Origin of the sequence: Flavobacterium magnum, assembly GCF_003055625.1 — a bacterium.
GTDB lineage: Bacteria > Bacteroidota > Bacteroidia > Flavobacteriales > Flavobacteriaceae > Flavobacterium > Flavobacterium magnum.
Genome location: NZ_CP028811.1, coordinates 403,700 through 634,385, shown reverse-complemented (window position 1 = coordinate 634,385; position 230,686 = coordinate 403,700). Strand labels below are relative to the sequence as shown.

Here is a 230,686-nt window from a genome sequence, read left to right as displayed (position 1 = left end):
CAGCGAATTTTTTCAGACATGGTATTGGCAATAAAAAAGCGCCTTCAATGAATGAAAGCGCTCACTTGTATGTTATCAACTTATTTAACTACGATCCTCCTGATGGCTTTCTGCGCGCCATCGGAAACAGACAGCAGGTAAACGCCGGCCTGTGCGTTTGGCAGTTGGATACGCTCATCGAAGTTAGCACGTCCGGGATATTTTTGGTCAAAAATCACCCGTCCGCGCATGTCGTAGACCATTATCTGGATGTTTTCTGAAACCAACCTGTCCGATTGAATGTTGAAACTGCCGTTATTCGGGTTCGGGTATAGGCTGAAATTAAAAACTGCCGGTTCTTCAACTCCTAACGTCCCGGTAGTAAATTGTGATACAGTTGAATAAGATCCCGCACACGCACTAAACCTGGGCCTTACACGCCAGAAATATGTGGTGTTTGTGTTAAGCGAAGTTTGGAAACTGTTTGAGGTTACTGTCTGATTCGCCACAATATTTACGAAATTTACATCGGTTGCAAGCTGCACGTCATAACTGTCCGCTGCGAACGAGTCTTCAGTCCAATTCAGCACGACATTGGTCGGTTGATTAGTCGAGAGATTCACGGGGCTCACGGGACTAACTACGGAAAAGAATATTTCGGATGCCGTCAAATACAGGTTTACCGTTTTGGTTGTGGCGCCTGATGTTGCAGTGACCGTCATTGTATAAAAGCCGTCGGGCATTCCTGATGTATTCGAAACGGTCATCGTTACACCGCCGCCCGCATTTACCGGATTAGGCGAGAATGTCACTGTAGATCCCGGTGGATTTCCGGTGACGCTGAATGTTGTATTTCCGTTAAATCCTCCCAGGGCAGCATATGTCAACGGATATACGATAGTGCTTCCTGCACAGGCAGTCTGGTTTTGTTTGCCTGCGATGCCTGCAATTGCGATAGAGAAACTTGATGGCGGACTTGAAATCGCGAAGTTCGCGTTGGAGACATCATAGAAGATATTGTCAGTCGCGCGCACCATAATGCGGTTGCTTGAACCGATCAGGTTTGGAATTGTCACGATCTCTGAACCGTCATTTGGCACACCGCTTGCCAATAGCGTCGGAAATGTCGATCCTGAATTGCTCGACATATAAATATCCACAAAATTACAATTGATGCCATTGGATGTTGTACCGGCGACGTCCCAGGTTATCGTCTGGTTCGAGCCCGCGACGAAAGACACTGTTGTGTTCGGGGCAGTTACCACAAACGGGCCAACGTTGGCTGTGGTTACCGTGATATCCTCTCTTTGCGTTTGCCCTCCATCCAGTAGATTGTTATCGCGTACGGTGAGTACAAAATTCATAGTCCTGGCCACAGAAGGCACTACTTCGAAATTTGGTGTGATGTTGTTCGCCAACACGCTGGAGAGCAATGGCATATATCTTTCCGGCGAAGCGGAAGGTGGCCTTGACCGGAAATTAGGGCCGCCGGCATTTGCAGCCACCGGTGGAGCTGACTTCGCGGCTGTATTTTCATTCCAACGGTCATTCTCTTCCCAGCAATAGGTAAGCGTGTTGCCCTGGGCATCAGTAGCGTTTCCTTTTAAAATGAATGGCGTGCTTTTCGGAATTGTATAGTTCGGAATCGGCTTAATGACCGGAGGTGAATTGGTCATGGCGACGTTAGCCGAACAATTTCCGCCGGATGCCACATAGCTGTCGATTTCCTGGATGCTCATGAAACTGAAATGGGCGTCAGAATTGTTCTGCACATTGTTCACGTTATTGCAAATTCCTGCATACGCCATGATGGTGGTTCCGCTTCCGGGCTCGACTGCGGTTGGCAGGTTTTTATTCGTTTCACAAGATCCGCTTCCGGTAAAGTCGGCATTAAAGGTATGGTTGCCGCCGAACTGGTGTCCCATTTCGTGGGCAACATAATCGATATCGAAGGCGTCGCCAACCGGAGCCCCTGAACCTGTCACACCTTTGGCTTTCTCAGCACTGTTGCATACACTGGCCCGTCTCGCAATGCCTCCGCCTCCTGTTGAGAATACGTGCCCAATATCGTAATTGGAATTGCCTACGTTGGCGTCTACGAAACTTTGATTCTGGCCGAGCAACGAGCCGCCGTTGGTGTTGCTGAAATTGTCGGACGTAATGTTGATCAGTACGTCATTGTTTGAAATCAGGTTCATGTGTATGGCCAAATCCCTTTCGAAAACGCCGTTTACCCGCGCCATTGTGACCACCATCGCAGCCAATACGGCAGCCTTTTTCTGAGCCAGGGTTCCGCTCGAAACGCCTGCGGCGTTAACATGGAAATCAGCGTATTCTGTCGTGCAGGAAAGAGCCAGCCTGTACGTGCGGAAAATTTGCGTGCTTGACTGCGTGCTATTGGCATCGCGGTGCTGATCGTCCGATTTTTCATCCATAAAACACTCAAACGCAGGCGGAGTCAGGATGCTGCCCCTGTCATACACCATATACTTGTTAAGGTCATTGGTGTAAGGTTCTATGAACACATTGTTGTGGTTCCCTGATAATGTCATGGAATGCAGTCCGAACAGCGTCGTGGTAAAGCAAATCGTGGCTGCAGCATCATCGGCGCCGATGCCGACATACGACTTAATATCGGGATATTTTGCTGCCAATGCGGGATCCATTACAGCCGATTCGAAAACCCTGTAGTTTTCCAATACGCCGGTTTCATTCGGGAATTGAAGCAATACGCCGTCTTTTATTTTATTGTCTTTTCGGTCAGGTGCACCTGCCAATCTTGATTTCAGCTCCGCCATATCAAGCGTAAATACCTGAAATTTGGAGGGAACCGATCTTTTAACCAGTTTTTCAGATACGGGCGTTTTGTCGGACTCGATTTTTGTCCACAAACGGCCGCCCTGGCCATAAGCGCCAAAGAATAAATTGAAAAACAGGAGTAGGAGTAATGTTCTTTTCATCGCGTAAAAGTTTAATTGTCAGTCAAATTTAATAAAATTTGCCAAACGGCAGTTTAAAATCCAAGGTTTTTAAGAAATCGCGCATTTGATTGGCAATGGAAATTTTAATTTGATAAATGACTGTAATTTGGGCAGATGCTCTAAATTTGCAGTTAAATCGACCAGCTTGAAAATCTTTAATTCCATCGATGATTTTACACCCGGAAACGGCACTGTAATGACGCTCGGGACTTTTGACGGGGTGCACCTCGGCCATAGGAAAATCATCGAACGGCTGCTGCAAAGCGCCCATGGCGGCCTTGAGACGCTCATACTCACTTTTTTCCCGCATCCGCGGATGGTGCTCCAGGATGACAATGACATCCGGCTGTTAAATACGATTGGTGAGAAGTGCGGACTGCTCGCCGAAACCACCCTGGACAATCTCGTCATCCATCCATTCGATAAAAATTTTTCAAGACTCACTGCCGAAGCGTTCGTGAAGGACATCCTCGTCGGGAAATTCAACATCCGAAAGATCATCATCGGGTATGATCACCGTTTTGGCAGAAACCGTACGGCGGACATCAATGACCTGATCCAATTCGGGGAAGCCTACGGATTCGAGGTAGAGCAGATTTCACCGATCGAAATTGATGAGATTGCCATCAGCTCCACCAAAATCAGGAACGCATTGCTTTCAGGCGACATTGCCTTGGCAAACCAATACCTCGGATACGAATACTTTTTCAGCGGGACAGTCGTTAGAGGCCGGCAGCTGGGTCGTACCATAGGGTATCCTACGGCCAACTTCCACATCAGTGAAACCTATAAACTCATACCGGCAATAGGAATTTATGTAGTGCGCAGTATCGTTAACGGGCGTATGGTTTACGGCATGATGAGTATTGGCACCAATCCTACCGTGGGTGGAACGACGCAAACCATTGAGGTCCATTATTTCGATTTTCAGGATGACTTGTACGGCGCTGACATTACCGTCTCCATATGTTGTAAAATACGGGACGAGGCGCATTTTGAAAGCCTTGAACTGCTCCGGCAAAAGCTCGATGAGGATCGGGAATTTTCATTGCGTTATATAGCTTCCAGATCGTCAGGAAGTTAGGTAAAGATTCCAGCAATATCGACACTATTATTAAAAGTTTGCCAAAATGGGAATTTTGTAAGACCATTGAAAAGCTTTGCCCGGATTAATTCGTAATTTTAGGTTGAATTTAAGATGCAAAATCTTTCCAATAACCAAAAACCGGATTATCATGAAACTATCTAGAGAATTTATCAATGGATTTATTATTTTCCTAGGAATAGGAATTTACTTTCTGATCATGGACGCCCTTGGGCTTTCGGGTCATTTTTACCTGCGTGTGCTGAACGTATTTATAGTAGTATATGGTGTCAACAGGACGCTGAGCCAAAATTACAACGAAGGCATACGCGGGTACAACACCAACCTGATTTCGGCGATCATCACCTCCATGATCGGAGCTGTGCTGAGTATCGCGGGATTGCTTTCGCTGATTTATTACAAAGGCGGCGAAGCCTACCTCGAAAGCCTTTCCGATGAATTTTTGTTCGGGGGCGGCGAAGCCTCAATCTACACCTATTGCATCGGATTGCTTTTCGAATCAGTAGCGGCTTCGATGATTGTTTCTTTCTGCCTGATGCAGTTCTGGAAGAATAAGGTTGAGAAGATCAACCGTGTAGATTAAAAAAGTGCGTCATTAAACATACTGAAGACCGTATTTTGCGGTCTTTTTTTATGGTTTGCCGGCACATTTAAACTTTGCTGCCCGATGTTTTTCCGTTCGGGGCGAATTCGTTATTTTTGAACCAACATTAAAACAAGTGTATGAGTGTTTCAAGAAACGACTGGACAAAAGACGAAATCATCGCAATCTATAATAAACCCATGATGGACCTGCTTTTTGAAGCGGCCACCGTCCACCGCCAATTTCATGACCCAAACGTTGTGCAGGTATCCACACTGCTCTCAATCAAGACCGGTGGATGCCCCGAAGACTGCGGCTATTGCCCACAGGCAGCACGGTATCACACGGATATCGAAGGAAACGATTTAATGACCGTAAGCCATGTTAAAGCCCAGGCATTGCGCGCCAAGGCGAGTGGTTCGTCGCGTGTTTGTATGGGAGCCGCATGGAGGAATGTAAAAGACGGCCCGGAGTTTGATCAGGTTTTGGAAATGGTCCGGACAATCAACAAACTCGATATGGAAGTATGCTGCACATTGGGGATGCTTACCGAAAATCAGGCGCAACGGCTTGCGGAAGCCGGCTTGTACGCTTACAACCACAATCTTGATACGTCAGAGGAATATTATAAGGAAGTGATCTCGACACGCGGATTTGAAGACCGCCTGCAAACCATAGAGAACGTGCGTAAAACGAACGTTACCGTATGCAGTGGCGGGATTATCGGAATGGGCGAAAGCATTGAGGACCGTGCAGGCATGCTTGTCGCGTTGGCTACGTTGAATCCGCAGCCGGAATCGGTGCCCATCAACGCGCTTGTTGCTGTGGAAGGCACGCCGATGGAGGATGAAAAGCCGGTAGAAATCTGGGAAATGATCCGAATGGTCGCCACCACCAGGATTGTCATGCCGCAAACGCAGGTCAGGCTTTCCGCCGGAAGGATGAGTATGAGCCGGGAAGGTCAGGCGATGTGCTTTTTTGCCGGAGCCAATTCAATCTTCGCGGGTGATAAATTGCTTACAACACCAAATCCGGATGTGAACGATGACATGAAAATGTTTGACATGCTGGGGCTGATTCCGCAAAAACCTTTCGTAAAAGCCGCCCAACCTGAAACCGTGGAAGCCGAACAGTCGAAATTTTCGGCGCTTGGCGAAAAGCCAAAATGGACGAGGCCAGGACACACAATCGAAAGAAATATCGAAGCTTCGCAAAAGTCGAAAGTCTGATATGTTTCGGTTTTGTTAAATTTATATAATTAAAATATTGGTTTTTTAACTTTGCCTTTGACACCATCAAAGGCATTTTTAATTTATTTCGTTTTCAATCTTCTCATATGAGTCTGAACTTAACCCAAATTGAGCGCGTAAAGACCATCACCAAAAAAGACTTTTACGACAACTATGTAAAAAAACAGAAACCCGTCGTCGTGGAGCAGCTCATCGAGGATTGGCCGGCGTTTACCAAATGGGATCTCGCTTATATGAAGGCTGTGGCAGGGGATAAGATTGTGCCATTGTATGACGACCGCCCGGTCTCGCACAAAGAAGGTTTCAACGAGGCGCATAAGAAAATGAAAATGTCCGATTACGTCGACATGCTGCTTTCCGGCCCTACAAATTACCGTATTTTCCTTTACAACCTGATGAAAGAAGTGCCCGTATTGAAACTCGATTTCAAATGGCCCGATATGGGTCTCAGGCTGATCAGGCAATTGCCGATGTTGTTCTTTGGGGGCGAAAACTCAAAAGTCTTCATGCATTACGACATCGATTATTCAAACATACTGCATTTTCATTTCCATGGAAAAAAACGCTGTGTGATATTTCCGCAAAGCGAAACCCGGTTCATGTACAAGGTACCGCACGCGTTGATTGCACGTGAAGACATCGATTTCGATAACCCAGATTATGAGAAATGGCCCGCTCTGAAAAACGCCCGCGGACTCGTATGCGATCTCAGTCACGGTGAAATGCTCTACATGCCGGAAGGGTACTGGCACTATATGAAGTACCTCACGCCGGGATTTTCGATGAGCCTGAGGGCTTTCCCGCGGAATGCGGCCAATCTGTCCAAGGCAGTGTACAACATTCTCATCATGCGCCATTACGATGTGTTCATGCGCAAATGGAAAGGTCAACAATGGATTGACTATAAAAATGAGCAGGCCATCATCCGGACTAACAAAAACCTCAAGAAATAAAAAAGCCCATCAGTTATGACGGGCTCTTTTCAGATTCAGATTTTATTTCAGTACACAATTTTTTTCGTCACCGTAGTTCCATTATCAAGCGTAATCTTAACGATCAGCGCCTGATGGTTCAGTACAATATCGCGTGCTGAAAATTCATGGGTTTGAAGGTCGCCCTTCTCAAACACTTTTCTTCCCGCAATATCAAATACAGCTACCGCCGATATATTTTCTCTTACAGATTTTATTGAAAGCAAATTCTTATTCACGGCCACAGCTACATTTTCGGATTCAAAGGTATCGGTATTCAACGTGCCGTTGGTGTACCGCAATACAAAACGGCTGTCGAAGGTACCGGCATCGGTGGTGAACTGATACGGCGCGGCATTCAGGTCATGAATGATGCCGAGCTGCAGGTCTTCAACATAGATGTCCTGTGCATTTGCAAAAAATCCCTCGGTGCTGTCGAGTGTTATGGTGTAATTGCCCGGATTGGTGACGCGCAAGCCCAGCGGTACCAGATCGCTGTCGGTGAACGGCACTGCCCTTCCCTGGATCACGAGCGTTTTTTGATCGGCCAATGAATAAAAATTGACTTCATTCGACGTAATGCTGTTGCCGTCAAACAGGTTGTCATAACCATTGGTAGCACCGTTGACGTAGGCTACGAGCATCTGGCGGAACGCATGGTTGTCATTGCTTAGGTTCAGCCATAATTTCCCTTCATCAGCAACGGTTTGCGATTCATTGCTGTTCCTGAAAAATTGCGTATTGTCGGCAGTAGTGCGCACCCGCATGCCGTTGTTGAAAGTAACATTGTAATCTTCCAGCAGTACGGCAAAGAATCCTTGGCCGGACGCGATTTTTCCTGTAGGCTTCAGATTGTCATTTGACGAAAAATCAGTGGAAGCCTTCACACCCGTCGCTCCCGAGAGATTCCAGGTTGCATAATCGTTGGTGTTGTATTCTCCTCCGGTATAAACGGTGGAAGAAGTCCAGAAGTAGAGCGTCCCTCCAATCTTATTCAGGTTTGCCGGATCGGTAATGAATGAGGACGCATAGATTGCGGACGGGTACGGGTTACCCAGCAATATCGAGTTACCCGATGATGGCGTCACCCCGTCGTAGCTGTCGCCGGGCACGGTCACCACGCCGTTGTTTGGCGTCCCGTTAAAGACAAAATTCTGCCCCGCTCCCTGTCCGGCCGCGCTTACGCGGGTAATGAAGCCGCGTCCCGGGGTGGTTGCTGCCATTCCATCCCAGTAACCGTCGTAATTACCGTTGAGATTCCATTCATACGCGGTGTCAAAGCCGGATGGCAACTGAGGCAATGCGTTTTCCTGGACTGGTGTGCCCCAATATACATAATCATTCTCCACCATTGCCCTGCTGATCCTCGTCGCGTAAATTTTTCCTGTGTCGGAAATCCCATCATTGATTTGCACCAGGTTGCCGTTATTTTTTACATCAATCGCATTGTCAATCGTATTGATGGCATTGGTCACTGTCAATAATTTGTTGGCGTCAATCTGTAAGGTCGATGCAGTAACCGTTAAATTGTTCCCGACCAATATCTCCGAAGTGCCCGGAATCGTCTTCGTGCCCGTACCTGAAACCTTCAGGTTGTAATACGATGGTGAGAAAGGCGTAAGGCTTTGGTTTGCACCGGCGTAGTCGATGGTGGAGCCGGTTTCCAGTGTAATTGTCGGGGAATTTGTATTGTCGATTGCTGTTGAGGTGGCGCCGCTGAAGCCGTTGGTATTGCTCATGCTGAAAACAGCGCCGTTTTTAACGGTAAACGTAGTGCCCGATTGCATCCTGATGCCGGTATTGGCCGAAGAAGTCGAAACATTGCTGCCGCTAACCACAATATTGGCATAATTGATTGGCGCGCCCAAGCGGATCAACGTTGCCGACGTACCGTAAAATTCAATCTTCGAAGTGGTACTCAGCGAGTAGGTGCCCGATGGGTCCGGTTTGCTCCCGGAGCCGCTGTTTTTATACTGCGAGGTATGGGTCATTGTCAGGTTGGTGCCACTGCCACCCATATTAAAACTTGCCACGTCAAGCACGACATCGTTGGCGACGGTTACTGTTCCGGTGATTGTGCTGACGGAAGATGAAATCGTCTTGGTCCCGGTGTTTGAAAACGTGAGATTCCTGTAGGTTCGCGATCCCCTCAGTATCTGTGACCCGGCACCATTAAGCTCGATCGTTCCGCCGTTAAGGTTGTATGTTCCGGACAATCCATCAAGGCGTGGAATCAAGTCAGTACCCGATGATGATAATGCTGCAACCTGGTAGTAGGTGTTCGACTCCATCGTCAAACCGCCGGTGCTGCCGATAATGTAAGACGAACTGGTTTCTATCACCTGCCCTTTTTTAAGGTTTAGAAGTCCCGGGGACGTGATTGAAGTGGAGTTGGTGAGCGACAATTGCAGTGTGTCCGCATTCAGTTCACAAATAATGGACTTGCTGTTGGAAGCAGTCGTGATGCCGTCTCCCGTGACCTGGTTTGCCTTCCCGATGTAATGGAACGTGGACAGCGCCTGGGTGTAAGTCCTTGTGTCGGTCTGCACGTTGCCACTCCCCGACGCCGTGATCCCCGAAGGCGATGTGATTTTAAGAGTGCCGCCGGAGTTCAGCACAAAAGCGGTTGTCGCACTGGATGTGGTTTCGATGACATTCAGGGCTGTTGTTCCGGAAAATCCAAAATCCATGGTAGCGCCTGACTCTACCGTGATCGACGAGCTGTCGGCCAGTTTCCAATCCTGGTTGATAATCTGAACGTTGGCACCACTTTTTATAAAGAATTTATACCGGAGCATGTCGCTGGTGTTCACCACGGCGTCCACGGTCTGTGCGGCGCTTCCCAAGAAATTGAAAGAGATGTTTGCGCTATTGGAGTTGGAATTCGTCATACGGCCCGAAAGCAGTTTCTTAAGGTTGCCTTTCAGGTTGATTTTGGTTGTGGCGCCACTGGTGCTGTTTGCATCCATCACAAAAAAACCATTGTTTACCGTAAAATTTCCGTCCACATTCATGGTCATCACATTTGTGGAAGTACTCGAGACGTGAAACCTGAAGTCGCCGGTGCCGTCTTTCGTAAAATTGCCTTTCACATTAAGTGTCAGTGCACCGTTGCCCACCTGCCCCTGAATGTTTCCGCTGCCGGCTGCATACAAATCGCCGCCGATAGTCAGCGTTGAGGTATTGCCCGAATAAAGGTTGATGTTATCGGTTTCCTCGTTGTAAATCTCGAAATCCCGGTGGGTAAGGTACGCGCTTACGTTTTGAGGGAAAACAGTCCAATTGCCCGCCAGTGCGCCTGAAGCAATGTCGATGGTAAGGTAACCAAACATCGCGGAAGCACCCGCAAAAGTCGTCGTGGAAACAGTCGTGCTGGCATCAAAAAGCCTTTCACTGTTGGTCCATTTTGTAATGTTGAACCACGAATCTTCGTGGAAAATTTCCGTACCGTTCCAGATCCCTGCCGTGGAATGGTTTGTCCACGTACCTGAAACTTCGACGTAGGCGTTATTTTCCACCTCAAAAGTCGATGCGGCACTTCTCAGGAAAGAGGATCCTGAAATCCACATTTCCGCATTTTCACGTACTATCAGGCTCGAACTGCCCAGCATCTCAAACGCGCCGCTGCAGTCAAAAATTCCCTTCTTGACCTCCAACGTTTTTCCCGAAGCGATGGTGAGGCCAGGGGAATTGCTGGCAGCCGTTACCACAGTGGTAGCCGTTGGCATATCGATATAGATATTATTGTAGGTGCCTCCTCCGGCAAAGCTAACCCCCGAGCCGCTGGTTATATAAATTGTGCCCGGCTTTGTTACCAGTGCTTCCGGCCCTTCCGTAGCGCTGCTGCCGGTTACGTCTACCCAGGAGGAACCATTGTATTTTTGCCACGGGCGCACACCCCCTGAAGCGGTGGTCGAGTTAAAATAGATGATTCCAGAGAAAGCCGGATTCGTCCTGTAATCACCGGCAACGCTTGTAATTGCAGTGATGTTAAAGGCTGAAGAATCGACGCTGTTGCCCGTCGCCAGCCCTGTCGTGGATGCTGTTAAAATTAAACCGGTACCCGCAACCGTATGGGTCAGCGAAGCGAACGTCGCAAGGCCGGACGCTGCAGCCGCACTTACCGGCGTTCCGCTGAGTGTGCCGGTAGAGGTGACGCTGACCGTCCCGGTGTAATCGAGGTCGCGATTGCCGTTTACGTCCACACCCGCTACCGTTACCGACGGCGACATGGCTGCATTCACCGTAGTATTAGACGGTTGCTGTACGATAGCCAGGCGGTCGGCCACGACGACAATCCTATTCCGGTTAGAGGTGGTGCTGGACACCACGCTTGCAAACGACCCGAACATTGACGAGGTATTGGTCCCGGACGCGCTCACATTGGCGCTGGCTATCGTCACCTGAAACTGTGTATTGTCGGTTACTGCCGATGTAAAGGTTACTCTCAGCGTAAGGCCTGCTGAACTGCCATCGGCCGCAGTAACATTGGTGCCTGACAATCCGCTGAACGCTATCGTGCCTGCGCCGGTATTGATTGTCGGGGAGGCGTTTACCAAGGCGTTTCCGCTGAAAAGTGCCGCCGTACGTATCATCGATGTATTGCTTACGCTAAACGTGATACCACTCAGGATTGTCGGCAGGTTATCGGCATCTGCGGAAGCGCCGCCATCGCGTACGTCAAACTTGAACAAATCGATTGAGTTTGAGGTATTGGTAATGGCCGCAGCCTGGTAATCCTTGTACGCAATGTTTGAATTGTAAACGTATCCGGAATTTGCAATGATATCACTTGCCACGCTCGGCGTACCTATTCCGGTGACGGCGAAAGTGTAAGTGCCCTCATCCGAATCGTTGTTGGAAATGCTGACACTGGCTGTTTCGGCAGTGTAGGCGCCAGAGGTGTATGTAATCTGGAAGGTCAGTGAGCCATTGGCCGCCACGGCTGCCGCAGCCGGCTGCGTGGTGACTGCAAACGATGAGGACCCGCTGAGTTGTACACGCGGTGTGCCCAATAAATTTAACGCAGATGCCCCCGTATTTTTTATGGTGTAGGTACGCACTACGGTACCGCCATAAGTCACGCTGCCGAAATCGGTATGGTCGGCCGCAGAGGGTGTACTGTCACCATTGGCAATCGAAACGCTGTTACCCAAAACATCGATTTCAGGTGGTGACAATGGGTTTCCACCCGTGAAGTGGTTTGTCGCAGGCAGTGTCGTCAGCCCGGTGACAGAGACCGTATTTGAAGCGAGGGTACTTCCGAGTATCCAAGCGCTGCCGTCCCAACGTCCGGAATCACAAGAGGTTTCCGTTCCGTTAATATCAGAACCGGACCCAATGTACTGGCCCGAAAAATTATAGGTTGGTGAAGTAATCCCGGATGCCGATACCGCCCAGTAACGGGAGATATAATTCGTCGGCGCACTATTGTTCGGGTGCTTTGCATCAACGACTTTCACTCCTGCGTAGGCACTGGTGAAACTGCCGGCAGTGAAGTTTAATGTGGCCGGACTGTACTCTGCAATTACGGTATTGTCTCCAACAGGGTATGTAAATGATCCCGTTGCGGCGTAGCTTTTCCTGAATTCACCACCGCCGTCCGCGATGGCAAAGCTGTTGGATGAGCCGCCCGTCACGGTTGCTGCAGAGGCCAACGTCAGGTTAAATGAGGCAAGGTCAATTAACCCATTGGTCAGTACCAAAGCGGTATTGACAGCCAGATCAGATCCCAATACGGCACCCACAACGCCGTTTTGCCTGCTCATGGTTAAGGTACCAAGCGTTTGCGAACCGGATGTAAACCGAAGTGTCCCAACGCTGCCCATTCCCAGTAATGTCAGGTTTGATGACGCGCTTCCTTTAAAGGTTCCCAATCCGCTGATGCCGTTATTGATGCCGGCATTCCCAAGTGTAAGCGTCCTGCCGTTGAGGTCAAACACGTCAGCCGCACTGTTAAAGTTAAGCAAGCTGCCCGTGGAAGTCGGAGCAAGGGTCATATCCGCCCCTACAAGTTGCAGCGTCGTACTGCCTGTGGCGGGCTGGAAGAAGATGTAGTTGAAAGTTGAAGGCCTTGCTACAGGTGCTGTGATTGTCTGCGTACCGTTTTTAGTAAAATATACCGCCCTGTTGTTCGCATTGAAATTATATGTTCCGGTAAAGCTGATGTTGCCGCCGACTTTAAGGTCACCACCACTCGTCCCGGAAAGGTTCATTGTCGCCGATCCCCCTTGACCCAGAATCAGGTCGCCACCAATCGTCAGGGGTTGTGACATGGCGCTGCTGCCACTCATACGCATTTCGGCGCCGTCATCGATTGTCAGGTTTCCGGCTAAAGCCCTTGCTGTAGCGGCACCGCCATTGGCTCCGAGATCCAGTATGGTCGTGTTGCTGATTTGTACATTGTTCGGGTATCCTTTGGTCGTGCCGATTGTCCCCGCTCCGTTGGCGTTCCATTCGTTGTAGCGGCCGTACACACTGTTCGAACCGTTATACCAGTATCTCAGCGTGGAACCGGCACCATAGACCGGCGGGCTGTTCACACCACCGCCAGCGTTGAGTTGCAGCGTCCCGTTGATGTAGGTATTTCCCGAGCCGAAGTCCATCGCTGCATTGGTTACGTGCACGGTCAGCAGGTTTCCAAAAGTCAGGGTGTCGGTACCCGAGTTGTTATAATACACTGACTTATTCGCGTTGATGTTGACCTGGGCTGTCGCAGCGGACGTGATGCTGCGGGCACCTCCCGATACGTATATTCCCCCTCCGGCATTGTTGAGCGTAAGGGAACGCCCGTTCAGGTCGAGGCTTCCTGTATTTAGAAGCTGCAGGACGTTTCCGGAGCTGCTGTTGATGGTGATGTCGGTAGTGGCATTCACTACGGCATTTCCGGTGGATTTATTAATGATGAGGTAGTCGAAATACACGATGCCGCCGCCGGTTTTTGTAATTGACTGGTTCCCGGCTGATCCATTGAAGGTGACTGCCCGGCCGTTATTGGTTTGTGTCGCTGATGCTCCGATAGTCCAGTCGCCCGCCACATTGACATCACCACCGGACACGGTGGAAAGCGCTAGTGTTCCCGAAGATACGGTTACATTTCCTGAGACGGTAGTAGCCGCCGTTGCCTGATTCATGGTGTAATTACCTCCGCTGATGTTCAGGTTTCCGGTAATGCTGACGCCCCCGGATGTTTGCGCCATGTCATACGATCCGCCGGAAACATTGAGATCTCCGGTCACGGAGACACTTCCTGTCGTTTGGTCCATATTGAGGCTGCCACCGGATACATTGAGGTTTCCGGCCACAGCGGTGGTGCCGTACGGTCCGCCTCCGCTTCCGAGGTATATGGTGCCATCGCCCACGCTGAGGTTGCCGCCGATTACCCAGTTCCCCGCAGTGCTTCCGGTTCGGGACAAATACTTTCCATTGGTATTCATCGTGAAATCGTAAGCTGTTATGGGTCCGAAAGCGGTTACATCCGATGCGCTGTTGAATACGTAACTGTTGCGGCTGAAGGGTGGCGTACCGCTGCCAATCGTCGTGCTGCTGACCGTATAATAACGGCTGTATCTGGCTGCTGTCCCGATGTTCCCGCCGGCATTTTCTGATGGCAACTGCGCATAGACAAAACCACCGGAGCTCGTTACATAGGAAAAGAAATTGAAAGCTGAGGGCATGCCGCCGATCACAGACCATGGAATAGAAAACTCCCTGACCGTGCCGGTGTCGGCGTAATTGCCGAAACCACTCGTGGCAGCGCTCCATCCGTTGCTGCCGTTGGCCGTCCGATATTCGCGGTAGCCATTTTTGACATACAATACCAGATCGGCACGGAATTGCAGTTCAGCAAAATTGGTATTGTCGTAGCCTTGGCCAATATTGGTGCCATTTGCGTTGGTGCCGCCGTTCACCAATGTCTGCGGATCCTTGTCGAGGTACATTACAAAGCCTTCACTCAACGAGGCTCCGGTTACCCCGACGTACAGGTTTGTGGCATCCCATTTCATATAAGTTACCGAACTGCCTGAGGTTTGCCGGTTGTTGCCATCGGTGTGGTTGCCGTATTCGTTAGCTGAAATGGTGCCGTCAACTGCGAAGCCGCTGCCGGTCGTCGCGGTAATGACACATGAATTTCCGCTTGTGGTTGGGATTGCGTTGACTGCACGAACCCGGTAATAATAGGTTGTCGTGGACGAAAGTCCCGTAACGCTGTAACTTGTAACGTTCCCTACATTCAAATCGGAGTATCCCGAAACGAACGAAGAAAAATCGGATGCCAGAGACACATCAAGCCGGTAAGAGCTTGCGCCGGTGACGGCACTCCAATTGGCGCTAAACCCGCTGCCCGTGATGCTGCTGGCCGCTGACGCGACAGGTCCGCGTAAAAAAGTAATAAAGTTCGTGTTGTTCGTATTGTTTCCGCTGCCCAGTGTGTAGCCGGTACCGACAGTAACTCCCGAGGTCCCGAGGTTGAAATCACCAATCACTGACGACGCGTTGTCGACAATTGCGTAGCTGCTGGCGGTCGACGTAGTCCCGATTTTGGTTCCTGTGGAGATATTCGTCCATTGCGTTCCCGCTGCGCCTGCCCTGAGCGTGTGAATGTTGTTTGCCGTTCCTGCGGCCGTGCCGCTTTTGATCATGACCATGTCGTTCGTACTGATGTCGAATGATCCTCCGCCTGCGGTAAAATAAGTGGTATTCGATAGTCCGATGTCGAGGCTGAAATCGTTACAGGCCACGCTGACATCGCTCGCGGCAGTGGAACCCTGTCGTAAAACGATCAGTGTTCCGGCCCGAAGGCTGCTCCACAATGTATTGGTCGTAAACTGGAAGCTGCCCCCTGCGTCATTCGCATTGCTGCCGGAGAAATCCTTAAGCCATAAACCCCGCATATCGGTATTGTCGGCGATGACGAGTAATTCCACTATGTCGGTCGTGCCGCCGGAGTTGAAATACTTATTAATTACAACACTTTGGGCAGATAATTTTCCGAGGCATAAAAAGCACAGCGACAGTAATAATAAAACCTTAATCTTCATAAATAATCATGTTGGGGAACATTGGTACTACCCGCATGATCATCTTTTAATGTATGGGTTGGATCAATTTGGGGGAAGTAAATTTAGAGACAAACATTTCATTTCACAGCATCCCTTTTTAACTAATTTTTAACTTCTCGTTGAACTGCTTTTTTTGTCGGCTAAATGCACGAAATCGCGTAGAAACGAATTGTAAACGAGCATCTTAAAACGTATTTTCGCTCAGCCGGTCGTGCTCAGGTTACTGCAATATTAAGCTGTCGTAAATTGAATATTACGGCAGTTGGGAAAGGTGTCAGATCCGGTCCACAACCGGGAATAAATGCATCACATACATTCCAGTTATTGGCTCATTACGTATTTTTGTACCATGTACAACAATCCTGCGCTATCGGATGCCATTAAAAAACTGGAGCGCTTCTGCGCATATCAGGAGCGTTGCCATCAGGAGGTGGCTGAAAAATTGCGTTCATTTACGCTGAGTGCTGACGAGAAAGGAGAGGTGGTCGTTCACCTAATCCAAAATGATTTCCTGAATGAAGAACGCTTTGCAAGAAGTTTTGCACGGGGGAAGCACCGCATCAAAGGCTGGGGATTCCAGCGTATCCATAATGAGCTGAAAATGCGCGGTATTTCTGCATTTAATATCAAGGAAGCGTTACAGGAAATTCCTGAGGAGGAATATGCAGGCACTTTCGAGAAGCTGGCGGAAAAACAATGGCAGTCGATCAGCGAAAAAAACACCCTGAAGAAACGCAGGAAATTCTGCGACTATTTTCTTCGCAGGGGTTTCGAAAGCGATCTGGTGTATGCCAAAGCCAAACAACTTGAGAGTGCAGCACGCTGAAATAAGCGTTTAATACACAGCAATTTACCGGAAAAAATGTTAAAATTGGCGAAATCGTTTTCGGTAAAAGCGCATTACGTCGGTGTTATTTGATCATTGGTCGAAAACCTTGAAACTTTCACACTTTTTAAAATGTTTTAACTCCAGTCGGCGATATTTTTGTGCAAGCAATAACAAAAGCTATGCTTGCATAGCATTACAAGTGTCCCAATCACATGAAGAAAATTTTACTGTTTTTTATTATCCCTTTTTTAACCCACGCCCAAATCAACGGAACCAAAAAAATCGGAAGCACTACCACAGATGGGGTGCAATACCTTACCTTGGCCTCCGCCATTACTTATGTCAATACTGTAGGGATTAACGGCGCAACCACGTTCCTTATTGATGAAAACCAATCGCTGGTTGCCAATACCCCGCTGATCATCAATCAATACACCGGAAGTGCCGGCAATACGCTGACGATAAAACCGAATACGGGCAAGACCATCACGATTTCAGGTTCGGTTTCCAATGGTGCGGTATTTCAGTTCAACGGCGCGGACAACGTGACCATTGACGGTAACAACGGTACAAGCGACAAGCAGCTCACGATTTACAACACCTTTAACGATTCGGGAAATTCTTATACGGCGCGGGCGGCAGTCTGGCTTTATAACACTGCAAATAACAACAAAGTCAAGAACAGCATTCTGAGGACGAACATCATCGATGCCAGTGCCGGCACCCTGTCTGTCGGAGTGTATTCCGGAGGAAGCGGCCTTGGGAATGCCGCGGATAATTCCGGCAACGAGGTAAGCAACAACACATTTACCACTGTCAAGCAGGGTATATATGTAAACGGCAGCAGTTCGTCAAATGCGAACTGGACCATCAGCAATAACAGTATCGGCGCGGCGACTGACAGCAGTAAGCCTTACGTCGGGATTTATGTAGCCAATGTCACGACGTATACGATTTCAGGAAATACCATTGACGGTGTAAAGAGGCCAAACGGCGTAGGGGGTACGGCATTTCACTCAGGCATTTATGTCACTGGGGCCAGCACCGGGACCATCTCTTCGAATACGCTGACCAATGTTGAAAACGCCTCGGGAAACAACATCTGTTACGGACTGTATGTTTCAGGCTCTTCAACAACAGTGAACGGAAATACCATCACCGCGGTGACTTCAAATTCTACAAACGATGGTAATGCGGGGATTTCGGTTACGGGTGCCAACGCCACCATTCATAGCAACAAGGTGTACACCATTACCATGACCGACAACAAACTCATGAGCGGGATTTACATCAGCGGGAACAATGCGTTGCTCTATAATAACATGATCGGAAATGTAGTATCTGCCGGTGGCGGAAGCCCGGATTCGCAGAGCGGCAATGGTATTTATATTGCCGGCGGGACGTCAGTAAAACTATATTTTAACTCGGTAAGACAGGCGACCAACCAATCCACAGGCGCGTCAGCATGTTTGTTTATTGCCGGGGGTACGCAGCTAGACATCCGCAACAATATTTTTGTGAATGCCCAGACTTCCGGCTCAACCCGATTCTGCGTTTACACTACCGTGACCAACACTTCTGATTTCACCAACATCAATTACAATAACTACTACGCTTCCCAGTACATTGGAAGCTGGGGAAGTTTTTATTCGTCCGGAAATCTTAAAACCACACTGGCCGACTGGAAGGCAGTCACTACCAAAGATGCACAGTCGATTAACGTCAATGTGCCGCTGACAACAGGTTTTACTTCAGCAGTAGACCTGCACCTCGCGAGCGCACAGGCCGCTTTGAATGTGGGAACGGCCATCAGTGGCATCACCACAGATATTGATGGCGACACCAGGGGCACAACGCCTACCCTTGGCGCCGATGAATATTCAATCTGTTCTGGCGGAACCACTACGTGGAACAACAACGGGTGGAGCAATGGCACGCCCAACATCAACATGAAGGCGATTATCGCAGCCGATTACAACACAACGACCAATGGCGGCATCACGGCCTGCGAATTGAAGATAAACAACAATAATACCCTTACGATTACTTCGGGCAAAGTCGTGCAAATACAAAATGACCTGACAATCAATGGAAGCATTGTGATTCAGGACAAAGGGGCGCTGGTGCAAAACAGCGATTCGTCCACCGTAAGTGGAAACATCACAATGACGCGCACGACCACATCGTTGAAACCCTACGACTACACATACTTCAGTTCGCCGGTTACCTCGACCACATTGGCATCAGCCATTCCGGCGTCTGTAGACTATAACTTTTATTTCAATCCGTCGATCTATTATTGGTCTGATCAAAGTACAACGGCTCCGCTGATTCCCGGGAAAGGCTATATCATCAGGGCTCCCGAATCGCTTAATTTCAACCCTACGGCGACGTTTAATGCGGTATTTACCGGCGTTCCGAACAATGGTGTCGTTAACGCATCGGTAACCAAGACCGCGTCCTGTCCTTACAACCTCGTCGGAAATCCGTATCCATCCGCAATCGACGCGGACCTGTTCCTGAGTAATGCCACCAACGCTTCCAAAACTACCGGGATTATTTACCTCTGGACGCACAATACGGCGATCAGCGCGCAAAATCCGGGAAGTGAAACCTACAACTACCTGCAAAACGACTATGCGAAATACAACAAGACCGGATCTGTCGGAAATCCTGCTGCTTCGGGAGGGGTTACTCCTACCGGGAAAATCGCTGCGGGTCAGGGATTTTTCATTGAAATGACCGGATCGAACACCACATCCAATATTGTTTTTAACAACGGGATGCGCGTAAAAACCGATAACGGCAATGGTAATTTCTTCCGTAATGCGATTTCGGGAACGCCCGATGATGTGGTCGAGAAACACCGCGTATGGATCAGCATCGGCAATCCGGGAGGCGCTTACGACGAGACTTTGGTCGGATATGTCACCGGCGCCACGAATGATATGGACTACGGTTATGATGGGAGGACGTTCGATTCCGGAAATTATGTAATGATTTATTCCATCATCGACGGGGAGAAATTGTGCATCCAGGGCCGCGACGTGAATTTTAACCAGGATGATATCATTCCGCTGGGGTTCAAGAGCTCCATCGATGGTCCGTTGACCATTAATCTGTCAAGATTTGACGGTCTTTTCGACAACCAGGAAGTGTACCTTCTCGACAAATATACCAATACGCTGACCAACCTCAAGGAAGGCCGTTACACCTTTACGCCCGCAGACAGTGCTACGGTTGAAGATCGTTTTGAACTTCGTTTCACGAGCGCACCGCTTGGCATCGACAATCCAGCGGCCGATAACAACAACATCCAGGTAATCGCCAAGTCGCAGCAACTGCAGTTCCTGTCTTCAAATGAACAAATTACTGCCGTTACTGTATATGACTTACTCGGAAGGATGGTATACCAGAACAATGCCGTCGACAGCCTCGAATTTGTGGCGACTGTTCCCGCCGCGAGCCAGGCGCTGATCGTCAAAGTGAAAACGGCCGGTACCGAAACGACCAGAAAAGTCATGATGAAATAGCGAAGTTTCGAAGCTTGCTAATGTGATAAAAAAAGCGCTCCGTATCCGGGGCGCTTTTTACTTTATATACGCCACCGTTTATTTTTCCAAAACCACGCTTACCGCGTTGCCGCCAAACCCCACGGCATTTACCATGACCTTTTTTATCGGACGGGTCTGCACCTGTGCTTTCGCAAACGGTACGCCAATGAACGCATCGAGCGCAAGCATCACCAAGGCCAATTCCACTCCGAACATCCCTGAGGCCCCAAAAGTGTGCCCGGTTTTCCATTTCGTCGTGGTCAGTAAGGGCAGCCTGTCACCGAAAACTTTCTGGATTGCTTTGTACTCCGTCAGGTCGCCCTTGATGGTGCCCGGCGCATGCATTACAATCACGGCGATGTCTTCCGGATGGATCTCCCCCAAAGCCATGTTCATGGACTTCTGGAAACAGTCCGCTTCCGCAGAAATTGAAACGCTGTGTTCCAGCAATTCCGTAGCATACCCTATTCCGGCTATAGTGGCCAATGCGTGGTCTTTTTTTCCGGCTTCAAGGCAGCACACCGCAGCGCCTTCGCCTAAAACCATAGTGTTTTGCCGCTTTTCCAGATCCAGCGCGCGGCAGGGAAAATCACCGTGGCCCTTGGCATAAATCTTCATCGCCTGCATCTGGGCAATCGTAAACGGGGTCAGTGGTGCTTCGCTGCCACCAACAAGGAATTTATCTGCCAGCCCCGATTGCAGCCAGGCATAGCCGTTCAGCAGGGCGTGCAACGCTGTTGAGCATGTAATCGAATGCGACACTTCCGGGCCGGTGCTTTGTAAATCGTGCGCCACCCAGGACGAAATATTTCCCAATGTCGTTGCCGGTGATGCCAGGACACTCGACTTTCCGGTCTCAAGGTATTCCGTGAAATGCTTTTCAAACAACGCCGTGGCGCCGCGCGATGAGCCGATATTGATCCCAAAAATGTCCGATGCGTTCCATCCTGCCTTTTGTACCGCATCACGCGACACAGCAATGGCATATAAGACGGTATCGTCGAGCGATTTGTATTTCGGGTCTGAATGCCTTAACTCGATTATTTTTTCCCTCGCTTCCGCAGATAACGCGCCGACGGGAACCACCTGCGAGCCGATATTCTTTTCGGAAAGAAAATGCCTGTCGTCCTGGTAATGCCTGCGGATGGCGTCCGGTTCAAAACCCAGCGGCGATAGCGACGCGATGGCTGTAATGGATATGGTTTTAAGCAAGGCAGTAATTGTTACGTTGCCGCAAAATTACGCTATTTCCAAAGCCTGTTCAACGATTTGATATACTTTTTCCAATTGCGTATCGCTGATGATATATGGTGGAAGGATGTAGACGATATGCCCCACAGGGCGTAAGATTACGCCATTTTGGATAAAGAAATTGTAAAGTTTATTCCGAAGGGTGCCATAGTAACTTTCTGCGCTGTCGATTTTTATTTCCAGGGCAAAAATGACGCCCAGCACCCTCGTCGTACTTACTTTAGGATGCTTTTCTATACGTTCCTGAAACTGAAGGTGTCGCTTGTGTACGCGCGCGATGTGGTCCTGCATCGCAGTTGTCTGCAACAATTCAAGGCTTGCGAGGGCCGCTGCACAACCCGTTGGGTTCGCGGTAAAGGTGTGCCCGTGGAATAATGCCTTGTTGATGTCATCGCTGTAAAAGCCGTCAAAAAGTTCCTGTGTAAAAGTCGTGATGGCCATCGGGATGGTCCCGCCCGTTAAAGCCTTGGACAGGCACATCACATCGGGCTGGTATCTGAGGTAATCGCAGGCGAAGGTTTTACCTGTCTTTCCAAAACCGGTCATGACTTCATCGGCAATCGTAATGACGTTATGTTCTCGGCAAATCCGTATCAGTTCGTCCAGCGCTTCGGGGGCATACATCACCATGCCGGCGGCGCCCTGCACCAAAGGCTCGTAAATAAATGCGGCGACCTGATGGGTTTGAATGCTTTCGCGTAAAGCGGCATAACTTTCGGCTTCGGCACCTTTTACCGGGACCGGAATCCGCACTACATCGATGAACATGCCAGAAAATGCCTGAGTGTAGAACGAGATGCCGCTGGCCGCCATCGCTGCAAACGTGTCGCCATGAAACGCATTCTCAAAAGCTATGATCGTAGTACGTTTTTCGCCTTTATTGTAAAAATACTGCAAAGCCACTTTGATGGCCACTTCGACTGCAGTGGAGCCATTGTCAGAAAAGAATAACTTTTGCTGGTTCGGAGGCAGCATTTCCATCAGCTTTTCGGCGAGCCGTATGGCCGGTTCGTGCGTAAACCCGCCAAAGAGCACATGCTCCAGGGTTGTCAGTTGTTGGTAAATCGCATCGGCAATGAACCGATTGGAATGCCCGAACGGATTTACCCACCACGAAGCGATGGCATCAATGTATTCTTTCCCGTTTTCATCCCAAAGCAAAGCGCCGTCGCCTTTTGAAATCGCGATTGGCGGTGCAGCCGTTTTGTGTTGCGTATACGGATGCCAGAGGTATTTTTCGTCTTTTTCGGTCAGGCTCATAGTTGTAACAATGTATCACGGAACAAATCCGCGTATTCCTGAATCACGTTCTGGTCAAAAAAGGGTTCGTTTTCAATCCTCCCGATACAGCGAATCCCGGTTTTATCCCGGATAATCGATTCGGTTGAAGGGTTTTCATCGCCGTTAAAAATAACCCCGGCAATATTGATTTTCCTGTGCTGTAATGCCTCGACGGTAAGTAGCGTATGGTTGATGCTCCCCAGATAATGCCGTGACACCACAATCACCTTATGGTCCGGTTGGATCAGGTCGGTGACGGTGTGTTGCGCATTTAACGGTACAAAAAGTCCGCCGGCGCCTTCGATAACCAAATGGTTTTTGGTGTCGGGCTCAATGATTTTTTTGATATCGATCCGGACATTGTCGCGTGCTGCAGCCAGGTGCGGACTCGCCGGGGTCCTCAAGGCGTAACTGTTTTCAAAAAAGACCGATTTTGAATTGGATACGAGTGATTTTACCTTGTGTGTGTCCGAATTATCAAGATCGCCGGCCTGTATCGGTTTCCAGTAATCGGCTTCCAACGCCTGTGTAATGATGGCAGAAGCCATTGTTTTGCCGACGTCTGTGGAAATGCCCGTAATGAATAATTTCATAATAAATTGAAAAATTTGAGAATTGCAAAGTTACAAACAAGCGTGCCGGGAAAGGGCTTATGTCAATGTTAAATCGGCAATGTGGTGCAGCAATCGAGAAATCTGGGTGTCCTCGTTGTAACTGTGCAGGCAGATCCGCAGCCGTTCCTGTCCTGCCGGAACGGTGGGTGACAGGATGGCCTTCACATCAAATCCTTTTTGCTGCAATGCCGTGGCGACAGCTTTCACTTTTTCGTTTCCGGGAATCACGGCGCATTGTATGGCTGATTTGCTGTACACGAAGAGCGGTTTCAGGCCCAGCATGGTTTTGACCTGGTTGAAATGGATGATGTTGTTTTTGAGCCGGGCCAAAGTATCGGTGTGCTGCAACTGTCGGTACGCCACGCCGATCGTAGCCAGCGAGTGTGGGGAAAGCCCGGTGGTGTAAATGAAGCTGCGTGAAAAATTGACGAGGAAATTTCTGAGTTCGGGCGACCCGATGACGGCGGCACCATGGCAGCCCAATCCTTTCCCGAAAGTCATGATGCGTGCAAAAACCTGTTGCTGCAATTGCAGTTCCTGGACCACACCGGCACCGTTTTTGCCGAAAACACCCAAAGCATGTGCCTCGTCGACAACGAGGTAGGCCCCGAATTTTTCACATATTTTGGCAACTTGGGCTAAAGGCGGTGTATCACCGTCCATGGAAAAGACGCTTTCGGTGGCCACATAAATATGCGCCTGTTCTGAATGATGGCGCAGGATCAGTTGCCCGAGATGCTCTGTGTCGTTATGCGTAAACTTATATGATTTGGCGTGCGAAAGCTGTATGCCGTCACGGATCGAGGCATGGCACAATTCGTCATAAAATATAAAATCGCCTTTTTGCGGCACACAGCTGAAGAAGCCGACGTTCGCATCGTAACCCGAATTGTAAATCAGTGCCGATCCGGAGTCATGGAATTCGGCCAGGTATTTTTCCGTGGCGTCGTACAGGGGATGATTTCCCGAAATCAGGCGCGAGCCGGTCGCACCATTTTGTGTGAGTTGATGTTCAGTGAGATATTGATGGGTTTCGCTGAATATAGCCTCCGACCTTGAAAATCCGAGATAATCATTTGAGGCAAAATCAATCAGCCCGTTTGGCGAAGGCAATTGCCGGAGCGCATGCTGCTGCCGGCGCGTGTCCATTTTCTGCCTGAGTTTTTCCGGTAATTCCATAGAGGCAAAAATACGGTTTTTGGAAGTGAAACGGGAAGCGGAAACGGCGTTTTTAGCCCTGATGGGAGCGGCATCCTTTTGTCCCGTTTCTTTAGCGGGGCAAAAGATACAGCGGACAGCAGGAACAGCTTCAAAGAAAACCAACAAAAAAAAGCGCCCCGATCGGAGCGCCTGAAACTTTGAAGTACTAATATATAATTATATATTAAAGGACTGTTACCTGGGCAGCCACTTTACCTTTTCTTCCTTCTTCCTCTTCGTAAGATACTTTATCACCCTCACGAAGTTCTTCCGCTTTGAGTCCTGAAGCATGAACGAAAATGTCTTTTCCTGTTTCTTCATCTGTAATGAATCCGTAACCTTTGGATTCATTGAAAAATTTTACTGTACCTGTACGCATTGTGTAATAAAAAATAATTAATAAGCAACAAATGTACTATTTATAATGATATGATAATCAGCGAATGTTAAAAAAATTAAAAAAAAGTTAAAACGCTGTTTTCGGAAAATGGTCCCGTCGGCGAATATGCGGACAGGATGCTTATTTCAGGGCGATGCTGAGCTCTTCCAACTGCTTACCGTCGATTGCCGATGGCGCATCGATCATCACGTCGCGGCCGGAGTTGTTTTTCGGGAACGCGATGAAATCACGGATCGTTTCCTGTCCGCCGAGAATCGCGACCAAACGGTCGAGTCCGAACGCCAATCCGCCGTGCGGTGGCGCGCCAAACTGGAAGGCATCCATCAGAAAACCAAACTGGTTGCGGGCTTCTTCTTCGTTGAAACCCAGATATTTGAACATCAACTGCTGTGTCGCCTTGTCGTGTATCCTGATCGAACCACCACCAATTTCGTTTCCGTTCAATACCATATCGTAAGCGTTGGCGCGTACTTTACCCGGATCGGTCTCCAGCAGCGCCATGTCTTCGGGTTTCGGTGACGTAAACGGGTGGTGCATGGCGTGCCAGCGGTTGCCGTCTTCATCTTTTTCCAATAAAGGAAAATCGACCACCCAAAGCGGTGCAAATACTTCAGGATTTCTAAGTCCTAACCTCGTGGCGAGTTCCATACGCAGCGCGCTCAGTTGTGTCCTTGTCTTATCAGCCGGGCCCGAAAGCACAAAAATCATGTCGCCGGCTTTGGCGCCTGTTACTGCTGCCCATTGTTGAAGATCTTCCTGATCGTAGAATTTGTCTACGGAAGATTTATACGTGCCGTCTTCATTGCATTTTACATAGACCATTCCGCTCGCGCCTATTTGCGGGCGTTTTACCCATTCAATCAGCGCGTCGATTTCCTTGCGGGTCATCTCGCCACATTTTGGGGCGGCAATCCCAACGACGAGCTCGGCGGAATTGAATACGCCGAAATCCTTATGTTGTGCCACGGCATTCAATTCCCCGAATTCCATCCCGAAACGGATGTCCGGCTTGTCGTTACCGTAGGTTTTCATTGCATGATCGTAAGTCATACGAGGGAATTTCTCGACTTCGATACCTTTGAGCTCTTTCAGGAGGTGGCGTGTCAATCCTTCGAAAACATTTAAGATATCTTCCTGCTCTACGAATGCCATTTCACAGTCGATCTGCGTAAATTCCGGCTGACGGTCGGCACGCAGATCCTCATCACGGAAACATTTTACAATCTGGAAATATTTGTCCATGCCGCCCACCATCAACAATTGCTTGAAGGTTTGTGGTGATTGTGGCAGGGCATAAAATTGTCCGGCGTTCATGCGGCTCGGCACGACGAAATCGCGTGCGCCTTCCGGCGTGGATTTGATTAAATAAGGCGTTTCCACCTCGCAGAAATCCTGATCTGACAGGAATTTACGTACTTCCATCGCCACTTTATGACGGAACAACAAAGCGTTCTTCACAGGATTTCTCCTGATGTCAAGGTAGCGGTATTTCATGCGAAGCTCCTCGCCGCCGTCGGTTTCGTCCTCGATGGTGAACGGAGGGAGCAAGGCAGCATTTAATATATTAAGTTCAGAAACTAAAATCTCGATGTCACCGGTAGCCATGTTCTTGTTTTTGGCTTCCCGCTCAATAACGGTGCCTTTGGCCTGGATTACAAATTCGCGGCCAAGGGTTTTTGCCAGTTCGAAAACGGCTTTGTCGGTGCGGCTTTCATCGAATACCAATTGGGTAACGCCATAACGGTCGCGCAGGTCGACCCAGTTCATGAATCCTTTGTCGCGGGATTTCTGGACCCATCCGGCGAGGGTGACTTCTGTATTGATGTGTGAGGCGTTGAGTTCACCGCAATTGTGGCTTCTGTACATATCTGAAAAATTTGAGATGCAAAAGTAGTAAAAATGCGCAAAATTCAGGAAGGTAATCACTCGGAAGTTTAGGATAATGCGGTCCGATTTCTGCGGATGCCGGACAGTCAATCTTAAAATAAAAATCCTATATTTGGGAGACAAAAATCAAAACCACTACTTATGAAAAAACTTAGCATGCTTTTATTCCTGTTTGTTTGCGGTGTCTATGCGCAGGATGTAAAGTTTACCGCCAAAATCGCCAACCGCAATTCTGATAAGATTACCATATCGGGAGACAAGAAATTCAGTAAGGAAATAGCAATTGATAAGGACGGTGTTTTCCGGGCCACTTTTGCCGCACCGGCCGGATTGTATGAAATGGGCGATGGCAAAGAAATCACCTCATTGTACCTCAAACCCGGTTACGACCTGAATCTGACCATGGACGCGAAGCAATTTGATGAATCCATAGTATACACGGGAAAAGGAGCTCAGGAGAATAACTTCCTGGCCAAAAAGACCCTGATGGAAGAAGAAATGCAGACCAATATGGCGTCGATCAAGAGCCAGGAAGATTTCAATAAGGCAATTGCGTCGCATCACGCTAAAATTGCAGAAAACTTAAAAGCCAAAGGGCTTGATCCGGATTTCAAAGCGACCATCGAGAAAGCGATCAAGGAAGAGCAGGACGCTATCGCCGCCCAGGCAGCCGAAGCCGCCGCACAAAAGGCAATGAAAGACAAACTGACCGGAAGTGTCTCTCCATCGTTTGAGTATGAAAACTTTGCAGGCGGCAAGACGAAACTGGAAGATTTGAGGGGCAAATATGTTTATATCGATGTTTGGGCGACCTGGTGTGGGCCATGCCGTCGTGAGATTCCGTTTTTGCAGAAAGTGGAAGAGAAATACCACGGAAAGAATATCGCTTTCGTAAGTCTTTCAGTCGATGAAAAAAAGGATTACGAGAAGTGGAAAAAGATGATCACTGAGAAAAGTCTGGGCGGCATCCAGTTGATCGCAGATAAAAACTGGGCCTCTGATTTTGTGATGGCTTATAGTATCAATTCGATTCCGAGGTTTATCCTTATTGACCCACAGGGCAAAGTAGTCGATGCTGACGCTGCAAGGCCATCTGATCCGGCGCTGGAAGCGCAGCTTGACGGATTGCTGAAGTAATTTTACTATGATATTGATAATGAGCCTGTATGAAAATACAGGCTTTTTTTTATTCCAATGTTAAGTTTTTAATCAATGTTACCAAATTGTTAAGCGAAAGTTTTTTTAGTGTAAAGTAATTTTTATATTTGTTATGTAATTATTAATTGACTAAAACCCCAGAATTATGAAAAAGATACTATTGACAGGAGCATTGCTGATTTCAGGAGTGATTTTTGCACAACATACCGAACCTAAAAATGAGATTGTCGGACAAATGGTAAAGTCTACCTATTACTATGCCAACGGTAAAGTAAGCCAGGAAGGGTTTTACAAAGACGGCAAGGTTCATGGAAAATGGATTTCTTACGACGAAAACGGCAACAAGACCGCTATCGGCGAGTATACTGACGGCGCGAAAACCGGAAAATGGTTTTTCTGGAATGACGGTGCGCTTAGCGAAGTGGATTATTCTGACAGCCGCGTGGCGTCGGTAAAAAACTGGAAACAGGAAGCCATTGTAAACAGGAATTAAGCTTTTACATTCATTAATAAAAAAACCGTCCCGTTAATCATAACGGGACGGTTTTTTTTATGGGTTTAGATCCGCTTCTATGTAATGTCGTTAGGCATTATCCTGATACACAGAAGCGGATCGCTGCTTACAAGCTATTATTCGGCGGCTTCCAAGCGTTTTCTCTTGCGGTCGCGCAGCCAGTGCTTGGTGTTTTTTACAAGGTAAAACATCACGGGCACCATAATCAACGTCAGTACGGTGGCGTAGGTCAGTCCGAAAATAATCGTCCATGCCAATGGCCCCCAGAAAATCACGTTATCCCCTCCTATGAAAATGTGCGGGTTCAAATCGGTAATCAGCGAAAAGAAGTCGAAGTTCAAACCGATGGCCAGCGGAATCAGACCCAAAACTGCCGTCAAAGCGGTCAGCAATACCGGGCGAAGCCTCGATTTTCCGGATTCGATAATCACCTCCTTGATCTCCTCCATCGAAAGGTCGTCGTGCTCCTTCAGGCCTTTTTGATGTACTTTTTCATCGAGGAGCAGCACGAAGAAGTCCATCAACACGATCCCGTTTTTCACCACAATCCCCGCAAGCGATATGATGCCCATCATCGTCATCAGGATTACGAAATCCATGTTGGCAATCACATAACCGTAGAATACCCCGCTGAAACTCAGCAAAACGGTGAACAGGATAACCACTGTTTTCGACACCGAATTGAACTGCAGTACAATGATAATCATGATGCCCGATAAAGCCAGGAACAGTGCATACATCAGGAAGCTTTGGTTTTTGCCCTGCTCTTCCTGCTCGCCGGAGAACGAATAGGTTACGTTTTTCGGGAGTTGGTAAGTGTTGAGTTCCGCAGCGATTTGTTTCGAAATCTCATCGGCGTTGTAACCGGTCAGCACGTTTGAATAAATCGTCATGATGCGCTTCTGGTTCTTGCGCTTGATCATATTGTAGGTTTCCGTTTTGCGTGTCGATGACACCCCTGAAATAGGCACCTGCTGCATCTGTCCGGTCTGGTTGCGGAACGTCAGTGACTGGTTGAAAAGCACACTTTCATCCTTGCGCTGGTCTTCCTGCATCCGCATGACGATATTGTAATCGTCATCGCCTTCCTTATAGGTCGAGATTTCCTGCCCATATACCGAGCGGCGTAGGTTATACCCCAGTTGGCCGGTTGAGACACCCAGGCTTCCGGCATTGACGCGGTCTACCTTAACTTCGAGCTCCGGGCTCTCCTTATTGACGTCTACCTGAAGGCGCTCGATACCGGGTATGTTCTTCGAATTGATGTACGCGATCATCCTGTCAGCCTCCTTGAGCATCTGCTCATAGTCCAGTCCGGTAAGCTGCACACTGATCGGGTATCCTGATGGCGGCCCTGCTGCGTCTTTTTCAACGGTGACGGTAGCGCCCGGAATGCCTTTTACCTTGGCACGGATTTCTTCCAGGATGTCTGCCGTATTGATCCCGCGCCTGAATTTAAATTCACGGAAGTTCACAGTTACCTTCCCCTTGTGTGGGGTTTCGGCCTGCGAACCGGCATCGACATTGGCATTTCCGGCGCCGACACCCACCTGGGATACTACTGATTCGGCAAGGAAATTTTCCTTGGTTTTCGGGTCGACATATTTCTTCATGATGCCGATGACCTGTTTTTCAACGAATTCCGTCGCCTTATTGGTCTTGTTGATATCGGTTCCCTGCGGGTATTCGATGTAGGCAATGACCTGATTCGGGATGTTGTCCGGGAAGAACAAGACCTTCCTTGGGAAGATACCCAAAAGCATAAACGAGAATATCAGCATCCCGATGATTCCGAGCAAAGCCAGCCATGCAGTGCGTCCGTGAAGGATGCGCGCCAGGAAACGCTTGTATCGCTCTTCCATCCTCGGGAAAAAACTGTGCTGGAAGTCCTGTGTCCATTTGTACATCCGGACGCGGTAGAGCCACATCAACACAAAGGCAATAATGGAAAGGTGCCCGATCCCGCGCATGAGTTTCGAATCGTTCATGTTACCCAACACCACAAATATTACGGCGATGATGGTAAAGATGATGGAATATTTCTTAGCCGATTTTTTACTCACGTTCTTGTCCTCGATATCCATCGAACCGCCTGTCATGGCCGCATTGATGATCATCGCCACAAACAGCGATCCGGTCAGTGTAACCGTGAGCGTGATGGGGAAGTAACGCATGAACTTACCCATTGTGCCCGGCCATAGCAGGAACGGGAGGAACGCCATCAGCGTAGTGGCAGTCGATGAAATTACAGGCCAGGCGATTTCCCCGATACCGATTTTCGACGCATGGTAACGGTCCATGCCTTTTTTCATGTTGGCAAAAACGTTGTCGACGACCACGATACCGTCATCCACGAGCATACCAAGACCCATGACCAGACCAAACAGCACCATGGTATTGAGTGTCAGTCCCGACGCGGAAAGGATCGTAAATGCAATCATCATCGAAAGCGGAATTGCTGCCCCTACAAACAGTGAGTTGCGCAATCCCATGGTAAACATCAGTACGATCATTACCAGGATGATCCCGAAAATGATGTGGTTCGAGAGTTCGTCAACCTGATGCTCCACACGCGAAGACTGGTCGTTGGTGAGGTTGATCTGAAGGTCAGCGGGAAGGTAGGTTTTTCTGGCTTTTTCCAAACGCTCCTTAACCTGGTCAATCGCCGAAATCATGTTTGTATTCGAGCGCTTCTTCACGTTGAGCATCACCACTTCCTTGCCGCTCTCACGGGCATAAGTCGTTTTTTCCGCTTCCTTAAAACTGACCTGGGCGACATCCTTGAGGTATACCGTACCGCCGTTCGATTTTACGATGACGTTTTCGAGCTCTTTCGGATCTTTGATCTCGCCGATAATCCTGATGTTGTTGCGCGACCCCTGCGACACGAGATTCCCTGCGGAAAGCGTGGTATTTTCGGCGCGTACGGCATTCTGGATGTCGTCAAAAGTGACCTGCGCCGCCGTCATCTTGAAGATGTCTACGGCAATTTCGACCTCTTTGTCATCAACACCTAAAATGACAACATCCTTTACTTCCGATATTTCTTCGAGATCATCTTCGATAAGTTTCCCGTAGTCATTGAGTTGCTGTGTCGTATAATTTCCCTGAAGGTTGATGTTCAGGATCGGCACTTCTTCGGAAATGTTGAGGTCAAAAACACTCGGTTCCACTTTACTGCCGTTGTCGAGATTCGGCCAGTCGGTATCGGCTTTGACCAGATCCACCTTGTCCTTGGTTTTCTCCTTTGCCTGTTCGATCGTCACGTCGTCATCAAATTCGACGATAATCATCCCATAGTCCTGCAATGAGGAAGAGGTGATTTTGTTGACGCCGCTGATGTTCTTGATTTCCTTTTCGAGCGGCTTGATAATCAGTTTTTCTACATCCTCAGCCGAGTTACCCGGAAATACCGAAGAAATGTAAATCTTGTTTTCTATGACTTCCGGAAAGTCCTCACGCGGCATCGTGATGTAAGCGATAATGCCCGTAATGGTGATCAGTATCGTAAAGATATATACCGTCACGCGGTTGTCGACCGCCCAGCTCGATATGCTGAATTCATGTTTTTTTTGACTCATGATGTAAGTTGTTAGTTGACCGTTTGCAGCTTATGGCTTGCAGTTTTCCTACTGTATGCCATGCGCCGGAAACTGATTTAGAAATTCACCTTCATTCCTTCGGAAATGGTGTTTGAGCCTTCTGTAACGATGATGTCCTGAGCATTCAGGCCACTTAAGATTTCAGTAAAATTGCCTGCGGACTGCCCTGTTTTTACAATTGCTTTCTTCGCAGTACCGGTTTTTCCGTTGCTGTCCGAAACGACAAATACGAATTGGTTCTTCTGTCCGTCCGACTGTATGACGTTCGTCGGGACGACCAATGCTTTCTTATTGGTATAATCAATGATTTTCAGTTTGGCGACCTGGTTAGGGCGCAGCAAATTGTCCGGATTCGGGATGGTTACCTCTACTCCGAAGCTCCGGTTGTCCGGATTGATGCTGCTGGCGACCTGGCGTATTTTTCCTGAATAGGTTTTCCCGATGGAATTGATTTCCACATCCACGGGGGTCCCCACTTTAACCTTGCCCACGTAACTTTCCGGAACGGTAGTTGAAACGTACAGGTTGCTCAGGTTGACAACCCGCATCAGCCCTTTTTGGCTGGGCGCAACCACTTCGCCACGTTCCACGAATACTTCGTCAATAGTTCCGGAAAACGGCGCTTTAATCAGTGTTTTCGACAATTGCGCCTTGACCTGGTTTACCATTTTCTCCGCACTGATCATTTGTGTCTGTGCCTGGAGGAACTGGATTTCAGAACCGATTTTCTGGTCCCAAAGACGTTTCTGCCTTTCGAAAGTGGTTTTTGCCAATTCGTACTGCGTCTGCAACTGAGCGACCTGTTGCCCGATTCCGGCATCGTCAACCCGTCCCAAAACCTGCCCTTTGGACACGCGCTGGCCCGCCTTGGCGTTCAGCGTCACCAGGGTCCCTGACATTTCAGGCTGGATGGTAACGTTTTGCTGGGTGTCGACATTTCCCTGTATTTCGAGATAATGCGTGAACACGGTATCTTTTACGGTAGTGACGGCCACCAGCACTTCTTCGGGCTTGGCGTCCGGCTTCGGTGCGGTCTTTGGCTCTTCCTTTTTCCCACATCCAAAGATGGCCAGGGATACTGCGGATATTAAAATTAATCTTTTCATATATGATTGAAGTTAGTGGTTTATTATTTGTTGTTGGTGATTTTTTCCAGGGCAGCTTTTTTGTTGATCACATCAATCATCGACTGCAGGTAGCTTTGCTGTGCGGAATACAGCTGGCGCTGCGCGTCGCTGAAATCGAAACTCGTCGACAAGCCTTCGGTAAATTTAATCTGCTGTTTGTTTTCAATCCTTTCGGCGAGCCTGAGGTTGGATTTTGAGGTGTTGAATTCCTCAACGGCAAAGTCGTATTCGCTTTTGGCATTTTCATACGCCAGCTTCAGTTTTTGTTCCGTTTCGGTGAGCTGGGTGTTGGCCTGCTCCATCCTGATTTTGGCCTGCTGCGACCGCGCGCTTCTGGCACCGCTGCTGAAAATCGGGACGTTCAGGCTTACGCCAAGGTTTGAATAATTGAGCCATTTCTGGTCTTTCTGGAAAAATTCAAACTGGTCGTTAAATGCGTTGTAACCGAAGTTCAGGTTCGCTGACAGCGTGGGCAGCGCCTTGCTGCGCTCGAGTTTGTATTCAAGTTTACGCTGCTCAGTGAAGTTTTGCGCGATTTTGTAGTCGATGTTCTCTTTTACATTGAAACCTGCCTGTGACAGCGCCAGGTCCAGATTCTGCAGTGTGAGGCTGTCGAGTTTGTCGGTTAGTGTGAGTTCGTCGCTGATGTCCAGCCCCAGGTTGATCTTGAGCATTTTATACGCGATGTCGCGCAGTCGGATGGCATTATTCAGACTGCTGTTCACTGTGGCCAGCGTAATCTGCAGTTGCTCGACATTTTCCTCTTCAATCAGTCCGTTTTTGAAGGTTTCCTGTGTGTCGCCAAAAATCTTCTGCAGATTGCCCTTATTTTTTTCCAAGATGGCGATGCTCTCTTCGGCTAAGAGTACGTTGCCATAGGCATTTACAACCATCTCACGCACCTCGTTGTCGGTTTTGACTTTGGCGTTCTGGTAGTATTGAAGATACGTTTTAGATGCCTGCAGTGCCACAATGTAAGAGCCGTCGAATATCAGTTGGCTCAGGGTCGCGCGACCGGTCATCGTATGTTTGGTGCCAAAAGCCACCTCGATGAATTCGCCCGGATTCCCACCGAAGAATTCTGCGGGTACGATTGACTTCTGCAATTCAAAATTGTATTGGTAATCGACACCGGCATTGATCTGCGGAAGACCCGAAGCGGTGGTTTCCCACTTTTTCTTTTTGGCAATGTCAATATCGCGCCCCGAATTGATCACGGTATAATTGTGTTCAAGCGCGTGGCTGATCGCCTGTTCGAGGCTGAAGGAAAATTTTTCCGGTTGTTTGTCCTGCGCCGTTATCCCAATGGCCAGTAACAGGAATGTGATTAGTGTGATTTTTCTCATTGATGGTTTTTATTTAGGTGTAAGTGTTTCTCCAGTTCAGCCAGGCCTTTTTCGGTGGCGATGGCACGGGTATGGTATTCCAAGGCAGACAATTCCAGGACCAGTGCGTCTTTTTCCAGGATGGTATTCTCATTGATGCTGAAAATCAGCGCGTAATAAAACTTCACGATATGTTCTAACGGAATGTCCTCGCGGTAATAACCCTGTTCGATGCCTTTCACGACATTGTGCCTGATAAACCCTGCACATTCTTCGAACTGGAATGCCATCACTTTATGGTGGATTTCAGGATAATGTTTCCGCAATTGATATAAAGGGGAGGTGTGCGCCGCTTGGAACAATTCCTTGAACATTTTACGGATTTCGAAATTTTCGCAAACAGGATTGTGGTTTTCTGAAAAAATGGTTTCCATGGCCTGCTTGATTTGTTGCTGCACCATTTCGGTAGTGGCTTCAATCAGCAGCTCCTTATTTTCGAAATACTTATAAATCGTTTTTTTGGAAATACCCATGTCAGTGGCGATGTCATCCATCGTAATGCTCTTGAAACCAAGCTTCAGGAACAAATCGGCGGCACGCTCGATAATCTTAATTTTCGGATTTTCCACTGTTAAAATTTTTGGCAAATTTAGATTGGAAACTTTGAAAACAAAAATAGTTTCCCAAGTATTTACATTTATTTAACATTTGCGGCGGTGATCGAATTTGATATCCCGCGTGAATGCAGTACTTTAGCGGAAATTTTGTTTTTCATGCATTCCATCCCACAGTATCAGGAATTTATAGAATCGTACATCAGAGACCAGCACATCCTGAAATCGCCGCAAAACCTTTATGAGCCTGTGCACTACATCATCAATCTGGGAGGGAAGCGCATGCGCCCGCTGCTCACGCTGATGTCGGCTGAGGTGTTTAACGCCGATTACAGGGAAGCCCTCCCGGCGGCGTTGGCGGTAGAGATGTTTCATAATTTTTCATTGGTGCACGACGATATTATGGACGATGCGCCGCTGCGCCGCGGGCATGAAACCGTTCATGAAAAATGGAATACGAACACAGCCATCTTGTCGGGCGACGCCATGCTGATCCTCGCTTACCGTTATTTTGAACAATATGAGCCACCCGTATTCCGTGACCTGGCGAAGTTGTTCAGCAAAACTGCGATCGAAGTCTGTGAAGGGCAACAGCTAGACGTCGATTTTGAAACCCGGGAGGACGTCACCATTCCTGAATACCTCAGGATGATTGAGTACAAAACGGCAGTACTGGTAGGCGCTGCGATGAAAATGGGAGCCATCATTGCCGAAACCTCAAAGGAGAATTGTGACCTGATTTATGATTTTGGCCTCAATTTGGGATTGGCCTTCCAGCTGCAGGACGACTACCTTGATGCTTTCGGGGATCCGGAAACTTTCGGGAAGCAGGTGGGCGGCGACATCATAGAAAATAAGAAAACCTACCTGTATCTGAAGGCGATGGAATTTTCGAAGGCAGAGCAGGCCCAGCAATTAACCCATTTGTATTCTGTCCATCCTGCGGACAGCTCGGATAAGATTGAGTCGGTCAAGAAGATTTTCGAAGAGTCCGGCGCTTCGGCGGCAACCGGTGAAGCCATCCAGGCATACACGCTAAGGGCTTTTGATACGCTGGCAAAAATGGAAATTGCGTCGGACAAAAGGCAGATGCTCGAGAATTTCGGTAAAAAGCTCATGCAGCGTAACGTTTAATTCCGCACCATGTACAACGTACCCCTGAGCCCCGAAGCCCTGCTTGAAGAAGCGCAGCGAGAGGATTTATACCTCAAACTCATCGTGCAGGTCAATAAGGACTTCAACCTGGCCAATGAAGGCGTCGATTTCCCGATGAGTACCAGTCCCGACGAACTCAAAATCCAGCTGCACGAGAAAATCTACAGGATGATCCAGTATAAATTCGCCGAATACCTCAATTTACTCTACATCATTGATGTCAATGAGAGCGAGATTAAAAAATTAGACGGTTCAGATATCTCAGAACTCGCCGGACAGGTAGCATTCCTTGTCCTGAAAAGGGAGTGGCAGAAGGTGTGGTTCAGGAACCGGTTTTGATGGGAAATGCATCGACCGAATGCACACCGTTCGCTAAAAATAAACCCGTACAAACGGCATGAACGGATCGGCATAGACGCTTTTATCCCGATCAAAAAGCACATTGTATCGCACGCCAACCGTGACGTCGCCGGTGTTATAGCCTGCCCCTAGGTATAAGGCGGTATTCCAGAAATTATCCCGGATGTCCGGTGTGTTTGGGTAAGTGAAAGTGGAATTCACGCGCACCTGCTCCAACTCTGCCGAAAGTTGCAGCTCCTCAATTGGGTTGAATGCCCCGAGCACACTGCCGCCATAAATCCAGGATTTGTAATGGTTCAGGTCGCTGTCGGTGTAATCACCGTCTACTTTGACGAAACTACCCTGAAGCCCAACGCCCAGCCCGAAATACTGATTGAATTGGTAAAGTGCGCCCGGAGCGAGCGACACATTGGTGTAATCGTTCCCGAAACTCGCCCCGATACCGCCACCGAAGCGCACATGGCTCCAGAAATCACCGCCGCCTGAAGGGCTGTCCTGCGCAAAAATCGGCAACGGTAAATTGGCCAGCAGCAGGCACAGGAGGTATTTTGGAATATTCTCAAAACAAGCAGTTTTCATGGCCTTTTTTATGACAGGTTTAAGCGATAAATGTAGAAAATAATTATTAGTTTGTCGTAATTATTGTACTTTTGCAAAACATTTTTAACAACCAGCATATTCTACACCAAATCATGGATAGGTTTTCCTTTTTAAACGCAGCCCATACCGAATTTTTTGCCGATTTATACGACCAATATCTGGAAAACCCTGACAGCATCGAGCCCAGCTGGAGAAGCTTTCTGCAGGGGTTTGATTTTGGGGTCACCACCTACAACGATGAGTACCCGGTTGGCGCGCCGCAACAAATGGCCGCCGCTGCCACTTCGCAGGATTTCAGCCAGGTTTCCGAGAAGCTCCAGAAAGAGTTTAATGTCCTGAAATTAATTGATGCCTACCGCACACGCGGGCACTTATTCACCAAGACCAATCCCGTTCGTGAAAGAAGGATCTGGTCGCCAACGCTAGACATCGCTAACTTCGGATTAACCGACGCCGACCTTAATACCGTTTTCGACGCTGCAAAAGCGATGAAGCTTGAGCCATGTACACTCAGTGAAATTCTGGGTCACCTTAAGAAAATCTACTGCGGATCGATCGGGGTGGAATACATGTACATCCGTAAACCCGAAGTCATCCAATGGATACAGGATAAGATCGGTTACAACGACAACATCCCGAAATTCAATACCGAACAAAAACAACACATACTCGAAAAGTTAAATGAGGCGGTTTCTTTTGAAAACTTCCTGCATACAAAATACGTCGGCCAAAAACGTTTCTCGCTTGAAGGCGGTGAATCCATCATTCCCGGACTCGATGCGTTGATTGAAGCCGCTGCCGAGAAAGGGGTGGAGCAGTTTGTCATGGGAATGGCACACCGCGGAAGACTCAACGTCCTGGCGAACATCTTCGGAAAATCCACCCAGGATATTTTCTCTGAATTTGACGGTAAGGATTATGACGACGACGCGCTTTTTGACGGCGACGTGAAATACCACCTCGGACTCACTTCCGACAGGAAAACCAAATCAGGGAAGAGCATCAATATCAACCTCGCCCCGAATCCATCGCACCTGGAAACCGTTGGTGCCGTGATCGAAGGCATTACGCGCGCCAAGCAGGATCGTTACTTCCCGGACGATTTTTCAAAAGTCCTCCCAATTGCGCTCCATGGTGATGCCGCAGTGGCCGGACAGGGCATCGTCTACGAAATCGTACAGATGGCACAGCTCGATGGCTACAGAACCGGCGGTACGATCCACATTGTGATCAACAACCAGGTCGGCTTTACAACCAACTACCTTGATGCCCGTTCCTCAACATATTGTACCGATATCGCCAAAGTGACGTTGTCGCCGGTATTGCACGTCAATGCTGATGATACCGAAGCCGTTGTCCATGCGATGCTGTTTGCTTTGGATTACCGCATGCAGTTCGGAAGCGATGTCTTCATTGATTTGCTGGGATACCGGAAATACGGACACAACGAAGGGGACGAGCCGCGTTTTACACAGCCCAAATTATACAAGATTATCGCCAAGCACAAGAATCCGCGCGATATTTATGCAGAAAAATTATTGGCCGACGGTGTCATCGACAGCCATTTCGTGAAGGGCCTTGAAGACACGTACAAAGCGAAGCTCGAGGAAAACCTTGAGGCTTCCCGTAAAAAGGACCTGACGATCATCACACCGTTCATGCAAAACGAATGGCAGGGTTTCAAACAGGCGGACCAGGCAGAAATGCTTCAAAATACCGATACGACTTTTCCAAAGGACACGTTGACCGGGATTGCAAAAGTGATTACCGAATTGCCATCGGATAAAAAATTCATCAGCAAGATCCAGAAGCTGATCAACGACCGCAAGACGATGTATTTCGAGACCGACAAGCTCGACTGGGCGATGGCCGAATTGCTGGCTTACGGAAGTTTACTGACAGAAGGATACGATGTACGCATCTCCGGACAGGATGTCGAAAGGGGGACTTTTTCGCACCGCCACGCTGTCGTAAAAGTAGAAGACTCAGAAGAAGAAGTGATCCTGCTGCAGAACCTTCCAAATGCCAAAGGCAAATTCCACATCTATAATTCATTGCTTTCAGAATACGGAGTTGTAGGGTTTGATTACGGATACGCTCTGGCAAGCCCTAAAACACTGACCATCTGGGAAGCCCAGTTCGGGGACTTTTCAAACGGGGCGCAAATCATGCTTGACCAGTACATTTCTGCAGCGGAGGACAAATGGAACAACCAAAACGGTTTGGTGATGTTGCTGCCACACGGCTATGAAGGCCAGGGCGCAGAGCACTCGTCCGCGAGGATGGAGCGTTACTTACAGATGTGTGCCAACGAGAATATGTTTGTTGCTGATTGCACCACGCCTGCCAACTTCTTCCATTTGCTCAGGAGGCAGATGAAAACGACTTACCGTAAACCATTGATTGTGTTTACGCCAAAGAGTCTGTTGCGTCATCCGCTTGTCGTTTCCACCGCCGACGAGTTTGCGACAGGAACATTCCGCGAAACGCTTGATGACACGACCGTGAACAAGAGTGATGTGAAAACACTCGTTTTCTGCACCGGTAAATTCTATTATGATTTATTGGCAGAAAGGGAAGCCAACGGCCGTAATGATGTCGCTCTGGTACGCATCGAGCAGCTCTTCCCTTTGCCTGTGGATCAATTGAAGGAAATTATTGCCTCTTACCCGAACGCGGACGATTATGTCTGGGCGCAGGAAGAGCCAAAGAATATGGGCGCCTACAGCTACATGCTGATGAATTTCAATGAAGTCAAACTGCGTGTCGCTTCACTGAAGGCGTACAGCGCACCGGCTGCCGGTAGTTATGCACGTTCTAAAAAACGTCATGCTGCAGCGATTGCAATGGTTTTTGATAAGAATTTATTTAATTAGGAGCCAATCCCGCTCTTCGCTATATCTTTTTATTTTTAAAGGAAAAATAAAAAGGATGCCGCTTCGATCGGGGCTAGAAAATAACGTATTTTTGAAATTAAGACAACACCAAATAAAATTATAGATCATGATTTTAGAAATGAAAGTCCCGTCTCCGGGAGAATCGATTACAGAAGTTGAAATCGCAACCTGGCTAGTAAAAGACGGCGATTATGTTGAAAAAGACCAGGCCATTGCCGAAGTCGATTCCGATAAGGCCACACTCGAACTTCCTGCCGAAGCGAGCGGGATCATCACTTTGAAGGCTGAAGAGGGCGACGCGGTCAAAGTAGGGCAGGTAGTTTGCCTGATCGATACTGACGCCGCTAAACCTGCCGGCGGAGCCGAAGCGCCTAAGGCAGAGGCAACAGCTGCCGCCCCTAAAGCTGACACAAAACAAGAGCCGACGAAAACCGAGGCTCCAAAAGCAACACCCACCCCGGCCGCGACTTATGCTACAGGTGCACCTTCGCCTGCTGCCAGGAAAATACTGGACGAGAAAAATATCGATCCGTCAACTTTATCCGGTACAGGTAAAGGCGGCAGGATTACCAAAGACGATGCGGTCAATGCACCCGCCTCAATGGGTACGCCAACCGGCGGGAACCGGGGTTCAGAGCGCACAAAACTTTCTATGTTGCGTCGGAAGGTAGCGGAGAGACTCGTAGCTGCTAAAAATGAAACCGCCATGCTGACGACTTTCAATGAAGTCAACATGACACCAATCAACAAAATCCGAAATGAATACAAGGATGCATTTAAGGCAAAACACGGCGGATTAAGCCTGGGCTTCATGTCATTCTTTACCAAGGCGGTTACAAGGGCACTGCAATTGTATCCGGATGTGAACTCGATGATTGATGGCGATCAGAAAATCTCCTATGATTTCTGCGATATTTCCGTGGCGGTATCAGGCCCGAAAGGATTGATGGTTCCGGTTGTAAGAAACGCGGAAAACCTTACTTTCCGTGGCATAGAGTCTGAAATCAAGAGATTGGCCATCAAGGCCCGTGACGGGCAAATCACCGTCGACGATATGACAGGGGGGACATTCACCATTTCTAACGGTGGCGTTTTCGGAAGCATGCTTTCTACGCCAATCATCAACCCACCACAGTCGGGTATCCTTGGGATGCACAACATTATTGAGCGCCCCATCGCCGTGAACGGACAGGTTGAAATCCACCCTATGATGTATGTGGCATTGTCATATGACCACCGTATTATCGACGGGCGTGAATCTGTAGGATTCCTTGTGGCGGTGAAAGAAGGCCTTGAGAATCCTGCTGAACTGCTGATGGATAACAATCCTAAGAAAGCACTCGAACTTTAATCAGGTTTTCGAAATAAAAAAATCCCGCTCACAAGGCGGGATTTTGTTTTTGCTGGCGTTTGCTTAATCGTAGGTGATCTCAAACATCCCGGCGGAGACAATGAGGTTTACCTGGTTCTCGGCATTGGCAGTAAGTTTACCGGAGAAAGTGCCGGTCACATGTCCGTTTGTACTCACGGTGGCGTTGCTGGTAAATTGCCCTTCCAATGCGGTGTAGACTTGACCGCCGAATGTGTACGAAATGGATTCGAGACTGGAATCACCCTCGTTAATATTCAGCACGATATTTTCAATGCCTGAAATGCCGCCGAAGGTAATCCATTTTTCGCCACCGTTGTCAACGCTGTGCGACTCAATGCTGAACGATTTTTTCTGCCCGTTGACAGTCAGTTGCACAATGCCGTTACTTGACGGATTCTTGCCGTCGTCGTTGCATGATGAAACGAAGAGTGCGCCGATGGCCAAGAGGGAAATCATTAATTTTTTCATGGTAATAAATTTTTAGTTTTTTCGATCATTTTTGATAGGCCCAATGCTGAACCGACGTCAGCGAAACGGTCACAGAAGGGCTTATCTGAAACAAAGAAAGGGCTTTCGTCTATTAGAAAACCCCTTGAATGAGTAAGTAACCACGTTGGGTTAGAAATTGAAAGGCTTTCACTAGAAAACGAATTTTTGGTCAGTGATCCAAGTCATTCTGCTGCCTGCCGATGGTTTGAATTGAGCAGGTATGTATAATAAAAAAAGGCCACTTTGCAGTGGCCTTTTTTTTAGATTGTTGCGAACGAACGGACAATCGTTCGATTTCCGGTTTGTTATTCCTTCACAAACTTCGATTGGTATATCCTGTCACCTGATGATGCTCTCAGGAGGTAGATGCCGCGTGCAAGGCTGTTGACATCAACTTCCGTGGAATCGCCGTCACGTTCCAACACAATCCTTCCCGACGAGTCGATAATGGTGATCTTGTCAATAACCAGATTCCCTTCCGGTTTCACGTTCAGTACGGACGACGTTGGGTTGGGGTATATCCTGATGCCATAGGCTACTGTGCTCGTAATGTCTTGTGTCTGTGCTGTTCCTGTGTCTGCGGGCTTCATTACACAAGACGAAATGGTGACGTTTGCTGCAGACCGCAGGCTTTCGCAACCGTTTAGTGTCTGCGATACGAAATAAGTCCCTGACGTAAGTGTCGTGGTTGATGCCAGTGGCATTCCTCCCGATGCCGAAGCATACCATTTCAGCGCCGTACCGGTAGCTGTAAGACTGCTTACGGATGCTCCGCTGCAATGCGTCTGGTTTGTGGTTGTGGGTGGGGCGGTCGCATTGACGGTCACCGATACCGCGCGCCTGGCACTCGAACAGCCGTCGACCGTCTGTGACACGTAGTAGGTGCCGGTCGCAAGTTGTGCCGTCGAGGACAACGCCGTGCCACCGGTCGGCACAGTGTACCAAAGCAATGCTGTTCCTGTTGCGATAAGAGAGGGTCTCTTGACATTGCAGGCAAATACCTGAGGTGATGGTGCGTCAGGCATAGGGGTGGTATTTATCGTCACGCTGACCGCCGCGCGATCGCTCTCGCAGGATGCCACGGTTTGTGACACATAATAGATTCCTGTAGCAAGCGGTGTGGTTGTTGCTAATGCTGTCCCGCCTGTCGATACCGTATACCATTTAAGTCCCATGCCCATAGCGTTAAGGCTTGCCACGGTGGCCCCGGAGCAGAGCGTCTGTGCCGATACCGTGGGTGCCGCCGGGTTGGTGATGATTACCGATACCGCCTTCCTGTTGCTCACGCAACCACCCGTAATGGTCTGGGTTACGTAATAAGTTCCTGTGGTAAGCACAGCCGTTGAGGACAATGCCGTACCCCCTGTGGGCACGTTATACCACAACAGTGACGTACCGGTAGCGGTGAGTGCCGTTCTTTTCGAACCGCATACCAAGGTCTGGGGTGATGGGGCTTCCGGCATAGGCGCGCCGCCGATAGTTACCTGTACCGGTGTCCGGGCGCTGTCGCACATCATCGAGTTGGTCTGAGAGACGTAATAGGTTCCTGTGGCCAGCGGGGTGGTTGATGCCAGAGGCGTCGCGTCGGTATTGTTCGCATACCACTTGATGCCTGTGCCGGTTGCCGTCAGATTGGCGACCGTTGCTGCAGTGCAGAATGTCTGCGCCGATGCTGTTGGTGCTGATGGCGTGATGATTGTTACTGATATTTCCCTTCTCGGTCCCTCACAACCGCCAATGGTCTGGCTCACGAAGTACGACCCGGCGACTAACAGTGTAGACGCGGAGATGGCCGCACCGCCTGACGCTGTGGTGTACCATTTAAGACCGATACCCGTAGCCACAAGGCTTGTTCTCCTTGCACCACAGTTATAAGTCTGCGATGATGGTGCATCAGGAAGGGCGGGTCCGTCAAGGGTTACCTGTACGGCAGTTCTCGGGCTCTCGCAGGTACCTGATTTCTGTGATACATAGTAGGTTGTTGCTGTAATTGGTGTTGACATCGGAAGCGGGGTGCCGCCAGTCTCACTCAGATACCACTTCAGGTCAGTACCTGTCGCCATAAGCTGCTGTACTGTGCCGTTATAGCATAAGGTCTGGTCTGAGGCCGTCGGTGCAGGGATATTGTTTATAATCACCTCTACTGCCTTCCTCGAACTCTGGCATCCACCGATGGTCTGGGTAGCATAATATGTGCCGGAAACAAGCAGCTCTGAGGAACTCATCGCAGTACCACCCGTCGCGGTGGTGTACCATCTGACAGCTGTTCCCGTAGCTGATAGGTTCGTCCTCTTTGCACCGCATAAAAAGGTCTGCGGCGACGGTGCTGCGGGCATAGCCACCTGCGCAGTTACGTTGACGGCGGTCCTTGCACTCTCACAACCATCAACCGTCTGTGACGCATAATAGGTACCGGACATCAAAGCTGTATCTGCTGAAAGCGCAGTACCTCCGCTCGGCGTAAGATACCAGTGGATGTCAGTGCCCGTAGCAACAAGCGCTGCAACGCTGCCGCTGCAAAAAGATTGCGTGGAAGGGGCTGTTGGTGCGGGGGTGTGGTTTACAGTCAGATGCAGCGTGTCGGTGTTCGCACATCCTGACGCATTAAGGCTTTCAAAAGTGTAATCACCGGTTACGGTATATAAGTTACCGTGCCAGGTGTAGGAATTGCAGGCAGTTATGGTTTCGGATGAAACTGTGCTGTTGTTGATGGTCAGGTGCAGCCTGGCCGTAGTGGCGCATCCGGTTGCGTTTGTGCTCTCGTAAGTGTAGTCACCACTTACCGTATAAACCTCCCCATGCCAGTTGAACGAATCGCAGGCGGTCACTTCTTCATAAGTTTCAACAGGCGTGGCAGGGACTATAACAACCGTTACGGCAGCGGAAGCGGAAAGACCTTCAGCATTGTAAATCGTATAGCTGAAAGTATCGATACCACTAAAGCAGTTATTTGGAGTATACACTATTAAATCGTCAGCAGGGTTATCGGGGGTGGCATTTTGATCGACAAATGCAGTTCCGTTTATTGGCTGGGTAGCGACAACTACGTTTGCGGGCAGCGAATCGCCAAAAGTATCGTTTGCTAACACCGAAATGCTTACGGCGGTATTGGTTAATGTCGCAACATTATCAGCTGCAGCATACGGAGGCATCTCTCCCGAAGAATCAGGGCGCACTGTTATGGTTACTGTAGCCATATCGGTGTCTCCGAACGCATTGGTGATGACGTAGGAAAACGTGTCCTGGCCGAAATAATTGGGATTCGGACTGTATGTTATCGTATCGTCGGATGGATCATTTGGCGTGCCGGTGTTGTTGACAATGACGGTCCCGTTTACGGGCATGACGGCAATTCCGATACTTCCCGTTGCCGGCCCATAGCTGCCGAAGGTGTCATTTTGAAGCACCGACACAGTCACTGGCACATCTTCTGCAGTATCCGCAACATCATCCGCAGCCGTAGGCGGATTACCTCCGGTCGTTGGCGGGACAACTGTCACGATTACCGTACCCGTCGACGTGACCATCATGACATCCGTGATGTGGTAAGTAAACACGTCCACACCATTGTAATTGGGATTTGGGATGTAATTGATTGTATCGTCAGTGGCATCACCTGGAGTGCCGTTGTTGTTTATCGTCGCAGTCCCATACGTTGGCTGGCTGGCTAAGCTGATGCTTCCCGGTCCGTAGGCGCCAAAAGTATCATTATTTAGGACATCGATTGTAACCGGATAATTTTCATCGGTGAAAGCCATATCGTTCGCAGCAAGAGGTCCTTCGCCCGGGCTGTCGATTACTATGACCACTGTCACAGTAGCGGTGTCTGAATTGCCGTAAACATCGGTAATAGTGTACATAAAAGAATCTGCACCCGCATAGTTGGGTTGGGGGACATAGGTAATCCTATCATCATAGGGATCGCCGGGTGTGCCATTATCATTTACCGTCGCGGTTCCATGTGACGGCTGACTTGCAATCGTCATCTCCTGAGGCCCGGCAGTACCATAAGTGTCATTCATCAATACCTCAATCACAACCGGCGAATCCTGTGATGTGGTTGCGGTGTCATCTCCCGCAAATGGGGGGTCATAAGGGGGACCGTCTTCACTGATGTACACAGTAACGGTTGCGGTGTCAGCATTTCCGTAAACACCCGTGATGACATAGGCAAACGTATCCTGACCGAAATAATTAGCGTTTGGCGTGTACGTGATGCTGTCGTCAACAGGGTTGTTTGGCGTGCCGTTGTTGTTGACAGTTACAGTTCCGTTTGCTGGATTTACGGCAATTCCGATAGGTCCGGTTGCCGGTCCGGCGCTACCGAAAAAGTCATTTTGCAGCACCGTAATGGTAATACTGACGTCCTCAGCCGTGTAGGCGATGTCGTCAACCGCCGTTGGCGGGTCGTTCGGGTCGGTGTCTGGCGTCACGACGATGTATGCCGTTGCCATGGTCGTCACCATTGCCGCATCGGTAATCTGATAGACAAAACTGTCTACGCCATTGTAGTTGGGATTCGGAGTGTAGGTAACATAATCATCCGCCGTGGTATTGGGGGTGCCGTTGTTCATCACCATCGTGGTGCCGTGCGCCGGTTGGTACACAACGTAAATCGACTGCGCAGACAGCCCGCCATTGGTCACATCGTTCGCCAATACATGGGCGTTTATCGCGATATTCTGCTCGGTCGTGAAATAATCATCAACCGCCTGTGCAGTTACCGTATTGCAGCATATGAGCAGAAATAAAATGATTGAGGAGTACACTTGTTTCATAACTAACGATTTAGTATTCAAAGATATCGATTTATTCACGAGCGTTATGTTGAATTTTGTAGACGGTTTTCTACAAAAAAGAGCCCGCTTTGAGTGCGGGCAGGTACAAAGGTCCGTAATCATTGTTTCAGGATCCGTATTGTTTTTTCCGCTTCCGCAGATATTACCCTGACCAGATAGACGCCACCTTCCAAGTCGGATGTGTCCAAAGTTCCCGAAACAGCATCTATCCTTTTCTCCAAAACCGGTTGCCCGAGAAGATTGTAAACAGTTAGAGTCTGAATGTTTTGCCTGCTGTTGATATTCAGCTTGTCCTTCACGGGATTCGGATACCAGGACAACGTATTGCCCTCAATACCATCCACCGAAAGCGGCGCCGTATATTCCGTCTCAAAAGTATTGGTAGTAATCGCAGGATTAAAATCAAAATAGATTTCAGCCGTGTTTGGGATAATATCGCCTATCGCATAACCCGGTTTCGGTTTCACCTGAAAAACAATAAAGCCTTTGCCGGCATCATCTCCTGCAGAAGGAGGCAGGTTAATGCCATTAAAGCGCCATTCTAAAAGATTCCCATTTCTTTCCAGCACATACGGATGGCTTGCCTGCACCATACGAACAGTAGTTTCATCTAGTTTCATATCAAGTGTATCGTCAACTTTTGCACTTAAAGCGGAAGCCGTCCCCGTATTTTCAAAACGGATGGTATACGTCAGATAATCTTCCGAAGAAAATGTACTGTGCACAATTTTACCACCATGGTTTTCGGTTTTGTCATTGGGGTCATAAGATCCTACCATGGTTTGAACCAATTCGGATACATTATTGGCCACATTGACTTCTGAAAGCGGAATGGAAACTGATGCTGTTGTAGTCAGTTGGTCACCAAGATTAACGGTTGGGATTGTTGGGACCTGCATGGTTACGATAAAATATCTTGCTTCACCAGGCAGTAGATTACTGAAGGTATGGGTAAATCCATTACCTGAAGGCACAGTGCCTGATTGTGATATTGATGTAATTGAGACAGCGTTATCAGGTATAAAAGTGATGGTTCCCGAAGGAATAGCCTGTACCCCATTATTCTTATAGCGGATGGTCGTCTTGTACTCAAAACCTGGCCTTGGGGCTCCCAACGGGTATAAAGTTGTCACCACATCATTGCACAAATCGGGAGTATAAGTAATCGGGAAATTATAAGTAAGTATGCCCGATCCAGCTGCTACGGAAACATTCGAATAGGTTATAGTGTTTCCATATTGGCAATTCTCATTTAAGTAATAGGAAATATTGTAAAGATGATCCGGGTTGGTTTCATAGAAAATGTAGGAAGGACTTGAAGATGAAATCTGGCTTGTCTGATTATCATCCACTCGGGTAATATTGAAATATCCACTAGTAAAATCCGCTTCATCATTGTCCTGAATATTGTTTGCATTGACATCTAAAAACGCATGAACCTTAAAACCATCGGAAATAGCAAGGTCGACGTTATCACTCCATATCTTGAAACCATCTCCTTGCCCATTTTCATAATATCCGCCATAATTTGCAAACTGATTGACAAAGCCATCGTTAATATTATTTTCAGTGATAAGATTGTTCAGTACGGCAGTCGCAGTAGAGTTAGCCGGAATCATATTCAATGTTCCGCTGGGATAGGGATCATCATTAAGGAAATAATAAATATCATGGAGATCACAGTCTGAGGCATTAGTAAACAGGAAATGGTACTGCACAACATCTCCGATATTTACAATTCCGTCGTTGTTGAGGTCGACATATTCACCGCTCATTTCACCCGTGAATGTTGCTCCGTTATTGGCAACATTTCCGACGTAAACATATAAATGATCTGAAGAACATCCGGACTCATTGACTACTTTTAAGCGATAAGATTCACTCGGTGTTAAGCCGGTTAGGGTGGTAGTCAAGCCTGTGCCTGTTGCGAGCTGGATGTACGGCGTATCCCAATAGGTAGGAAAGCCGGCGTCCATCTTGCCCCATATGGTCCATGAACCGGTTTCAGGTAGTCCGCCAAGCAGGACGGTACCTAAAGGGGTGTCGCATTCGGTAAGATCCACAGGTGCGGGAACGCCACACACCTGCACAGTGACTACGGCAGTATCACATAAATCCGGGGTGGCTGCACAAATCTGGTATGTGATATAATAAGTTCCCGCCGGTGTACCGGGCTCCACCTTTACATATCCGCCAACGGAGGTTATGAGGTTTACATTCGGACTGGTACTGGAAAGTTGTATCAGCCCAACCTGAGAGGCAAGTACAGGATTGCCGTTGAGTAAATCATTCTGGATCACGCGCAATGGATTGTTAGCAGGGATGGTGTTGCTGCCCGTAATCCCATTCATATCGTTAAAAACGTCGTCATTGGCCACCATCTGACCATACCCTTTTATCGCTGAAATCAGTATACAGGCAAACAAGGTAAAATAAGATTTCATTGCTAAGATTTTGATTGTTTCTGTAAATAAGACATATCTGAACCTATCAGTTTTTGATGATCCGTATTGTTTTTTCCGCTTCCGCAGATATTACCCTGACCAGATAGACGCCACCTTCCAAGCCGGATGTGTCCAAAGTTCCCGAAACAGCATCTATCCTTTTCTCCAAAACCGGTTGCCCGAGAAGATTGTAAACAGTTAGAGTCTGAATGTTTTGCCTACTGTTGATATTCAGTTTGTCCTTCACGGGATTCGGATACAAAGAGAACGTATTGCCTTCAATACCATCCACCGAAAGTGGCGCCGTAAATTCCGTCTCAAAAGTATTGGTTGTAATCGCGGGATTAAAATCAAAATAGATTTCAGCCGTGTTTGCGATGATATCGCCGATTGCATAACCGGGTTTCGGCTTAATCCGGTAAACGATGTACCCATGCCCAATCTGTGTGTTTTCTTCCGATGGCGGCAACTGCACATCCACAAAATCCCAAACCAGATTACTGCCGGCGCGCTCCATGGTATAGTTGTCACTCGCATCAACCATTTCAATGGTATCCTCATCCAATTGGGCGTCCAGCGTATTCTCCACGCGGATGTTTTCGGCATTGGCAGTTCCGGTATTTTCAAAACGGATCGTGTAGGTCAGGTAGTCATCCGATGTAAACTCAGCATGAACAATCTTCCTGCCATGGGCTTCAGTAATGTCATTCGGGTCGTATGAACCCACCACAGCCTGCGTTACCGCTGAAGTATCATTGGCCATAACATCGTCACCCGCGGCGCTCACCGAGACTGTATTGATAACCAGGTCGCCAAGGGCAATATCAGGGATGGCAGGAACTTGCATCGTAACGTAAATGAAACGCGTTTCAAACGGCGCAAGATTCGTGAAATCAAATGTGAAGCCGTTAGCAGTATTTGTAATTCCGGCCTGAGATACACTATTGACGGATACTGCCGTGCCATGATTAAAAGTAACCGTACCGGATGCCGTTTGCGCCGCATTATTATGGTAGATAATGGTGTTGGTGTAAAGAAAGCCGGGCCTTGGTGCGCTGGTGGGAACTAACTGCACCCCCACGTCAGCAAAACTGGATCCGGTTACAGCAAATTTAAATTCGCTTAGCCATGATGACGCAGCCGTTACATCCTGATACGAAGTAGAAACGGTATAATAAGCCGTCAGGTTACTGTTGACCGTGTAACTCAGGTCGTAAGTGTTCGATAAGTTGGTTTCGTTGATATAGAAACTTCCCGTTGAGGATGCGGCATCATACGCGATGCCGTTATTGTTTATCTCATAATGAAACTGGCCCAGGTTGAAATCTGCTTCTTCCGAATCCTGCGTGCCGTTGCCATTGACATCGAAAAAAGCCTTCAGCAGGATGCCGCTGTTTGTTACGGTCACGGTTACGGTAGCGTAATCCACGCCGTTACTCCCGAATATCCGGTACTCAAAAGTGTCCTGACCGATGAAACCGCTCTCAGGCGTATAGATGATCGTGTTGTCAGTGGCTGACGGGCTGCTGTTTTCGTTGATTTCTGCGATACCGTGAGTCGGATTTACCCAAATGGAAATATCATAAAACGGACCGCCTGCTACACCCATATCGTTTTCCAGTGCATTAATTTCCACCGGCGTGTTGATTGAAGTTGTAATGGCATCGTCTACCGCTACCGGCGGACCCGCCTCCGCATTGATGTACACGGTTACCGTGGCAGTAGATGTGTCTCCATTAGAATCGGTGATGGTGTAGGTAAATGTATCGGTACCTGTAATGTCAAGGTTTGGTTGGTACGTAATGGTGTCGTCCGAAGAGTCAGGTGTGCCATTGTCATTCACTGAAATGATACCGCCCATGGGGGTCATATCAGGGAAAGCCGGATTGGTTAACACAGGAACTGTACCGGGTCCGTCAGAGCCAAAGCTGTCATTGACAAGGACGGCTATCGTAACCGACATTTCTTCCACAGTAGTGGCAAAATCATCCTGTGCCAACGGGACAATCAGTGGGGTTGTATCGGGCGTGACAATTACGGTTACTGTAGCAGTTGAGGTGTCCCCGTTGCCATCATGCAGTGTGTATGTAAAACTGTCTTCACCGTTATAATTGGCAGGCGGTGTGTACAAGATGGTGTCATCTATAGCACTGCTTATCGGGTCCGGAGCGCTGTCTGTCGTAACTGTTCCACCCATCAAAGTTGTACCGGTAACGGTAATATAGCTGCCAAGTGCATCGCTGCCGGTATTGTCATTAGTCATAACGACTATCGAGATGGGAGAACCCTGCTGGGTCACGGCAAAATCATCAGCGGCTACGGGAACATCTGTTCCGTCATCAATTACGGTCACGGTAACCGTGGCGGTAGCGGTGAGGCCATTGGCATCCCTGATGAGGTACGTAAAGGTATCTGATCCGTTAAAATCCATGTCGGGAGCATACTCAATATAAAGCGACTGCGCATCGTCGGTGTTAGCCATGGCAGTACCATGGTTTGGGAATTGCACCACAGCTAGCGGATTGGTCTCGTGCGGACCCGCCGGTCCAAAATTGTCATTGCTGACAACCTGTGCAAAAATGTCTGAATCCTCTGTCACTGTGATGTTGTCATTTACAGCGGTCGGCTGCGCGAAAGATAGCAGGCCGCAGAAAGAAAGCAGTGATAAAAATAAGTAGTGTTTTTTCATAGGTAATTGCATTGCTTTTTGGAAGGAATTGTTCCTTCCGGGTTTAACGATATTACGGCACCAGAAGTCCCAGGTTCAAGGCTAAGATAATCGTAAAATAACATATTCCCTTTGAAAGAGAAAAGGTTCAATGAGCAGCAGGAGCGTGCCGGCGAGAATATGGCCTATTTCAACGAGAATGACATCCACAAAAAAACCAGCCCGAAAGCTGGTTTCATATTTCGATCAGGTCAATTTTTGCTGTTACGCTACTTTCAACACAAAATAATTCTTCTTGCCTTTTTGCAGCAATACAAATGTATCATTAATCAAATCTTTTGAGGTCAGTACAAAATCTTCCGTCACTTTTTCGCGGTTTACGGAAATCGAGTTTTCCGCCAAAGCCCGTCTCGCTTCGCCATTCGATTTCACAAATCCTGATTTCTCATTCAGTAAAGAAACAATATCAATACCATTTTTTACATCCGCCCTTGAAATCTCAGCCTGTGGCACCCCATCAAAAACCTCAAGGAAAGTCGCTGTGTCGAGTTGCTTTAAATCATCAGCATTCGAATTCCCGAACAGGATGTTTGACGCCTGTTTTGCCTTTGCCAGCTCTTCTTCAGAATGTACAAAAACCGTAATCTCATCGGCAAGGCGCTTTTGCAAAACACGCAAATGTGGCGCAGCCTTGTGCTCCTCGATCAGCGCGTCGATAACTTCCCTGTCAAGGAATGTGAATATCTTAATATATTTCTCGGCATCTTCATCGGTGGTATTGATCCAGAACTGGTAGAATTTGTACACTGAAGTCTTGTCGGCATCCAGCCAGATGTTCCCGCCTTCAGACTTCCCGAATTTAGACCCATCCGATTTTGTAATCAAAGGCGTCGTTAAAGCAAAGGCCTTTGCTTCGGTATTTGGGTTCATCCTGCGAACCAGTTCGGTTCCCGTAGTAATGTTGCCCCATTGGTCTGAACCGCCCATCTGCAGTACGCAGTTGTAATGCTTATGCAAATGATAGAAATCATAACCCTGGATCAACTGGTAGGTAAATTCAGTAAACGACATGCCTTCGCCCTCGCCGGAAAGCCGTTTTTTCACCGAATCCTTGGCCATCATATAATTGACGGTAATCCTTTTACCGACTTCCCTCGCGAAATCAATAAATGAAAAATCCTTCATCCAGTCGTAATTGTTCACCATAACCGGTGCATTCGCGTCTTTGGAATCAAAATCAAGAAAGCGCGACAGCACATTCTTAATGCCCTGCACGTTTTTGTTCAGCTGTTCTTCATTGAGCAGGTTGCGCTCGTCGGATTTGCCCGATGGGTCGCCAATCATTCCCGTAGCACCGCCTACCAACGCAATGGGCTGGTGTCCGAAACGTTTCAGGTGCGTCAGCAGGATGATCTGTACCATGCTTCCGATATGCAAAGAATCTGCCGTCGGGTCGAACCCGATATACGCCGTCGTCGGTTCCTTTACAAGTTGCTCCTCGGTTCCCGGCATGCTGTCGTGGTACAATCCCCTCCAGCGCAATTCGTCGACTAAATTCTTCATTTCGTATTAAAAATTTCGGCAAATATAACGCATTTAAACAATTTGAAAACCGGGGCAGCCATTTTCATTTGCCATAATCATTACCTTTGCCGCATGATTCTAGTCACTGGCGGCACCGGTTTGGTAGGCATGCATCTTTTAATGCTTCTCGCGGAAAAAGGCGAGCCTGTTCGCGCCATTTACCGCAATGCGGCACGCATAGACAATGTCCGGCAACTTTTTGAAATGCAGGGCAGGGCGTCAGCTTTTGAAGCAATCGACTGGCAGCCGGGCGACGTCACTGACATCCCGTCCCTAGAAAATGTATTCTCCGGCGTTTCGAAAGTGTATCATTGTGCCGCGGTGGTCTCCTTTGACCCGTCCGAGGAATTGCTGTTACGGAAGACCAACATCGAGGGCACAGCAAACATTGTCAATTTTTGTCTGGCTAAAAATGTCCGAAAACTGTGTTTCTTCAGTTCGATTGCAGCCTTGGGCGACCTGGCAGTCAATGAACATCATTTTTCGGAAACAACGGAATGGAATCCGGAGAAGTACCACAGCGACTATGCGATTTCGAAATACGGTGCTGAAATGGAAGTGTGGCGCGGCCAGCAGGAAGGGCTGCAGACGGTCATCGTCAATCCGGGTGTGATTATCGGGCCTTTGCCTGCCAAAGCAGATTGGCAACAAGGCAGCGGCAGGCTTTTTTGGGAAACCGCCAAAGGCATGAAATATTTCACCAAAGGCATGACGGGATTTATAGGCGTTTGGGATGTTGCGAAGATTGCGTATCAATTGATGGAAAGCGATATCCGGTCGGAAAGATTTGTCCTCGTTGCCGAAAACCTGCCGTTCGACGCTTTATCCCGAACGCTCACAACTGAACTCGGCGTGCGACCGCCCACGGTATACGCATCAAGATGGATGACGTCTCTGGCATGGCGTGCCGATTGGCTCCTGTCAGCATTGCTTTTCCGGAAGCGAAAGCTATCGCGCGCTACCGCACACGCACTGCATTCGCAGGAACAATATGACCACAGTAAAGTGAAGGCAGCGCTGGATTTCGATTTTGAGCCTATCGCGGATGTGATCCGGAAAACCGCCGTGTATTTCAGGGAAACTAACGTTTAACAGCGGGCTTGGTCCTTTTTGGCGGGCTGATCAGTTCGCTTTTACCTTCATCCAATTTGAGTTTAGGATGCGGTTTGGAAAGTTCGGCTTTCCAGATGGAATCTGACTTTTTCTGCTCGCTTTCGAGGCGCGAGGCTACTTTTTCATACATTTTGGCATAGCCGTCGATGTCATTGGCGTAATAACGGTCGCTCCTCGCAAACTGCAGGCTGTCAACCTTATACTTTTCATAAATATAAGTGGACGGGTTGATTTTACGCTCTGAGATCGAAGTGGGCTCAGACAGCCTGATTGCTTCAAGCAGCGACAAATCATAAATGATATCGACCATTTTATCCTTCGGAATCAGGTTGTCAGGCTTCTCCACTGATTTGCCCGTGCAGCCTGCCAGGAACAGTGCCGATAAAAAAAACGCAATCTTCCTCATAAATCACATTAACGGTTAAACAGCAGCCTTTGTCCGCACTGGATGTCTTTTACCTTGAAATTGTTATAAACCAGTTCGCCATTTACAAAAGTATGTGTAATTCTTGATTTAAACGTAAAGTTTTCAAAAGGTGACCAGCCGCACTTGTAAAGGATGTTTTCTTTCTTGACGCTCCAGGGCATTCCGGAATCGACAATCACGAGATCAGCGTGATAGCCTTCACGGATGAATCCACGCTTTTCTACGGCAAACAATTTCGCCGGATTGTGCGCCATCTTTTCTACAATTTTTTCAATCGATATCTTTCCCTGATGGTGGGCTTCAAACATCGCGACTACCGCATGCTGTACAAGCGGTCCGCCGGAAGGCGCCTGCAGGTAGGGTAATTTTTTTTCTTCCGAAGTGTGCGGTGCGTGGTCTGTCGCGATCACGTCAATGCGGTCGTCGAGCAACGCCTCCCAAAGCGCATTGCGGTCTTCGGCGGTCTTTACCGATGGGTTCCATTTGATGAGGTTGCCTTTGGTGGCATAATCGTCATTGGTAAACCAAAGGTGGTGGATGCAGACCTCCGCAGTGATTTTCTTCTCTTCTAAAGGAATCTTATTCGTGAAAAGCGCTGTTTCCTTTCCCGTAGAGACGTGGAAAATGTGCAGGCGGGCGCCGGTTTTCTTAGCGAGTTCAATCGTTTTTGAAGACGAAATATAACAGGCTTCCTCGCTGCGGATCAAATGGTGGGCCGTAACGGGTATGTTGTCGCCGTATTCGGCCTTAAATTTCTCGAGATTGTTTTTGATTGTGGTTTCGTCCTCACAGTGCGCCGCGATGAGCATGGGCGTGCTCGAGAAAATCCGTTCCAAAGCCTCTTCACTGTCCACGAGCATGTTTCCTGTTGAGGAACCGAGGAACAGCTTGATCCCGGCGACATTGCGCGGATTGGTTTTGAGGATCTCGTCGATATTGTCGTTGGTGCCGCCCAGCATAAACGAATAGTTTGCATACGAACGGCCCTGGGCCAGTTGGTATTTCTGCTCCAGGAGTTCCTGGGTTACCGCGTTCGGGATCGTGTTCGGCTGTTCGATGAACGATGTAATGCCTCCGGCGACGGCCGCCCTCGACTCGGTCGCGATATCGCCCTTGTGCGTCAGCCCCGGTTCACGGAAATGCACCTGGTCGTCAATCGCGCCCGGAATCAGGTAATTTCCCTGGGCATCGATGATTTTTGTCGATGATGATTTCGAGCTGATGCTGCCGGCTATCTCAGCGATATACTGGTCTTCTATCAATAAATCGCCTTCGAAAATGGTGCCTTCGTTGACGATTCTGGCATTCCGTATTAATGTCCTTTTCATATGCTTGCACTTTGGCTTATTGGCTTAAAGCCGGTTGAAAAATTTCCTGATCCGCAACGAAATCACCCCAAAAACGGCTTCCTTGATAATGGAATTGCTCATTTTCGACTCGCCCTTGGTACGGTCAGTGAAGATGATCGGCACTTCAGAAATGACGAACTTTTTCGCGTAAGCCCTGTATTTCATCTCAATCTGAAACGCATACCCGATGAATTTGATCTCATCAAGGTTGATGCTTCTCAGGACCTCGCTTCGGTAGCACATGAATCCGGCGGTCGCGTCATGGATTTTCATCCCTGTGATTGCGCGCACGTAAACCGATGCAAAATAGGACAACAGTACGCGGCTCAGCGGCCAGTTGACTACATTGACGCCGGTGACGTAGCGCGACCCGATGGCCACGTCCGCACTTTCAAAATGGCAGCAATGATACAGTTTTTCAAGGTCTTTGGGGTTGTGCGAAAAATCAGCATCCATCTCAAAGACATATTGATACCCTTTATTGATTGCCCACTTGAATCCGTGAACGTAAGCGGTTCCCAGCCCAGCCTTTTTTTGTCTTTGTTCCAGAAAAACCCTGCCCGGAAATTCCTGTTGCAATTCGGTCACCTTTGCAGCGGTATGGTCAGGTGAATTGTCATCGATAATCAGCAAATCAAACGGCTTGTGCTGCGAGAGGACGGCCCTGATGATGCTTTCGATGTTTTCAATTTCATTGTAGGTTGGGATGATTACAACGCTGTCGGTCATGCTGTAGTGGAATTTCACGGCAAAAATAATCTTTTTATTCGTGCCTATTCTTAATTAATCCATAATATATCCAAACAAAAATGTTTAATTTTACCGCATGACAGCGGCCATTTCATTTCACGAGCGGATCATCGAAAACAAAGACTGGGCGACGGTTTTGTTTGTAGTGTGTCTTGTGCTGATCGCCGTTGCAAAATCAGTTTTTGAAGGACGGTTTTCTGATTTTTCAAAACTCATTTTTTCTGACAAATACATTAAGATTTACAAGGACAGTTCAAACCTGATGAGCTGGTTTACCATCACGCTGTTTATCGTGCAGGTGTTGTCAGTGGCTTTTTTTGTGCAGTTCGTGCTGAGTTATTTCGGCTACGTTTCAAAAACCGACTGGACGGTGTACGTGCAGCTTTTTACATTGACGACCGTGTTCGTGTTGTCGAAGTTCCTCGTAGAAAAGATCATCGCGGTATCGTTTAATATTGAGGAGTTTACTGAGCAATTCAACCTGCAGAAGGTGAGCTACCGCACCTATCTGGGCATCCTGCTGCTCCCGGTAAATATTTTTCTCTTTTATACCGATTCTGTGTCCATAACTGCAATTTATACCATTATTGCTATTATTTTGATAATAAACGTGCTGACATACCTTAATTCTTTGAGGATGTATCAAAATTTGATAATGGGTAAGTTGTTTTATTTTATTTTGTATCTTTGCGCACTTGAAATAGCGCCCTACTATTTTATGTATTATTGGTTTACAAAAAGTTAGCCTAAAGAAAGTTTATACTATGAAAGTGAAAACAATTTTGGTCTCGCAGCCAGAGCCTAAAGTAGAGAATTCCCCATACTTCGAGCTGCAACAGAAGCACAAGGTAAAAATTGATTTCAGACCTTTTATCCATGTTGAAGGGGTTAGTGCAAAAGACGTCAGGCTGCAGAAAATCGACCTTAACAACTACACCGCAATCATACTAACGAGCAAGAATTCCATCGACCACTTTTTCCGCGTGGCGGAAGAGATGCGGTACAAAATTCCTGAAGGGCTTAAATATTTCTGCCAATCCGAGGCAATTGCATTCTACCTGCAAAAATATGTCGTCTATCGGAAAAGGAAGATTTACGTGGGTCAAAAGGACTTTGTTGACATGTCCCCGTTGATTAAAAAATACAAGGACGAAAAGTTCCTGCTTCCCGCGTCGGACCAGCTCAATGCCGATGCACCACAGGTTTTGAACAATCTTAAAGTCGACTGGACCCAGGCCACTTTTTACAAAACCGTCATGAGCGACCTGTCTGACCTCGCCGATGTGTATTACGATGTATTGGCTTTTTTCAGTCCGACCGGAATCAAGTCGTTATTCATGAACTTCCCTGACTTCGAACAAAACAATACGCGAATTGCAGTCTTCGGAAGCACGACGCAAAAGGAAGCCCTGGAGCACGGACTTCGCGTCGATATCATGGCGCCTTCGCCTGAAGCACCATCGATGACCATGGCACTTGAAAAATATATCGCTAAAGCAAATAAGGAAAAATAGGAAGAGAAAAATACTTTTACGAAAAGCTGCATTTTGCAGCTTTTTTTGTAGGCAGGCAGTAAGTTTTGTGGTACCGGCCATCGACCTGTTAGCGGCCATTCCTTCCTTCGTTAATAACGTTGGATAATAAAAAAACCCGCCTCAATTGAAACGGGTTTTCGTGAATCGCATCTTTATTTTTTATGTCAAAGGCCCGCCCGCTAAAATCTCAGCGTTGGCAAACTCTTCAAATTTTGCAAAATTGTCCCTGAATTTTCCGGCCAGTTCTGCTGCTTTGGCGTCGTATTGGTTTTGATCGGCCCAGGTGTTGCGTGGATCAAGGATTTCATCGGGAACGTTCGGGCACGATTGCGGCATCGCCAATCCGAAAACACTGTGCTGCCTGTACTCGACATTGTCAAGTTCCCCCCTGAGTGCGGCAGTAATCATCGCACGTGTGTATTTGAGTTTCATCCTGTGTCCAATGCCATAAGGCCCGCCGGTCCATCCGGTGTTAATCAGCCACACGGTCACGCCGGCTTCCTGCATTTTTTTGCTGAGCATCTCAGCGTAACGCGTAGGGTGCAGCGGCATAAACGGGGCACCGAAACAAGCTGAGAAATTCGGCTGTGGTTCGTTGACTCCGGCTTCAGTTCCCGCTACTTTCGCAGTGTAACCGGAAATAAAGTGGTATGCAGCCTGCCCCGGCGTCAATTTTGAGATCGGGGGCAGTATGCCGAAAGAATCTGCCGTAAGGAAGAAAATATTTTTAGGGTTTTTGCCGATCGATCCCGGCTGTATGTTGTCAATATGGTAAATCGGGTAGCTCACGCGCGTGTTCGGTGTGATCGAAACATCAGCGTAATCCACCTCGTTGGTGCCGGCTTTAAAAATTACGTTTTCGAGGATGGCGCCACGCTTGATGGCGTGGTAGATATCGGGCTCGTTCTCTTCAGAAAGGTTGATGACTTTCGCATAGCAGCCGCCTTCAAAGTTGAATACGGTATTTTCGCTGGTCCAGCCATGCTCATCGTCGCCAATCAGCTTGCGGTCCGGATCGGCAGAAAGCGTCGTTTTCCCGGTGCCTGAAAGTCCGAAGAAAATCGCTGTGTCGCCGTTTTCACCCACATTGGCGCTGCAATGCATAGGCAGCGTGTTTTTATCTACCGGAAGGATGAAGTTCAGCGCTGAGAAAATGCCTTTTTTCATTTCCCCGGTATATCCTGTGCCGCCCACGAGCGCAATCTTCCTCGTAAAGTTGAGGATTGCGAAATTGTGCTGCCTCGTACCGTCAACGGCCGGATCAGCCATGAATCCCGGTGCGCAGATTACGTGCCAGTCTGCTGTGAAATGGTCCAATTCCGAAGCGTCCGGCCTCAGGAACATGTTGTAGCAAAACAGGTTTGACCAGGCAGTTTCCGTCACGACGCGGACGTTAAGCCTGTAGTTGTCGTCGGCACAAACGTAACTGTCTCTTGCAAACACTTCCTTATTCGAAAGATAGGCAGTGACTTTGTCGTATAATTTATCAAAATTTTCAGGAGAGAAAGGGATGTTTACCTTACCCCACCACACTTCATTTTCGGTAATGTCATCTTTTACGATAAAACGGTCCTGGGGTGACCGTCCGGTGAATTCGCCGGTATTGATGGCAAGGGCTCCCGTAGATGCTTCGACACCCTGTCCGGCCTGTATCGTCATGTCGTGCAATTCGTCCGGGGTGAGCTGGTAATGGACTTTCGCGTTGTGTATGTTTAAATTTTCCAACGAAATCGATTTCGTGATCAAAGCGTTATTTGCCATAAAATTTTAAGTTGAGTTGTAAATTTTAAAGAGCAAAAGTAAAAAATTAAAATTACAACGTTGTAGTTACGCCAAAATTTATGATTTTTTGCGAAAAACGGCAACGAATAACCAAAACCAGCCTACAATCAGCAATGTTCCGCCAAAAGGTGTGAGGATTCCGACGAATCGGAGACTGATGTCAGCTGCCGACAGCAAGGCCAATGTGTAAAGCGATCCTGAGAACAGGACTACGCCCCAGACAATCAGGTTGAAGATTATATTTCTCGCGCGGTCTGTAATGAGGTCAAGTCTCCCCAGGACCAAAAGGAACACGGCGTTGTACATTTGGTAACGCACTCCGGTCTCGAATGCGGCCAGGAGTTCGGGAGTCAACATTTTTTTCAGCGCGTGCGCGCCGAAAGCCCCGAGCACAATGCCCAAAAATCCTAAAAACGCGCCGGTGCCAACGATTTTCTTTTCCATCGTCTAAAATTTGGATAAAAGTAATGCGCGCCATCCTAAAAAACAACCCGGCTTGCTTTTTTATAAATATAACAAATACCTACATTTGCGCCAGAATCACAACAAATGAGAAATATCCTGATCATTGGTGCCGGACGCTCGGCATCTTCGCTGATACAATACCTGCTTGCCAAATCCGATTCGGAAAACCTGCACCTGACCATCGGTGACCTTTCCGTCGAACTCGCGCAAAAGAAAACCAATAACCACCCTAATGCCACCGCAATCGCATTGGATATTTTTGATGAAGCGCAGCGCAGGGCCGAAATCGGCAAAGCAGACATTGTCATCTCGATGCTGCCCGCACACCTGCATTTTGAAGTCGCAAAGGACTGCATCGGATTCATGAAGCATATGGTCACGGCGTCATACATCAGCGATGCCATGCAAAGCCTCGACGCAGCCGCAAAGGAAAACGGGCTGGTATTCATGAATGAAATCGGACTCGATCCCGGCATCGACCATATGAGTGCGATGAAGGTCATCGATGAGATCCGGGATAAAGGTGGGAAGATGATTTTGTTTGAATCGTTCTGCGGCGGACTCGTAGCACCGGAGTCTGACGACAACCTGTGGAATTACAAATTTACCTGGGCACCGCGAAATGTTGTCCTTGCAGGGCAGGGTGGGGCGGCCAAGTTCATTCAGGAAGGCACTTACAAATACATCCCATACCATAAACTTTTCCGGCGGACCGAGTTCCTGGAAGTCGAAGGCTATGGCCGATTTGAGGGCTATGCCAACCGCGATTCGCTCAAATACCGAAGCATCTACGGACTCGACGATATCCTCACCCTCTACCGCGGAACCATTCGCCGCGTGGGGTATTCCCGCGCCTGGAATATGTTCGTACAGCTCGGCATGACCGACGATACGTATATGATCGACAATTCAGACACCATAAGCTACCGCGAATTCACCAACCTTTTCCTGCCCTACCACCCCACGGACTCGGTGGAAATCAAGATGCGCCTGCAACTCGGGATAGAACAGGATGACATCATGTGGGACAAATTGCTCGAACTCGATATTTTCAACCCGGATAAGATCGTCGGCCTCAGGAATGCCACGCCGGCGCAGATCCTTGAGAAAATCCTGTCGGATAAATGGACGCTGCAGCCGGACGACAAGGACATGATCGTGATGTATCATAAATTCGGTTACGAGATCGACGGCGAACAAAAGCAAATCGACTCAAAGATGGTCTGCATCGGCGACGACCAGACTTATACTGCCATGGCCAAGACCGTTGGGCTCCCCGTTGCCATGGCGACGCTCCAGATCCTCAACGGCAACATCACCACGCCGGGCGTCCAGCTCCCGATACGCCGGGAAGTCTATGAGCCCATATTGAAGGAGCTCGAGGAGTATGGCGTCATTTTTAATGAAAAACAGGTGACTTATTTCGGATACAATCCGGATAAGCTCAGTTAGTTTTTTTTGCAGCTATTCCGGCTGTACGCTGCTATCTTTTATTTTTTAAAGAAAAAAATAAAAGGATATCCGCTGCCATCCGGGCTGGGGTCCCGTGTGTGGTCGTTGCACAATTTCCCGATCAGGTTTACATTTCCAAATAAATGCATACATTCGGTTTAAATTTGCAACCGAATGAAAATAAATGCCCTTCAGATAGAAATTGATGGCATCGACAAGGAAATCCTTCGCGACCTGATGGCCGATGCCCGTAAACCCATACTGCAGATCGCCAACAAAATTGGCATTTCCGGCGCCGCAATCCACCAAAGATTGCGCAAGCTCGAGCAATCAGGTGTCATTTCAGGATCGAAATTTACCGTAAGCAACAAGGTTCTGGGTTACAGCACGATGGCTTTCGTCGGGATTTACCTTGACAAAGCCGCCCGGAATCCTGAGGCCGTGAAGGAGTTGCGTAAAATTCCTGAAGTCCTGGAGTGCCATTACACCACCGGAAACTGGTCCATCCTGATCAAGATCATCTGCCGCGACAATGAGCACCTCATGAACCTGCTCAACACCAAAATTCAGGTCATCGAGGGCGTCTCGCGTACAGAAACTTTCATCTCGCTTGACCAGCAGATTGAGCGACAGATCCAGTTGTAACCTGCACCGTCACGGGAAAAACAGGCGCGTCGGGTAAAAAAAAAGTCCGCAACCAAATGCTGCGGACTCCTCAATGATTTCATCTCCTGCTTACCTGCGGTTGTTCGAATACACTGAAATATAATACAACAACGTCGCAATCGAGCCGATAGCGGCGACGACGTAGGTACGTGCGGCCCACTTGAGCGCATCTTTCGCGCCATCGTGTTCCTGCCTTGTCAGCATCTGCCTGTTTTCAAGCCAGGCCAGCGCCCGTTGGCTCGCGTCGTACTCCACGGGTAGTGTGATGACGGTAAACAAAGTGGTCAGCGCGAAAGCAAAGATGCCCACGAGCAGCAACTCCGGAAAGGTCTTGATCATCAGGATGCCCGCAATCAGGATCCACTGGATCATGCCGGAAGCCACGCTCACCACGGGAACCAGTGTCGAGCGCAATTTCAGCATCGAATACGCCTGAGCATGTTGCACCGCATGGCCGCATTCGTGCGCGGCAACGGCAGCAGCGGCCGCATTGCGTTGGTTGTAAACGGCCTCGCTGAGGTTTACCGTTTTGTCGGCGGGGTTGTAATGGTCAGTCAGGCGGCCCTCGGTCGAGATGACTTTTACGTCATAAATTCCGTGATCGGCGAGCATTTTCTCAGCGATCTCCCGACCTGACATATTGTTCTGCAAATGCAGTTTGGAGTAATGTTCAAATTTTCGCTTCAGCGTATTGCCGACCAACCAGCTTACGCCCATAATCAGAATGGCGAGAATCAGATATCCGGGTCCCATAGTAATGTAGTTTAATAGTTTCCCGGGTAAAAGCAAAATGCAAGCCAGAGGAGAATTGCGTCAATTTGGCAGTGAACTAAAAATTTAAACCACATAGAAACATACGCTTTACGGTGTGTCTATGTGGTAAAAAATTAATAAAATAAGTCTATCCGGTTTGATGAGGGCTATCCGACAATATTGATGATTTTTCCCGGAACAACAATCACCTTATTGGGCGTACGGCCTTCTAATTGTTTTGCAGTACGTTCGTCGTTCATCACGATGTCTTCGATCTGTTCTTTGGATAAATCCAGCGGAAGCTCGATCGTAAAACGCGTTTTCCCATTAAAAGACACCGGGTATTCTTTGCTGCTTTCCACCAGATGCTCGGGATTGAAGATCGGGAAGGGTACCGTCGCGATGCTGCCGTCGTGCCCGAGGTGTTTCCACAATTCCTCAGCGATATGTGGCGCATACGGAGAAATGATGATTGCCAACGGCTCTAAAATCACGCGCTCGTGGCAATTCATGGCGCTGAGTTCATTGACGCAAATCATAAACTGGCTGACCGAGGTGTTGAATGAGAAATGCTCGATATCATCCTGGACTTTCTTAATTGTCTTGTGTAGTGTTTTCAACGCTTCTTTCGAGGCGGGATTTGCATTGACGATCAATCCCTTATCGTCGAAATAAAGTCTCCATAATTTTTTAAGGAAACCGAAAACACCGGTGATTCCGGCCGTATTCCAAGGCTTGGACTGCTCAAGCGGCCCGAGGAACATCTCGTACAGCCGCAGCGTATCGGCGCCGTATTCCTCGCAGATCAGATCCGGGGTGACGACGTTGTATTTGGATTTGGACATTTTTTCGACTTCGCGGGCTACGATGAATTTGCCGTTGTCTTCAGTGATGAATTCGGCATCCGCAAAATCAGCACGCCAGTTTTTGAATGCGTCGATATCGAGCTCGTCGGATGCATTTACCATATTGACGTCGGCATGAATGGGTTGTACTTTTTGGTCGCCCACCTTGTTTTTGGAAACAAAAGTATTTGTTCCCTCGAGTCGGTACGCAAAAGCGCTTGTCCCCAATATCATCCCCTGATTGATCAATTTCTTAAACGGCTCATCCTGATTGATGAATCCGCGGTCTTTCAGGAACTTGTTCCAGAAACGGGCATACAGCAAATGCCCGGTCGCGTGCTCGCTTCCGCCAATATATAGATCGACATTCTGCCAGTACGCTTCGTCTTCTTTCGAAACAAACTCAGCCTCATTGTGCGCGTCCATATAACGAAGCCAGTACCATGAACTTCCGGCCCAACCCGGCATCGTATTCAATTCAAGTGGGAATACGGTTGAGTGATCAATCTTGTCATTCGAAACGACTTCATTTTTGACAGTGTCCCAGGCCCATTCTTTTGAGTTGCCCAGCGGCGGCTGCCCGTCTTCTGTAGGAAGATATTTCTCCACTTCAGGAAGGTGGATGGGCAAATGTTGTTTGTCGATCATCTGCGGCATGCCATTTACATAATATACCGGGAATGGCTCGCCCCAGTACCTTTGACGCGAAAATACCGCGTCGCGTAAACGGTAGTTCGTCTTGCCTTTGCCCTGGCTGATTTCTTCGAGCGCCGTGATGGCTTTTTTGGTGGCTTCCTTATAATTGAGTCCGTCGAGGAAATCCGAATTGGCAATCACAACATTGTCCTTTGAAGCATGCGCGGATTCAGAGATGTCGATGCCATCAAAAATGTTTTTTATTGCGATGCCGAAGTGCTTCGCAAACGCGTAGTCGCGTTCGTCACCACACGGCACGGCCATAACTGCACCGGTCCCGTAGCCGGCCAGGACATAATCACCTATCCAAACCGGGATGGCCTCTTTTGTAAATGGATGTTCGGCGTAGGCACCCGTAAATACGCCCGAGATTGTCTTCACATCAGCCATGCGCTCGCGTTCTGAGCGGCGCGCGGTGGCCTCTACATACGCCTCGACGGCCGCTTTCTGCCCGGGCGTTGTGATTTTTGAAACGAGTTCGTGTTCCGGGGCCAGCGTCATAAACGTGACGCCGAAAATCGTATCAGGACGGGTGGTGAACACCTCAATTTTATAATCACTGGTTTCGTCGCCGGAAAGGATATAATCGATATTGTCGCTTTCATTTTCAGAATTTTTCAACCTGAAGGTGACCGATGCACCGACCGATTTCCCGATCCAGTTCCGCTGGCTTTCCTTGAGCGCCTCAGTCCAGTCGATGGTTTCCAGGCCTTGCAGCAGCCGTTCGGCGTATGCGGAAATGCGCATGCTCCACTGCGTCATCTTTTTGCGGATGACGGGATGCCCGCCGCGTTCTGAGACGCCATTCACGATTTCATCATTGGCCAGGACCGTACCCAGTGCCGGGCACCAGTTCACTTCCGTTTCGGCGAGGTAGGTCAGGCGGTACTGAAGCAGGACCTGTTGCTTTTTTTCATCGGAAAACGCATTCCATTCAGACGGGAAGAAAATGTCCACATCGTCATCGCAGACCGCATGCACGGTAGCATTGCCGCTTCGTTCAAAAATGGCAACCAGCGTTGAGATGTCGTCCGCCTTATCGGTGTCCTTATTGTACCATGAGTTGTAGAGCTGGATGAAGATCCACTGCGTCCACTTGTAATACTCAGGTGATGAAGTGCGTACTTCGCGGCTCCAGTCGAATGAAAACCCGATTTTGTCCAGTTGCTCGCGGTAACGCGCGATATTTTCCCTCGTCGTCTTCTCGGGATGCTGCCCGGTCTGGATCGCATATTGTTCTGCCGGAAGGCCAAAACTGTCGTATCCCTGCGGATGCAGTACGTTAAAGCCCTTATGGCGTTTGTAGCGCGCATAAATATCCGAAGCGATATAACCCAGCGGATGCCCTACGTGAAGCCCGGCACCGGAAGGGTACGGGAACATGTCGAGCACATAATATTTTGGTTTGCCTGAGTTGTTTTCCGCGGCAAAGGTCTGGTGGTCTGCCCAGTATTTTTGCCAGTTCTTTTCGATTTCGGTAGGATTGTACTTCATGAGGAGTTTACAGTTTACAGATTACAGCTGACAGTCGGGTGGGTGTTTAACATCGTCAGCGCACAATGAAATGCCGCAAACCATAAACCGTAAACCGTGAGCTGTCAACCAAAATCGGGCAAATTTACGCTTATTGTACGAAAGTCAAAACTTTGCACGTTATAAACTGCCGTTAAGGATTTTCTTTATATTTTTACGCCATAATTTTCCAACTATGAGTTCGTCTTACGAAAAGTTCAAAAAGCGCCGGCTGATTACGTCTTATTTTTCTGTCGTACTAAGTATTTTTCTGGTGCTTTTCCTGTTGGGCGGTTTAGGTTTATTTGTTATCAATTCCCAAAAGCTTTCCGACCATTTCAAGGAAGAAATCCCCATGACGATTTTCTTCAGGAATGAGGCAACAGACAGTGTTCACAAGGCGTTTGCGGCTGAGTTGAAAACAGCCCGTTTTGTGAAAAACAGTGAATTCGTTACCAAGGAAGAAGCGGCCAAACGGTATTCAAAGGAAATGGGCGAGGACTTCATGGCTTTTGCCGGAGAGAATCCGCTTGAGAACAGTTTCGATATCCACCTTAATGCCGCGTACATCCGCAACGACAGCATCCGTAAAATAGAGGACCGGTTCCGTAAAAATGACATGATTTCGGATATTGTTTACGATGACGTACTTGTCGACCTGGTTTACCAGAACATCGAGGACGTCAGTATGTGGATCCTCGTGGCCAGCGCTATTTTTGCACTGATTGCGGTACTGCTGATCAACAGCTCCATGCGGTTGTCAATATACTCCAACCGGTTTATCATCAAAACGATGCAGATGGTCGGTGCGACCAAATCGTTTATCCGCAGGCCGTTCATCGTGCGCAGCATACTGCTAGGGATCATCGGATCGGTGTTGGCCGTAGCCGCATTGCTCATTGCGCTGGTTACGCTTGACGAGCATTACCCTGACCTTAAAATAGTCGAAGACCAGGCCATGACGGGACTGGTGTTGCTCGGCGTCATCGTGACCGGCATCCTGATCACGTGGGTCAGTACGTTTTTTGCCACCCAGCGCTTTTTGAACCTCAGGACCGACGACCTTTATTAAGCAACTTCAGCAACACTTTAGCATAAGAACAGATGAAACATTCAGAACAGCACAAGCACAAGGACGACTTCCTTTTCGACAAGATCAACTATAAAATCCTGCTGATCGGACTGGGCGTGATTGCATTGGGTTTTATCCTGATGACGGGTGGCGGCAGTGATGATCCGAAAGTTTTCAGCGAAGATATTTTCAGTTTCCGAAGGATCCGCCTCGCACCGACCACGGTGCTGATCGGTTTCGGGATCACAATCTATGCCATACTGAAATCCCCTAAGTCAGTTGGAAACGAATAGCAAATATTCCCCAAAAACAACCTAACACGCATCCCGTATGGATTATATTCAGGCGATCCTGCTCGCAATCATCGAAGGCATAACCGAATTCCTGCCGATTTCCTCTACCGGGCATATGGTCGTTTTCTCGTCCTTTATGGGTATTGAGAAAGACGACTTTACCAAATTATTTGAAATCGTAATCCAATTGGCCGCAATCCTTTCCGTAGTGGCCATCTACTGGCGCAAGTTCTTCGATTTCAAAAGACCGGGCTTTTATGTCAAGCTGATGATTGCCGTGATTCCGGCATTATTCATCGGTGGTCTCTTCAAGAAGCACATCGAGAAGATGATGGAAACGCCCGTGGTGATTGCCATAATGCTGCTCATCGGAGGTATCGTACTGCTTTTTGTCGACAAGTGGTTCCCGAATCCGAAAATCACTGACGAGACGCAGATTTCCAACAAGAAAGCCCTTACTATTGGATTTTACCAAACCTTGGCCGTCGTGTTCCCGGGCACGAGTCGCAGCGCAGCGACGATTATTGGCGGGATGGAACAGAAGCTGGATCGGAAGACTGCGGCTGAATTTTCATTTTTCCTTGCCGTTCCCACGATGTTTGCGGCCACAGTGAAAAGCATTTACGACGTCTGGAAGAACTCGCCTGAGGTACTCAATACCGACAACCTCGGATTGCTGGCTGTCGGGAACGTCGTGGCATTCATCGTCTCTTACGCTTCGATTAAATTCCTGATCAATTACCTGACCAAAAACGGATTCAGGATTTTCGGGTATTACCGGATTGCACTTGGGATTATCCTGCTTTCGATTTATTATTTTGAATCACCGGCTTCTGCATAATGACAGCTGAAGATTTCCAGAATGGCCAGATCCTGCTGGTTGACAAACCCCTTCAATGGTCGTCGTTTCAGGCGGTCAACAAGATGAAATGGGCGCTAAAGAGTAAACTTGGCATCCGGAAAATTAAAATTGGCCATGCCGGAACGCTCGATCCACTGGCTTCAGGCCTGCTGATTGTCTGCACTGGGAAATTCACCAAAAGGATTCCGGAATTGCAGGGCCAGCAAAAGGAATACACAGGCACATTCTATATTGGGGCTACTACGCCGTCTTATGACCTGGAAACGGAAATCGACGCGACCTTCCCGATTTCCCATATCGATGACACAATGATTGAGCGGGCCGTAATGCAGTTCATTGGTGAAATTGACCAAAAACCGCCGGTTTTCTCTGCGATAAAGAAAGACGGCAAACGCCTTTACGAACACGCGCGCGCCGGCGAAACGGTTGAAATCGCTGCCAGAAAAACCACAATCCACGAATTTGAGATTACCCGTATCGCATTGCCTGAGGTTGATTTCCGGGTGGTATGCAGCAAGGGAACCTACATCCGATCGCTCGCCTACGATTTCGGGAAAGCACTGCAGTCCGGTGCCCACCTCACGGAGTTAAGGCGCACTAAGATCGGGGATTATCATGTTGACAATGCCATAAACGTTGCTGATTTTGAAAACACTTTGTTACCATAAATTATTAGGCTGCACTTTATTGTTCCTGGCCTGCCTCTCTGTAAACGCGCAGCAGGAAGAGCAGCCACGTAAAAACAAGAATTATTTTGGGTTTGAAATCGCCGCGCCCATCAAGCAAAACGAGGCGTACGAAGAAAATGAAGACGAACCTTTTTTTCGCGGAGCCGGATTTTACGTCCGTGCCGGTTTCGGCCGGCGTCTCAGCGATTGGGCGTCAGTGGGGCTGCATTCCGGGATAGAGTGGAAGTTTGATCCGGATTTGACCGCCGCACCGGTATTTGCAAATCTTAAAATTGCGCCCAAATTGTCACAGGACGATGAGGTCAGGCCCACCGTGTCATTCGGTTACGGCAAAGTTTTCGTATTGAACAAAAACCATTTTTCGGGAAATTTCCTGCGCGGCAACCTGGGTTTGGATATTGCTATCCTTGATGCCAATGGAAGCCGTCAGTCCGGTACGCTTTCGGTATTTTTCGAAATCTCTTATTATCATTTCAGGCCGGAGGATTTTGAGAACCTCTCCACATTTAATGTGGGCCTCGGCTATACCTTCCTATAAAGCGGCCATGATTGCCGCAATCTCGTTCTGGATGGAGATGCCCTTGTCTTTAGTATACCAAAGCTGTAGCGCGGTTTTTCCTTCGTCGTCAAATACCCCGACCCGCCGCTTATAATCCGTTACAAGTTCCACCGCGCCTTTGGGCCGCGGCCCCCAAACTGCCCTGACACCGAGATCCTCATCCAATATGATTAATTTCGGTATCGACCGTGTATTGTTCGTCAGGAACAAATCCATTAACGCCGGATGGTCGTCGCGCAGTACGATTTGAAGTGTAATGTGGTCATTTTCCCGCGCAAGTTTGTCCAATATGGGCAGGATCTGCGCCGCGTCACCGCACCAGCCTTCGGAGAGGACCAGCCAGGTGAAACCTGAGCCGATTGACCGGAGTTTGCGGGCGTTTTCTTCAGACACCGTAACGGTCTTTTCAAGCCGGTTCATACGGGCTTCATTCATGCGGCTGTAATGCGTGAGATCTTCAGACTGCCGGTGTCCGGTAGATTGGTTTTCGGACAGCAATTTTGCAATGAGGCTGCGGTATTCGGCATAGCTTAGCGCGTCGGCGAGGCCGGCTGTAATCGGGTTTTCCATGCGGCAAAATTAGGCCAAATACGCCGCAAATCCCAAAATCGGATTTGTTATTTGCCGTGGTCAATTATCAATTAAATAATTATATTTGCACAACTCAACAAAACACTATGAAATTCAAAAGAATCCTCCTGAAATTAAGCGGTGAGGCCCTGATGGGAGAGCGGCAGTACGGCATCGATCCGGCAAGATTGGCAGAATACGCCGACGACATCAAGACAATCCACGACCAGGGTGTGCAGATTGCCATCGTGATTGGCGGTGGAAACATCTTCAGGGGTGTCGCAGGAGCCAGCAACGGCATGGATCGGGTTCAGGGCGATTATATGGGCATGCTTGCCACTGTGATCAACGGCATGGCATTGCAGGGAGCCCTCGAAGATAAAGGCATGTTGACGCGTTTACAGACTGCGCTAAAAATTGAAGCGATTGCGGAACCCTACATCAAAAGACGGGCTGTACGCCATCTTGAGAAAGGACGTATCGTTATTTTTGGGGCAGGCACCGGAAATCCTTATTTTACGACGGATACTGCGGCTGTGCTGCGTGGGGTTGAAATCCATGCCGACGTGATCCTGAAAGGTACGCGCGTTGATGGTATTTATACCGCCGATCCTGAGAAAAACCCGGATGCGGTAAAATTCGACTACATCTCGTTTGACGATGTACTGAAAAAAGGCCTTAATGTCATGGACACCACGGCGTTTACGCTAAGCCAGGAAAACCAGTTGCCGATTGTTGTTTTCGATATGAATAAGAAAGGCAACCTGCTCAAAATCTGCGCGGGAGAAAACATCGGGACGGAAGTGAATGTATAGACCGTTTAGACAGCTTGGGCTTTCAGATTTCCGGCCGATACGGAAATAAGTTGCCTGACAATCCAATAATCTAACAATCTCAAAAATGAACGAAGAAATTGATTTTATACTAGACAGTGCAGAAGAATCCATGTCGGGTTCGATCGCGCACCTTGAAAAGGAATTCCTGAACATCCGTGCAGGTAAGGCCAGTCCGGCTATGCTGGGCGGTGTTTTTGTAGACTACTATGGTTCAGCCACACCGCTTTCACAGGTAGCTAACATTAACGTCCCTGATGCGAGGACCATCACGGTCCAGCCCTGGGAAAAGAACATGCTGCACCCTATCGAAAAGGCCATCATGATTGCCAACATCGGTTTCAATCCGATGAATAACGGTGATGTGATCATCATCAGCGTGCCGCCTTTGACCGAGGAACGCCGCCGCGATCTGGTAAAGCAGGCCAAGGCCGAAGCCGAAGATGCCAAAATCGGGATCAGGAATGCGAGAAAGGATGCCAATACCGACATTAAAAGGCTTGAAAAGGAAGGTACTTCGGAAGATGTCTGCAAAAGCGCCGAAGAGGAAGTCCAGAACCTGACCAATGCCTACATTAAGAAAGTAGAGGAACATCTCGCGATCAAGGAAGCCGAGATCATGAAAGTCTAAATCATAAAAAATTGATAAAATCCGCTCCGTTTACACGCTGGGCGGATTTTTTTATTTCGCTCCTTCGTACCTTGCAGCAATTTTGCACAGCGATGAGGGCCACCACCTGGATTTTATTATTTTTTTCAGCCTATGCGTTTGCACAGCATGCCGTAAGTGGTGTGGTTAAGGATGCCGATACCGGACGCCCGCTTGCTTTCGCTACCATCAGCGAGGGCAAAAATGAAAACCGCATCACCGATGTGGACGGCAAATTTACGATATCCGCAAAGACAAGGATTAATAAAATCTCTGTGTCTTATGTCGGGTATCAAAAAAAAGAAATTACGCTCCGGGGCGAAAAGTTTGTTGCGGTGCAGCTATCCTCCGCACTGAAAAGCCTGGACCCGGTCACATTGCACCAGGGTCAGGATCCTGCCATCGGGATCATCCGGAAGGCCATCGCTTCGAAAAGCGCCAACAATCCCCAGCAGAAGCTCAGGACTTTTCAGTTTAAGTCATACAACAAGTTGATTGTGACCGCCAATCCGGATTCTATCGACGGTGCCATTGACTCTGTTTTCATCAGGAAAAGTGACGGCTCTCAAATCGCAAAACCGGATTCTTCCTCGTTCCGGTTCAAGAAGCTCATCAGTTCGCAGCACCTGTTTCAGATGGAGAAGGTGTCTGACTTCCAGTTCTCCGGGCGCCGGCTCAAGGAAACCGTTCGCGGCATCCGCATGTCGGGTTTTGACAAGCCGGTCTATGAGGTGGTGGCGTTCAACCTGCAGTCGTTTTCAGTGTATGATAATAAGTATGAGCTGTTTGAAACCAAGTACAACAGCCCCATCGCCCGCGACGCATTTTCCGATTACTACTACCACCTGCTCGATACGGTGGCCGTTGGCGGCCGGCAAACATATCTCGTGTATTTCTTTCCGAAACGCAAATACCGCAAAACGGGTTTGCAGGGACTGCTGTATATAGATTGTGAAAATTACGCTGTTGCAAAGGCTGTGATGCGCCTCAAGACGGTGTTGGATGTCACGGCAACGCATGAGTTTGAATACCTTCCTGATGAAAAAATCTGGTTCCCGACAAACAAGGAATTCAAGATTGTGAAGGGCAGGAATGATGAAGATATTAAAATTCTGGGTGAAACTTTCCAGTTCGATGCCGATGGAACGGACAAGAAGCGCAAGAAGCAATCATCCGACTTTACTTACCTGCAATCAAAATCCTGGTATTTTGACCGCCAATACAACCAGCGGGTCACCATCAGCCGGTCGTCAGTGACCATGCACGTCAAGGACGACGCCGTGCATCGCACCGAGGATTTCTGGAGGCAATTCCGTAAAGACAGCCTCGATTCGCGCAGCCGGCAGACGTACATTGCTTTGGATAGTATCGTTAAAAAGGAAAAAGTCGAAACGAAATTGCGCATCGGCCGTCGGCTCATTAACGGGTATGTTCCCGTAGGCGCTATCGACATCGACCTGCGTTACCTGCTCAGTTTCAACAACTATGAAGGATTCCGGTTGGGCTTCGGCGGCGTGACTAACGACCGTTTTTCTGAAAAATACCGCATGGAAGGTTATACGGCGTATGGTACCAAAGACGGGAATTTCAAATACAATATCGGCGCAGCGGCAAGGATAGGGAAGTTTTCCAATTCGTGGATTGGCGGTGCATACACGGACGATGTGCGTGAAATCGCGAGTACCTCGTTTGCCATTGACAAACGCGTATTCAAGCTGTATGACCCGCGACCGATCAACCTGAGTACATTTTATGCTTACCAGAGCTGGCGCGGGTATATCGAGACGAGAATCATTCCCAAGACTGAAAGCATCTGGCAGTTGTCCCGCAGCGTGATCGAGCCGAAATTCAGCTACATATACCAGGTAGACGGGAAGAATTACACCCGATTTAATATGACTACCGCCATGGTGTCGCTGCAATGGAATCCTTTTTCTGATTTTATGCAGACGCCGACAGGCAAGATCGAAATTGAAAAACGTTACCCGAAATTTACGTTTCAGTTTACCAAATCGCTTCCCGGGATTTTGGATAATGATTTTGATTTCGGGAAAGTCGATTTCCGTACCGAATACCAGAAAAAATACCTCAATGGCCAAAAGACGGCCGTATTCCTCGAAGCAGGGTATGCCTTCGGAGATGTTCCGCTGACACATTTATACAATACGTCGCCGAACAGCCTGACCAAGGATAAAGTGCTGCAGCGGTTGACGCTGGCCGGGAAGAACAGCTTCGAGACCATGTACTTCAACGAATTTTTCTCAAGCCGCTATGTGATGCTGCAGCTTAAGCACGGCTTCAACCGCGTGACTTTGCTCAGGAAAGTGCGGCCGTCACTGGTGCTGGTCTCACGGATGGGCTGGGGTGATATGGAACGTCCCGAACAGCATATCGGGATTGCGTATAAGACGCTTGATAAAGGCTACTTCGAATCCGGTATCGAGCTCAACCAGATTTTTAAAGGCTTCGGGTTGTCCGGATTTTACCGCTATGGACCAAACCAATTGCCTCGTTTTGAGGACAACATTTCTGTAAAACTCAGCTTTATACTCGATTTCGGAATCTAGTGCGAAGAGACCATTTTCAGTCCGATGATGGAAGCAATCAGTGTGGTAATGAAGAATACCTGCCAGAAATCCGCCGGTTCCTTAAACAGGAAAATCCCGACCAATACCGTACCCACCGCGCCGATTCCAGTCCAGACCGCGTATGCCGTCCCGATAGGCAGTGATTGCGACGCCTTATATAAAAGCAGCATCGAAACGGAAAGGCAAGCAAAAAATCCGCCGAGCCACAGCGAGGAAGCGATGCCCTGGGTTTCTTTCGCTTTGCCGAGGCAGGTCGCAAAACCCACTTCAAAAAGGCCGCCGATGATGAGTAAAATCCATGCCATTGACAGAAATTAAGGCTTGATAATTAATACGGAAGGGATGTTGCTGAGCCAAGTGCTCTGCGAATTCACGAGTTTTTTCCAGCTTTCAAGGCTGATGATCATGATGTCCATCTTTTCAAGGAAATCCTTTTTCATCACGCGGTCTTCCTGCATCGAGATGTAATCGGGCTTGCCTTTTTCTATCTCATCAATCCTACCGTACAATGCTTTATTGTCGCGTATCGCGTGGTTCGGATCCATCAGCGTAATCCGCGCATCATTGTTCACGATGAGTTTTTGTGCGTAGTCAAAGAGGAATGCGTCTTCGGCGGTGAAAATCGGCATGAAGGCATTCTGCAATTTTTCAAGATTCTTATCGACCAGGATTCCGACAGGCATTTTGCTTTTGGCAATAATCTGGCGCGTCCTTTCGTCGAAAGGCGAGTTTTCGAACAATCCTTCTTTCCCCGTAAATTTGTCAAGGAGCCGGTCCGGATTGATGATGCGGGTCGTATAGCCAAGGACTTTCCCGAGCAGCGTCCCTTCAAAAATCGAATGGCCGAGCCCAACGAGCAACAGGTCGTATTCGCCCTGGTTCGCGATTTCCACAATGTCGTTGTCGATGTCATTGGATGCCTTGAACAGCGTCAGTATTTTTTGACCAAGCGCTTCTGATTCGTGGATAATCGGCGAGAAACTCTTCTTTTCCTGATCCGCGAGGTTAAAGGTGTGCAGTTCGTTGCTCAATGTCAGATGCATCGCCGTCACAATCGAATCGTCCTCGTCGTTTTTCACGAAACTGTTGGCGAGCCTCAGCAGTGCTTTCCCTCTTTCGGTGTTTCCGAAGGAAATCAATATTTTGAATTTGGATTCCGATTTGACTTCTTCTGGGATGATCTCGTCTTTGGTCTTGAAAATGAAATTGATCAGGTCTAACGCCGGCCCGGTCATGAAGGTGGTGACCAAAGCCATAATGACCAGGATGGCAAAAATGCGGTCGTCGAGCACGCCGAGATCCTTTCCGATATTGAGCACAATCAGTTCCATCAACCCCCGCGTATTCATCAGTGCCCCGATGGTAAGGCTGTCGCGCCAGTTCTGCCCGACGACTTTGGCGGCAATCGCGCTGCCGAGGAACTTGCCGGCGACTGCGACGACAATGACCAATCCGGTGATTTCCCACATTTCGGGCGTGTCGATGAGCCCGATTTTGGTCCGCAACCCGGTAAATACGAAAAATAAAGGCAGCAGCACGATGACAGACAAATCCTCAACCTTGTCAATAATGATACTCCGGAACTTCGCGTTATCCGGCATAATGGCGCCGGCCATAAACGCGCCGAACAATGCGTGGATACCTATGATTTCGGTGGTGTAAGCGGAAATGATCAATGTCAGCAGGAAGATTGCCACAACAGATTTACTCAGGCTTTGGCGCGAATTCTTGAGTTCACCGACTCTTGCAAGGAAGGGCCGCACCACGTTGAGCATCAGGAAGACATACGCTATGGCCATCCCGATCACGTAGAGCGAACTCACGAACGAACCCGCCTTTACGATTGCAATAACGGTAGCCAGGATACACCAGGCGGTGATATCATCTGCGGCAGCGCAGGTAATCACGATGGTGCCCAGCCTGGTCTTATGGATGCCGCGTTCCTGCACAATGCGTGCCAATACCGGAAACGCGGTGATGCTCATCGAAATGCCGATAAACAAGGCAAACGAAAGGAAATCGACGCCTACAGGCGCAAACTGCGTGTAGATGAAATAACCCAGCCCGGTGCCGAGTGCAAAAGGGAAAATGATGCTGGCATGGCTAATGACGACCGCATCGTTGGCTTTGTTGCGCAACGCCTTGAGATCGAGTTCCATCCCGATGACGAACATGAAGAAAATCAGGCCGAGCTGGCTGAAAAGCTTCAGGTTGCCCAGCGATTCTGTCGGGAAAAGGGTGTTAGAGAATTCTGGGAAATACAATCCGAGCAGCGAAGGCCCGAGCACAATGCCTGCAACCATTTCGCCGACCACGGACTGCTGCCCGATTTTTCGGAAAAACCATCCGAACACTCGCGCAACCAGAATAATCGACAGGATCTGCAACAGCAGGATGGCAAGCGACTCATTGAGGTTGTGCGTCATGGCATCGAGGAACTCATCCCATTGCCCTTTCCCGGCTTTGGCGATGACGTTACGGCCCTGCTCGAGGTGTTTGCCTTCATTAATGATCCAGTAAATCAGCGCTGAAAATCCGGAAACGGTTAAGATGTAAAAAAGCGAATTCCTAAAATTTTTCATCCTAAAAGGTTGGTTTGATTAGGTAAGATACCTTGCAAATATGCGAAACCAAATATATAAATTATATCGGTTTTCGGGCATTTAATGTAAATTTAAAACCGGTCTGCCATACCGTGCTATTTTTTAGAATTTCGCCACAGATTATATTGGTTTTATGTACCTTTGCAACCATTTTTTAAGGCTATGAAGAAGCGCATTAATCCGGGATTCTGGGAAGCTGTCGCCCGAGTTATTTTAAAGAACAGGAACGCCATCCTCGGCATTATCGTTGCGATTACCCTCTTTCTGGGCTGGCAGTGTAAAAACCTTGCGATGACCTATACGGAGGCGAACCTGCTTCCGCAAAAGCATATCGTAAACCGGCAGTATTCCGACTTCCTTGACCGGTTTGGCGAAGAAGGGAATCTCGTCGTGATTGGCGTGAAAGACAACGCATTTTTCACACCCAAAGCCTATGCTGCCTGGAACGACCTTATGGGCAACCTTAAAAAGAATGCTGATGTCGAATTGGTCATTTCGCTAAACGACCTGAAAAAACTGCAGAAAGACACCATCGCCCAAAAATTTGATATGGTACCGTTGATTGACCAAAGCCGTACCAAAGATCCCGCATACCTCGCGGGCATCAGGGACGAATTGTTTAACAGGCTCCCTTTTTATGAAGGGTTGCTGTTCAACAAGCAGTCGGGCAGCATCCGTTCGGTGGTGTACCTGAAGAAAAATATCGTCAACACAGCGGAAAGGAAGACCTTCATCATGGAAGACCTGCTTCCTGAAATTGAAAAGTTCGAAAAAGCGGCTGCCATCGACCTGCGCGTGTCCGGAATGCCTTACATCAGGACAATCAATGCCGAGAACATGAAAGGGGAGATCGGGCTGTTCATTGGCGCAGCGCTATTGACGGTTTCACTGATATTTTTCTTCTTTTTCAGGTCGTTCCGCGCCACGCTGATCTCGATATTCATTTTGCTCTTCGGTGTGATCTGGTCTTTCGGGACCATCGGCCTGTTCCATTACAAAATCACCATTCTGACCGCCATCGTACCGCCGCTGATTATAGTCATCGGCATCACGAACTGCATTTTCCTGATCAACAAATACCAGCAGGAAATCAAGATTCACCACAACCAGGCGAAGGCATTACAGCGCGTGATCTCCAAAATAGGCGTGTCGACGCTGATGACAAACATGACCACCGCAATCGGGTTTGCGACGTTTATGATTACGGGCAACGATTTGCTGTTCGAATTCGGATTGGTCACCTCGATCAATGTGATTTCGGTTTATCTGCTGACGTTAATGGTCGTGCCGATTATGTACAGTTTCATGTCGGTACCCAAAGAAAAGCATTTGTACCATCTCAGTAAGAATTACATCTCATCGTTGCTGGATTGGGTGGAACACGTCGTGAGGACAAAGCGTGCGGTCATTTACAGCCTCTACGGGCTGCTGCTGGTTTTTAGCGTCATCGGTGTGGCGCAAATGAAGGTGTCGGGCAGTTTGATCGGGGAGATGCCGAAATCAGCTTCATTCTTTAAAGACATCCTGTTTTTTGAGAAGGAATTTAACGGTGTCATGCCACTTGAAATCATGATACACCAGAAAAAAGGCAAGGCAATCAATCCGAAGACGCTCGAAAAAGTAGAGGAATTGCAGCAAACGATTGCGGGCATCCCTGAATTGTCGAAGCCGGTTTCGGTGGTGAATTTCGCCAAATACCTTAACCAGGCCTATTACAACGGCAATCCGGAGTATTACCAGTTGCCCAACCGGAACGAGCAGGCATTTGTACTGACCTATGCCAGGAGCATGATGAAGGGAAAGGGAAAAGGCGACAACCTGATGAAAAGCTACGTCGATTCTACGGCACACTACATCCGCATCACGACGTTTATGAAGGATATCGGTACCGATAAGATGGCGCTGATTGAAAAGAAGCTGCGTGCCAAAGTAAGCGAGGTCTTCCCGAAAGACAATTTTGAAGTGACGCTCACGGGCAAGGCGCTCGTATTCCAGAAAGGCACGGCTTACCTCGTCGATAACCTGATTGAGTCGCTGATTTTTGCAATACTGACCATTGCACTTTTGATGGCGTATTTGTTCCGTTCGGTAAAAATGGTCATGGCATCGGTGATCACAAATATCCTGCCGTTATGCATCACGTCCGGATTGATGGGTTATTTCGGTATTCCGCTGAAGCCCTCGACAATATTGGTTTTCAGTATAGCATTCGGGATTTCAGTAGACAACGCCATCCAGTTTATGGCAAAATACCGGCACGATCTGATACAGAATAACGGCCGTGTCAAGAAATCGATTTTCAGCGCGATACGCGAGACGGGCATCAGTACTTTTTACACATCCATCGTACTGATTTTTGGGTTTGCGATTTTCACCGTGTCGAGTTTCAGCGGTACGATTGCATTGGGTGCATTGATTTCGGTGACGTTGTTGTTTGCCATGTTTGCCAATTTGCTGGTACTTCCGGCGTTGGTGCTGACGTTCGAGAAGAAACGTGCCAAAAAGGAACCGGATTAAATTTTGCGACTCAACCCCAGCCCCGATGGAAGCGGCATCCTTTTGCTTTTTCCTTTAAAAAGCAAAAGATATAGCGGACAGCGGGATTGGCTGCTGAAAAAAATAAAAAATTATATTTGCGATTCGGATTAAAAATAAACGAAAAATGAAACACACCAAGATCAAGGATTTGCTTGCGGCGACACAGCCGATGAAAGACATTAACGCCAAAGGATGGGTGCGGACCTTCCGCAATAACCAGTTTATTGCGCTCAATGACGGCTCGACGATCCATAATATCCAGTGTGTGGTCGATTTTGAAAACTCGCCGGAAGCCGAACTCAAGCGCATTACGACGGGCGCGGCCGTTTCGGTAATCGGGGATTTGGTGGAAAGCCAGGGCGCCGGACAGAAATTTGAGATCCAGGCGCGTTCGTTTGAAATCCTTGGGGATTCTGACGCCGAGAAGTTTCCGATGCAACCGAAGAAGCACTCGCTCGAGTTCCTGCGTGAGAACGCCCATTTGCGCGTGCGTACGAATGCTTTTGGCGCGATCATGCGCGTGCGTTCCGTATTGTCTTACGCGGTCCACAAATATTTCCAGGACAAGGGTTTCGTGTATGTGAACACGCCGATTATTACCGGTGCTGATGCGGAAGGCGCGGGCGAGATGTTCCAGGTGACTTCGCTGCCATTGGATCATCTGCCGAAAACGGAAGACGGAAACATCAACTATAAAGAAGATTTCTTTGGAAAACATACGAACCTGACCGTGTCAGGGCAGCTGGAAGGCGAGACTTTCGCGATGGCGTTGGGACAGATTTATACTTTCGGGCCGACATTCAGGGCTGAAAACTCGAATACGTCGCGCCACCTCGCCGAATTCTGGATGATTGAGCCCGAAGTCGCCTTCAATGACCTGAACGATAACATGGACCTCGCAGAGGATTTTATCCAGTATGTGGTAAAATATGCGGTCGATCACTGTAAGGACGATTTGAAGTTTCTTGAAACCCGATTGCTCGAAGAAGAGAAATCAAAACCCCAGGCAGAACGTAGCGAGATGGCATTGCTCGAAAAGCTCGATTTCGTGCTGAACCACAGTTTCAAACGGGTATCGTACACTGAAGCCATCGATATCCTGAAGGATTCGACACCCAATAAAAAGAAAAAATTCCAATACCTGATTACCGAATGGGGTGCCGATTTACAAAGCGAGCACGAGCGCTTTTTAGTGGAAAAGCACTTCAAATCCCCTGTAATCCTGTACGATTATCCGGCAAACATCAAGGCATTTTACATGCGTTTGAATGAAGACGGGAAAACCGTACGCGCGATGGACATCCTTTTCCCGGGCATCGGCGAGATCGTCGGTGGTTCGCAAAGGGAAGAGCGTTACGATGTGTTGGTAGAGAAAATGCGCAAGCTCGGCATTGACGAGGAGGAATTGTGGTGGTACCTCGATACCCGCCGATTCGGCAGCGCCGTGCATTCAGGATTCGGATTAGGATTTGAAAGGCTGGTACTGTTTGTCACCGGGATGACGAATATCCGGGACGTGATCCCTTTTCCGAGGACACCGCAGAACGCCGAATTCTAAAAGAAATCCCACCATAAAAATTCCAAATCCTGAGGCCACGAAGTCTTGGGATTTGGAATTTGTTTTTTGTAATTTTGGGGATAAGAATTTTCACCCATGCTCAAGCAGTTCCTAAATCTTAAACTCTCCCAGAAATTATCACCGCAGCAGATACAGGTGATGAAACTCATCCAACTGCCCACACAGGCATTCGAGCAACGGTTGCTGGAGGAACTCAATGACAACCCCGCGCTCGAAGCGGGCAAGGAAGAACCGGAGCTTCCCGCTGATGAATATGAAGCGGAAGAATATGAGGATTTTGATGACAGCGAAACCGATCATGCCGAAGAGGACATCAACATCGACGAATACCTCAACGACGATACGCCGGATTACAAGACACAGGCCAACAACTACAGCGATGACGACGAGGAAAGAGAATCACCGCTGGCTGAGCCAATAAGCTTCCACCAGGATCTGATCAACCAACTCAATACTTTTATTTTGGAGGAGGATGAGCGCGAAATCGCGGAATTCCTCGTCGGGAGCATCGATGACACCGGCTACATCCGCCGCAGCATCCCTGATATGGTTGATGATATGGCGTTTACCCAGGGCATTTACACCGATGAGAAAACCGTTGAACGGATACTCCACGTGATCCACCAGCTCGAACCGGCCGGCGTAGGCGCGCGCGATCTGCAGGAATGCCTCTTGCTGCAACTCCGGCAGAAAACCCCAACACAGGAAGTGGCTTTGGCTACAGAGATACTCGAGCAGCAATTCGATGCCTTCAGCCATAAATATTATGACAAGCTGATGCAGAAATTCGGGGTGTCCGCTGCCGAGCTTAAAAATGCGATCCACCTTATCGAGAAACTCAATCCGAAGCCCGGCGGTTCTTATGCGAGCCGTGTCACTGAAAATATTGTCCCGGACTTTACGATACGGATTGTCGACGGCGAACTCCAGCTGACCCTGAACGGACGAAATGCCCCGTCGCTGCATGTTTCGAAAGATTACCAGGAAATGATGCAGACTTACAAAGAGTCCCGCGATAAATCCGCCGCACAGCGCGATGCGGTTCAGTTCATCAAGCACAAGCTCGATTCCGCCAAATGGTTTATCGATGCGATCCGCCAGCGCCAGGAAACCTTACTGGTGACGATGAATGCGATTATGCATTACCAGAAGGAGTATTTCCTCGAAGGCGATGAATCGGCGCTCAAACCAATGATTTTAAAGGATATTGCCGATATGGTCGGGTTGGACATCTCGACGATATCGCGCGTAGCCAACAGCAAATATGTGGAAACGCCGTATGGTACCAAACTCATTAAGGATTTCTTTTCTGAGGGACTTACCAATGACCAGGGCGAAGAGGTTTCGACAATTGAAATCCGGAAAATCCTGCGCGAGATCATCGACGAGGAAGACAAGGACAAGCCGTTGAACGATGACCAGCTCGCAGACATACTGAAAGGGAAGGGCTACCCCATCGCGCGCCGCACCATCGCAAAATACCGTGAGCAACTCGATATACCCGTAGCCCGGATGCGCAGGAAAATTTAAAATGGGAAAGCTATTCAACCTGTTTTCCTATGTTTTCCACCCGCTGTTCATCTCGGTGTATGCGGTGTTGGGCTTTTTCCTGTTTGAAGGCAAATCATTCCATTACAGCGAAATTTACCTGATGATCATCCAGATTGTCATCATCACGATCTTCATCCCGGTCACGTTTTACTACCTGTTGCTGTCGCTGGGCAAAGTTGATTCGATCATGCTCGCCGACAAGGCCCAGCGCAAACTGCCGCTGATGATTCATGCCATCCTGTTGTTTATCCTGATCCGGAAAAGCATTACGGTCGAAAGTTGCGTCGAGTTGTATTTTTTCTTTTTCGGAAGCCTCATCAGTACGCTGCTCGCGCTGCTGATGGTTTTTGCGGGCTACAAGGTCAGCCTGCACATGATCGGGATCACCGCGCTAACCGTTTTTATGATGGCCATCAGCCTGCATTTTCAGGTCAGGATGATACTTCCGATTCTGGTTTTGGTACTGTGCAACGGTTTTGTTGCCACCTCAAGGCTCCGCATGAATGCACACACCATGCAGGAGTTGGTCCTCGGAAGCCTCATCGGGATCGTGCCGCAGTCAGGCTTGCTGTATTTCTGGTTATAGGATGTAAAACATCAGCCCGAAGTTGAGCGTGCGCATGTCAATCGACTTGCCGTTCAGTTGCGCCGATTTAAAAAGGGGTGTCAGTCCGTAGTACACATGGAAATTCCACGTATTAAAACCCGTGGCGAGGTATGGCCCGATCTGGAAACTGTTGAAGTCCTTGTTCTTAAGGACCACAATCGTTTCGTCGCCCACAAACTTCGTCTTGTTCAACAGCAGGTAACGCAGCTTAAAACCCAGATAAACCCTGTAGAACTTATGGCTCTCGGGAGTCGAGTTCCTCCAGCGGAGTTCAATCGGGAGGTCGAGGAACAACTGCTCTAACTTATTTTTCGAATAGCTCACGTCCTCCAGAATCGCATAATTGTAACCGCCGCCAGCCTCAGTTACCTGCAGGTTGTTGTGGTATTTGTTATAGGAAATGCCCAGTCCGGCAGCAATGGCACGCGTGCGTTTCCTGTTGACGGGCATGTCGCGCAGGAATCCCAACCCGATGCCGGTAGAAAATCCATTCAGTGCGACGCCCGGTGGCTTGTGCTGCAAGAGATTGTAAGTCACCGAAAAATAAAACTGGTCTTCCCTGTAAAGCGAGTCGACCCTGGTGAAAAAAGTAGTATCCTGAACGGTCACGGGCGGTTTTTCCTGCGAAAAAGCGGTCGTGGCGACAAACAGGCAAAGGATTTTTAAAAAGCGCATGCGTTTTATTTAGTGCCCTAAATTACTAAAAATTTATTGATTTTATGGGCCTGTATCCGGCTGTCCGCTATATCTTTCTTCCGCTAAAGAAGCGGAAAGAAAGGATGCCGCTTCCATCCGGGGCAGTGACATTATTGTCATTGCGGCTGCTTTCCCGAAATGGAAATCGGCGAAATATCTTTATCTTCGGCAGAGATAAACCGGACCTTTGGACTTCAACGACATCTATAATGCGCACCATCGCAGGGTGTACAACTTCTGCCTGAATTACCTCCAAAGCCTCGAAGATGCTGAGGAAGTGACACAGGATGTATTTGTCAAAGTCCACCTTAAGGTGCATGATTTCAACCATCAGTCTCAACTGTCGACCTGGATTTACCGCATCTGCGTGAATTGCTGCATCGACTTCGTCAAGGCCCGGAAAAGGAAAAAGCGATTCGGCTTCCTCACGTCGCTGTTTTATGAAGACAGCCAGGCATTACGCCATGATCCTGCCCATTTTAACCATCCCGGCGTCGAATTGGAACAGAAGGAAGCGGTGGCCGCCTTGTTCTCCAAAATCGATATGCTGCCGCCTAACCAGAAAACCGCGCTGCTCCTCAGCAAGATTGAGCAGAAATCACAAAAGGAGATGGCGGCGATTATGGGCATTTCTGAAAAAGCTGTCGAATCGTTACTGCACAGGGCCAAGGAAAATCTGCTTAAAAAAATCAATACCAACGAATGAAAATGAAATTAAAGACGTCTAACCCGACAAATAACATGGCTATGGATGACCTGCTCAAACCGCTCGACAACATCCGGGAGGTGAATCCGCCTTTTTTCCTTAGGGACAAAATCAATGCGCGGATACATCGTGTTCCGGAGTACATTTCGCCAAAGGCAGCCGCCTGGGCGTGTGCATCGCTGGCGGTATTGTGTGCCCTCACATTGTATTCGGCAGCCGTGCCGTCAAATGCAGGCGCCGTTGGCTCGATAGACCTGATGCCGCATAACGACTTATACGCGCAACCATGAAAAAAGTAAAAGTACTGACGGTTTTCTGTATCACGCTAGTCGCGCTGAACCTGCTGCTGATCGCCACCACATTAATGGAGCGCCGGGAACACCGCGGGAAAAGGCCTGACGATAAGAAAAATACGGTCATCCATGAACTGCATTTCGATAAGGCCCAGATCACCGAATACGAGAAATTGATTGACTGGCACCGCAGCCACGTCCGCAACGCCGATGCTAAGATCATGGCAGTGAAAAATCGGCTTTATGAATCCTTAGCTGGTACTGAAACCGACTGGCGACGCAATGATTCGCTGATGGCCGAAATCGGCAAAGTGCAGGTCGAGATTGAACACATCCACTACAAACATTTCCAGGACATCAAAAGTTTGTGCCGAAAAGATCAATTGCCGTACTATAACAGCATGGCCACCCGCATCGCGGCCATTTTCTCAAACCCTAAACCTCGCCCGTAATAATATATAAGGATATGGTAAGTCCGCACCGATTTTAGATTGGACTTCCATTCTGCAATGAAGCCCACGATTGTGGGCTTTTTGGTTTCTAGCTGTAACCATCAGTTGGATGCGGCCTGCTCGTTTTTGCTGTACCTGCAGGCCCAATCGAGCAGCACAACGAGATGCTGTAAGAATTCCTCGCCTTTTGCCGTCAGGGTGTACTCTACTTTCGGCGGGATCTGCGGATATATTTTGCGGTCAATCAAACCGAAGGATTCCAGGTCGCGCACGGTAACGGTGAGCATTTTCTGGGAAATCCCATCGATCGTGTTTTTGAGTTCATTGAACCGCAGAGTCTTTTCGGCGCCGAGCGCCATCATGACGAAAACCGACCATTTGTCGCCTACTTTGTGCAGTACATCCTTAACAGGACACAACGACGTAGTGCAGTCGCGAGGCGTATTTAAAATTTCTTTTAATTTTTTTTGGGTGTCTTTTGCAGACGGGACGCTGATTGTTTCCATTTGGTAACTGTGTTTCCTGAAGGTGCCTTCTTGTGGGTGAATTTTTTTCTGCGCAAATTTGCAGTACCCAAAAGTAACTAAAAAACTTTTATAAACTTAAAATTATTTAGGCACTTTTGGAAATACTAATAACCATTTTTTAATTGATCCTACAAATGAAAAAAGTAATCTTGATTACCGGCACCAACAGCGGCTTCGGCTGGCTGCACACACACACGCTCTCTCAGGCCGGATTTACCGTGTATGCCACGATGCGCGACACTGCCGGAAAGAACAGGGAAAAAGCGGAATCGCTCGCAAAGCTCAACAATGTGCACGTTATAGAAGTAGATCTGGGCAGTGAAGTCTCGGTGAACAATGCCGTTTCGCACATCCTCGCTACCGAGGGACAGTTAGACGTTTTGGTCAACAACGCCGGAAATTTCATGGGCGGCATCGCCGAAACCTTTACCCAGAAAGACATCGATGCGCTGTTTGACGTGCATTTCAATGCAACCTGGCGCACTATTAAGGCCGTTTTGCCGCAAATGCGTGCACAAAAACAGGGACTGATCATCAATACATCAAGTGTCCTCGGAAGGTTTTCAGCGCCTTTCATGACATTTTACAACGCGGCGAAGTTTGCGGTAGAAGGCCTTAGCGAAGGCCTGCATTATGAGGTGCGGCCTTTGGGCGTCGACGTAGCCATTGTGCAGCCGGGGGCCTTTCCAACGGATATTTTTGGTAAATCCACTTATGGGTCTGACAGCAGCATCGCGGCCGATTATGGAAACTTGTCTGCGCTACCCGATCAAATCGGGGCAGGCATCGGACAATTATTTGAGAACCTGCAGCCCAATCCGCAGGAGGTTGCCGATGCCGTACTGAACCTCGTCAACACGCCACAGGGACAACGCCCGTTACGCACGGTTGTTGATGTGGCTACCGGCCAATTTGCCAGGGACGCCAACGCCCATGTGTCTGAAGGCTATAAAAATTTCGTCAGCGCTTTCGGATTACAGGAATTGCTGAACTAATGCGATAGCTTAAAAAGAAAACGCCGTAAATAGCTTACGGCGTTTTTTTTGACTGGCAGGTTAATGGGCTTCCATCTCGCCTCCGGTCCTGCTTTTTGACAAGAGGTAAAATGCGCCCTTGGAAACCACAGTTGCGTCGGTAGGAACAGGGTCTACGAACGACACTTCCGTAAAGCCAAGATCGCTCACGCCCTTCCTGACCTCGTGCATCGTAAAGTAGTAGTTGTCAGGATTGCGTTCAATGTTACAATTTTCATGCGCTTCACAATCGGTATGTATTTGACAGCGCTCATTCCCACACTGTTCATGCGCCTCGCATTGCGGGTGTTCTTTGCAATATTCGGATGGCGCGCACGACTCATGTGCCGCACATTCGCGGTGTGTTTTGCAGCCGGTCGTTTTATTTCGGATAAAAACCCACTGCCTGCCATCGCTGGTGAACACTGCATCTGACGGGACTACTGTAGTCATTTTCTGCCCGACATCGATCAGTGCATTGACATACATCCCCGGAATCAGCTGGTGGTTTTCGTTCTTGATCCTTGCATGCACCGCAATTGCTTTGGAGCCGTCTTCAAATGTTTTATCGATTCCGAAAATTTCGCCTTCAATGGCCTTGCCTTCATGTTCGCCCTGATGGTCGGGCATATTGGTGAGCGTGAAGTGGATTTTTTGACCTATTTTCACCTTGAAAATATCTTTTTCGTACACCAATAAATCACAGTGGATCCGGCTGTTGTCGAGAATTTCAAACAATGGCATGTTCGGTTCGGCATAACCCCCGGTATTGGCGCTTATCTTGCCGACATAGCCTGAAATCGGCGACTTCAGGGTGATCGAAGATGTGATCCTGCCGCGGTTCAGTTGCGCCATGTTCACTGAGAGGACACGCAACTGGCCCGACAGCGCATTGAGGCGCGACTTTCCGGCAAGGTATTCGGATTCGGCACGTTGGTACATTTTTCCGGTTCCCGCGTCATTGGCCGCGAGTTCTTTTTGCCTTTCGTATTCTTTTTCAAGGAAGGCGAGGCTGTTTTTTTCATTCAGGTATTCCTGCTGCAGTTTGATGAAGTCAGGATGCTCAAGAACAGCCAACGTTTGCCCTTTACTTACCTTGCTTCCCTGCAGCACCGCAATCGATCTGACCACGGCGCCCACATAGGACGACACCTGCGCCTTGTTCTGCGGAGGCACCTCAAGGTGTCCGCTGGCCCTGACGGTGGTCGAAAGATTCTGCTGGCCGATTTTGCCGAAAGCAATGTCGACCGCGTTGAACTGCTCTTTGGTAAGCGTTACAAAAGTAGGCGCATGGTCTGTTTTCACGGGCGCTGCCGGCGTGGTGTCGGGTTCTTTCCTGCCATTGCAGGCTACCGCGGTCAACCCGGCAAGCATGATGGTCAAAATCTTAATTGTTGTATTTTTCATATCGTGTTGGGCATCAGTTGCCTCCTGTTAAAAAGTTAATATTAATAACGGTTTGGTTGTATTGGTTCAGCGCGTCAAGATAACCAGACCTGATTGCGAGCGCCTGCGTGAGGTTCTGGATGTATTCAACATAACCGATTTCGCCTTTTTTATACGAAAACTGCGTAATCCTCAAAATCTGTTGTGCCTGGTTCAACCCTGTCGTTTCGTAATAATCCAACAGCTCCGAGTATTTTTTATTTTCCTGTAATTGTTGGTTGAAAAAGGCCCTTAGGCTATTTTCAAATTCCAGTGCATCATTCCTGGCGATGTCCTGTTTGATTTTTGCCGATTGCACCCTGGCTTGCTGCGCGGAGAAAAATATGGGGATGCCAATCCCTACCTGAACACCCTGAAATCCCGAAATCCCGTCGAGCGACTGGTTGAAATACCCGATCGACAGGTCCGGCAGGAACTTATTCTTCTCAAGGCTTAATTGCGATGTCGCCAGCGAAATTTTTTGGCTGTAGTACGCCAGCATCGGGTTTTTCCTGATTGCAGCGGAATCATTCGCTACGATTAGTGGCAACCGCTGCAATTTTGAATCGGCAACAAGGATTTCCTGATCATTTCCAAGCAGTTTCTGAAGCGTATTCTGATAGATTATGATGTCCGCCTCGGCCTGGCGCTTCAGCAGGCGCACTTCTTCGTATTTGCTGATGGCTGACAATTTTTCCAGATTCGAGGTTTCGCCGGTTTTGTACTTGACCTGCGCCACATCAGCAAATCTTGAGTAAATGCTATCCTGCGTCTGAAGCAACTTTAGTTTTTCTTTACCTGATACAAGTTGATAGTATGCTGATTTCACATTGCGTATCAATTCCTCACGGGTTGATGCCAACGCTTTTTCGCTCAGGATGACCTGCTGCTGTTGTACTTTTGCCTGCCTGCCGTAAACTGTGGGAAAACTGAAATCCTGCGTGATGCCGAAATTGTTGTCCTGATGGCTGCTGTTGTATTGGCCATGCATCAGCGTGAGGTTGGTCCTGGGAAAGTCAAATGCAGTTTTTGTGAGCGCTTTTTGTTGCTCTACCTCCAGTGAAGCCGACTTGAGCTGTGGGTTTTTGCCCAGGGCCATTGTCACTGCCTCCTCTACAGTCAAAGACTTTGAAGGTGATGGCTGCGCAAAGGAAAGCACGGGCAAAAGCAGCAGCATTATGGTTGAAGCCGTTTTACGAACCTGAATTTTAGCAGTGCCCGAAAAAAGGATGTACAGGGCCGGAAGCACCAGCAACGTCAGCAATGTCGCTGAGAGGAGTCCGCCTATCACCACCGAGGCCAGCGGTTTCTGAACCTCCGCGCCGGCACTTGTCGAAAATGCCATCGGGAAAAAGCCGAGTGCCGCCACCGATGCGGTCATGATTACCGGCCGCAGCCTGTTTTTAGTGCCCACTTTAACACGTTCATAAATATCGGTGAGGCCCTCTTTTTCCAATGCATTGAATTCGCCAATCAGCACGATGCCGTTAAGCACCGCCACACCAAACAGCGCAATAAAACCAACGCCGGCCGAAATGCTGAATGGCATGTCGCGGGCCCATAACGCCAGTATTCCGCCAATCGCTGACAATGGGATGGCGGTAAAGATCAGCAGCGCCTGTTTCACCGAATGGAATGTAAAATACAATAGAACCAAAATCAACCCAAGCGCAAGCGGTACGGAAACCATCAGCCGTGCGTTCGCCGCTTTCAGGTTTTCGAATTGTCCGCCATAGGTTATGGTGTAACCCGGTGGCAGTTTTACCTTGGCGAGATTCTCCTGAATTTCCTCTACAACGCTTTCCACGTCGCGCCCGCGCACGTTGAAGCCAACGTAAACACGTCGTTTTCCATTTTCCCTCGATACCTGAGCAGGTGCCTCGACTACTTTGATATCGGCGATTTGGTTCAGCGGCACTTTGCTGCCTGATGGAAGCGGGATGTATAGGTGTTCTATGTTTTGCAGGTCTTCCCGGAGTTCCCGTTTCAGACGCACGACCATGGCAAAGCGCTTTTCGCCTTCGAAAACCACACCCGCGACATTTCCTGCAAACGCGGTACTCAGGATCATATTGACGTCGGAAATGCTTACACCGTATTGTGCCATTTTATCGCGGTTGTATTCAATGACGATTTGTGGGAGTCCGGTTGCTTTTTCAATTGTGGGTTCGGTTACACCCTTTACCGGTGCAATAATCCCCCCGACGACATTTGCCTGCCTGGCGAGTTCGTCAAGGTCGTCGCCGTAAATTTTCACCGCGACATCCTGGCGGATTCCGGTCATGAGTTCGTTGAATCGCATCTGCATCGGCTGGGTCACTTCCACATTGATTCCGGGGATAACTGACAATGCCTTTTCAATTTTTTCCTGCATTTCCTCGCGCGTCGCTGCATTTTTCCAATCTTCTTTCGGAATCATCTGCAACATCATGTCGCCGCGTTCGATCGGCATCGGGTCGGTCGGGATTTCTGCGCTGCCGATGCGTGTGACAACCTGACGGATTTCCGGGAAGTTCATCCTGAGTATTTTCTCTGCCTTGGTAAATGTTTCCACCGTCTGCGTAAGCGACGTACCCTGCATGCCGGAAATTTCCACGGTAAGGTCGCCTTCTTCGAGTGTCGGGATGAATTCGCCGCCTATGCTGCTGAAAATCCAGATGCTGAGGGCAAAGAGGATCGCAAATGCAGCAACAAACGTTCTCTTGAACCGCAAGGTAAAGTGCAGCACCGGACTATAAATACGCTGAAGTGCTGCGATTATCCTGTCGGAAATGTTGCGGTGCTGTTTAGCCTTTTTGCTGAGGAACAGCGCCGACATCATCGGGATATACGTCAGCGATAAGATAAACGCACCTAAAATCGCAAATGCGACGGTCTGGGCCATGGGAATAAACATTTTACCTTCAATCCCTGCAAGGAACAGGATTGGCAGGTATACAATCATGATGATGATCTCCCCGAAAGCGGCGCTGTTGCGGATTTTCGTTGCGGCACCGTATACTTCGGCATCCATTTGCGGCTGTGTAAGGGCTTGCGCGCCCGGTTGCAGTTTTTGATTTACCGATATACGGTGGACGATCGCCTCCACGATAATGACAGCGCCATCGACTATAAGTCCGAAGTCAATCGCGCCGAGGCTCATCAGGTTGCCCGATACGCCGAAAAGCCGCATGAGGCACAGCGCAAACAGCATCGCCAGCGGAATGACAGAGGCCACCACGAGCCCCGCACGGAGATTTCCGAGCAGCAATACCAAAATAAATATCACGATCAACCCGCCCTCCAGGAGGTTCTTCTCAACTGTACCGATGGCGCGCCCGACCAGTTCTGACCGGTCGATAAAGGGCTCGATGACCACACCTTCGGGCAGTGTCTTTTGTATCTGAGCCATCCTTTCCCTGACATTTTTACTCACTTCGTTGAAGTTTTCGCCTTTGAGCATCAGCGTCATCCCGGCAACGACTTCACCTTCTCCATTGCGTGTGACGGCGCCATAGCGCGTGGAATTCCCGAATTGAACGGTGGCCACATCGCGGACTAAAACCGGATTGCCATTGGTATTTTTGATGACGATGCGCTCAATGTCATCCAATGTCTTTACCTGGCCGAGTCCACGGATGAAATAAGCGCTGCTTTGCTGTTCGATATATGAGCCACCCGTATTTTCATTATTTTTTTCGAGCGCCTGATAGATTTCGGCAATAGTAACGTCCATTGCATTGAGTCTCTCATTGTCCAAAGCGATTTCATATTGTTTTACAAATCCGCCCCAGCCACTGACTTCGGCGAGGCCCTCGACACCTGCCAATTCACGTTTTACGATCCAATCCTGGATGGTCCGCAGGTCAGTTGCTGAGAACTGGTCCTCATAACCCGGTTCGGCATGGATGACATAATGGTAAATTTCCCCAAGTCCCGTCGTGATTGGGGCGAGTACGGGTTTTCCCAAGCCTTTCGGGATTTGCGATTCCACTTCTTTAAGTTGGGCCAGAACCTGCTGCCGTGCCCAGTATATATCGGTTTTGTCCTTAAATACGAGCGTGATGACGGAGAGTCCGGAACGCGAAATAGAACGTTTTTCAGTCATATCGGGAATGTTTCCCGTGGCCAGTTCGATTGGTGCGGTGATGAACTGTTCGACTTCCTGCGCGCCAAGTGACGGTGAAAGTGTGATGACCTGGACCTGGTTGTTGCTGATGTCGGGAATGACATCAATAGGAAGGCGTGCGGCACTCCACACCCCTGCGGCTACAAGTGCAACAGTCAGCATGGCGATGACAGGCTTGTTCCTGATGCTGAAAGCAATAATTTTATCTAACATGTTTTAGAAAGTATAATGAAATGAATATTACAGGAATTCATCCTGATTTTCGTGTTAAGACACGGCATATCCACCCGGGTTAACCGGGCATCATTATACCAGCTGCGGTGGCTGCCAGATGCTTCCGGAGAAGCTGGAAATAAAGTGGGATTTGTAAAAAGGTTCCTCGCGCGAAATGAGCTCTGCGGGGACGGGTAGTTCAAACGTAATGGTCGTCGCCGGGTTGATTACCTGGACGCTGCAACAGTTGCAAATGCAAAATGGTGAGCAGGTATCGGCGGATTTACCATCGGGATGGGATGATTTCTTTTCCGTAACCGGTGAAGCAGCGCAATCATCAGCGCCGTCTGCGCAGGGGAGGCATGACAAGGCGATGAACAGAAGTGAGAATATGATGCTTGCAAGTTTCACAGGCGTAAAGGTAAAAGATAATTTTCGGATTTCGGCTTTATAGGTAAAAGTTTGAAAGTTGTATGATAACGTGTTTGAGATTAAAACACATTGGTATACAAAATGGAATGATCATCATCACCAACGCATACATGGGTCTTTGAAAGCCAACGCCAGCAAAAAAGGCGCCTCGTTATCGGAAGCGCCTTTTACTTGCAGAGAGGATGGGATTCGAACCCACGATGCAGTTGCCCACATACAAACTTTCCAGGCTTGCTCCTTCAACCACTCGGACACCTCTCTAAGTTTAAGGCTGCAAATAACCTAAAAAAAAACCAGTCTGCGAAATTTACGGTAAAAAAAATTATTCGATTTCGCCGCGCAATGGGGTTTCGAAAATGGTCTTGAAAACCTCCGGCGCGACATGCTGTCCCAACAGGTACATGAGTTTTGTAATTGCGGCTTCGGTGGTAATGTCCTTGCCGGAAATCACGCCGATTTTTTTGAGTGAAGTACTCGTTTCATAATGCCCCATACTCACGCTGCCTCCGGAGCATTGTGTGACATTCACCACGTGAAGGCCATTTTTGATGGCTCTTTTTAGCAAAAGGATAAACCAATCTTCAGTAGTGGCATTGCCTGCGCCATAGGTTTCGAGTATGATGCCCTGCAGCCCCGGAATTTGAAGCATAGCTGAAAGCACCGGTTCGCTGATTCCAGGAAACATTTTTACAATGGCAACATGGTTGTCGAGGTTTTTATGGACCAATAATTTTTTAGCGGCCGTTCTCGGCAAAAACAGGTCGGGATTGAATTTAAGGTGTACACCCGATTCCGCCAACGGCGCATAATTGGGCGAGGAGAAAGCATTGAAATGCTCAGCATTGATTTTGGTTGTGCGGTTGCCGCGGTACAACTTGTATTCGAAGTAAAGGCAAACTTCCCGGATTACGGGCTTGTTCTTGTGTTGGAGTGAAGCAATCTGGATGGCGGTGATCAGGTTTTCCTTTGCGTCGGTGCGGAGGTCGCCGATCGGCAATTGGGATCCTGTAAAAATAACCGGTTTTGCCAGGTGCTCCAGCATAAAGCTCAGAGCTGAAGCCGAGTAAGACATCGTATCCGACCCGTGGAGTACCACAAATCCGTCAAAACGGTCATAATGCGCTTCAATAATCGTCGCGATCTGTATCCATCGGTCAGGATTCATATTCGACGAATCAATCGGATGCTCGAAGGAAACGGTTTCTATATGGCAATCGAGTTGCTTGAGTTCGGGGATTTTCTGCTGCAGTTTACTGAAATTGAATGCCTTGAGGGCACCGGTATCGAAATCCTTCATCATGCCGATGGTTCCACCCGTATAGATTAAAAGGATTCCGGGTTTAGACGACATCTTGGTATTTCAGTTTATTGACCACGGGATTGGCGTACATCGCAAGGAAACTTTGTACCTGCATCGGGTCATTTTCGTCGATGCGCATTTCCAGTCGGCGTTCAAAAAGCATTTTTTCGTTTTCAGTGTAGTGCGATTTGTAAGCGTCGGTGTTGTTGAGCAGGTCGTAAGCAATATAATTGGTGGGCCACAGGCGGTAAGTCGATAAAATTGAATCATCAATCGCCTGCGCCAACGCCTGAATCTGCTTATTGGAGTTGTCGAATTCCTGCTTAATCGCCTCGATTTCATGATTCATGATATCGCCCACATGAATGTGGATGCGTTTTTTCTGACCCATGATCCCACTGAGCAGTGTCATAAAATCCTCGTTTTTTTCCTTGATGTAAATTTCGTTGTTCGCTTCGGCCATGAGTTGCGGCATTTTTAGCGCATCAGTCGGATCATACTCATAGGAAATCGAAATCGGAACCAGTCTTACTTTCTTAAAATAATCCATCAGGTTGGCCTCGTCAGATCCCATCGCCAGCATCTTTAACACCCCCTGGTGGGTCGCATCATTGCCGTCCTTGGTACGCCCTTCACGCTGCGCAATCCATACCGAACGGTTTTCGCGAAGCAACAACTGCGCTATGTATTCGGCCATCAACTTGGAACTTTGCAGCAACTCGCGCGGTGGAAGTCCGCGTTGCACGAGGAAATTCCTGTTGAGCCTGGACAACGCGTGTAAAAACGATTTTTTTACGAGGTTATCACCGATAGCCGATGCGGTCATGACCAAACCGTGGTCGAACAGCGATGCATTGATCAGCGAGGTGTCGAGGATGATGTCGCGGTGGTTTGAGATGAAAAGGTAAGACGTGTTGGGTTCGAGTTTGTCAAACCCGGATGTCGTCAGTCCGTCGGAACTTTTGCGAAGCACCTGTTGCAGCGACTGGTAGATGAAATTGCATTGAAAATCACGTATGGAATAAGTGCGCTTGAGCTGTTCTTTCCAGACATCGTCGTCCATATCCGGAAAAGTAAAATTCATCAGCGCTTTCATCATCGGATGGTTTGCGACTTTCCGGATGGCCTCGTTTACCTCGGCATCATAAAAAGGGCGAATGGCGTCAAACTTCTGCATGTTCGGATTTTATTGGCATAACAAAAGAACGAAAATTTATTGACATGCTTGTTTTCTTTTTATTAAATCCCGAAAACCGCTTTGGAATTTTCCGTAGTGATACGTGCGATTTCTGACGCCGGAAGCCCGTAGATTTCCGACAATTTCGCAACCACATTGACAATATAACTGCTTTCATTTCGCTTGCCGCGGAAGGGCACGGGAGCAAGGTACGGGGCATCGGTTTCCAAAACGATATCCTGGATGTCGACCTGACCTAAAAACTGGTCTATTTTCCCGTTTTTGAACGTGGCAACACCGCCGATGCCCAATTTCATGTTCAGGGAGACAGCGTGCAGCGCCTGTTCGTAATTTCCGGCAAAGCAATGGAAAATGCCCCAAAGGTCCGCCGATTTTTCCGCTTCAAGGATCTCGAAAATTTCGTCAAAAGCCTCGCGACAATGGATATTGATTGGAAGCTGGTATTGTTTTGCCAGTTGGATTTGTCTTCGGAAGGCGATTTGCTGCAGTTCCAGCGTGGATTTGTCCCAGTAGAGGTCGATCCCGATTTCGCCGACGGCAGCAAAGCGGCGTTTGGCCAGCTCGGTTTCGACATGCTGCAATTCCTGTTCGTAATTTTCTTTCACATACGTGGGATGCAGCCCCATCATCAGGAAAACGTTATTGGGATAAAGCGCTTCCATCGCATACATTTTTTCGGTGTAAGAAGAATCGATTGACGGAACGAAAATCCGCTGGACACCCGACTCCAATGCGCGTTGCATCATCGCGTCGCGGTCTTCGGCAAATTCTTCACTGTAAATGTGGGCATGGGTGTCGGTAATAATCATAGATGGAATAAAAACGCAAAGTTAGTTTTTTGCAGGCAAAGGTTCTTGGATTTTGGCTATTTTTGGGACTTATCCTATTTTATGAAAGACCTGCACGACATCCTGAAAAAGGAAAAATACCGCAAAATCAACTTCAGGATTACCAAAACGCAGCACCTGCTCGTCAAGGCGAAAATCAACGGCATCGCCGGAAACTTCATACTGGATACCGGCGCATCAAACAGTTGTGTAGGGTTTGAGGCGATTGAGCTGTTCTTACTGAAAGCCAAAAAATCCAAAACCAAAGCGGCCGGCGCCGGCGCCACGGGAATGGCAACGCAGCTGTCGCTGGGCAACCAGTTGCAGTTGGTACGGTGGAAATGTGATGATTTTGACCTGATTATTTTTGACCTGTCCCATGTCAATGAAGCGCTGACACAGCATGGCGCAAAACCGGTACACGGGATTATCGGGGCAGACATCTTGATGAAAGGCAAAGGCATCATTGATTATTACAACCATTGCCTGTATTTGAAATGATTGACTGTAGCAATTTAACTACAGCCGTGCCGGTAGAAAGGAAAAGGCTTACATTTAACCGATAATTTTACATTTATGAAGAAACATTACACCTCGATCCTATTGCTGTTCGCCTGTGCCGTTTTTAGTTTTAACGGCATGTTCGCGCGCGGTAAAGCCGTGAGCGCTTCCCTTGAGCTGGTCCTGACGGGCCTTTACCTTGATTCAAACCAGGACGGTATTTTGAATCCGGGAGACAATATTGCATACACCTTTACGATTTCCAACAATGGGGATGAAAGCATCAATTCGCTGTTGCTCAACAACGAACTGCTTGGGATGAATGACCTCAATATCGGATCGTTGGCGGCCGGACAAACCACATCGTTTAATTCGAACCTGATCCTGACACAGGCCCATATCGATATGGGGATGGTGGTCACCACGGCCGTAATTTATGGTACAACGGCTTCAGGAAACGGTATCCAGGACCTCTCTGACAATGGAGATCCGACAGATGGCAGTGACGATGCCACAGTGATTTTGCTGGAGCAGCAGGTGTCACAGTTGCGCCTGCTCAAGTTCGGTTCGGTCAATGGGAACGGCGGCTTAGGCGATACCATCACCTATACGTTTTACGTAACCAATACGGGTAATACGCCCGTCAGCCAGGTTGGCATAATGGATGCATTGACTGGGAGCGTTGGCCTCCCGGTTTTCCCTTATACCCTGTCGCCCGGACAAACCGGTACTGCCATGGCAGACCATGAGATCACGCAGGCTGACCTTGACGCGGGAATGGTCGTCAATTCTGCTTCTGTGGTTGGTTTCAGCCCCGGAGGCCTCCAGGTGACGGACGTGTCCGACGATGGAGATAGTGAAAACGGCGATGACGACCCCACAATCACCTTGCTCAGCCAATCCGCCGAAATGTCGCTGATCACCGAAGTGTCATTCATTGACAGTAACAATAATGGAATTGCTGAAGCTGGCGAAACCCTTGTCATCAACGAGTTTATTATCAATAACGGGTCCGTGACACTGCACGACATTTTAGTGACGCTATTTTCCGGAAATAACAGCCAGGTTGCGCTGGCAGGTCCCGGGCTTCTTCTGCCGGGTCAATCCGGATCGATTACGACGGCGTATGTGCTCACACAACAGGATATTGATAATGGGGCTATTGATTTCACATCGGCCGCCGAGGGGTATGGTATTCAGGGTGAGCCGATTGTTTCGACTTCATATATTACCACGTTTGTGTTTGCCCAATCCAACACCATCAGGCTCAATGCTTTCCTGGACAGCAATGCCAACAGCATTCAGGACGAAGGGGAATCAGGTTTTTCATTGGGACAGTTCCGTTATGTGAAAAATGATTCCGGTGTATCGCAGTACCTGTATCCGTATTCGGGCGCGGCTGTGATTTACGGTTTGCCCGAAGACTCATATGACGTGTATTTCGAAATCGATCCGCAATACGCCGGATTGTACACGCTCGCGACAGCTTCTTTCGAGAACATCACACCGGGAACTGAAGCTGTTACCTACAACTTCCCGCTGACTACCGCGGGCGCAATCTATGACCTGAGCGTGAGCCTGCAGCAATTTGGACTTCCGCCCAGGCCCGGATTTACATATGATAACCTAGTGGTATTTACCAATAATGGCAACCAGACGATTACATCGGGCACCATTTCGTTTAATACGGAGGACATAGCAACGGTTGTCGCCGTGTCTGACGTAAGTGCGGACGTTTTTCCGGCAGGTTTTAACTATACGTTTATCAACCTGCTGCCCCTTGAAACCAGATACCTGTCGGTGACGATGCAGGTGCCGCCGATTCCTTCAGTGGAACTGGGGCAGGTGCTGACAAACTCCGTCAATGCCGCCATTGCTGAGAATGATGTGTTACCCGGCAACAATTCGGATTTCGTGATGCAGACTGTCGTGGGGTCTTATGATCCCAATGATAAGACGGAAAAGCACGCCGGGAAAATCGTGTTTTCCGATTTTTCGGCAGACGACTACCTGACCTATACCATCCGTTTTGAAAATACGGGGACGGCCAATGCGGAAAATGTCATAATCACCGATACACTTGACGCCATGCTTGACGAGGGTTCAGTAAAGATGGTTTCGGCTTCCGCGCCCTATGTGCTCGAGCGCAGCCAGAACGAGCTTACGTGGCATTTTAATGATATTGATCTGCCTCCGTCTGACGGGGACGGCATGCTGGGACATGGTTATGTGACTTTCAAAGTAAAACCGAAAGCCGGCTTTGCACTGGGTGATATTATCCCAAATACGGCCTCAATTTACTTTGATTTCAATCCGGCGATTGTGACCAATACCTGTCAAACGGAGTTCGTGTCGCAGCTTGGCCTTGATGATCCCGCCACAATGGATTTCGTCGTATATCCAAATCCGGCCAATGATAATATTGGAATAACGATGAATGGCAACCACAGCATTACAGGTTTGTCGGTGCTGGATGTTGCCGGGAAAATTATTCTGGATGATGATCAGCCGCAGGCCCATCATGCCGTGCTCAATCTTTCGGGACTGGCATCAGGAATGTATTTGCTGCGCATCTACACCGATCAGGGAACTGAAACGACAAAATTCATTAAAAAATAAATTACAACACCATCAGGTTGCATCCGCGGATGTCTGAATGATCAAAACGCCCCAGCACTTCGAAAGAACTGTTGGGGTATTTTTTTCCCAGATCCTGTGTCGCAATAAACGAACAGGAATTGATATTGGCCAGATCAATAATATTGATGCCGCCGGTCTTTCCGTTTCCGACATACGTTAGCGCGTCTTCGGTATCGCGGATCATGACCTGCATCCACGGCGGGCATTCGAAAATTCCATTACCCAGCGAGTACGCTTGCGACAGCAGTTCTGTCATGCCATATTCCGAGTGGATGGCACGCACGCCGAAACCGTCACAAAGCACTTTATGCAATTCCTCGCGGATCATCTCCTTGCGCCTGCCTTTCATCCCGCCGGTTTCCATAATAATGGTGTTGTTGAGGCTGAACGACTGTTTTTCCAGCAAATCCAATAAGCCATAAGTCACACCGATGAGGATTGTAGTTTGTTGCCCTGATTCAAGCCTGGCGAGTTTGTCGATAAGCTGCTCATGATTGAAGAGATAGAAGCCGCTGTCGGGATTGTTTGTCCGTTGGATAAGATCCTCGACCATGTAAATGAGTGACGAGCCTTCGCGCTCGAGGTAGGAGGGAAGCAATGCTAAGATCACATAGTCTTCGATGTTGCCGTAAAATGCCTTGAATGCATTGCGGTAGCTGGTTTCATACAGGCTTATATCGGTGATGAGGTGTCGGCTTGTCGCCATACCGGTTGTTCCGCTGCTGGTGAAGGTTTCCTGTATCGGATCGCTAGTGGAGACCACATCGTGCGTCTTGAAGAACTGTATCGGCAGGAACGGTATCCGGGTTAACGATTTGACGTCTTGTGGATTGACGTTCAGTAAATCGCAAAATTGGCGGTACACCCCATTGTTTTCGTATTGGTAACGGAACACCTTCAGCGCGGTTTTTTCAAATTGCTTCTGGGACGAAATGGTAAATATGTCGGAAGGGTTGACCAAAGTATTTTTTTTGCAAAAGTAGTAAATAAAAAAAGCGCCCCTAAGAGCGCTTTTTAAAATGATATGGGAAATGATTATTTGATCACCATTTTCCTTGTAGCCGTATTACCAGCTTCTGTGATTTTTACGATGTAAACACCGGCAGTAAGTTTAGAAACGTTTACAGCATTTGTAGTGGTTGTAGTGTTTACCACCTGCTTGCCCAAGACATCATAAACTACAACCGCTTTTTCAGCGTTAGCAGCAGTTTCGATGAAGAAAGTACCGTTAGATACCGGGTTTGGATATACTTTCAAACCTGCGATGTTGTTGTCTTTTACGCCAAGGTTAGATTCTGTTACAGACTCCCATGTTGTACCAATCCTCAAAGCATCGATGTTTAACGCTGGTGTTTCAGTGGCGCTATCCTGCCTGAAGAAAAACCTGTTGATTGACGCAAGGTCAGCACCAGTGTGGCTGTCTGAAACCGTTGCAGCAGTCTGAGCACCACCAACAGCCGGGTTAATCCACAAAGAAGCAGTATCGTCAGATGCTGTAGCGGCGTCGCCAAATGTGTATCCTACTACCACGAATAATGTCTCACCTGTAGCGTAGTTTCCGGACCAGCTGGTATTTGCTGCGTTTGCAGTCCTCACTTCAAGGCCTAAGTTGTAATTGGTATCATCCACAGCTTTTGTCCACAAAGTAGCACCGAAGCTCGTGTTGCTTGAACCCAAACCTGCAAAGTAACCTCCGTTAGCATCGGTTACACCAGTCATTGAAGCTACATTCAACAGGAAAGAGTAATATACAGTTCCTGAATTTTGCGTGTCGAAAGTCACTGCATTATCGATACCGGTACCGTCAAAAGCAATTGAATTTCCTACAGAAGCGATGCCTGTGTAGTCGAGGTTTCCGGCAGCAACCAGGATTTCGTCTGTTGTACCGCTTTGAACTGTCCAGTCTTGCTGTGTTGACAGTGCAGCACCGGCAGGGTAAGCGAAATTGTTAGTGTAAGGCAATGTCACGCCTGCAGGAGCAGGAGCACAGTCAGGTGAAGTTACATTCACAGTCAGGTTGCAATCACCACCTTCAGCAGTGAAAACGATAGCAGTACCTTCTGAAATACCTGTAATGACGATATTTCCTGAAGCCATCGTGTTTGGATCATCACCTCCGATGGTTCCTGAATCACTGTTAAGGGAGTAAGCACCTGTAGCACCGCCTGTGAAAGGGATAGTTACTGTGTAAGTATCTGTGCCTGAAGTGATCGCATCACATACTTTAGTGACTGTTCCCAAAGCCAATGGACAAACTGGTGGAGGCGTATTACCGAACCATCCTGAATCGATGTAAAGTCCGTCGATAGTAATGTTTTGTGATACGTTGAATTGCCTTAAGTGGATAGACATTACAGAAGCCTGTCCGCCACCTGTTGAAGTAGCTTCGGCAGCACCGGCGTCGCCTTCTGTAGCAGGAACACCTGAAGTTTCAACCCAAAGGCTTGAAGTTCCTGCAGTAGCCACCTCGCATTTAACGATCAGCAGGTAAGTGGTACCCAAATCGTAGTCAGTCGTACCGTATGAAGCGGTAGAGCCGTTTGCGATACCAAAGTTTATTTTACCAGCGGTTGCCGAATTCCTTACGAACAGCCTCGCTGTAAAGCTGGCTCCGGTTCCGTTTGACAAGTGCATGAAATAACCTTCCGATGCAGCTGTTACGTTAACCAATACTGAGTAGTACACTGTTCCGCTGGTTACAGCAGTGAAATCTCTTTTTACATCTTCGCCGTTGTTGTCAAGCAATGCAGCATTGCCCTCAGGAGAACCTGTGATTCCGCTGACGCCTGAGTAACCTGCGTAAGATAATCCGTTTGAGGCACCAACGTCGATGGCGTTTGTGTTACCGCTGAAATTGGCCCATCCGTTGTCTGTCAGGAGCGCTGCATCAGCATAGTTAAAATCGTCAGTCAGCAATTGTCCGAAAGACAAAGAACTCGCCGCTACGAATAACAAGGTGTAAAGTTTTTTCATTTTCTAATTTTTAATTAAGTTTTTACGCGGCAAAGATAAACACAAATTTGTTTTGTTTTAAACAAATCGTGTAAAAGAATGGTTAATTTATAACAAAAAATGGGAATGTTGCAAACAACAATTACTTGACAATCAGTTTTCTGGTGGCCGTCGCGTCACCTTCTTTGATTTTAATGATGTAAACACCAGGGGAAAGTGTAGAGATATTTACCTCTTTGCTTGTGGTGGTTTGCTGGAATACTTTTTTGCCAAGCACATCAAAAATTGCGATGTCCTTTTCCAGCGTGTTTTTAGAAGTAATATAAATCTTACCGTTGCTTACCGGATTAGGGTAGAAATTCAACCCTTCAGTAACAGCAGGCTGCGGCTTGCTTTCCTGCGCGGAGGCTCCGGCAAAGGATAAGCAACACAAAAGCAGTAACATAAAAAAGTAATTTCTTTGCATTTGGGGTTGTTTTATGGGGTAAAAGTATAAAAAAAATACATCTGCGAAACACTTGAATCTTAAAAACAGGAAATATTTAACAATTCCTGCGAAATAAAAAACACTTCCCGAAAGAGAAGTGTTTTTCTGTATAGTTACCGGACGGATCCCGCAGCTTATTGCAACAGGTTTGTCGTACCTACCATGGCCCAGTTTCCTGCAGTCAGTGAAGCACCGGTAGCCGTTGTAGAGGTAGTGAAAGTATTTGCCGGGAAAGCGACAATCAGGTCAACCGTAGCACCTACAGGGTTCGTTTGAGTAGTTCCTGAGATTTTTGCGTTGGTTATTTTTATCCTTGAGTTCAACACCTGGTCAGTGTTTGTAGCCACATCCTGGATTTTCACTGCAGCACCCTGGTAAACAGTTGCCCCTTCAGTGTAGTTTCCATAACCTTCAATCACTACATTGCTGAAATCCCCATTTCCTTGCTTCTTGAACTGGAAAGCATCGATTTCGATAGTTCCGGCTACTTCAGGAACGGTGTTTGCAGCTCTCTTCAAAGTTACATTAGTTACTTTAGGGAAGAAAGTGTTGTTGTTGTTAGACGCTTCGATTTCCATACCGAAGTTTCCTTTTACTTCCTGGTAAGCATACCAGTTGGAGTTGTTCTGGCCTTGCCATCCATCCTGCCAGTCAAATGAATCGTCGTAGTTTCCATAAGAAACCAGGTTTGTAGCGCTTACCGTTCCACCGAAAAATTCGTAACCGTCGTCAGCGCCTTTGTAAGCCACCAGGTGGTCTAAAGTTGTTCCTGATCCTACAGAGTAGAACGTGAACGCATTGTTTTCCTTAGTACCGTCAGCCAATTTGGCGCCGGCATATTCTACCCTTACATAGTTTAGTGAACCACCATTGTGGGCTGGGTTCGTACCACCGTAAGTCTGGTTGTTTCCATCTTCAGAAGTTGCTGTTACAGCACCTCCGACCGCCTTGATCGGTGCGTCACCGTACATGATAATGCCACCCCATGATCCCGGAACTTTAGAAGCCTCCGTGAATACTACCGGTTGCGACGCAGTACCATTGATGATCAATTTTCCACCGTTTAATACCACCAACGCATTGTCACCGGTTGTCTTATTTGCCGTAATTGTAGATCCTGCATCGAACGTTACCGTTACACCGGAAGCGATTTTTACAATTCCCTTCAACGTGTAATTTCCATAAGCAAAAACGGTGTTTGCTGAAATCGTACCGGTGATTTCCCCTACTACCGGTTCCGGAGCACTCTCGTCATCACTGCTGCATCCTGTGAAGATTGATGCGATAATTGCAAGGCTAAAAACTAATTTTTTCATGTTGTTGTTTAATTTTAAATTTTATGCCACAAATGTATTTCAGCGTGTTCGCAAAGGAGTTACCGCATTGTTATAATAAGGTTATCCTAAATCAAGCTTATCATTAAGTGAATGTTAAGCACGGCGCGCTGCAATCCATAAAAAAAGGCCGCCCGAAAGCAGCCTCTTTATTCAACTAAATCAAATTCTTTTTAGAAAGTGTAAGAAAAACCGAGTGAGAATCCGACGCCGCGCTTGTAATTCTGTAGCACACGTGAATCTTCGGTAAAATCAGTCATATTATTTTCACCCAGTTCAAAGCGTACATCCGGGTTAAGGATGTTGTCTGCGGAGAATTTAAAATCGAGATGCTCTGAAAGTTTGCTTGTCCAAACCACATCCAGCTTGCTCACAGGCAGTTCATAAATGTGGTCGAAAGGGATGCTGCCCACACTGAAAATCCGCTTGCCGAAAATCGAATACACTGCCGATATCGTATTGCTCCATTCCTTGCCCAGATTGAACTGGTACTTCAGGTCAGAATTGATCAGCCATTTCGAAGCGCCCTGCAATTCCCTTTGCGGATGCGTTTCCCTGGCCGCAATCTTATCTCCGTTACTATTGATTACAAACGGATTGGTGTCCACTTCCGTCTGCATCAGCGAGGTGTTGAAACCCAGTGACAAATCAGAAAGGCTTTCGGTAAACCTGCCGAAATCAAACAGCAATTCGAGTTCTGCACCATACAGCGTAGCGTCTCCGGTATTGAAGAATGTCGTAATATAACCACCGGCATTGGCCTGGAAATTCCGCTCGATCGCATTCTTTATCTTTTTGCCAAATACGCCGATTGCAATGATTTCCTTATTGCTTGGAAAAAATTCATATTTAAGGTCGGCATTGAAGTTGTCGCTGTTCACCAGAAACGGGTTTCCGCTTACAGAGGTGCCGTCGGCGTTGATGTATGTAATTCCGAGTGCCTCGATCTGAACCGGTTTCGTATATGTAATGCCACTTGCAAAACGAAGGTTTGCCCTGTCAGACAAGCCGTATTTCACATTTAACGAAGGCAGCACATAAAATTTCTCGAAAGGTTCTTTCTTGAACGGCTTGTCAAAGGAGTCATTCTCGCGGTATTTTGTTTCCCTGCTCGCAAATTCGCCGCGGACACCGGCATTGATTTCCCATTTTTCATTGAAATGATAAATGATGTTGGCATAAGCCGCATTGGTATTGTCCATCAGTTTGGTCTGGTATTGTCCGTTCGACTGTTCCCTGAAATTGAACGTTCCCGCGGTAAGATCTGTTTCAATCTGCGCGTCGGGCGTGTTCAGCGGCACGTCAATCTGCGGGCCGGCACTGGTTCCAACGAAGCGGTAAGAGGTTTCTGCGGCGCTTGCATTTCCGTTATAGCCAAAAGTAAACAGCTGGTTCTTGTCTTCCCCGCTGCCAAACTTCAGCGCATATTCTGCCATACCCGATACATAATACGTGCCATCGATATCGAGGTACTGGCGCAGGAAGTTATTGCCTCCGTAAGAGACCAGGATATTGTCCCCTTCTTTCGAGCCGCCGAAAAATTTGCGGTCCGGTTGCTGGTAAGATGTTTTCGAGAAAGATACGCCGCCTTTCAGGCTTTGGTTCTTGTCCTTGGTCAGGAAATATTTACCGGTAAACTGTCCTGTAAAATAATCGGACTGGTCCAACTGGTTTGTCCTGATTAGGAAATTCTGGTTTTCAATCTTAGCTTCCGAAACCCCCAGCTGGTCCTCGATCGCGTTTTTAGTATTCCTGAGGTAGAACAGGTTCAGCGACAGGTCCCATGCGTCAGTCTTGTAATTTGTGCCCAAAAGCATTGACGTGTTCGTGTCATATTGGTACGATGTTTTCCTGAAATTATTGAAGTAAGTGATGTCTGTATTATCACCTCCGGTCACAGTCCGGTCAACCCCTTCGCGTACTTTGTAGCTGTTGTCGAAATTCAGCGAGAGGAGGTACGATATCTTGGCATCATTCTTCAGGGTAAATTTCTCGCCGTGTAAAATCCCGATGCTGTTATTTAAAGGGCTCTTCTTACTTTCCACGTTAAAGCCCGTCTTGAAGGCTGCTAACGATTGTTCTCCCGAAAGCGTCGGATTCGTAGGCTTTGAGCCAAAGATACCCGGCATCATGCGGTCTTTTCCGGTCAAACCGAGATAACCCTTAAATGTAGCCGCGTCGGCGTCGATACTGAAATCCGACAGGTTGTTATCGGTAGTATATCCAAAACCGATGCTGAGTTTTGTAACGCTTTTACCACCTTTAGAAGTGCCGATATTGAAGGTGCCTCCCGAAAAGTCGCCATAGATATCCGCATTGAAAGTCTTATAGACGTCGATGGCGCTTACGATGTCCGTCGGGAATAAATCCAAAGGAATAATCTTCCTGAACGGATTGTTCGAAGGAACCGCCAATCCGTTTACCAATAGATTATTGTAACGGTCTTCCAGTCCGCGCACGAAAAGCCCGCGTGAACCTACTTTTGTAATCCCGGTGATTTTAGTCAGGCCCTCTTCCACATCGCTTACGCCTTTCCTGGACAATTCCTGCGCGCCGATGCTTTGCTTGATGACTGTGGCATTTTTCTGTTCGAGCAATAAGACGGCCTCCTTCTCACGGTTGATGTTTTGGGTGACCACTACATCTTCCAGTTTGACGCTGCCGCTGCCAAGCGCCCTGTCCACCACGACGTTTTCATTGGCCTTAACGGTCACGGCGACTTCCTGGCTCTCATAGCCTACAAAGCTGATCAGCATCGTGTAGCTGCCTTCGGGAGCCGTGAGCGTGTATTTCCCATCCATATCGGTGCTCGACCCGATCGAAGTCCCCTTGAGCGTGACGCTCGCAAACGGCAGGGTTTCATTATTCATATCCTTATCAGTGATAGTGCCGGATACAGTGCCTTTGTTTTGTGCGAAGGCCGTCAGGCAAAAAAACAGTGTAATAATCAAATGGCTGATTCTCATCTCAGGGTTTTTAAATTTTCTGCAAAGGAACTCCTGTGATGTAAATTTTGCGTTAATCCGTTGTTACGTTTCTGTTGCTGCCGTATTATCAAAATGTTAAGAGATTAAATAACCGTAAATACATCATTTCGTTTTGTTTTATATTTACATTTACAATCGCAAATCGCACAATTTTCAGTATGAAAAAAAAGGACATTAAGATTTTGTTGGTTGATGATGAGGCAGATATACTCGAAATCGTAGGCTACAACCTCGCTCAGGAAGGCTACCAGATTATCACTGCTGTCAATGGCAGGGAGGCTGTCGCCAAAGCCAGGAAAGAACTGCCCCATCTCATTATTATGGACGTCATGATGCCCGAAATGGATGGTATGGAAGCCACCGAACTGATCCGCAAGACTCCTGAAACCGCACACACCATCATTACATTCCTGACGGCCCGCAGCGAGGATTATTCGCAGGTGGCCGGCTTTGATGCCGGAGCCGATGACTACATCACCAAACCGATCAAGCCGAAACTCTTGGTCAGTAAGGTGAAAGCGTTGCTGAGGCGGCTCAAGGACGAAGACCGCAATTCTGAAACCCTGAATGTAGGCGGCATCGAAATCAACCGTGAAGAATACAAGATCATTAAGGACGACCTGGAAATCGTTTTGCCAAGAAAGGAATTTGAGCTCTTTTATCTTTTAGCCTCAAAACCCGGCAAGGTATTCAAGCGTGAGGAAATCCTGGACAAGGTCTGGGGTAATGAGGTTATCGTCGGCGGGCGCACCATCGACGTACACATCCGGAAGCTCCGTGAGAAAATCGGCGACGATTTCTTTAAGACGATCAAAGGCGTCGGATACAAATTCGAGGTCTAGCGCGGTACCTGCTGCCAAACTTTGTAACTTTGGTGCTTTGCCTCTTCAAAAATGAGCCTCAACTTTAAGAAAACATACAAATTCGCCGTCAAATCGGCGCTGTACGTCACGCTGTTTGCCACCGGATTTGCAGCAATACTTGCGTATTTCTACTTCACGAAGCACCGCAGCGAACTGGTTGGATTCTGCCTGATTTTCGCTGTTTCGCTTTATGTGTTTGCGTTTTTCGTCATCCAGTATCGTGTCGAGGTTTTCATTTACCGAAGGGTGAAAAAAATCTATGATGACGTGTCTTTCCTGGAGTCAAGCACTTTCCGCAAACAATCCATCAGCACCGATATGGCGACTTTGACGCGCGAAGTGAAGAAATTTGCGACCGATAAGAAAATGGAGATCGAAACCCTGAAAGTGCGCGAAGAGTACCGTCGTGAATTTCTGGGAAACGTATCCCACGAATTGAAGACGCCGCTGTTTACCGTCCAGGGCTATCTTTCTACGCTGCTCGACGGTGCAATGGATGATAAAAGCATCCGGAAGAAATACCTGCAGCGTGCTGAGAAAGGTGTCGAACGACTCATTTTCATTGTGCAGGATCTGGATATGATCACCAAATTGGAGTCGGGTACACTGAACCTCAATATGACCGAATTCAATATCGTCGAAGTGGTGCAGAATGTCTTCGACCTGCTCGAGATGAAAGCCGAAAAGAAAAACATCATCCTCTCATTCGATAACAAATATTTAAAACCGGTAAAGGTCATCGCTGACCGGGAAAAGATACAGCAGGTGCTGATGAACCTGATCGTGAACGCCATCAAATACGGCAGGCAGGATGGTTCGGTCGAAGTAGGTATTGAAGACCTGGTCAACAACAAAATCATCGTACGGGTCAACGACAACGGTGAAGGCATAGAAAAACAGCACATCCCGCGCCTCTTTGAGCGTTTTTACCGCGTCGATAAAAGCGGTGCCCGCGCTGAGGGTGGTTCCGGACTGGGATTGTCTATCGTTAAGCACATCATCGAGGCACATGACGAGAATATTTACATCGAAAGCCAGTATGGAGTGGGTTCAGAATTTTCATTCACGCTCGAAAAGTCCGAATAACTGTTTCCAGCTCGTTTTGTTTTCGAACGGTTTAAGGCCACGGTACAGATCGGCTTCGGCGATGTTTTCAATCCTGAAATCATTTTGCTTGGCATAGGGCACCAAACCTTCTTTTTTAAGTTTCCTTGCAAGATATTCCTGTTCGTATTGCCCCGGCGTCGGGATAAAGAACGCTTTTTTCGACAGGAACGAAAGGTCCATAATCGTCGTATATCCTGACCTGCACAGGACAATTTCGCTTTCGTTAAACGTTTTTTCCAATTCCTCGGAAGTCATGAAATTGTAAAAAGTCACGTTGGCATATTCGAGGATCTTCTGCTCAGCTTCGATTTTCCCTTTAATGAAAACCACCTTCCCCTCGAAGCGCTGTACTTCGTCAAATAGTTTTTCCTCGAGGAAAGTACGCTGTGGCTCGGGCCCCGACAAGATCACCATCAGGTCGTATTTTTTAGGGATGGCGAGTTTCTTGAGGCGGCTTAACGCACCGATATACCTGATCCGGAAATCGGGATGGTCCAGATGGCCTAACTTTCCGCTCAGGTTCGGACTTTTCTGAAAATCCGGCACCCAGCATTCGGTAAATTTCTTGATGGCTGCCTGGTGCAGTTTGCTGGTGAGCCACGAGGTATTCCCCGTCAGCACATTGAGCTGGTGCGTGATAAACACCGACGGGACCTTTTTGCTGAATACGCCGAGCCGGTTGTCCGAAATAATGCCGTAAAGGTTGTATTGCTTCACCCACTGCTTCACCATCTTCTTTTCCGCCAGCACGGCCTCGATCATGGTCGGCATATTCTTGAGCATCTTCCATTTGAAATGGTTGCCGTTTTTGGCATATTCGATTTCATAGGAAGGCAGCTCCAGGCACAGCAGTTCCGGAAATTCCTTTTTGAGCATCATCAGCGCGCTGCCGTCTGAGGCGATGACCGGTTGAAAGCCGTTCTGCTGTAACGCCCTGACAATCGGGATGCACCGGGTTGCATGGCCGAGCCCCCAATTGAGCGGGGCGACGAGTATATTTCTGGTGAGGGTGTCCAAGGATAGTTGATTTTTGAAAAGCGCAAGGTAAAACGAATTGGGTTCTTGTATATTTCCTTAATTTTACCAAATAATTAAAGCAACGTTGTGGGAAGTAAAAATAAGTTAAAAAGGTTTAAGGAGAATGAGTCATTTGAGAATGTTTTCCAGCCGACAAGGGAAGAAGTCGTCAGTGACCGCTTTCCGTTAAAGGGAAAATGGAACAGCGATTTCTTCAAAAATGATCATCCGATAGTACTTGAGCTCGGATGCGGTAAGGGCGAATACTCAGTAGGGTTGGCTGAAAAATATCCGGACAGGAATTTTGTCGGGATTGATATCAAAGGCGCGCGGTTCTGGCGTGGGGCCAAAACGGCCATCGAAGACGGTATGCGAAACGTAGCCTTTGTCCGTGCACAAATCGAATTGATCGATCACATCTTCGCAGCGCACGAAGTCGATGAGATCTGGATCACGTTCCCCGACCCGCAAATCAAATACAAACGTACCAAACACCGCATGACCAACACGGAATTCCTGAAATTATACAAACGCATCCTGAAGCCGGACGGGATCATGAATTTGAAGACTGACAGCGAATTTATGCATGGGTACACCCTCGGACTTTTACACGGCGAAGGTCACGAAGTCTTATATGCAAACCACAACGTATACAACAATCATGGTGCGCCGCAGGAAGTCACTGGAATACAGACGTTTTATGAAAAACAATATTTGGAAATTAACAAAGCAATTACGTATATTCGGTTCAAAATAAAGTGATGGGTTATTCGCTGCCATTGTTCCTCGGATTCCTCACGGCCTCATTCGGCATCACGCCGCCGGGGTTGATCAATATGACAGCGGCAAAAGTGAGCCTCAACGAAGGCCGTAACAGGGCATTGATCTTCGCGCTCGGCGCTACCCTTGTTGTGTTGGTGCAAACGTTCATCGGCGTCATTTTTGCAAGATTCATCGACGATAATCCGCACATCGTAATCATGCTGCGCGAAGCCGGGCTCATTGTTTTCACGATACTGACGATTTACTTTTTCTTTTTTGCCAAGAAGCCCAAAGAGGCCCGGGAAGAAACCAAGCTGTACAGTAAAAAAAGCCGTTTTTTCCTTGGTATGCTGCTTTCGGCGTTAAATTTCTTTCCGATCCCGTTTTACGTTTTCATCAGCGTAACCCTGGCATCATACCACTACTTCGTTTTTGAACTGCCTTTCATTTATACGTTTGTTGTCGGGTCAGGGCTGGGCGCATTCTTTGCGTTTTACTGTTACATTGCCTTTTTCAAGAAGATGGAATCCCGTACGGCATTCATACTCCACAACATGAACTATATTATCGGTTCGGTTACGGGACTGATTTCCCTGATTACGCTGGTTAACGTGCTCCTGTATTATCTTAATTGATGGCTGCTGACGATAATTTCTTCGAAAGAGTCTATGCCGTCGCCAGGCAGATTCCGTACGGGAAAGTGACCTCGTATGGGGCCATCGCAAAAGCCATCGGCAGCGGCCGTTCCGCACGGATGGTCGGCTGGGCGATGAACAATTGCCCCGCGGATGTACCGGCGCATCGCGTGGTTAACAGCGTTGGCCTGCTTACCGGAAAGCACCATTTTGACGGGACCAATCTCATGCAGCAGCTGCTGGAAAGTGAAGGCGTGGCGGTCGAGGACAACCAGGTTGTTGATTTTGAGCAATATTTGTGGAAACCTGAGGTGCAATAATCAGTTTCGAATGAGAAAAATACTTTTACTTTTTGTGGTTGCGCTATTTATTTCTTGTGAGAAAAAAGAAAAGAAACATCGTTTACCACACCTTATAGATAAAAAAGCAAAGAACGTTATTCAGGTTAACTCAAAAGTTATGCTTGCATCCAAATCCAGATTCCTTGCATATAATTTTAAAAAAGATGTAGGTGTACCTTATGCTTTCTTGCATCTGAAAGAAATGACCAGTTTTGATTTTTTTAGTTTGTATGATATTTTGCCAAAGTATGAGTTGGAAATTATCGTTGATACCAGTTACAGTTTTGCGGCAGACCGTTATGAATATAAAAGGATTCCACATTGGCGTTGGGGCGATGATCAAAGTTTTGAAAGTTATAGTAACGCTGTAGGAAAGATTAGAAACCAATATGTGAATTCCTATCCGGTATTAATTCGCAATGGCGGGAGAGAGGTAGCATTGTTCGAGGCATTTCATCCGTTTCCGATTATACAGGAAGCACTAGACACTGACGGCATTTGGAAGCCAATAGAATTCGTCGAGCCAAGAGTTATGGGTTGTATTCCTGGTACTGCAGCTTATTTGTTAATGCCGGGCACTTACATGGCAACTTCGGTGATACGTTATCAGGGTGATTTTAAAACAAAAATCCGCGTAAAAATACAAAACGGGCGAAGTAATTATTACTCAAATGAAGTGACAGGCTACATCAACCGTTCACAATTCAATCAGGATTTCATATACGAATATCTTAAGGATTTTCGTGCTTTACGCGAACTTTATTTCGAGGGTCAGAAAGACCTGATGTTTTTAAATCCAGTTGATCCGTCCTATTGGGATTCCAAAGAACAACAATAGACAAATCCAATCCAATTCCTTTACAATCACAACTTTTCCCATTATCTTTGCAATCTGAATTTAGTCTTAATAAGACAGCAAAAAACTATGAAACTAGACAGGAAAGAAATACTCAAAGCGCTTGAAACCATTACGGTGGCGGGCGAAGGTAAAAATATGGTCGAAAGTGGCGCCATCGCTAACGTACTGACTTTCGGCGACGAAGTTGTCGTTGATGTCGTGTTGCATGCTCCGGCGATGCACATCAAAAAACGTGCGGAAGATGACATCCGCAAAACCATACTCGAGAAAATATCTGCGGAAGCGAAAATAAAAGTCAACATCAAGGTCGAAGTCCCTGAAAAAGCCGACGGCAACGAGATCAAGGGCAAAGCCGTTCCGGGCATCAGCAACATCATTGCGGTAGCTTCCGGGAAAGGCGGTGTCGGCAAATCGACCGTGACGGCAAATCTCGCAGTGACCTTAGCGCGCATGGGTTTCAAGGTGGGCGTGCTCGATGCCGATATCTACGGCCCATCCATGCCAATCATGTTTGATGTCGAATCGGCAAAGCCGGTATCGGTGAACGTCGACGGCAAATCCAAGATGAAACCGATCGAAAGTTACGGAGTAAAAATCCTTTCCATCGGATTCTTCACAGCCCCCAGCCAGGCGGTAATCTGGCGGGGCCCCATGGCTTCCAAGGCGCTGAACCAGATGATTTTTGATGCCGATTGGGGTGAACTCGATTTCATGTTGATCGACCTGCCTCCGGGAACCGGCGACATCCATTTGTCGATTATGCAGGCACTGCCGATAACCGGGGCTGTTGTGGTCAGTACACCGCAGGCCGTGGCGCTGGCTGATGCAAAGAAAGGCGTTTCGATGTTCCTCTCGGACAGCATCAGGGTACCCGTACTGGGCATCATTGAAAACATGGCCTATTTCACACCGGAAGAACTGCCGGCCAATAAATATTATATTTTCGGGCAGGAAGGCGCGAAAAACCTTGCGGAAGACCTCAACGTGCCGTTCCTCGGCGAAGTCCCTATCGTACAATCCATCCGTGAAGCCGGAGACTACGGAAGGCCCGGTGCGCTGCAAACCGCCTCGCTGGTCGAAGCGGTCTTTGAGGAAATCACGCGCCATGTCGTACAGCAAACCGTAGACAGGAATGAAAACCTTCCGGCAACCGAGGCCATCAAGATCACGACAATGGCGGGTTGCTCGGCAGTAAAAAAATAAGCCCATCAGGCGCCTTCGGCTATCGGATAATCAAATCAATCTGACAGGCGCGGGCAGCCTAACCCTTTAACAATCTGAATAATGACAACTGAAGAACTCACCCTGAACGTCGAAAAAGCCCTCGAAGAAATCCGGCCCTTCCTGAATTCAGACGGCGGCGACATCAGGCTCATCGGTATTGAAGACGGCAAACACGTGACCGTACGCCTCGAAGGCGCCTGTACGGCCTGCAGTGTAAACCAGATGACGCTGAAAGCCGGCGTAGAAACGACAATCAAGAAATTTGCGCCGCAGATAGAAACGGTCAGGAATATTGCTTAATTACATTGGGCGTTGCCTCCGGCCGGGCTTTCCGTTGCAATCTTTTTGCATTCCGCTGCGCTGCATGAAGATTTCCTTCGCTTCGCTACGGACAATCCAAAAAGGATTTCCACTGCAATCCCTAACGCGGCCGCCCGCACCGGACACCAGTCCGGAAAGTCAAACCTGCAGTACCCGGGGCCCAGGCTACCAGGCACTCACACACCCAGCTACTCAAAATGATCAAGACAGACATACTCATCATTGGCGCAGGACCCACGGGTCTTTTTGCCGTATTTGAAGCCGGACTGCTCAGGCTCCGCTGCCACATCATCGACGCTTTGCCGCAACCCGGCGGGCAGTTGGCCGAATTGTACCCCAAGAAGCCCATCTTCGACATTCCGGGCTTCCCGGAAGTGCTGGCCGGCGACCTGGTCAGCAACCTGATGGAACAGATTAAGCAGTTCGAGCCCGGATTTACCTTAGGCCAGCGCGCGGAAACCATCGAAAAGCTCGACGACGGTACCTTTATCGTCACGACAGACAAAGGGAAGAAACACCACGCCAACGCCGTCGCAATTGCAGGCGGACTCGGCAGTTTTGAGCCGCGCAAGCCGCTGATTGAAGACATTGAATTTTATGAGGACAAAGGCGTGAAGTATTTTGTCAAGAATCCTGAAAAGTTCCGGGACAAGCGTGTGGTGATTGCGGGCGGCGGTGACTCGGCGCTGGATTGGAGCATTTTCCTGTCCAATATCGCATCAGAAGTCACGCTGATCCACCGCAGGAATGAATTCCGCGGCGCGCTCGATTCGGTGGAAAAGGTCCAGGAACTCAAAAACGCCGGGAAAATCAAGCTGATTACGCCCGCCGAGGTGACCGGATTGCACGGCCACGAAAGACTTGAAGCACTCGACATTGAAGAGAACGGCGCCCACCGGAAAATTGAAACGGATTATTTTATCCCGCTGTTCGGTTTGTCGCCCAAACTCGGCCCGATTGCGAACTGGGGACTCGAGATTGAAAAAAACGCGATCAAGGTCGACAATGCGCTGGACTACCAAACCAACATACCCGGGATCTATGCCATTGGCGACGTCAACACCTACCCGGGAAAGTTAAAACTGATCCTTTGCGGGTTTCATGAGGCGACATTGATGTGCCAGAGTGTATACCAGCGTATGAACCCCGGCAAAAAATATGTGATGAAGTACACGACCGTTTCCGGTGTGGACGGATTTGACGGTACGAGGAAGGAAGCAGAGAAAGCCGTCGTTAAATCGATTGACTAATCAAAACGCGGAGCCCTAGCCCCGATAGAGCCGGTATCCTTTGCGAGGTACGAGCAAAGATAAAGGCGAAAGCGGGAAAAAGCTCCTGAACATTCGGATATGGATATTACGATAAAAATCACCGACCGCGAGGGCACCACCCATGAAGTGCAGGCCCCCACCGATATGGCCATGAACCTGATGGAATTGTGTAAGGCGTACGAACTCGCGCCTGAAGGAACCATTGGTGTTTGCGGCGGGATGGCCATGTGCGCATCCTGCCAGTGTTATGTACTTAATGATGTGGATTTGCCTGAAAAAGGCGGCGAAGAAGAAGCCATGCTCTCAGAAGCGTTTCATGTACAACCCAACAGCCGGCTGGGTTGCCAGATCCAGATCACGCCGGAACTCGACGGACTGGCTATTGCTCTGGCACCGGAATACTGACCAGGGTAGCCTTAAAAAGAAAAACCCCGGAAGGGGAAATTCCGAAGTTCTTCTAAATATAAACAAACTACTATAAAAATTCTTTGTGTGATTGTCTCCAGGCAGGCTTTGCTTGCTGATTACCTGACAAACATATTGCGGTTTTCCGAGTGCCAAAAATAAAATAGGCGAAAGTGTTTTTTCCTGAGGTAAAATGCTGTTACCGTAAAATCTCTTTGGCTTTCGGGAGCAGCCGCGCAACGAATTTAGCATAAGCGAGTTGCGACGGATGCAATCCATCCGGAGCCACCAGCGCCGGATTGGCAATGCCTTCCCTCGTAATGTCAGTGATGTCTGCGAATGCAATGCCGTTTGCTGCGGCATAACTTTCTGCGAAACGGTTGTAGCGGTCAATTTCGCTGGAAATCTGCCCGGGATCCGACGCGCTTTGTCCGTATGGCGTGTAGGCATAGTCGGGAATAGAGACGATAATCACGCGTTGGCGGTCGCCTTGTGCGAGCCGGATTGCGGTATTGACCAGTTGCGGAAACTCCACTTCGTACGTTTCAAAAGGGAGGCCCTGGTATTGGTTGTTCACCCCGATGAGCAACGTGACCAGATCATAATCAGGTGACGGGTTTTGCGCGGCGATGGCATTCTTGAGATTCGTGGTCGTCCATCCGGTTTGTGCGATGATTTTCAGCGTGTAGTCCGCAGCCATTTCACCGGCAAGCGCCGTTTTCAGTTGCTCCGGGAAACGACAGGTTTCGCAGACACTTTGCCCGATCGTGTAGCTGTCACCCAGGGCGAGGTACTTGACGTGGCGTGCTTCGGGATTTGCCGGGCCGACCGGATCGGGATTCGAGACGGTGCCACGGCGGTCATCGTTACTGCTGCAGGAAAAGGCCAGTAAACAAACGGCAATTTTGGCTAATGCGTGTATTACTTTCATGGTTTGTGCTTTTAACTATTTACGGATGTCAGTTCGCTCTGGTTTTTTTAACAGTTTTGTAACAAATGGAAACAGTGTCCGTATAACCAAAGTCAAAACAATTCAATGGACACTTCCCAATATTCCCCAGGACTTCATCAATTGCTTACGCTTCGTGTTTCGGTTTCAGAGAAACTTACTGAAAGTCACAAATTTATTGAATTTACGCAACAGTTGCTTACCCGATTTGACCTGGAACAGGTTGGCCTCGCAGTGCATGATTTTGAGAATAGGAGCTTCACGCTTGCCTTTTGCTTAAAGGAATCACACATTTGTATCCATACCTGGCCTGAATTCATGCAGTTGACGCTGGACGTCTACCTGTGTAATTATATGCAGGACAATTCAGAAAAAGTGAAGGCAATTTCTGAAGCCTTCATTGGATATTTTGAGGCTGATATCATTACCAATTTTCAAATAAACAGATAAATGGTTGAGAACTGTAAAAAATGCGGTGTTACCACAGCAGTTAATTTGTCATTTGATGTAAAAAGTTTTGCCTGTCCTGATTGTGGCAGCCATTATGCGCTTGCAAACGGCGAATGGGTTCTCAGGAAAATGTTCAAGACAAAGCCGGCAGAAAACACCCTTAAAGTTGGTGCTACAGGGGTCATCAAAGGTGTTTCATACATTGTTTCCGGTGTCATTGTGAAATGTGCCTACCGCAGTTTTTTCTGGAATGAATACATCCTTATCGATGAAAATGGCAATTTCAGGTACTTATCCGAGGCCGACGGGCATTGGATTTTCCTTGAAGAAATCCCTGACGATTTTAATGTCGGCAGGCAGCCCAAAATCATTAAGTATAACGACGAGGTTTACGATCTTTTTGATGATGCCAAAGTCGATATTGCGGGCGCCGCCGGTTTTTTTGATTTTGAAATAAGTGATAACGATATCATGATGCATGAATTCATCAATCCGCCTTACATTATATCGGTGGAAAAAATGAATGGTAAAACCACAGCATATTTCGGAGAGCACATTAGTCCGAACGAAATAAAAAAAGCATTCAAACTGTCGTATATCCGAAGCAGGGTTGGAGTAGGTTTGGTACAGCCACAAATTGTCAATACGAGGCTGATGGCGATGATTTTCTGTGTATCCGTATTGCTGATGTTCCTGACGCATTTTTTTATTTACAGCGGGCAATCAGAGCAGGATGTGATTAATGCGACACTGGTTCCCGATGGAAAAGACTATACGAGCACTTCCTTTGAATTAAAGGGAGGCTCGGCGCCTTTGAGTGTTTATGTCAATGCGGATGTAGACAATTCATGGGCCAGTATCCAGGTTGCTTTGGTCGATGAAAAAACCAATGATGAAATCTATGCGAGTAAAGATGTAGAGTATTATCACGGCTACACCGATGGGGAAAACTGGACGGAAGGAAGTACTGACGAGCGGTTTAACATTTGTGGTGTTCCGGCAGGCAAATACCATCTTGTGCTTACGCCCCAGATTGCCCCGGATAATTTTTCAACGAAATTTGTAACGGTCAGGGCGGTATGGAATGATCCGTCTACACGGAATGTCTGGCTGCCCGCCATCATAATGGCGGTAATTGTATTGGCGTTTTATTACTACAATAAGAATTTTGAAACCAGAAGATGGGCAGACAGTGCTAACTCACCTTATATAGAATAACATGGATAGAATCATCAATTTTTTAAAGCAGAATATTCCGGCCATTGTCATCAGCACTTTTTTCTACGGATTGTTTCTTTACTTTTCCTACACCGGCAACCGCATGTGTGATTGCCAAAGCACAGAAAAGTACAGGGCGAATCAAAATGGCAGTCGCATTTCAACATATCATTATTATCACAAATAACCAAAATCAGCTTTTATGGAAAACCTAATTAAACCACTGTTGAATTCCGTCGTATTTTCAGTAATAGGCATCATTATCCTGTTCATTACGTATGCCATCATCGAAAAAATCACGCCTGAAAATACGTGGAAAGAAATCGTCGAGAAGAACAATACTGCAATCGCAATAGTTTTTGCGGCATTTATCATCGGTATTTCAATGATCATCAGCGCTGCCATTCATGGCTAGTAAATTCCTGAAATTCGAATACCTATTACTTTTCGCAGTTTTCACCATCGCGACCTGCGGACTGGTTTATGAACTTGTGGCAGGAACGCTCGCCAGTTATTTGCTGGGCGATTCGGTAAGGCATTTTTCATTTATCATCGGGGTGTATCTTTTCTCGATGGGTATAGGCTCCTATTTTTCAAAATTCTTCCGCAGGAACATGCTCGATACATTTGTCGAAATTGAGATCCTTGTCGGATTGGTTGGCGGACTGAGTTCGGTAATACTTTTTATATTGTTTGAAAGCGTCAGTTACTTCCAGCCGATTTTGTATTTCCTGGTCTTCCTGACCGGTTGTCTCGTAGGTCTGGAAATCCCGCTCCTGATGAACATCCTGAAGGATCGTGTGCGGTTTCGCGATCTGGTTTCGAACGTTTTTACATTTGATTACATAGGGGCTTTGCTTGCTTCGTTGCTGTTTCCCCTGATTTTGGTACCGAAGCTGGGCATTATGCGTACCTCCCTTTTATTTGGGATGATTAACATCGGCATCGCTATCGTCCTGTGTTTTATGCTCAAGAATGAACTGCGGAAGGCCGGAATTTTAAAGATGAAAGCAATCGGTTCTTTCCTTTTATTGCTGGTAGTTTTTGTTTTTGCGGATAGCATACTGGCCTATTCAGAAGGGCGCTTGTATGGAGAGAATGTCATTTACACCCATTCAACTCCTTATCAGAGGATTGTACTCACGCACAATAAGAACGATTACCGTCTTTACCTGAATAACAATTTGCAATTCAGTTCTGCAGATGAATACCGCTATCACGAGGCCCTGGTGCATCCGGCAATGTCAATCGCCAAAAAGGCGGAGCACGTTCTTGTATTGGGTGGGGGAGACGGACTTGCTGTCAGGGAGATTCTTAAGTATAACGAGGTAAAAAATATTACGCTCGTCGACCTTGATGAGGGCATGACCAATCTTTTTAAGACGAATGTAATCCTGACCGGTTTTAACAAAAATTCCCTGAATCAACCCAGGGTAACAGTACTCAACAAAGACGCTTATGTGTGGGCCAAGGAAAGTAAGGCGCTTTTCGATGTCGTGATTATCGATTTTCCCGATCCTTCCAATTACAGCCTCGGCAAACTGTATTCACTGAATTTTTATGCGACCATAAAGCACTTGCTTTCGCCTGATGCTGTTGTCGTGGTGCAGACTACTTCGCCCTATTTTGCGCCGAAATCATTTTGGTGCATCAATAAAACAATGCATCAGATTTTTCCAAAGGTTGGTTCCTATCATGCTTATGTGCCCTCGTTTGGGGAATGGGGCTACACGATAGCCGGTAATAGTACAGCTGCCGATTTTGGAGCGGTACACCGAAAAGTCCCCGGCCTTCGGTTTTACGACTACGATTTCAACAGGTTCAATTATTTTTCAAAGGACATGATTTCCCGGAATATAGAAGTCAATAGGCTTGATAACCAGATTTTAGTACGTTATTTTGATGAAGAATGGGGAAAATTATAGCCGTCGACGGTTCATTAGGAACTTAGGACTGGTTGCCGCGATGCTTCCGATGCTTCAATACTGCAAAAATGAAGCCGTAAAGCTTATACTCCGGATTTCCGGGACCAACCATATATTAGGGCATCGGCTATGGATAAAAGACTTCCCGGAACCCGTAGAAAAAATAGCAATCAAATACCTTATTGTGGGTGGAGGGGTCACGGGACTCAGCGCAGCAAGACAGTTCAGAAAAAACGGAATTGACGACTTCCTGCTGCTGGAACTTGAGCATCATTTGGGCGGAAATGCTTCAAATGGGGAAAACAAATACTCAAAATTTCCATTGGGTGCACATTATCTCCCATTGCCCAACTTCAACGACAAAAAACTACTGCAGTTTCTCGAGGAAGAAAACATAATTACAGGCTATGATACTGCAGGTTTACCGGTTTTCGATGAGACCCAGTTGACGTTCTCCCCACAGGAAAGACTGTTTTACAACAACTCCTGGCAGGAAGGTCTTGTACCCAAAAACCTAAATCAGGCAGAGCATAATGATTTCGATACTTTCTTTAAAAAAATGGACGGGTATATGTCGGCAAAAGGAACCGATGCTAAATTTCTGTTTGATATCCCGATTCAAATGTCTTCTTCAGACGCGGTCATCCGTGATTTCGACAAGATTTCGATGAAAGAATGGTTACTGCAAAACCGATTGGTTTCAGAAACCCTTCACAGCTACATCGATTATTGCTGTCGCGATGATTTCGGATTGGGAATTGACTATGTTTCCGCCTGGGCAGGTATTCATTATTTTGCCGGGCGGAAGCACGATTCCACTTCGGATAAGAAAGAAAATGTACTGACCTGGCCTGAAGGGAATGCGCGTCTCGCAAATCATTTGAAAAAGTATGTTCAGGGAAAGAATCTTCCGGGTCATTTGGTTTATGATGTAAAGATTGCCGGCGATGCGGTAGCGGTAAAAGCATTCGACAATGTTGGAAAGAAGTCGATTTTGGTTGTAGCGGAAAAAGTCCTGATGGCTTCACCGCAATTTGTCAACCAATATTTGTTTGAGGGAAGGAAACCACTGGCATCGAAATTTCATTATGCCCCATGGCTGTTGGCGACACTTACGGTTCGCGACCTTGTCGACAACCAAAGTCATCCCCTGAGTTGGGATAATGTCATTCATGGTTCGAAAGGATTGGGTTATGTGTACGACCAGCACCAGTCACTGGCACAAACCGAAGTTAGAAAGGTTATTACCTATTATTATTGCTTTTCCGGCCCTGATTTAAGAAAACTGCGGAAAGAAGTCTATTCCGGAACAAACGAAAAATGGAAAAAACTTGTGTTTGATGATCTAAAGATAGCCCATCCGGATATCGAAGATCAAACCGAGCATATTGATATTCACCTGCTTGGGCATGGCATGATCAGTCCAATCCCGGGTTTTATTTTTGGTGATGCCAAAGCGCAGGCCGCCAAGCCGATTGGCAACAGGGTCTTTTTTGCCCACAGCGATTTGTCCGGGATTTCTATTTTCGAAGAGGCTTTCCATCAGGGAATTAACGTCGTAAATCAAATGACGCATGCAGCAACCCTGGATTCATAAAGCGAAAACAGATAGTGTTTTTATTCTGGCGCCATCATTTGTGGTGTTGGCTATCGTATTCATTTTTCAGAAACAACTGGAAGTATTGCAGGAACAATATTCCTTTTACACCTGGTTATTCCTGATTGTTTTCATAGATGTGGCGCATGTTTATGCCACCCTTTTTAAAACTTATTTGGTAAAGGAGGAATTTCAAAAGCAAAGAAAGATGCTGATTTTGCTTCCCTTTATCTGTTTTATAACCGGGCTGGTCCTTTTTGCATTGGGGAGTGCAGTATTCTGGCGGGTTTTGGCGTACGTGGCGGTGTTTCATTTCATCAGGCAGCAATATGGTTTTATGCGGCTGTATTCGCGAAAGGAACGCAAGACGCCGGGAAGTATTTTTATTGACAACCTGACTATCTATGCTGCAACCGGATATCCGATGCTGTTTTGGTTCCTGTCGCCGCGTAGAGAATTCATCTGGTTTACCGAAGGTGATTTTTTTACTTTTGAAAACGCATTATTGCTGAATGTGTTGCAATGGATTTACTTTGCAGTAATGGGATTTTATGCGTTGCGGACCTTACACAAGTATGTTACTGAAAAATATTTTAACATCCCCAAAAATACCATCATCACAGGGACAGCATTATCGTGGTATTTCGGAATCGTATACTTCAATGACGACCTGATTTTTACTATGCTTAATGTCGTATCCCATGGCATTCCGTACATGGCACTGGTTTACCTAAAGGAAATTAATGAAAAGCCTGAACCTCAATTGGGCGGTTTGCAGTTTCTTAAGGCGTTCCGAGGTGTTTTTATCTACATCGGAATTCTGCTGCTAATCGCTTTTTCAGAAGAATACCTTTGGGAAATACTCGTTTGGAACGAACAGTATTCGCCGGCTTCTCCAGGTTTGGGGAAATACGCGTTCCTGTTGGTGCCATTGCTCACCGTACCCCAGTTTACCCATTACATCCTCGACGGATTTATATGGAAATCCAAAAAATAACGGTGCTGCGCGGGTGCAGGCGGTAAACAAAACTTTAAGAAAAAGTGTGGTTTTTGTGTAAAACCATGTTGTCGGGAATTGGTATTTTTACTTCAGGGAAGGGGATTATGGGCGTCTTCCCTACAAAATCCTGAAATTATTCCAATACGCAAAATCCGTAAAAATTGTTAAGCTTTCGGTTGTTTGCCGATAGGCGGTAAGCTCAATGTGGCACAGCACAAAAAAAGCTCCCAAAGAAGGAAGCTTTTTATTGTAATAATTCGTTTTCTTATTTAAACGCTGCGATTCCGGTGATATCCATACCGGTAATCAGCAGGTGGATGTCGTGTGTCCCTTCATAGGTGATTACCGATTCTAAATTCATCATGTGGCGCATGATGGAATATTCTCCGGTGATTCCCATTCCGCCCAGGATTTGCCTTGCTTCACGGGCAATTTCAATCGCCATGTTTACATTGTTTCTTTTCGCCATCGAGATCTGTGCCGATGTTGCGCGGCCTTCATTTCTCAGGACGCCGAGCCTCCATGTCAGTAATTGTGCCTTGGTAATTTCAGTAATCATCTCAGCCAGTTTTTTCTGCTGCAATTGGGTTCCTGCAATCGGCTTGTCGAATTGAATACGCTCTTTTGCGTAACGCAGGGCCGTATCATAGCAATCCATTGCTGCACCGATAGCGCCCCATGCGATGCCGTAACGCGCGGAGTCAAGACAGCCCAGCGGCGCACCCAATCCGGATTTATTCGGCAGTAAATTTTCTTTAGGGACTTTGACATTGTCGAAAATCAGTTCGCCCGTCGCCGACGCACGAAGCGACCATTTGTTATGGGTCTCAGGAGTTGAGAAACCTTCCATGCCGCGTTCTACGATTAATCCGTGGATGCGTCCGGTTTCGTCTTTGGCCCAAACTACCGCGATGTCTGCAAACGGAGCATTCGAAATCCACATTTTGGCGCCATTCAAGAGATAATGGTCCCCCATATCCTTAAAATTGGTGATCATGCCGCCGGGATTTGAGCCGTGATCGGGTTCCGTAAGCCCGAAACAGCCCATGAATTCCCCGGAAGCTAATTTTGGTAAATATTTTTTGCGTTGTTCTTCATTTCCGTATTTCCAGATCGGGTACATTACGAGTGACGATTGCACGGAAGCGGTGGAACGCACCCCTGAATCGCCCCTTTCAATCTCCTGCATGATCAGTCCGTAGGAAATCTGGTCCAGTCCTGCGCCCCCATATTCCTCAGGGATGTAAGGTCCGAATGCGCCGATATCGGCAAGGCCTTTGATGATTTGGCTCGGAAATTCGGCTTTTTGCGCGTAGTCCTCGATGATTGGGGAAACTTCACGTTTTACCCACTCGCGGGCTGCATCGCGCACCAATTTATGTTCGTCAGTCAGTAATTCGTCTAACAAATAGTAATCCGGTGATTGGAATAAATCTGGTTTCATACAGGCGTTTTTTTGTTTGATGGTGGCAAATTTACAGAAAGAAGTTTAACGATACATCCGATTTTTGGTATAATTTATTCCGAATTTGATAAAATAAACCTCATGACGGCACAGCCGCTTGAAAAATCCCTATAACTTGACAATTTTGCGCGAACTGAGTCCGTGACCCGATTTTATTTTCAGGACATACACCGACGCTTCATAGGCACTGATGTCGATTGTGGCCTCGAAACCGTATGCCTCAAATTGCTTCAGCAGGACACCCTTTATGTCATACAGTGAAATCGCTTCGATGGCCGACGAAGAACTTACTGTTACCGTCGCATTGGCCGGATTCGGATAAACTGAAATCTTTTCATCCAACCCAGGGACTTCGGCTCCGGTTTCCAGTGTACTCATGTTTACCCTGTTGATGCGACCGCGATGTACGCCGTTGTATTCCGTAAAATCTCCGGCTACGATCAGTTCCCCGTCGTCATCCAGCAATGAAGAGGCGGCATAAAAACCATTGGCGCTTGTGGTTAGAAACTGGGTGTCGACACTTCCGTTGGCATGCAGCCGGGCTACCTTTTTTGACGGATGTCCGTTTACAGCAGAAAACGCTCCGGTAATGATAATTTTACCATCCGATTGTTGCGTGATCGAATGGACCGGTGCATAGGCCGTCTGGTTCACAAACGTGTTGTCAAGCGATCCGTTTGCATTGACCCGAAATACGCATCCCACGGTGGTATTGTTATAGTTTGTTGAAGTTCCGCCGAAGAGTATTTTGCCATTTGGATACAAGCTGGCGGCGTATACATTCCCGTTTGCCCCGCTGGTAACGTTGAACCCGGTATCAATCGACCCATCGGGATTGACACGCGCAACGCCATGTTTGCTTTCTCCGGTTCCATAGCTGAAGCTTCCCGTATAAATAATCTTCTGGTCCGGTTGCACGGTAATTGAATACGTATTATAAGGACTCAGATTCGGATCGAAAGCGGCATCATGGCTGCCATCAGGATTTAACCGGTAGTAGGCACTCAGGCCGAGGTATATTTCTCCGGACAGCAAAACCTTTCCGTCAGCCTGTATTGCTATATGGGTCGCATACTGGCCGCTGGCAAGTGGTGCCTGAAAGCTGGTGTCGAGTGTGCCATCAGGGTGAAGCCGGACAACCCCGTTAAGACCTGAGTTGAGTACATTCGAGAAAATTCCACCTACGATGATTTTACCATCACCAGAAATGGCGAGGTCATTTACAGTGCCATTAAGGAATGCCGTGCCGCAATCGAAGCTGGGGTCGACTGAGCCATCGGCCAGAATCCTCGCGACGCCGAAATGCGTGGTGCCGTTGAATTCTTCGAATTTCCCGGCAATCAGTATTTTCCCATCGGGCAGTTTGACCATTTTCCTGATTTCGTCATTGGCGCCGGTACAAGGATTGAATGCCGCGTCAAGAATGCCATTTTCTGAAACGGCAACCAGATATTTCCTTGGCGCGCCCTGGAAGGTTTTAAAATCCCCGCCGAAGATAATCCTGCCATTGCTGAGCACGTGTACAATGTTAGCATCCCCGTCGACAAGCGAATTTTTGAAAAAAGACGTATCGACGCTGCCATCCGGATTGAGCCTGGTTGAAAAACCGGTGTTGTTAGGGGAATAATCGGTGGCGAGGAGGATCTTGCCGTCAGGCTGGACATCGATGCTGTTGACCGGATAAATGGTATTGTCTACGGGAAAGCCGGTGTCGAGCGTGCCATCGGGATGTAATTTTGCGAAATGATTGCGCGTGACTCCGCCGAATTCGTAAAAGTCGCCCCCGATAAGGATGCTGTCGTCGGGCAATACTTTCACACAATGAATCTCGTCGTTAATGTTGCTTTGGTTGTTGAAAGTGGTGTCGAGGGTGCCGTCTGTATTCATCCGGAACATGTTTTTTACGATGGCCCCGCGGTATCCTGAAAATTCCCCGACTACAATCACCTTCCCATCAGACTGCTGTGCAAAACCCCTGATCTGATAAGCCTGCACCGAGCCTACGTTCTGGCCCACTGTCGGGAACGTGGTGTCAAGCGTCCCGTCATTATTGAGCCTGGTGATGCCCTTGGTGATGTATCCATTTTGATTGTGCTCACCGGAAAGCAGGATTTTCCCATCGGCCTGCAGCAGTGCCGCATTGCAGAGATTACCGGAGATGAGGTTTCCGGGATCGAGGACATGACCGTAGCTATCCAGGATGCGATAACTGGCGATACCCCCGTCGAACTGGCCCGTAATGACAATTCTTCCGTCGGCCAGCACCAAAATATTGGTGACCCGCGTAAAATATTCTTTGGTAATGGTGGAGAGGAAAGTCGGATCTACGGTGCCGTCCGGATTCACACGCACCACTTTCGGGCTTTCAAGTTCGTTGAAATTGTAAAAACCGCCCCCAATCAATATTTTTCCGTCCGGCTGCTCGGCGATGGCAAACACCTGATTGTTGTCGAGGTTTCCCGACAAATTGCCCTGCGGCCCGGTAAAGCTCAGGCTGTTATACGGCTTGTTACCCCATTGCTGGTTGTTGCTGTTGTCCTGTGCTGAAACCAGCAATCCTGAAAACAGCAAAAGATAGAAATATTTCATTTTGCAAAATTTTTTTTACGAAAGTAATCAATAACTGTTTTGATGTCAATAAATTACATCTTAATATAAAATTCGCCGGTGAGTGCAATATATTCAGGAGTGTACTGATGGCGCGCCGTTTCGATGATGAGCTCGTCTGTCGCGAAGTCGGGAGCTTCATTGCGGGTAAAGGCCAGTAAGCTGCGTTTGATTTCCGTTTCCGGGGTTCCCCTGAGGCGGGTAATCTTACTCGGGAACAAACCCTGTGCGCCGGCCATAGCGGTAAAACTTTCCTCCTCCTTATAAGGTATGATCACGCAGAAAATGCCGTCTTCGGAAAGTAACAAGGCGGCCGCTTCGATCAAATCTGAAAAAGGAAGCGAATTGTTCTGCCTGGCCTTGTCGCGGGCTTCATCTCCTGAAGAGACGTTTTCGCTGTAAAAAGGCGGATTGGAAACGATGATGTCATATTCCTCGTCTTCGATTTCCTCCATGAAACCGTCCAGTGACGCATGGAAACAGAACAGGCGGTCGTTCCATTGGGAGTTCTCGAAATTCTCTACGCATTGCTCGAACGCATCGCTGTCGATTTCGAGGGCCTCGATCTGTTCCGCATTGGTGCGTTGCGCAAGCATCAGGGCGATCAGGCCGGTTCCTGCACCAATATCCAATATCGAAAAAGGGGCATTGTCTATCGGAGCCCATGCGCCAAGCAACACGCCGTCGGTGCCGACTTTCATGGCGGTTTTATCTTGCCGGATAGAAAATTTTTTGAATTGGAACATGCGGGTAAATTTCGGAGTTCAAAGTTTGTTGATCGTTGTTCAAACTTCGAATAAGGACAACGAATCCTGAATTTGAACGGAGCGCCTAGCCCCGATAGCAGTGGAAATCCTTTTGTTTTTTCTTTAGAAAACAAAAGATTGTAACGGATAGCGGGACCCGAGCTCCAAAAAGAGCGAACGGGCGAAGCAAATAGCTCCTGAAAAAAAATTAAAGATACATTTCGACGAGTCCTTCCGGTAAATCCATTACGATTTTTTTATTCGCCCTGTCTACCTTAACCAGAAACTGGTCAATCATCGGGACAAGGATTTCGGTCTCGCCGTTTAAAACTTCGAAAAGCGGCTGCGCGGAGCTGTCATTGATGGCGACAATCTTTCCGAAAATCCCGAGGCGTTTGTCTTCAATGTCGAAGCCGATGACTTCGTGGTAGTAAAACTTGTTACCGGTGAGTTTGGGCAACATGCGCAGCGGGAGATAAATGCCGCAGTTGAGCAATTCCTCAGCTTCTTCCTCGGTTTTCACATCCTCGAAACGGATGCGCAGGAAGTCATTTTTGTGCAGCGAACTGCTCTCAATAAAAAAAGGAACCAGATGTTTGTCTATTTCAACAAACACTGATTCCAGATTTTCGTATAAGCCGGGTTCGTCGGTATCGAGATACGCCAGGACTTCCCCTTTGAAACTGAATTTTTTCGCGATCTTACCTAAATAGAAACAATCTTCTTTACGCATGAACGCGGATCAAATTAAGCTTGGGCTTCTTCGTTGTTTTCAGCAGCAGGAGCTTCTTCAGTAGCCGTTTCAGCCGGAGCTTCGGTTACTTCTTCAGCAGCAGCCTCTACTTCAGGTGCTTCTTCGGCCTCAGGCGCGTTTGCAGCTTCTTCGGCAGCAATGGCATCGGCTTCAGCCTGCTTTGCAGCAGCGATACGCTTCGCGTTTACATCCTGTTCCGCTTTCAGTGCTTTTGCCTTGGCATCAGCCTGTGCTTTAGACAGGTTGTCTTTTTTAGCATCTACCTTACCGGCTTTCTCGTCCATCCACTGCGCCAATTTGGCATCAGCCTGCTCTTGCGTAAGGGCTCCTTTACGGACACCTCCGTCAAGGTGGTGCTTCAGTAAAGCGCCTTTGTAAGATAAGATTGCCCTTGCGGTATCGGTTGGCTGTGCCCCGTTGTGCAGCCATTGTACGGCGCTGTCAAGGTTCAGTTCGATAGTTGCAGGGTTGGTGTTTGGGTTGTAAGTACCTATTTTTTCAAGGTATTTACCATCTCTTTTTGAGCGCGCGTCAGCGGCTACTACCCAGTAAAAAGGCTTCCCTTTTTTTCCGTGTCTTTGTAATCTAATTTTTACAGACATAATCTTGTGATTAAATTGTGGGGTACTCGACCCCGGTTAATTAAGGGTGCAAAGATATAAATATTTTTAAGACGTACTAATATCCGGTTGATTTTTAGCAAGGTTAGTATGCGGGCAATAGTTAATATTTTGAGGTTGGGCGAAATATTATAATTTTATTTAGCATATTTCGTTTTAAAAACTATTTTTGTAACCTAAAAATATTGAATACCCAATCTAAATTATTATTTTGATGAAAAAAATAGTATCGCTGTTGTTGATTATAGTTGCCTTTACCTCTTGTGAAACCGACGTAAAGTTCAGTGATCCGGGACTTCAGGGCAGGAAAGACAACTTGATATGGAGAGCAGACCTTACCACGGCTTCATTCACGCCGACCGATCCTGTAGACCCGACGATTGGTGAGCTCACGATTACTGCCTACCGGGGGCTCGAAGTGGTGACGCTTCAAATGCCTTTTGTGGTTTCGGCTGGGGTGATCAATAACGATCCGCTTGAGTTCAGTTATGGCTATGACGCTGCACACCCCGAGAATGATGACGATATCGTAGTCACCTATTCTTACGAAGACAACGGTGTCACTTTGGAATACATTACCGGCGCAGGATACAATGAAGGTGAGCAGCAAAAAGGCAATGCCCAGATCACAATCACATCATATGATCCGGCTAAGGGAACACTCAGTGGTAATTTCAAATTCAATGCGAAATACCAGGGAACCAGTGACATTGTGCCTGAGAACGTGAATTTCCAGGAAGGTGCTTTTTTTAACATCCAAAGACAATAGCTAACAACATATAATAGTAGCACGAAACCATCCCGCAACGGATGGTTTTTTTTCTAAAATCAAAAGCATTTTCCAATGATGAATTCCCCAATTCCTGAAAACGAATCCCTACGGCTTAAGAACCTCAAGGAGTATTCCATACTTGATACACTGCCTGAGGAAGAGTACGATGACATCACCCAATTGGCATCCCAAATCTGTGAAACCAACATTTCAACGATAAGCCTCATCGACGAAAAAAGGCAGTGGTTTAAATCGAAAGTGGGCCTGAATGACAATGAAAGTTCACGCGATGCCGCATTTTGTGCGCATGCCATTGTCAATCCGAATGAGATTTTTACGGTGAAGGATTCCAGGCTCGATGACCGTTTCCATGATAATCCGCTGGTTGTCGGTGAGCCGCATGTCGTATTTTACACGGGGATTCCGCTGTTAAGTCCCGAAGGGTTTGCTTTGGGGACCTTGTGCGTGATCGATGACAAACCGAAGGAACTCAACGAAAAGCAGTTAAAGGCCCTCAAGGCGCTGTCCAATCAGGTCGTAAGCCTTTTTGAATTGAGGAAAAGCAAGATCCTGCTCGAGAAATTCGCCAATGATCTCGCCAACCGTAATAAGGAACTCGAGAAATTTGCCTATGTCGCGGCGCATGACATCAAATCGCCGCTGAATAATATTTCCGGGCTGAGCCGCATATTGATTGATGACTACTCTGCGAAACTCGACCAGGAGGCAATTACTTACCTCTCGATGCTTGACGCTTCATCTCAGACGCTCCGAAACCTGGTTGATGGGATTCTCGAGCACAGTAAAGGGGACGCCATACTGGTAGGCAAGCGCACCGTTTTTGAATTGGGCGCGCTCGTCAGGGAAACCATCGCCCTGCTCGACACGCAGCAGGAATTTGGGATCACGACTGCATTTGAAGACCAGGAAATTTACACTAACAGGGTAGCGCTCCAGCAGATATTGCTGAACCTGATCGGGAACAGCATCAAATACAATAACAGCAAGCACGTGTCGATTGAGGTCGGTTTTGAGGAAACCGAAGAGTACTACCATTTTCGGGTAACTGACAACGGTAACGGGATCCGAAAGGAAGACCAATCCCGTATTTTCGACATCTTTGAAGTGCTTACGTCCGAGGACCGTTTTGGCAGGCGCGGCAATGGCATCGGCCTCTCCACGGTAAAAAAACTTGTCGAAGGGCTGGGCGGGACTCTTGCCGTAGAATCTGAGATTAACAAAGGGACGACCATCCGTTTTACCCTTACCAAATACAGTTTCATATAAAATACGTAAAAGTTTCTTACCAACACTGTTATAAATAATTAAATTAATGGTGCTGCTCTGAAAATAACACTTACATTTGTGTGAATTTAAAATTTTTAGACTAGTATGAATATTTTTGTTGGAAATCTTCCGTTCAGTATTGAGGAAGCAGATTTAAGAGAGTCTTTCGAGGCTTATGGTACAGTAGATTCAGTTAAAATTATCAGCGATAAATTTACCGGAAGAAGCAAAGGATTTGGTTTTGTTGAAATGTCAAATGATGACGAAGCACAAAAAGCAATCGATGAACTAAATGGCGCGACGGTGCAAAGCCGTAACATTGTTGTAAACAAGTCAGAGCCAAAGCCGGAAGGCGAAAGAAGGAGCTTCAATAACAACCGTGGCGGAAGCGGCGGTGGCCGTTCAGGCGGTTATGGAGACAATCGTGGCGGCGGCGGATACAACCGTGGCGGCGGAAGGGATTACTAGGCATTCGCATTCAGTAATAGACGCTTCAAAATATATCAACCACCCGATTTAAGATCGGGTGGTTTTTTTTGTTGAAAACTTACGCTTTCTTTTTGGCTGGAATGCGCTATTTTTGGGGATTACGCTTTGCTACTTCCTGCATTTGCAAAGAACTCACATTCAATTATGTATTTAATTTTCGATACCGAAACCACCGGATTGCCCAAGCGTTGGGACGCACCCATAACCGATACGTCGAACTGGCCACGCTGCGTGCAGATCGCCTGGCAGCTCCATGATGATATGGGCCGTCTTATCGACCATCAGGATTACCTGATCCGGCCCGAAGGCTTTAACATCCCTTACGATGCCGAGCGTATTCATGGCATTTCAACGGAGCTCGCCCAGCAACAGGGTGTACCCCTTGCCGAAGTGCTGGAAAAATTCAATACGGCATTGTCCGGAGCGAAATTCATCGTCGGCCAGAATATTGGCTTCGATGTGAATATCATGGGCTGTGAGTTCCATCGTTTCGGAGTCGAATCGGCCATGGGCGGAATGCCGGTGCTCGATACCTGTACGGAAGTCACTGCGTCATTGCTCAAGCTTCCCGGTGGCCGTGGCGGAAAGTTTAAATTGCCCACACTCACGGAGCTGCATCAGTACCTGTTTCATGTGCCGTTTGCCGAGGCGCACAATGCCACAGCCGACGTCGAAGCCACCACGCGTTGCTTCCTTGAACTGATCCGCCGCGAGGTTTTTACAAAAGAAGAACTTGACGTCCCGGCAGAATATTTCCGGGATTATCGCAATTTCAACCCGGGTGAAATCCAGCTCATCGGACTCAAACACATCAATCTCAAGGCCGCCTCTGAGGCCATCCGCGACAGTTTCCGCAAAAGCGATGAAGCAAAACGTCCAGATTCGGGCCTTGCCGCTGCAGCTATTGATACCGATTTTGTCCACCTGCACAACCATACCCAGTTTTCGGTACTGCAATCCACAATCAGCGTGGCCTCGCTGGTGAAAGCTGCAATCCAGCATAAAATGCCTGCCGTAGCCATTACGGACCATGCCAACCTGATGGGCGCTTTTCATTTCGTCCGCGATATCCTGAACCATAATAAATCCGCTGAAGCCAAAAACAAAGCGGCTGTGGAAAACGGCGAACTCCCTTCGGAAGTCCTTTTGAAACCGATTGTCGGTTGTGAGTTTTTTGTATGCGAAGACCGCAGGGACAAGACACGGAAGGACAACGGGTACCAGATTGTCTTCCTGGCGAAAAACAAGAAAGGGTACCACAACCTCGCTAAACTGTCATCGATAGCCTATACCGAGGGTTTTTATTACGTGCCACGGATCGACAGGGCTGCCATCGAAGAATACAAAGAGGACCTGATTGTGTTGTCAGGCAATTTATACGGCGAAATACCGAACAAGATCCTAAACGTTGGTGAAAATCAGGCCGAGGAAGCGCTCATTTGGTGGAAGCGGCAATTCGGTCCCGATTTCTACATCGAACTGATGCGCCACAACCAGGAAAATGAAAACCGCGTCAACCAATCGCTGATCCGGCTCGCGCAAAAGCATGAGGTGAAACTTGTCGCGACCAATAACATCTTTTACATTGATAAGGCCGATGCCAACGCCCACGACATTTTGCTGTGCGTGCGAGACGGCGAAAAGCAGGCCACACCAATCGGACTGGGCCGCGGCTTCCGTTACGGCATGCCCAACCAGGAATACTACTTCAAGTCGGGCGACGAAATGAAAGCGCTGTTCCATGATTTGCCGGAAGCCATCCGCACCATCTCCGAAATTGTCGATAAGATCGAAATTTACAGCCTCGCGCGTGAGGTGCTGTTGCCGAAATTCGTCATTCCTGCCGAATTTTTGGTGCCCGAAGATGAAACTGATGGAGGAAAACGCGGCGAAAACAAGTACCTGCGCTACCTTACTTATAAAGGAGCGGAAAGGCGGTATGCCGAAATTACACCTGAAATCAGGGAACGCATCGACTTTGAATTGCTCACCATTGAGAATTCCGGTTATCCCGGCTACTTTCTGATTGTGCAGGATTTTATTGCGGAAGCGAGGAATATGGGCGTATCGGTCGGCCCCGGACGGGGGTCGGCAGCCGGCGCTGTAGTGGCGTATTGTCTTGGGATTACCAACATCGACCCGTTGAAATACAACCTGCTTTTTGAGCGCTTCCTGAATCCCGACCGCGTCTCGCTCCCTGATATCGATATCGATTTTGATGACGAAGGCCGCAGCAAGGTCATGGATTACGTGATCAGCAAATACGGATCCAAGCAGGTGGCGCAGATTATTACCTACGGCACGATGGCCGCCAAATCAGCGATCCGTGATACCGCGCGCGTACTCGACCTTCCGCTTTTTGAAGCCGATAAAATCGCCAAGCTGATTCCTTTCAACCTCAATCTGGCCAAGATATTTTCGATGGAGGAATCAAAGCTCAAATCATCGCTGCGTCCTGAGGATTTTGAAAAAGTACAGGAGCTTATTGCACTGGCGAAGGCCGGGGACATGAGCGGCGAGACGCTGCAGCAGGCGCAGATCCTTGAGGGGAATTTACGCAACACCGGGATTCACGCGTGTGGCGTGATCATCACCCCCGACGATATCACGAAATTCGTGCCGGTCGCTACGGCGAAAGATTCGGATCTTTATGTCACGCAATTCGATAACTCGGTCGTGGAAAGTGCGGGTTTGCTGAAGATGGACTTCCTCGGACTGAAAACCCTTACACTGATAAAGGATACCGTAAAGCTTGTAAAATACCGTACGGGCAAGGATATCGATCCGGACCAGTTTCCGATTGATGACGTCAAGACCTATGAATTGTTCCAACGTGGCGAAACGGTGGGGATATTCCAGTATGAAAGTGCAGGGATGCAGAAATACATGAAGGAACTCAAGCCCACGGTTTTTGACGACCTAATCGCGATGAATGCCTTGTATCGTCCCGGCCCGATCGCTTACATCCCAAGCTTTATCAAGCGAAAGAATGGAGAAGAGGAAATCGTATACGACCTCGATGCGTGCGAGGAATTGCTCAAGGATACTTATGGGATTACGGTATACCAGGAACAGGTGATGCTGCTCTCGCAAAAGCTGGCGGATTTCTCTAAAGGCGATGCCGACGTCCTGCGTAAAGCGATGGGAAAAAAGCAACGCGATGTACTCGATAAGATGAAACCCAAATTCATCAATCAGGCAGTGGCTAACGGTCATCCCGAAGAAAAACTTGAAAAAATCTGGAAAGACTGGGAGGCATTTGCAGAATATGCATTCAACAAATCCCACTCTACCTGCTACGCCTGGATTGCATACCAAACGGCATATCTCAAGGCAAACTACCCGGCGGAGTATATGGCAGCGGTGCTTTCGAACAACATGAGCGACATCAAGCAGGTGTCTTTTTTCATGGAAGAATGCAAGCGTATGGGACTCGAGGTGCTTGGGCCCGATGTCAATGAATCGTTCTACAAGTTTACGGTAAATGAGCATTACGCCGTCCGTTTTGGAATAGGGGCAGTGAAAGGCGTAGGGATGGGTGCAGTACAGACCATCGTCGAAAACCGAAAATCGGGCAAGTACAAATCGATCTTCGATCTGGCCAAACGGGTCGATTTGCGCGCAGCCAACAAGAAAGCATTCGAGAACCTGGCGCTGGCGGGCGGTTTCGATTCCTTTACCGGGACACACCGGGCACAGTATTTTCATGATGAGGGTGACGGGATTACGTTCCTTGAAAAAGCGGTACGCTATGGAGCGAAATTCCAGGAAAATGAAAATTCGTCGCAGGTAAGCCTCTTCGGGGAAGCCAGCGATGTGCAGATCCCTGAACCCATTGTACCGCCCTGCGAAGATTGGAATACCATGGAGAAGCTTGCAAAAGAAAAGGAAGTGGTCGGGATTTACATTTCAGGGCATCCATTGGATGATTACAAATTCGAAATGAAGTATTTCTGCAGCCATAAGCTGGAATCGCTGAAAAACCTCGAAGCACACGTCAACAAGACCTTAAGTCTCGGGGGCATCATTACAAATGTGCAGCACCGAACAGCGAAAAACGGCAAAGGCTGGGCATCATTTGTGCTCGAAGGTTACGATGAGAGTTACGAATTTCGCATTTTCGGTGAAGAATACCTGAAGTTCCGACATTTCCTGATCCAGAACAACTTTACATTTATCAAGGTCATGGTTCGTGAAGGCTGGGCAGATAAGGAAACCGGAAAGAAAGGCGAGCCGCGTTTACAGTTTATGCTTGTACAGTACCTCCAGGATGTGCTGGCCGCGTTCGCAAAAAAACTCATCATCAACCTCAATATCGAAGAGCTTAAGCCGGATACCGTTCATCAGCTGAGTCATGTTTTCCTGCAGAACAAAGGCGATCATGCCGTGACTTTTGAAGTGGAGGAAACCGAAAAAGTCAAGAAAATTGTAGCAGCCACAGAAGTCGAACTGGACGAGAACAGCATTTCGGAAAGCAGCTCAGACAGCATTGAAGGCGAAGAAATGGAACTCAGCGTAGCCACGGAGATCGAGGAAACCAAAATCATCACCAGGCTAACGATGCCAAGCCGCAAACTCAAGGTCCGGATCTCAAACGAGTTGTTGCAGGAACTTGAGAAAATGCAGTTGCATTTCAAACTCAATTAAGTCCTTTCCGGCATTTTGGTGAAAGGTTTTCCTGAAGTGGCCAGTTACGGTCGTGGGCCAAATCAATTATGGATATAATTTCATAACCAAAACTGATTTTAATACAATAGATCACATGAAGATATTGCCTAATTTTGTCTCAAGAATCAACTAAATAATTAAAATATTATGGCACTAGCAATAACAGATGCTACTTTTGATGAAGTAGTTTTGAAATCAGATAAACCGGTAATGGTCGACTTTTGGGCAGCCTGGTGCGGTCCTTGCCGCATGGTAGGACCGGTAATCGATGAATTGGCAACGGAGTATGATGGTAAGGCAGTGATCGGTAAGGTAGACGTGGATGCCAACCAGGAATTCGCTTCGAAGTATGGCGTGAGGAATATCCCTACGGTTTTGGTTTTCCACAAAGGAGAAGTCGTAGGCCGTCAGGTGGGCGTGGCCCCTAAACAGACTTACGCTGATTCGCTCAACGCGTTGCTGTAATCCTTCCATGAATGACAAACACAAGCCCTGATCTACATCGGGGCTTTTTTTTGGCTTTGGCTTTGGCCGGTTTTAAATTTTTTAATCATTCAATCTTTTAATACATTTGAAGGATGAAGATTGAATCACAGTTAGAGAAAATATCGAGTTTCCAGCACCTCGAATTGTTGGCAAACCAGGTTGTGGAGGGGTTTATTTCCGGAATGCATAAGAGTCCTTTTCATGGATTTTCGGCGGAATTCGCAGAGCATAAAGTCTACAATTCAGGCGAAAGCACCAAGCATATCGACTGGAAATTATTTGCGAAGACGGACCGACTGTACACCAAGCGATTTGAAGAGGAAACCAATCTGCGCTGTCACCTGATCATCGACAACTCGTCGTCAATGCATTACCCGATACTGAAGTCCGGGCAGCCTTTTTACGAGAGCAAGATTGGCTTTGCGGTGCTGGCTTCAGCGGTATTGATGAACCTGCTCAAGAAGCAGCGCGATGCCGTAGGACTGAGCATATATTCCGACAAGTACGAATATTATGCGCCGGAAAAAGGCAGTGAGCGCCACCACCGCATGCTCCTGAACAAGCTGGAGCAGTTGCTCGAGACAAAAAAAGACGCCAAAAATACCGACACGACCACGTACCTGCACCAGATCGCCGAAAAAATGCACCGCCGCTCGATGATCGTCATTTTTACCGATATGTTTCAGTCGGGTAATGAAGAGGCGCTGTTCAACGCGCTGCAGCATTTAAAACATGACAAGCACAAAGTGGTCCTGTTCCATGTCATCGATAATAAGACGGAACTGAATTTCGAGTATGATAATGCGCCGCGCAAATTCATCGATATGGAAACAGGCGAAGACGTCAATATCTTTGCAGACAACATCAAGGAACAGTATGAAAAGCAGGTGGAGGCTTATTTTAAGAAGGTGGCCGAAACCTGTGTACAGAATAAGATCAAGTATGTGCCGGTCAGTGTAGGTGAAAGTTTTGAAAAAATTCTCACCACATATTTGGTTGAAAAACAAAGTTTTGGATAAACTGCAGTCAAAAGGTTTGATTTTTTTTATCAAAACGCTTGCAGAAACGAAATTCTATAGTATATTTGCACTCGCAATTAAGCGCAGGTTTGGTAGTTCAGTTGGTTAGAATACATGCCTGTCACGCATGGGGTCGCGGGTTCGAGTCCCGTCCAGACCGCTAAATTGGGGAAAGCCTTTCATCACGAAAGGCTTTTTTGCCCAAAAAGCATTTAAGATTAGTTGTGTTGTTTAGGCACGAAAGTGCCAAAGGTTTAGTAGTTAGACCAATGAAAAGCTTTCCATTTATTTGGAGGGCTTTTTTGATTTATACCTGCGGCAAAACGCCATTTTTTATTACATTTGAAATTATTGACTCCCTATGAAAAAGATCCTTGCCCTGCTTACACTTTGCCTGATTTCATTATCTGCGGCCGCACAGGACCCGAAAGATCCTGATTTTGATATCAAGGACCGGCTTTATAAAAAGTACAAGACTGAAGTCCGAAGCTACAACCGCAAGGACTTTGACGACCTGATGATGGCCTTTTTCGAAAAGCAGTCTGATGAATCAGCGATACTGACCAAGGAAGAATATTACACCTACACCGTCAAAATCGCCATCTATTCCGAAAAATACGGCCTGCTGTACAAAAAGGAAAAAGATATTGCGCAGAAAACCAAAAACGAATGGCTCGCGAGGATGTACAGCGATTACGCCGCGTCACACCAGAAAAAAGAGTAAGCGTGAAAAAAACCATCCCATTTATCGCGTGCCTGTTATTGCTTTCATGCCAGTATTTCCAGCGTGAGATACCGTCAAGGGAAAATTTGCTGAAGCAGCAGCTCGATTCGATAAACTGGGGTGAAGTGGATGAAATGCCGTCGGTGCCCCTTTGCGATACCCTGGCGACAAAGCCGGAGCGTGCACAATGTTTCATCGATTTCATAGCGGCCGAAATCCAGGCGCGCCTCAGTGCCGACACCCTCACGGTCCGTTACGCTCAGTACGATACGCTCAACGTCAAGGTCATCATTTCACGCGATTCCAGCCTGCAGTTCGAGCCGCAGTTTCCCGAAAAAACGGCATACGACAAGACCGTCATGGACAGTATCATCCAGGGCAAACTGGCAGATTTCCCCAAAGTGAGTCCGGCGCTCAAACGCGGTTTGCCGGTACGCACGGCATTCGTTTTGCCTGTAATCCTAAATGTCACGCATTGATATTGAAGCCCATCCGGCTGTACGCTGTATCTTTTCCCTGCTAAAGAAGCAGGAAAAAGGATGCCGCTTCCATCCGGGCTAGCGTATCCTGTTTAAAAACGCCTGCCTTTCCATTCGTATTTCCCGAAAATCGAATACAGCGCCACCACCGTGCTGAAAAAAGGGTACAGCGTGGCTGAGGCTGCATAGTATCTTGTGGGTTGACCCAGAAACCGATTGGCAGTAGCGATCAGCACGCCGTCGGCGCACCACTTCAGCAGCAGCAACACCAGGATGATCCATCGTCCCGGGTTGGCGATAAAAAGGAAAAGTCCGGCAATCCAGGCCAGATTACCAAAAAATGCCAGGGCGCCGGTTATCCTGGCGGCCCGACTTTGGTAAGCGCCCGTTTTCGATGCCCAGCGTACCCGTTGCTGGAACAATTCGCGCCATGTCTTCGCGGGTTTGGTCAAAACCGTATATTCCCCTGACCTGAGGTAGGCGACCTGATCAGGCAATGCGGCAATGGCTTTCTGCAAAAGGAACACATCGTCACCGCCGGCATGATTGAGATTGCCTCGGAATCCATCCAGCTGGTTAAAAATAGTCTTGGTATACGCAAAGTTAGCGCCATTGCACAGAAAAGGCATACCGAGCCCAAAACTTCCAATCGTCACGCCCTGTAGTGCCGCCAGGTCCGATTGCTGGAATTGTTGCAGGAACCCATTTCCAGGCACGTACGTGACGGCCCCAACCACCATTTGCGGGTGGGTTTTGCGGATGAACCCGTCGAGCATGCGCAGCCAGTTTTCAGATACAATGCAATCGGCGTCGGTGGTGACGATCCACTCGTGCTTTGCAGTCGCAATCGCCGTAAGTATCGCATCTTTCTTCGGTGAAGCGGACGCCCGGATATTCCGCACCAACCTGTATCTGTCATCTTGCGTAGTAAACCCGTCGCCGGAATCATCGTCCACCAAAATGATTTCGTATAAATGGTCAGGATAATTCAATGCGGAAAGATGCGCCAAAAGGTCGGGCAGGTTTTCCGCCTCATTCCGGAAAGGCACGACAATAGAAAATTTTGTCACTGGCCCGCCAGGTTCGGGCACAGCGGATTCCACCTTGGAAAATCCGTACACCAGTGAAAAAATCATGAGGCAGTACAGCCCTAAGATGATAGCGGTCACAATCATGTTTTTCGCTTAAGCCGTAGAATGAAATAGCTTCCGATGATTACCGGGATGACGACATTAAGCAACCACATCAACGTAGTTACGAGCACCACAATCCACTCGTTCACGCCCAGTAACCCGAAAAACAAAACGGCAACGCTGCCTTTTACGGCAAAATCGAGAAACTGGAACGAAGGCAGGCAGGATGCAAGAAAATAGGTTGAGGCAATCGTGGCCATCATCAGGAGGTAAGGCAGGTGCACATCAAAGCAGACGAAAAGCAGGTACTGCTGGTGCGAAAAGAACAGGTAACGCGCCACGGCAAGTCCCATGTTTTTCCGGTGCACGCGTTGAGGCAGCGCATTGATCTTATGGATTCCTTTTTCGAGGGAATATCCTTTTATGGAAAACCGTTTCATAAAAAACAGGGAAAGTATGCCGATACAGGCAGCGCCAAAAACCCAAAGTACCGTTTTTGACGTGATTACGTGGTGTATTGCGTTGAAATAGAGCAGGCCGAAAAATCCGAAAACGACAGAGACAAGCATCTGCGCCCCATTACACACCAGGTTGAGGAACAGGATTTTGCCGGTCAGTGCTTTTTCAAAATAGAGCGCCTTGCCGGCGTATTCCCCAACGCCGTTTGGGGTAAAAATACCGGCTGTGAGTCCGCCAAGCACCTGTTCTGACGCACTGCCCAGAGAAATGTCCCTGACCGTGGCCACGAGGCACTGCCACTTCAGGATTTCGAAGAAACGGTTTGCGAAAGCCAGCAGCAACACGGCACCAAATAACAGCATGGCGGTTTCAGTACGCAATATTTCGGCAAACTTTCCCCAGTCGAGTTTGGGATTGCCATGCAGTTTTTGGAATATGAAATAAAATGCGCTGACTACAACCACAACTTTGATTGTAACAAAAAGGAATTGTTTAGCTTTGTCAGACATTGCAACCATCAACGCAAAATAACAAATTAAAATTGGCAAACGAACGCATCATCCTGGGAATCGATCCGGGTACTACCATTATGGGCTTCGGACTGATAAAAGTTACCGGCAGGACTATGGAGTTTGTGCAGCTCAACGAATTGCAGCTCAGTAAACTCGATGATCATTACAAACGGCTCAAGGTGATTTTTGACCGTACGATTGAGCTGATTGACACGCACCACCCGGACGAAATAGCGATTGAAGCACCCTTTTTTGGAAAAAACGTCCAATCGATGCTCAAGCTCGGAAGGGCGCAGGGTGTGGCGATGGCCGCGGGTTTGTCACGCCAGATCCCGATTACCGAATATGAGCCCAAGAAAATCAAAATGGCCATTACCGGCAACGGAAACGCGAGCAAGGAACAGGTGGCCAAAATGCTGCAGCAACTCTTAGGCTTAAAGGAATTGCCTAAAAACCTCGACTCCACTGACGGACTCGCGGCGGCAGTCTGCCACTTTTTCAATTCGGGGAAAGTGACGGCGGGCAAAAGTTATTCGGGCTGGGACGCATTTGTGAAACAGAATGAAGAACGCGTCAGCAAGTAAGAGCGTGTACGAAACAGGAAGTCGCTTCGCTGATCTTTAATCATGACCAATCAACCGATACATCAACTATTGACATGTCAGGCATTTATATCCATATCCCATTCTGCAAACAGGCCTGCCATTACTGCGACTTTCACTTTTCAACATCGATGCGAAACAGCGACAGCATGGTTTCGGCCCTGGCCAAAGAAATCAGTATGCGCAAGGATGCTATGGATGGGCCCGTCGAGACGATTTATTTAGGTGGCGGGACACCCTCGGTCCTGAAAATCCGGGATTTGGAACTCCTGATCGCCACCGTATATGAAAACTTCACCGTTTCGGAAAATCCTGAAATCACCATCGAAGCCAATCCGGACGATTTAAATCCGGACTATCTTGAAAAGCTTGCCCGCACCAAAGTCAACAGGCTCAGTATCGGCATCCAGTCTTTTGTTGAAGAAGACCTCAGGATGATGAACCGTGCACACAATGCTGCCGAAGCAGTCAATTGCCTGCGCGAGGCCACGAAGTATTTCGGCAATATTTCCATCGACCTGATTTACGGGATTCCCGGCATGAGCAATGAGCAATGGAAGCAGAATGTAAACACTGCGCTGTCATTCGGCATACCGCATATTTCAAGCTATGCATTGACCGTGGAGCCCAAAACCGCGTTGCAGAAATTGATTGCCACAGGAAAAATTGCCGCACCGCAGGATGACGCCGCCCGGGAACATTTTACGATCCTGACCGAACTGCTCGCAAATCACGGTTTCATCCATTATGAATTGTCCAATTTTGCAAAGGAAAATTATTTTTCACGGAACAATTCGGCTTACTGGCTTGGAAAAAAATACCTCGGCATCGGACCATCGGCCCATAGTTATGATGGGCTTTCGCGCAGCTGGAACGTTGCCAGCAACCCGATTTACCTCAAATCAATTGAAAAGGATGCACTGCCTTCAGAAGCCGAAATCCTCTCGGTGACTGACCGCTACAACGAGTACATTATGACAGGGCTTCGCACAATATGGGGCATTTCGATGGAGAAAGTCAGCAATGACTTCGGCGCAAAATACCTGCAATACCTGCAGAAAGGATCGTCGAAATATGTCAGTGAAGGCTTGCTGCGCATCGACGACGGCATCCTGACTGTTACCGAAAGCGGAAAGTTCCTCACCGATGGGATTGCGGGTGATTTGTTTTTGGTAAATTTGGCATAACGATTCGCCGTAAATTCTGCAATGAAGCGCGGCAGTAAAAAAAAATGAAAGCGACAATACACCATAATAACCTGAGTTTCCAGATTGACCTGTCAAAGCCGCTGGACATTTCCATTCCTTTATCAGACAGCGATGCAAACCCGATTGCGTGGTACCTCGGCAAACCGCAAATCGAGCCCGTGCGCGTCGGCGATTGGGTGGGGAGGGTTTCTGAGGGCAGCTCGTCCACGAATTTTAACAACATTTTCTTCAATCCGCACGGGCATGGCACACACACGGAGTGTTTGGGACACATTACCAACGATTTTTACAGCGTCAATAAACACCTCACACAGTTTTTCTTCCTAGCCGAAGTGGTTTCTGTGCAACCTGAAGTGGTCGGCGAGGATCTAGTGATTTCCGAAGTGCAGATCCGTGAGCGCCTCAGTGAGAAAATTCCTGAAGCGCTTGTGATACGGACTTTACCCAACGCGGCGTCAAAAAGAACAGTAAAATATTCCAATACCAATCCGCCTTACCTGCACCACGATGCCGCGGCATTCCTGCGTGAAAGCGGCGTCAGGCATCTTTTGATAGATTTGCCGAGTGTCGACAGGGAGCACGATGAAGGCAAGCTGCTCGCGCACAAGGCCTTTTGGAACGTCACCGATGTCAAAATACTGAATCCGGATGCAAGGCTGGACTGTACCATTACGGAGCTGATTTTCGTCGGGGATGAAATACCCGATGGGATTTACCTGCTAAACCTCCAGATCGCCCCGTTTGAAAATGATGCCAGCCCGTCGAAACCGGTTTTGTATGCTGTAACTGGCGGGACTTGACGCTCGATTGCATCAAAGTTTAATACCTAATTTAAGATAATCCATGAACATCCAGCAATATTTTGAGTACTGTCTGGCCAAGCCCGCGGTCACCGAGCATTTTCCATTTGACGAAGACACGCTCGTGTTTAAGGTGGGTGGCAAGATGTTTGCACTGGCATCGCTTTCGGAATGGGAGAAGGGCCAGGCTGCGGTAAACCTGAAGTGCGATCCGGAACGCAGCGCAGAACTCAGGGCCGAATATGAGGACATCAACCCGGGATACCACATGAGTAAAGTGCATTGGAATACGATACGGGTCAATCAGGGTGTTCCGGACCCAATGCTGCGTGAACTCATTGACCATTCTTACGATCTGGTCTTCAAAAGCCTGACCAAAAAATTGCAGGCTGAAATCGGCGGATTGGAGAAATAGCATTATTTTTGCAAACAAATTTGCCCGATAGTAGGTGCATACACCTGTAGTTCCGGCACTCAGTTAATAACAAAATGAAAGACAGCATCAAAAAATTCCTGAATGAAGAACAGGATCCCAAAGCGATAGAAAAAATCACGAGCAAACTCAACGACCTTTTGATGAAAGGCGAGGAAGTGGGCTACATCGGCGTTCAGAAAAAACCGGCGATTACGGTCTTTCCTGACAGCATCGTGGCGACAAATAAGAGGCTGATCCTTTGCCGTCCGAAAAATCTCGGACTGTCAATGGATTTTACCGATTACACCTGGGATGATGTCGAAAGCGTTTTTGTGAAAGAGAACATCCTAGGTTCGGAATTTTCATTTACAACCAAAACAGAACTCGCTATTTCAATTGATTACATTCCCAAAACGCAGGCCAGGAAGTTATACACCTATTCGAAAGAACAGCTTGATATATTAAAAAATGGTGTGTCTCCCACGGTTGCGGCGCCCTTCGAGGAACCAAAACTCGAAGATGAAATCAAGGTAGCGGAAATCCCTGCCACCGAGCCGGAGATCGAAGAGGTGGCTACTGAAGAAGTAACTGACTTTGCCGAAATCATGCCCATCGCACAGCCGGAATTTGCTGCGACCAGCCAGCCGGCGAATGTACATGCCGAAACCAACAAGGAACGCCCGCTGAATGAGATGTCCAGTGAAGAGCTGTTTATAAAACTTCAGAATTACAAGAAGCTGCTTGATAACGGACTGATTATGCAGGGGGAATATGATAATCTGAAGAAGGAGATCCTGGGCTATATGTAAGGTAAACGTTGGAAGATCTGAAAATCATAAATAAAAAATCCGGAATTGCGTTCCGGATTTTTTATTTGATCTCATCAACATACTAACTTTGATTTGGTGCCTACAGCGTCCTGCGTTGCTTTTCTACAAAGCTGTTTGCCTGCAATTCGAGCAGCTCGGTCGCTTTTTTGCGTTGCAGGTTATATAACGATTTGTCCTCGGCGATATCAGCATACACTTTATCGTGCATCGATGCGCTCGTCCGGATCAGCAGGTCGCGCTGGTATTTGTCCTGTGACAGCGTCGCCTGTAAAGCCGTTTCCAGATCTTCAAGCTTAAAATCATACTCGCCTTTCGGAGCAAGCAATTTGGCAATAATTGGTGCTGTCTCAATAGCCAGGAACAGCAGCATGATGAAGAATGACGGCAGCCATGGCAATTTGTCAAGCGCGTTGATGCGTGCCATCAGTCCGTCAAATCCTTCGATAATGGGTTGGGTTTGCGAGACTTTCCTATCGAGGTCGGCCTGCAGCGTTTTCGTCTTTGCTTCCTTTTCCGCAATGAGTGAGAGGTTTTTTTTGCGTAGGGTGTCGAGCTCCTTCCGTGCCAGGTCATGCTTCGCAATCTTTTCCTTAAATACAGGCCCTTTACCGATCTTTAACGTGCCCTTAGTCCCTTCTGCTTCGGCAATATAGGTCTCATAAAGGGTGTTGACTTCCTTTTCTTTCGCGGCAATTTCGGACTTGAGGTCACTGACATCGCCCTTATTTTTATCCAAATCGGATTTGAAGTAGGTTGCGATCTCTTTTTTATTGCTGAGTTCCATCTCATTTTTTTCTTTGAGCAAAACCGTGTCGATTTCCTTTTCGAATATTTTGATCTCCAAAGGTTTTGAGATAACGATGGCAATGATGACGGCCAACACGATCCTTGGTAAAGCTTGAAGGAACTCACTCCCGAAACGTTCCCTTTTCCGGATGGTGGAAACAATGAAACGATCGAGATTGAAGATGAGCAACCCCCATACAAGACCAAAGCCGATCGCTGGATAGGTGTTGTCAAAAACGGTGTACAGCGCATACGCACCAGCGATGAAAGCCATCACTGCAGTGAAGAACACGGTGGCGCCAATGCCTGCAAATTTGGTTTTTTCGCCTTCGGAGCAGCCCGCGATGAGGTTTTTATCCGCTCCGGAACACAGGAGGAAGAATTGTTGTAACATAATGATTGATTGATGATGATTCCTGCAAAGGTAACGTCAAAAATCAGATTATGTTGTTAAAATGCTGATTATTAGTCAGCAGCCATTTAATATCAATGATAGCCAGAATCTTACATATGTCGTAAAATTATTCGACAACAATTTTAACCGGAAATACATAGCGCGAACGTACGGGCATATCACCTTGGGTTGCCGGTTTCCAGGATGGGCCATTCAACAGCATTTCCGTAACCTGTTTTGCAGCGTCTCCACCCATATTGTCTTTCTTTATTTCAAGGCCGGAGATTGATCCATCTTTTTCTACGATGAATTCCGCAACGATTTCTCCATTGCCATGAAAACGTTTTGGAACACGGAATTTACCTTGCAATTCTTTGTAAAATGCTTTGAGTGTGCCAGGATAGTCTGCTTTGATTTCCGGATTTTCATATACCTTGTCGTCATCAACCATAATCTTAATTGGTAGCGAATATTGTACCCTGACCGCTTTTCCGTTCTGGGTACCGGGTGTCCATTTGGGAGATTTTTCCATGAGCGCTTTGGTTTGCTCAGCCGTCCCATGGCCTAAGTCGCGCAATACCTTTATGTCGGTGAGCGAACCGTCTTTTTCGACCACGAAGGATACGAAGATGGTTCCCGGACTTTCCAGATCTTCGGGAACCATAAAATTGTTTGCAACGTAGCCGTAAAATTTTTGCATCCCGCCCGGAAATTGCGGTGCGATGTCTACGCCACTGTAGATTTTTTCGTCAGTCGCTTCGACTACGGCAACGCCGCCTTTTTCATTGAGGGATTGTGAGAATGAAGGCCCATTGACGACTATTAGCAATAAGATGATGAGATGTTTTTTCATACCGCTATTTCGACAATTCCACAAAATATTTGTAAAACAAAGGGATCGTCTCAATGCCTTTAAGGTAATTGAAAATCCCGAAATGCTCATTCGGTGAATGGATGGCATCGCTGTCAAGGCCGAAGCCCATCATGATGGTTTTGCTTTTCAGTTCTTTCTCAAACAGCGCGACGATAGGAATGCTGCCGCCGGAACGGACGGGAACCGGCCTGATGCCAAAACTCTCCTCATAGGCTTTGGCCGCAGCCTGATAACCGATGCTGTCGATGGGCGTGACATAACCCTGTCCGCCATGGTGCGGTTTTACTTTCACGGTGACGCCCGATGGCGCGATGCTTTCGAAGTGTCTGGTGAACAGTTCCGTTATTTCCTCCCAATCCTGGTGCGGAACGAGTCGCATCGATATTTTGGCGAAAGCCTTGCTGGCAATGACTGTCTTTGCGCCTTCTCCTGTGTAACCACCCCAGATGCCGTTGACATCGAGCGTCGGGCGGATAGAGTTGCGCTCATTGGTCACATACCCTTTCTCGCCATAAATGTCGTCGAGGTCCAGCGCTTTTTTATATTGGTCAAGGTCAAAAGGCGCCTTAGCCATTTCAGCCCGCTCTTCCATGGTAAGTTCCTCTACCTTGTCGTAAAAACCCGGAATGGTGATGTGGTTGTTTTCATCGTGCAGCGAGGCAATCATTTTGGCCAGCACATTGATCGGATTGGCTACCGCGCCGCCATACAGGCCGGAGTGCAAATCACGGTTCGGACCGGTCACTTCGACTTCCACATAGCTCAGCCCGCGCAGGCCGGTGGTGATTGACGGCTGCTGATTTGAGATCATACCGGTATCGGAGATCAGGATCACATCGCATTGCAGTTTTTCGTGGTTCTTTTCTACGAACCAGCCCAGGCTTTTTGAGCCCACTTCCTCTTCTCCCTCAATCATGAATTTTACGTTGCAAGGCAGCGAGTTTGAGCGAACCATGTACTCCAGGGCTTTCACATGCATGTACATCTGTCCTTTATCGTCACAGGCGCCGCGCGCGAAGATGGCGCCGTCAGGGTGCAATTCGGTTTTTTTGATTACGGGTTCAAACGGTGGTGAAGTCCACAAATCCATCGGATCCGGTGGCTGTACGTCATAGTGGCCATAAACCAATACGGTAGGCAGGTTCCTGTCAATGATTTTTTCACCATACACAATAGGATATCCGGGCGTGTCACAGATTTCCACGCGATCACAACCTGCTTTCTCCAGGCTTGCCCGGACAGCTTCAGAAGTGTCGATCACGTCCTGAGAGTAGGCGCTGTCGGCGCTCACAGACGGAATTTTAAGCAGTTCAATCAGTTCACTGATAAATCGGTCTTTGTGCTCCTGCACATAAGATTTTATATTGTCCATAACGGTTTTGGTTAATTTGCCATCCAAAAATACAAAAAAGTGGCTAAAGTTTTTTTGAAGATATTCCTTTGAATATTGGAAGTTATCCTTATATTTGCACCCACGTTCAGCGGATATGGTGAAATTGGTAGACACGCCAGACTTAGGATCTGGTGCCTCACGGTGTGTAGGTTCGAGTCCTATTATCCGCACGCAAGCCCTTCATTTTTTGAGGGGTTTTTTTTTGTCCAAAAATTAGATTACAACCTTTCAACCGATTGGTTTTCATACAGCACTTTACCGGGGTACTTCTTCACAAACCCGTCAATCAGCTGCATCACATATTGATTTCCCTTGTACCGCGTGACATATTCACGTACGCCTGAAGGCTCGGTAAATCCGACAGTGTTGTCCACGTAACCCATGCCGTAAAACATGCCATTCTCTACCCAGATGCAGCTGCGCTCATCGGCATGCCGGCCTTTATCGACAATCGCAAAACTGGGACGCGCCTGTGACAGCGAATTCAGGGCAGCCGCCACACGCAGGTTGTGTTGTTCCGGCGCAGGCAGGTTTGTGGACGCATGCTTAACGGGCAATTCGCCTTCCGCAGGTTTTCCATAAATGCAGAACCGCTGATCGATACGGAAGTCATCCACGAGGCCCAGCAGCGTGTGTACGGCTTCATACTCATGATAAAACGTTTGTATACAGGACTGGTGCTTGCGCAATTTCCCGACGGCAAGATAGCGGTAGCCGTTTCGGGCCTCATAGTCGTACAGGCCGAATTTTGCCTCGAAGCGCTTAAGGGCTTTGTTGTATACCGGCCAGAGTTTCCGGATTTCGGTGCATTCGAGCAGCAGGGCCATCAGTTCCGTAGCGCACACTTCAAATGAAATGCTGTAAATATCGCGTAAAAAATGTTGGCGCTGTGGCGTAATTTTATGTCCGGTGAAATGCGAGGCAACGCGTTTTTTGAGATTCACCGCCTTGCCCACATAGACCACTTTTTTGGCTTCGTTGTAAAAATAATACACGCCTGGCTTTTCGGGCAGTTGGTCAAAATCCTCCCGGGGCAGGTTGGGCGGCAGGCGCTGTTCCTGTGACGCTTTCCGAAGCATCTTGCCGATTTCGCATTCTGAGTCCCATTGCAGTAATTGCGAAAACAAGGTCGCCGTAGCATCGGCATCACCGCCTGCCCGGTGCCGGTTTTCAATGGCGATGTCCAGTGCGCGGCAAAGATTCCCCAGGCTGTACGAACCCAGACCCGGCCTGATTTTCCTTGCAGCACGTACCGTGCATAGTTTTTTTGCACTCCAGGTAAAGCCTGACTGCCCGAGTTGGTGTTTTACGAAAGAGTAATCGAAATTGACATTGTGCGCCACAAAGATGCGTCCTGAAAGCAGCTCAAAAACCTTCCCCGCCACCTCGTCAAAAACCGGCGCATGGCGCACCATCTCATTGTTGATGCCCGTCAGCGCGAAAATCGGCAGGGGAATGTCCTTTTCCGGATTCACCAACGTTTCCCAACGGTCAATCACTTTCTCACCGTCGTGGATGATGATCGCAATTTCCGTAATACGGCTGCCAGTGGCATTGCCGCCGGTAGTTTCGATGTCGGTAATGGCATATTGCATCGTTTTCATAGGGAGGATAACGCAAACGTGAATGGATTATTCCGGCAGGATGTAAATTTACAATTAATCGCGAACAACATCGCACTAAAAGCCACTCGTGAATATTCAACGGAAAAACCAAAATTACTTCTTCGACGATTCCTTCACAAAAGGTTGCGTTTCGATGCCTGCGCGCATCAGTTCAAGCTTGATGTCCTCGAGCACCTCTGAAACCATCGCGCCATAGTCGGCATTCGTAGCCCAGGGACGGATGGCCAGCCGTACCGAATTGTCGGTGAGGTCGTTCACAACCACAGCAGGCTCAGGATTTTTCAATACTTTATTGTTTGATGTCAGTACGCTTTGTATGATTTCCTTCGTTCTTTTCAGGTCCGCATCATAGGCTACGGCAAACAGCAGGTCGGCACGCCTGGTACCGGCCATCGAATAGTTGATGATCGTGTTGTTCGACAAGGCGCCATTCGGGATGAAGATGGTCTGGTTGTTGCCCGTCACGAGTTTGGTCACGAATATCTGTATTTCAGAGACGGTTCCGATTACATTCTGTGCCTCAATGGTATCCCCTACGCGAAATGGCTTGAATACGATGATGAGCATGCCTCCGGCGAAATTTGACATCGAGCCCTGCAAGGACAAACCGATGGCCAATCCACCCGCACCTAAAATCGCGACGAATGCGGAGGTTTCCACGCCCAGCTGCGAAATAAAAATGACAAACAACAACACCCGAAGCCCCCAGATCATGATGTCCGCGAGAAACTTTGACAACGTAGGCTCGAATTGGCGCCTTACCATAATCTGCTGGGCAACCCGCTTGATGATCCGGATCAGGTAAATACCCACAATCAGGATCACAATCGCCGTGACCAGCCTGGGCAGGTAGTTTACCACCGTAAGACTGATCTGCTCGCCATATTCCGTTATAAATTCAGGGGTAAGGGTCATGGTATACGTTTTTCAGCCGCAAATTTAAAAGTTTATCTGCGGCCGATTTTTAAAAGTAAAGTTAATTTTTAGGGCATGGTGCTCCCTTCTGGACGAACTGACCGATAGGTAATCTTTTTCACCCTCCGGGCGTAGAAAGGATTTCGCTGCTGTCCCTGGCGCGGTACCGCGGATCAATCGGAATGCCTATTGCTGCATCCAGGCGTCAAGTTTCGCTTCAAGCAATTCCAGCGGCATCACGCCTGATTCGAGCACCTTTTTGTGGAATTCCCGAATATCAAATCTTGTACCAAGCTGCTTCTTTGCCTTTTCCCGCAATTCCAGAATCTTTAATTGCCCGATCTTGTACGACAATGCCTGTCCGGGGACGGCCATGTACCGTTCTATTTCAGAAATAATGGAAGCTTCGGTCTCTGCTTCATTATCCAGCGAATACCGGATGGCCTGCTCCCTTGTCCATCCCTTGGTATGGATACCGGTATCGACGACAAGGCGTATGGCACGGTGCATTTCAGCGCTCAGCATGCCCATATATTGGTAGGGATCGGTGTAGAGCCCGAGTTCTTTCCCCAGGCTTTCGGTATACAATGCCCAGCCTTCACCATACGCGCCGAACCAGTTGAATTTCCGGAAATCAGGCAAAGCGTTGTTTTCCTGCTGGATTGACACCTGGAAATGGTGGCCCGGAATGGCTTCATGCAGGAACAGGTCCTCGTCCTGCAGTACATTGTATGTTTTGGCATCAGGTACCGGAACGTAGAAAATGCCCGGACGGGTGCCGTCGGCAGCGCCCTGGATGTATTCAGCACTTGCGCTTTTCTCTCGGAAGGCTTCGGTCCGGCGGATTTCAAACAGTGTCTTTGGTGTCATCGAAAACAACTTGCCGACGTTCGGTTTTATTCTGTTGTAAATAGAATCGAAATGGGCGAGCACCTGTTCCGGAGTACTGAAGGGCATCAGTCGGCGGTTGTTGCGCAGGTCGTTCAGGAAATCCTTCATGCTGCCCTTAAAGCCCACCTTAATCCTGATTTTTTCCATTTCAGCCTTTAGGGCGGCGACCTGCTGCAACCCCAGTTTGTGGATTTCGTCAGGTGTTTTTTCTGTGGTGGTCCAGTTTTTGGCCCATGTGGCATAAGTCTCTTTACCCATCGGCAGGCTGCTGATGCCTGAGGTGTTGCGCGACGCCGCGAGGTAATCGGTCTTGAGGTAAGCAGCCATCTTCCGGAATTGAGGGACGAGCTTTTCGCTGATGGTTTGCGCATATTGTGCGGCAAGCTGCTTTTTTACGTCATCCGGAAAATCAGCAGGCATGATCTTGATTGCAGAATAGTACAGGTTGTCCTCGGGCTTTTCGGTAATGAGTTCTTCAAATTGCGGAATGACTTTTAAAGTCAGTGCTTTTGGCAAGACATAGCCTTTTTGTACGCCTTTTTTCATGTAGACCATAGCCGAGTCGATCCAGATGGAGAATTTGTCCATCCGCGAGAGGAAGTTGCGGTAATCTTTTTCGGTCTTAAAAGGCTGTGAGCTGGTACCTCCGGCAAACATGCCCATGTTGAGATGCGTTCCCGTAAACTGGTTTACAGGCATCAGGTTGGTAGGGTATTTCAGCATTTCCTTCCCGATACTGACCTCCCATTTGATGATGTCGCAGCTGATTTTCTCATCGTCGGTCAGGGCAGAGTAATCCACAGTGGCGATGGCATTCGCATATTTTTCGAAGAACTTCGCCTGAGCCCTACGGTGCGCATCGGTCATTTCAAAAAGCAGTTCGGCATTGTATTGGTTTTGCCCGTAGACGGTTGCATCCAAAGGATTTAGCGCGCTCTTATCGTCGAAATAGCTTTTGCACAATGCGGTAAAATCGGTTTTGTCGTGGTCCTTTTTGCATTGTATAAAGAACAGCGCGCAAAACATTGTTGTGATTACGGAAATTTTTCTCATCATTATCGCCTGTTGAATTTCTTGATACTGGTTTTGGCCCCTGCCTGAATTTTGAGCAGATACAGGCCTTTGGCCCAGGCAGAAGTGTCTATCGTTACGGCCGTACTCTCCGGCCTGAACATGCTTCTAAGCCGCCCGCGCAGGTCGAAGACGGCCATCGTCGAAATCGTTTCGCCGGCCTGTATGTGCAGAATTCCACTCGTTGGGTTGGGGTACAGCTGTAATGCGAAATCCTTAGTTTCAAACTCAGCCGGGAGGGTATTCATATTCATCGCGGTCCAGCTCGATGCGATGTTGTTGTCCAGTGCCGTATCGGTAAGCTGCAGGTAATTGCCGTTACCGTCTGCATCCGGCCATGGGGCGCTGTCATAATAATGAACCTGATCGATGATGTTGCCGAACGCATCGGCGAGCACCAGGTCCTGGTTGTTGTTGGACATGTTCCGCGTAAATTCACCATACGGGGCGAAACCGTAACGGCTTGTAAATACGTTGGCCTTGCTTGCGAGAAAGACACCGGCACCGGCTGCCAGAACCTGGTTTGCCGGGAATTGGTAAACAAATCCGGTACCCCGGAAGTAAATCCCCGTCAGGTCCGCTGAGGTGTTCCCTACGTTCCGGATTTCGATGAATTCCTGGTCGTTGCTGCTCGTAAAGCTTCCTGAGGTGTTGGGATTGTAATTGATTTTACTGATGACCAGTGACGGTACCGCTACGCTGCTGCAGCCTGAAAAACTGCCCAGATGTTCGGTCATCCAGGTGACGCGCTGGTCAAGCCAGAATTTGAGGGAGAATATTTCGGTTTCGAGGTCAGGGACTGTGCCCCACAGGTTGTTTTCGCGAACGGCTGCGGCGCTGATGTAGTTTATGGTATTGTCGATAAAAGTGTTCAACGTGTCCGGATTAAGCGGCTGGCCAGGCTGCGTCAGTTCGTTGAATCGCCTGGAAACGTTGCATCTGAAGGCAGTATTATTGAAAAGGTCGGTCCAGAATTTGGCACCGTCATTGCCACCATCGGCAAACTGCCACACATCATAGTGACTGCGGTCAAAACCCCAAAAAAACAGGTCGTTGCCATACGTAAGATTAAAATCCCATATCGGCCCGGCGCGCAGTTTCCCATTGCGGTCTTTATGAAAATACGTGCTCAGTGAATATCCGTCGGCGTTGCTGGCCAGTTCGTTCGACAGCATAAAATCAACAAACGACGGGATATCGATCAAAGACGGATAACCCGTAACCGGATCGCTGCTCGTGACACTGGTTTGCAAGTCGGTGAAGTAATTGTGGATGTAATTGTCCTGCGCCGCGGTGGCATCTGCCGGTTTGGGCAATTCGTGGATAAAATCAACCTGGCCGCCATTATAATCCGGCATGGTCCACGCCACGGGATCACCGCCGGTCGTCTTATCGCATTTGGTGATGTAGCCGCCGCTCAGGTTCGGTAAGGTATTCTGCGATGTGGTAATTTTGGTGACATCTACGCGGCCGCCATCGGCTTTGACTTTTTCCTGTAAGATGTACAGTCCTTTATAATCCCCATTGATGACCACCTCGCAATAGGCGGTGCGCGTCGCGTAATTGCCCATGCTCCTCGATAAATTGTAAGACAGGTAGTCGCGGATCAGCGAGGGGTCGAATGCCAGTCCGTTCAGGATCCAGTCGTTTTCTGAAGGCATTCCCAGCAGGCTGACGTTGTTGTTGGTCGTATTGTCGGCCATTTTAGTTGAGAAGCCGTATCCTTTTTTTGGCAGTGCCTGCGAACTTGAGCCGCGTATCTCAATATCGATGCGCCCATTATAATTCAGGTAGGCCGGCGTATTCTGGTCGGTGACATAATTCTGCTGGCCTTCGCCGCGGTAAATGATTTTCATATCGCCGAAAATCCTTGGGTCATCGGGGATTTCCTGTGCGCCATCGGTGTTGATGATGACGATGGGCAGGTTGCTGTCGGTAAATGGCTGAGCCAACGCAGGCAATTGCCACATCAGGCAAAACATTGTAAATGTTTGTAAAAACAGGCGTTTTGGGGCGTATTGACTTTTCATATGATTGTAAATGTGGTGTAAAAGTAGTAAAAAGTTCCTGCCAACCGAATTCAGCTGATTGTCAGTTCGTTTTCGACAGTTTGAAAATCGGACGTAGGCAAACCACAGCTTTTGTTCCGGCACACATAAAACAGGTTTTGCCCATGCACAAAGCGCTGCTGCAGAAAAGGCAATCCGGATTCCGATTCGGTTGCTGCCAGCAAGACATGCGGCTGGTAGCGGGTGTTCAGCTCCGCAGCAAATTTTGAGGCTTCGGGCCCGGTGATTGCGAGTTCGCGTTGTTGTCCGGAACCATTGAGGTACAGCGCGAGCCAGTGTGAAAAAGCCGACGGATAGTCGATCGAAGCGGTAATTTTCACGAGCATGCGCTCTGCAACAGATTCATAGTAAGTATTCCCGAAATACACCGAAAGTGCCTGCAGGTTATGCCCCATCACCGCATTTGACGACGGGATGACGTTGTCTTCAGTTTCAAAATGGGGAGCAATCAATGGCTCATCCCCTGAGGAAGTATATGAAAAGAATCCTGTGGCTGCGTCGTAAAAATGGTCAAAGCAATGGTCGGTCAGTTGTTTGGCCTCATGCAACCATTTTTCGTCGAGCGTCACTTCATACAGTTTGATCCAGGCCCTGACCACGAAGGCATAATCTTCGAGGTAGGCATTGATGGACGCTTTTCCGTTCTTGAAACTGCGGTAAAGGTTCCCACCCTCCTGCCACAGGCGGGAGCGGATGAATGCTGCGGTCCGCTGGGCGGTATCGAGGTAGCGCGTTTCACCCAACGTTTTGTACGCATCGGCGAAACCGATCAGCATGATGGCATTCCAGGAAGTGAGGCACTTGTCGTCGAGTCCGGGCGCAACCCTTTTGTTGCGTTCTTCGAGTAATACTTTTTCCCACTGCTTTTTTTTAAGCTGTAATTCAGCCGTCGGGATGTGGTGCCTGGCGGCAACGGACTCAAGGTGATGCTGTTGTATCAGTACGAAGTTTCCGTGTTCCCAATGCCCGAAATCGTTGATGCTGAATACATCGGCAAATAAATCATAATCCTCAGTGATCAGTGATTTGAGTTGGTTTTCGGTCCAGACGTAAAAAGCGCCTTCTTCGGGTGTGCCCTGCGTGTTCGGACTGTCGGCATCGAGGGCACAATAAAACCCGCCTTCGGGGCTTTGCAGTTCCGCAAGGCAGAACGCAAGGGTTTTTTCGATGGTCTCACGGTACAGCGGATTGTTTGTAAGCCGGTACGCATCGGAATACAGGGATACAAGCTGTCCGTTGTCATAAAGCATTTTTTCAAAATGCGGCACATGCCATTTCATATCGACCGAATAGCGTGAGAATCCGCCGCCGACGGTATCGAAAATCCCACCCTGCGCCATTTTGGTTAAAGTAAGGTTTACGAAATCGAGCAAGTCTGTGTCATTATGCTGGTATGCGTAACGCAGCAGGAAAGCGTAATTGTCCGGCATCATAAATTTCGGCGCCCGTGCCATGCCACCAAATTCGCGGTCAAAGCTCCTGGACCATCTGGCGACCAGTTGTGCCAGAAAATCCGGATCGAATTGAAACGCTGACGCCGGGGTGAGGTCATTTTGCGGCGGTGTGGGCCGGCTGATCGCCTGAAGCGCCTCGTCGAGCCGCGTGGCATACTCGATCAGCTTTTCGGGCTGGCCGGCGTGCAGCCCGTACAATTGTTGCAGCGTGCTGATCCATTCGCTTTTCCGGAAGTAGGTGCCGCCCCAGACCGGCCGTCCGTCGGGCAGGGCAACAATATTGAGTGGCCAGCCGCCGTGGCGCGTCATCAGCTGGACGGCCTTCATGTATACGGCATCGACATCCGGGCGCTCTTCACGGTCGACCTTTATTGAAACGAAATGGGCATTCATGACCTCGGCGGCTTCGTTGTCCTCGAAGGTTTCGTGTTCCATGACATGGCACCAGTGGCAGGCAGAGTATCCGATGCTGATGATGATGAGTTTGTTACTGTCAACCGCTGCGGCAAGGGATATAGGATTCCAGGCTTTCCAGTGTACGGGATTGTTCGCATGCTGGAGCAGGTAAGGGGACGTTTCGTTGGAGAGTTCGTTCATGGATCAGGGTATAAATTTCAGGGTTTAGCGATGCGCCTAGCCCTGATGGAAGCGGCATCCTTTTTGTTTTTTCTTTAAAAACAAAAAGATACAGCGGACAGCAGGATTGGCTCTATACAAAAAAAAGCGCTCCAAATGGAACGCTTAAAGGTAGTTATTTTGTGTGGAAACGCTTATGCATTTAGCGCTTCGACTTTGATGTTGTCATTTTTAAGCATGTCCCTGAGCATGCTCTCAATGCCGTTTTTTAAAGTAAACGTGGAGGAAGGGCAGCCGCTGCACGCGCCCTGGAGGACGACTTTTACGCGGTGATCGGCTTCGTCATAGGAATCGAAAAGGATGTTGCCTCCGTCAGCCTGCACGGCAGGTTTGACATATTCCTCGAGGATGTTTACGATTTGCTGTGAGGTCACATCGAGGTTGTCAAAATTTGAAATTTTCTGTTTCGCTGCGGTAGGGTTTTCAGCGAGCTGGCTGTTGTCTATAACGGTGCCTCCGTTTTCTATGAATTCCCTGATGAATGAACGAATCTCCAGGGTAATTTCAGACCAGTCGGCGATATCGTATTTTGTGACCGAGATGTAGTTCTCGTCAATAAAGATTTCTTTGACAAACGGAAATTTGAAGAGTTCCTGTGCGAGAGGGGAGGCTGCCGCTTCATCGATATTCCTGAATTCAGCCGCCGCGGTGGTTACCATGCGGTTGACGACAAATTTTAGGACCGATGGATTCGGCGTGGTTTCACCGTATACCGTGGCAGGCTGCTTCTTATCCCAGGGCTTTGGCGCTTCTTCCCTGATGATCGTTCCGCCTTTTGCGGTAAACTCGTCAATCTGTTCGGCTACGGCATCCTTCACATCGTTCCAGTCAACGATGTTGTAACGTTCTATGGCAATGAAATTACCGGAGATATATACCGTCTTCACGAAGGGCAGGTAGAAGAGCTGCTGTGCAAGCGGGGAGGCGGCGGCCTCGTCGATATTCTTGAATTCGTAGCTGTTATTCTGGGTAATGAAATCCGGGAATTCGAACTTTAATATCGCCGGATTCTGGGTTTCCTTTATTATAACATTTTTCATGAAAATTGTATTTTTTTGCAAATTTAACAAAGATATTTTTCACGAATAATTACATTTGAGATTTTAATATAAATTAACAGAAATTACTGTTTTTTTTAGAATATACACTCACTATCTACAAACATACTGCAATGAAAAAATTTTTACATTTATTAACCTGTCTCTTACTCGCGTCAATCTGTTTTGCACAGACTGACCTGGTGGTGACCAATACCAACAATCAGGCGGTTTACGTGCCGGGCACTTCTGCGGTTTACACGGTAAAGGTAACCAATTTCGGGCCGGCTGCTGCGACCAATGTGCATGTCGTCAATCCGATTCCGAGTGGCATCACTACATTCTACTGGGAAGGCAGTAATTTTTCATTCGGATCGAATACGAACCTCGACAACACGGTGACTACACTGGGCGTAGGGGAAGTCCTGACCTATACCATACACCTCGAGATCCCGAACGGCTATTCGGGGCCGCTGACCAGCACGGCGAGCGTCACGATGTCGGCACCGACAGATGTGAATACTATGTCTAACCAGGCTACGGATACGGACCAGATTGCCAACGCCGACATCAATGTGGTCAACACTGACAACACCAATGTCTATTATTCCGGACAAAACTCGGTTTATACGCTCACGGTCACCAACTACGGACCGACAGACGCCGTGCATGTAGTCGTAAAAAACGATATACCGGAGGGCTTGGATGAATCGTCGATGTCATGGTCAGGTAGTAACGGCACCTCAGGGACAGGCGAAATCCTCAATGACGTCATCGAGCTGCTGCCTGTTGGTGAAAGTGTGGTGTATACTGTCACGATAGCTATTCCGGCGACGTTCAATGCGATCGTTATCAATAAAGCGGTCGTTTATACCACTTCGACAGATCCTACACCGGAAAATTTCGAGGCTATTGATTCGAACGTAAAGGCGTTTGGGGCAGATATCATTGTAGTCAATACCGACAATCAGGATTATTATATCGCGGGGCAGCCGCGCGTGTATACAGTAACCGTAAACAATGCAGGCCCTGAAACCGCAACCAATGTGCAGGTGTTTATGCCGGCACCAAACGGAACGACAATCACAAGCTGGTCCGGGACGAATAGTACCTCAGGAACCGGAAGTCTTGATAATACAATCGCCTCGCTTGCGGCAGGAGCCACCGTAACGTACACCGTAACTGTAGCGGTACCTGCAGGATTCAATACCGATCTTGTGACCCAGGCAGCCGCTTCGAGTGACCAGCCCGATCCCAACCCTTGTACCCGCTGCACTGACACAGATAAACCGGGCGCCGATATCACAGTGTCCAATACGGATAACACAGCAACGTACGTTTCCGGGACACAGAAAACGTACACGGTGACGGTAACCAATAATGGGCCAGGCACTGCCGAGAATGTGCATATCACCAATGTATTGCCCGCAGGTGTCAGCGTGGTAAGCTGGACAGGAAGCAATGGTACAAACGGTGGGGGTACCTTCGACGATACCATCGCATCATTTGCCAACGGGGCAACGGTGACCTACAGCATCACAATAAACATTCCGGTTGCCTTTTCGGGCGCGCTGACCCATCAGGTTGTTGTCGCTTCGGATACCATCGATCCGGTTCCGGCGTGTGCCCAATGCGCAGATACCGACACACAATCGGCAACAGACATTTCGGTTACCAATACTGACAGCAGCACGACTTATAATGCCGGGGTCCTCAACGTAAAGACCTATACTGTTACGGTAACCAACAACGGGCCTTTGGAAACAAGGAATGTCCTGGTTCAGTTTGCCGTGCCAGGCGCTACCACAGGCCTGACGTGGACGGCTACAAACGGCACATCCGGAATCGCAGCGCTGAATACCTCGATCGCGACGCTTGGCGTGGGTGCCTCTGTAGTTTATTCCGTAACATTACAGGTTCCGGCGACATTTTCTGCCAATTTCACAACCACAGCAACCGTCACGGCAACGGCCACCACAGATTCCGCTACTGCCAATAATACGGCGCCGGATACTGACACACCTCTAGGCACTGCCGATGTGGTGTTGGTAAATACAGACAACCAGGAAGTGTACACTGCAGGCGGACAAGCGGTGTATACCGTTACGGTGACCAACAATGGGCCGTCGACGGCCACGGGCGTCAACGTCGTATTCCCGTTGCCCGCAGGGATCACTTCAATGACCTGGACCGGCAACAACACCTCAGGGTCAGGGGCCGTCAACAATACCATCCCTACGCTTACCGTAGGGCAAACGGCTACTTATACCGTCACGGTGAACATACCTGCTGGCTTTACAGGAAACCTTACTGCGCAGCCGTCGATTGCGTCGACGACTTCAGTAGACCCGGTTACAGCCTGCGCACGCTGTGTTGACATAGATACTGATGGTACCCCTCAGGCGGATGTAGCCATCACCAATACAGATAACCAGGGTTTTTATGTTGTAAACAATACTAGGGTTTATACGATGACGGTGACCAATAACGGGCCACAGACGGCTACGCAGGTACATATTCAAAATCCGCTGCCTGCGGGAATCACTACGATGACCTGGACTGCCAACAACAGCACGAACGGTACGGGTGGGATTGACGTGGTCATCCCGTCATTGGCAAACGGCGCCTCAATCACCTACACGGTAACGGTCACGGTGCCGGCGAATTTCAGCGGCAGCCTCATCAATACGGCTACGGTCAGCACCACACCTGCGGATGCCTCAGCCGCCAATAACACGGCTACCGATACCGATGTGGCCTCTTCCTCAGATATCGTTGTGACCAACACGGCCTCTAATGCCACGCCGGGTTATGGTACGACAGAACAATTTACAGTGACGGTGACCAATAACGGTCCGCAGGCTGCCAATACCATAGCGGTTGCGAATCCAATTCCTGCAGGTGTGACTGTAATGAACTGGACAGGAAGCAATGGATCGTCAGGGACGGGTGCCTTGACCAACACGATACAATACCTTGGCGTAGGAAATTCCGTTACCTATACCGTTACCATACAGGTTCCGGCTACCGGGAATTCGGTAGTAAGTACCGCCACAACCACTTTGGCTAGCGATCCGAATCCGGCCAATTCCACCGCCACGGCCACAATGACCATGACGCCGGTGAACAATGACATCGGAGTGTCGATTACAGACGGATTTACAACCTACGTAGCCGGACAAAGCCGGGTGTACACGGTAACCGTGACCAACAATGGCGGCACCGCCGTGTCTAACATACAGGTTAGCAGTATTGTTCCCGGTACGGTAAACAACACAGATTACACCTGGAGCGGCAACAGTGCTTCAGGATCGGGCGCTCTTAACAATACCATTCCGACACTTGCCGCGGGGCAGAGTGTGACTTATACAATTACAGTGTCAATCCCGTCGGATTTCCCTCAGAACGAAAACCTGATCCAGACGGTGAGCGTTGCTACAGCATCGGATCCGTTGCCTGCAAATAATACCGCTACCGATGTTGATGCACCGGGCCCAGCTGCGAACGTGGTCGTAAATAAGACCGACGGCACTTCGGAGTACGAACAATCGCGTCTTATCGATGATAATATTTATGATACGACGCCGGCCCAACTGGTACCGAAATATGTGACTTACACAATTACGGTGCTTAATTACGGTCCGAGCGATTCATACAACATCAGGGTGTTCGACAATATTCCAACCAATACCAACGTCGCAGGATCGCAAATACAGCCTTCTTATGTGACGTGGTCAGGAAACGGCGCCAGCGGCACGGGTATACTCGACAATACCATAAACCACCTGGCAGTCGGGGAAAAAATGACTTACACCGTTAAAGTATACATACCTGTGGGATTCCAGGTGTTTTCGTTGCCGCCAGTACAGCAGGTAAACAGCAATTTGATCAATACGGTTACCGCTACCCCGCAAACACCGGATCCGGTGATGGCTAACAACACCAGTACCGATAACGATAGTCCTGCTGCGAAATTCATGTACTTTGACAATGATCCGGCAAAACTTTCGGTCAACCATCAGATAAGCGGGCTGGCGCAGGGCCTGGTAGAAAATGTACTGATCCGTTCGCATTGCGCCAACGTATCCAATTTCCAGATGTTTTCACAGGGTGGAAATAACAGCAACTACGGAATTGGGTATTTCAAAAAGATGAATTCTGACTTTCCTATTGAGGATGGGCTGATCCTGAGCTGCGGAACACTGTTTGATGATGTTGTTGACGCGAATACGACCTACAACGGAGTCGCAGGTCCAAATGACAGTACGACGGACGGCCGCGACTGGGGTGGCTCTACGGATTTCAATACAGGTTACATGGTGCCTGCGGTGGGCATCCCGAATAATACGACCAATGACCAGTCGTACATTCAGTTTGACTTCGTGCCTTCGGCACAGGAGATGAGCTTTAACTTCATTTTTGCTTCAGAAGAATACAGCAGGAACGGGTTTGAATGTACTTATTCCGACGTATTCGCCTTCATACTTACAGACCAGGCCACACCTAACGTCCATAAAAACCTCGCAGTGATCCCCAACACGAACATACCTGTTAAAGTCACTACAATCCATCAGGGAGGCAATTGCGATACAGCAGGCCAAAACCCACAATACTTCGGAAAGTACAACTGGGATCCTGCAGATCCAACCATTGCAGCCAATGCGGCGCACAATTATAACGGGCAAACTGAGAATATGGTTGCCAAATCCGCGGTGATTCCCGGACACAACTATACGATCAAGCTGATTATCGCCAATCAGGGCGACCATTCGCTTGCTTCGGGCGTATTTATTGAAGGCGGCAGCTTCAGATTCGAGGCGCAGGTTACAGGTTCCGGTCCGTCATCGGGAATCAATGATTTTACCGGTAACAATGCGGTTTGCAATGGTGGTTCCCAGAGAATCCAATATGGTGACAGTCCGTTGCCTAATGCCACCTATGCCTGGCTAAAAAATGGCGTAAGGATTGATAATGCGACGGATTATTTCTATGATGTAACGCAGTCAGGCAGGTATACAGCTGTGGTTACTTTTGGTACGGGCTGCCAGAAAACGGATGATATCGACGTCGATTTCACAGCACCATTGCCTACCAAAGATCCGTTTGATGTGGCTATTTGCCAGCAGGATCCGCCGTTCCATTTTAATATTGACCAGACCGCATACATCCTCAATAATTTTAACCCGGCTAATTATCCGATCAGCTATTATGAGAATGAGCAGGATGCGATTGATGAAGGGCTTAACGATATCCAAAGTCTGTACGGCAGCCTCGATTATGTGGTGAATACCCCGATGGCGGAAGGCGAGACAAAAACCATTTATGTCAGGATTGCCGATCAGGGAAGCGGCAGCAATTGCGTGCTGATCAAGCCGATCAAGCTTTCAAGGACTTTCTCAAAAGGTGAAATCAGTTATCCCGCAGGTCCGCATTGCATCGGCGGAGGAACGGTATCGGTAACGCAGAGTACGGAATTCACTACAGGAGGGTATTACGAAGCGACACCGTCAGGCCTGAATATAGATTTCCTCACAGGACAAATCGACCTCGACAGCAATACCCAAACGGGATCTTACACCATTAAATACAAAATTCCACAAGGTACCTGCGATGCATATGAATCGCAACCGGTGACATTTGATGTGAGCGCCTGTCTTGCCACGACGATTACGCCGCATGGTCCCGTGTGTGCCGGGGATACATTCAGTCTCGCTACTTCCGCCGTGAATCAGCCAGACGTCACCTATACCTGGTCTGATGCCAACGGGGTTATCGATACAACCACCGTGCCCCAGCTTGACGGAATTGTCGCCCCAACGACTGGCGGAAGTTACACTTACAGCGTGGTGGCGAGTATTGGTGCTGAGTCTTCGGCGGCAAGTTCGCTGACTTTGGTTGTTAACCCTATTCCATCTGCGACCATTTCTGCACCGAATAACGTCTGCAGCGGCGACGTCGCCCATGTCGTGATTACCGGAACACCGGGCGATACCGTCAAGTATACTGATGGCACCACGGAAGTCCCCGTAGTCATTACAAGTTCCAATACCTATGAATTCGATACCCCGGCCTTGACCTCGCCAATCAGTTACCAGCTCGTTGACATTACAGGCGCAACGACACCACCATGTTCGCAAACCTTCATTGCAGGTACTGCGGGTACATCCGTAACGATTTCCGTGGGGACGCCTACAGCCCAGATTACGGGTCCGGCAACAACTACAGTATGTGAGGGCGAAAGTGTCACGATCACCGTGTTGGGTACGCCCGGAGCGGTGGTCAACTATACGGGAGGTACCACAGGTGGCGGTTCGGTGAATCTGGATGCTACGAGTGGACAGGGCAGCATTACCCAAACCCTGGCCACAAATACCACCTACACACTGACCAGTATTGATGTGGCTGCATGCGGACAAACGCAGGCCATTACGGGTGAGACCATTACCATCACGGTATTCCCTACGCCTGCTCTTACAGCGTTCTCTGCCACGAGCGCAACAGTGTGTGAGGGCACGCCCGCCACATTGTCGTTTGCAGGGACCGCCAATGCGACGGTCAACTTCCACGACAGCACCGGTGCAGTATTCAGTTACGTCATACCGGCATCGGGTAACGGACAGACAGATTTACCAGCGTCCACGTATACGCTAGACAATATTACAAGTACAGACTCCTGTGTGAAGGCACTTTCGCAATCGGTAACGATAACAGAAGACCTCAGGCCTGTCATTACAACAGAACCTGTAGATCCGGCTCCGATATGCGAGCAGGAAACATTCAGTATGAGTGTACAGGCGAATGGGACTGATTTGACATACGAATGGAAGCATGGTGCAGTAACGGTACAGAACGGAACTTCCAATATATACACAAAAACCAACGCCACGCTGGCCGATGGCGGTACCTACACAGTCACCGTGCACGGCAAATGCGCGCCTGATGCCGTTTCTGTGGCAGTTCAGGCCATTGTAAACGAAGGGCCTCACGTAGTCACTGATCCCGTTGCGCCATCAAACAGTTGTCCTGGCGACGATGTTGTACTTACGGTAGCCACCACAGGAACAGATGCTTCTACGACTTACATATGGAGGAAAGGTGCCGATCCGGTTCCCGGCGCGCCAAGCTCCGATACGCTTGAGTTGTTCGGCGTCACTGAAACCGATGAAGGGTCATATACCGTTGAGGTAATCAATAGCGGATGTCCTTCGGTTACGTCAAATCCCGTTGTGGTTACCGTTGATGTATCTACCGCGATTACACAACAACCTCAGGCCGCTTACAACCAATGTACAGGCGACAGCTTTGCGCTGGAAGTCTCCGCGGATGGAGGAAATTTAAATTATGAATGGAGCAGGGGAGGCATCGTGGTACAATCCGGACCATCGAGCACTTATAATATCGCGAATGCTACAGTCAACGATGCGGGAACTTACCATGTTACCGTAACGGGAACCTGTGGTGCGCCGCAGATTTCGACTGATGCGGTTGTAGCAATCAGTGTAGCCCCGCAGATTATACAACAGCCAATGTCATTGCCTCCGCTGTGTGCGGGTCAGGCATTGAGCCTGAGCGTGCAGGCCAGCGGCGATGTGACGCTCTATCAATGGCAGCACAATGGTGTTAACGTGGGTACGAATTCACCCAATTACTTCGTGTCCTCAACGACCGCGGCCGATTCAGGGGAATATGTCTGTGTCGTCAGCAACGACACCTGTGATCCGATAACTTCGGCGCCGGCAATTATAACCATCATCAACTCGCCGACGATTACCCAACAACCGGTATCAAAAACGGTTTGTGTTGACGATACAATCAGGTTGTTCGTAACGACCACAGGCGATGTGACGTACAGATGGCAGTTCAACGGTGTCGATACAGGTGTGACCACTTCGGTACTGGAAATACAGAACGCACAGCTGACAGACAGTGGTGTATACCGTTGTATCGTCAGCGATGCGACCAATACCTGTCCTGATATTTATTCCCAACCGGCCACAATCACCGTGCGTCCGCTGCCTGATGCAAGCATCGCTAACGGCGCAGATACCACTATTTGTGACAACACCGGTACCGATGTGATCTTTACCGGAACGCCAAATGCCATTGTGACCTACACGGTCAACGGTGGCGAAGCGCAAACCATTACACTGAATCCTTCGGGCTCGGCGAGATTGCTGACCGGCGTTTTGGGAGAGACTACCACCTATAGTCTCGTGAGCGTTGCGGCTAATAATAATCCGCCCTGTCCTAAAATGTTGACCGGTGAAGCGGTAGTCACAGTCCTTGAAATTCCTGATCCGGAACTTTACCAGGACGGATACATTTGTCTGGATCCTGTAACAGGACAAACCATGGCAGGTTCTTCTTATGAGCTCAATACCGGACTGTCTACCGCGGATGGGTATGAGTTCGTCTGGTATCTCGATGATGTAGAGATTCCGGGCGCCACTGAAGGGGTTTACGACGCGGTGGCCGCCGGAACTTACGAAGTCACCATTACCGATACGGCTACGGGCTGTACTGATTCTGCGACAGCACCCATAATAACGTCTACGCCACCCGCGACCATTACGGCAGATGTTGTAACAGGCTATTTTGATGAAAATGCCACCATCGTGGTAACCGCTTCGCCGGCTGGTGAATATGAGTACCGTCTCGACGACGGGCCATGGCAGTCAGAGAATGTTTTCGCAGGCGTCACTACGGTATTTTCACAGACTACAACGGGAGACCATACGGTTTACGTAAGGGACCCGAAAGCCTGTGTTGAATTGGCTTACGATGTGAAAGTTGTGGATTATCCAAAGTATTTTACACCCAATGGTGACGGAATTCATGATACTTGGAATATTTCTGTATTAAGTAATCAACCTAACGCAAAAATTTATATATTTGACCGGTTCGGAAAATTGCTGAAGCAAATCAGTACAACAAATCCAACGGGTTGGGACGGTACTTATAACGGCCAACCTATGACGGCAGATGATTACTGGTTTGTGGTGGAGTATATGGAACAGGGAATCAATAAAGAATTTAGAGCACATTTTACATTAAAACGTTAACCAAATGAATTTTAAAAAGAGATATTTAGTATTAATCTTATTGTTAATATCAAAATTTTCATTTTCGCAGGAAGGAATCGCAGTTTACTCAGATTATTTATCAGACAATTATTATTTGATTCACCCATCCATGGCCGGTGCCGCCAATTGTGCCAAAATCAGGCTGACTGCACGCCAGCAGTGGTTTGGCCAGGAAGATGCCCCTGCGTTGCAAACGTTAAGTTTTAATGGTCGACTTGGAGACAGGACCGGAGGCGGTCTGATCGTCTTCAATGACAAAAACGGCTACAATTCCCAAAAAGGTTTCAAGGCGACTTTTGCGTATCACCTGATGTTTTCCAGAAGTGAGGTCGATCTGAACCAGCTTTCTTTCGGGATCAGCGCCGGACTGGTGCAATCTGAACTGGATGAAACCAAGTTTACAGATCCGGATCCTGTTATCGGGGGCATTATCCAGAAGGATTCTTATTTCAACGTTGACCTTGGTGCGTCGTATAACTATCTTGAATTTTATGCACATCTTACCGTAAAGAATGCGTTGGCCAGCAAAAGGGACATTTATTCGGACATCGAATCGGATAACCTGAGAAAATTATTGCTGAGCGCTGGGTATGTTTTTGGCGACAGCGAGCGCATCCAGTTGGAACCATCGTTTCTGTTCCAACTTGTTGACGAAACAAAAGAGAAGACCATTGACCTGAACATTAAGGCGTATAAGGATTTTGACTTCGGTAAGCTGTGGGGCGGTCTTTCCTACAGGAGGGCCTTCGATGCGGCGCAATACGAGGACAACGGAGATGTTGCCACTCAAAGGTTGCAGTACGTAACGCCAATCATCGGTTTGAATTTCAAAAATTATATGGTGTCGTACACTTACTCTCACCTGATTGGCGATGTCAAGTTCGACCAGGGCGGTTTTCACCAGATTACCCTTGGTGTCAACCTGTTCTGTACAAGAGAGAAATACGACTGTAACTGTCCTGCAATTAATTAATTTATCGTTGATATTAATTCAGTCCCGATTTTATATCGGGACTTCTTTTTTATATACATTATGGTTATTAAATCGGTAAACGGAAAAGCGCCCTCGATTCCTGATGATTGTTATGTTGCGGAGAATGCCACAATCGTTGGCGATGTCTCCTTCGGACACTCCTGCAGTGTGTGGTTTAACGCCGTGATACGCGGTGACGTCCATTCCATCACCATTGGGGATAAGGTAAATATACAAGATGGGGCCATCATCCACTGCACGTACCAGAAACACGCGACGGTGATCGGAAACAATGTGTCCATAGGTCACAATGCGATTGTCCACGGTTGTACACTGCACGACAACGTGCTGGTTGGTATGGGCGCCATCGTAATGGATGGCTGCGTTGTGGAAAGCAACGCAATCGTCGCAGCCGGGGCGGTGGTGACGCAGCATACGAGGGTGGAGTCAGGGACAATTTATGCGGGAGTTCCGGCTAAAAAGGTCAAGGATATCGACCAATCCGATTTTGCCGGCGAAATTGAGCGTATTTCCACCAATTATGTGATGTATTCCCGATGGTTCAAACCCGCGGAGTAAATCCCTAAAAATCCTCGTATACGACTTTATACCGATTGTCAAGGATGTCCTCGAGAACCTTTGGATTGGCATTGGTGTAGAATCGGTTTTCCGTGTTCAGTCCGTCACTCAGGCCCGCATGCCCGGTAAGCACGTTTTTCGTCTGCCTGGCAACTGCTTCTCCCGAATCAATAATCCTTACATGCGGAGGCAGTATCTTGCGGATTTGCGGAATCAGGTACGGATAATGGCTGCAACCCAATACAAGGTAGTCAATATTGGCGGCAATCATAGGCGTGAGGTAGGTGTGCAGCAGCTCATCCATTTCAGGGGAGTTGATGTCGCCGTTTTCAATCAAAGGTACCAGTCCATGGCCCACCTGTTCGATAATTTTCGTCGTTTGGTGCATCTCAACGGCCTTATTGAATAGTTCGCTGCTCAGCGTGCCTTTGGTGGCCAGTATTCCGATCGTTTGCGTATTCGAGTGCAGCGCTGCCGGTTTTATCGCCGGTTCAATCCCAATGAACGGCACATCATATTTGGCGCGCAATTCCTTAATGGCGTTGGTTGTGGCGGTATTGCACGCGACGACAATCAACTTGCTGTTCCGCTCCAGAAGGTACTCTGTATTTTTTTCGCTTAAAGCGATAATCTCTTCTTTTGACTTCTGCCCGTAAGGCGCGTTTTTGCTGTCGGCCAGGTAAATGGTGCTTTCGCCCGGGAGAAGTTGGTGGATTTCCTTCCAGATCGACGTACCGCCCACTCCGGAGTCGAACAAGCCAATGGGATTGTTATTGTGCATAAAACAAAAGTAAAAAAAAACTGCTCTTGCCTGAGTAAGGAAGAGCAGTTTTAATCGTCGAGATCGTTTCTTAGAAGCCGAGTTCTTTCTTTACGTCGGCAGTCAGGTCCGGACCATCAGCAAGCAAAAGCCCGGCAGAGTTGAAGATGTACTGATACCCTTTGGCTTTGCCCACTTTCTGGATGGCAGCCTTGATTTTCTCTTCAATCGGTTTCATGAGGTCTGCTTCCTTGGTCTGTAATTCTTTTTGTGCAGTCTGCCCGAACTCACCAATCCTTTTCTCCATGTCGGCCACTTCTTTCTGGCGCTCTTCATTCATTTTTTGAGATACGGAATCCACTTCGGCAGCATATTTCTTAAGCTTGGCGTTGTACTCATCACCCATAGTTTTATAATCGGCCTGATAAGTCTGGCTTAATTTTTCCAATTGTTTTTGTGCCTCGAGCATCGCAGGCAGTTTCGACATGATTTCACTAACATCTACATGCGCTGATTTGGCTTGTGCAGTGGCTACCTGGCTTGCACTAACGAATAAGACAGCAGCGATTAGTAAAGTTTTCAATTGTTTCATCATTTTTAGATATTAAGTAAGTAATTAATTTTTAATCATTATTATTTGGCGTCGAAGGAACGCTGTCCTTCTTCGTCGTTTTTGCTTCTCTTGCCTTTTTGGCGGCCTCGCGGTCGGCCTGTGCTTTCGCCTTCTTTTCTTCTAGTGCCTTTTTGCGTTCTTCCATCGTTTTGGCCTTGGCATCGGCGGCGGCCTGCCTCGCAGCTTCCCTGTTTGTCGCGATGCTGTCCCTTACGGCTGCCTGCTTTTGGGTTTTCGCTGCCGTGGCATCGGTTTTTTCATTGTCGCCATCGGTTCCTTTTTCAGCAGTGCCATCCGTTTTTTTTGCGGTTTTCTGATCCTGCGTCTGCTGCCTTTTTTCGGCCATTTCCGCCCGTTTGGCGTCAGCCGCCGCTTTACGGTCAGCTACTTGTTTTTCACGGGCAGCCTTGCGCTCATCAAGTTTTTTCTGTCTTTCCAGCATTGTCGGATTGTCTTCAAGGCTTTCTTTATATTCCTGGATTTCTTCCTCTTTCAGCTCTTTCTTGCTCTTCTTGTCACGGTTGGCAGCCCTCGACAGTTTCCGGATGACCAAATCGCTCATGTCAAATCTTTTTGCTGAAAAGATCATTGTCATATCCGACGATTTGTCGAAAACAAAATCATATTTTTTAGTCTCGGCCAAATCCTGCACTACCGTAAAAACCTGGTCCTGTATGGGTTTTACCAAAACCGCCTTCTGCACTACGAGCTCTCCGGTTGGGCCAAATTTCTTTTGCTGATAATCGGACAATTCGGTTTCGAGAAACGCAATTTCTTCTTCGCGTTCTGCCAAAAGCTCTTTGGTAAGCAATGCCCTTTCGGTCTTTAAGTTGTCTTTCTGCTTGTTGATCTCGTTCTTTTTGGCCTCCATTTCTGTCTTCCATTTCTGTGCTTTAAGCTCCAGCTGGTTTTTGGCTTCAAGATAATCGGGTACGTTTTGCAGGATGTATTCCATGTCAATATAGCCGATGCGGACACCCTTTGCGCCTTGTCCATGGCTGCTTATTGACACGGTGAGGATCAGGATCAATACTAAAAAATGTCTCTTCATAACTTTTGTTTGTATTAAAAACGGCTGCAATCCTAGAATTGCTGGCCTATGATGAAATGTGTCTCCCATCCGTTCTTGCCTGTACCGCCTTCGACCGCATCAAACCCATGGCCGAAATCAATTCCCAGCAATCCGAATGCAGGCATGAAAACCCTCAACCCGAAACCGGCCGAACGCTGCAGCACAAACGGATTGTACCTTTTATTGGCATCGCGGTCATAACCTGCACCGGCTTCGAAGAAAGTAAGCGCGTAAATCGACGCCTGACTTTTCAAAGTTAACGGATATCTCAACTCAAACGAAAATTTATTGTAAATTGTTGCACCGTTTTGATTTCCCTGCGTGTCGATAGGGGTCAACGATTGATTCGGATAGCCCCTCAACTGGATGGTTTCTCTGCCGTCAAGCGCAAAATTCGCCAATCCGTCGCCGCCGATGTAAAAACGCTCAAACGGCACGTTACCCCTTTCGCTGTTGTAGTTCCCTAAGAAACCGAATTCAGCCAATGAACGGAGCACTAAATTACCATAAATTTTGGTATACCAATCGGCTTTGAATTTAATTTTATAGTATTCCAGCCATTTGAATTTCTCCTGATCTACCTTTGACTGGTCTGCGGCGGCGAGGGTAAAATCATCCACAGGTTCGCCTTGGGCATTCACATAAGTCGTCCCTGCCGGGAAAACCTGGTTGTTGTATACGATATCTGTGGCGTTTCGTAGCTTGTATTCCTGCTTGTCTCCCAGGCTGCCATAATCAATGCCGTTGATTAGTGAATACGGTGGCGTGAATTTAAACGAGAGGCTGAATTCCGATCCGTAAGTTGGGAAAATCGGGTTGAAACCTTTGTTATTCCGCTTGACTTCGACAGTATATGCGAGGTTTCTTGAGGATCCGTTACCGAAAGTAAACAATCCCGTGTTGTAATTGTTAAGGTCGTAATACTGGAAGCTCAAGGCCTGTGAGAAATACGACGAGTTGTCAGGGACGGTAAGCCTTTTGCCCAAACCGACCGACAGCGAAATGATGTTGAAGCTGCGGCTGCGGTCGACCGAATTCGAGGAATAATTGTTTAAGAACTGCTTGCTGTACGAAAGCGAGGTGTTGAAGCGCACCGGTTTTTTGCCACCGAACCAAGGCTCAGCAAACGAAAGGCTGTAGGTCTGGAAATAGCTGCTTCCCTGAAGGCGCAAAGACACCTGCTGGCCGTCTCCCATCGGGATGGGCTTGTAAGCTTCCTTATTGAACAGATTTCGCATCGAGAAATTGTTGAATGACAATCCGAGTGTTCCGATGAACCCGCCACCGCCGTATCCGCCCTGCAATTCTATCTGGCTCGAACCTTTTTCGACAAGATTGTATTCAATGTCTACAGTGCCGGCCGCCGGATCCACATTCTTGAACTTAGGTTCGATGGCTTCGGGGTCAAAAAAGCCCAATTGCCCGATCTCACGGATGGTCTGCACCAACGCTTCCTTACTGTACTTGTCTCCGGGATGCGTCAGCAATTCGCGGTAAATGACTTTATCATTGGTCTTGTCGTTGCCCACTACAGAAATCTTGTTGAAGTAAGCCAACGGCCCTTCCATAATCCGGATCTCAAAATCGATGGTGTCGTTATATGTCCTGGTTTCGACCGCGTTGATCGTCGAGAACAGGTAACCGTTGTTTTGATATAAATTGGTGATGTCGTCTGCATCAGGCTTGGTCTTATCAGCAATCCTTTTTTCAAGCAGCACGCCGTTATAGGTATCGCCCTTCTTGATGCCCAGCATGCGGTTGAGGCTTTGGTCCGTATAAATGGTATTTCCGAGGAATTTGATATTTCCGAAATAGTATTTGTTGCCCTCTTCCAGTTTGATATTGATTGCGATCTTATTCTTTTTCTTATCATAAGATACGCTGTCCGAGATGATGCGCGCGTCACGGTAGCCCTTTTCCTTATACTTGGAAATGACGTTGTCCAGGTCCTCCTCGTATTTTTCGGAAATGAATTTCGAAGCCTTGAAGATCCGTATCGGGTTCTTTACCTTCGTATTTTTCATCGCCTTGCGCAGTTTGGCATCTGAAAGTTTTTGGTTGCCTGAGAAGTTGATCGCACTGATCTTCACTTTGTCGCCTTTGTCAATCCGGATGAACATCTTGACCTGGTTCGTGGTGGTGTCCGCCTCAGTGTTGATGTTGACTTTGGCATTATAATACCCGTCTTTGCGGTATTTGTTTTCGATGTAATTTTTAGTGGTGGTGATCAGGTTTTCATTCACGACCATGCCCTTGGTGAGCTTGGTGTCCTTAATCAGCCCTTCTGCTTTCGATTTCTTGACACCGGCAATTTTGGGTTCGCTGAGTTTTGGTAATTCGTTGATATTCAGCTCCAGGTAAATGCTGTCGCCTTCAATTTTGTTTACATAAAAATTAATGTCATTAAAAAGCCCGAGTTTGCCCAGTTTTTTAACCGCATTACTGATTTCCTCGCCCGGAACCGTAATGCGCTGCCCTTTCTCAAGGCCGGTAAAAGTGACCACGGTTTGCTGGTTGTAGCTGATTTTTCCGGTGACATCGATGTTGGCTAAGTAATATGGGGTTCCTTGTTCAAATGGGATCCTGTCTTCATCATCCTGCGCGAGTACCGGGGTAATACTTCCAAGAAAAAACAGGGTTAGGAGTAGTTTTATGCTTTTGTTTAACACTAAGAAATTATTTAATTTGTTCACTTGTTTTTCCAAATCTCCGCTCACGCTTCTGGTAGCTGACGATGGCCTCATATAAATCCTGTTCTGTAAAGTCAGGCCACAAAACATCGGTAAAATACAATTCTGCGTAAGCGATCTGCCAAAGCAGGAAATTACTGATACGGTGCTCACCGCTGGTCCTGATCAATAAATCTACATCCGGTAAATTTTGCGTGTAAAGATGCTGATTAATAATTGATTCGTCAATAGCGTCAATTGAAATTATATTATTTTTAACTTTACCACTGATGTCGCGGACTGCCGAGATGATTTCATCCCTTGAGCCATAGCTCAATGCGAGCGTTAACGTCATGCGGCGGTTGTCTTTTGTCTTTTCGATCACTTCAGAAAGTTGCCGCTGGGCTGATGTGGGGAGTTTGTCCAGATTGCCGATTGAGTTGAGCCTGATGTCATTTTGCTGCAGCGTTTTTTCTTCTTTCTTCAGCGAATTGATCAGGATTTTCATCAGGGCCTGGACTTCAAGCTTTGGCCGGTTCCAGTTTTCGGTGGAAAAGGCATACAATGTCAGGTTTTCGATACCAAGACGCGCACAGGTCTCTACAATGACTTTCACTGATTTTGTTCCGTTTTCATGCCCGATGGCACGCATAAAGCCTTGCTTTTTTGCCCAACGCCCGTTGCCGTCCATGATAATGGCGATGTGTTTCGGCAAATGCGCCTTATTTATAGTATCCTTCAAATCCATAAGCTATTCCGGGCAAAAACAGGGGGAATTCCCAAAAGTGTAGGTAAGTGTAAATCCGGTAAATACATACCAGTCGTTGCTGTTGATGTTACCGAATTTCAATTGCTGGTACTGGTCACTCTTTGGCGTGCTGCCGTCAATATCATCTGCAAAGGTATAACGCGCCCCGATTTCAAAACCGAGAATCAATTTCGGGGTGATGTTGCTTTTGATACCGGCAACCATGGGGATGGCAAGGGAATTGCTCTGGTCGTCCACGCGTGTCGTGCCATTTTGCACATATTGTGAGTCATACCTGAAATAACTCAGGCCGCCATATATATAAGGTGTGATTTGCCTCCGGAGGTCGTGAAGGTCAAAATCGAAAAAGTCAAATTCAAGTCCGGCCGACAATTCCTTGACACTATTGTCAAATGAATAGCCGCGGTCATGCCTTCCCGGGACTTTGGAGTTGGCATCGTCAGAGGCGAGCTTGGCGTATGTAAAAGAAGCCCTCCATGAATGCCTTGGGCTGCGGTTCCATTTGTAAAGGATTCCTATCGCCGGTTCATTCGGATTGATGTAATTTGTCGGTCCGACATCGCCTATGAAATTACTGGCGCCGGCAAACAACCCCACTTCATGGATTTGTGCCTGCATCAGCGAAAACATACAAAAGCAGATAAGCGTCGGAAATAATCTTTTCATTCTTTTCAAAACAGCGTGCAAATATAACAATTATGAGTACCAATCAATCGCCTATGCGGTCAAATCTGAGTTTTATTTGGCCCGGCAGCGATTGCTCCGGAGCGATTCCGGAAGCTTCTAAAACGGAATGCCGGCGCGTAATCGTATAAGTGACGCGGGAAATTAACGTTTAATTCCGCTTGTCCTCACCCCAAAGGAGTTTGTTCCGCAGGGTTTTCAGGAACGTCTCGCCGGGGATTTCCACCATATTGATTTTGAAGGGGTTCTTGCTGATCGTGAGGATGGATTCGTTTTTGACCGAAGCGATCCTCGAATCCAACGACACGAGGTACTGCTGTTCCCGCCCTGAGACCTTGAGTCGGATTTCGGTTTTGTCCGGAATCACGAGTGGCCTGGCGTTGAGGTTGTGTGGTGCGATCGGAGTGATGACGAGGCTCTCGACATTAGGAGTCAGTATCGGGCCACCGCAACTCATTGAGTAGCCTGTGGAACCCGTGGGGGTGGCAATGATCAGCCCATCAGCCCAATATGAATTCAGGAATTCACCGTCAAGATACGTGTCGATCGTAATCATGGATGTGGTGTCCTTACGGCTTACCGAAATTTCGTTCATCGCAAAATTAATTGTCGCAATGTCGTCGTTGACCGGCGAAGAGGACACGCTTAACAGCGTCCTGGGCGAAAACGTGTAATTCCTGTCAATGATAAACTGCATGAAGGTCGAAATGCTTTCCTTCTGCACCATGGCCAGAAACCCGAGCCTGCCGGCATTGATCCCAAGAATAGGTATTCCCGAATCGCGCACAAGTGTCGCCGCGCGTAGGATTGTCCCGTCGCCGCCGATACTGATCATCATGTCAAACGAGGCGTCGAGCTCGGTGTGTGAGCTGAAAGTCCGGTAGCTTTTTTTGATCAGTTCCTTTTCGTAGAGCATGTTCAGGAACTCTGCCTCAATCACCATCTCCACCTGATTCTCGTTGAAGAACACGAAAATATCCCGGATTATCGGCTCGGTGCTGTTTTGGTAATATTGTCCGTAGATGGCGACTTTCATTAATCAGATCGGTTTGAAACCGGTTAAATGGGAAATTTGAAACCTACTCATTTCCAAAAACCATGGGTCTCATTTATATGTTAAGGTATTTGTCCAAATAATCTGAGCGCTCCTTGAGGCTGTTCAGGTAATTGTCCTCGTTGTGTTCCGAAATAATCTCATAATCATAACGCCGGAACGTCTGGATGATGTCATTGATGCTGCCCAGCGCGATCTTGACGGTAATCTGGATGGTGTCGTTCGTGGTGGCTGATACAAACGTACCGAGGATTTTCGCATTGTTGCTTTCGACAATCTGTACGACCTGGCCCATTGAATAATCGAGTATGCCTTTTTCAACAATGATAATACCGCCTGGATCTTTTAGAAAAGGGGTGTCGTTGAAAAACTTAACGATGTCGGCGATTTCATAATATCCGGTGTATTTGTTCTCGTCGTCCAGGACGGGAACGACATCGGTATGATTCCTCGCAAAAACTTCAAGTACGTCGAACCAGTTTGTCGATGTCCGTGCAAAAAACACTTCGATGGCATAGCGATAATTCGCAAGCGTTTTACCGGGCTCGAAGGTTTCCACATCTTCCGCAGACACGCTCCCGATGTATATCCCTTCTTCCACTACAGGAAAATGCGAGAAACTGGCCTCGGCAAAAAAGTCCTGTATTTCGGCGACCGTATCCTTGCTGTCAATAGGCCTGAAATCGCGGTTTATAAAATCTGTAATTGTATTCATAGCAAATAAATTCAGTGCAAATTAATCAAATTTTAGTACAAAACACCTGCTTTAACTTTGTATTTTTGTAAGCCGTAACTGCATATATCATGCCAAAAGGATGACCATGACCAAATTAAGCGTAAACATCAATAAAATCGCCACACTCCGCAACGCGCGCGGCGGAAACGTCCCGGATTTGCTCAAGGCTGCGGCCGACATCCAGCGTTTCGGGGCACAGGGCATCACCATTCATCCGCGTCCCGACGAGCGCCACATCCGGTATCAGGATGCACGCGATCTTAAATCTATAGTATATACGGAATTTAACATCGAAGGGAATCCGGAAAAAAGTTTCGTCGATCTCGTGCTTGAGATCAAACCCCATCAGGTGACACTCGTTCCCGATGCGGTCGACGCCATCACGTCCAATGCCGGCTGGGATACGATAAAACACAAAAGCTTCCTGACTGAAATGACCCGCGAATTCCAACGTAACGGCATCAGGGTATCGATTTTCACCGATCCGGTTTTGCAGATGGTTGAAGGGGCGAAAGCGGTTGGTACCGACCGGATTGAACTCTACACCGAAGCGTTTGCGCACCAGTACGGTTTAGGGAACAGCGAGGCGATAAAACCGTATTATGAAGCGGCGGTTTTAGCCAATGAGCTCGGACTCGGACTTAACGCCGGACACGACTTAAGCCTCGACAACATTCAGTTCTTTAAACAAAATATCCCGGGATTGCTGGAAGTGTCCATCGGCCACGCGCTGATTTCCGAGTCGTTGTATCTCGGCCTTGACAATGTCGTCAACATGTATTTACAGAAGTTAAAATAGTGGGGCGTGCCCCCGTTGCGGAATGATGGCGTAAATGTCATGTCTGTTTTGCAACGAGGTCGGGCTGTCCGTTGCAATCTTTTTTTGCAATTCCGCGGTGCTGCATTGAAGATTTCCCTTCGCTGCGCTTCGGGTGATCAAAAAAAGGATTTCCACTGCCATCCCTCACGCGATCCCGGGCCCGATTCGCTGATCAGGTCAACTTTAAACCTAACCCGAGGCGTAGCCGAATTGTATGGCGCGCCGCGGAATAAAACTTTAAACGAGAATGCTCTACTCCAAAATCGAAGGCTCCGGCCAGCCACTCTTAATCCTCCACGGATTCCTCGGCATGTCCGACAACTGGAAAACGCTTTCCGGACAATTTGCGGCGGAGGGATTTCAGGTCCACGCGCTGGACATGCGCAATCACGGGCGCAGCCTGCACTCAGCTGACTTTACCTACGCCACGATGGTGCAGGATGTCGCGGAATATGTGCGATTCAACCAGCTTGCAATGGTCGACATCATCGGACATTCGATGGGAGGCAAGATTGCAATGTTTTATGCTACGCAAAATCCCGACAGCGTGCGGAGGTTGGTTGTCGCCGACATCGCGCCGCGTTATTATGCGCCGCACCACCAGGATATTATGAAGGCCCTGAATGCCGTCGATTTTTCCCTGAAGCCTTCACGCCAGCAGGTCGATGACATCCTATCCGGTTATATCCGCGACTTTGGGACAAGGCAGTTCCTGATGAAAAGCCTGTATTGGGAAGAGCCCGGTCAACTGGGCTTCCGTTTTAACCTGAAAGCGTTCAACGATTCAATCGACAATATTGGCGAAGCCTTACCTGCTAACGCCATTTTTACAAAGCCCACCTTGTTCCTGAAAGGTGAAAAATCACAATACATCTGCCCGGATGACGAGCCTGAAATCCGTCACCACTTTCCCGACTTCGACATCGTTACGATCCGGGGCGCGGGACATTGGCTGCATGCCGAAAACCCGGCGGATTTTTTTGAAGCCACTATAAACTTTTTGAAGAGACAATGAAATACATCCTTAGATTGTTAGTAACCGCCGTGTTGGTATTGGTACTGTCAAACCTGCCCGGCGTGCATGTGCAGGACTTCCGGACGTCGCTTATCGTGGCGCTGGTATTGTGGCTGCTGAATCTTTTCGTCAAGCCCATACTGGTACTGCTTACGCTGCCCGTCACTTTGTTCACTTTGGGGCTGTTCCTGCTGGTAATCAATGCGCTGATCATTATGCTTTGCTCAAGCCTGTTCCAGACGTACCGACTCGGGAATTTCCATGTCGACGGGTTCATGACCGCATTCATCTTCAGTATTTTGTTGTCGGTTTGCCAATCGGTCTTATTCCGGCTGACTGATAAGAAAGGGTAAGTGCGCTGCCGTTTCGTAAGAAAATATTAAAATTTGCCCGACTGCCAAAAATGTGCTAATTTTGCGCCCAATTTTATGAACAACAACATGAAGATCACCAAGAAAAATATTGACGATTTAAATGCCATCGTTACTGTCGAGGTTAGTAAGGAAGATTATGCTCCGAAGGTGGAATCCGTTTTAAAAAACTACGCGAAAACCGCTACTATTCCAGGATTCCGTAAAGGTGCGGTGCCATTGAGCATGATCAAAAAACAATACGGCAAAGCTGTCCTTCTTGAAGAAGTGAACAAAATCCTGCAGGAAAACCTGAACAATTATCTTAAGGAAGAAAAGCTGGACATACTCGGCAATCCGCTGCCTAAAGCAGACGAGCAATTCAACTGGGACGCTGAGGATTACAGTTTTGATTTTGAACTGGGCCTCACGCCGGCGTTCGATATCGACCTGGCCGCTGCCAAAAACCTAACCCAGTACAAGATTGTTGCCGACGACAAGATGCTTGACGACCAGATTACAAGGATCCGCAAGCAATATGGCAAGATGATTTCCAAAGATACCGTGGAGGCGGGTGACGATATTGCCGGTACTTTCAACAATACCGAGAAAGGCATCAGCAATCCGGCGCAATTCACTTTGGATGTGTTCAAGGATAAAAAACAGGCGGATCAATTCATCGGGAAAAAAGTTGGAGATGTCGTGACTTTGAATACCAAAGGGCTTTTCCCTGATGACCACCAGTTGATGGATTACCTTAAGGTAGGCCATGATGATGTTCATGGTCTTGATATCGATGTAGATTTTACCATCGAAGAGATCCACACTTCGGAGCTCGCGGAAATGAACCAGGAATTGTTTGACAAACTTTTCGGCGAAGGAAACGTGTCGTCAGTAGAGGAAATCAGGGCCAAAATTAAAGAGGATGCGGAAAGGCAATTTGAATCGCAGGCAAACCAGAAGTTCCTCAATGATGTGATCGAGTATTTATTAAACCACACTAAATTTGACCTTCCTGCGACATTTTTGAAAAAATGGATCCAGACCGTAGGTGAGACGCCTCTTAACGCGGCGCAGGCTGAGGAAGAATACGCAAAATCAGAAAAAGGCCTTCGCTACCAATTGATCGAAGGCAAAGTAATGTCGCAGAACAACCTCCAGATTACATTTGAGGAGTTGAAGGATTACACCGCACAGATGATCCGCAGGCAAATGGCGCAGTTCGGGCAAATGGACCCTACTGACGCAGATGTCGACGGTATCGTGGCCCGCGTCCTGTCAAACCAGGAGGAAATCAAGAGGATTTCCGATCAGGTGATGAGCGAAAAAATGCTGAACCTTTACAAGGAGGCCGTGAAGCACGAGGTGAAAGAAGTCACCTATGATGAGTTCATCGCTGCGTCGTACGGAGAATAATTTCGGCATAAATGATTATATTTGAGCGCCAGAATGTCAGTTCTGGCGCTTTTTATTGTTTGAAAAATTTTGGAACGGAATTTGTAAGAAAGAATCGCGTCCAACGTTTTTACGTTACATTTAAACTATAATAAAAAATCAACCATGAATTACGGAAAAGACTCGAGAGCAGCGCTCGAACAGGCGAAGCAGTTTAAAAAATTCGCTACAAAGCACCAGGGTGTAAACGCCATGTATTTCGATAAGATCGTCGGCGCGATGACACCGACCAATATGACCCCTTACATCATTGAGGAACGACAACTTAACATTTCACAGCTTGATGTTTTTTCAAGGCTGATGATGGACCGGATTATATTCCTCGGCACAGGCATCGACGACCAGATTGCCAATATCGTCCAGGCACAATTGTTATTCCTGGAAAGTGCCGACGCCTCAAAAGACATCCAGATATACATTAATTCTCCTGGCGGAAGCGTGTATGCCGGTCTTGGGATTTATGATACGATGCAATACATCAAGCCTGATGTGGCCACAATCTGTACCGGAATGGCCGCCTCAATGGGAGCCGTATTGCTCTGCGCTGGTGCTGCAGGCAAACGTTCGGCATTGCCGCATTCGCGCGTGATGATCCACCAGCCGTCAGGAGGCGCACAGGGTGTTGCCACAGACATGGAGATCAACCTGCGTGAAATGCTGAAACTTAAGGAAGAATTGTACCATATCATTGCGAACCATTCAGGCCAGTCATACGACAAGGTGCATAAGGACAGTGAGCGCGACTACTGGATGAAAGCGGATGAAGCCAAGGAGTATGGTATGATTGACGAGGTATTGCGGAGAGGATAGATTTTACAGGTGTCAGGTTTAAAGTTGGGGAACAACTCCACTTTAAACCTTATGCCTTAAACAAAATAAAATGGCAAAAGAAGTATTAGAGTGTTCATTCTGTGGTAGGAAAAAGCCAGAAACAAGCCTGTTGATTGCAGGAATCAATGCCCACATCTGCGACCGTTGCATCGAGCAGGCACACGGCATTGTAATCGAGGAACTTAAGTCGGCCGGCGGAGCCAAACTCATCGGTGACCTGATCCTGAAAAAACCAAAGGAAATCCGGGCATTCCTGGACCAGTACGTAATCGGGCAGGAGCAAACCAAGAAGGTGATGTCCGTGGCAGTATACAACCACTACAAACGGTTGACGCAGCAGAAGCAGGATGATGATGTCGAAATCGAAAAGAGCAACATCATCATGGTTGGGCAGACGGGTACCGGAAAAACGCTCGTTGCCAAAACCATAGCCAAGATGCTTGATGTTCCGTTAGCGATTGTTGATGCTACGGTGCTGACGGAAGCCGGTTATGTAGGTGAAGATGTTGAAAGCATCCTTACGCGCCTGCTCCAGGCGGCTGACTATGACGTCGCCAAGGCCGAACGCGGGATTGTTTTTATCGACGAGATTGACAAAATCGCACGCAAGAGCGACAACCCATCGATTACGCGCGACGTGTCCGGTGAAGGCGTACAGCAGGCGTTGCTGAAGCTGCTTGAAGGCACCGTGGTGAATGTGCCGCCAAAGGGAGGCAGGAAGCACCCCGACCAGAAATTCGTAGAAGTCAATACCCAGAATATCCTGTTTATTGCAGGCGGCGCTTTTGACGGTATTGAAAGGATTATCTCCAAGAGACTCAACCGACAGGCAGTGGGTTACAGCACTTCGAAAAATTCGGACAACATCGATAAGGACAATCTGCTGCAGTACATTATCCCGAAAGATATTAAGGATTTTGGACTCATTCCCGAAATTATCGGTCGCCTTCCCGTGTTGACGCATATGGATCCGCTGGACCGGGAGACATTGCGCGCGATACTTACCGAGCCTAAAAATGCCCTGATCAAGCAGTATAAGAAGTTGTTCTTAATGGACGAGGTGGCATTTTCGATTACAGATGAGGCGCTGGATTTTATTGTAGATAAGGCATTGGAATACAAACTGGGTGCCCGCGGATTGCGGTCCCTGTGTGAAGCCATCCTTACCGATGCGATGTATGACCTGCCCGGATCGGATGACAAGCACCTTGAAATCGACGTTGATTATGCGAAAGAGACTTTAAACCGGAACCTCCTCAAACGCCTTGAAATCGCGTCTTAAACATTTGATCACCATAAAAAAACTCCCGCCTTTGATTCCGGCGGGAGTTTTTTTTGAGATATGTCCAACAATTGGATCAGGGCTTTGGGCTACTTGAGCATTCCGCCACCCTGATTGGTTTTGTCGATATTGATGTCTGTATTCTCTTTCTGGAGTTTCTGATTTCCAAAGTTCCACGTTAGAGAAATACGGAAGGTGCGGGAATCCTGCTTTTCATAAAAGTGGGTATTGACGTTGCTTCCCTTCACAAACGCATTAACCTCATTCGCATTGAAAACATCAAAACAGTGCAGTCCCAGCTTGAGTTTTTTGTCCATAAAGTCCTTATTGAATGAGATATCGAATTGCTGTATGGGCTTGTCGATTCGGTAAATCTCGTAAATCCCTTTGGGCATGATGAAATAATTCATGTTGTTCGTAATGCCCCAGGGCAGCTGGATCTGTGACTGGGCTCCGTAGGTGATCAGTCCGTGATTGCGAAAGCCGCTGCTGTACCCTTTGGTCATCATTTTTCCGTAATTCAGGTTTACGAAAATATAGTTCATCTTGTCGATCGTACTCATGCGTTTTGCAAATTCCTCTTTTCCCTTAAGGAAGTAGTCCAGCGGGATTGGAAAGTTCATATAAGCATTAAAAATCTCGGTTTTTTCAATCGAAATGAATTCGCGGTTGCTCACCAGCTCGTTTTCTTTTGCCGAAATGATGAACTGCGTATTGTCGCGGATATCCATGTAATTGGCACCAACCTGCACATAATCAAAGGCCGAAAATTTCAGTTCATAGTTGTTGAAAAAAATCGGCTCCAGTGTCGCATTCCCTTCAGAAGTATTGTATTTATTGAAGATATTGCTGCTGTTCGGATCAAGCATGAAGTAACCCGGCTGGGAAATCCTTCGGCTGTATGACGAAGTGATGTTCATTTGGTCGTTCAGCGAATACATCAGCGTCACGCTCGGGAAAAAATTCGTGTTGTTGAATTCAATCTTGTCCGCAATCGTACTGGCCGCCCGTTCTACACGGTAATCCTCGAAACGCAACCCGGCAGTAAAATTAAATTTTTTGTACTTTTTCCGTACTTCTCCATAAAAAGCCAGGTTGTTTTCCTTGTAATCGAAATCAATCAGCGAGCCAAACTGCCCCGACCCGAAAATATCGTCCGTTGGGCTTTCAAAGTTGTAGCGGCCCAGGTCACTGACTTTTACCATATTGTACTTCCCGCCGGTGCTGAGGGACAGGTCGTTTTTAAATGGAAATGTGAAATCGTATTTGAGGTAATAATTGTCAATCTTGAAATTGGCATCGCTGTTGTCGAAACTCCCCGTCCCATTTTCTATTGCCATGGCTTCGCGGCCACGGTCCTGGCGAAGCAGGTTGCTGTAGGCTGTAACATCAAGACTTGTCCCGATGGTATCGATTTTGAGTTTATACTGCAGGCTCAATTCATTATTGGTGCTCGGTTTCTTGACCAGGCCATTGCTTTTAAAATCAATGCCGTCGGCTACAGTTGATTGGGTCTCCACAAATCGATCATTTCCCAGATTCAGGTTGTAGTTGAACAAGAGGTTCGACTTTTCATTAATCTTATAATTGGTTCCCGTCCGCCAATAAAAATTTCTAAAGGTCATCACGACTTTATTGTCATTGTCCAGGATTTTTGGAGGATTGAAAGAGGTGAATTCGCTCACCGTTTTGTTGCGGTTTTCACCTTCAATGTAATTATAACCGATCATGGTCTGCCAGCTTAAATCGCCCTGCTTTCCGTTAAGCAACACCTGCGGACTTGGTTTTTGGTATTTATTGAAATTGTAATTGATGTTGAAACTCGCATTGATTCCTTTCATTTTTTTGGAAGAAGTGACGATGTTGATGACAGATCCGCTTGAATTCGCGTCGTATGCTGCGCCGGGATTGTAAATCAATTCGACCTTCTCGATCGCATTTGCAGGTAAAGTGGCCAGATAATTTTCCAGATCGGTCCCGCTTAAGATACTCGGCACGCCATCGATGTAAATCCGCACCCCTTTGCCGTTAAGCGATAAATTGCCGCCGGGCCCTTTTACCACACCGGGAAGCCTCCTCACGGCGTCAAGGCTGCTGCCGCTGTTGAGCATGCCGTTTTCGCGCACCCGCACCGTGGTTTTATCGGACTCGATTTTGACAAACTGCTTGCGGCTGCCAAATATCGTGACTTCATTCAGGTTGTTTGTTTTTTGGCTCAGCCGCACTTCGACACCCATGTCCTTCGTTTGTCCGGTCACCTCAAAAGTGGTTTTTGCGGTTTCATACGCTACCCCGGATACGGTCAGGGAATACATCCCCGGTGATAAGTTTCCATTGTAGGTGTAAGTGCAGCCCGTGGTTTCAAACAAACCGATTTGTTCGGTTGTTCCATTTACGGTGCGTTCAATCAGTAAATTTCTTTGATTTTGGTCCGATTCACAGGGGGTGAAATCTGACGGACACTTCATGGTGATCGTAACAGGATGTTGCTGGGCAGATGCAAAAATGCCCGTGAGCATGAGTAATGCTGTAAGGTAAGGTTTCATGGGTTATTGATTTTTGATTGATGATTATGCAGTAGACCACTTTGTGCGTAATTTGTTACAGCTTCATCAGTAAAAATCAAAAAAAATCCCGCCGGAGCGGGAATTACTATTTTAAACGACCGGCTTTTGATCCGGATGATCCGTTTTGCGGGATTTTTCTTTTTCCGCTTTGACATAACGTTTGCAGCAACTCCAACCGCTGCTCGCACACGAAGCAAACAATAATCCGGAAGCCATTAAAAGGAGGACAGTGGTTTTTTTCATAGCATCTTATTTTGGTTGTAGTAGTGCAAATACCGTGCCAACCAGCGTGTTAGGCCTGTAATTGCATCAATTGTTCAATGTAATGGCGTTCATTTGAAAGTCTCGGGATCTTATGTTGCCCGCCAAGTTTATCCTGGTGTTTCAGCCAGTCATAAAACAGGTTTTCCCGCGCCACATTGACCACAGGTTCTTTTAATGTCATGTTATTGAAGCGTTTGGCTTCGTAATCCGAGTTCAGCGACTGCAACGTCTCGTCGAGTACCTTACTGAACAGTGCCATATCGTCAGGTTGCTGCCGGAACTCGATAACCCATTCGTGTGCGCCTTTTTCCCTGCCCTGCATGAAAACCGGTGCGACGGTATAGTCGATTACTTCGGTGCGTGTGGCCTGGCAGGCTTTGGCAATCGCATTGTCTGAGTTTTCAATGATGAGCTCCTCGCCGAAAACATTGATATGGTGTTTGGTGCGCCCTGTCACCCTGATTCGGTACGGGTTCAGTGACGTAAACCGCACGGTATCGCCGATCTGGTAACGCCATAGGCCGGAATTGGTCGTAATGATGATTGCGTAATTCTTATCCTTTTCGACTTCCGAAAGTCGGATGATTTTTTGTGCGGGTGTTCCGTAGGTATCCATCGGGATGAACTCGTAGAAAATGCCGTAGTCGAGCATCAGCAGCAAATCATTGGAATAATTCAGGTCCTGTATGGCAAAAAAGCCTTCCGACGCATTGTAAATCTCATAATACTGGAAGTCTGCTTTGGGAATGATCTTTTTGTACTGTTCGCGGTACGGATCAAAACTCACGCCCCCATGGAAATACACCTCGGCATTCGGCCAGATTTCGGAAAGGTTATCCCGACCCGTTTCTTCGAGCATTTTGTTGAGTAAAACCAACATCCACGAGGGAACGCCCGCAAAACTTGTGACGTTCTCCATTCGGGTTTCATCGACAATGGCCTTGAGTTTAATCTCCCAATCGCTCATCAGCGACACGCGGTTGCTGGGTGTGCTGCTGAATTCGGCCCACATCGGCATGTTCTCGATCAGGATGGCCGACAAATCACCGAAAAACGTATTGTTGTCCTCATACAATTGCTTACTGCCGCCAAGTCGAAGGCTTTTGCCGGTAAACAACTGAGAGTCCTCATTGTTGTTCAGGTAGAGGCACAGCAGGTCTTTCGCGGCCTTGTAATGGCAATTTTCCAATGCCTCGCCGCTCACCGGAATGAATTTGCTTTTGGCATTGGTCGTGCCGCTTGATTTGGCAAACCACTTGATCGGGGTGTTCCAGAATATATTCTGGCCGCCCTTGCGCGTCTGTTCAATCATCGGCTCGAGATCTTCGTAAGTGGCAACCGGCAGCCGCTCGCTGAAATGCTGGTAGGAACGTATGGACTCGAAATCGTAGCTTTTTCCGACCACGGTATTTTCAGCGCTGCGCACCAGGTTCATTAAAAGTTCTTCCTGGACCTCGTTGGGATATTTGATGAATAATTCAATCTGATGGATCCTTTTTTTTAATATCCAGGATGCGACCGAATTGATAATTGGTAAGGGCATAAGTTGATTTTAGATTTATGATTTCAGAGTTTATTACGCCGGCGCCGGATACAAATCGGCTTCGGCCCGGGTCAGATTTACAACGAAAACCATAACTTTACATCGTTATCACCAAAAGTAAAAATAAAACTGATACGCCGCACATAATCTGAAATCTAAATCCGAAATCACCAATGAACTACGAGGGTGTACTTACAAAAATGCAGACCGAACCCGGTAACCCGATCCAATATTACCTGGTATTTGAATCCGACTTCCTCCACATGAACCAATTGCTGGGGCATGAGCTCGAAATCACTTTTTCGGGTCATCAATGCCTTAATTGCAGCAAATCCAAGAAAGTGTACCGCCAGGGATTTTGCTATGACTGTTTTTATTCGAGTCCTGCAGTCGGCGACTGGATTATGAAGCCCGAACTCAGCACAGCACATCTGGGCGTCGCTGATCGAGATCTCGACTATGAATCTGCGGTGCAGTTGCAGCCACATATCGTGTATCTTGCCCTGTCAAGCGAAGTGAAAGTGGGCGTGACGCGTAAAACACAGGTTCCCACGCGGTGGATCGACCAAGGCGCCGAGAAAGCGCTCGCAATTGTAGAAGTGCCGAACCGCTACCTTGCCGGAATCACGGAAGTCGCCTTGAAAGCACATTTTTCAGATAAGACCAATTGGCGTAAGATGCTTACCAACGAAATCGTTTCGCTCGATTTGTTGTCGCACCGGAATGAAATACTCGAAAAACTGCCCGACGAGGTGCGCGGGTACTTTGATGTCGACAAAGCCGAACTTTACGAATTGGAATATCCTGTGCTGGAATACCCGAAGAAAATCAACAGCCTGAATCTTGACAAGGAATCGTCTTATAAAGGGAAATTAATGGGCATCAAGGGGCAGTACCTTATATTTCAGGATGGTACGGTGTTTAATATCCGGGGTTTTGAAGGGTATAAGGTGACGATTGAAGTCTGACGAGCGACAAATTGAGACCATCGCCAAACTTTTGGGTAACCCTACTTCTTTTCGTCCGTTTTTTTGTTTTTGTTGAAAAGGCCGTTAAGCAGGTCTTTGGCTTTGGTCTTCACTTCCGTCTTGACCTCTTCTTTGGTGGAAGGCGTGGTTTTGGTAGAATCCTTTTTACCCCCGATGAGGTTGCCCAGCGCTTTGGTACCTTGATTGATCAATTTGTCTTTTTGCTGTTTGACTAACTGTGACGCCAGGTTCGTAACCGCTTGCTTCATATCCGTAGTCACTTTCGGATTCTTGAAAGTACCGGTAATATTGGCCTTAACGGGAATATTATCCACTTTGGCAGCATCGGCCGGCGACAGTTGTGCGAGCAATTTATTGACCTCGGTACCGAGGTACTTCGCGGGAACATCAAAACCGACGTTATAGACTAGCGACTGGTCGAAACCGTGCTGTCCCTGCAGGTTGATCTTGATGTCCTGGTATTTCAGTGTGATGGGTTTCAGGCTCACTTTTCCGTCGTTAAAAGTGAGGTTCGCCTTCAGGTCATTGAAATTGATTTTTTTCAGGTCAATGAATTTGACGTTGTTGCTCAAAGTGTTTAACAACTCCGAATTACCCGCATTCACCGTAGTTGACAGGAACTGCCCGAAAAGATCTCCCGAAAGCGATTTCAGGTCCGGCGTCATTTCCTTGGCATCGAGTTTTCCGCTCAGTTTTATGGTCGAATTGAGTTTTCCGTTGATGACTCCTGCAATCGGCGCGATGCTCTTCATCATGTCAAGCTGCGTGAAAGTTTGCTGGATGTCCACTTTATTCAACCCGAGGTTCATGTTGAAGACGGGTACTTTCCCCTTTGTGGAAACGTCCCCGTTCAAAGCAATCATCCCACCGAAAATATTCGTTTTGAGGTTCTCCAAGGTTACTTTCTGGTCCTTGATAATCACTTTGCCGGTCATATCCCGGAGCACCAGGTTGTCGTACAGTACGGTATTCATTTTTGCCGAAAGCGTACAGTTTAGAAATGCCGGGATCTTAATGGCTTCCTGTGCGGGAGCAGTAGTCTTGGTGTTGGGCGCTTCAGTCGTCATGAAGTCGGATACGGCAAACTGGTTTGATGTCAGGTTGAAATTCCCTTTAAGCTCCTGATTTTTGAACATATATCCGTAAAAATTATCCAGTGTGCCATTGACACTCAGGTCTGTTTTTCCGGTTTTGGCATTGAACTGTTGCAGGTTTACGCGGCTCGGATTGAAGGCGACCACAGCCTGGCTGATATCGAGCGCTTTCCCCTTTTCATCGGTGTAGCGGAAGCCGGAAAGGCTTACCGTTCCCTCATTCCGGATATTTTGGTATTGGCTGGTTTCAACCGATTTCATGTCGAACCGCGTCTTTACGTCGGCCTTTAATATTCCCGATAATGGCTTATCGAGTTTGATAGGGTAAGCCTTGGAAAGGTTAGCCAGGTTGACTGTTCCTTTCAGCGCAGCGTCAACCATGGGGTTTACCGTTACGTTCTTAATATTGGCGTGTGCGTCAAATACATCCTGATCAATACGGAACGCCAGTTTATCCAGGTTCACATAAGTGTCGTTCATAATCCCGCTGTCGTTTACCACTTTCATGTCAACTACAATGTCCTGAACAGATTTTGGCAGGTTAGGGTATTGAAAGGAAGCGTCGTTTGATGCCATTTCTATGCTGAATTTTGGGACTGTCGTATCCGTCAGCATGCCTTTTGCAAAACCTTTCACACTAAAGTTTCCGGTGGTCTTAACATTTTCAAGGCTACCCGAATAGGCTGACGGGATCAACCCAAGAAAGTTCTGGAAATCTGATGTCGGCGTCCTGAATGTCAGGTCGTATTCCTGCCCTTCGTCGGCAAGTCGGAGGAAACCGTCGAATTCCAAAGGCAGTTTATTGATCAGCGCCTTGTTGTTCTTGAAGGTATATTTATTTTGCGCCATGTCGATTCCGAGCACCGCGTCGAGAGAAAGGGCGACGTTTTTCATATAGTTGACCTTATCCATATCCAAAGATACCCTGGCTTTCGAGGTCGTTGTAAGGTCCAGTTTGTCGTTTGTAAAATCCCCGGTACCTTTGTGGTCAAGGCTGTCGATGACCATTTTGATTTTGGAGCGTTCGTCGAAATACGTAAAGCGTAAATTCTTGACTTCATACTGCTTAATCTTCAGGGAAATCGGATCGCCTTTGGCATTGTCCTGTTCTTTTTCATCTTTGAAGGCGATGTCAAAATTGCCTACGCCGTCCTTGTTGAACAGGATGTTGACTACGGCATTCTCCGATGAAATCGCTTCGATATTCATGGGTTCATCCTTGCCTTTAAACAGCTCTTTGATTGACATCTCAAAGTTTAGTGTGCCCATTGAGACCAGCGTATCGCCTTCAAACGGTGCCTTGTTGATAATAAGCAACTTATCGACCGATACCGTTGCTTCGGGAAAATTCCGGAACAGGCTCAGGTCCGCGTCGGCAAACGATACTTTCGCATCGACTTTTTTGTTGATCGCCTCGGCAATCTTAGCCTTGATCTGGTCTTCGAACAGGTAAGGAATTGCAAACAGCGCTGCAATCAGCAACAATAAAACAATACCGGCAATCTTCAGGATTTTCTTAAGCATGACAGGAATTTAAGAAGTAAGACAATGTTATCTTACAAAAATAGCATAAGTATCCTATTTGCGTTTTAATCTTTTCACAAAAAATCCGCCATTACAGCGGATTTGGTTTGATTTGTGGTAACAACGAGGTTTAAGTGCAATAAACCTCCGGAAGTTAATCGCTTAGCGGATCGTCATTTCGAACGGCATCAGCGCCTGAACACCTTTGCGCGCATTAACCTGCTTTACTTTTTGCAGCAGCTCGTAGTTCTCCGCACCTATTTCTTCCTTAATCAGGCTTTCCTTCGTTTTGACAAACGGGAATCCTGCCAACAGGTCACCCAGTTTTTTGTCGTACTCGGGGAAGTTTTCGGTACGGTAATCCTTGACCCTGGCGAGTTTGGCAGCGGCCTTAAGTGCATCGTCCATGCCGCCGATCTTGTCGACTAAACCGATCTTAATGGCTTCGGCGCCGGACCACACCCTGCCTTGTCCGATGGCATCTACCTCTGCAAAACTCATTTTCCTTCCGGTTGCCACACGGGTGACGAATGTGTTGTAAATGCGTTCAACCCCTTCAAGCGTTTGGGTCCTCATGTCGTCGCTTAGCGGGCGGAACGGACTGTATTCCGCTGCGTTTTTATGTGTGCTGACGACTTCCGTATTGATGCCTGCTTTTCCTGCCAGCCCCGTAAAATTGGGCAACATCCCAAATACGCCGATGGATCCGGTAATGGTACTTTCCTCGGCGAAAATCTCATTGGCGTTACACGCAATGTAATAGCCACCCGATGCCGCATAATTCCCCATCGAGACGACGACGGGTTTGGTTTTTTTGGTAATTTCGATTTCCCTCCAGATCAGTTCTGACGTCATGGCACTGCCGCCCGGGCTGTCAATACGCAATACAATCGCCTTGATGTTCTTGTCTTCACGTGCTTTTTGCAGGGCGCGGCGCATCGATCCTTCGCCGATATAATCGACATCACCTTCGCCGCCTTTGATTTCTCCCTGTGCATAAATCACCGCGATCTTATCGGAACTGTCGCCAAAACTGCCGATGGTGTTGATTTTTTTAGCGTAATCGGCAATATCAACACTGTTGTAGTCTTTGTCTTTTTTCACTTTTAGTGCCTTTCGGATGCCCGCTTCATATTGGTCCTGGTACCCGATTTTGTCGATCAGCCCGGCATTTTTCGCCATTTCGGGCGTACGGGCAAGCAGGCCGTCGGCGATAGCATTGAGTCGGTCGACCGGGATATTCCGGCTTTTTGAAATGTCATTTACCACCCCATTCCATAAGGAATTCAGTAATGCGGTAAGCTGCTCCCTGTTGGCATCACTCATCTTGTTATCAAGGAAAGGTTCAACGGCGCTCTTGTATTTTCCGTGCCGGATGACTTCCATCTTAATGCCGGTCTTGTCCTGAAAATCCTTAAAAAACATCAGCTCGGTCGAAAGGCCTTTGAATTCCATATCACCCGTCGGGTTCAGGTATAATGTATCGGCGACCGAATTGAGGTAATATTCCCTTTGCACGTAAGTGTCGGCATAAGAAACGACAAATTTACCGGACTTCTTAAAATCAACCAACGCATCGCGTACCGCCTTGATTTGTGCCATCCCCAGCGCGCTGTTGTTATTCAGGATGGAAATGCCTTTGATTTTGTCGTCTTTCCCGGCTTCTGAGATCGCGTGAACGACGTCCGTAACGCCGACGGACGTATTTTCCGAGAACATCGTAACCCACGGGTCCGTAAATTTACCGGCATAATCGTGGCTGATGGTGCTGAGGTCGAGATTGATGACTGAGTTTTCCTTCACCCGCACTTCATCTGAACTGCTGCTGCCCACGATGATACCGATAAGCAGCACGAAGAAAAAAGATAATACGCAGAAAATGAAGAGCCCGACAATGGTGGCGAGAACGTTGGATAAAAATTTCATGGGATTTTATTTTTTGGCATTAGTACTGATTCGAACCGATTTGTTACAGGTCTACCGGACGGGCGCAAACAGCAGGCGTGGTATTGTGTCGAACCGGACCCGGACATTAATGTTGTAATTTAGCTAATTTCGTTCACTTTCCACTTTCAACTTTTCGCGTTCGACTTTCCGGGTAAATTTACTTAATTTGCGCACCATTATGAACCTGCAGCATCAAGCCATCATTTCCATCGGGAGCAATAAGGGCGACCGCGACGAAAATCTTCGCCGGGCCATCTCGCTCATCCACCGGACCACGGCCACGGTAGTCAGGGTTTCCACGGTTTATGAAACACCGGCATGGGGATTTGAAGGTGAGGCATTTTACAATTGTGCCTTGCTGGTCCATACGCATAAATCGGCGCCCGGCCTGCTCAAGTCGCTGTTGTCAATTGAAGCGCAATTGGGCAGGCGACGCGAGAAGGGCGCTGGTTACCAATCCCGCATTATAGATCTTGACATCATCTCTTACGGCGATGTGATTATCGAAAGGAAGCAATTGCAGGTGCCGCATCCGCAGATGGATCACAGGATGTTTGTATTGCTTCCTGTCAAGGACATAAAACCCGATTTCGTGCATCCTGTTTCTGGTAAGACGATCAGCGCGATTATTGCAGATTGTGAGGATAAAAGCCTGTGTAAGATGGTCCCGGGTTTTCGATCGCCTGTCGAACCAATCAAACTGGACCGTTTCAACTATATTGCAATTGAAGGTAATATCGGCGCCGGGAAAACCACTTTGGCCTGCAAAATAGCTGAGGATTTTAACGCGAAAACGGTTCTGGAGCGTTTTGCCGATAACCCGTTTCTGCCAAAGTTTTATAAAGACCAGCCGCGGTATGCGTTTCCGCTCGAAATGTCATTCCTTGCCGACCGTTACCAGCAGTTGTCGGACGACCTGGCGCAGTTCGATTTATTTAAGGATTTCATTGTCGCTGACTACCACATTTTCAAGTCACTGATTTTTGCCAAGGTAACCCTGAGCGAGGATGAGTACAGGCTGTACCGCAAGCTTTTTGAAATCATTTACAAGGAAATGCCTAAACCTGACCTGTATATTTATCTTTATCAAAATACGCCGAGGTTATTGGAAAATATCAAAAAAAGAGGCCGCAGCTACGAACAGGAAATACCGGCAGCATACCTTGACAGCATCAACCGGGGCTATCTCGATTACATCAAATCACAAACCGGGCTGAATATCCTTGTGATCGATGTCTCGGATAGGGATTTTGTAAAAAGGCAGGAAGACTACCTTTACATTCTCGACGAGATTGCCGGCAAAATTACCTGACCAGGCTAAAGTGTCCCCTGATCTCAGGCTGGCTGTTGCTGATCCTCATTACATACCAATAATCATCCGAAGGCAATGGCTTGCCAAGGTGCGTGCCGTCCCATGAGGTGTTTTGCGGGTTCAGCATCGTAATCAGTCTCCCGTAACGGTCGAAGACTGACATGCTGGAGCCGGGCAAAAGCACCATCCCGGGAACGAGGAGGCGGTCGTTTACGCTGTCGCCGTTCGGCGTAAAAAATGCCGGTACCACAACGATAATAAAGTCAAGTTTGTCATCCCCACAACCGTCAACCTGTCGTACGTGGGCAGTATGGACTCCGCCATCTGCGAGCGTGAATACATTTAAATCCTGGTACGGGCCGTTGTCCACCGCAAACTCGAAAGCCCCTGTGTTGGCCAGATTGATAGTGGCTGTCGTGCCGACCACGGTAATATCATCAATGATCGGTGCGCTTTTTTCGGTTACCGTAAATGTTTTCACAGTGCTGCAGCCTGACGCATTGGTCACCGTCACCGTGTAAATTCCTTCAGCACTGATTGTAATCTGCCTTGTAGTGGCGCCGGTTGACCAAAGATAACTCACGTCGGAAATCCCTGCGTCCAATAGCGTTTGCGTTCCTTCGCAAATCGACTTACTTTCATCGGCTACGACCGGCTTTGGTTTGATTGTTACGGGTACTGCCTGCCTCGGGCCCGAAAAACAGTCGTTGTTTTTTGCATCGACATAATATACCGTGTCTTCACTGAGCATGGGCGTATTGAAAGTCTCGCCGGTTTGTAATAATGTACCTCCGGTTTCCTGGTCGTACCATCGCACCTGGCCTGTGCTCGCAGTGGCTTGCAATACCACGCTTCCTTCGCAGGCAGGCGGTGGCAGCTGTACGGTTAATAACGGCAAATCATTGATGGAGGCCGTTACCGGGGTTCGCGTAGCCGTGGCGCATCCGGGCTCATACGGGTCAGCGTAATAGGTTGTTGTCGATGTGAGGAACGGCGTAGTGAAATTGTTCCCGGTAGCAAGCAGGTTTCCGCCTACGGGACTGTCATACCATTTAATAACACCGAAACCGGTAGCGCTGAGGTTCAGCGTGCCCACCCCGCAACGCGATGCCTGTACCGTCGAATCAATACTTGGAATGGAAATGGTTGCGCTTGTCGCAATTTGCAATACGGGGTCACCGGGCATCCCGCCATATTCCACGATATAGCCTTTGGGCTGGTAATTCCCTGTGGTATCGCCGGTATTTGACAAGTCATTCCACGATCCCGCAATCCCTACGCCTGGCGCCGTGATGTGGGCATAATTTTCATTGCCGAGGTTGTTGGGTTCGGAAGTGTTCCAGAAAGCAAAATTGGTGGTGCTTCCCCCCACGCCACCTGTCCAGAATACAGTACCGGCCTCGGGACCGGTCACCCATTTCCAGGTGCCTTCAACCTCGGCGTCGCTGCCACCGATCCATCCGGCGCCGGCCGCCTGCTCACCGGAGAGCTGCGCTTCATCAGCCGCGGTTATTGTGGCCAGATAGCCTTCAAGGCCGTAATAGGTACTGGCCGCTGCGGCTGTCATGGCATCGGTCCAGGTAATCCCTAATGCCGGGACATACATGTAGTAGTGCTGCGTAGAAGGCAGGTAATTGGCCTGCCCGACGCTGATTGAGAAATTCCGAATGCCCGAAGGATTCGCCTGCAAACTCGTGTAAACGATGTCTTCAATGGCTGCTTCGAACGCGGTGTAAGGAACGGGAATTGCTGCAGGGCTTTTTAGCGTAAGTTTTCCCTCGGCACTATTCCAGCTGCTGACAATCAATGGGTGGGAACCGTTGAGCACCAACTGCTCCTGTCCTGTCTCATATCCTGAGGAAATCTGGATGTACATGGCATCGATTGCGCTGTCGTCGGGATCTGTGATGGTCATGTCGGTTACGATATGAAGCGGCGTACCGGGACAATAGGTCTGGTTTCCGGTGGCTGTAAGTACCGGGGGCTGGTTTTGCGCGACCATTTCTGCGGAAGCAATAAACAGCAGCAAGCTAAGGACACGGGTATAGGTTTTATGCAAAATCATTTGATAGGGCAGGCATTTTTTTGGAACCCGAAGGTACTTTAATTTTTTATTTTCTGGAATAAGTCCCAGACCACGATGCCCGCACTTACGGCGATGTTGAGCGAGTGCTTCGTGCCCAATTGCGGGATTTCGATGCTGCCATTGCACAAAGCGACAGCCTCCTGGCTCACGCCATAGACTTCGTTTCCGAACACCAGTGCAAGTTTTTGATGTGTTTTTGGATTAAAATTATCGAGCATTACAGAACCTTCAACCTGCTCAATGGCAAATACCGCGGTGCTTTCATCCTGCAATTTTGTGATCAGGTCTGTGACAGAGGCTTTGTGTTCCCAAGCGACCGTTTCCGTAGCACCCAGCGCGGTTTTATGGATTTCCTTATTCGGAGGGCAGGCGGTAATGCCGCACAGGTAGATTTTTTCCACCAGGAACGCATCGGCGGTGCGGAATACCGATCCGATATTATTCAGGGACCGTATGTCGTCGAGGACAATGATGATCGGGGTTTTTTCTGCCTGCTTAAAATCGGTTACGGATTTCCGGACCAATTCACTGTTTTCAAGTTTTCGCATACTCATATAAAAAAAGCTTCCGTATTACGGGAAGCTTTGATTTTGTATTTAAAAAGTAATTAGCTTTTTGTCGGTGTTTCTGCCGGAGTCGGATCAGCAAGCACAGTTCCTTTGATAGTCAATACTTTTGGTGTTTCAGAAGCATTAGACGTTACGGTCACGGTTTTAGTGAAAGGACCAACCCTGTCAGTCGCATATTTCACACCGATAACCGCTTTAGCCCCCGGAGCGATAGGCTCTTTTGGCCATGTTGGCACAGTACAACCACATGAACCTGCACAATTCGTGATCGTCAAAGGCTTGTTTCCTGTGTTGGTCAAAACGAATTCACGTTTTCCGTCAGCGTTGTGCTTGATGGTTCCGTAATCAATCGTCTCAGTTTCAAAAGTCATTCCGGCACCTTCCACAGCAGGCGTGGCAACTGTCATCGGAGCTACAGTCTTTTTCATTTCTGTTTTGGTGGTCGTTGTGGTTTTCTTGAGCGCTTTTTTACCCGTTTCCTGAGCAAAAGCACCATTTACCGCGAATAGGGCCATCGCAGAAAATAATATCAGATTTTTTTTCATCTTTTGTAAAAAATTAAATTAGCGAAACAAATGTATAAATTAAAATCACACTGACTAAACAATTTTTCTTAAATTAAATTTAAATTTTAACAACGCAAAATCAGCGCAATAGTTAAATTCGCACCACTATTTTCACCGACGGAACCTAAACACAAATGCATTGGCAACAAAAGAGAAAGCACCGAAGGAAACGCCTTTAATGAAGCAGTACAACGAGATCAAGCGCAAGTATCCTGATGCATGCCTGTTGTTCCGCGTAGGGGATTTTTATGAAACTTTCGGTGAGGATGCCATTCGTGCCTCAAAAATACTGGGTATCGTCCTGACCAAACGTGGTGCGGGATCAGAAACCGAAACCGCGTTGGCGGGCTTTCCGCACCATTCCCTGAACACCTACCTGCCAAAGCTGGTAAAGGCCGGTCTGCGCGTGGCCATCTGCGACCAGCTCGAGGATCCGAAAATGACGAAAACCATTGTGAAACGCGGTGTTACCGAACTCGTTACGCCAGGTGTTTCCATGAACGACGAAGTGTTGCATTCGAAATCCAATAATTTCCTCGCGGCGGTGTATTTCGGAAAAAAACAGTTGGGCATAGCGTTCCTCGATGTATCTACAGGTGAGTTCCTGACCGCGCAGGGCAATGCGGAATACATTGACAAGTTGCTTCAGAACTTCAATCCGAGCGAGGTGCTTGTGCCGAAACAAAATAAGGGTGATTTTAAAGAGGCCTTTGGTGAGGATTTCCATAATTTTTATCTCGAGGATTGGGTTTATAAAGAAGATTACGCGTTGCAAACCCTGACCCATCACTTCAAGACCGTTTCGTTAAAGGGCTTCGGGATTGAGGAATTGCCGGACGGCATCATTGCATCTGGCGCGGTCCTGTATTATCTGTCCGAAACACAGCACGACAAGGTGCAACACATCACGGCAATCCAGCGCATAGCTGAGGATGCATACGTCTGGATGGACCGATTCACAATCCGTAATCTTGAATTGTACCATAGTTACAACCCGAATGCCGTGACCCTGCTCGACGTCATCGACCGCACGCTCTCGCCCATGGGAAGCCGGCTGTTGAAGCGATGGCTTGCGCTTCCACTCAAGGATATCGGAAAGATCAGGAGTCGGCACGAAGTGGTTTCTTATCTGAAAGACAACCAGGATGTGCTCAAAAGCATACAGCATCAGGTCAAACAGATTTCAGACCTGGAACGGTTGATTTCGAAAATCGCCACCGGAAAAGTGACGCCGAGGGAAGTCATCTATCTGAAGGACTCTCTGGATGCCATCATCCCCGTCAAGGAATTGGCACTGGCAAGTCCGCTTGATGCGGTAAAAACCATCGGTGACAGCCTGCACAGTTGTGAGCTGCTTCGTGAAAAAATCGGGTATACGCTGAATCCCGATGCGCCCGTGGCCATTTCCAAAGGAAATGCGATCGCTTTTGGAATCAATCCGGAGTTGGATGAACTTCGCTTGATTTCGACTACGGGAAAGGAATTCCTGGAAGGCATCGAGAAGCGGGAATCAGAGGCTACAGGGATTTCATCACTTAAAATTTCTTTTAATAACGTTTTCGGTTACTATATAGAGGTGCGCAACACCCACAAGGATAAAGTGCCTTCGGCCTGGATACGCAAGCAAACACTGGTGAATGCCGAGCGTTACATCACTGAGGAACTTAAGGAATATGAAACCAAGATATTGGGTGCTGAGGAAAAAATCCACAAGCTGGAAGCGGAGTTGTTTGAGCAACTTGTCGGCTGGATTGCCAGTTACATCAAGCCGGTACAGCTCAATGCCAACCTTGTGGCGCAGCTTGACTGCCTGACTTCGTTTGCGCAGCTGGCTCTTGAAAATAATTATGTCTGCCCGGTTTTGGATGATTCCTATGACTTGGAAATCATTAATGGCAGGCATCCTGTGATTGAAAAGCAGCTGCCGATCGGTACACCTTACATAGCCAACGATGTTTTCCTCGACAGGGATTCCCAGCAGATCATCATGATTACCGGACCGAACATGTCGGGTAAGTCGGCCATTTTAAGGCAGACGGCATTAATCGTACTGCTTTCACAGATGGGGAGTTTTGTTCCCGCAGAAAGCGTCAGGATGGGCGTCGTGGATAAGATCTTCACGCGTGTCGGTGCTTCAGACAACATCTCGATGGGGGAGTCTACCTTTATGGTTGAGATGAACGAAACGGCATCCATCCTGAATAATATCTCCGATCGCAGCCTGGTTTTGCTCGATGAGATCGGACGCGGCACCAGTACATACGACGGGATTTCCATCGCGTGGGCCATCGCGGAATACCTGCATGAGCATCCGTCACAACCCAAGACACTTTTTGCTACCCATTACCATGAATTGAATGAAATGAGCGATATCCTTTCCAGGATACAGAATTATAACGTGTCAGTCAAGGAATTGAAGGATACGGTGTTGTTCGTGAGGAAGCTTGTCAAGGGCGGCAGCGCGCACAGCTTCGGAATTCATGTGGCGAAGATGGCAGGCATGCCGCAAACGGTCATCTTGAAGGCCCAGAAGCTTTTGAAGAAACTCGAAAAGGACCATTCGGGCGACGCGTTGAATGGGATCAAGTCAGCGAAAGACGAAATGCAGCTCAGCATCTTCAATCTCGACGATCCGCTGTTGGAAGAAATACGGGACGAGATACTCAATCTTGACATCAACACGCTGACCCCGGTGGAGGCATTAATGAAGCTTAATGAAATCCGCAGGATGCTTTCGAAAAAATAGTTTGTGATTTACGATTTGTATTTCAGCAGGTTATATATTGAGGTTGATTTTTTTGCAAAAAAGCCTTGTATAATTGAATTAATGTTTTAAATTTGCCCTCGCAATACAGCAGAAGTGTTGCGGTTCTTTTACATAATTGCGAAAATAGCTCAGTTGGTAGAGCGCGACCTTGCCAAGGTCGAGGTCGCGGGTTCGAGCCCCGTTTTTCGCTCTATATCCAGCTCGGATGGTGAAATTGGTAGACACGCTGGACTTAAAATCCAGTGAACAGCAATGTTCGTGCGGGTTCAAGTCCCGCTCTGAGTACCAAAAAAAAGAGGTGTCATTATAATTGGCACCTCTTTTTTTGTTTTATAAAATTGATGTTTAATATCTGTATGTAGTCGGATGGGTGCATTTGTGATCAGCAAACGATTTAATGGCGAATATAAATTTGCGTTTACCTCGCGAAAAGGCAAGACCATTTTCAGCAGTCCGGGCTACGAACTGCGTTTTGAGTGTGAGGAGGCGATTGAAAAGCTCAAGGCGAACCTAAACAGCGCAGTTTATACGAGGCATAAAGCAGCCGCAGGAAAATACTTTTTTAAACTCACCGTCGGCGAGACCCTGACGGTAACGAGCAGGAAATATTCTACAGAGTTGCGGTTGCAGAAGGGCATCGACGAAATCAATCAAAGCGCGGCGACGGCGGAAATACTGGATTTTTCTCAAAGCGACATCATTTTCGGTTAAGTCACCAGGCTTCGGTCATCCGGACCTGCAATCACACCATAAAAAAAGCCCCGCAATGCGAGGCTTTGATTTTTTCTTTAGATACTAATTACTTAGCTGGAGTTTCAGCTGGAGTAGCAGCAGCTTTAGTAGTGTCAACAACAGTTGTATCAACAGTAGTAGTTGTAGTTGTCTCAACAGCAGCTGGAGTTTCAACAGTAGTTGAATCTACAGTAGTCTCAGTTCCTTCAGCTTCTTTCTTGCAAGAAACAACAGACAATACAGCGATAGCAGCTAAACTTAAAAATACTTTTTTCATCTTACTTAATTATAAAAGGTTAATTATTAATTCGAGGCAAAGATATAAATTTTTTAATATGTAAAATTATTTTTCAATTTTTTTTTGAAAAAAATTCAATTTTTCAATGCTTTGGAAATCAGCACTCCCTTGCCAAACCGGGGGCTAAATGCTGGTGTGGTTTTCTGTGTGCTGCCCATTTGAAAGACAGACGGTTATCTTTTTTTCTTAGGGTGGACGAGTTTGAGTTCGTCAATGATGTTTTGGGCGCCCGCAAATTTGTCAATTATAAACAGTACATACCGGATATCTGTCATCACATTCCTACAGATGGCGGGGTCATAATAGATGTCACTCATCGTGCCTTCCCAGACGCGGTCAAAATTCAACCCAATCAGGTTCCCGCGTGCGTCGATCGCCGGACTGCCCGAATTTCCACCCGTCGTATGGCTGGTCCCTATGAAGCAAACCGGCATTTTCCCCGCTTCCCCGTACGGACCGTAATCCTTCTTATTATAGAGTTCGATCAGTTTGGGCGACACGTCAAATTCATAATCGCCGGGAATGTATTTTTCCATTACACCGTCAAGGTATGTTTTTGATTCGTAAACCGTCGCATCTTTGGCCTTATATCCTTTTACCTTTCCGTAGGTAACGCGTAGTGTGCTGTTTGCGTCAGGAAACATCCGTGGCCTCGTTTTCAATTCGAGCAATGCCTTGATGTAGGTACGCTGCAGGGCGGTGATCCTGAGATTGATTTCGTCGTATTTTGGTGCGACCTTATTCATATAGGTTTCAGCCATATTTTTGACCAACTGGTAGCCTTTGTCGGCATTCATGTTAGTGATGACCGTTTGGGTGTCTCCGGACAGCAGTTTCTTAATGGCATCGTAGTTTGTCAGGGCCGATGTGTTGTAAATGTCGGCGGTGAGTTTTTCAGTATCGATGCCTGACAACGCCGACGGCAGGAACGGAGTGGGGACTTTTCGAGCGTAAATCGAGATCAATTCGGAGAAAATCTTTTCGTCTACATTCTTGTTGTAGTCTTTGTAGAAATCGCCCAATCCGTTGGCAAGGGCATTTTTCCGATCGGTAAATGCCTGCTCCCCCTTGGTTTTCTGAAGTTGCTCCAACTGGTACAATTTGTAGCCGACGCTGAGCAATTCGGTGTTTCGCAATACCACTTCGTTAAAATAGTCCCGCGCCAGCGCATACGGCGCAATTTCCTTATAATTCGTTTCGAAGTCTGTAAGCAGGTTGCCGTATTCAGCCGTTTTTCCTTTTCTGATGACTTCCTCCCGGAAACGTTTTTCCTCATCTTTGCGCACCTGTACCGCACCTGACTTTTTAAGGCCCTGCGTTTCGCCGATCCATTTTTTCCAGTAATTGGCAATGCCGGCGTATTTTGAAGCATACTGGATCTTGATTGCAAGGTCTTTGCGCATAAACCCGTCTTCAATCTTCAGCGCTTTGTCACGCACTTCAATTTTCGCCGGGTTGAGCTCATTTACAATCTGCTCAATAGCCACTGCAGGCAGGTATTCTGTAGTGCGGCCGGGGAACCCCATAACCATGTTGAAATCGTTTTCCTGTACGCCATCCATGGAGATTGGCAGGAAATGCTTGGGCACGTAAGATACATTTTCTTTAGAATAGGCTGCCGGATGGTTGTTTTTGTCGGCATAAATCCGGAACAGCGAAAAATCGCCCGTATGTCTCGGCCAAACCCAGTTGTCGGTATCCGATCCAAATTTCCCGATTGAGGAAGGCGGCGCGCCGACGAGCCTGATGTCCTTGAAAGTTTCGGTAACGAAAAGCAGATACTGATTGCCCTCATAAAATGTCCGGATCTTATTTTCCTGCCAGCTTTCTTTTGGGAAACTGTTGGAAAGCGACGTCATATTTTCCTGGATCTTCTTCTGTTTTTCAGTCTCTGAGAGGTTCTCGGTGCCGGTCAGGATTTGTTTAGTAACGTCTTCAATCCTGACGATAAACATCACAACCATCCCTTCATTCGGGAGTTCGTCTTCCATTTTATAAGCCCAGAACCCGTCCGTCAGGTAATCGTGTTCGACAGAGGAATGCGACTGTATCGCATCAAAGCCGCAATGGTGGTTCGTAAGCAGCAGGCCTTTGGGCGAAATAACCTCTGAAGTGCAGCCGCCATCAAACTGCGGTACGGCATCCTTGAGGCTGGAATGGTTGACGTCATAAATGTCGGCCGCCGACATTTTCATGCCGAGGTTTTTCATCTCTTTTTCGTTCATGCCTTCGAGCAATGATGGGATCCACATACCACCCTGCTGGGCTTTGGCCTGGATTACGACAAACAATAGGATCAGTTTAAGGAATCTCATAAGTAATAGTGATTATTTGATTTTATATTGCATCAGTTGCCGATGGTGTGTCGAAAAACCGAATTTCAGGTACAGTTCCTGCGCTTTGGTATTGTGCTGTTCGACTTCGAGGTACAGCAATCGGAGTCCGAGTTTAGTCGCCTGCTCCTTTATAAATGTTACAGCGGCTTTCCCGATTCCGTTGCTGCGGAAACCGTCCTTTACAAACAGTTCGTCGATAAAGCCGATTTTCCCGCCGTATTCGAAACTGAAGGTGGTGGTCAGGATCACGTAACCCGCAACATTCGTGTCAGAATACACCATCCACGCCTTGCCGAGACTTTCGTCGGCGACAAAGGTTTCAAAAAGCGACGCGGATTTTTTAAGGTCAATAGGATAGCCGTCAATTGCATAGAAGTCGGACATCATCCCCAGGATGTCTCCGATGTTGTCTTTAGTCACAGGCACAAATTCACACATCGGAAATATTTTTCATGATCACCTCGGTCGCATTTTTATTCATCTGTACGAACGTGCTGCAGATGTGGCCTTTCTCAATCCGTTCGTCGTCATTCTGCACCAGCATGGACAAAGTCTGAACGAGTTCGGTTTTATTTTTAACCGAAAGACATCCGCCCAGTCCGACCAGCGCAACCGCTTCGGAAAATTTCGAGTAATTCGGCCCGATGACAATAGGGATGCCGAAGGTCGCCGGTTCCAGGATATTGTGAAGCCCTGCGGTCCCGAAGCCGCCGCCCACGTAGGCGATATCTGCATAGCTGTAAATTTTGGTAAGCAGGCCAATCGTATCGATTATGAAAATGTCAAAATCGGCGAGGTTTTTGCCTTCCTTTTCAGAAAACAACACGGCTTTTTTACGGAAGCTGTGTTTGAGTTCCTGCATCTGCTCGGGTTTGGTCGTGTGCGGCGCAATGATGTATTTGAGGTCAAATGCCGTGCTGTCGACAAAATCGCGGTACTGGCTTTCATCTTTGGGCCACGAGCTTCCGGCGACAAACGCCATTTTACCATCAAGGAAGGTTTCTATAAAATCGAGCGTATTGTTGCGTTCCAGGATTTTGGAAACCCTGTCAAAGCGGGTATCGCCACTGATTTTTACGTTTTCGAAGCCAATGTCGCGGAGCAGGTTTTTCGATCGGTCATTTTGTACGAAGAATCGTTCGAACGTCTGCAAAGCCTTTCTGTAAAAACCGCCGTACCATTTAAAAAATACCTGGTTTTCCCGGAAAATCCCGGAAATGAGATAGGTCGGGATCCGCCGTTGCTTTAATTGCCTGAGGTAATTCGGCCAGAATTCATATTTCACGAAAAACGCCATCTCCGGATGCACGGCGTCGAGGAAAGAAGTTACTTTGCCCGGCGTGTCTAAAGGCAGGTACACCGTCACATCGGCAATCGCATTGTTTTTCCTGACCTCGTAGCCGGATGGAGAGAAGAAAGTCACGACAATCCCGTGGTCCGGATATTTGTCCTTTATGGCCTCCATGACGGGAAGCCCCTGTTCAAACTCACCCAGGGAGGCAGTGTGGAACCAGATTGTCCTGTCCGATGGTCCGATTTTATTCCGGATTTCTCCCACAACGTTTCTCCTGCCGTTAACGAAAAGTCTCATCTTCGGACTGAACAAAGCCGCGGCTTTTACCAATTGCGAGGCCATCAGGACAATAAGGTTGTAAAGCAGGATCATCGCCGGAAATTTGTCGGGCTAAAATACGGCAGATAAAATTAATTTCATTGGTTGCCACCTATTAAATTCTTATTTTTGCCTGTTTTTAATACCAAAATCCGATGAAAAAAATCCAGATGGTTGACCTGAAAGGGCAGTATGAGCGCATAAAGGAAACCGTAAATGCTTCGATCCAGGAAGTACTTGATTCCAATACATATATTAACGGGCCGTTGGTCCATGAATTCCAGAAAAACCTGGAGCAATATCTGGATGTAAAGCATGTTATTCCGTGTGCGAACGGCACCGATGCGCTGCAGATTGCCATGATGGGCCTGGACCTGAAGCCGGGCGACGAGGTCATCACGGCTGATTTTACGTTTGCCGCTACGGTTGAAGTGATTGCCTTGCTCAGGCTGACGCCGGTTTTGGTCGACGTGGATATTGTCAACATGAACATTTCGATAGAGGCCATAAAAAAAGCCATTACCCCAAGAACTAAGGCTATCGTCCCGGTGCATCTCTTTGGCCGCGCAGCCAACATGGAAGCCATCATGGCCATCGCGAAGGAGCACAATCTCTATGTCATAGAAGATAACGCGCAGGCGATCGGCGCGTATTGCAAATTTTCCGATGGGACGCGCAAAAAAGCCGGTACCATCGGGCATGTAGCTTCGACCTCATTTTTTCCCTCAAAAAACCTGGGCTGCTATGGTGACGGCGGTGCCATCTTTACCAATGACGATGCACTGGCACACAGGCTTCGCGGTATAGTCAATCATGGGATGTATGAGCGTTATCACCATGATGTGGTGGGCGTGAACTCGCGCCTGGACAGCATCCAGGCAGGCGTCCTTAACGCCAAACTGCCATTCCTGGATGACTATGGCAGGGCGCGCCAGAATGCGGCCCGCAAATATACCGCGGCGTTTGCAGGGCATAAGAATATCATTGCCCCAACCATTTGCGACAATTGCGATTGCCATGTGTTTCACCAATACACACTGCGTATTGTCGATGCCAACCGCGATGGGCTGATGCAGCATCTGCTGGACAAGGGCATTCCTTGCGCGATTTATTACCCGATTGCACTGCACGCCCAGAAAGCCTACGCTGATGCACGTTATAACGAGAGCGATTTTCCGGTGACCAACCGTTTGGTAAAAGAAGTAATCTCATTGCCGATGCATACGGAACTCGACGACGAGCAGATCGCCTTCATCACGGGCAGCGTCCTCGAATTTTTAAATAGATCTTAATGGAAACCGGCAAGAAAAACCATAAAAGGCTTTTGTTTAGTGTGATTACGTTCGTGATTGCCTTCGGATTGGCTTTTTTCGTGACAACGAAACTAATGTCGGGCAATTCGGTAATGGCGCAGGCCAAGGCCGAAATAGAGAGCGTCAATAAGAAATGCCCGATGAAAATCGATGAGATGACCCGACTCGACAGCGTTACACTATCAGAAAAGACGGTCAACTACCACTACGTCATATTAAAGCTGAAGGACAGTCTGCCGCAGGACATGAGTCCGGCGATGACAGAAATCAAAGCCAAAGCGCAGGATAACCTCGATCAGAACCCGAAAATGGGGGTTATCAGGAACAACCAATTCAGCCTGAAGTATATTTATAAGGACAAGGTTGGCGAACCTTTATTCGATTTTACGCTGCAACCCAAAAAGTAATTTAAATTATGAAAATAGCCGTAACCGGAGGCCTTGGTTTCATCGGGTCACACACCGCGGTGGAACTTATTGGCAGGGGTTTTGAAGTCATTGTGATTGATAACCTGTCCAATGCTTCGGAGCAGGTCCTTGATGGCATTGAGGCCATCGCCGGCGTGAGGCCCATTTTCGAGAAAATCGATCTAAGGGAAAAGCAGGACGTTGTCGGCTTTTTCAAAAAATATCCGGACCTGAAGGGCGTCATTCACTTTGCCGCGTCGAAAGCCGTTGGCGAAAGCGTGCAGGATCCGTTGCTGTATTACGAGAACAACATCGGTGCACTGGTATACCTGTTGCAGCAGTTGCAGCAATTAGCGGAAGCGAATTTTATCTTCAGTTCGTCATGCACCGTTTACGGACAGGCCGTCACCATGCCCATTACTGAAGCCGCTCCGATACAGCCTGCAATGTCACCTTACGGAAATACAAAACAGGTGGGTGAGGAAATCATCCGGGATGTGGCGAATATCAGTAACATCAATGCCGTTTTACTGCGGTATTTCAATCCTATCGGAGCGCATGCCTCGGCAGAAATCGGGGAGTTGCCATTGGGCGTTCCCCAAAATTTGGTGCCTTTTATTACTCAGACCGCTGCGGGCCTGCGAAAGGAAGTTTCTGTTTATGGTGCGGATTATCCCACCAACGACGGGACTTGTGTGCGTGACTACATCCACGTGGTAGACGTGGCGAAAGCACATGTCATAGCTATGGAAAGGTTGCTGAACAAACAGAATGTAGCGAAGGTGGAAACCTTCAACCTCGGCACAGGGACCGGAAGTTCAGTATTGGAAGTCATCCACGCATTTGAAAAAGTCAGCGGTAAAAAACTGCCGTACAAATTGGTTGAGAGAAGGCCGGGCGACGTAATTGAAGCCTACGCCGATACGCGGAAGGCCAATGAAATCCTGGGTTGGGAAGCGGAGTTATCGCTTGAAGATGCGATGCGGGACGCATGGAACTGGGAGCGCAAAATCAGGACCATCGACTGAATATGGATAAATAAAAAAGCTATTGCAATGGCAATAGCTTTTTCTATGTACTGCTTGTTAAGCCTGGCGCATTAAATATTTTCTGTGGCGACTTCCCGGTCGATTTTACTGACCAATCCCGTCAAAACTTTTCCCGGACCAATTTCGGTAAATGAGGTTGCACCGTCTTTAATCATCTGCTGTACGGATTGCGTCCATTTAACCGGGGCAGTGAGTTGGATAATCAGGTTTTTCTTTATTTCCGATGGATCGGAAACTGCGGATGCCGTTACGTTCTGGTACACGGGACAGATTGGGGTAGAGAATGCGGTTGCTTCAATCGCGGCAGCGAGTTCTTCCCGGGCCGGTTCCATCATCGGCGAGTGAAACGCACCGCCAACGGGCAATATCAAAGCCCTTTTGGCGCCGGCAGCCTTCATCGCTTCACACGCTTTTTCAACCGCCGTGGTTTCACCGGAAATCACCAGTTGGCCGGGGCAATTGTAATTCGCCGCCACAACTACACCGTCTATCGACGCGCAGACGTCTTCCACAATCTTATCGTCCAAGCCCAAAACGGCCGCCATGGTCGACGGGGTAATTTCGCAGGCTTTCTGCATTGCAGCTGCCCGTTGTGACACGAGTTTCAGCGCGTCTTCAAAGGTCAGCGTACCATTGGCTACCAAAGCTGAAAATTCACCAAGCGAATGCCCGGCCACCATATCTGGCTGGAAATCCCCGCCCAATGTTTTCGCCAATATGACCGAATGCAAGAAGACTGCCGGCTGGGTGACATTGGTCTGTTTCAGTTCTTCCGCCGTTCCTTCAAACATGATGTCCGTGATACGGAATCCAAGGATGTCATTGGCTTTTTCGAACAGCGATTTGGCCAATTCGGAAGTTTCATATAAATCTTTACCCATGCCGGTGAATTGCGCACCCTGTCCTGGAAATACGTATGCTTTCATTTTTTTTGGTTTAAGTTCATCTGTTGGCGCAAAAATAAGTATTTTTTGCTACTTTAGGACGGCTCGCGTGTCGTAACAATTTCCTGTTCGCGCGACTAATCGCCAAAACCAAAACAAAACACCATGAAAAGATTTTTATCCCCGTTGTTGTTCCTGTTCATCATTTTCCTGTTCCTGTATTTCGGCCATCCGGTACTGAACTATGGTTTCATACAACTGCCGTTGATGCTGCTGTTGCTCGTGCTGGCAGGGATGCTGCTTTTTACGAAGGTGGGACTGAGCGAAGACCGCAAGAAATTCAGGTTTATTTCAAAACCGAACCGGGTTTTCGGATGGGTTTTACTGGCTATCCTGGCCTACATGACCATTGTACCGCTCGTTACAACCGCCCCGATATTCCATACTGACGCATACCGCAATATGATCGGGAAAGTGGAGAGCGGGCAGAAAATATCAAACCACATTGCACCGATTTCGATAGATGAGATCCGGGTGGTCGATGAGCCGCTGGCTTACCTGCTCGGCGAGAAAATTCTCGGCTCTCAGCCGGCGCTTGGCAGCCAGGTAGAGATTGGCGATTTCACTATTCAGAAAGTGAATCACGATTTGTATTGGGTAGCGCCGCTGCTTCACACCGGTTTTTTCAAATGGTTCAGCAATTCCGAGGGTACGCCGGGCTACGTGATGGTCTCCGCAACGAATGAGCGTGATGTGAAACTCGTGGAAAAGGTCGACGGCAAACCAATCCGCATCAAATACCAGCCGGCTGCGTTCTTCGGCTCGCAAATCGAAAGGCATCTGTATTTCAACGGATACATGTCCGTAGGCCTCGAGGACTTTAATTTCGAGATTGACGACTCCGGGCGTCCGTTCTGGGTCGTCACAACTTATAAAAAGAAAATCGGTTTTGCAGGAAACGACGCCACCGGTGTAGTGGTCGTCGATGCCGAAACCGGCGCGATGAATGCTTACGGGATTGACGAGACACCGGCGTGGGTAGACCGCGTGCAGCCGATTTCGTTCATACAGGACCAACTTTCAGATTGGGGTGATTATGTGCATGGCTACTGGAACTGGTCGAATCGTGACAAGCTGATGATTACCGAAGGGCTGACGTTGGTGTATGGACAGAATAACCGTTCTTACTGGTATACGGGCATCAGTTCGGTTGGTAAGGAAGAATCGGCTGTAGGATTCGTACTTGTGGATACACGCACAAAGGAGACCACCATCTACGGACAAAGCGGTGCCACCGAGTTCGCGGCCCAAAGTTCCGCCGAGGGCAAAGTGCAGGAAAAAGGATACCGCGCGTCGCTGCCCATTCCTTACAACATCAACAACATCCCCACATACGTCATGACGCTGAAGGATGAAGGCGGACTGGTCAAAATGTATGCAATGGTTTCAATCAGTGATTATACGATCGTAGGTGTTGGCAACAGCATGCGCGAAGCTTTGTCGGCCTATAAAAGCGTCTACAACATGGCCGGAAATAAGATTAACCCGGGCAGCCAGGACAACCGCAAAACGTTGAAAACCGTGGTATCCAGAATCCAAAGCGATGTGAAGAATGGCAACAGTTTTTACTATTTTACGGTCAAGGATTATCCGAATATTTTCGTAGGTTCCTCACAATTGTCAAATGAGTTGCCCGTCACTGCGGCCGGGGACAGCATTTACATTTCTTTTGATGTCGACAATGAAAAGATCATCGATGTGACCACTTTTGAAAACCGAAATTTGAAGAAGTAGGTTTCCCTAAAGGATTCGCTCACAATAGCGCATAAAAAAACCGGGACGTGGCGTTCCGGTTTTTTATTTTAGCAAATAATCCTGCTATTATCCTTTTTTCTTGGCAGGCAGCAGTTCGATGGAGGTTGCCTTGAATCGGTCCCCTACGATTTCCCCGGATACCTTTGCTTCGCGAATCGCATTGCACATTCCGTCATCGGCATGCGCATCGCCATGTTTGTCGAGCTTGTCGCCATCCACGAAATAGGTCTTTTTGTCCATGCGGATGGCCATGTCGCAGCCTTTGCCTTTCATGTGGAATTGGCATTCGCCACATGATACCTCGACGACCTTGTCTTTTATTTTTTCCTGTGCGCTAACTGCAAAAGACACGAACGCAAATGCGATAAAAAATACTTTTTTCATAATATTTAAGAATTTACGGTAATTAATTTAGCTGCCGACTTCGCCTTTTCGACCACTGCTTCCACGTCGGTTTCCAAAGTGTCATGGGTCAACACCACGCCCATTCGGCGGTATGGCCTTGAAGTCGGTTTGCCGAAGATACGAAAATCTGTTTTAGAAAGGCCCGCCACGTTTTCAATTCCAGTGAAAGTCGGATGATCGCTGTTGTCCGATGCGAGGATCACGGCGCTTGCGCCAACTTTCTCCAGTTTTATTTCAAAAATCGGAAGGCTTAAGATCGCCCTCAGATGCAACTCGAATTCATTGAAATTTTGTGTTCCGGCTAAGGTGACCATGCCCGTATCATGCGGTCTCGGCGACAATTCCGAAAAATACACGCCATCATCAGCCAGGAAGAATTCTACCCCGAACAGTCCGGCGCCGCCCAAAGCTTCGGTGACTTTCTCAGCCATATCCTGCGCCTCATACAAATCCTTGTCCGAAATCCTTGCCGGTTGCCAGCTTTCCTGGTAATCCCCGCGCTCCTGACGGTGGCCGATCGGGGCGCAGAATAGGGTAGGGCCGTTATTTTGGGTGACGGTCAGCAACGTGATTTCAGAATTGAATTTTACAAATGCTTCCACAATCACTTCCACCACATCACCACGCGAACCTTCAACAGCATAATTCCACGCTTTGTCAATATCCGATTCCGTTTTAATGGTAGACTGCCCTTTGCCGGACGATGACATGAGCGGCTTTACCACACAGGGAATTCCGATTTCTGCGACCGCTTTTCGCAATTCCTCGGCGGTGGTGGCATAACGGAAATTCGCGGTTTTCAGTCCCAGTTCTTTCGCCGCCAGGTCGCGTATCGCTTTTCGGTTCATCGTAAAATTTGCCGCCTTAGCCGAGGGGACGACGGTAATGCCCTGCTTTTCATAATCGTAAAAGCGTTCGGTTCTGATGGCCTCTATTTCCGGGACGATAAAGTCCGGTTGGTGTTTGGCGACAATCGCATCAAGCGCGTTGCCGTCGAGCATGTTGATGACTTCGAATCCGTGTGCGACCTGCATGGCCGGGGCGTTTTCATAACTGTCGACCGCGATGACCGTCTGGCCGATACGTTGTGCGGCGATGACGAATTCCTTGCCAAGTTCGCCGGAGCCGAGGAGTAGTATTTTTTTGTTCATAGGTTCAGGTTAGGAACGTTTGCGTTAGGGATTGAGGCGATATCCTTTTTGGATTGAACTGTAGCGTAGCGGAAGGTAAATCCAAAAAGATAAAGCCGAAAGCCCGGCCCGCAGGGCAACGCCCAAATAATTATCAAATAAAAAGCCCCGAAAATCCGGGGCGTATGTTATGCTAGTGCTTCTTTGATCCTTTTCATTGCTTCGGACAGCAGTTCTTCGCTGGTAGCGTAAGAGATTCGGATGCAATCCGGATTGCCGAAAGCGTCGCCCGTGACGGTCGCGACGTTGGCTTCAGCAAGCAGATACATCGAGAAGTCGTCGGCGTTTTTGATTTTAGTGCCTTTTAATGTTTTTCCGAAGAAGGAAGACACGTCAGGGAATACATAGAATGCGCCTTCAGGGACATTCAATTTTAAGCCGGGGATTTCACGTATAAGTCCGACAACCAGGTCGCGCCTGCTGTGGAAAGCCTTTACCATATCCTTCAAAACGGACGGATCAGCGTCAACGGCAGTGATGGTCGCGCGTTGTGCAATACTGTTGGCGCCGCTGGTTACCTGCCCCTGCATTTTGGTACAGGCTTTGGCGATGATTTCGGGTGCGCCGATATAACCGATTCTCCAGCCGGTCATCGCGAATGCTTTCGCTACGCCATTCACGGTAATCGTTCTTTCGAACATGCCGGGAATGCTGGCGATGCTGCAGAAGGTTCCGGAGAAATTGATGTGTTCGTATATTTCGTCGGAAACGACGTAAATCTGTGGATGGTTTTCCAATACTTTTGACAAGGCAGTCAACTCTTCCCGGTTGTACACCGAGCCGCTGGGATTGCAGGGCGAACTGTACCAGATCATTTTTGTTTTTGGCGTAATGGCTTTTTCGAGTTGCTCCGGTGTAATCTTGAAATCGCTGTCAACGGACGTTGGGACTTCAACAGGCACACCGCCTGCAATCTTAATGATTTCGTAATAACTCACCCAGTATGGCGCCGGAAGGATTACTTCGTCGCCTTCGTTGATCATGACCTGCGCAATATTGAACAGGGATTGCTTGGCGCCGGTAGAAACGACAATATTTCCCGGCTTGTAATCCAAATCATTGTCGCGCTTGAATTTACGGCAGATGGCTTCTTTCAATTCAAGATAACCGTCAACGGGAGAATAGGTACTGTAGTTTTCATCAATCGCTTTTTTGGCTGCTTCCTTGATGAAGTCCGGCGTGTTAAAATCGGGTTCACCAAGACTTAAACTGATGATATCCTTACCCTGCGATTTCAACTCCCGGGCCAGCGCCGCCATGGCGAGCGTCTGCGAGGTTGATAGTTTGTTGATCCGGTCCGATAATGGGTTCATTGTGCTTGTTTCGGTTTGCATATCAGGCCAATTGAGGGTTTTGCCCCAGTTCCTTGAGGTGTTTGAAGTGTGCCGCAACCGCGCTCCTCATGGTCTTGAATTCGTAGTAAGGCAGGTTGAATTCGTGTGCGGTCTCTTTCACGATTTTCGCAATCTTGTCATAGTGGACATGACTGATGTTCGGGAAAATGTGATGCTCGATCTGGTGGTTGAGTCCGCCCGTGAAATAATTCACAAGCCAGTTCCTCGGTGCAAAATTCGCGGTAGTGAACAGTTGGTGGATGGCCCAGGTATTTTCAATTTCGCCGTATTCGTTAGGCTCAGGATTTGCGGTTTCCTCGACCACGTGTGCCAATTGGAATACGATGCTGAGAATCACACCGGCGGTGTAGTGCATGACAAGGAACCCGAGGATCACTTTCCACCACGTAATCCCCAAAACCATTGGGATAACAAGCCAGATTGAAAAATAAATGATTTTGGTGATGATCAGGGTCGTCCATTGCACGACAGGGTTCGGGAACTTACCATACGACAGTTTTCTTTTCATGTAACGGCGCATCTGCTGGAAATCAGTGGTGATGGCCCAGTTGAATGTCAGCAAGCCGTATAGGAAAACCGAGTAATAATGCTGGAACCTGTGGAACCTGCGCCATTGTGCCTGCGATGTGAAACGCATGACGCGCCCCGCTTCGAGGTCCTCATCGTGCCCGTGGATGTTCGTATAGGTATGGTGTAACACGTTGTGCTGTACCTGCCAGTTGTATACGTTGCCGGCAAGGATGTAAATGCTGCCGCCCATGAATTTGTTCACCCATGATTTTCCTGAGTAAGAACCGTGGTTGCCATCGTGCATCACATTCATGCCCACACCGGCCATACCCACGCCAATCACGACAGACAGCAGCAGCATCACCCAGAAAGGCATGTCCAGGGTCAGGATCAGGAAGTAAGGCGTCAGGAAAATGCTGAACATTACAATCGCTTTGAGGTGCAGTTTCCAGTTGCCGGTTTTTTGGAGGTTGTTTTCTTTGAAGTAGTTGTTTACGCGGGAATTAAGTGTCCTGAAGAACTTCAGGCTGTCCTGTTTCGAGAACGTAGGAATGGTGGTATTCATATTATTTTTTAATGTAAAAAAATTGTTTCCAAAGGTAAATATTATTAAACAGCTAAACGCCGAATTCCCTGAAAAATTTCAATACTAAAATGATTACTTTTGTGGCGCAGCGCCACGCCCTTTTTTGCGTAGCCAATTTCTTTACAATGGACGAAATCCTAAAATATTTCCCGGAACTTACTGATATCCAGATCAACCGGTTCACACAGCTCGAAGGCCTGTATCACGACTGGAATGCCAAAATAAACGTGATCTCGCGCAAGGATATCGACCAGCTGTACACCAAGCACGTCCTGCATTCGCTGGCCATTGCGAAGGTCCAGCGGTTTGAACCGGGCACTTATGTACTCGACGTTGGTACAGGCGGCGGCTTCCCGGGCATCCCGCTGGCCATACTTTTTCCCGACACACGCTTCTACCTGATCGATGTCATCCTCAAAAAGATCAATGTCGTGAAAGCCGTCGCTGAGGCATTGGAACTGAAAAATGTCAAGGCAGAGCAAATCCGTGCGGAGAACGTCAATGGCGATTTCGACTTCATCGTCAGCCGCGCCGTGACAAACATGCCCGATTTTGTATCCTGGATTAAAGATAAGATCAAAAAGCAGCAGAAACACGAACTTAAAAATGGGATACTCTACCTCAAAGGTGGCGATCTGACAGAGGAATTAAAAGATTTCCCGAAAGCTGCCCAATACAATATTTCCGATTTTTTTACAGACGAATTCTTTGAAACGAAGAAGGTGGTGCATTTGCCGCTGAAGTTTAAGTCCTGAAGGTATTTGGCGCGACCCTCCGGGTCGGGCTGTACGCTGTATCTTTTTTAACCCTGCGGAGTTAAAAAAGGATGCCGCTGCCATCCCTCGCGCGGCGCCGTCCAAAAGAAAATCCCAAATCCCAATCGTCTGATCGTTGGGATTTGGGATTTTTTTCCATGTACTGCCGCGGCAGCCGGGTATTATTTTTTAACCACTTTTTTCGTTGATGCGCCCGCATCCGTAGTGATTTCCGCAAAATACATGCCTTGCTGCAACTGCGATACATTGACGTTATCTGTAGCTGAGGAAGCGACCATCCTGCCGTTTACATCGAAAAGGCGCAGCGAGCGTACGGTCTCGTTCCCCGTCGCATGCAGCACGTCGTGCACCGGATTCGGGAACAATTGTACCGTACTTTCATTTGGCGCATCCACACCCAGTGCCGAGCTCATGATCTCCATCCTAGTCCTGGTCTGGTTGATATTCAGCACGGGCACAACCATTGTGGTTGTAGCGGTGCGGAATACCGGTGAGTTGCTTCCGGTTTCAAAGTAACTGAGGCTGTCGATCGTTACCGTGCCCACGGTGCCCAATCCGGGATAAACCAGTGAGATGTTTTGCTGTGTCCGTAAGCGCACTACGCTGATCGCATCCGGACCCGGATCTAGCGTGAGTTCGCCGTAGGCGTCAACGGAGGTAGTCAATGTGCCGGTAAATGTGCCGCTGTAAGTAGTGTAGCTGTAAGTTCCCGCAATAGCATCGGTATTGGTATAACCGAAAGCCAGCGGATAAGTGCCTACAAACGCATTGTCCGTCACATAATTGAACACCAATCCGTCGCCTGCTACGCCGGTTATCGAAATCGCGCCTGCCACTTCTTTGGAAAAAACCTTGCTCGTCGTCGGACTGCCATTGTCTGTGCCTGATGTTGTTGTGGTCGTCGTGGTCCCGGGATAAGTCACTGTTTCAGGCGTAGTGGGCGCATTCACCGCGTCCGTCACCGTGCCAGTTTGTGTAAGCCCGCTGAAATTCCACACCTGGCCTGCGCCTGCCGTCTGGTCTAACGGCGCCGCTGCAGAAAACAGCGTGTAAGCCGTATTATTGTCTCCGTAGTAACTCACCACGCTCTGGGCAGAGGCGGCAAGGGTAAATAAGGAAAATAAGGAAAGTAAAGTTGTTTTCATATGATTGTTTTAAGATGAATCGAATGTACGAAAAAAGCGCGTATTGCATCCGCCTTTTTATTATCCAATGTGCCGGGAATAGGCTGGTGCCATTTTCATCGAGAATTCGCAGGACTTGTCTGCATCAGGATTCAGGTTTAACAACAGTTTAAAAGCGGATTGATAGCTATTAGACTGATATGGCGTAACGTCCGAAGGTAAGTTACATGCCTTAATTGACAACAATTTTTTCCATATGTTTTGCGCCTGAACCGGTTACCGTGAGCAGGTACATGCCTTTTGAGAAAGACTGCACATTGATTGTCGCCGTTTGCCGGTGGTGGTAATCGCCTGAAAAAATCCTCTTGCCTGAAACATCGGTGATTTCAATCGAAAACGCTGCGCCGGATTGATCCGGAACCGATACCGTCAGGTTTGCCGACGCCGGATTGGGGTATACGGCAACCGAATCTTTGGTAAGCGAAGTTTGGCCGAGCATCACGCCGGTACTGTTTTTATAAATCGCGCCGCCGGTTCCCACAATGAAACCCGTTGTATCGTTTGCAAAATGAATGTCGCTGAAGGCGATGCCGTCCCCACCTCCGAGGCCGCAATTTTTAACATCCTCGTAATTGGTGTTGGTCATTTCGCCTTTCACCACACAATGGGTTGCGCAGCCGCAAAGGGTTTCGATATTTTCAACGCCCCACACGGCATGTTCATTCAGCGAAAAAAGTCGGGTAAAAAACAGCGCTGAGCTGCCCAGGCTTTCCAGGGTCGTGCCGCCATCCGAAGTTTTGAAGAAACCGCTGCCCGCTGCGTTCAGGAACCCCGTATTTTCATCGAGGAAAAAGAATGAGTCGATGCCCGGATTAGCAACCTGTGTCCATGAGCTGCCACCGTCAGCCGTTTTGTAAAGGATGCCGCCGCTTTCGGCATACCCCATATACGCATTGAGGAACTGGACGGAATCTACAGATTCGGTTAACCCTGCCTGCAACGCCGTAAAAGTACTGCCGCCGTCGGCTGATTTCTTAATCGTGCCGTTGTCGCCCGAAATGTAGAAGGTGGTTTCATCCAATACGGAAAGTCCGTAAAAGTCTGCCGTCTCACCGGTGTCCATAGCAGTCCATGTTTCGCCTGCGTCGGTGGTTTTGAGTAAAGTCCCTGAAGCCCCGATGGCAAATCCGGCAAGGCCATTGGCAAATTGCACTTTTTGAAGATCACTGCTGTTTACCGGGGTTTTCTGGTTCCAGTTCATCCCGCCATCTGTCGTTTTTAAAATCGTGCCGTTGGCCCCGACGACCACGACCGCATTCTCACTGATGCAGCAGACACCTTTTAAATCGGAATTGACACCTGAATTTTGTGCCGTCCATTGGGAAAACGCCGGCAGTGCCATCAAAATCATCAAAACGGGAACCAGCTGTTTTTTTATCTGAGGAAGGTAAAATTTCGCCATAAGCAATAAATTGGTTTGCGGTTATTAATGCAGCCTAATGTACGAAAATTTCTATAAACCCACTGGTTTTCAGGTATAAAAAAACCAGTCCGAAGACTGGTCATATGTAGTAAAGCTAAACGACTTATTCGCCTAAGAACGGGTAACGGTAATCCTCAGGGGTCACGAAGGTTTCCTTGATGGTACGCGGAGAGGCCCAGCGCAGCAGGTTTAGTGCTGATCCTGCCTTATCATTTGTCCCTGATGCCCTGGCACCACCGAAAGGTTGCATACCCACCACTGCACCGGTTGGTTTGTCGTTGATATAAAAGTTTCCTGCGGCATTTTTGAGCGCCTCGGTTGCTTCTGCAATCGCGTAACGGTCCTGGCTGAACACAGCGCCGGTCAACGCATAGGGCGACGTCTCGTCAACAAGTCGGAGTGTCTCGCTCCACTGTTTGTCATCGTACACATAAATGGTCATCACAGGCCCGAACAATTCGGTTTCCATCGTAGCATAGTGTGGATTGGTGGTCACGATCACCGTTGGCTCGATAAAATATCCGACTGATTTATCATAGTTTCCGCCCACAATGATTTCCGCATCGGAATCCTTCTTGGCCTGATCGATGTATGAAGCCAGTTTGTCGAAGGAACCTTCGTGGATTACGGCGGTAATGAAATTCGAAAAATCGGCCGGCGAGCCCATCTTCATCGATTTCACATCGGCAATCAGTTGTTCTTTCACCGCTGGCCAAAGACTTTGCGGGATGTAGCCTCTCGATGCCGCTGAACATTTCTGCCCCTGAAACTCGAACGCGCCACGCACAATACCCGTAACGACCTGCTTCACATTGGCAGAAGGGTGTGCAATCACGAAATCCTTGCCTCCGGTTTCCCCGACAATCCTTGGGTAGGTTTTGTATTTATCGATATTGTTTCCGATATTTTTCCAGATGTCCTTGAACACATGTGTAGATCCTGTAAAATGGATGCCTGCAAAATCAGCGTGTTCGAAAATCCTGTTACTGATCATCGCTGCATCACCGAACACGACATTAATCACGCCATCAGGGACACCGGCTTCCCTGAAGACATCGATAATCACTTTGGCCGAAAATACCTGGCTGTCGCTCGGTTTCCACACCACCACATTCCCCATCATGGCCGCACTCGCCGGCAGGTTCGCTGCGATCGCCGTAAAGTTGAATGGCGTAATGGCATACACGAATCCTTCCAGTGGTCGGTACTCCAGACGGTTCCACATATCCGAGTTCGATTTCGGCTGGTCGTTGTAAATCTGCGTCATGAACTCGACGTTGAAACGCAAAAAGTCAATCAGCTCGCAGGCGGCATCAATTTCAGCCTGGAAAATCGTTTTGGACTGTGCGATCATAGTGGCTGCGTTGATCTTCGCACGGTAAGGCCCGGCAATCAATTCGGCAGCTTTCAGGAAAATCGCCGCGCGCTGCTCCCATGCCAGGTCCGCCCAGGCATTTTTTGCAGCCAGGGCACTTTCAATGGCCATGTCCACATGCTTTTTCTCAGCAAGGTGGTAGGTTCCCACGACGTGTTTGTGGTCGTGCGGCGCCGACATGTTTTTCGTATTTCCGGTCCTGATCTCGTCGCTGCCGATATACAAAGGCACATCGATTTGCGCATTCCACATCGTATTGTAAGCCGCAAGCACAGCCTCTTTTTCCGGACTTCCCGGCCTGTATGCCTTAACGGGTTCGTTGACCGCCTTAGGCACATGAAAAAAACCTTTTAACATAAGTGTATTTTTAAGTATTACCTGTAATGACCGCGCCATCCGCCGATAGTAAAGCCTGGCCCGGTGAACTGTTGTTTGTGGTGCAAAGATAGAGAATCGCGACTGATTTCAGATCATGGTTTTGCACGCGAAAAAGAGATCCTTTTAGCTTTTGCTGTTTCGGCGGGATGCGCCTGAATCCCGGGAGTCCGTTCAGGCTGTGCAGATTGAAAGACGGTATGCCTTTCAGTGTAATGCGCCATTTGATGGCGCTGGCGTTTCACACCCTTGTGTGTAGAAGAATATAAAATGTGTTTCGGTTACGGAGTACGGTTATAAATCGCTGCAGAAGATTTTCACGTTGGTCCAATCGGTTTCGTAGCCCAGCGATTTGGCTTTTCTGAACGACTCGCAATCGGATTTGCCCAGAAGTGAATTGGTAATGGCTTTGTAGTAATAGGCTTCGGGAACATGACCTTTGTCGATTTCAATGATTGTTAAAAAATCGAGATTGGATTTACTGTAATTTCCCATCGCCAAAAAAAGCACGCCCCGCTGACTAAGAAAATCTGACTTTTTATCGAGATCCATAGCCTCATCGATTTGCCTGGTCACGTCGTTGAGAAGCATTTCCAGCTTATCCCTGTTGATTGTCCCGCCATCAATTTCTACAGCTAAAGAATCTTTCTGAGAATAGGCGCTGATGCCGAATAACACGAATAGTAATACAGTTTTCATGATATGGGTTTTGATTCGGACAATGTAATGATTTGAATCGGAATGCCAATAGGTAAAAATACGTGATTTGGCATCAAAATGAACGGTCCGCTTAATTTTAAATGACGCGGACAACGTCACGCGCAACAAACGTTAAACTTCTAATAAAAAGTGGCGCATTTCCCAATCTGACTTCGTAAATTTATAAGAAGTGAAAATCCGCTTATGAACAAAACTCCGCTGCTCGTTTTTAATGACAAAGGCATCTATTGCCAGCAGGCTGACGTATATCTCGATCCCTGGCGGCCCGTCACCAATGCCATCATCACCCACGGCCACTCCGACCACTCACGCTGGGGCCACCAAAACTACATTACCCACCATCAGAATGTGCCCATCATCCGTCACCGTCTTGGCGAAATCAACGTGACCGGCAAAAGCTGGAATGAAACGTTCGTTGTCAACGGGGTGAAGTTTTCACTGCATCCCGCCGGCCACATCGTGGGCAGTTCGCAGGTTCGGGTAGAGTACAAAGGCGAAGTCTGGGTATTTACCGGAGATTACAAAACCGAGGACGACGGCATCTCGCAGCCCTATGAAGTCGTGAAATGCGACACCTTCATCACCGAATGTACTTTCGGCCTGCCTGCTTTCAACTGGCTGCCGCAGAAAGACGTGTTCAGCGATATCAATAGCTGGTGGGCTGAGAACAGGGCAGAAGGCCGAACCTCTGTTTTGTTTGGCTACACTTTGGGAAAGGCGCAACGCCTGATGAAACACCTGGACACTTCGATAGGGAAAATTTATACCCACGGCGCCGTCGAGAACATGACCGAAGTTCTGCGCCAAATCGTCAAGCTCCCTGAAACCACGCTGATTACCTCTGCCACAAAAAAGGAGGAGCTCCTCGGGAACATCGTCATTGCACCGCCCAGTGCGCACGGCAGCCCGTGGATCCGGAAAATGACGCCATTTGTCACCGGTACCGCGAGCGGCTGGATGGCCTTCCGTGGCGCACGCGCCAGGCGCGCCATTGACAAGGGATTCGTGCTAAGCGACCATTGCGACTGGTATGCGCTGTTAGACAGCATCAAGGCGACCGGTGCCGAGAAGGTGATCTGCACGCACGGCTATTCCGATATTTTCTCGAGATACCTGCGCGAGTTGGGTTACGACGCGCGCACGGCCAATACGCAGTACGAAGGCGAATCCGCAGAAATGGGCACGGCAACCACAGAAAACGACACCGCGGCATGAAGAATTTCGCCAACCTGATAAAAGCCTTGGACAGTTCCAATAAGACGAGCGTAAAGGTCAAGGCACTCACGGAATACTTCCTTCATGCTTCAGATGAAGATAAGGTATGGACGATCGCCATCCTGTCGCACCGCCGTCCGCCGCGTCCGGTCAATACCACGCTGCTGCGTATATGGGCGAATGAACTCGCGGCCATCCCGTTGTGGCTTTTCGAGGAAAGCTACCATATTGTAGGCGATCTCGCGGAAACCATAGCGCTCATCATTCCGACGACACGGGAACATTCCGACAAAAGCCTCTCCGAATACCTTCATGAAATGATTGCGCTCAAAAGCAAAACCGACGAGCAGAAACGTGCGTACCTGCACGAGAACTGGCTGGCGCTGAATTATTATGAACGATTCGTGTTTACCAAACTCATCACCGGCAGCTTCCGCATCGGGGTAAGCCAGAAACTGATGACACGCGCACTATCAAAAGCGACTGAAGTGGATGAGGATGTCCTGGCATACAAGCTCATGGGAAACTGGAACCCGGCGACGATTTCGTTCCGGGAATTGGTATTGGATGAAAAAAGCAGCGACTACCTTTCAAAACCGTATCCGTTTTATCTGGCCTACCAGATTGAAGGAGCCGTCTCATCACTTGGGGCACCTGAAGACTGGGCGGTTGAGCACAAATGGGACGGCATCCGGTCGCAGACAATCATACGGGATGGCGGGGTGTACGTGTGGAGCCGCGGCGAGGAACTTGTGACCGACAAATACCCGGAATTCGGGAGTTTCATCGGTGCTATTCCTGACGGGACGGTAATTGACGGTGAAATCCTGCCGTTTCCAAACGGTGAAATCGGTACGTTTAACGACCTGCAGACACGCATCGGGCGCAAAACGGTTTCAAAAGAGCTGCTGGCCAAAACGCCGGTGATTATCAAAGCCTACGATTTGCTCGAATGGGAGGGCAAAGATATCCGCCAACATCCTTATGACGTACGGCGGGAGCTTTTGGAACAGCTCCTGGATTCGGTAAAACACCTGGGATTGCCGCTGCTTCTGTCGCAAAGTATGGTTTTTAATTCCTGGGAACAGGTTACTGAAGAACGCCTCAGGGCCAGGGACATGCGCAGTGAGGGACTGATGCTGAAACGACGCGGTTCGGGGTATGAAGTGGGCCGTAAAAAAGGCGATTGGTGGAAATGGAAAATCGAGCCGCTCGTCATAGATGCCGTGCTCACCTATGCGATGCGCGGTTCAGGCCGGCGTACCAATCTGTTTACCGATTATACTTTTGCACTATGGCAGACCAATGCGCAGGGCGAGAAGGAGCTGGTGACTTTTGCCAAAGCGTATTCAGGACTCACCGATGCAGAATTCCGAAAGGTCGATGACTGGATCCGTAAGAACACGCTGGAACGTTTCGGGCCGGTACGCAGCGTGACGCCGCAATTGGTTTTTGAGATCGGGTTTGAAGGCATCGCGTTGTCGAAAAGGCATAAAAGCGGTGTAGCCACGCGATTTCCGCGGATTTTACGTTGGCGGCATGACAAGAAGATCGATGAAGCCAATACTGTTGAAGACCTGAAAAATATGATTTCATAAATAACGTATTAAAAACCACCCGTCCGCAGATAATGAACAGGACCCAACTCTTTCAAATCGCAGAAAACTGGTTCCAAAGCCAGGGGTGGAAATCATTTCCATTCCAAAAAGAAACCTGGACAGCATTCCTGCAGGGTAAAAACGGCTTGTTGAATGCCCCGACGGGCAGTGGGAAAACGTATGCGTTGTGGATACCGGTGGTGCTGAATTATATCAGGCAAAACCCCGATTACCAAAGCAGGCACAAACCCGGACTCAAAGCGGTATGGATCACGCCGTTGCGCGCATTGTCGGTGGAAATCAAGCAGGCCGCGGAGCGCGTCGTGAAAGACCTGGGCGCGCCGATGACCGTCGGGATCCGCAGTGGAGATACCTCGACTGCCGAGCGCGCAAAACAGAAGGACAAAATGCCGGATTTGCTGGTGACGACCCCGGAGAGTTTGCAGCTTTTACTCGCATCAAAAGGTTATGACAAGGTATTTAAGGACTGCACCGCAATCATTATTGACGAATGGCACGAATTGCTCGGGACCAAACGCGGCGTGCAGGTCGAGCTCGCTTTGTCGCGCTTGAAATCGATTACCGGTGATATGCGCATCTGGGGCATTTCGGCAACGATCGGCAACCTGCAGCAGGCCCGCGAAGTGTTGCTGGGCGTTGACTCAGAGGCGTTGCGGAATTCAGTCCTGGTGCATGCGCACATCAATAAGAAAATCAAGATACTGTCGGTCATCCCTGAAAAGATGGAAGCCTATCCCTGGCGCGGGCATATGGGGCTGCACCTGATCGATGAGGTGGCGAAGATCGTCCGCAGGAGCAGGACCACTTTGATTTTTACCAATGTGCGTTCGGCATGCGAGATCTGGTTCCAGCGCCTGCTGGAAAAATACCCGGAATTTGCGGGCGAGATGGCAATGCACCACGGCAGTATCAACCGCGATACGCGTTTGTGGGTGGAACAGGCCATACGGGACGAACAACTTAAAGTGGTCGTATGTACCTCGAGCCTCGACCTGGGCGTCGATTTTGCGCCCGTCGAAACCATCATCCAGGTAGGCGGCCCGAAAGGGGTGGCGCGGTTTATGCAACGCGCAGGCCGCAGCGGACACCAGCCGGGCAAGGAAAGCGTGATTTACTTTCTGGCGACCTATGCCATGGAACTCATAGAGGCTTCCGCGCTCAAGAAGGCAGTTGCTGAAACGGTTGTAGAAGATCGTGTGCCCTACCTGAACAGTTGGGATGTACTCGTGCAGTATCTCAATACGCTTGCGGTTTCGGATGGTTTTTTTCCGGATGACATTTATCGGGAAGTTAAAGGCACATTTTGTTACCAGGCAATGACACCCGAGAACTGGCAGTGGATCCTGAACTTCATCACTAAAGGCAGCCAGAGCCTGCAGGCCTACGACGAGTATAAAAAAGTGGAAATCCTGGAAAACGGATCGTTTAAGATTACAAGCAGGCGAATCGCCATGCACCACCGCATGCAGATCGGGACCATCGTGGGCGACGCGGTTATGAACGTGAAGTATCTGGGCGGCGGTTTTATCGGGACGATTGAGGAATGGTTTATCTCAAAGCTCAAGCCCGGCGACGTGTTTACCTTTGCCGGTCGCAAGCTTGAGTTGTTCCAGGTAAAGAACATGCAGGTTATCGTAAGGCGCGCCGATCATGCCAAAAGTTCCAAATTAACCAGCTGGATGGGCGGCAGGCTGTCGTTTTCTGCGCAGATGAGCGAAATGCTCCGTCAGGAAATGTACCTCGCCAATTCAGACAAGCTGACCCCGGAACTCAAGGCCATGGCGCCGGTTTTCAAACGCCAGCGAAAGGAGTCCATCATCCCTGGAGCCGATGAGTTCCTGGTTGAAATGTTTAAGACCCGCGAAGGTTTCCATGCCATTTTCTATCCGTTTGAAGGACGGTTTGTGCATGAGGCGCTCGCGAGCCTGTTGGCCTACCGCATCAGTTTGCTGTCGCCGATTTCTTTTTCCCTGGCCTACAATGATTACGGCTTCGAATTGCTTTCAGACCAGGAGATTGACATGCAGTCGGTGCTGGACAACAATTTGTTTTCAACCGAATATGTGCACCATGATTTGCAGCACAGCCTCAATGCCACCGAGATGGCCCGACGGAAATTCCGCGACATCGCCGTCATCGCAGGCCTCGTTTTTACCGGTTATCCCGGGCAGCTGATCAAAACCAAGCACCTCCAAAGCAGTTCTCAACTGCTGTTTGCGGTATTCCGCGATTATGAGCCCGATAATTTATTACTGCAGCAGGCGTACCGCGAAACTTTTGAACACCAGCTCGAAGAAGGACGTTTAATCGTAGCTTTGGAAAGAATCAATAAACAGGAAATTGTCGTGCGTAAATGCGCCAAGCCGACGCCTTTCAGCTTTCCGATTATTACAGACCGGCTCCGGGAGAAACTCAGCAGCGAGACCCTTGCCGACCGCATCGCAAAAATGACCGCTTCCTTTATGAAAAACGACAAATGACACAGGACATTTCGATTTTGGGGCATACCTTCACACTGCACCCATCGGCGGCGGTTTTCTGGAAAGAACGGAGTACGCTGCTGATTTCAGATGTGCATTTAGGGAAAGTCTCGCATTTCCGGAAACATGGTGTCGCAGTCCCGGAAAATGCAGTGGCAGCCAATTTCCATCGGCTTGATGCGGTGCTCACGCATTTCGAGCCTGAGACGGTGATTTTCCTCGGTGACCTCTTCCATAGTAAGAAGAATCGCGAGTGGGAGCTTTTTGACGGCTGGGTACAATCTGCGGAGGCGAGAATCGTACTGGTGGCGGGAAACCACGACATTATCGCACAGCGGCATTACGATGACCTGGGCATATTGGTGGTCAAAGAATTGGTGTCTGACGGATTTTTACTGACCCACCACCCCGAGGAGCGGGACGGCTTATTCACCTTCTGCGGGCACATCCATCCAGCGATTGAGTTGCGGGGAATCGGGAGGCAGTTTATTAAACTTCCGTGTTTTTTCAGGAAAGAAAATCAGATGATCCTGCCCGCGTTCGGGGAATTCACGGGCACTTATGTGCTCATGCCCGAAAACGAAGATTGCGTCTACGCGATAGCGCAGGATAGGATAGTCAAAGTCTGTTGACGGAATACTGTAATTTTTTCGATTTTATCCATAAGTTTTGGCCCGATACCAAATGTAACTTTATGAAAAAAGAAAAGTTATGAAACCAAATGAAAACACCCCGAACGCAGATGAAACCAAAACATGGGAGCATCTGGGCAGGCACGATGACGACCCGGCGCTGATGGTTCCCGGGACAGCAGGAAACGTTAGTACGCTGCCCCATGCCGATGCCGAGTCAGAACGCCGGATCCACGCGATGCAGGATCGTGACGAGCAAACTGATGATGATGACCGTGACGAAGAGGATGAGGAATCGCACAAGTCAGACTGGGGCGATGTCGATCCGCAGCATGACTCCAGGTCACCGCGCTCACCGATGGATCCTTCCGCACCGGGAAGCGCCGTTTAACCACTCAGCAAAAGAAAAAATGCCCCGATAAGGGGCATTGTCTTTTATAGTTGGACGCAATTCGTCAGTTTAATGCGAATGGTGCACTGAGGCGAAAATTGGGTACAATCACCCGGAAGTTGCGCGTCGTGGTAAAATTCACCATGTTAAAATAGCCTTTCATCGCGCCAAATGGTGATGACAACAGGCAGCCCGAGCTGTATGTATGTTTTTCTCCGGGTTTCAACACGGGTTTTTTGCCGATGACACCTTCGCCATCAACAATTTCCAATTCGTTCAGAGAGTCGAAAATTTCCCAGTGCCGGGAAATCAGCTGGACCGAATCCTTACTTGAGTTTTCTATGGTAATCTCATAACTAAAGGCAAAATGGATCTTGTAGTTCTTGAAGTAGGTGCCTTCAAAACTGGTGTGTACGGAAATCTTGATGCCTCTCGTTATTTGTGTAACCATTTGTACGGCAGAATTTAAAACACCCAAATTTACAAAAAAATGCTTGGAACCGACAGCCGCGGCGTTAAATTTTGATTAATTGGTAATATCTACGGAAGTGGCCACACCTTTACCAATAACGCGGTCATAGCGCTGTCCGTTTTCCCGATAGTACACTACGACGAAATAATTGTTTTCGGTTTGGTAGAAATTGCCGTCAATGGCATGCTCCCGGTCAATGTTGCCTTTCGCATCGGATATGGTATACCTGAAATTCGTAAAGCCCTGTTTGATCAGCAATGCTTTCTCATAACTGGCTTTCGCGGCATTATAATCCATCTTGAACTCGGGATCGATGGCGTAATTGTTGAACATCCCGTTGATATAAATATCCTTGTTCCCGAAATAGTTGGGCGCCGACAGCGTAAAGAAAACCCAGACGTAATCCGCTTCGAGCTCGTTGTTTTCGGCATTGATGTTCTTGATCTGGAAATTGCCGTTGATGTCGGGAAAATAGGTATACGGACTGTTTGCGCGCGCTGTATTTGGGTACAGGTAAGCATTGTAAGTATCCTGGGCATCCACGCGAAGCACATTATTCGTCGCGCCGCGCACATCCTTGTTTTCAAAATACAGAAACTCGTTGCCCGCCCAGAACTGCGTTTCAGCATCGTATTTGTAAATCAGGTCGTTCCCTATGGTGTACTGTGGCTTGATGTTGGTGATTCCCGAATTGATTTCTGCGTTTTGGAACAGCAGCACTTTGACGTTTTGCAGCGGACTTTGGAACTGGATGTTCTTTGACCGGATGGCGAAGTCGAGGTTTTGTTTAAAATCGATTACCCCTATGTTTCGGGCCCTTTTGATCTGCAATGGCACCGAAACCAAATCTTCATACAATATAAATTTTCTTGAAAAAACCACCTCCCTGTTCTCATTGAGGATTTTAAGCATGTAATTTCCGGTCACTTTAAACCGGGTAAACCTGTTGGGGAACGACAGCTTGTAATGCGAATACAGCTGCAAGGTGTTGAACGAATTGTTGTATTCCTGGATGCGCTGGTCGTCAAACCCATCGATGTATTCGCTTTCCGAAAGATCCGATTTTGTCCAGTCGTAATTGCAATGGACCAGTTGGTAATAATAATTCGCCTCGTTGCCGTAAAGGTCGTCAAACTGGAACTGGAACGTATCGCTGAGGTTGAAGACGGGTATCGCATTCTGGCCGCTTTGAACGAAGGTTACGGTCTTTATGTTGAAAGGCGGGATAATTTCGGTATCGGTCTGGGCCCGGCCGGATGCGGACACCAGCAAAAAGGAAAGCAGGAAATAACAGTAATGCTTCATCATAAAATATATTCTCGGTAGTAAATATAAACAAATAAATGTGATTTAAATTGCTGCGGGAGGTGCTTTGAAAGTAACACATTATTGTTAAATATTGCGAATTCTGCGCGGGATATCCTGATAATATGCTACATTGAGGCTCTTAAATCACGAAACCTTATGAAACAAATGAACAAAGCATGGCTGTTGCTGTTGGCATTTCCACTGTCAATAAGCGCGCAGGATCTTACCGGAACGGGTAAAATCCCTTTTGATCCGAATGTGAAAACCGGAAAGCTCAAAAACGGGCTTACGTACTTTATCCGGAAAAATGACAAACCTGCAGACAAGGTAGACCTCCGGCTGGTCATTAACGCCGGTTCGATCCTTGAGGAGGATGACCAGCAGGGACTGGCGCACTTCATGGAACACATGAATTTTAATGGGACAAAGCGTTTTCCAAAAAACAAACTTGTAGACTACCTGCAGAGCATCGGGGTCAAGTTTGGCCAGCACCTGAACGCCTACACCAGCTTTGATGAAACGGCTTATTTCCTGCCGATCCCTTCCGATGATCCTGAGAAACTTGAAAAAGGATTCCAGATTATCGAAGACTGGGCATTCAACGCCAACCTGACCCCTGAAGACATCGACAAGGAACGCGGCGTGGTGCTTGAGGAATACCGCCTTGGTCTTGGTGCCAACAAAAGGATGATGGGCCGTTACCTTCCCAAAATGATGTACAAATCACATTATGCAGACCGCCTTCCGATCGGAAAAAAAGAAGTGCTTGAGAATTTCAAATACGACAAACTGATCAGCTTTTATAAGGATTGGTACCGTCCGGACCTGATCAGCGTAATCGTGGTAGGGGATATTGACGTGGCTGAAATGGAGAAGAAAATCATCGACCATTTTTCGGCATACCAGAATCCGAAGAACGAAAAACCCAGGAAAACCTTTGACGTCCCGAACCACAAAGAGACCTTTATTGCCATTGAAAGTGATAAGGAAGCGTCAAGCGCAA

General features: G+C 48.2%; 179 protein-coding genes and 5 tRNA genes (2 of these 184 cut by a window edge). 92 read left to right on the top strand and 92 right to left on the bottom strand.

The window, feature by feature from the left end:
- A protein-coding gene (locus HYN48_RS02455; protein ID WP_108369624.1) for a DNA-3-methyladenine glycosylase I crosses the window boundary here: on the bottom strand, window positions 1–20 show its 5' end (the start). It extends 547 nt beyond the left edge of the window; the window shows 20 of its 567 coding nt (coding positions 1–20); the start codon lies at window positions 18–20; the stop codon falls past the left edge of the window.
- A gap of 60 nt (window positions 21–80) precedes the next feature.
- Window positions 81–2,939, bottom strand: a complete 2,859-nt coding sequence (locus tag HYN48_RS02450; RefSeq protein ID WP_108369623.1) for a zinc-dependent metalloprotease family protein — start codon at window positions 2,937–2,939, stop codon at window positions 81–83.
- 166 nt (window positions 2,940–3,105) lie between these two features.
- On the opposite strand from HYN48_RS02450, the gene HYN48_RS02445 reads away from it, so the two are divergent.
- The 4 genes from HYN48_RS02445 to HYN48_RS02430 all read left to right on the top strand — a co-directional run bounded on the left by HYN48_RS02445 (window position 3,106) and on the right by HYN48_RS02430 (window position 6,851).
- A complete protein-coding gene (locus HYN48_RS02445; protein WP_108369622.1) occupies window positions 3,106–4,044 on the top strand; it encodes a bifunctional riboflavin kinase/FAD synthetase in 939 nt (312 codons plus the stop codon).
- 151 nt (window positions 4,045–4,195) lie between these two features.
- Window positions 4,196–4,648 (top strand): hypothetical protein, encoded by a 453-nt coding sequence (locus tag HYN48_RS02440; RefSeq protein ID WP_108373289.1) that lies wholly within the window; start codon window positions 4,196–4,198, stop codon window positions 4,646–4,648.
- Window positions 4,649–4,788: 140 nt separating this feature from the next.
- Complete coding sequence (gene bioB / locus HYN48_RS02435; RefSeq protein ID WP_108369621.1) at window positions 4,789–5,877, top strand: biotin synthase BioB; 1,089 nt, start codon at window positions 4,789–4,791, stop codon at window positions 5,875–5,877.
- Window positions 5,878–5,984: 107 nt separating this feature from the next.
- On the top strand, window positions 5,985–6,851 hold the full coding sequence (locus HYN48_RS02430) for a cupin-like domain-containing protein (protein WP_108369620.1): 867 nt from the start codon (window positions 5,985–5,987) through the stop codon (window positions 6,849–6,851).
- A gap of 47 nt (window positions 6,852–6,898) precedes the next feature.
- On the opposite strand, the gene HYN48_RS02425 is transcribed toward HYN48_RS02430, so the two are convergent.
- Window positions 6,899–15,910 carry a choice-of-anchor D domain-containing protein gene (locus HYN48_RS02425; RefSeq protein WP_108369619.1) on the bottom strand — a complete coding sequence of 3,004 codons (9,012 nt, stop codon included), beginning with the start codon at window positions 15,908–15,910 and terminating at the stop codon, window positions 6,899–6,901.
- A gap of 370 nt (window positions 15,911–16,280) precedes the next feature.
- Here HYN48_RS02425 and HYN48_RS02420 point away from each other — a divergent pair, with 370 nt between their 5' ends.
- Both HYN48_RS02420 and HYN48_RS02415 read left to right on the top strand, forming a co-directional pair.
- The gene (locus HYN48_RS02420; RefSeq protein WP_245946016.1) at window positions 16,281–16,757 is read left to right on the top strand and encodes a regulatory protein RecX; all 477 of its coding nucleotides are present in this window, start codon (window positions 16,281–16,283) and stop codon (window positions 16,755–16,757) included.
- A gap of 215 nt (window positions 16,758–16,972) precedes the next feature.
- The gene (locus HYN48_RS02415) at window positions 16,973–20,293 is read left to right on the top strand and encodes a hypothetical protein (protein WP_108369617.1); all 3,321 of its coding nucleotides are present in this window, start codon (window positions 16,973–16,975) and stop codon (window positions 20,291–20,293) included.
- A 78-nt stretch (window positions 20,294–20,371) separates the two neighbouring features.
- On the opposite strand, the gene HYN48_RS02410 is transcribed toward HYN48_RS02415, so the two are convergent.
- The 6 genes from HYN48_RS02410 to aspS form a co-directional block, all read right to left on the bottom strand.
- Window positions 20,372–21,526: a beta-ketoacyl synthase N-terminal-like domain-containing protein gene (locus HYN48_RS02410; RefSeq protein ID WP_108369616.1), complete on the bottom strand. Its 1,155-nt coding sequence runs from the start codon at window positions 21,524–21,526 to the stop codon at window positions 20,372–20,374.
- A 27-nt stretch (window positions 21,527–21,553) separates the two neighbouring features.
- Window positions 21,554–22,825 carry an adenosylmethionine--8-amino-7-oxononanoate transaminase gene (bioA, locus tag HYN48_RS02405; RefSeq protein ID WP_108369615.1) on the bottom strand — a complete coding sequence of 424 codons (1,272 nt, stop codon included), beginning with the start codon at window positions 22,823–22,825 and terminating at the stop codon, window positions 21,554–21,556.
- Window positions 22,822–23,439 (bottom strand): dethiobiotin synthase, encoded by a 618-nt coding sequence (bioD, locus tag HYN48_RS02400; protein WP_108369614.1) that lies wholly within the window; start codon window positions 23,437–23,439, stop codon window positions 22,822–22,824. The genes bioA and bioD overlap by 4 nt, the downstream gene beginning before the upstream one ends.
- A 57-nt stretch (window positions 23,440–23,496) precedes the next feature.
- Window positions 23,497–24,639 carry an aminotransferase class I/II-fold pyridoxal phosphate-dependent enzyme gene (locus tag HYN48_RS02395; RefSeq protein ID WP_108373287.1) on the bottom strand — a complete coding sequence of 381 codons (1,143 nt, stop codon included), beginning with the start codon at window positions 24,637–24,639 and terminating at the stop codon, window positions 23,497–23,499.
- 205 nt (window positions 24,640–24,844) lie between these two features.
- Entirely contained in the window at window positions 24,845–25,039 is a 195-nt protein-coding gene (locus HYN48_RS02390) for a cold-shock protein (RefSeq protein WP_108369613.1), read from the bottom strand.
- Between the two features lie 141 nt (window positions 25,040–25,180).
- Window positions 25,181–26,926, bottom strand: coding sequence for an aspartate--tRNA ligase (gene aspS, locus HYN48_RS02385; protein WP_108373284.1), 1,746 nt, complete (start codon window positions 26,924–26,926; stop codon window positions 25,181–25,183).
- A gap of 162 nt (window positions 26,927–27,088) precedes the next feature.
- Here aspS and HYN48_RS02380 point away from each other — a divergent pair, with 162 nt between their 5' ends.
- Together HYN48_RS02380 and HYN48_RS02375 are read left to right on the top strand one after the other, a co-directional pair.
- Window positions 27,089–28,084, top strand: a complete 996-nt coding sequence (locus tag HYN48_RS02380) for a TlpA family protein disulfide reductase (protein WP_108369612.1) — start codon at window positions 27,089–27,091, stop codon at window positions 28,082–28,084.
- A 166-nt stretch (window positions 28,085–28,250) separates the two neighbouring features.
- Entirely contained in the window at window positions 28,251–28,598 is a 348-nt protein-coding gene (locus tag HYN48_RS02375) for a toxin-antitoxin system YwqK family antitoxin (RefSeq protein ID WP_108369611.1), read from the top strand.
- A 137-nt stretch (window positions 28,599–28,735) separates the two neighbouring features.
- Here HYN48_RS02375 and HYN48_RS02370 read toward each other — a convergent pair whose 3' ends face one another.
- From HYN48_RS02370 to HYN48_RS02355, 4 genes are all read right to left on the bottom strand, one after another.
- Window positions 28,736–32,200, bottom strand: coding sequence for an efflux RND transporter permease subunit (locus HYN48_RS02370; protein WP_108369610.1), 3,465 nt, complete (start codon window positions 32,198–32,200; stop codon window positions 28,736–28,738).
- Window positions 32,201–32,277: 77 nt separating this feature from the next.
- Window positions 32,278–33,327, bottom strand: a complete 1,050-nt coding sequence (locus HYN48_RS02365; RefSeq protein ID WP_108369609.1) for an efflux RND transporter periplasmic adaptor subunit — start codon at window positions 33,325–33,327, stop codon at window positions 32,278–32,280.
- Between the two features lie 23 nt (window positions 33,328–33,350).
- On the bottom strand, window positions 33,351–34,694 hold the full coding sequence (locus HYN48_RS02360; RefSeq protein WP_108369608.1) for a TolC family protein: 1,344 nt from the start codon (window positions 34,692–34,694) through the stop codon (window positions 33,351–33,353).
- On the bottom strand, window positions 34,691–35,302 hold the full coding sequence (locus HYN48_RS02355) for a TetR/AcrR family transcriptional regulator (RefSeq protein WP_108373282.1): 612 nt from the start codon (window positions 35,300–35,302) through the stop codon (window positions 34,691–34,693). Before HYN48_RS02355 ends, HYN48_RS02360 begins: the two co-directional genes overlap by 4 nt.
- A 144-nt stretch (window positions 35,303–35,446) precedes the next feature.
- On the opposite strand from HYN48_RS02355, the gene HYN48_RS02350 reads away from it, so the two are divergent.
- Both HYN48_RS02350 and HYN48_RS02345 read left to right on the top strand, forming a co-directional pair.
- On the top strand, window positions 35,447–36,421 hold the full coding sequence (locus HYN48_RS02350; RefSeq protein WP_108373280.1) for a polyprenyl synthetase family protein: 975 nt from the start codon (window positions 35,447–35,449) through the stop codon (window positions 36,419–36,421).
- A 9-nt stretch (window positions 36,422–36,430) separates the two neighbouring features.
- Window positions 36,431–36,781: a hypothetical protein gene (locus HYN48_RS02345; protein WP_108369607.1), complete on the top strand. Its 351-nt coding sequence runs from the start codon at window positions 36,431–36,433 to the stop codon at window positions 36,779–36,781.
- 33 nt (window positions 36,782–36,814) lie between these two features.
- On the opposite strand, the gene HYN48_RS02340 is transcribed toward HYN48_RS02345, so the two are convergent.
- On the bottom strand, window positions 36,815–37,381 hold the full coding sequence (locus HYN48_RS02340; protein ID WP_108369606.1) for a hypothetical protein: 567 nt from the start codon (window positions 37,379–37,381) through the stop codon (window positions 36,815–36,817).
- Between the two features lie 113 nt (window positions 37,382–37,494).
- Here HYN48_RS02340 and HYN48_RS02335 point away from each other — a divergent pair, with 113 nt between their 5' ends.
- Window positions 37,495–40,278, top strand: coding sequence for a 2-oxoglutarate dehydrogenase E1 component (locus HYN48_RS02335; protein WP_108369605.1), 2,784 nt, complete (start codon window positions 37,495–37,497; stop codon window positions 40,276–40,278).
- Between the two features lie 127 nt (window positions 40,279–40,405).
- Complete coding sequence (odhB, locus tag HYN48_RS02330) at window positions 40,406–41,650, top strand: 2-oxoglutarate dehydrogenase complex dihydrolipoyllysine-residue succinyltransferase (protein ID WP_108369604.1); 1,245 nt, start codon at window positions 40,406–40,408, stop codon at window positions 41,648–41,650.
- A gap of 63 nt (window positions 41,651–41,713) precedes the next feature.
- Here odhB and HYN48_RS02325 read toward each other — a convergent pair whose 3' ends face one another.
- From HYN48_RS02325 to tyrS, 5 genes are all read right to left on the bottom strand, one after another.
- Window positions 41,714–42,139, bottom strand: a complete 426-nt coding sequence (locus HYN48_RS02325; RefSeq protein WP_108369603.1) for a hypothetical protein — start codon at window positions 42,137–42,139, stop codon at window positions 41,714–41,716.
- A 326-nt stretch (window positions 42,140–42,465) separates the two neighbouring features.
- The gene (locus HYN48_RS02320) at window positions 42,466–46,938 is read right to left on the bottom strand and encodes an Ig-like domain-containing protein (RefSeq protein ID WP_181248507.1); all 4,473 of its coding nucleotides are present in this window, start codon (window positions 46,936–46,938) and stop codon (window positions 42,466–42,468) included.
- Window positions 46,939–47,057: 119 nt separating this feature from the next.
- The gene (locus HYN48_RS02315; RefSeq protein ID WP_108369601.1) at window positions 47,058–49,403 is read right to left on the bottom strand and encodes a T9SS type A sorting domain-containing protein; all 2,346 of its coding nucleotides are present in this window, start codon (window positions 49,401–49,403) and stop codon (window positions 47,058–47,060) included.
- Window positions 49,404–49,449: 46 nt separating this feature from the next.
- A complete protein-coding gene (locus HYN48_RS02310) occupies window positions 49,450–52,092 on the bottom strand; it encodes an Ig-like domain-containing protein (RefSeq protein ID WP_181248506.1) in 2,643 nt (880 codons plus the stop codon).
- 243 nt (window positions 52,093–52,335) lie between these two features.
- On the bottom strand, window positions 52,336–53,634 hold the full coding sequence (gene tyrS, locus HYN48_RS02305; RefSeq protein ID WP_108369599.1) for a tyrosine--tRNA ligase: 1,299 nt from the start codon (window positions 53,632–53,634) through the stop codon (window positions 52,336–52,338).
- Between the two features lie 93 nt (window positions 53,635–53,727).
- Here tyrS and HYN48_RS02300 point away from each other — a divergent pair, with 93 nt between their 5' ends.
- Window positions 53,728–54,747, top strand: a complete 1,020-nt coding sequence (locus HYN48_RS02300) for an NAD-dependent epimerase/dehydratase family protein (RefSeq protein WP_108369598.1) — start codon at window positions 53,728–53,730, stop codon at window positions 54,745–54,747.
- On the opposite strand, the gene HYN48_RS02295 is transcribed toward HYN48_RS02300, so the two are convergent.
- From HYN48_RS02295 to HYN48_RS02285, 3 genes are read right to left on the bottom strand one after another with little or no spacing between them, the layout of a single operon-like run.
- Complete coding sequence (locus HYN48_RS02295; protein ID WP_108369597.1) at window positions 54,737–55,174, bottom strand: DUF4296 domain-containing protein; 438 nt, start codon at window positions 55,172–55,174, stop codon at window positions 54,737–54,739. The genes HYN48_RS02300 and HYN48_RS02295 overlap by 11 nt on opposite strands.
- Window positions 55,175–55,182: 8 nt before the next feature.
- On the bottom strand, window positions 55,183–56,523 hold the full coding sequence (locus HYN48_RS02290) for a dihydroorotase (protein ID WP_108369596.1): 1,341 nt from the start codon (window positions 56,521–56,523) through the stop codon (window positions 55,183–55,185).
- 24 nt (window positions 56,524–56,547) lie between these two features.
- Complete coding sequence (locus HYN48_RS02285; RefSeq protein WP_108369595.1) at window positions 56,548–57,273, bottom strand: polyprenol monophosphomannose synthase; 726 nt, start codon at window positions 57,271–57,273, stop codon at window positions 56,548–56,550.
- Between the two features lie 97 nt (window positions 57,274–57,370).
- On the opposite strand from HYN48_RS02285, the gene HYN48_RS02280 reads away from it, so the two are divergent.
- A complete protein-coding gene (locus tag HYN48_RS02280) occupies window positions 57,371–58,039 on the top strand; it encodes a DUF4271 domain-containing protein (protein ID WP_108369594.1) in 669 nt (222 codons plus the stop codon).
- 19 nt (window positions 58,040–58,058) lie between these two features.
- Complete coding sequence (locus tag HYN48_RS02275) at window positions 58,059–58,808, top strand: uroporphyrinogen-III synthase (protein WP_108369593.1); 750 nt, start codon at window positions 58,059–58,061, stop codon at window positions 58,806–58,808.
- A gap of 180 nt (window positions 58,809–58,988) precedes the next feature.
- Here HYN48_RS02275 and pckA read toward each other — a convergent pair whose 3' ends face one another.
- Both pckA and HYN48_RS02265 read right to left on the bottom strand, forming a co-directional pair.
- The gene (gene pckA, locus HYN48_RS02270; protein WP_108369592.1) at window positions 58,989–60,590 is read right to left on the bottom strand and encodes a phosphoenolpyruvate carboxykinase (ATP); all 1,602 of its coding nucleotides are present in this window, start codon (window positions 60,588–60,590) and stop codon (window positions 58,989–58,991) included.
- A gap of 78 nt (window positions 60,591–60,668) precedes the next feature.
- Window positions 60,669–61,055 carry a DUF423 domain-containing protein gene (locus HYN48_RS02265; RefSeq protein WP_108369591.1) on the bottom strand — a complete coding sequence of 129 codons (387 nt, stop codon included), beginning with the start codon at window positions 61,053–61,055 and terminating at the stop codon, window positions 60,669–60,671.
- 105 nt (window positions 61,056–61,160) lie between these two features.
- Between HYN48_RS02265 and HYN48_RS02260 the strand changes: the two genes are divergently transcribed.
- Window positions 61,161–62,528 (top strand): saccharopine dehydrogenase family protein, encoded by a 1,368-nt coding sequence (locus HYN48_RS02260; RefSeq protein WP_108369590.1) that lies wholly within the window; start codon window positions 61,161–61,163, stop codon window positions 62,526–62,528.
- Window positions 62,529–62,702: 174 nt separating this feature from the next.
- Entirely contained in the window at window positions 62,703–63,173 is a 471-nt protein-coding gene (locus HYN48_RS02255; RefSeq protein ID WP_108369589.1) for an Lrp/AsnC ligand binding domain-containing protein, read from the top strand.
- A gap of 90 nt (window positions 63,174–63,263) precedes the next feature.
- On the opposite strand, the gene HYN48_RS02250 is transcribed toward HYN48_RS02255, so the two are convergent.
- On the bottom strand, window positions 63,264–63,947 hold the full coding sequence (locus tag HYN48_RS02250) for a zinc metallopeptidase (protein ID WP_108369588.1): 684 nt from the start codon (window positions 63,945–63,947) through the stop codon (window positions 63,264–63,266).
- 167 nt (window positions 63,948–64,114) lie between these two features.
- The gene (gene leuS, locus HYN48_RS02245) at window positions 64,115–66,982 is read right to left on the bottom strand and encodes a leucine--tRNA ligase (protein WP_108369587.1); all 2,868 of its coding nucleotides are present in this window, start codon (window positions 66,980–66,982) and stop codon (window positions 64,115–64,117) included.
- 214 nt (window positions 66,983–67,196) lie between these two features.
- Between leuS and HYN48_RS02240 the strand changes: the two genes are divergently transcribed.
- From HYN48_RS02240 to HYN48_RS02220, 5 genes are read left to right on the top strand one after another with little or no spacing between them, the layout of a single operon-like run.
- A complete protein-coding gene (locus HYN48_RS02240; protein ID WP_108369586.1) occupies window positions 67,197–68,072 on the top strand; it encodes a cell division protein FtsX in 876 nt (291 codons plus the stop codon).
- Between the two features lie 32 nt (window positions 68,073–68,104).
- On the top strand, window positions 68,105–68,365 hold the full coding sequence (locus HYN48_RS02235) for a DUF3098 domain-containing protein (RefSeq protein ID WP_108369585.1): 261 nt from the start codon (window positions 68,105–68,107) through the stop codon (window positions 68,363–68,365).
- A gap of 37 nt (window positions 68,366–68,402) precedes the next feature.
- Window positions 68,403–69,206 carry an undecaprenyl-diphosphate phosphatase gene (locus HYN48_RS02230; RefSeq protein WP_108369584.1) on the top strand — a complete coding sequence of 268 codons (804 nt, stop codon included), beginning with the start codon at window positions 68,403–68,405 and terminating at the stop codon, window positions 69,204–69,206.
- Window positions 69,206–69,895, top strand: a complete 690-nt coding sequence (truB, locus tag HYN48_RS02225; protein WP_108369583.1) for a tRNA pseudouridine(55) synthase TruB — start codon at window positions 69,206–69,208, stop codon at window positions 69,893–69,895. The genes HYN48_RS02230 and truB overlap by 1 nt, the downstream gene beginning before the upstream one ends.
- On the top strand, window positions 69,873–70,454 hold the full coding sequence (locus tag HYN48_RS02220) for an outer membrane beta-barrel protein (RefSeq protein WP_181248505.1): 582 nt from the start codon (window positions 69,873–69,875) through the stop codon (window positions 70,452–70,454). The genes truB and HYN48_RS02220 overlap by 23 nt, the downstream gene beginning before the upstream one ends.
- On the opposite strand, the gene HYN48_RS02215 is transcribed toward HYN48_RS02220, so the two are convergent.
- Window positions 70,449–71,045 (bottom strand): thioredoxin family protein, encoded by a 597-nt coding sequence (locus HYN48_RS02215; RefSeq protein WP_108369581.1) that lies wholly within the window; start codon window positions 71,043–71,045, stop codon window positions 70,449–70,451. The genes HYN48_RS02220 and HYN48_RS02215 overlap by 6 nt on opposite strands.
- A 107-nt stretch (window positions 71,046–71,152) precedes the next feature.
- Here HYN48_RS02215 and pyrH point away from each other — a divergent pair, with 107 nt between their 5' ends.
- The 3 genes from pyrH (at window position 71,153) to HYN48_RS02200 (ending at window position 75,094) form a co-directional block, all read left to right on the top strand.
- On the top strand, window positions 71,153–71,860 hold the full coding sequence (gene pyrH / locus HYN48_RS02210) for a UMP kinase (protein ID WP_108369580.1): 708 nt from the start codon (window positions 71,153–71,155) through the stop codon (window positions 71,858–71,860).
- An 85-nt stretch (window positions 71,861–71,945) separates the two neighbouring features.
- Window positions 71,946–72,509 (top strand): ribosome recycling factor, encoded by a 564-nt coding sequence (frr, locus tag HYN48_RS02205; protein WP_108369579.1) that lies wholly within the window; start codon window positions 71,946–71,948, stop codon window positions 72,507–72,509.
- A gap of 92 nt (window positions 72,510–72,601) precedes the next feature.
- Window positions 72,602–75,094, top strand: coding sequence for a DUF5686 family protein (locus HYN48_RS02200; protein WP_108369578.1), 2,493 nt, complete (start codon window positions 72,602–72,604; stop codon window positions 75,092–75,094).
- On the opposite strand, the gene HYN48_RS02195 is transcribed toward HYN48_RS02200, so the two are convergent.
- Window positions 75,091–75,420 carry a DMT family transporter gene (locus HYN48_RS02195; RefSeq protein WP_108369577.1) on the bottom strand — a complete coding sequence of 110 codons (330 nt, stop codon included), beginning with the start codon at window positions 75,418–75,420 and terminating at the stop codon, window positions 75,091–75,093. The genes HYN48_RS02200 and HYN48_RS02195 overlap by 4 nt on opposite strands.
- A gap of 9 nt (window positions 75,421–75,429) precedes the next feature.
- The gene (locus HYN48_RS02190; RefSeq protein WP_108369576.1) at window positions 75,430–77,697 is read right to left on the bottom strand and encodes a cation:proton antiporter; all 2,268 of its coding nucleotides are present in this window, start codon (window positions 77,695–77,697) and stop codon (window positions 75,430–75,432) included.
- Between the two features lie 183 nt (window positions 77,698–77,880).
- Between HYN48_RS02190 and HYN48_RS02185 the strand changes: the two genes are divergently transcribed.
- From HYN48_RS02185 to HYN48_RS02170, 4 genes are all read left to right on the top strand, one after another.
- Window positions 77,881–80,235, top strand: a complete 2,355-nt coding sequence (locus HYN48_RS02185; protein WP_108369575.1) for an efflux RND transporter permease subunit — start codon at window positions 77,881–77,883, stop codon at window positions 80,233–80,235.
- Window positions 80,236–80,380: 145 nt separating this feature from the next.
- Window positions 80,381–81,814 carry an asparagine--tRNA ligase gene (gene asnS, locus HYN48_RS02180; RefSeq protein ID WP_108369574.1) on the top strand — a complete coding sequence of 478 codons (1,434 nt, stop codon included), beginning with the start codon at window positions 80,381–80,383 and terminating at the stop codon, window positions 81,812–81,814.
- Window positions 81,815–81,910: 96 nt separating this feature from the next.
- Entirely contained in the window at window positions 81,911–83,365 is a 1,455-nt protein-coding gene (rpoN, locus tag HYN48_RS02175) for an RNA polymerase factor sigma-54 (RefSeq protein ID WP_108369573.1), read from the top strand.
- Between the two features lies 1 nt (window position 83,366).
- Window positions 83,367–83,972, top strand: coding sequence for a hypothetical protein (locus HYN48_RS02170; RefSeq protein ID WP_108369572.1), 606 nt, complete (start codon window positions 83,367–83,369; stop codon window positions 83,970–83,972).
- On the opposite strand, the gene HYN48_RS02165 is transcribed toward HYN48_RS02170, so the two are convergent.
- Entirely contained in the window at window positions 83,967–84,668 is a 702-nt protein-coding gene (locus HYN48_RS02165) for a porin family protein (protein ID WP_108369571.1), read from the bottom strand. The genes HYN48_RS02170 and HYN48_RS02165 overlap by 6 nt on opposite strands.
- A 208-nt stretch (window positions 84,669–84,876) precedes the next feature.
- Here HYN48_RS02165 and HYN48_RS02160 point away from each other — a divergent pair, with 208 nt between their 5' ends.
- The 3 genes from HYN48_RS02160 to HYN48_RS02150 are packed head-to-tail and all read left to right on the top strand — an operon-like array spanning window position 84,877 to window position 86,140.
- Window positions 84,877–85,395 (top strand): RNA polymerase sigma factor, encoded by a 519-nt coding sequence (locus HYN48_RS02160; RefSeq protein WP_108369570.1) that lies wholly within the window; start codon window positions 84,877–84,879, stop codon window positions 85,393–85,395.
- Window positions 85,392–85,685, top strand: a complete 294-nt coding sequence (locus tag HYN48_RS02155) for a hypothetical protein (RefSeq protein ID WP_108369569.1) — start codon at window positions 85,392–85,394, stop codon at window positions 85,683–85,685. The genes HYN48_RS02160 and HYN48_RS02155 overlap by 4 nt, the downstream gene beginning before the upstream one ends.
- Window positions 85,682–86,140, top strand: a complete 459-nt coding sequence (locus HYN48_RS02150) for a hypothetical protein (protein ID WP_108369568.1) — start codon at window positions 85,682–85,684, stop codon at window positions 86,138–86,140. Before HYN48_RS02155 ends, HYN48_RS02150 begins: the two co-directional genes overlap by 4 nt.
- 101 nt (window positions 86,141–86,241) lie before the next feature.
- On the opposite strand, the gene HYN48_RS02145 is transcribed toward HYN48_RS02150, so the two are convergent.
- Window positions 86,242–86,646 carry a winged helix-turn-helix transcriptional regulator gene (locus HYN48_RS02145; protein ID WP_108369567.1) on the bottom strand — a complete coding sequence of 135 codons (405 nt, stop codon included), beginning with the start codon at window positions 86,644–86,646 and terminating at the stop codon, window positions 86,242–86,244.
- 155 nt (window positions 86,647–86,801) lie between these two features.
- Here HYN48_RS02145 and HYN48_RS02140 point away from each other — a divergent pair, with 155 nt between their 5' ends.
- On the top strand, window positions 86,802–87,662 hold the full coding sequence (locus tag HYN48_RS02140) for an SDR family NAD(P)-dependent oxidoreductase (RefSeq protein WP_108369566.1): 861 nt from the start codon (window positions 86,802–86,804) through the stop codon (window positions 87,660–87,662).
- A 60-nt stretch (window positions 87,663–87,722) separates the two neighbouring features.
- On the opposite strand, the gene HYN48_RS02135 is transcribed toward HYN48_RS02140, so the two are convergent.
- From HYN48_RS02135 to HYN48_RS02105, 7 genes are all read right to left on the bottom strand, one after another.
- Entirely contained in the window at window positions 87,723–89,087 is a 1,365-nt protein-coding gene (locus tag HYN48_RS02135) for an efflux RND transporter periplasmic adaptor subunit (protein WP_108369565.1), read from the bottom strand.
- 13 nt (window positions 89,088–89,100) lie between these two features.
- A complete protein-coding gene (locus tag HYN48_RS02130; RefSeq protein ID WP_108369564.1) occupies window positions 89,101–93,426 on the bottom strand; it encodes a CusA/CzcA family heavy metal efflux RND transporter in 4,326 nt (1,441 codons plus the stop codon).
- A 93-nt stretch (window positions 93,427–93,519) separates the two neighbouring features.
- Window positions 93,520–93,837: a DUF6660 family protein gene (locus tag HYN48_RS15385; protein ID WP_342747871.1), complete on the bottom strand. Its 318-nt coding sequence runs from the start codon at window positions 93,835–93,837 to the stop codon at window positions 93,520–93,522.
- 195 nt (window positions 93,838–94,032) lie between these two features.
- Window positions 94,033–94,119: transfer RNA gene (locus HYN48_RS02120), tRNA-Ser, on the bottom strand.
- A gap of 61 nt (window positions 94,120–94,180) precedes the next feature.
- On the bottom strand, window positions 94,181–95,209 hold the full coding sequence (locus HYN48_RS02115) for an asparaginase (RefSeq protein WP_108369563.1): 1,029 nt from the start codon (window positions 95,207–95,209) through the stop codon (window positions 94,181–94,183).
- The gene (locus tag HYN48_RS02110; RefSeq protein WP_108369562.1) at window positions 95,199–96,335 is read right to left on the bottom strand and encodes a 1-acyl-sn-glycerol-3-phosphate acyltransferase; all 1,137 of its coding nucleotides are present in this window, start codon (window positions 96,333–96,335) and stop codon (window positions 95,199–95,201) included. Before HYN48_RS02110 ends, HYN48_RS02115 begins: the two co-directional genes overlap by 11 nt.
- Before the next feature lie 62 nt (window positions 96,336–96,397).
- Window positions 96,398–97,165 carry a TatD family hydrolase gene (locus HYN48_RS02105; protein WP_108369561.1) on the bottom strand — a complete coding sequence of 256 codons (768 nt, stop codon included), beginning with the start codon at window positions 97,163–97,165 and terminating at the stop codon, window positions 96,398–96,400.
- An 81-nt stretch (window positions 97,166–97,246) separates the two neighbouring features.
- On the opposite strand from HYN48_RS02105, the gene HYN48_RS02100 reads away from it, so the two are divergent.
- Window positions 97,247–97,684 (top strand): retropepsin-like aspartic protease, encoded by a 438-nt coding sequence (locus tag HYN48_RS02100; protein WP_108369560.1) that lies wholly within the window; start codon window positions 97,247–97,249, stop codon window positions 97,682–97,684.
- 75 nt (window positions 97,685–97,759) lie between these two features.
- Window positions 97,760–100,303, top strand: a complete 2,544-nt coding sequence (locus HYN48_RS02095) for a DUF7619 domain-containing protein (protein WP_108369559.1) — start codon at window positions 97,760–97,762, stop codon at window positions 100,301–100,303.
- A gap of 1 nt (window position 100,304) precedes the next feature.
- Here the strand turns inward: HYN48_RS02095 and HYN48_RS02090 are convergent, their stop codons facing one another.
- From HYN48_RS02090 to HYN48_RS02070, 5 genes are all read right to left on the bottom strand, one after another.
- A complete protein-coding gene (locus HYN48_RS02090; RefSeq protein WP_108369558.1) occupies window positions 100,305–101,285 on the bottom strand; it encodes a LuxE/PaaK family acyltransferase in 981 nt (326 codons plus the stop codon).
- Window positions 101,286–101,359: 74 nt separating this feature from the next.
- Window positions 101,360–103,297, bottom strand: coding sequence for a T9SS type A sorting domain-containing protein (locus HYN48_RS02085; protein ID WP_108369557.1), 1,938 nt, complete (start codon window positions 103,295–103,297; stop codon window positions 101,360–101,362).
- A 121-nt stretch (window positions 103,298–103,418) separates the two neighbouring features.
- On the bottom strand, window positions 103,419–103,742 hold the full coding sequence (locus HYN48_RS02080; RefSeq protein WP_108369556.1) for a T9SS type A sorting domain-containing protein: 324 nt from the start codon (window positions 103,740–103,742) through the stop codon (window positions 103,419–103,421).
- Between the two features lie 155 nt (window positions 103,743–103,897).
- Complete coding sequence (locus HYN48_RS02075; protein ID WP_108369555.1) at window positions 103,898–105,079, bottom strand: hypothetical protein; 1,182 nt, start codon at window positions 105,077–105,079, stop codon at window positions 103,898–103,900.
- 191 nt (window positions 105,080–105,270) lie between these two features.
- Window positions 105,271–108,063, bottom strand: a complete 2,793-nt coding sequence (locus HYN48_RS02070) for a TonB-dependent receptor (protein ID WP_108369554.1) — start codon at window positions 108,061–108,063, stop codon at window positions 105,271–105,273.
- A gap of 179 nt (window positions 108,064–108,242) precedes the next feature.
- Here HYN48_RS02070 and HYN48_RS02065 point away from each other — a divergent pair, with 179 nt between their 5' ends.
- Together HYN48_RS02065 and HYN48_RS02060 are read left to right on the top strand one after the other, a co-directional pair.
- Entirely contained in the window at window positions 108,243–108,926 is a 684-nt protein-coding gene (locus tag HYN48_RS02065; protein ID WP_108369553.1) for a response regulator transcription factor, read from the top strand.
- Window positions 108,927–108,977: 51 nt separating this feature from the next.
- On the top strand, window positions 108,978–110,033 hold the full coding sequence (locus HYN48_RS02060) for a sensor histidine kinase (protein WP_108369552.1): 1,056 nt from the start codon (window positions 108,978–108,980) through the stop codon (window positions 110,031–110,033).
- On the opposite strand, the gene HYN48_RS02055 is transcribed toward HYN48_RS02060, so the two are convergent.
- Window positions 110,007–111,071, bottom strand: a complete 1,065-nt coding sequence (locus tag HYN48_RS02055; protein ID WP_108369551.1) for a glycosyltransferase — start codon at window positions 111,069–111,071, stop codon at window positions 110,007–110,009. The two genes, HYN48_RS02060 and HYN48_RS02055, sit on opposite strands and share 27 nt — an antisense overlap.
- 87 nt (window positions 111,072–111,158) lie before the next feature.
- On the opposite strand from HYN48_RS02055, the gene trmB reads away from it, so the two are divergent.
- The 8 genes from trmB to HYN48_RS02010 all read left to right on the top strand — a co-directional run bounded on the left by trmB (window position 111,159) and on the right by HYN48_RS02010 (window position 116,889).
- Complete coding sequence (gene trmB, locus HYN48_RS02050) at window positions 111,159–111,833, top strand: tRNA (guanosine(46)-N7)-methyltransferase TrmB (protein WP_108369550.1); 675 nt, start codon at window positions 111,159–111,161, stop codon at window positions 111,831–111,833.
- Window positions 111,833–112,468 carry a LysE family transporter gene (locus tag HYN48_RS02045; RefSeq protein WP_108369549.1) on the top strand — a complete coding sequence of 212 codons (636 nt, stop codon included), beginning with the start codon at window positions 111,833–111,835 and terminating at the stop codon, window positions 112,466–112,468. The genes trmB and HYN48_RS02045 overlap by 1 nt, the downstream gene beginning before the upstream one ends.
- Window positions 112,468–112,788 carry an MGMT family protein gene (locus HYN48_RS02040; protein WP_108369548.1) on the top strand — a complete coding sequence of 107 codons (321 nt, stop codon included), beginning with the start codon at window positions 112,468–112,470 and terminating at the stop codon, window positions 112,786–112,788. Before HYN48_RS02045 ends, HYN48_RS02040 begins: the two co-directional genes overlap by 1 nt.
- Window positions 112,789–112,798: 10 nt before the next feature.
- A complete protein-coding gene (locus HYN48_RS02035; protein WP_108369547.1) occupies window positions 112,799–113,647 on the top strand; it encodes a hypothetical protein in 849 nt (282 codons plus the stop codon).
- Between the two features lie 87 nt (window positions 113,648–113,734).
- Window positions 113,735–114,871, top strand: a complete 1,137-nt coding sequence (locus HYN48_RS02030; protein ID WP_108369546.1) for an Mrp/NBP35 family ATP-binding protein — start codon at window positions 113,735–113,737, stop codon at window positions 114,869–114,871.
- 81 nt (window positions 114,872–114,952) lie between these two features.
- Window positions 114,953–115,192, top strand: coding sequence for a NifU family protein (locus tag HYN48_RS02025; RefSeq protein ID WP_108369545.1), 240 nt, complete (start codon window positions 114,953–114,955; stop codon window positions 115,190–115,192).
- Between the two features lie 218 nt (window positions 115,193–115,410).
- Window positions 115,411–116,463, top strand: a complete 1,053-nt coding sequence (locus HYN48_RS02015; RefSeq protein WP_108369543.1) for an NAD(P)/FAD-dependent oxidoreductase — start codon at window positions 115,411–115,413, stop codon at window positions 116,461–116,463.
- A 99-nt stretch (window positions 116,464–116,562) separates the two neighbouring features.
- Window positions 116,563–116,889 carry a 2Fe-2S iron-sulfur cluster-binding family protein gene (locus tag HYN48_RS02010; RefSeq protein ID WP_108369542.1) on the top strand — a complete coding sequence of 109 codons (327 nt, stop codon included), beginning with the start codon at window positions 116,563–116,565 and terminating at the stop codon, window positions 116,887–116,889.
- 199 nt (window positions 116,890–117,088) lie between these two features.
- Here the strand turns inward: HYN48_RS02010 and HYN48_RS02005 are convergent, their stop codons facing one another.
- Window positions 117,089–117,820, bottom strand: coding sequence for an SGNH/GDSL hydrolase family protein (locus HYN48_RS02005; protein WP_108369541.1), 732 nt, complete (start codon window positions 117,818–117,820; stop codon window positions 117,089–117,091).
- Window positions 117,821–117,925: 105 nt separating this feature from the next.
- Between HYN48_RS02005 and HYN48_RS02000 the strand changes: the two genes are divergently transcribed.
- From HYN48_RS02000 to HYN48_RS01970, 6 genes are all read left to right on the top strand, one after another.
- On the top strand, window positions 117,926–118,288 hold the full coding sequence (locus HYN48_RS02000; protein WP_108369540.1) for an S-adenosylmethionine decarboxylase family protein: 363 nt from the start codon (window positions 117,926–117,928) through the stop codon (window positions 118,286–118,288).
- Window positions 118,289–119,506 (top strand): DUF4178 domain-containing protein, encoded by a 1,218-nt coding sequence (locus HYN48_RS01995; RefSeq protein ID WP_108369539.1) that lies wholly within the window; start codon window positions 118,289–118,291, stop codon window positions 119,504–119,506.
- A gap of 202 nt (window positions 119,507–119,708) precedes the next feature.
- Complete coding sequence (locus HYN48_RS01985) at window positions 119,709–119,921, top strand: DUF350 domain-containing protein (protein ID WP_108369537.1); 213 nt, start codon at window positions 119,709–119,711, stop codon at window positions 119,919–119,921.
- Window positions 119,914–121,431 carry a polyamine aminopropyltransferase gene (locus HYN48_RS01980; RefSeq protein ID WP_108369536.1) on the top strand — a complete coding sequence of 506 codons (1,518 nt, stop codon included), beginning with the start codon at window positions 119,914–119,916 and terminating at the stop codon, window positions 121,429–121,431. The genes HYN48_RS01985 and HYN48_RS01980 overlap by 8 nt, the downstream gene beginning before the upstream one ends.
- A gap of 184 nt (window positions 121,432–121,615) precedes the next feature.
- Window positions 121,616–123,028: an NAD(P)-binding protein gene (locus HYN48_RS01975; protein WP_245945973.1), complete on the top strand. Its 1,413-nt coding sequence runs from the start codon at window positions 121,616–121,618 to the stop codon at window positions 123,026–123,028.
- Window positions 123,006–124,025, top strand: coding sequence for a hypothetical protein (locus HYN48_RS01970; protein WP_108369534.1), 1,020 nt, complete (start codon window positions 123,006–123,008; stop codon window positions 124,023–124,025). The genes HYN48_RS01975 and HYN48_RS01970 overlap by 23 nt, the downstream gene beginning before the upstream one ends.
- 268 nt (window positions 124,026–124,293) lie before the next feature.
- On the opposite strand, the gene HYN48_RS01965 is transcribed toward HYN48_RS01970, so the two are convergent.
- From HYN48_RS01965 to HYN48_RS01945, 5 genes are all read right to left on the bottom strand, one after another.
- Window positions 124,294–125,472 carry an acyl-CoA dehydrogenase family protein gene (locus HYN48_RS01965; protein WP_108369533.1) on the bottom strand — a complete coding sequence of 393 codons (1,179 nt, stop codon included), beginning with the start codon at window positions 125,470–125,472 and terminating at the stop codon, window positions 124,294–124,296.
- Window positions 125,473–125,601: 129 nt separating this feature from the next.
- Window positions 125,602–128,082 carry a T9SS type A sorting domain-containing protein gene (locus HYN48_RS01960; protein ID WP_108369532.1) on the bottom strand — a complete coding sequence of 827 codons (2,481 nt, stop codon included), beginning with the start codon at window positions 128,080–128,082 and terminating at the stop codon, window positions 125,602–125,604.
- 53 nt (window positions 128,083–128,135) lie between these two features.
- Complete coding sequence (locus tag HYN48_RS01955) at window positions 128,136–128,846, bottom strand: tRNA1(Val) (adenine(37)-N6)-methyltransferase (RefSeq protein WP_108369531.1); 711 nt, start codon at window positions 128,844–128,846, stop codon at window positions 128,136–128,138.
- A gap of 208 nt (window positions 128,847–129,054) precedes the next feature.
- Window positions 129,055–129,579, bottom strand: a complete 525-nt coding sequence (gene rimM, locus HYN48_RS01950) for a ribosome maturation factor RimM (protein ID WP_108369530.1) — start codon at window positions 129,577–129,579, stop codon at window positions 129,055–129,057.
- A 14-nt stretch (window positions 129,580–129,593) separates the two neighbouring features.
- On the bottom strand, window positions 129,594–130,202 hold the full coding sequence (locus HYN48_RS01945; RefSeq protein WP_108369529.1) for a 30S ribosomal protein S16: 609 nt from the start codon (window positions 130,200–130,202) through the stop codon (window positions 129,594–129,596).
- 232 nt (window positions 130,203–130,434) lie between these two features.
- Between HYN48_RS01945 and HYN48_RS01940 the strand changes: the two genes are divergently transcribed.
- The 9 genes from HYN48_RS01940 to HYN48_RS01900 all read left to right on the top strand — a co-directional run bounded on the left by HYN48_RS01940 (window position 130,435) and on the right by HYN48_RS01900 (window position 140,144).
- Window positions 130,435–130,989 (top strand): DUF6252 domain-containing protein, encoded by a 555-nt coding sequence (locus HYN48_RS01940; protein WP_108369528.1) that lies wholly within the window; start codon window positions 130,435–130,437, stop codon window positions 130,987–130,989.
- 75 nt (window positions 130,990–131,064) lie between these two features.
- A complete protein-coding gene (locus HYN48_RS01935) occupies window positions 131,065–132,279 on the top strand; it encodes a sensor histidine kinase (protein ID WP_108369527.1) in 1,215 nt (404 codons plus the stop codon).
- A 105-nt stretch (window positions 132,280–132,384) separates the two neighbouring features.
- On the top strand, window positions 132,385–132,747 hold the full coding sequence (locus tag HYN48_RS01930) for an RNA recognition motif domain-containing protein (RefSeq protein ID WP_108369526.1): 363 nt from the start codon (window positions 132,385–132,387) through the stop codon (window positions 132,745–132,747).
- Window positions 132,748–132,912: 165 nt separating this feature from the next.
- Entirely contained in the window at window positions 132,913–137,415 is a 4,503-nt protein-coding gene (gene dnaE, locus HYN48_RS01925) for a DNA polymerase III subunit alpha (protein WP_108369525.1), read from the top strand.
- 168 nt (window positions 137,416–137,583) lie between these two features.
- A complete protein-coding gene (gene trxA / locus HYN48_RS01920) occupies window positions 137,584–137,901 on the top strand; it encodes a thioredoxin (protein ID WP_108369524.1) in 318 nt (105 codons plus the stop codon).
- A 113-nt stretch (window positions 137,902–138,014) separates the two neighbouring features.
- On the top strand, window positions 138,015–138,941 hold the full coding sequence (locus HYN48_RS01915; RefSeq protein WP_108369523.1) for a DUF58 domain-containing protein: 927 nt from the start codon (window positions 138,015–138,017) through the stop codon (window positions 138,939–138,941).
- Between the two features lie 86 nt (window positions 138,942–139,027).
- Window positions 139,028–139,101 (top strand) — tRNA-Asp (locus HYN48_RS01910).
- A gap of 201 nt (window positions 139,102–139,302) precedes the next feature.
- Window positions 139,303–139,665 carry a hypothetical protein gene (locus HYN48_RS01905; RefSeq protein ID WP_108369522.1) on the top strand — a complete coding sequence of 121 codons (363 nt, stop codon included), beginning with the start codon at window positions 139,303–139,305 and terminating at the stop codon, window positions 139,663–139,665.
- A gap of 2 nt (window positions 139,666–139,667) precedes the next feature.
- Entirely contained in the window at window positions 139,668–140,144 is a 477-nt protein-coding gene (locus HYN48_RS01900) for a hypothetical protein (protein WP_108369521.1), read from the top strand.
- Between the two features lie 92 nt (window positions 140,145–140,236).
- On the opposite strand, the gene HYN48_RS01895 is transcribed toward HYN48_RS01900, so the two are convergent.
- Complete coding sequence (locus HYN48_RS01895; RefSeq protein ID WP_108369520.1) at window positions 140,237–141,319, bottom strand: glycosyltransferase family 2 protein; 1,083 nt, start codon at window positions 141,317–141,319, stop codon at window positions 140,237–140,239.
- Window positions 141,316–142,254: a lysylphosphatidylglycerol synthase domain-containing protein gene (locus HYN48_RS01890; RefSeq protein WP_108369519.1), complete on the bottom strand. Its 939-nt coding sequence runs from the start codon at window positions 142,252–142,254 to the stop codon at window positions 141,316–141,318. Before HYN48_RS01890 ends, HYN48_RS01895 begins: the two co-directional genes overlap by 4 nt.
- 23 nt (window positions 142,255–142,277) lie before the next feature.
- On the opposite strand from HYN48_RS01890, the gene ruvC reads away from it, so the two are divergent.
- The 5 genes from ruvC to HYN48_RS01865 all read left to right on the top strand — a co-directional run bounded on the left by ruvC (window position 142,278) and on the right by HYN48_RS01865 (window position 146,082).
- The gene (gene ruvC / locus HYN48_RS01885) at window positions 142,278–142,832 is read left to right on the top strand and encodes a crossover junction endodeoxyribonuclease RuvC (RefSeq protein WP_108369518.1); all 555 of its coding nucleotides are present in this window, start codon (window positions 142,278–142,280) and stop codon (window positions 142,830–142,832) included.
- A gap of 74 nt (window positions 142,833–142,906) precedes the next feature.
- On the top strand, window positions 142,907–144,037 hold the full coding sequence (hemW, locus tag HYN48_RS01880) for a radical SAM family heme chaperone HemW (protein ID WP_108369517.1): 1,131 nt from the start codon (window positions 142,907–142,909) through the stop codon (window positions 144,035–144,037).
- A 44-nt stretch (window positions 144,038–144,081) separates the two neighbouring features.
- Complete coding sequence (locus tag HYN48_RS01875) at window positions 144,082–144,858, top strand: cyclase family protein (protein WP_108369516.1); 777 nt, start codon at window positions 144,082–144,084, stop codon at window positions 144,856–144,858.
- A 43-nt stretch (window positions 144,859–144,901) separates the two neighbouring features.
- The gene (locus HYN48_RS01870; protein WP_108369515.1) at window positions 144,902–145,273 is read left to right on the top strand and encodes an MmcQ/YjbR family DNA-binding protein; all 372 of its coding nucleotides are present in this window, start codon (window positions 144,902–144,904) and stop codon (window positions 145,271–145,273) included.
- Between the two features lie 74 nt (window positions 145,274–145,347).
- Window positions 145,348–146,082, top strand: coding sequence for a PH domain-containing protein (locus tag HYN48_RS01865; RefSeq protein ID WP_108369514.1), 735 nt, complete (start codon window positions 145,348–145,350; stop codon window positions 146,080–146,082).
- 100 nt (window positions 146,083–146,182) lie between these two features.
- On the opposite strand, the gene HYN48_RS01860 is transcribed toward HYN48_RS01865, so the two are convergent.
- From HYN48_RS01860 to HYN48_RS01850, 3 genes are all read right to left on the bottom strand, one after another.
- Window positions 146,183–147,283, bottom strand: coding sequence for a DUF4407 domain-containing protein (locus tag HYN48_RS01860; protein ID WP_108369513.1), 1,101 nt, complete (start codon window positions 147,281–147,283; stop codon window positions 146,183–146,185).
- Window positions 147,284–147,410: 127 nt separating this feature from the next.
- Window positions 147,411–148,136: an energy transducer TonB gene (locus tag HYN48_RS01855; protein WP_181248503.1), complete on the bottom strand. Its 726-nt coding sequence runs from the start codon at window positions 148,134–148,136 to the stop codon at window positions 147,411–147,413.
- A 4-nt stretch (window positions 148,137–148,140) separates the two neighbouring features.
- The gene (locus HYN48_RS01850) at window positions 148,141–149,529 is read right to left on the bottom strand and encodes a dipeptidase (RefSeq protein WP_108373278.1); all 1,389 of its coding nucleotides are present in this window, start codon (window positions 149,527–149,529) and stop codon (window positions 148,141–148,143) included.
- A gap of 109 nt (window positions 149,530–149,638) precedes the next feature.
- Here HYN48_RS01850 and HYN48_RS01845 point away from each other — a divergent pair.
- Window positions 149,639–149,720: transfer RNA gene (locus HYN48_RS01845), tRNA-Leu, on the top strand.
- A gap of 48 nt (window positions 149,721–149,768) precedes the next feature.
- On the opposite strand, the gene HYN48_RS01840 is transcribed toward HYN48_RS01845, so the two are convergent.
- The 6 genes from HYN48_RS01840 to HYN48_RS01815 all read right to left on the bottom strand — a co-directional run bounded on the left by HYN48_RS01840 (window position 149,769) and on the right by HYN48_RS01815 (window position 159,251).
- Window positions 149,769–151,154, bottom strand: coding sequence for an exonuclease domain-containing protein (locus tag HYN48_RS01840; protein ID WP_108369511.1), 1,386 nt, complete (start codon window positions 151,152–151,154; stop codon window positions 149,769–149,771).
- Window positions 151,155–151,268: 114 nt separating this feature from the next.
- Window positions 151,269–152,090 carry a mechanosensitive ion channel family protein gene (locus HYN48_RS01835; protein ID WP_108369510.1) on the bottom strand — a complete coding sequence of 274 codons (822 nt, stop codon included), beginning with the start codon at window positions 152,088–152,090 and terminating at the stop codon, window positions 151,269–151,271.
- Window positions 152,091–152,276: 186 nt separating this feature from the next.
- Window positions 152,277–154,037: a DUF885 domain-containing protein gene (locus HYN48_RS01830; protein ID WP_108369509.1), complete on the bottom strand. Its 1,761-nt coding sequence runs from the start codon at window positions 154,035–154,037 to the stop codon at window positions 152,277–152,279.
- Window positions 154,037–156,034: a CotH kinase family protein gene (locus HYN48_RS01825; RefSeq protein ID WP_108369508.1), complete on the bottom strand. Its 1,998-nt coding sequence runs from the start codon at window positions 156,032–156,034 to the stop codon at window positions 154,037–154,039. The genes HYN48_RS01830 and HYN48_RS01825 overlap by 1 nt, the downstream gene beginning before the upstream one ends.
- Window positions 156,035–156,132: 98 nt before the next feature.
- Window positions 156,133–158,172, bottom strand: a complete 2,040-nt coding sequence (locus HYN48_RS01820; protein ID WP_108369507.1) for a thioredoxin domain-containing protein — start codon at window positions 158,170–158,172, stop codon at window positions 156,133–156,135.
- A gap of 173 nt (window positions 158,173–158,345) precedes the next feature.
- On the bottom strand, window positions 158,346–159,251 hold the full coding sequence (locus HYN48_RS01815; RefSeq protein ID WP_108369506.1) for a NifU family protein: 906 nt from the start codon (window positions 159,249–159,251) through the stop codon (window positions 158,346–158,348).
- Window positions 159,252–159,382: 131 nt separating this feature from the next.
- On the opposite strand from HYN48_RS01815, the gene HYN48_RS01810 reads away from it, so the two are divergent.
- From HYN48_RS01810 to HYN48_RS01800, 3 genes are read left to right on the top strand one after another with little or no spacing between them, the layout of a single operon-like run.
- The gene (locus HYN48_RS01810) at window positions 159,383–168,310 is read left to right on the top strand and encodes a choice-of-anchor L domain-containing protein (protein ID WP_108369505.1); all 8,928 of its coding nucleotides are present in this window, start codon (window positions 159,383–159,385) and stop codon (window positions 168,308–168,310) included.
- 4 nt (window positions 168,311–168,314) lie between these two features.
- Entirely contained in the window at window positions 168,315–169,304 is a 990-nt protein-coding gene (locus HYN48_RS01805; protein WP_108369504.1) for a PorP/SprF family type IX secretion system membrane protein, read from the top strand.
- A gap of 60 nt (window positions 169,305–169,364) precedes the next feature.
- Entirely contained in the window at window positions 169,365–169,883 is a 519-nt protein-coding gene (locus HYN48_RS01800; RefSeq protein ID WP_108369503.1) for a gamma carbonic anhydrase family protein, read from the top strand.
- Window positions 169,884–169,887: 4 nt separating this feature from the next.
- Here HYN48_RS01800 and murI read toward each other — a convergent pair whose 3' ends face one another.
- From murI to HYN48_RS01760, 8 genes are all read right to left on the bottom strand, one after another.
- Window positions 169,888–170,664, bottom strand: coding sequence for a glutamate racemase (gene murI, locus HYN48_RS01795; protein ID WP_108369502.1), 777 nt, complete (start codon window positions 170,662–170,664; stop codon window positions 169,888–169,890).
- Between the two features lie 70 nt (window positions 170,665–170,734).
- Entirely contained in the window at window positions 170,735–171,235 is a 501-nt protein-coding gene (locus HYN48_RS01790) for an OmpH/Skp family outer membrane protein (protein ID WP_108373276.1), read from the bottom strand.
- 31 nt (window positions 171,236–171,266) lie between these two features.
- Window positions 171,267–172,307: an OmpH/Skp family outer membrane protein gene (locus tag HYN48_RS01785; RefSeq protein ID WP_108369501.1), complete on the bottom strand. Its 1,041-nt coding sequence runs from the start codon at window positions 172,305–172,307 to the stop codon at window positions 171,267–171,269.
- 32 nt (window positions 172,308–172,339) lie between these two features.
- Entirely contained in the window at window positions 172,340–175,072 is a 2,733-nt protein-coding gene (locus HYN48_RS01780) for a BamA/OMP85 family outer membrane protein (protein WP_108369500.1), read from the bottom strand.
- Window positions 175,005–175,745: an undecaprenyl pyrophosphate synthase gene (locus tag HYN48_RS01775; protein ID WP_108369499.1), complete on the bottom strand. Its 741-nt coding sequence runs from the start codon at window positions 175,743–175,745 to the stop codon at window positions 175,005–175,007. The genes HYN48_RS01780 and HYN48_RS01775 overlap by 68 nt, the downstream gene beginning before the upstream one ends.
- 3 nt (window positions 175,746–175,748) lie before the next feature.
- A complete protein-coding gene (porG, locus tag HYN48_RS01770; protein ID WP_108369498.1) occupies window positions 175,749–176,432 on the bottom strand; it encodes a type IX secretion system protein PorG in 684 nt (227 codons plus the stop codon).
- A 169-nt stretch (window positions 176,433–176,601) separates the two neighbouring features.
- Window positions 176,602–177,486 (bottom strand): NAD kinase, encoded by an 885-nt coding sequence (locus tag HYN48_RS01765; RefSeq protein WP_108369497.1) that lies wholly within the window; start codon window positions 177,484–177,486, stop codon window positions 176,602–176,604.
- A 73-nt stretch (window positions 177,487–177,559) separates the two neighbouring features.
- Complete coding sequence (locus HYN48_RS01760) at window positions 177,560–178,219, bottom strand: CBS domain-containing protein (protein WP_108369496.1); 660 nt, start codon at window positions 178,217–178,219, stop codon at window positions 177,560–177,562.
- 106 nt (window positions 178,220–178,325) lie between these two features.
- Here HYN48_RS01760 and HYN48_RS01755 point away from each other — a divergent pair, with 106 nt between their 5' ends.
- From HYN48_RS01755 to clpX, 6 genes are all read left to right on the top strand, one after another.
- Window positions 178,326–179,039, top strand: a complete 714-nt coding sequence (locus HYN48_RS01755) for a pyridoxine 5'-phosphate synthase (protein WP_108373274.1) — start codon at window positions 178,326–178,328, stop codon at window positions 179,037–179,039.
- A 268-nt stretch (window positions 179,040–179,307) separates the two neighbouring features.
- Complete coding sequence (locus HYN48_RS01750) at window positions 179,308–180,075, top strand: alpha/beta fold hydrolase (RefSeq protein WP_108369495.1); 768 nt, start codon at window positions 179,308–179,310, stop codon at window positions 180,073–180,075.
- Window positions 180,072–180,428, top strand: a complete 357-nt coding sequence (locus HYN48_RS01745) for a phage holin family protein (protein ID WP_108369494.1) — start codon at window positions 180,072–180,074, stop codon at window positions 180,426–180,428. Before HYN48_RS01750 ends, HYN48_RS01745 begins: the two co-directional genes overlap by 4 nt.
- Before the next feature lie 87 nt (window positions 180,429–180,515).
- Window positions 180,516–181,841 (top strand): trigger factor, encoded by a 1,326-nt coding sequence (tig, locus tag HYN48_RS01740; protein ID WP_108373272.1) that lies wholly within the window; start codon window positions 180,516–180,518, stop codon window positions 181,839–181,841.
- Window positions 181,842–181,985: 144 nt separating this feature from the next.
- The gene (gene clpP / locus HYN48_RS01735; protein WP_108369493.1) at window positions 181,986–182,690 is read left to right on the top strand and encodes an ATP-dependent Clp endopeptidase proteolytic subunit ClpP; all 705 of its coding nucleotides are present in this window, start codon (window positions 181,986–181,988) and stop codon (window positions 182,688–182,690) included.
- A 70-nt stretch (window positions 182,691–182,760) separates the two neighbouring features.
- A complete protein-coding gene (gene clpX / locus HYN48_RS01730) occupies window positions 182,761–183,993 on the top strand; it encodes an ATP-dependent Clp protease ATP-binding subunit ClpX (RefSeq protein WP_108369492.1) in 1,233 nt (410 codons plus the stop codon).
- A gap of 89 nt (window positions 183,994–184,082) precedes the next feature.
- On the opposite strand, the gene HYN48_RS01725 is transcribed toward clpX, so the two are convergent.
- From HYN48_RS01725 to HYN48_RS01720, 3 genes are all read right to left on the bottom strand, one after another.
- The gene (locus tag HYN48_RS01725; protein ID WP_108369491.1) at window positions 184,083–186,539 is read right to left on the bottom strand and encodes an outer membrane beta-barrel protein; all 2,457 of its coding nucleotides are present in this window, start codon (window positions 186,537–186,539) and stop codon (window positions 184,083–184,085) included.
- A gap of 111 nt (window positions 186,540–186,650) precedes the next feature.
- The gene (locus HYN48_RS15250; RefSeq protein ID WP_181248502.1) at window positions 186,651–186,803 is read right to left on the bottom strand and encodes a hypothetical protein; all 153 of its coding nucleotides are present in this window, start codon (window positions 186,801–186,803) and stop codon (window positions 186,651–186,653) included.
- A 49-nt stretch (window positions 186,804–186,852) separates the two neighbouring features.
- Complete coding sequence (locus HYN48_RS01720) at window positions 186,853–188,367, bottom strand: GH3 auxin-responsive promoter family protein (RefSeq protein WP_108369490.1); 1,515 nt, start codon at window positions 188,365–188,367, stop codon at window positions 186,853–186,855.
- Between the two features lie 173 nt (window positions 188,368–188,540).
- Here HYN48_RS01720 and HYN48_RS01715 point away from each other — a divergent pair, with 173 nt between their 5' ends.
- A complete protein-coding gene (locus HYN48_RS01715; RefSeq protein ID WP_108369489.1) occupies window positions 188,541–189,335 on the top strand; it encodes a DUF2797 domain-containing protein in 795 nt (264 codons plus the stop codon).
- 41 nt (window positions 189,336–189,376) lie between these two features.
- On the opposite strand, the gene HYN48_RS01710 is transcribed toward HYN48_RS01715, so the two are convergent.
- Window positions 189,377–191,974 carry an AsmA-like C-terminal region-containing protein gene (locus tag HYN48_RS01710; protein WP_108369488.1) on the bottom strand — a complete coding sequence of 866 codons (2,598 nt, stop codon included), beginning with the start codon at window positions 191,972–191,974 and terminating at the stop codon, window positions 189,377–189,379.
- A gap of 162 nt (window positions 191,975–192,136) precedes the next feature.
- Window positions 192,137–193,900, bottom strand: a complete 1,764-nt coding sequence (sppA, locus tag HYN48_RS01705; protein ID WP_108369487.1) for a signal peptide peptidase SppA — start codon at window positions 193,898–193,900, stop codon at window positions 192,137–192,139.
- Window positions 193,901–194,099: 199 nt separating this feature from the next.
- Between sppA and folK the strand changes: the two genes are divergently transcribed.
- A complete protein-coding gene (gene folK, locus HYN48_RS01700; protein WP_108369486.1) occupies window positions 194,100–195,233 on the top strand; it encodes a 2-amino-4-hydroxy-6-hydroxymethyldihydropteridine diphosphokinase in 1,134 nt (377 codons plus the stop codon).
- Here folK and HYN48_RS01695 read toward each other — a convergent pair.
- The 3 genes from HYN48_RS01695 to HYN48_RS01685 are packed head-to-tail and all read right to left on the bottom strand — an operon-like array spanning window position 195,226 to window position 198,433.
- Window positions 195,226–197,298, bottom strand: a complete 2,073-nt coding sequence (locus tag HYN48_RS01695) for an Ig-like domain-containing protein (RefSeq protein ID WP_108369485.1) — start codon at window positions 197,296–197,298, stop codon at window positions 195,226–195,228. The genes folK and HYN48_RS01695 overlap by 8 nt on opposite strands.
- Before the next feature lie 38 nt (window positions 197,299–197,336).
- Window positions 197,337–197,867 (bottom strand): RNA methyltransferase, encoded by a 531-nt coding sequence (locus tag HYN48_RS01690; RefSeq protein ID WP_108373270.1) that lies wholly within the window; start codon window positions 197,865–197,867, stop codon window positions 197,337–197,339.
- Window positions 197,868–197,926: 59 nt separating this feature from the next.
- Window positions 197,927–198,433, bottom strand: coding sequence for a DUF1573 domain-containing protein (locus tag HYN48_RS01685; protein ID WP_108369484.1), 507 nt, complete (start codon window positions 198,431–198,433; stop codon window positions 197,927–197,929).
- A gap of 160 nt (window positions 198,434–198,593) precedes the next feature.
- On the opposite strand from HYN48_RS01685, the gene mutS reads away from it, so the two are divergent.
- The 4 genes from mutS (at window position 198,594) to HYN48_RS01665 (ending at window position 201,932) form a co-directional block, all read left to right on the top strand.
- Entirely contained in the window at window positions 198,594–201,200 is a 2,607-nt protein-coding gene (mutS, locus tag HYN48_RS01680) for a DNA mismatch repair protein MutS (RefSeq protein WP_108369483.1), read from the top strand.
- Between the two features lie 138 nt (window positions 201,201–201,338).
- Window positions 201,339–201,411, top strand: a tRNA-Gly gene (locus HYN48_RS01675).
- A gap of 9 nt (window positions 201,412–201,420) precedes the next feature.
- Window positions 201,421–201,509, top strand: a tRNA-Leu gene (locus tag HYN48_RS01670).
- 78 nt (window positions 201,510–201,587) lie between these two features.
- Window positions 201,588–201,932: a YegP family protein gene (locus tag HYN48_RS01665; RefSeq protein WP_108369482.1), complete on the top strand. Its 345-nt coding sequence runs from the start codon at window positions 201,588–201,590 to the stop codon at window positions 201,930–201,932.
- A gap of 88 nt (window positions 201,933–202,020) precedes the next feature.
- Here the strand turns inward: HYN48_RS01665 and HYN48_RS01660 are convergent, their stop codons facing one another.
- From HYN48_RS01660 to HYN48_RS01645, 4 genes are all read right to left on the bottom strand, one after another.
- Window positions 202,021–202,230 (bottom strand): hypothetical protein, encoded by a 210-nt coding sequence (locus HYN48_RS01660; protein ID WP_108369481.1) that lies wholly within the window; start codon window positions 202,228–202,230, stop codon window positions 202,021–202,023.
- Between the two features lie 194 nt (window positions 202,231–202,424).
- Window positions 202,425–204,566 (bottom strand): S46 family peptidase, encoded by a 2,142-nt coding sequence (locus tag HYN48_RS01655; RefSeq protein ID WP_108369480.1) that lies wholly within the window; start codon window positions 204,564–204,566, stop codon window positions 202,425–202,427.
- Window positions 204,567–204,578: 12 nt separating this feature from the next.
- Entirely contained in the window at window positions 204,579–205,025 is a 447-nt protein-coding gene (locus HYN48_RS01650) for a GNAT family N-acetyltransferase (RefSeq protein ID WP_108369479.1), read from the bottom strand.
- Window positions 205,018–206,253, bottom strand: a complete 1,236-nt coding sequence (locus tag HYN48_RS01645; protein ID WP_108369478.1) for a 3-deoxy-D-manno-octulosonic acid transferase — start codon at window positions 206,251–206,253, stop codon at window positions 205,018–205,020. The genes HYN48_RS01650 and HYN48_RS01645 overlap by 8 nt, the downstream gene beginning before the upstream one ends.
- A gap of 101 nt (window positions 206,254–206,354) precedes the next feature.
- Here HYN48_RS01645 and HYN48_RS01640 point away from each other — a divergent pair, with 101 nt between their 5' ends.
- The 3 genes from HYN48_RS01640 to galE are packed head-to-tail and all read left to right on the top strand — an operon-like array spanning window position 206,355 to window position 208,947.
- Complete coding sequence (locus HYN48_RS01640; RefSeq protein WP_108369477.1) at window positions 206,355–207,491, top strand: DegT/DnrJ/EryC1/StrS family aminotransferase; 1,137 nt, start codon at window positions 206,355–206,357, stop codon at window positions 207,489–207,491.
- Entirely contained in the window at window positions 207,491–207,919 is a 429-nt protein-coding gene (locus HYN48_RS01635) for a hypothetical protein (protein ID WP_108369476.1), read from the top strand. Before HYN48_RS01640 ends, HYN48_RS01635 begins: the two co-directional genes overlap by 1 nt.
- An 8-nt stretch (window positions 207,920–207,927) precedes the next feature.
- A complete protein-coding gene (gene galE / locus HYN48_RS01630) occupies window positions 207,928–208,947 on the top strand; it encodes a UDP-glucose 4-epimerase GalE (protein ID WP_108369475.1) in 1,020 nt (339 codons plus the stop codon).
- A 71-nt stretch (window positions 208,948–209,018) separates the two neighbouring features.
- Here galE and fabD read toward each other — a convergent pair whose 3' ends face one another.
- Window positions 209,019–209,894, bottom strand: coding sequence for an ACP S-malonyltransferase (gene fabD / locus HYN48_RS01625; protein WP_108369474.1), 876 nt, complete (start codon window positions 209,892–209,894; stop codon window positions 209,019–209,021).
- Between the two features lie 123 nt (window positions 209,895–210,017).
- Between fabD and HYN48_RS01620 the strand changes: the two genes are divergently transcribed.
- Window positions 210,018–211,646, top strand: coding sequence for a hypothetical protein (locus tag HYN48_RS01620; RefSeq protein WP_108369473.1), 1,629 nt, complete (start codon window positions 210,018–210,020; stop codon window positions 211,644–211,646).
- Window positions 211,647–211,733: 87 nt separating this feature from the next.
- Here the strand turns inward: HYN48_RS01620 and HYN48_RS01615 are convergent, their stop codons facing one another.
- From HYN48_RS01615 to HYN48_RS01600, 4 genes are all read right to left on the bottom strand, one after another.
- A complete protein-coding gene (locus HYN48_RS01615; RefSeq protein WP_108369472.1) occupies window positions 211,734–212,051 on the bottom strand; it encodes a DUF6370 family protein in 318 nt (105 codons plus the stop codon).
- 5 nt (window positions 212,052–212,056) lie between these two features.
- Entirely contained in the window at window positions 212,057–213,223 is a 1,167-nt protein-coding gene (gene purT / locus HYN48_RS01610; protein ID WP_108369471.1) for a formate-dependent phosphoribosylglycinamide formyltransferase, read from the bottom strand.
- A 167-nt stretch (window positions 213,224–213,390) separates the two neighbouring features.
- On the bottom strand, window positions 213,391–214,575 hold the full coding sequence (locus HYN48_RS01605) for a pyridoxal phosphate-dependent aminotransferase (protein WP_108373268.1): 1,185 nt from the start codon (window positions 214,573–214,575) through the stop codon (window positions 213,391–213,393).
- A gap of 22 nt (window positions 214,576–214,597) precedes the next feature.
- Window positions 214,598–215,692 carry a fatty acid desaturase family protein gene (locus HYN48_RS01600; RefSeq protein ID WP_108369470.1) on the bottom strand — a complete coding sequence of 365 codons (1,095 nt, stop codon included), beginning with the start codon at window positions 215,690–215,692 and terminating at the stop codon, window positions 214,598–214,600.
- Window positions 215,693–215,838: 146 nt separating this feature from the next.
- Here HYN48_RS01600 and rsmG point away from each other — a divergent pair, with 146 nt between their 5' ends.
- Window positions 215,839–216,468 (top strand): 16S rRNA (guanine(527)-N(7))-methyltransferase RsmG, encoded by a 630-nt coding sequence (gene rsmG / locus HYN48_RS01595; protein ID WP_108369469.1) that lies wholly within the window; start codon window positions 215,839–215,841, stop codon window positions 216,466–216,468.
- Between the two features lie 182 nt (window positions 216,469–216,650).
- Here the strand turns inward: rsmG and HYN48_RS01590 are convergent, their stop codons facing one another.
- The 4 genes from HYN48_RS01590 to HYN48_RS01575 form a co-directional block, all read right to left on the bottom strand.
- A complete protein-coding gene (locus tag HYN48_RS01590) occupies window positions 216,651–217,634 on the bottom strand; it encodes a T9SS type A sorting domain-containing protein (RefSeq protein WP_108369468.1) in 984 nt (327 codons plus the stop codon).
- 211 nt (window positions 217,635–217,845) lie between these two features.
- On the bottom strand, window positions 217,846–219,075 hold the full coding sequence (locus tag HYN48_RS01585) for a T9SS type A sorting domain-containing protein (protein ID WP_108369467.1): 1,230 nt from the start codon (window positions 219,073–219,075) through the stop codon (window positions 217,846–217,848).
- Window positions 219,076–219,199: 124 nt separating this feature from the next.
- Window positions 219,200–220,828: an L-glutamate gamma-semialdehyde dehydrogenase gene (gene pruA, locus HYN48_RS01580; RefSeq protein WP_108373266.1), complete on the bottom strand. Its 1,629-nt coding sequence runs from the start codon at window positions 220,826–220,828 to the stop codon at window positions 219,200–219,202.
- 312 nt (window positions 220,829–221,140) lie between these two features.
- A complete protein-coding gene (locus tag HYN48_RS01575; protein ID WP_146171702.1) occupies window positions 221,141–221,545 on the bottom strand; it encodes a tetratricopeptide repeat protein in 405 nt (134 codons plus the stop codon).
- Between the two features lie 204 nt (window positions 221,546–221,749).
- On the opposite strand from HYN48_RS01575, the gene HYN48_RS01570 reads away from it, so the two are divergent.
- The 5 genes from HYN48_RS01570 to HYN48_RS01550 all read left to right on the top strand — a co-directional run bounded on the left by HYN48_RS01570 (window position 221,750) and on the right by HYN48_RS01550 (window position 227,903).
- Window positions 221,750–222,781, top strand: coding sequence for a ligase-associated DNA damage response exonuclease (locus HYN48_RS01570; RefSeq protein WP_108369465.1), 1,032 nt, complete (start codon window positions 221,750–221,752; stop codon window positions 222,779–222,781).
- Window positions 222,778–224,379 carry an ATP-dependent DNA ligase gene (locus tag HYN48_RS01565; protein WP_108369464.1) on the top strand — a complete coding sequence of 534 codons (1,602 nt, stop codon included), beginning with the start codon at window positions 222,778–222,780 and terminating at the stop codon, window positions 224,377–224,379. Before HYN48_RS01570 ends, HYN48_RS01565 begins: the two co-directional genes overlap by 4 nt.
- A gap of 32 nt (window positions 224,380–224,411) precedes the next feature.
- A complete protein-coding gene (locus tag HYN48_RS01560) occupies window positions 224,412–226,880 on the top strand; it encodes a ligase-associated DNA damage response DEXH box helicase (RefSeq protein WP_108369463.1) in 2,469 nt (822 codons plus the stop codon).
- Window positions 226,877–227,512 carry a ligase-associated DNA damage response endonuclease PdeM gene (gene pdeM / locus HYN48_RS01555; protein WP_108369462.1) on the top strand — a complete coding sequence of 212 codons (636 nt, stop codon included), beginning with the start codon at window positions 226,877–226,879 and terminating at the stop codon, window positions 227,510–227,512. Before HYN48_RS01560 ends, pdeM begins: the two co-directional genes overlap by 4 nt.
- A gap of 79 nt (window positions 227,513–227,591) precedes the next feature.
- Window positions 227,592–227,903: a hypothetical protein gene (locus HYN48_RS01550; protein WP_108369461.1), complete on the top strand. Its 312-nt coding sequence runs from the start codon at window positions 227,592–227,594 to the stop codon at window positions 227,901–227,903.
- A 64-nt stretch (window positions 227,904–227,967) separates the two neighbouring features.
- Here HYN48_RS01550 and apaG read toward each other — a convergent pair whose 3' ends face one another.
- Entirely contained in the window at window positions 227,968–228,354 is a 387-nt protein-coding gene (gene apaG / locus HYN48_RS01545) for a Co2+/Mg2+ efflux protein ApaG (protein WP_108369460.1), read from the bottom strand.
- Window positions 228,355–228,429: 75 nt separating this feature from the next.
- Entirely contained in the window at window positions 228,430–229,680 is a 1,251-nt protein-coding gene (locus tag HYN48_RS01540) for a type IX secretion system plug protein (protein ID WP_108373264.1), read from the bottom strand.
- A gap of 159 nt (window positions 229,681–229,839) precedes the next feature.
- On the opposite strand from HYN48_RS01540, the gene HYN48_RS01535 reads away from it, so the two are divergent.
- Window positions 229,840–230,686, top strand: the beginning of a protein-coding gene (locus HYN48_RS01535; protein WP_245945971.1) for a M16 family metallopeptidase. It continues 1,964 nt past the right edge of the window; 847 of the gene's 2,811 nt are visible here — the first part of the coding sequence; it begins with the start codon at window positions 229,840–229,842; the stop codon falls past the right edge of the window.

Excerpts from the sequence above, each read along its gene's own strand:
- HYN48_RS02335 (WP_108369605.1), top strand. The coding sequence starts at position 37,495 with ATGGATAGGTTTTCCTTTTTAAACGCAGCCCATACCGAATTTTTTGCC.
- HYN48_RS01620 (WP_108369473.1), top strand. The coding sequence starts at position 210,018 with ATGAAAAGATTTTTATCCCCGTTGTTGTTCCTGTTCATCATTTTCCTG.
- HYN48_RS01945 (WP_108369529.1), bottom strand. The coding sequence starts at position 130,202 with ATGTCTGTAAAAATTAGATTACAAAGACACGGAAAAAAAGGGAAGCCT.
- HYN48_RS01835 (WP_108369510.1), bottom strand. The coding sequence starts at position 152,090 with ATGACCCTTACCCCTGAATTTATAACGGAATATGGCGAGCAGATCAGT.
- HYN48_RS01960 (WP_108369532.1), bottom strand. The coding sequence starts at position 128,082 with ATGAAATATTTCTATCTTTTGCTGTTTTCAGGATTGCTGGTTTCAGCA.
- clpX (WP_108369492.1), top strand. The coding sequence starts at position 182,761 with ATGGCAAAAGAAGTATTAGAGTGTTCATTCTGTGGTAGGAAAAAGCCA.
- HYN48_RS01875 (WP_108369516.1), top strand. The coding sequence starts at position 144,082 with ATGAAAGCGACAATACACCATAATAACCTGAGTTTCCAGATTGACCTG.
- HYN48_RS02450 (WP_108369623.1), bottom strand. The coding sequence starts at position 2,939 with ATGAAAAGAACATTACTCCTACTCCTGTTTTTCAATTTATTCTTTGGC.
- HYN48_RS02190 (WP_108369576.1), bottom strand. The coding sequence starts at position 77,697 with ATGAAAAATTTTAGGAATTCGCTTTTTTACATCTTAACCGTTTCCGGA.
- galE (WP_108369475.1), top strand. The coding sequence starts at position 207,928 with ATGAAAATAGCCGTAACCGGAGGCCTTGGTTTCATCGGGTCACACACC.
- HYN48_RS02145 (WP_108369567.1), bottom strand. The coding sequence starts at position 86,646 with ATGGAAACAATCAGCGTCCCGTCTGCAAAAGACACCCAAAAAAAATTA.
- HYN48_RS02285 (WP_108369595.1), bottom strand. The coding sequence starts at position 57,273 with ATGACCGACAGCGTTGTAATCATCCCAACCTACAATGAAATTGAAAAC.
- HYN48_RS01840 (WP_108369511.1), bottom strand. The coding sequence starts at position 151,154 with ATGAAAACGATGCAATATGCCATTACCGACATCGAAACTACCGGCGGC.
- HYN48_RS02265 (WP_108369591.1), bottom strand. The coding sequence starts at position 61,055 with ATGGAAAAGAAAATCGTTGGCACCGGCGCGTTTTTAGGATTTTTGGGC.
- HYN48_RS01635 (WP_108369476.1), top strand. The coding sequence starts at position 207,491 with ATGGAAACCGGCAAGAAAAACCATAAAAGGCTTTTGTTTAGTGTGATT.
- HYN48_RS02165 (WP_108369571.1), bottom strand. The coding sequence starts at position 84,668 with ATGCGCTTTTTAAAAATCCTTTGCCTGTTTGTCGCCACGACCGCTTTT.
- HYN48_RS02150 (WP_108369568.1), top strand. The coding sequence starts at position 85,682 with ATGAAAAAAGTAAAAGTACTGACGGTTTTCTGTATCACGCTAGTCGCG.
- HYN48_RS01695 (WP_108369485.1), bottom strand. The coding sequence starts at position 197,298 with ATGATTTTGCATAAAACCTATACCCGTGTCCTTAGCTTGCTGCTGTTT.
- HYN48_RS02295 (WP_108369597.1), bottom strand. The coding sequence starts at position 55,174 with ATGAGGAAGATTGCGTTTTTTTTATCGGCACTGTTCCTGGCAGGCTGC.
- HYN48_RS02015 (WP_108369543.1), top strand. The coding sequence starts at position 115,411 with ATGATCAAGACAGACATACTCATCATTGGCGCAGGACCCACGGGTCTT.
- frr (WP_108369579.1), top strand. The coding sequence starts at position 71,946 with ATGAACGAAGAAATTGATTTTATACTAGACAGTGCAGAAGAATCCATG.
- HYN48_RS02235 (WP_108369585.1), top strand. The coding sequence starts at position 68,105 with ATGAAACATTCAGAACAGCACAAGCACAAGGACGACTTCCTTTTCGAC.
- HYN48_RS01585 (WP_108369467.1), bottom strand. The coding sequence starts at position 219,075 with ATGGCGAAATTTTACCTTCCTCAGATAAAAAAACAGCTGGTTCCCGTT.
- HYN48_RS02115 (WP_108369563.1), bottom strand. The coding sequence starts at position 95,209 with ATGTCGTCTAAACCCGGAATCCTTTTAATCTATACGGGTGGAACCATC.
- HYN48_RS02025 (WP_108369545.1), top strand. The coding sequence starts at position 114,953 with ATGACAACTGAAGAACTCACCCTGAACGTCGAAAAAGCCCTCGAAGAA.
- HYN48_RS01800 (WP_108369503.1), top strand. The coding sequence starts at position 169,365 with ATGGTTATTAAATCGGTAAACGGAAAAGCGCCCTCGATTCCTGATGAT.
- HYN48_RS02395 (WP_108373287.1), bottom strand. The coding sequence starts at position 24,639 with ATGGAATTACCGGAAAAACTCAGGCAGAAAATGGACACGCGCCGGCAG.
- truB (WP_108369583.1), top strand. The coding sequence starts at position 69,206 with ATGACAGCTGAAGATTTCCAGAATGGCCAGATCCTGCTGGTTGACAAA.
- HYN48_RS01895 (WP_108369520.1), bottom strand. The coding sequence starts at position 141,319 with ATGATTGTGACCGCTATCATCTTAGGGCTGTACTGCCTCATGATTTTT.
- HYN48_RS02370 (WP_108369610.1), bottom strand. The coding sequence starts at position 32,200 with ATGAGTCAAAAAAAACATGAATTCAGCATATCGAGCTGGGCGGTCGAC.
- murI (WP_108369502.1), bottom strand. The coding sequence starts at position 170,664 with ATGCACAATAACAATCCCATTGGCTTGTTCGACTCCGGAGTGGGCGGT.
- hemW (WP_108369517.1), top strand. The coding sequence starts at position 142,907 with ATGTCAGGCATTTATATCCATATCCCATTCTGCAAACAGGCCTGCCAT.
- asnS (WP_108369574.1), top strand. The coding sequence starts at position 80,381 with ATGAAACACACCAAGATCAAGGATTTGCTTGCGGCGACACAGCCGATG.
- HYN48_RS01985 (WP_108369537.1), top strand. The coding sequence starts at position 119,709 with ATGGAAAACCTAATTAAACCACTGTTGAATTCCGTCGTATTTTCAGTA.
- bioD (WP_108369614.1), bottom strand. The coding sequence starts at position 23,439 with ATGAAATTATTCATTACGGGCATTTCCACAGACGTCGGCAAAACAATG.
- fabD (WP_108369474.1), bottom strand. The coding sequence starts at position 209,894 with ATGAAAGCATACGTATTTCCAGGACAGGGTGCGCAATTCACCGGCATG.
- HYN48_RS01915 (WP_108369523.1), top strand. The coding sequence starts at position 138,015 with ATGAAGATTGAATCACAGTTAGAGAAAATATCGAGTTTCCAGCACCTC.
- HYN48_RS01955 (WP_108369531.1), bottom strand. The coding sequence starts at position 128,846 with ATGTTCCAATTCAAAAAATTTTCTATCCGGCAAGATAAAACCGCCATG.
- HYN48_RS01720 (WP_108369490.1), bottom strand. The coding sequence starts at position 188,367 with ATGCCCTTACCAATTATCAATTCGGTCGCATCCTGGATATTAAAAAAA.
- HYN48_RS02260 (WP_108369590.1), top strand. The coding sequence starts at position 61,161 with ATGAGAAATATCCTGATCATTGGTGCCGGACGCTCGGCATCTTCGCTG.
- HYN48_RS01935 (WP_108369527.1), top strand. The coding sequence starts at position 131,065 with ATGATGAATTCCCCAATTCCTGAAAACGAATCCCTACGGCTTAAGAAC.
- HYN48_RS02105 (WP_108369561.1), bottom strand. The coding sequence starts at position 97,165 with ATGATTATTACCGACACCCATGCCCACATTTACAGTGAAGAATTTGCC.
- HYN48_RS01755 (WP_108373274.1), top strand. The coding sequence starts at position 178,326 with ATGACCAAATTAAGCGTAAACATCAATAAAATCGCCACACTCCGCAAC.
- HYN48_RS02415 (WP_108369617.1), top strand. The coding sequence starts at position 16,973 with ATGAAGAAAATTTTACTGTTTTTTATTATCCCTTTTTTAACCCACGCC.
- HYN48_RS01905 (WP_108369522.1), top strand. The coding sequence starts at position 139,303 with ATGAAAAAGATCCTTGCCCTGCTTACACTTTGCCTGATTTCATTATCT.
- pyrH (WP_108369580.1), top strand. The coding sequence starts at position 71,153 with ATGAAATTCAAAAGAATCCTCCTGAAATTAAGCGGTGAGGCCCTGATG.
- porG (WP_108369498.1), bottom strand. The coding sequence starts at position 176,432 with ATGAAAAGATTATTTCCGACGCTTATCTGCTTTTGTATGTTTTCGCTG.
- purT (WP_108369471.1), bottom strand. The coding sequence starts at position 213,223 with ATGAACAAAAAAATACTACTCCTCGGCTCCGGCGAACTTGGCAAGGAA.
- HYN48_RS02340 (WP_108369606.1), bottom strand. The coding sequence starts at position 37,381 with ATGAAAACTGCTTGTTTTGAGAATATTCCAAAATACCTCCTGTGCCTG.
- HYN48_RS01750 (WP_108369495.1), top strand. The coding sequence starts at position 179,308 with ATGCTCTACTCCAAAATCGAAGGCTCCGGCCAGCCACTCTTAATCCTC.
- HYN48_RS01790 (WP_108373276.1), bottom strand. The coding sequence starts at position 171,235 with ATGAAACAATTGAAAACTTTACTAATCGCTGCTGTCTTATTCGTTAGT.
- leuS (WP_108369587.1), bottom strand. The coding sequence starts at position 66,982 with ATGAAGTACAATCCTACCGAAATCGAAAAGAACTGGCAAAAATACTGG.
- sppA (WP_108369487.1), bottom strand. The coding sequence starts at position 193,900 with ATGAAATTTTTATCCAACGTTCTCGCCACCATTGTCGGGCTCTTCATT.
- apaG (WP_108369460.1), bottom strand. The coding sequence starts at position 228,354 with ATGGTTACACAAATAACGAGAGGCATCAAGATTTCCGTACACACCAGT.
- HYN48_RS02070 (WP_108369554.1), bottom strand. The coding sequence starts at position 108,063 with ATGAGAATCAGCCATTTGATTATTACACTGTTTTTTTGCCTGACGGCC.
- HYN48_RS01970 (WP_108369534.1), top strand. The coding sequence starts at position 123,006 with ATGCAGCAACCCTGGATTCATAAAGCGAAAACAGATAGTGTTTTTATT.
- HYN48_RS02215 (WP_108369581.1), bottom strand. The coding sequence starts at position 71,045 with ATGGAAAACCCGATTACAGCCGGCCTCGCCGACGCGCTAAGCTATGCC.
- HYN48_RS02425 (WP_108369619.1), bottom strand. The coding sequence starts at position 15,910 with ATGAAGATTAAGGTTTTATTATTACTGTCGCTGTGCTTTTTATGCCTC.
- HYN48_RS02030 (WP_108369546.1), top strand. The coding sequence starts at position 113,735 with ATGAAACTAGACAGGAAAGAAATACTCAAAGCGCTTGAAACCATTACG.
- HYN48_RS02320 (WP_181248507.1), bottom strand. The coding sequence starts at position 46,938 with ATGAAACAAGTGTACTCCTCAATCATTTTATTTCTGCTCATATGCTGC.
- HYN48_RS01565 (WP_108369464.1), top strand. The coding sequence starts at position 222,778 with ATGAAGAATTTCGCCAACCTGATAAAAGCCTTGGACAGTTCCAATAAG.
- HYN48_RS02420 (WP_245946016.1), top strand. The coding sequence starts at position 16,281 with ATGTACAACAATCCTGCGCTATCGGATGCCATTAAAAAACTGGAGCGC.
- HYN48_RS01780 (WP_108369500.1), bottom strand. The coding sequence starts at position 175,072 with ATGAGGCCATCGTCAGCTACCAGAAGCGTGAGCGGAGATTTGGAAAAA.
- HYN48_RS02005 (WP_108369541.1), bottom strand. The coding sequence starts at position 117,820 with ATGAAAGTAATACACGCATTAGCCAAAATTGCCGTTTGTTTACTGGCC.
- clpP (WP_108369493.1), top strand. The coding sequence starts at position 181,986 with ATGAATTACGGAAAAGACTCGAGAGCAGCGCTCGAACAGGCGAAGCAG.
- HYN48_RS01745 (WP_108369494.1), top strand. The coding sequence starts at position 180,072 with ATGAAATACATCCTTAGATTGTTAGTAACCGCCGTGTTGGTATTGGTA.
- rimM (WP_108369530.1), bottom strand. The coding sequence starts at position 129,579 with ATGCGTAAAGAAGATTGTTTCTATTTAGGTAAGATCGCGAAAAAATTC.
- HYN48_RS02300 (WP_108369598.1), top strand. The coding sequence starts at position 53,728 with ATGATTCTAGTCACTGGCGGCACCGGTTTGGTAGGCATGCATCTTTTA.
- HYN48_RS01615 (WP_108369472.1), bottom strand. The coding sequence starts at position 212,051 with ATGAAAAAAGTATTTTTTATCGCATTTGCGTTCGTGTCTTTTGCAGTT.
- HYN48_RS01600 (WP_108369470.1), bottom strand. The coding sequence starts at position 215,692 with ATGAATACCACCATTCCTACGTTCTCGAAACAGGACAGCCTGAAGTTC.
- HYN48_RS01825 (WP_108369508.1), bottom strand. The coding sequence starts at position 156,034 with ATGTTTTGCCTGATGTGGCAATTGCCTGCGTTGGCTCAGCCATTTACC.
- HYN48_RS02075 (WP_108369555.1), bottom strand. The coding sequence starts at position 105,079 with ATGAAAAAATTAGTTTTTAGCCTTGCAATTATCGCATCAATCTTCACA.
- HYN48_RS01645 (WP_108369478.1), bottom strand. The coding sequence starts at position 206,253 with ATGATCCTGCTTTACAACCTTATTGTCCTGATGGCCTCGCAATTGGTA.
- HYN48_RS01995 (WP_108369539.1), top strand. The coding sequence starts at position 118,289 with ATGGTTGAGAACTGTAAAAAATGCGGTGTTACCACAGCAGTTAATTTG.
- HYN48_RS01640 (WP_108369477.1), top strand. The coding sequence starts at position 206,355 with ATGAAAAAAATCCAGATGGTTGACCTGAAAGGGCAGTATGAGCGCATA.
- HYN48_RS01570 (WP_108369465.1), top strand. The coding sequence starts at position 221,750 with ATGAACAAAACTCCGCTGCTCGTTTTTAATGACAAAGGCATCTATTGC.
- folK (WP_108369486.1), top strand. The coding sequence starts at position 194,100 with ATGAACCTGCAGCATCAAGCCATCATTTCCATCGGGAGCAATAAGGGC.
- odhB (WP_108369604.1), top strand. The coding sequence starts at position 40,406 with ATGATTTTAGAAATGAAAGTCCCGTCTCCGGGAGAATCGATTACAGAA.
- HYN48_RS02140 (WP_108369566.1), top strand. The coding sequence starts at position 86,802 with ATGAAAAAAGTAATCTTGATTACCGGCACCAACAGCGGCTTCGGCTGG.
- HYN48_RS01715 (WP_108369489.1), top strand. The coding sequence starts at position 188,541 with ATGAACTACGAGGGTGTACTTACAAAAATGCAGACCGAACCCGGTAAC.
- HYN48_RS02315 (WP_108369601.1), bottom strand. The coding sequence starts at position 49,403 with ATGAAATCTTATTTTACCTTGTTTGCCTGTATACTGATTTCAGCGATA.
- HYN48_RS02000 (WP_108369540.1), top strand. The coding sequence starts at position 117,926 with ATGGACACTTCCCAATATTCCCCAGGACTTCATCAATTGCTTACGCTT.
- tyrS (WP_108369599.1), bottom strand. The coding sequence starts at position 53,634 with ATGAAGAATTTAGTCGACGAATTGCGCTGGAGGGGATTGTACCACGAC.
- trxA (WP_108369524.1), top strand. The coding sequence starts at position 137,584 with ATGGCACTAGCAATAACAGATGCTACTTTTGATGAAGTAGTTTTGAAA.
- HYN48_RS02080 (WP_108369556.1), bottom strand. The coding sequence starts at position 103,742 with ATGCAAAGAAATTACTTTTTTATGTTACTGCTTTTGTGTTGCTTATCC.
- HYN48_RS01690 (WP_108373270.1), bottom strand. The coding sequence starts at position 197,867 with ATGCGAAAACTTGAAAACAGTGAATTGGTCCGGAAATCCGTAACCGAT.
- HYN48_RS01855 (WP_181248503.1), bottom strand. The coding sequence starts at position 148,136 with ATGAAAAAACATCTCATCATCTTATTGCTAATAGTCGTCAATGGGCCT.
- HYN48_RS02365 (WP_108369609.1), bottom strand. The coding sequence starts at position 33,327 with ATGAAAAGATTAATTTTAATATCCGCAGTATCCCTGGCCATCTTTGGA.
- pruA (WP_108373266.1), bottom strand. The coding sequence starts at position 220,828 with ATGTTAAAAGGTTTTTTTCATGTGCCTAAGGCGGTCAACGAACCCGTT.
- bioA (WP_108369615.1), bottom strand. The coding sequence starts at position 22,825 with ATGAGCCTGACCGAAAAAGACGAAAAATACCTCTGGCATCCGTATACG.
- pdeM (WP_108369462.1), top strand. The coding sequence starts at position 226,877 with ATGACACAGGACATTTCGATTTTGGGGCATACCTTCACACTGCACCCA.
- HYN48_RS01850 (WP_108373278.1), bottom strand. The coding sequence starts at position 149,529 with ATGGACAATATAAAATCTTATGTGCAGGAGCACAAAGACCGATTTATC.
- HYN48_RS02010 (WP_108369542.1), top strand. The coding sequence starts at position 116,563 with ATGGATATTACGATAAAAATCACCGACCGCGAGGGCACCACCCATGAA.
- HYN48_RS01890 (WP_108369519.1), bottom strand. The coding sequence starts at position 142,254 with ATGGTTGCAATGTCTGACAAAGCTAAACAATTCCTTTTTGTTACAATC.
- aspS (WP_108373284.1), bottom strand. The coding sequence starts at position 26,926 with ATGTACAGAAGCCACAATTGCGGTGAACTCAACGCCTCACACATCAAT.
- HYN48_RS02250 (WP_108369588.1), bottom strand. The coding sequence starts at position 63,947 with ATGGGACCCGGATATCTGATTCTCGCCATTCTGATTATGGGCGTAAGC.
- HYN48_RS02195 (WP_108369577.1), bottom strand. The coding sequence starts at position 75,420 with ATGGCATGGATTTTACTCATCATCGGCGGCCTTTTTGAAGTGGGTTTT.
- HYN48_RS01725 (WP_108369491.1), bottom strand. The coding sequence starts at position 186,539 with ATGAAACCTTACCTTACAGCATTACTCATGCTCACGGGCATTTTTGCA.
- HYN48_RS01830 (WP_108369509.1), bottom strand. The coding sequence starts at position 154,037 with ATGATGAGAAAAATTTCCGTAATCACAACAATGTTTTGCGCGCTGTTC.
- HYN48_RS02200 (WP_108369578.1), top strand. The coding sequence starts at position 72,602 with ATGAGGGCCACCACCTGGATTTTATTATTTTTTTCAGCCTATGCGTTT.
- HYN48_RS02325 (WP_108369603.1), bottom strand. The coding sequence starts at position 42,139 with ATGAAAAAATTAATGATTTCCCTCTTGGCCATCGGCGCACTCTTCGTT.
- rpoN (WP_108369573.1), top strand. The coding sequence starts at position 81,911 with ATGCTCAAGCAGTTCCTAAATCTTAAACTCTCCCAGAAATTATCACCG.
- HYN48_RS01575 (WP_146171702.1), bottom strand. The coding sequence starts at position 221,545 with ATGAAAACTGTATTACTATTCGTGTTATTCGGCATCAGCGCCTATTCT.
- HYN48_RS02255 (WP_108369589.1), top strand. The coding sequence starts at position 62,703 with ATGAAAATAAATGCCCTTCAGATAGAAATTGATGGCATCGACAAGGAA.
- rsmG (WP_108369469.1), top strand. The coding sequence starts at position 215,839 with ATGGACGAAATCCTAAAATATTTCCCGGAACTTACTGATATCCAGATC.
- HYN48_RS02135 (WP_108369565.1), bottom strand. The coding sequence starts at position 89,087 with ATGAAAAATACAACAATTAAGATTTTGACCATCATGCTTGCCGGGTTG.
- HYN48_RS02230 (WP_108369584.1), top strand. The coding sequence starts at position 68,403 with ATGGATTATATTCAGGCGATCCTGCTCGCAATCATCGAAGGCATAACC.
- HYN48_RS02275 (WP_108369593.1), top strand. The coding sequence starts at position 58,059 with ATGAAAGTGAAAACAATTTTGGTCTCGCAGCCAGAGCCTAAAGTAGAG.
- HYN48_RS02035 (WP_108369547.1), top strand. The coding sequence starts at position 112,799 with ATGAGAAAAATACTTTTACTTTTTGTGGTTGCGCTATTTATTTCTTGT.
- HYN48_RS02085 (WP_108369557.1), bottom strand. The coding sequence starts at position 103,297 with ATGAAAAAACTTTACACCTTGTTATTCGTAGCGGCGAGTTCTTTGTCT.
- HYN48_RS01550 (WP_108369461.1), top strand. The coding sequence starts at position 227,592 with ATGAAACCAAATGAAAACACCCCGAACGCAGATGAAACCAAAACATGG.
- HYN48_RS01865 (WP_108369514.1), top strand. The coding sequence starts at position 145,348 with ATGAAAGACAGCATCAAAAAATTCCTGAATGAAGAACAGGATCCCAAA.
- HYN48_RS01965 (WP_108369533.1), bottom strand. The coding sequence starts at position 125,472 with ATGAAACCAGATTTATTCCAATCACCGGATTACTATTTGTTAGACGAA.
- HYN48_RS01785 (WP_108369501.1), bottom strand. The coding sequence starts at position 172,307 with ATGAAGAGACATTTTTTAGTATTGATCCTGATCCTCACCGTGTCAATA.
- HYN48_RS01860 (WP_108369513.1), bottom strand. The coding sequence starts at position 147,283 with ATGTTACAACAATTCTTCCTCCTGTGTTCCGGAGCGGATAAAAACCTC.
- HYN48_RS02390 (WP_108369613.1), bottom strand. The coding sequence starts at position 25,039 with ATGCGTACAGGTACAGTAAAATTTTTCAATGAATCCAAAGGTTACGGA.
- HYN48_RS02430 (WP_108369620.1), top strand. The coding sequence starts at position 5,985 with ATGAGTCTGAACTTAACCCAAATTGAGCGCGTAAAGACCATCACCAAA.
- HYN48_RS02280 (WP_108369594.1), top strand. The coding sequence starts at position 57,371 with ATGACAGCGGCCATTTCATTTCACGAGCGGATCATCGAAAACAAAGAC.
- HYN48_RS01870 (WP_108369515.1), top strand. The coding sequence starts at position 144,902 with ATGAACATCCAGCAATATTTTGAGTACTGTCTGGCCAAGCCCGCGGTC.
- HYN48_RS01710 (WP_108369488.1), bottom strand. The coding sequence starts at position 191,974 with ATGCTTAAGAAAATCCTGAAGATTGCCGGTATTGTTTTATTGTTGCTG.
- HYN48_RS02155 (WP_108369569.1), top strand. The coding sequence starts at position 85,392 with ATGAAAATGAAATTAAAGACGTCTAACCCGACAAATAACATGGCTATG.
- tig (WP_108373272.1), top strand. The coding sequence starts at position 180,516 with ATGAAGATCACCAAGAAAAATATTGACGATTTAAATGCCATCGTTACT.
- HYN48_RS01660 (WP_108369481.1), bottom strand. The coding sequence starts at position 202,230 with ATGAAAAAAGTATTTTTAAGTTTAGCTGCTATCGCTGTATTGTCTGTT.
- HYN48_RS02345 (WP_108369607.1), top strand. The coding sequence starts at position 36,431 with ATGTACAACGTACCCCTGAGCCCCGAAGCCCTGCTTGAAGAAGCGCAG.
- HYN48_RS01820 (WP_108369507.1), bottom strand. The coding sequence starts at position 158,172 with ATGAACGAACTCTCCAACGAAACGTCCCCTTACCTGCTCCAGCATGCG.
- HYN48_RS02185 (WP_108369575.1), top strand. The coding sequence starts at position 77,881 with ATGAAGAAGCGCATTAATCCGGGATTCTGGGAAGCTGTCGCCCGAGTT.
- bioB (WP_108369621.1), top strand. The coding sequence starts at position 4,789 with ATGAGTGTTTCAAGAAACGACTGGACAAAAGACGAAATCATCGCAATC.
- HYN48_RS02360 (WP_108369608.1), bottom strand. The coding sequence starts at position 34,694 with ATGAGAAAAATCACACTAATCACATTCCTGTTACTGGCCATTGGGATA.
- HYN48_RS01540 (WP_108373264.1), bottom strand. The coding sequence starts at position 229,680 with ATGAAGCATTACTGTTATTTCCTGCTTTCCTTTTTGCTGGTGTCCGCA.
- HYN48_RS01765 (WP_108369497.1), bottom strand. The coding sequence starts at position 177,486 with ATGAAAGTCGCCATCTACGGACAATATTACCAAAACAGCACCGAGCCG.
- HYN48_RS01810 (WP_108369505.1), top strand. The coding sequence starts at position 159,383 with ATGAAAAAATTTTTACATTTATTAACCTGTCTCTTACTCGCGTCAATC.
- HYN48_RS01655 (WP_108369480.1), bottom strand. The coding sequence starts at position 204,566 with ATGAGATTCCTTAAACTGATCCTATTGTTTGTCGTAATCCAGGCCAAA.
- HYN48_RS02380 (WP_108369612.1), top strand. The coding sequence starts at position 27,089 with ATGAAAAAACTTAGCATGCTTTTATTCCTGTTTGTTTGCGGTGTCTAT.
- HYN48_RS02440 (WP_108373289.1), top strand. The coding sequence starts at position 4,196 with ATGAAACTATCTAGAGAATTTATCAATGGATTTATTATTTTCCTAGGA.
- HYN48_RS01560 (WP_108369463.1), top strand. The coding sequence starts at position 224,412 with ATGAACAGGACCCAACTCTTTCAAATCGCAGAAAACTGGTTCCAAAGC.
- HYN48_RS02110 (WP_108369562.1), bottom strand. The coding sequence starts at position 96,335 with ATGCAGAAGTTTGACGCCATTCGCCCTTTTTATGATGCCGAGGTAAAC.
- HYN48_RS01650 (WP_108369479.1), bottom strand. The coding sequence starts at position 205,025 with ATGTGTGAATTTGTGCCTGTGACTAAAGACAACATCGGAGACATCCTG.
- HYN48_RS01940 (WP_108369528.1), top strand. The coding sequence starts at position 130,435 with ATGAAAAAAATAGTATCGCTGTTGTTGATTATAGTTGCCTTTACCTCT.
- HYN48_RS01930 (WP_108369526.1), top strand. The coding sequence starts at position 132,385 with ATGAATATTTTTGTTGGAAATCTTCCGTTCAGTATTGAGGAAGCAGAT.
- HYN48_RS01980 (WP_108369536.1), top strand. The coding sequence starts at position 119,914 with ATGGCTAGTAAATTCCTGAAATTCGAATACCTATTACTTTTCGCAGTT.
- pckA (WP_108369592.1), bottom strand. The coding sequence starts at position 60,590 with ATGGCAAATAACGCTTTGATCACGAAATCGATTTCGTTGGAAAATTTA.
- HYN48_RS15250 (WP_181248502.1), bottom strand. The coding sequence starts at position 186,803 with ATGAAAAAAACCACTGTCCTCCTTTTAATGGCTTCCGGATTATTGTTT.
- HYN48_RS01665 (WP_108369482.1), top strand. The coding sequence starts at position 201,588 with ATGGGTGCATTTGTGATCAGCAAACGATTTAATGGCGAATATAAATTT.
- HYN48_RS02375 (WP_108369611.1), top strand. The coding sequence starts at position 28,251 with ATGAAAAAGATACTATTGACAGGAGCATTGCTGATTTCAGGAGTGATT.
- HYN48_RS01590 (WP_108369468.1), bottom strand. The coding sequence starts at position 217,634 with ATGAAAACAACTTTACTTTCCTTATTTTCCTTATTTACCCTTGCCGCC.
- HYN48_RS02060 (WP_108369552.1), top strand. The coding sequence starts at position 108,978 with ATGAGCCTCAACTTTAAGAAAACATACAAATTCGCCGTCAAATCGGCG.
- HYN48_RS02095 (WP_108369559.1), top strand. The coding sequence starts at position 97,760 with ATGAAGAAACATTACACCTCGATCCTATTGCTGTTCGCCTGTGCCGTT.
- HYN48_RS01805 (WP_108369504.1), top strand. The coding sequence starts at position 168,315 with ATGAATTTTAAAAAGAGATATTTAGTATTAATCTTATTGTTAATATCA.
- HYN48_RS02310 (WP_181248506.1), bottom strand. The coding sequence starts at position 52,092 with ATGAAAAAACACTACTTATTTTTATCACTGCTTTCTTTCTGCGGCCTG.
- HYN48_RS02065 (WP_108369553.1), top strand. The coding sequence starts at position 108,243 with ATGAAAAAAAAGGACATTAAGATTTTGTTGGTTGATGATGAGGCAGAT.
- HYN48_RS01760 (WP_108369496.1), bottom strand. The coding sequence starts at position 178,219 with ATGAATACAATTACAGATTTTATAAACCGCGATTTCAGGCCTATTGAC.
- dnaE (WP_108369525.1), top strand. The coding sequence starts at position 132,913 with ATGTATTTAATTTTCGATACCGAAACCACCGGATTGCCCAAGCGTTGG.
- HYN48_RS01775 (WP_108369499.1), bottom strand. The coding sequence starts at position 175,745 with ATGGATTTGAAGGATACTATAAATAAGGCGCATTTGCCGAAACACATC.
- HYN48_RS01815 (WP_108369506.1), bottom strand. The coding sequence starts at position 159,251 with ATGAAAAATGTTATAATAAAGGAAACCCAGAATCCGGCGATATTAAAG.
- HYN48_RS02240 (WP_108369586.1), top strand. The coding sequence starts at position 67,197 with ATGAGTTCGTCTTACGAAAAGTTCAAAAAGCGCCGGCTGATTACGTCT.
- HYN48_RS02290 (WP_108369596.1), bottom strand. The coding sequence starts at position 56,523 with ATGAAAAGGACATTAATACGGAATGCCAGAATCGTCAACGAAGGCACC.
- HYN48_RS02045 (WP_108369549.1), top strand. The coding sequence starts at position 111,833 with ATGGGTTATTCGCTGCCATTGTTCCTCGGATTCCTCACGGCCTCATTC.
- HYN48_RS02350 (WP_108373280.1), top strand. The coding sequence starts at position 35,447 with ATGCATTCCATCCCACAGTATCAGGAATTTATAGAATCGTACATCAGA.
- HYN48_RS01605 (WP_108373268.1), bottom strand. The coding sequence starts at position 214,575 with ATGAACCCATTATCGGACCGGATCAACAAACTATCAACCTCGCAGACG.
- HYN48_RS02130 (WP_108369564.1), bottom strand. The coding sequence starts at position 93,426 with ATGTTAGATAAAATTATTGCTTTCAGCATCAGGAACAAGCCTGTCATC.
- HYN48_RS02170 (WP_108369572.1), top strand. The coding sequence starts at position 83,367 with ATGGGAAAGCTATTCAACCTGTTTTCCTATGTTTTCCACCCGCTGTTC.
- HYN48_RS02040 (WP_108369548.1), top strand. The coding sequence starts at position 112,468 with ATGGCTGCTGACGATAATTTCTTCGAAAGAGTCTATGCCGTCGCCAGG.
- HYN48_RS02100 (WP_108369560.1), top strand. The coding sequence starts at position 97,247 with ATGAAAGACCTGCACGACATCCTGAAAAAGGAAAAATACCGCAAAATC.
- HYN48_RS01685 (WP_108369484.1), bottom strand. The coding sequence starts at position 198,433 with ATGAAAAAAAATCTGATATTATTTTCTGCGATGGCCCTATTCGCGGTA.